The 230,686-nt window shown below is 67.8% G+C and carries 170 protein-coding genes and 1 pseudogene (2 of these 171 running past the window's edge); 90 read left to right on the top strand and 81 right to left on the bottom strand.

Features of this window, described 5'->3' with window-relative positions; translation table 11 throughout:
* The 5 genes from FBX97_RS08835 to FBX97_RS08855 form a co-directional block, all read left to right on the top strand.
* Window positions 1–1,632 carry the 3' portion of a rhamnogalacturonan lyase gene (locus tag FBX97_RS08835; protein ID WP_141830411.1) on the top strand. Its footprint begins 228 nt before the window's first position, so the window shows 1,632 of its 1,860 coding nt (coding positions 229–1,860); its start codon lies off the left edge, out of view; its stop codon occupies window positions 1,630–1,632.
* A 20-nt stretch (window positions 1,633–1,652) separates the two neighbouring features.
* Window positions 1,653–2,885: a DUF4861 family protein gene (locus FBX97_RS08840; RefSeq protein WP_255517360.1), complete on the top strand. Its 1,233-nt coding sequence runs from the start codon at window positions 1,653–1,655 to the stop codon at window positions 2,883–2,885.
* 123 nt (window positions 2,886–3,008) lie between these two features.
* Complete coding sequence (locus FBX97_RS08845) at window positions 3,009–4,322, top strand: right-handed parallel beta-helix repeat-containing protein (protein WP_141830415.1); 1,314 nt, start codon at window positions 3,009–3,011, stop codon at window positions 4,320–4,322.
* Window positions 4,323–4,427: 105 nt separating this feature from the next.
* On the top strand, window positions 4,428–5,732 hold the full coding sequence (locus FBX97_RS08850) for a rhamnogalacturonan acetylesterase (RefSeq protein ID WP_141830417.1): 1,305 nt from the start codon (window positions 4,428–4,430) through the stop codon (window positions 5,730–5,732).
* 35 nt (window positions 5,733–5,767) lie between these two features.
* The gene (locus FBX97_RS08855; RefSeq protein WP_141830419.1) at window positions 5,768–6,709 is read left to right on the top strand and encodes a glycoside hydrolase family 43 protein; all 942 of its coding nucleotides are present in this window, start codon (window positions 5,768–5,770) and stop codon (window positions 6,707–6,709) included.
* A gap of 19 nt (window positions 6,710–6,728) precedes the next feature.
* Here FBX97_RS08855 and FBX97_RS08860 read toward each other — a convergent pair whose 3' ends face one another.
* From FBX97_RS08860 to FBX97_RS08885, 6 genes are read right to left on the bottom strand one after another with little or no spacing between them, the layout of a single operon-like run.
* A complete protein-coding gene (locus tag FBX97_RS08860; RefSeq protein ID WP_141830421.1) occupies window positions 6,729–7,967 on the bottom strand; it encodes an oligogalacturonate lyase family protein in 1,239 nt (412 codons plus the stop codon).
* Window positions 7,968–7,993: 26 nt separating this feature from the next.
* Window positions 7,994–10,453, bottom strand: coding sequence for a glycoside hydrolase N-terminal domain-containing protein (locus FBX97_RS08865; protein ID WP_141830423.1), 2,460 nt, complete (start codon window positions 10,451–10,453; stop codon window positions 7,994–7,996).
* Window positions 10,450–11,862 carry a glycoside hydrolase family 105 protein gene (locus FBX97_RS08870; protein ID WP_141830425.1) on the bottom strand — a complete coding sequence of 471 codons (1,413 nt, stop codon included), beginning with the start codon at window positions 11,860–11,862 and terminating at the stop codon, window positions 10,450–10,452. The genes FBX97_RS08865 and FBX97_RS08870 overlap by 4 nt, the downstream gene beginning before the upstream one ends.
* Window positions 11,863–11,877: 15 nt before the next feature.
* Window positions 11,878–12,573 carry a DUF6250 domain-containing protein gene (locus FBX97_RS08875; protein WP_141830427.1) on the bottom strand — a complete coding sequence of 232 codons (696 nt, stop codon included), beginning with the start codon at window positions 12,571–12,573 and terminating at the stop codon, window positions 11,878–11,880.
* Between the two features lie 10 nt (window positions 12,574–12,583).
* Complete coding sequence (locus FBX97_RS08880; RefSeq protein WP_141830429.1) at window positions 12,584–15,319, bottom strand: Tat pathway signal sequence domain protein; 2,736 nt, start codon at window positions 15,317–15,319, stop codon at window positions 12,584–12,586.
* Window positions 15,316–16,962, bottom strand: coding sequence for a rhamnogalacturonan acetylesterase (locus FBX97_RS08885; RefSeq protein ID WP_141830431.1), 1,647 nt, complete (start codon window positions 16,960–16,962; stop codon window positions 15,316–15,318). The genes FBX97_RS08880 and FBX97_RS08885 overlap by 4 nt, the downstream gene beginning before the upstream one ends.
* 163 nt (window positions 16,963–17,125) lie before the next feature.
* Here FBX97_RS08885 and FBX97_RS08890 point away from each other — a divergent pair, with 163 nt between their 5' ends.
* Window positions 17,126–18,469 (top strand): hypothetical protein, encoded by a 1,344-nt coding sequence (locus tag FBX97_RS08890; RefSeq protein ID WP_141830433.1) that lies wholly within the window; start codon window positions 17,126–17,128, stop codon window positions 18,467–18,469.
* Between the two features lie 117 nt (window positions 18,470–18,586).
* Here the strand turns inward: FBX97_RS08890 and FBX97_RS08895 are convergent, their stop codons facing one another.
* Complete coding sequence (locus tag FBX97_RS08895; protein ID WP_185748515.1) at window positions 18,587–19,240, bottom strand: DUF1080 domain-containing protein; 654 nt, start codon at window positions 19,238–19,240, stop codon at window positions 18,587–18,589.
* A gap of 44 nt (window positions 19,241–19,284) precedes the next feature.
* Between FBX97_RS08895 and FBX97_RS08900 the strand changes: the two genes are divergently transcribed.
* Window positions 19,285–20,196 carry an alpha/beta hydrolase gene (locus FBX97_RS08900; protein WP_141830437.1) on the top strand — a complete coding sequence of 304 codons (912 nt, stop codon included), beginning with the start codon at window positions 19,285–19,287 and terminating at the stop codon, window positions 20,194–20,196.
* An 87-nt stretch (window positions 20,197–20,283) separates the two neighbouring features.
* On the opposite strand, the gene FBX97_RS08905 is transcribed toward FBX97_RS08900, so the two are convergent.
* The 5 genes from FBX97_RS08905 to FBX97_RS08925 all read right to left on the bottom strand — a co-directional run bounded on the left by FBX97_RS08905 (window position 20,284) and on the right by FBX97_RS08925 (window position 28,334).
* Window positions 20,284–20,598, bottom strand: a complete 315-nt coding sequence (locus FBX97_RS08905) for an L-rhamnose mutarotase (RefSeq protein ID WP_141830439.1) — start codon at window positions 20,596–20,598, stop codon at window positions 20,284–20,286.
* Complete coding sequence (locus FBX97_RS08910; RefSeq protein WP_141830441.1) at window positions 20,595–21,821, bottom strand: glycoside hydrolase family 105 protein; 1,227 nt, start codon at window positions 21,819–21,821, stop codon at window positions 20,595–20,597. Before FBX97_RS08910 ends, FBX97_RS08905 begins: the two co-directional genes overlap by 4 nt.
* Window positions 21,822–21,843: 22 nt before the next feature.
* A complete protein-coding gene (locus tag FBX97_RS08915; protein WP_141830443.1) occupies window positions 21,844–24,582 on the bottom strand; it encodes a glycosyl hydrolase in 2,739 nt (912 codons plus the stop codon).
* Window positions 24,583–24,779: 197 nt separating this feature from the next.
* Entirely contained in the window at window positions 24,780–26,078 is a 1,299-nt protein-coding gene (rhaI, locus tag FBX97_RS08920) for an L-rhamnose catabolism isomerase (protein WP_141830445.1), read from the bottom strand.
* Window positions 26,079–26,225: 147 nt separating this feature from the next.
* Window positions 26,226–28,334 carry a bifunctional rhamnulose-1-phosphate aldolase/short-chain dehydrogenase gene (locus FBX97_RS08925; RefSeq protein ID WP_141830447.1) on the bottom strand — a complete coding sequence of 703 codons (2,109 nt, stop codon included), beginning with the start codon at window positions 28,332–28,334 and terminating at the stop codon, window positions 26,226–26,228.
* A 335-nt stretch (window positions 28,335–28,669) separates the two neighbouring features.
* Between FBX97_RS08925 and FBX97_RS08930 the strand changes: the two genes are divergently transcribed.
* The 6 genes from FBX97_RS08930 to FBX97_RS08955 all read left to right on the top strand — a co-directional run bounded on the left by FBX97_RS08930 (window position 28,670) and on the right by FBX97_RS08955 (window position 35,773).
* A complete protein-coding gene (locus FBX97_RS08930) occupies window positions 28,670–29,560 on the top strand; it encodes a DeoR/GlpR family DNA-binding transcription regulator (protein ID WP_141830449.1) in 891 nt (296 codons plus the stop codon).
* A gap of 32 nt (window positions 29,561–29,592) precedes the next feature.
* On the top strand, window positions 29,593–30,588 hold the full coding sequence (gene rhaS / locus FBX97_RS08935; RefSeq protein ID WP_141831060.1) for a rhamnose ABC transporter substrate-binding protein: 996 nt from the start codon (window positions 29,593–29,595) through the stop codon (window positions 30,586–30,588).
* 182 nt (window positions 30,589–30,770) lie between these two features.
* Window positions 30,771–32,342, top strand: coding sequence for a sugar ABC transporter ATP-binding protein (locus FBX97_RS08940; RefSeq protein ID WP_141830451.1), 1,572 nt, complete (start codon window positions 30,771–30,773; stop codon window positions 32,340–32,342).
* Window positions 32,339–33,331, top strand: coding sequence for an ABC transporter permease (locus FBX97_RS08945; protein WP_141830453.1), 993 nt, complete (start codon window positions 32,339–32,341; stop codon window positions 33,329–33,331). Before FBX97_RS08940 ends, FBX97_RS08945 begins: the two co-directional genes overlap by 4 nt.
* Before the next feature lie 22 nt (window positions 33,332–33,353).
* Window positions 33,354–34,379 carry an ABC transporter permease gene (locus FBX97_RS08950; RefSeq protein ID WP_141830455.1) on the top strand — a complete coding sequence of 342 codons (1,026 nt, stop codon included), beginning with the start codon at window positions 33,354–33,356 and terminating at the stop codon, window positions 34,377–34,379.
* Window positions 34,376–35,773 (top strand): FGGY-family carbohydrate kinase, encoded by a 1,398-nt coding sequence (locus FBX97_RS08955; protein WP_255517361.1) that lies wholly within the window; start codon window positions 34,376–34,378, stop codon window positions 35,771–35,773. The genes FBX97_RS08950 and FBX97_RS08955 overlap by 4 nt, the downstream gene beginning before the upstream one ends.
* On the opposite strand, the gene FBX97_RS08960 is transcribed toward FBX97_RS08955, so the two are convergent.
* On the bottom strand, window positions 35,742–36,629 hold the full coding sequence (locus FBX97_RS08960; protein WP_185748516.1) for an alpha/beta hydrolase: 888 nt from the start codon (window positions 36,627–36,629) through the stop codon (window positions 35,742–35,744). The two genes, FBX97_RS08955 and FBX97_RS08960, sit on opposite strands and share 32 nt — an antisense overlap.
* Window positions 36,630–36,660: 31 nt before the next feature.
* A complete protein-coding gene (locus FBX97_RS08965) occupies window positions 36,661–39,336 on the bottom strand; it encodes a glycoside hydrolase family 3 protein (RefSeq protein WP_141830459.1) in 2,676 nt (891 codons plus the stop codon).
* Between the two features lie 226 nt (window positions 39,337–39,562).
* On the opposite strand from FBX97_RS08965, the gene FBX97_RS08970 reads away from it, so the two are divergent.
* Complete coding sequence (locus FBX97_RS08970; protein WP_185748517.1) at window positions 39,563–41,053, top strand: GDSL-type esterase/lipase family protein; 1,491 nt, start codon at window positions 39,563–39,565, stop codon at window positions 41,051–41,053.
* Window positions 41,054–41,103: 50 nt separating this feature from the next.
* Here FBX97_RS08970 and FBX97_RS08975 read toward each other — a convergent pair whose 3' ends face one another.
* Window positions 41,104–44,115 (bottom strand): beta-galactosidase, encoded by a 3,012-nt coding sequence (locus tag FBX97_RS08975; protein ID WP_255517362.1) that lies wholly within the window; start codon window positions 44,113–44,115, stop codon window positions 41,104–41,106.
* Between the two features lie 342 nt (window positions 44,116–44,457).
* On the opposite strand from FBX97_RS08975, the gene FBX97_RS08980 reads away from it, so the two are divergent.
* Window positions 44,458–47,559 (top strand): TonB-dependent receptor, encoded by a 3,102-nt coding sequence (locus tag FBX97_RS08980; protein WP_141830466.1) that lies wholly within the window; start codon window positions 44,458–44,460, stop codon window positions 47,557–47,559.
* Here FBX97_RS08980 and FBX97_RS08985 read toward each other — a convergent pair whose 3' ends face one another.
* The 10 genes from FBX97_RS08985 to FBX97_RS09025 form a co-directional block, all read right to left on the bottom strand.
* Window positions 47,560–50,130 carry an ATP-binding protein gene (locus tag FBX97_RS08985; RefSeq protein WP_141830468.1) on the bottom strand — a complete coding sequence of 857 codons (2,571 nt, stop codon included), beginning with the start codon at window positions 50,128–50,130 and terminating at the stop codon, window positions 47,560–47,562.
* Between the two features lie 65 nt (window positions 50,131–50,195).
* Window positions 50,196–51,143, bottom strand: a complete 948-nt coding sequence (locus tag FBX97_RS08990; RefSeq protein ID WP_141830470.1) for an alpha/beta hydrolase — start codon at window positions 51,141–51,143, stop codon at window positions 50,196–50,198.
* 22 nt (window positions 51,144–51,165) lie between these two features.
* Window positions 51,166–53,793, bottom strand: coding sequence for a glycoside hydrolase family 3 C-terminal domain-containing protein (locus FBX97_RS08995; protein ID WP_141830472.1), 2,628 nt, complete (start codon window positions 53,791–53,793; stop codon window positions 51,166–51,168).
* A gap of 326 nt (window positions 53,794–54,119) precedes the next feature.
* Complete coding sequence (locus FBX97_RS09000) at window positions 54,120–54,599, bottom strand: VOC family protein (RefSeq protein WP_141830474.1); 480 nt, start codon at window positions 54,597–54,599, stop codon at window positions 54,120–54,122.
* Window positions 54,600–54,639: 40 nt separating this feature from the next.
* A complete protein-coding gene (locus FBX97_RS09005) occupies window positions 54,640–55,665 on the bottom strand; it encodes a hypothetical protein (RefSeq protein ID WP_141830475.1) in 1,026 nt (341 codons plus the stop codon).
* Window positions 55,662–56,393, bottom strand: coding sequence for a hypothetical protein (locus tag FBX97_RS09010; RefSeq protein WP_141830477.1), 732 nt, complete (start codon window positions 56,391–56,393; stop codon window positions 55,662–55,664). Before FBX97_RS09010 ends, FBX97_RS09005 begins: the two co-directional genes overlap by 4 nt.
* A 188-nt stretch (window positions 56,394–56,581) precedes the next feature.
* Entirely contained in the window at window positions 56,582–57,583 is a 1,002-nt protein-coding gene (locus tag FBX97_RS09015; RefSeq protein ID WP_141830479.1) for a family 43 glycosylhydrolase, read from the bottom strand.
* Window positions 57,584–57,598: 15 nt separating this feature from the next.
* Window positions 57,599–60,568, bottom strand: a complete 2,970-nt coding sequence (locus tag FBX97_RS09020) for a TonB-dependent receptor (RefSeq protein WP_255517363.1) — start codon at window positions 60,566–60,568, stop codon at window positions 57,599–57,601.
* Between the two features lie 5 nt (window positions 60,569–60,573).
* Entirely contained in the window at window positions 60,574–60,720 is a 147-nt protein-coding gene (locus FBX97_RS30040) for a hypothetical protein (protein ID WP_255517364.1), read from the bottom strand.
* A 257-nt stretch (window positions 60,721–60,977) separates the two neighbouring features.
* A complete protein-coding gene (locus FBX97_RS09025; protein WP_255517365.1) occupies window positions 60,978–64,661 on the bottom strand; it encodes a TonB-dependent receptor in 3,684 nt (1,227 codons plus the stop codon).
* A gap of 489 nt (window positions 64,662–65,150) precedes the next feature.
* Between FBX97_RS09025 and FBX97_RS09030 the strand changes: the two genes are divergently transcribed.
* Complete coding sequence (locus FBX97_RS09030; RefSeq protein ID WP_185748518.1) at window positions 65,151–66,674, top strand: tetratricopeptide repeat protein; 1,524 nt, start codon at window positions 65,151–65,153, stop codon at window positions 66,672–66,674.
* Between the two features lie 49 nt (window positions 66,675–66,723).
* Window positions 66,724–67,707: an aldo/keto reductase gene (locus FBX97_RS09035; protein WP_141830482.1), complete on the top strand. Its 984-nt coding sequence runs from the start codon at window positions 66,724–66,726 to the stop codon at window positions 67,705–67,707.
* Window positions 67,708–67,713: 6 nt separating this feature from the next.
* Here the strand turns inward: FBX97_RS09035 and FBX97_RS09040 are convergent, their stop codons facing one another.
* From FBX97_RS09040 to FBX97_RS09055, 4 genes are all read right to left on the bottom strand, one after another.
* The gene (locus tag FBX97_RS09040) at window positions 67,714–68,868 is read right to left on the bottom strand and encodes an MBL fold metallo-hydrolase (protein ID WP_141830484.1); all 1,155 of its coding nucleotides are present in this window, start codon (window positions 68,866–68,868) and stop codon (window positions 67,714–67,716) included.
* Window positions 68,869–68,992: 124 nt separating this feature from the next.
* A complete protein-coding gene (locus FBX97_RS09045; protein WP_141830486.1) occupies window positions 68,993–70,210 on the bottom strand; it encodes a YeeE/YedE family protein in 1,218 nt (405 codons plus the stop codon).
* A gap of 193 nt (window positions 70,211–70,403) precedes the next feature.
* Window positions 70,404–73,718: a discoidin domain-containing protein gene (locus tag FBX97_RS09050; protein WP_141830487.1), complete on the bottom strand. Its 3,315-nt coding sequence runs from the start codon at window positions 73,716–73,718 to the stop codon at window positions 70,404–70,406.
* Between the two features lie 217 nt (window positions 73,719–73,935).
* Window positions 73,936–76,896, bottom strand: coding sequence for a glycoside hydrolase family 2 protein (locus FBX97_RS09055; protein WP_141830489.1), 2,961 nt, complete (start codon window positions 76,894–76,896; stop codon window positions 73,936–73,938).
* 172 nt (window positions 76,897–77,068) lie between these two features.
* Between FBX97_RS09055 and FBX97_RS09060 the strand changes: the two genes are divergently transcribed.
* Window positions 77,069–78,028, top strand: coding sequence for an HDOD domain-containing protein (locus tag FBX97_RS09060; RefSeq protein WP_141830491.1), 960 nt, complete (start codon window positions 77,069–77,071; stop codon window positions 78,026–78,028).
* A 90-nt stretch (window positions 78,029–78,118) separates the two neighbouring features.
* Entirely contained in the window at window positions 78,119–79,135 is a 1,017-nt protein-coding gene (locus FBX97_RS09065; RefSeq protein ID WP_141830493.1) for a lysozyme inhibitor LprI family protein, read from the top strand.
* A 4-nt stretch (window positions 79,136–79,139) separates the two neighbouring features.
* On the opposite strand, the gene garD is transcribed toward FBX97_RS09065, so the two are convergent.
* Complete coding sequence (gene garD / locus FBX97_RS09070) at window positions 79,140–80,684, bottom strand: galactarate dehydratase (RefSeq protein WP_141830495.1); 1,545 nt, start codon at window positions 80,682–80,684, stop codon at window positions 79,140–79,142.
* Window positions 80,685–80,787: 103 nt separating this feature from the next.
* On the opposite strand from garD, the gene FBX97_RS09075 reads away from it, so the two are divergent.
* The 6 genes from FBX97_RS09075 (at window position 80,788) to FBX97_RS09100 (ending at window position 87,445) form a co-directional block, all read left to right on the top strand.
* Complete coding sequence (locus FBX97_RS09075; protein WP_141830497.1) at window positions 80,788–81,558, top strand: FadR/GntR family transcriptional regulator; 771 nt, start codon at window positions 80,788–80,790, stop codon at window positions 81,556–81,558.
* A gap of 135 nt (window positions 81,559–81,693) precedes the next feature.
* The gene (gene kdgD, locus FBX97_RS09080; RefSeq protein WP_141830499.1) at window positions 81,694–82,605 is read left to right on the top strand and encodes a 5-dehydro-4-deoxyglucarate dehydratase; all 912 of its coding nucleotides are present in this window, start codon (window positions 81,694–81,696) and stop codon (window positions 82,603–82,605) included.
* A 39-nt stretch (window positions 82,606–82,644) separates the two neighbouring features.
* A complete protein-coding gene (locus tag FBX97_RS09085) occupies window positions 82,645–84,237 on the top strand; it encodes an aldehyde dehydrogenase (NADP(+)) (protein ID WP_141830501.1) in 1,593 nt (530 codons plus the stop codon).
* 99 nt (window positions 84,238–84,336) lie between these two features.
* Complete coding sequence (locus FBX97_RS09090) at window positions 84,337–85,737, top strand: MFS transporter (protein ID WP_141830502.1); 1,401 nt, start codon at window positions 84,337–84,339, stop codon at window positions 85,735–85,737.
* Window positions 85,727–86,620: an SMP-30/gluconolactonase/LRE family protein gene (locus FBX97_RS09095; RefSeq protein WP_141830504.1), complete on the top strand. Its 894-nt coding sequence runs from the start codon at window positions 85,727–85,729 to the stop codon at window positions 86,618–86,620. The genes FBX97_RS09090 and FBX97_RS09095 overlap by 11 nt, the downstream gene beginning before the upstream one ends.
* Before the next feature lie 9 nt (window positions 86,621–86,629).
* Window positions 86,630–87,445, top strand: a complete 816-nt coding sequence (locus FBX97_RS09100; protein ID WP_141830506.1) for an NAD(P)-dependent oxidoreductase — start codon at window positions 86,630–86,632, stop codon at window positions 87,443–87,445.
* Between the two features lie 88 nt (window positions 87,446–87,533).
* Here FBX97_RS09100 and gudD read toward each other — a convergent pair whose 3' ends face one another.
* On the bottom strand, window positions 87,534–88,874 hold the full coding sequence (gene gudD, locus FBX97_RS09105) for a glucarate dehydratase (RefSeq protein ID WP_141830507.1): 1,341 nt from the start codon (window positions 88,872–88,874) through the stop codon (window positions 87,534–87,536).
* Window positions 88,875–89,346: 472 nt separating this feature from the next.
* Here gudD and FBX97_RS09110 point away from each other — a divergent pair, with 472 nt between their 5' ends.
* From FBX97_RS09110 to FBX97_RS09150, 9 genes are all read left to right on the top strand, one after another.
* Window positions 89,347–89,973: a response regulator gene (locus FBX97_RS09110; RefSeq protein ID WP_141830509.1), complete on the top strand. Its 627-nt coding sequence runs from the start codon at window positions 89,347–89,349 to the stop codon at window positions 89,971–89,973.
* A gap of 284 nt (window positions 89,974–90,257) precedes the next feature.
* Window positions 90,258–90,770, top strand: coding sequence for a DUF11 domain-containing protein (locus FBX97_RS09115; RefSeq protein ID WP_141830511.1), 513 nt, complete (start codon window positions 90,258–90,260; stop codon window positions 90,768–90,770).
* A gap of 25 nt (window positions 90,771–90,795) precedes the next feature.
* Window positions 90,796–92,133 (top strand): DUF11 domain-containing protein, encoded by a 1,338-nt coding sequence (locus tag FBX97_RS09120; protein ID WP_141830512.1) that lies wholly within the window; start codon window positions 90,796–90,798, stop codon window positions 92,131–92,133.
* 74 nt (window positions 92,134–92,207) lie between these two features.
* Complete coding sequence (locus FBX97_RS09125; RefSeq protein ID WP_141830514.1) at window positions 92,208–97,061, top strand: DUF11 domain-containing protein; 4,854 nt, start codon at window positions 92,208–92,210, stop codon at window positions 97,059–97,061.
* Window positions 97,062–97,087: 26 nt separating this feature from the next.
* On the top strand, window positions 97,088–98,797 hold the full coding sequence (locus FBX97_RS09130) for a DUF11 domain-containing protein (protein ID WP_141830515.1): 1,710 nt from the start codon (window positions 97,088–97,090) through the stop codon (window positions 98,795–98,797).
* A gap of 131 nt (window positions 98,798–98,928) precedes the next feature.
* Window positions 98,929–99,603: a response regulator gene (locus FBX97_RS09135; RefSeq protein ID WP_141830517.1), complete on the top strand. Its 675-nt coding sequence runs from the start codon at window positions 98,929–98,931 to the stop codon at window positions 99,601–99,603.
* A gap of 30 nt (window positions 99,604–99,633) precedes the next feature.
* Complete coding sequence (locus FBX97_RS09140) at window positions 99,634–101,202, top strand: ATP-binding protein (RefSeq protein WP_141830518.1); 1,569 nt, start codon at window positions 99,634–99,636, stop codon at window positions 101,200–101,202.
* Complete coding sequence (locus tag FBX97_RS09145; protein WP_141830520.1) at window positions 101,195–101,566, top strand: response regulator transcription factor; 372 nt, start codon at window positions 101,195–101,197, stop codon at window positions 101,564–101,566. The genes FBX97_RS09140 and FBX97_RS09145 overlap by 8 nt, the downstream gene beginning before the upstream one ends.
* 280 nt (window positions 101,567–101,846) lie before the next feature.
* On the top strand, window positions 101,847–102,119 hold the full coding sequence (locus FBX97_RS09150; protein ID WP_141830522.1) for a hypothetical protein: 273 nt from the start codon (window positions 101,847–101,849) through the stop codon (window positions 102,117–102,119).
* Between the two features lies 1 nt (window position 102,120).
* Here FBX97_RS09150 and FBX97_RS09155 read toward each other — a convergent pair whose 3' ends face one another.
* A complete protein-coding gene (locus tag FBX97_RS09155) occupies window positions 102,121–103,113 on the bottom strand; it encodes an NAD(P)H-binding protein (protein WP_141830523.1) in 993 nt (330 codons plus the stop codon).
* A 106-nt stretch (window positions 103,114–103,219) separates the two neighbouring features.
* Here FBX97_RS09155 and FBX97_RS09160 point away from each other — a divergent pair, with 106 nt between their 5' ends.
* Complete coding sequence (locus FBX97_RS09160) at window positions 103,220–104,110, top strand: LysR family transcriptional regulator (protein ID WP_141830525.1); 891 nt, start codon at window positions 103,220–103,222, stop codon at window positions 104,108–104,110.
* Here FBX97_RS09160 and FBX97_RS09165 read toward each other — a convergent pair.
* The 4 genes from FBX97_RS09165 to FBX97_RS09180 are packed head-to-tail and all read right to left on the bottom strand — an operon-like array spanning window position 104,107 to window position 108,697.
* Window positions 104,107–105,123 carry a spore coat U domain-containing protein gene (locus FBX97_RS09165; RefSeq protein ID WP_141830526.1) on the bottom strand — a complete coding sequence of 339 codons (1,017 nt, stop codon included), beginning with the start codon at window positions 105,121–105,123 and terminating at the stop codon, window positions 104,107–104,109. The genes FBX97_RS09160 and FBX97_RS09165 overlap by 4 nt on opposite strands.
* Before the next feature lie 2 nt (window positions 105,124–105,125).
* Window positions 105,126–107,522 carry a fimbria/pilus outer membrane usher protein gene (locus FBX97_RS09170; RefSeq protein WP_141830528.1) on the bottom strand — a complete coding sequence of 799 codons (2,397 nt, stop codon included), beginning with the start codon at window positions 107,520–107,522 and terminating at the stop codon, window positions 105,126–105,128.
* Window positions 107,523–107,528: 6 nt separating this feature from the next.
* Window positions 107,529–108,260: a molecular chaperone gene (locus FBX97_RS09175; RefSeq protein WP_141830530.1), complete on the bottom strand. Its 732-nt coding sequence runs from the start codon at window positions 108,258–108,260 to the stop codon at window positions 107,529–107,531.
* Window positions 108,261–108,298: 38 nt separating this feature from the next.
* Window positions 108,299–108,697, bottom strand: coding sequence for a spore coat U domain-containing protein (locus tag FBX97_RS09180; protein WP_370457186.1), 399 nt, complete (start codon window positions 108,695–108,697; stop codon window positions 108,299–108,301).
* On the opposite strand from FBX97_RS09180, the gene FBX97_RS30045 reads away from it, so the two are divergent.
* Window positions 108,696–108,911, top strand: coding sequence for a hypothetical protein (locus FBX97_RS30045; RefSeq protein WP_255517404.1), 216 nt, complete (start codon window positions 108,696–108,698; stop codon window positions 108,909–108,911). The genes FBX97_RS09180 and FBX97_RS30045 overlap by 2 nt on opposite strands.
* Before the next feature lie 42 nt (window positions 108,912–108,953).
* Here the strand turns inward: FBX97_RS30045 and FBX97_RS09185 are convergent, their stop codons facing one another.
* Together FBX97_RS09185 and FBX97_RS09190 are read right to left on the bottom strand one after the other, a co-directional pair.
* Entirely contained in the window at window positions 108,954–111,218 is a 2,265-nt protein-coding gene (locus tag FBX97_RS09185) for a sensor histidine kinase (RefSeq protein ID WP_255517366.1), read from the bottom strand.
* 319 nt (window positions 111,219–111,537) lie between these two features.
* The gene (locus FBX97_RS09190) at window positions 111,538–113,136 is read right to left on the bottom strand and encodes a carboxylesterase/lipase family protein (RefSeq protein WP_141830536.1); all 1,599 of its coding nucleotides are present in this window, start codon (window positions 113,134–113,136) and stop codon (window positions 111,538–111,540) included.
* A 361-nt stretch (window positions 113,137–113,497) separates the two neighbouring features.
* Here FBX97_RS09190 and FBX97_RS09195 point away from each other — a divergent pair, with 361 nt between their 5' ends.
* A complete protein-coding gene (locus FBX97_RS09195; protein WP_141830537.1) occupies window positions 113,498–115,168 on the top strand; it encodes a sodium/solute symporter in 1,671 nt (556 codons plus the stop codon).
* A 733-nt stretch (window positions 115,169–115,901) separates the two neighbouring features.
* Here the strand turns inward: FBX97_RS09195 and FBX97_RS09200 are convergent.
* Entirely contained in the window at window positions 115,902–116,216 is a 315-nt protein-coding gene (locus FBX97_RS09200) for a hypothetical protein (RefSeq protein ID WP_141830539.1), read from the bottom strand.
* 324 nt (window positions 116,217–116,540) lie between these two features.
* On the opposite strand from FBX97_RS09200, the gene FBX97_RS09205 reads away from it, so the two are divergent.
* Window positions 116,541–117,803, top strand: coding sequence for a sigma-54 dependent transcriptional regulator (locus FBX97_RS09205; RefSeq protein ID WP_255517368.1), 1,263 nt, complete (start codon window positions 116,541–116,543; stop codon window positions 117,801–117,803).
* Between the two features lie 4 nt (window positions 117,804–117,807).
* Here FBX97_RS09205 and FBX97_RS09210 read toward each other — a convergent pair whose 3' ends face one another.
* Both FBX97_RS09210 and FBX97_RS09215 read right to left on the bottom strand, forming a co-directional pair.
* Window positions 117,808–119,169, bottom strand: coding sequence for a M28 family peptidase (locus FBX97_RS09210; RefSeq protein ID WP_141830543.1), 1,362 nt, complete (start codon window positions 119,167–119,169; stop codon window positions 117,808–117,810).
* Between the two features lie 36 nt (window positions 119,170–119,205).
* A complete protein-coding gene (locus tag FBX97_RS09215) occupies window positions 119,206–122,013 on the bottom strand; it encodes a TonB-dependent receptor (RefSeq protein WP_185748519.1) in 2,808 nt (935 codons plus the stop codon).
* Here FBX97_RS09215 and FBX97_RS29560 point away from each other — a divergent pair.
* From FBX97_RS29560 to FBX97_RS09230, 4 genes are all read left to right on the top strand, one after another.
* Window positions 122,012–122,257 carry a hypothetical protein gene (locus tag FBX97_RS29560; protein ID WP_185748520.1) on the top strand — a complete coding sequence of 82 codons (246 nt, stop codon included), beginning with the start codon at window positions 122,012–122,014 and terminating at the stop codon, window positions 122,255–122,257. The genes FBX97_RS09215 and FBX97_RS29560 overlap by 2 nt on opposite strands.
* Window positions 122,258–122,357: 100 nt before the next feature.
* Complete coding sequence (locus FBX97_RS09220) at window positions 122,358–122,837, top strand: Lrp/AsnC family transcriptional regulator (protein WP_141830547.1); 480 nt, start codon at window positions 122,358–122,360, stop codon at window positions 122,835–122,837.
* A 72-nt stretch (window positions 122,838–122,909) separates the two neighbouring features.
* Window positions 122,910–123,692, top strand: coding sequence for a DJ-1/PfpI family protein (locus tag FBX97_RS09225; protein ID WP_141830549.1), 783 nt, complete (start codon window positions 122,910–122,912; stop codon window positions 123,690–123,692).
* A 68-nt stretch (window positions 123,693–123,760) separates the two neighbouring features.
* Window positions 123,761–124,381, top strand: a complete 621-nt coding sequence (locus FBX97_RS09230) for a flavin reductase family protein (protein WP_141830551.1) — start codon at window positions 123,761–123,763, stop codon at window positions 124,379–124,381.
* Between the two features lie 226 nt (window positions 124,382–124,607).
* Here FBX97_RS09230 and cqsA read toward each other — a convergent pair whose 3' ends face one another.
* On the bottom strand, window positions 124,608–125,849 hold the full coding sequence (cqsA, locus tag FBX97_RS09235; RefSeq protein WP_141830553.1) for an alpha-hydroxyketone-type quorum-sensing autoinducer synthase: 1,242 nt from the start codon (window positions 125,847–125,849) through the stop codon (window positions 124,608–124,610).
* Between the two features lie 281 nt (window positions 125,850–126,130).
* Between cqsA and FBX97_RS09240 the strand changes: the two genes are divergently transcribed.
* The 3 genes from FBX97_RS09240 to FBX97_RS09250 all read left to right on the top strand — a co-directional run bounded on the left by FBX97_RS09240 (window position 126,131) and on the right by FBX97_RS09250 (window position 129,334).
* Window positions 126,131–127,399 (top strand): HAMP domain-containing sensor histidine kinase, encoded by a 1,269-nt coding sequence (locus FBX97_RS09240; RefSeq protein ID WP_255517370.1) that lies wholly within the window; start codon window positions 126,131–126,133, stop codon window positions 127,397–127,399.
* Window positions 127,400–127,447: 48 nt separating this feature from the next.
* Window positions 127,448–128,452, top strand: a complete 1,005-nt coding sequence (locus FBX97_RS09245; protein ID WP_141830556.1) for a response regulator — start codon at window positions 127,448–127,450, stop codon at window positions 128,450–128,452.
* A gap of 93 nt (window positions 128,453–128,545) precedes the next feature.
* Window positions 128,546–129,334, top strand: coding sequence for a response regulator transcription factor (locus FBX97_RS09250; protein WP_141830558.1), 789 nt, complete (start codon window positions 128,546–128,548; stop codon window positions 129,332–129,334).
* 14 nt (window positions 129,335–129,348) lie between these two features.
* On the opposite strand, the gene FBX97_RS29565 is transcribed toward FBX97_RS09250, so the two are convergent.
* Window positions 129,349–129,486 (bottom strand): hypothetical protein, encoded by a 138-nt coding sequence (locus FBX97_RS29565; protein ID WP_185748521.1) that lies wholly within the window; start codon window positions 129,484–129,486, stop codon window positions 129,349–129,351.
* A 190-nt stretch (window positions 129,487–129,676) separates the two neighbouring features.
* Here FBX97_RS29565 and FBX97_RS09255 point away from each other — a divergent pair, with 190 nt between their 5' ends.
* Complete coding sequence (locus FBX97_RS09255; RefSeq protein ID WP_141830560.1) at window positions 129,677–131,566, top strand: DUF885 family protein; 1,890 nt, start codon at window positions 129,677–129,679, stop codon at window positions 131,564–131,566.
* On the opposite strand, the gene FBX97_RS09260 is transcribed toward FBX97_RS09255, so the two are convergent.
* Complete coding sequence (locus FBX97_RS09260; RefSeq protein WP_141830562.1) at window positions 131,563–131,757, bottom strand: hypothetical protein; 195 nt, start codon at window positions 131,755–131,757, stop codon at window positions 131,563–131,565. The two genes, FBX97_RS09255 and FBX97_RS09260, sit on opposite strands and share 4 nt — an antisense overlap.
* A gap of 43 nt (window positions 131,758–131,800) precedes the next feature.
* On the opposite strand from FBX97_RS09260, the gene FBX97_RS09265 reads away from it, so the two are divergent.
* On the top strand, window positions 131,801–132,823 hold the full coding sequence (locus tag FBX97_RS09265) for a DUF4380 domain-containing protein (RefSeq protein WP_255517371.1): 1,023 nt from the start codon (window positions 131,801–131,803) through the stop codon (window positions 132,821–132,823).
* A 111-nt stretch (window positions 132,824–132,934) separates the two neighbouring features.
* A complete protein-coding gene (gene zwf, locus FBX97_RS09270; RefSeq protein WP_141830566.1) occupies window positions 132,935–134,413 on the top strand; it encodes a glucose-6-phosphate dehydrogenase in 1,479 nt (492 codons plus the stop codon).
* Here zwf and FBX97_RS09275 read toward each other — a convergent pair.
* The 5 genes from FBX97_RS09275 to FBX97_RS09295 all read right to left on the bottom strand — a co-directional run bounded on the left by FBX97_RS09275 (window position 134,397) and on the right by FBX97_RS09295 (window position 140,079).
* Window positions 134,397–135,281: a DMT family transporter gene (locus FBX97_RS09275; RefSeq protein WP_141830568.1), complete on the bottom strand. Its 885-nt coding sequence runs from the start codon at window positions 135,279–135,281 to the stop codon at window positions 134,397–134,399. The two genes, zwf and FBX97_RS09275, sit on opposite strands and share 17 nt — an antisense overlap.
* A 91-nt stretch (window positions 135,282–135,372) precedes the next feature.
* On the bottom strand, window positions 135,373–137,043 hold the full coding sequence (locus tag FBX97_RS09280; protein ID WP_141830570.1) for a glycoside hydrolase family 28 protein: 1,671 nt from the start codon (window positions 137,041–137,043) through the stop codon (window positions 135,373–135,375).
* Window positions 137,044–137,113: 70 nt separating this feature from the next.
* On the bottom strand, window positions 137,114–137,752 hold the full coding sequence (locus FBX97_RS09285) for a TonB family protein (protein WP_141830572.1): 639 nt from the start codon (window positions 137,750–137,752) through the stop codon (window positions 137,114–137,116).
* A gap of 14 nt (window positions 137,753–137,766) precedes the next feature.
* A complete protein-coding gene (locus tag FBX97_RS09290; protein ID WP_141830573.1) occupies window positions 137,767–139,137 on the bottom strand; it encodes a serine hydrolase in 1,371 nt (456 codons plus the stop codon).
* Between the two features lie 108 nt (window positions 139,138–139,245).
* On the bottom strand, window positions 139,246–140,079 hold the full coding sequence (locus FBX97_RS09295; RefSeq protein ID WP_141830575.1) for a DUF1080 domain-containing protein: 834 nt from the start codon (window positions 140,077–140,079) through the stop codon (window positions 139,246–139,248).
* Window positions 140,080–140,287: 208 nt separating this feature from the next.
* Here FBX97_RS09295 and FBX97_RS09300 point away from each other — a divergent pair, with 208 nt between their 5' ends.
* From FBX97_RS09300 to FBX97_RS09340, 9 genes are read left to right on the top strand one after another with little or no spacing between them, the layout of a single operon-like run.
* Window positions 140,288–141,169, top strand: coding sequence for an AraC family transcriptional regulator (locus FBX97_RS09300; protein WP_141830576.1), 882 nt, complete (start codon window positions 140,288–140,290; stop codon window positions 141,167–141,169).
* 42 nt (window positions 141,170–141,211) lie between these two features.
* Window positions 141,212–141,826 carry a gluconate 2-dehydrogenase subunit 3 family protein gene (locus FBX97_RS09305; RefSeq protein WP_141830578.1) on the top strand — a complete coding sequence of 205 codons (615 nt, stop codon included), beginning with the start codon at window positions 141,212–141,214 and terminating at the stop codon, window positions 141,824–141,826.
* A 24-nt stretch (window positions 141,827–141,850) separates the two neighbouring features.
* Window positions 141,851–143,590, top strand: a complete 1,740-nt coding sequence (locus tag FBX97_RS09310; RefSeq protein ID WP_141830580.1) for a GMC oxidoreductase — start codon at window positions 141,851–141,853, stop codon at window positions 143,588–143,590.
* 35 nt (window positions 143,591–143,625) lie between these two features.
* On the top strand, window positions 143,626–144,492 hold the full coding sequence (locus FBX97_RS09315; protein WP_141830581.1) for a sugar phosphate isomerase/epimerase: 867 nt from the start codon (window positions 143,626–143,628) through the stop codon (window positions 144,490–144,492).
* Window positions 144,493–144,495: 3 nt separating this feature from the next.
* Complete coding sequence (locus tag FBX97_RS09320; protein WP_141830583.1) at window positions 144,496–145,995, top strand: sugar ABC transporter ATP-binding protein; 1,500 nt, start codon at window positions 144,496–144,498, stop codon at window positions 145,993–145,995.
* On the top strand, window positions 145,964–146,986 hold the full coding sequence (locus FBX97_RS09325; RefSeq protein WP_141830585.1) for an ABC transporter permease: 1,023 nt from the start codon (window positions 145,964–145,966) through the stop codon (window positions 146,984–146,986). Before FBX97_RS09320 ends, FBX97_RS09325 begins: the two co-directional genes overlap by 32 nt.
* Window positions 146,987–147,021: 35 nt before the next feature.
* Complete coding sequence (locus FBX97_RS09330) at window positions 147,022–147,990, top strand: substrate-binding domain-containing protein (protein ID WP_141830586.1); 969 nt, start codon at window positions 147,022–147,024, stop codon at window positions 147,988–147,990.
* A 24-nt stretch (window positions 147,991–148,014) separates the two neighbouring features.
* On the top strand, window positions 148,015–149,070 hold the full coding sequence (locus FBX97_RS09335; RefSeq protein ID WP_141830588.1) for a sugar phosphate isomerase/epimerase: 1,056 nt from the start codon (window positions 148,015–148,017) through the stop codon (window positions 149,068–149,070).
* Window positions 149,067–150,242: a Gfo/Idh/MocA family protein gene (locus tag FBX97_RS09340; protein WP_255517373.1), complete on the top strand. Its 1,176-nt coding sequence runs from the start codon at window positions 149,067–149,069 to the stop codon at window positions 150,240–150,242. Before FBX97_RS09335 ends, FBX97_RS09340 begins: the two co-directional genes overlap by 4 nt.
* Window positions 150,243–150,250: 8 nt before the next feature.
* On the opposite strand, the gene FBX97_RS30370 is transcribed toward FBX97_RS09340, so the two are convergent.
* From FBX97_RS30370 to FBX97_RS09355, 3 genes are all read right to left on the bottom strand, one after another.
* On the bottom strand, window positions 150,251–150,922 hold the full coding sequence (locus FBX97_RS30370) for a TonB family protein (RefSeq protein ID WP_185748522.1): 672 nt from the start codon (window positions 150,920–150,922) through the stop codon (window positions 150,251–150,253).
* Between the two features lie 7 nt (window positions 150,923–150,929).
* Window positions 150,930–151,595 (bottom strand): TonB family protein, encoded by a 666-nt coding sequence (locus FBX97_RS30375; protein ID WP_185748523.1) that lies wholly within the window; start codon window positions 151,593–151,595, stop codon window positions 150,930–150,932.
* 236 nt (window positions 151,596–151,831) lie between these two features.
* The gene (locus FBX97_RS09355) at window positions 151,832–152,989 is read right to left on the bottom strand and encodes an epoxide hydrolase family protein (RefSeq protein WP_141830590.1); all 1,158 of its coding nucleotides are present in this window, start codon (window positions 152,987–152,989) and stop codon (window positions 151,832–151,834) included.
* 122 nt (window positions 152,990–153,111) lie between these two features.
* Between FBX97_RS09355 and FBX97_RS09360 the strand changes: the two genes are divergently transcribed.
* The 4 genes from FBX97_RS09360 (at window position 153,112) to FBX97_RS09375 (ending at window position 157,099) form a co-directional block, all read left to right on the top strand.
* Window positions 153,112–153,780, top strand: coding sequence for a TetR/AcrR family transcriptional regulator (locus tag FBX97_RS09360; protein WP_141830592.1), 669 nt, complete (start codon window positions 153,112–153,114; stop codon window positions 153,778–153,780).
* 103 nt (window positions 153,781–153,883) lie between these two features.
* Window positions 153,884–154,927 (top strand): UDP-glucose--hexose-1-phosphate uridylyltransferase, encoded by a 1,044-nt coding sequence (locus FBX97_RS09365; RefSeq protein WP_141830594.1) that lies wholly within the window; start codon window positions 153,884–153,886, stop codon window positions 154,925–154,927.
* 1 nt (window position 154,928) lies between these two features.
* Window positions 154,929–156,104: a galactokinase gene (gene galK / locus FBX97_RS09370; protein ID WP_141830595.1), complete on the top strand. Its 1,176-nt coding sequence runs from the start codon at window positions 154,929–154,931 to the stop codon at window positions 156,102–156,104.
* On the top strand, window positions 156,101–157,099 hold the full coding sequence (locus tag FBX97_RS09375) for an aldo/keto reductase (RefSeq protein ID WP_141830597.1): 999 nt from the start codon (window positions 156,101–156,103) through the stop codon (window positions 157,097–157,099). Before galK ends, FBX97_RS09375 begins: the two co-directional genes overlap by 4 nt.
* Window positions 157,100–157,112: 13 nt before the next feature.
* On the opposite strand, the gene FBX97_RS09380 is transcribed toward FBX97_RS09375, so the two are convergent.
* The gene (locus FBX97_RS09380) at window positions 157,113–157,640 is read right to left on the bottom strand and encodes a PH domain-containing protein (protein WP_141830598.1); all 528 of its coding nucleotides are present in this window, start codon (window positions 157,638–157,640) and stop codon (window positions 157,113–157,115) included.
* Between FBX97_RS09380 and FBX97_RS09385 the strand changes: the two genes are divergently transcribed.
* Window positions 157,639–158,220 carry a GNAT family N-acetyltransferase gene (locus FBX97_RS09385; RefSeq protein WP_370457189.1) on the top strand — a complete coding sequence of 194 codons (582 nt, stop codon included), beginning with the start codon at window positions 157,639–157,641 and terminating at the stop codon, window positions 158,218–158,220. The two genes, FBX97_RS09380 and FBX97_RS09385, sit on opposite strands and share 2 nt — an antisense overlap.
* Window positions 158,221–158,275: 55 nt before the next feature.
* Window positions 158,276–159,850, top strand: a complete 1,575-nt coding sequence (locus tag FBX97_RS09390) for an MFS transporter (RefSeq protein ID WP_141830600.1) — start codon at window positions 158,276–158,278, stop codon at window positions 159,848–159,850.
* Here FBX97_RS09390 and FBX97_RS09395 read toward each other — a convergent pair whose 3' ends face one another.
* Genes FBX97_RS09395 through araD form a run of 5 tightly spaced genes read right to left on the bottom strand, consistent with a single transcriptional unit; the run spans window position 159,851 to window position 166,435 of the window.
* Entirely contained in the window at window positions 159,851–161,194 is a 1,344-nt protein-coding gene (locus FBX97_RS09395; protein ID WP_255517374.1) for an MFS transporter, read from the bottom strand.
* Window positions 161,195–161,231: 37 nt separating this feature from the next.
* On the bottom strand, window positions 161,232–162,806 hold the full coding sequence (locus FBX97_RS09400; protein ID WP_221631787.1) for an aldehyde dehydrogenase (NADP(+)): 1,575 nt from the start codon (window positions 162,804–162,806) through the stop codon (window positions 161,232–161,234).
* Complete coding sequence (locus tag FBX97_RS09405) at window positions 162,806–163,516, bottom strand: ribonuclease activity regulator RraA (RefSeq protein ID WP_141831074.1); 711 nt, start codon at window positions 163,514–163,516, stop codon at window positions 162,806–162,808. The genes FBX97_RS09400 and FBX97_RS09405 overlap by 1 nt, the downstream gene beginning before the upstream one ends.
* Window positions 163,517–163,551: 35 nt before the next feature.
* Window positions 163,552–164,649, bottom strand: coding sequence for a porin (locus tag FBX97_RS09410; RefSeq protein ID WP_141830604.1), 1,098 nt, complete (start codon window positions 164,647–164,649; stop codon window positions 163,552–163,554).
* Window positions 164,650–164,701: 52 nt separating this feature from the next.
* Window positions 164,702–166,435: an L-arabinonate dehydratase gene (gene araD, locus FBX97_RS09415; protein WP_141830606.1), complete on the bottom strand. Its 1,734-nt coding sequence runs from the start codon at window positions 166,433–166,435 to the stop codon at window positions 164,702–164,704.
* A gap of 130 nt (window positions 166,436–166,565) precedes the next feature.
* On the opposite strand from araD, the gene FBX97_RS09420 reads away from it, so the two are divergent.
* Together FBX97_RS09420 and FBX97_RS09425 are read left to right on the top strand one after the other, a co-directional pair.
* On the top strand, window positions 166,566–167,261 hold the full coding sequence (locus FBX97_RS09420; RefSeq protein ID WP_141830608.1) for a GntR family transcriptional regulator: 696 nt from the start codon (window positions 166,566–166,568) through the stop codon (window positions 167,259–167,261).
* Window positions 167,262–167,395: 134 nt separating this feature from the next.
* Window positions 167,396–168,061, top strand: coding sequence for a FadR/GntR family transcriptional regulator (locus FBX97_RS09425; RefSeq protein WP_255517375.1), 666 nt, complete (start codon window positions 167,396–167,398; stop codon window positions 168,059–168,061).
* A gap of 12 nt (window positions 168,062–168,073) precedes the next feature.
* Here the strand turns inward: FBX97_RS09425 and FBX97_RS30380 are convergent, their stop codons facing one another.
* From FBX97_RS30380 to FBX97_RS09445, 4 genes are all read right to left on the bottom strand, one after another.
* On the bottom strand, window positions 168,074–168,547 hold the full coding sequence (locus FBX97_RS30380) for a type II secretion system protein (protein ID WP_141830611.1): 474 nt from the start codon (window positions 168,545–168,547) through the stop codon (window positions 168,074–168,076).
* A 204-nt stretch (window positions 168,548–168,751) separates the two neighbouring features.
* Entirely contained in the window at window positions 168,752–169,021 is a 270-nt protein-coding gene (locus FBX97_RS09435; protein WP_141830613.1) for a hypothetical protein, read from the bottom strand.
* 88 nt (window positions 169,022–169,109) lie between these two features.
* Complete coding sequence (locus FBX97_RS09440) at window positions 169,110–169,895, bottom strand: hypothetical protein (protein WP_141830615.1); 786 nt, start codon at window positions 169,893–169,895, stop codon at window positions 169,110–169,112.
* Between the two features lie 92 nt (window positions 169,896–169,987).
* Window positions 169,988–170,986: an alpha/beta hydrolase gene (locus tag FBX97_RS09445; protein ID WP_141830617.1), complete on the bottom strand. Its 999-nt coding sequence runs from the start codon at window positions 170,984–170,986 to the stop codon at window positions 169,988–169,990.
* Window positions 170,987–171,181: 195 nt separating this feature from the next.
* On the opposite strand from FBX97_RS09445, the gene FBX97_RS09450 reads away from it, so the two are divergent.
* From FBX97_RS09450 to FBX97_RS09480, 7 genes are all read left to right on the top strand, one after another.
* The gene (locus FBX97_RS09450) at window positions 171,182–172,585 is read left to right on the top strand and encodes a glycoside hydrolase family 105 protein (protein ID WP_255517376.1); all 1,404 of its coding nucleotides are present in this window, start codon (window positions 171,182–171,184) and stop codon (window positions 172,583–172,585) included.
* A 233-nt stretch (window positions 172,586–172,818) separates the two neighbouring features.
* Window positions 172,819–175,530 carry a TonB-dependent receptor gene (locus tag FBX97_RS09455; RefSeq protein WP_141830621.1) on the top strand — a complete coding sequence of 904 codons (2,712 nt, stop codon included), beginning with the start codon at window positions 172,819–172,821 and terminating at the stop codon, window positions 175,528–175,530.
* Between the two features lie 67 nt (window positions 175,531–175,597).
* On the top strand, window positions 175,598–176,389 hold the full coding sequence (locus tag FBX97_RS09460; protein WP_141830623.1) for a rhamnogalacturonan acetylesterase: 792 nt from the start codon (window positions 175,598–175,600) through the stop codon (window positions 176,387–176,389).
* Window positions 176,386–179,040 carry a pectinesterase family protein gene (locus FBX97_RS09465; RefSeq protein WP_255517377.1) on the top strand — a complete coding sequence of 885 codons (2,655 nt, stop codon included), beginning with the start codon at window positions 176,386–176,388 and terminating at the stop codon, window positions 179,038–179,040. Before FBX97_RS09460 ends, FBX97_RS09465 begins: the two co-directional genes overlap by 4 nt.
* A 10-nt stretch (window positions 179,041–179,050) precedes the next feature.
* On the top strand, window positions 179,051–180,934 hold the full coding sequence (locus FBX97_RS09470; RefSeq protein WP_141830624.1) for a glycoside hydrolase family 28 protein: 1,884 nt from the start codon (window positions 179,051–179,053) through the stop codon (window positions 180,932–180,934).
* Window positions 180,935–180,965: 31 nt separating this feature from the next.
* Entirely contained in the window at window positions 180,966–182,426 is a 1,461-nt protein-coding gene (locus tag FBX97_RS09475; protein WP_141830626.1) for a Gfo/Idh/MocA family protein, read from the top strand.
* A 101-nt stretch (window positions 182,427–182,527) separates the two neighbouring features.
* Window positions 182,528–184,318, top strand: coding sequence for a thiamine pyrophosphate-requiring protein (locus FBX97_RS09480; RefSeq protein WP_141830628.1), 1,791 nt, complete (start codon window positions 182,528–182,530; stop codon window positions 184,316–184,318).
* Between the two features lie 112 nt (window positions 184,319–184,430).
* Here the strand turns inward: FBX97_RS09480 and galB are convergent, their stop codons facing one another.
* Together galB and FBX97_RS09490 are read right to left on the bottom strand one after the other, a co-directional pair.
* Entirely contained in the window at window positions 184,431–186,986 is a 2,556-nt protein-coding gene (galB, locus tag FBX97_RS09485) for a beta-galactosidase GalB (protein ID WP_141830630.1), read from the bottom strand.
* Between the two features lie 113 nt (window positions 186,987–187,099).
* Window positions 187,100–188,308, bottom strand: a complete 1,209-nt coding sequence (locus FBX97_RS09490) for a TerD family protein (RefSeq protein ID WP_141830632.1) — start codon at window positions 188,306–188,308, stop codon at window positions 187,100–187,102.
* Between the two features lie 108 nt (window positions 188,309–188,416).
* Between FBX97_RS09490 and FBX97_RS09495 the strand changes: the two genes are divergently transcribed.
* Together FBX97_RS09495 and FBX97_RS09500 are read left to right on the top strand one after the other, a co-directional pair.
* Window positions 188,417–189,433 carry a ferritin-like domain-containing protein gene (locus tag FBX97_RS09495; RefSeq protein ID WP_141830634.1) on the top strand — a complete coding sequence of 339 codons (1,017 nt, stop codon included), beginning with the start codon at window positions 188,417–188,419 and terminating at the stop codon, window positions 189,431–189,433.
* 208 nt (window positions 189,434–189,641) lie between these two features.
* Entirely contained in the window at window positions 189,642–190,745 is a 1,104-nt protein-coding gene (locus FBX97_RS09500; RefSeq protein WP_141830636.1) for a S41 family peptidase, read from the top strand.
* 83 nt (window positions 190,746–190,828) lie between these two features.
* Here FBX97_RS09500 and FBX97_RS09505 read toward each other — a convergent pair whose 3' ends face one another.
* Window positions 190,829–191,605 carry a class I SAM-dependent methyltransferase gene (locus tag FBX97_RS09505; protein WP_141830638.1) on the bottom strand — a complete coding sequence of 259 codons (777 nt, stop codon included), beginning with the start codon at window positions 191,603–191,605 and terminating at the stop codon, window positions 190,829–190,831.
* A gap of 295 nt (window positions 191,606–191,900) precedes the next feature.
* On the opposite strand from FBX97_RS09505, the gene FBX97_RS09510 reads away from it, so the two are divergent.
* Window positions 191,901–192,461, top strand: coding sequence for a septal ring lytic transglycosylase RlpA family protein (locus tag FBX97_RS09510; protein WP_185748524.1), 561 nt, complete (start codon window positions 191,901–191,903; stop codon window positions 192,459–192,461).
* 48 nt (window positions 192,462–192,509) lie between these two features.
* Window positions 192,510–192,719 carry a hypothetical protein gene (locus FBX97_RS09515; RefSeq protein ID WP_141830642.1) on the top strand — a complete coding sequence of 70 codons (210 nt, stop codon included), beginning with the start codon at window positions 192,510–192,512 and terminating at the stop codon, window positions 192,717–192,719.
* A 62-nt stretch (window positions 192,720–192,781) separates the two neighbouring features.
* Here FBX97_RS09515 and FBX97_RS09520 read toward each other — a convergent pair whose 3' ends face one another.
* Window positions 192,782–193,915, bottom strand: a complete 1,134-nt coding sequence (locus FBX97_RS09520; RefSeq protein WP_255517378.1) for an acyl-CoA dehydrogenase family protein — start codon at window positions 193,913–193,915, stop codon at window positions 192,782–192,784.
* Window positions 193,916–193,957: 42 nt separating this feature from the next.
* Window positions 193,958–194,956, bottom strand: a complete 999-nt coding sequence (hpnA, locus tag FBX97_RS09525; protein ID WP_141830644.1) for a hopanoid-associated sugar epimerase — start codon at window positions 194,954–194,956, stop codon at window positions 193,958–193,960.
* 131 nt (window positions 194,957–195,087) lie between these two features.
* On the opposite strand from hpnA, the gene ispH reads away from it, so the two are divergent.
* Genes ispH through FBX97_RS09555 form a run of 6 tightly spaced genes read left to right on the top strand, consistent with a single transcriptional unit; the run spans window position 195,088 to window position 201,713 of the window.
* A complete protein-coding gene (ispH, locus tag FBX97_RS09530) occupies window positions 195,088–196,020 on the top strand; it encodes a 4-hydroxy-3-methylbut-2-enyl diphosphate reductase (RefSeq protein ID WP_141830646.1) in 933 nt (310 codons plus the stop codon).
* 25 nt (window positions 196,021–196,045) lie between these two features.
* On the top strand, window positions 196,046–197,209 hold the full coding sequence (hpnH, locus tag FBX97_RS09535) for an adenosyl-hopene transferase HpnH (RefSeq protein WP_141830648.1): 1,164 nt from the start codon (window positions 196,046–196,048) through the stop codon (window positions 197,207–197,209).
* Window positions 197,210–197,228: 19 nt separating this feature from the next.
* Window positions 197,229–198,377 carry a bacteriohopanetetrol glucosamine biosynthesis glycosyltransferase HpnI gene (gene hpnI / locus FBX97_RS09540; RefSeq protein ID WP_141830650.1) on the top strand — a complete coding sequence of 383 codons (1,149 nt, stop codon included), beginning with the start codon at window positions 197,229–197,231 and terminating at the stop codon, window positions 198,375–198,377.
* Window positions 198,378–198,399: 22 nt separating this feature from the next.
* Window positions 198,400–199,833: a hopanoid biosynthesis associated radical SAM protein HpnJ gene (gene hpnJ / locus FBX97_RS09545; protein ID WP_185748549.1), complete on the top strand. Its 1,434-nt coding sequence runs from the start codon at window positions 198,400–198,402 to the stop codon at window positions 199,831–199,833.
* An 18-nt stretch (window positions 199,834–199,851) separates the two neighbouring features.
* Entirely contained in the window at window positions 199,852–200,739 is an 888-nt protein-coding gene (hpnK, locus tag FBX97_RS09550; protein WP_141830652.1) for a hopanoid biosynthesis-associated protein HpnK, read from the top strand.
* Window positions 200,736–201,713, top strand: coding sequence for a lysylphosphatidylglycerol synthase domain-containing protein (locus FBX97_RS09555; protein ID WP_141830653.1), 978 nt, complete (start codon window positions 200,736–200,738; stop codon window positions 201,711–201,713). The genes hpnK and FBX97_RS09555 overlap by 4 nt, the downstream gene beginning before the upstream one ends.
* Window positions 201,714–202,257: 544 nt before the next feature.
* Here FBX97_RS09555 and FBX97_RS09560 read toward each other — a convergent pair.
* A complete protein-coding gene (locus tag FBX97_RS09560; RefSeq protein WP_141830655.1) occupies window positions 202,258–202,869 on the bottom strand; it encodes a phospholipid-binding protein MlaC in 612 nt (203 codons plus the stop codon).
* A gap of 68 nt (window positions 202,870–202,937) precedes the next feature.
* Here FBX97_RS09560 and FBX97_RS09565 point away from each other — a divergent pair, with 68 nt between their 5' ends.
* Window positions 202,938–205,529 carry an MMPL family transporter gene (locus FBX97_RS09565; protein WP_141830657.1) on the top strand — a complete coding sequence of 864 codons (2,592 nt, stop codon included), beginning with the start codon at window positions 202,938–202,940 and terminating at the stop codon, window positions 205,527–205,529.
* A 37-nt stretch (window positions 205,530–205,566) separates the two neighbouring features.
* Window positions 205,567–206,301 (top strand): VacJ family lipoprotein, encoded by a 735-nt coding sequence (locus FBX97_RS09570; RefSeq protein ID WP_255517379.1) that lies wholly within the window; start codon window positions 205,567–205,569, stop codon window positions 206,299–206,301.
* A 43-nt stretch (window positions 206,302–206,344) separates the two neighbouring features.
* On the opposite strand, the gene FBX97_RS09575 is transcribed toward FBX97_RS09570, so the two are convergent.
* The 4 genes from FBX97_RS09575 to dxs are packed head-to-tail and all read right to left on the bottom strand — an operon-like array spanning window position 206,345 to window position 211,857.
* Window positions 206,345–207,148, bottom strand: coding sequence for a squalene--hopene cyclase (locus FBX97_RS09575; RefSeq protein ID WP_141830661.1), 804 nt, complete (start codon window positions 207,146–207,148; stop codon window positions 206,345–206,347).
* A 2-nt stretch (window positions 207,149–207,150) separates the two neighbouring features.
* A complete protein-coding gene (gene shc, locus FBX97_RS09580) occupies window positions 207,151–209,166 on the bottom strand; it encodes a squalene--hopene cyclase (RefSeq protein ID WP_141830663.1) in 2,016 nt (671 codons plus the stop codon).
* A 5-nt stretch (window positions 209,167–209,171) separates the two neighbouring features.
* Complete coding sequence (hpnD, locus tag FBX97_RS09585; protein WP_141830665.1) at window positions 209,172–210,032, bottom strand: presqualene diphosphate synthase HpnD; 861 nt, start codon at window positions 210,030–210,032, stop codon at window positions 209,172–209,174.
* Window positions 210,033–210,057: 25 nt separating this feature from the next.
* Window positions 210,058–211,857, bottom strand: a complete 1,800-nt coding sequence (gene dxs, locus FBX97_RS09590; protein ID WP_141830667.1) for a 1-deoxy-D-xylulose-5-phosphate synthase — start codon at window positions 211,855–211,857, stop codon at window positions 210,058–210,060.
* Window positions 211,858–212,012: 155 nt separating this feature from the next.
* On the opposite strand from dxs, the gene FBX97_RS09595 reads away from it, so the two are divergent.
* Window positions 212,013–213,401 (top strand): nucleobase:cation symporter-2 family protein, encoded by a 1,389-nt coding sequence (locus FBX97_RS09595; protein WP_141830669.1) that lies wholly within the window; start codon window positions 212,013–212,015, stop codon window positions 213,399–213,401.
* A 106-nt stretch (window positions 213,402–213,507) separates the two neighbouring features.
* Window positions 213,508–214,077, top strand: a complete 570-nt coding sequence (locus tag FBX97_RS09600; RefSeq protein ID WP_141830671.1) for a hypothetical protein — start codon at window positions 213,508–213,510, stop codon at window positions 214,075–214,077.
* 13 nt (window positions 214,078–214,090) lie between these two features.
* On the opposite strand, the pseudogene aqpZ reads toward FBX97_RS09600, so the two are convergent.
* Window positions 214,091–214,833, bottom strand: a pseudogene (gene aqpZ, locus FBX97_RS09605) (aquaporin Z).
* 183 nt (window positions 214,834–215,016) lie between these two features.
* Between aqpZ and FBX97_RS09610 the strand changes: the two are divergent.
* Window positions 215,017–215,727, top strand: a complete 711-nt coding sequence (locus FBX97_RS09610; RefSeq protein WP_141830673.1) for a lipid-binding SYLF domain-containing protein — start codon at window positions 215,017–215,019, stop codon at window positions 215,725–215,727.
* A gap of 20 nt (window positions 215,728–215,747) precedes the next feature.
* On the opposite strand, the gene htpX is transcribed toward FBX97_RS09610, so the two are convergent.
* From htpX to FBX97_RS09650, 8 genes are all read right to left on the bottom strand, one after another.
* Entirely contained in the window at window positions 215,748–216,635 is an 888-nt protein-coding gene (gene htpX, locus FBX97_RS09615) for a protease HtpX (protein WP_141830675.1), read from the bottom strand.
* A gap of 37 nt (window positions 216,636–216,672) precedes the next feature.
* Window positions 216,673–218,259, bottom strand: a complete 1,587-nt coding sequence (locus FBX97_RS09620) for a TerC family protein (RefSeq protein ID WP_141830677.1) — start codon at window positions 218,257–218,259, stop codon at window positions 216,673–216,675.
* A gap of 117 nt (window positions 218,260–218,376) precedes the next feature.
* Entirely contained in the window at window positions 218,377–218,739 is a 363-nt protein-coding gene (locus FBX97_RS09625; RefSeq protein WP_141830678.1) for a hypothetical protein, read from the bottom strand.
* A gap of 32 nt (window positions 218,740–218,771) precedes the next feature.
* A complete protein-coding gene (locus FBX97_RS09630) occupies window positions 218,772–219,425 on the bottom strand; it encodes a TetR/AcrR family transcriptional regulator (protein WP_185748525.1) in 654 nt (217 codons plus the stop codon).
* Between the two features lie 4 nt (window positions 219,426–219,429).
* Complete coding sequence (locus FBX97_RS09635) at window positions 219,430–220,464, bottom strand: HlyD family secretion protein (protein ID WP_141830680.1); 1,035 nt, start codon at window positions 220,462–220,464, stop codon at window positions 219,430–219,432.
* A 31-nt stretch (window positions 220,465–220,495) separates the two neighbouring features.
* Window positions 220,496–222,064 carry an MFS transporter gene (locus FBX97_RS09640; protein ID WP_141830682.1) on the bottom strand — a complete coding sequence of 523 codons (1,569 nt, stop codon included), beginning with the start codon at window positions 222,062–222,064 and terminating at the stop codon, window positions 220,496–220,498.
* Window positions 222,061–222,315 (bottom strand): hypothetical protein, encoded by a 255-nt coding sequence (locus tag FBX97_RS09645; protein ID WP_141830684.1) that lies wholly within the window; start codon window positions 222,313–222,315, stop codon window positions 222,061–222,063. Before FBX97_RS09645 ends, FBX97_RS09640 begins: the two co-directional genes overlap by 4 nt.
* Window positions 222,315–223,820, bottom strand: coding sequence for an efflux transporter outer membrane subunit (locus FBX97_RS09650; protein WP_141830686.1), 1,506 nt, complete (start codon window positions 223,818–223,820; stop codon window positions 222,315–222,317). The genes FBX97_RS09645 and FBX97_RS09650 overlap by 1 nt, the downstream gene beginning before the upstream one ends.
* A 242-nt stretch (window positions 223,821–224,062) precedes the next feature.
* Between FBX97_RS09650 and FBX97_RS09655 the strand changes: the two genes are divergently transcribed.
* The 3 genes from FBX97_RS09655 to FBX97_RS09665 form a co-directional block, all read left to right on the top strand.
* Window positions 224,063–228,622, top strand: coding sequence for an AAA domain-containing protein (locus FBX97_RS09655; protein WP_255517380.1), 4,560 nt, complete (start codon window positions 224,063–224,065; stop codon window positions 228,620–228,622).
* Window positions 228,623–228,716: 94 nt separating this feature from the next.
* Complete coding sequence (locus FBX97_RS09660; protein WP_141830688.1) at window positions 228,717–229,415, top strand: heavy metal response regulator transcription factor; 699 nt, start codon at window positions 228,717–228,719, stop codon at window positions 229,413–229,415.
* Window positions 229,393–230,686, top strand: the 5' portion of a protein-coding gene (locus FBX97_RS09665) for a heavy metal sensor histidine kinase (protein ID WP_141830690.1). The gene runs 200 nt beyond the window's last position; the window shows 1,294 of its 1,494 coding nt (coding positions 1–1,294); it begins with the start codon at window positions 229,393–229,395; its stop codon lies beyond the right edge, outside the window. Before FBX97_RS09660 ends, FBX97_RS09665 begins: the two co-directional genes overlap by 23 nt.

Genomic DNA, 230,686 nt, shown 5'->3' on the forward strand with positions numbered 1-230,686 from the left:
CCGCTGGCGGTGACCAACTTCATGGACGGCGGCGCCAAAGCCACCGCCCGCTACACGGTGCGAACGGCGGGCGCGCCGGACGCCGCCGCCGGCGCCACCTGGGAACAGCCGTACAAGACCATCCCGCTGCAAAAACCGCCAGGCGCCACCACGCCCGACGGCAAGGCCTATACCTACAACGTCAACGACGGCTCGGTGGCCGACCTGGACGGCGACGGCAGCTACGAGCTGCTGGTCAAGTGGCAGCCGACCAACGCCCACGACAACTCGCACCCGGGCTACACCGGCAACACCTACATCGACGCCTACAAGCTCGACGGCACCCGCCTGTGGCGCATCGACCTGGGCCGCAACATCCGCGCCGGCGCCCACTACACGACCTACCTGGCCTACGACTTCGACGGCGACGGCAAGGCCGAGGTGATGATGAAGACGGCCGACGGCAGTGTCGACGGCGAGGGGAAAGCCATCGGCAACGCGCGGGCCGACTACCGCAACGCCAACGGCTACGTGCTCGACGGACCCGAATTCCTCACTGTGTTCGACGGCCGCAGCGGGGCCGCGCTGGCTTCCACGAACTACCTGCCGGCGCGCGGCGACGTCAAGGCCTGGGGCGACGCCTACGGCAACCGCGTCGACCGCTTCCTCGGCACCGTCGCCTACCTCGACGGTGCGCGTCCGAGCGCCGTATTCTCGCGCGGCTACTACACGCGCGCCGTACTGGCGGCCTGGGACTGGCGCGACGGCAAGCTGAGCAGCCGCTGGGTTTTCGACAGCGACGCCGGCGCCCGCGAGGGCAAGCCCGGTCCGGGCGCGGCCGCCAACCACCAGGGCGCGCACTGGATGTCGGTGGCCGACGTCGACGGCGACGGCAAGGACGACCTGGTCTACGGCGCCGCCACCATCCGCAGCGACGGCACCCTCCTCTACAGCACCGGCCTGTGCCACGGCGACACCCTCCACGTCGGCAAGCTCGATCCGGCCCGCGCCGGCCTGCAGGTCTTCATGGTCCACGAGACCCCGTCCTGCTACCAGGGCCGCGGCGTCGAGATGCACGATGCCGCCACCGGCAAGATCCTGTGGAGCCTCGGCGGCGACGGGCACGACGTCGGCCGCGGCACCTGCATGGACATCGACCCGGCCTATCCGGGCGAAGAATGCTGGGCCAGCGCCGGTGGCCTGATGAACGCCTCAGGCAAGCAGGTCGCGGACACGCACCCGCGCAGCATCAACTTCGGCCTGTGGTGGGACGGCGACCTGCTGCGCGAGCCGCTCGACGGCGTCCACATCGACAAGTGGAACCCCGCCACCGGGCGCCTAGAGCGCCTGGTCGACGGCGCCGACTATGGCGCGGCATCCACCAACGGCACCAAGTCGACGCCGGTGCTGTCGGCCGACCTGTTCGGCGACTGGCGCGAAGAAGTCGTCTGGCGCAGCCGCAACGACGACGCGCTGCTGGTATTCAGTACCACCGTGCCGACCCCGTACCGCCTCGTCACGCTGATGCACGACCCGCAATACCGGGCCCAGGTTGCGGGCCAGAACGCGGGCTATAATCAGCCGCCGCATCCGAGCTTCTACCTGGGGGACGGCATGCAGCCGCCCGTACCGCAAGCGATTCACGTACCTTGACCTCACCTATGACTCTTCGCATGAACGTTCGTACAACCGCTGCCTTCGCCCTGTTCGCCGTCACCGCCCTGCCGGCCTGCCTGGCCGGCGCCGCCGAGCGCCTGACAGTGACCGTCACCCACAGCCTCGACATCGCCCGTCCGTCGGAAACCATCGTCATCCCCTGGACCCAGGTCAACGCCGCGCTGCCGCATGCGCTGGTCCAGAAGCTGGTGATCAAGGATGCGAGCGGCCAGATGCTGCCCTACCAGGTGACCAACGTCGCGCCGCAGGCCAAGGACCCGAAGAACGTCGGCGCCGCCTACGGCGAACTGCTGTTCCAGCACGACTTCAAGGCCGGCGAAAAGTCCGCGACCTTCACCGTCGAAAAGAGCGAGACCCTGACCGCCCCCTTTGCACCGAAGGCCTTCGCGCGCTACGTGCCGGAACGCCTCGACGACTTCGCGTGGGAGAACGACAAGCTGGCGCACCGCACCTACGGCCCCGCGCTGCAGGCGCCGGACACCGGCAACACCGGCAAGGAAGTCCTGAAGACCAGCGGCCTGGATATCTGGTTCAAGCGCGTGTCCTACCCGATCGTCGACCGCTGGTACAACAAGGGCCACGACCACTACCACCACGACGAAGGCGAAGGCATCGACATGTACAACGTCGGCGCCTCGCGCGGCGCCGGCGGCACCGGCATCTGGGACGGCAAGACGCTCAGCACCAGCGCCAACTACGCATCGTGGAAGGTGGTCGCCAACGGCCCGGTGCGCGCCGTGTTCGAACTGAGCTACGACGCCTGGGACGCGAACGGCACCAGGGTCACCGAAGTGAAGCGCTTCACCACCGACGCCGGCCGCTACTTCGACCGCATGGACAGCACCTTCACCTTCAGTGGCCCGCAGCAGCTGACGGTCGGCATCGGCCTGAACAAGACCCCGAGCGACAAGGGCGAGGAAGCCAGGATCGCCTATGCGGAAAACCCAGCCGACAAGTCGCTGGTGCAGTGGGTGGTGCAGAAATCCAAGGGCAATTTCGGCGTGGCGCTGATCGTCCCGAGCGCCGGCGCCCAGCCCTTCACGGGCGACGCCCGCAACGCGCTGGTACTGGCGCCCGCCACCTCGGGCCAGCCGCTGACCTACTACATCGGCGCCGCCTGGGACCGCGCCGGCGAGATCAAGGACCAGCAACAGTTCCAGCGCCTGGTCGCCGACGAAGCGGCGCGGGTACGGGCGCCGGTGCAGATCAAGCTGTCGAGCGGCGGCTGACCGCCGGAGCCTGACAAAAGCCTGCGGCTTTCGAACGTCGCCCCCGCGAAGGCGGGGGCCCAAGTTCGTCGCATACCATAAGCATCTGCCGGTGGCCCGCGACGACACCCACCAGGAACGATCGTGAATACTCTATCGAAGCGCACCGTGGTGTTCGCGCTCCCCCTCCTCACGGCCATTGCCACCAGCGCCAGCGCCGCCACCTTCTACATCGCCCCCACCGGCAACGACAGCGCCGCCGGCACCGAGTCAAGCCCCTGGCACTCCCTGGCCCGCGCCCAGCAGGCAGCCAAGCCCGGCGACACCGTCTACCTGCGCGGCGGCACCTACACCTTCACCGCCGCCACCAGCTCCTGCGCCACCCGCCGCGCCAGCGTCAGCGGCGTGGTCCTCGACAAGAGCGGCCAGGCGGGCCAGCCGATCCGCTACTGGGCCTACCCCGGCGAGACCCCGGTCCTCGACTTCGCCGCGATGAAGGACGACTGCCGCGTCAAGGGCATCGAAGTGACCGGCGACTGGCTCCACCTGAAAGGCCTGGAAGTGACCGGCGCCCCGCAGCAGCCCGGCAACCGGCTGAACCACGAATCCTGGGGCATCTGGATCAACGCCAGCCACGGCATCTACGAAGGGCTGAACCTGCACCACAACATGGGACCGGGCCTGTTCATCAAGGACGGCAGCGACAACCTGGTCCTGAACAGCGACTCGCACCACAACTACGACCCCTACACCTCGAACGGCGCCGGCCAGAGCGCCGACGGCTTCGGCGCCCACGTCAGCGCCGGCCATCCAGGCAACGTGTTCCGCGGCTGCCGCGCCTGGGCCAACACCGACGACGGGTTCGACCTGATCAATGCGTATTCGCCGGTGACCATCGAATACTCGTGGGCCTGGGACCACGGCTACCTGCCCGGCACCCGTACCTCACTCCCGGCCGGCAACGGCAACGGCATCAAGGCCGGCGGCTACGGCGGCAAGTATGTACCGAACGGCGTCAGGCACGTGGTGCGCTTCTCGGTCGCCTTCGGCAACAAGGTGTCCGGCTTCTACGCCAACCACCATCCGCTGGCGCTCGACTTTACCAACAACACCGCCTTTGCCAACGGCAGCGACTTCAACATGCTCGGCATTGCGCCGGACGGCAGCCCCGTGTATCTCGGCACCTTGCGCAACAACCTGTCGCCGTCGCCGTCGACGCTGAAAGTGGCCGGCGCCGATTCCGCGCACAACGCGTGGGACCTGGCCGTGCCGGTCAGCGATGCCGAATTCGAGAGCGTCTCGAAGCTGGGCTGGGACGCGCCGCGCAAGCCCGACGGCAGCCTGCCGGACCTGCCCAACTTCCGTCCGCGCGCAGGCAGCGCGCTGGTCGACAAGGGCATCGACGTCGGCCTGCCGTTCAAGGGCAAGGCGCCGGACCTGGGGGCCTTCGAACGCTGAGGGCTGCCTCGCGATCACGCTGCTGATTCTTTCCGGGGCAATCGCCCACGAGGGCACGGGGTGCATAGAATAGGCCCAGCTTCCATCACCGTGTCCACTGCCCCTATGCCACGATTCAAACTGCACGCCCTGATCCTCGCACTGGCCCTCGGCGGCGCCGGCTTCGCCCACGCCGCCGGCACCGACAAGACCTATCGCTTCGCTTTCGGCCCGGGCAAGGCGCCGGCCGGCTACACCGCAGTCGACAGCAGCGCCTACAGCGCCACCCGCGGCTACGGCTTCGAAGCCGGCACCCACGCCGGCAGCACGGCACCCTTCTATTTCAGCGTCGCTCTCCCCGAGGGCAACTACGAGGTGACGGTCACCCTTGGCGACGACAAGGCGCCTGCCACGACCACGGTCAAGGCCGAACTGCGCCGCCTGATGCTCGAGAACGTGCAGACCGCGGCCGGCGAGACCGTCACGCGTACCTTCACCGTCAACGTGCGCACGCCGGCGATCCCGGCCGCCAACGGCGTCGAGGCGGGCCAGGTCAAGCTGAAGGCGCCGCGCGAGACCGTGCAGGAAGCCTGGGCCTGGGATGCGCGCCTGACCCTGGAATTCAATGGTGGACTGCATGGCGCGCATCCGGCCGTGCGCAGCATCGAGATCGCGCCGGCCAACGTGCCGACCCTGTTCCTGCTGGGCGACTCCACCGTCTGCGACCAGCCGAGCGAACCGTACAACAGCTGGGGCCAGATGCTGCCGCGCTTCTTCAAGCCGGGCATCGCGGTCGCCAACCATGGCGAATCGGGCGAGACCTACCGCGATGCGCTCGCGCGCCGCCGCACCGACAAGATCCTCGCCGCCATGAAGCCTGGCGACATGCTGGTCATGCAGTTCGGCCACAACGACCAGAAGCAGATCAAGGACGGCAAGGGCGGCCCCTTCACCACCTACAAGGACGAGATCAAGACCCACGTCGATGCCGTGCGCGCCCGCGGCGGCCTGCCGGTGATCGTCTCGCCGATGGAGCGGCGGCGCTTCGAGGACGGCAAGCTGGTGCCGACGCTCGCCGACTACGCCGAAGCCGCGCGCCAGGCGGCGCAGGAACTGAAGGTGCCCTTCATCGACCTGAACGCCATGAGCAAGACGCTGTACACGGCCCTCGGCCCGGACGGCAGCGTGCCCGCCTTTGCCGAACCGCAGCCGGGCAAGCTCGATAACACCCACCACAGCCCCTACGGCAGCTACGAGCTGGCCAAGCTGGTCGTGCTCGGCCTGCGGCAGGCCGGCCTGCCGGCGGCCCGCTTCATCGTCGACGACTTCCGCTTCGATCCGGCCCACCCGGACCCGGTGGCATCGTTCGCCGTGCCGCCGAGCCCGCAGGTGACGCTCGAGCGTCCGCTCGGCGACGAGGGCAACAAGTGAGGCCGCGTTTAATAGCCGCTCTGGTGCCTGTTCTAATGGCGTCCTGCGCCACGCCGCCGGCGCCGCCCGCTGCGGATGCTTACGTCTTCGCCTACTTCACCAGGAACGGCGAAGACGGCCTGCACCTGGCGGCAAGCAGCGACGGCTACCATTGGGACAAGCTGAACGGCGGCGCCAGCTACCTGAAGCCGAGCGTCGGCATATCGAAACTGATGCGCGACCCCTGCATCGTGCGCGGCCCGGACGGTACATACCACATGGTCTGGACCGCCGGCTGGACCGAGGACGGCATCGGCTATGCGTCGTCGAAGGACCTGGTCCACTGGTCGGCGCAGCGCTACCTGCCGGTGATGGCCGCCGAGCCAGGCTCGCTGAATGCCTGGGCGCCCGAAATCGCCTGGGACGACAGGCGCGGCGAATTCCTGATCTTCTGGTCGTCCACCGTGCCCGGCAAATTCCCTGCCGGCGAAGGCCAGGGCGACGGCAAGTACAACCACCGCATCTACGCGACGACCACCAAGGATTTCTCCACCTTCACCCCCACCCGCCTGTTCTACGACCCCGGCTTCTCGGTGATCGACGCCACCTTCGTGCGGTCGCAGGGGCACGACTGGCTGCTGGTGAAGGACGAAACGCGCAACCCGCCGAAGAAGTACCTGCAGCTGGCCAGCGCCGGCTCGGTGCAGGGTCCGTTCGGCACGCTGTCCGCCCCGATCACCCCGCCCGGCCTGTGGACCGAGGGTCCGACGGCGCTGCAGGTCGGTGCCGACGTCATCCTTTACTATGACGCCTACACCGCCAAGCACTACGGCGCCATGCGCGCGCGCGGCGGTGACCTGACCCGATGGGAAGACGTCACCGCCCGGATGCGCTTCCCGGACGAAAACACGCCGGTGCGCATGCGCCATGGGACGGCGATCCCGGTGCCGGCGGACGTCATCCAGAATCTGCGCGCCATGCCTGTACCGGCGCGCTGATCCGGGAGCGCCCCGGCGCTCAGGACGATCCAGCTGCCGGCTTCCGCACCTGCACCGCATAAGTCTCGTGCCGACCCTCGAAGGTGCCGCCGAACACCACCCACTTGCCGTCCGGCGTGAAGTGCACGTTCGGTTCCAGGTCGCGGTAGCCGTGCGCCTTCATGTTGACCAGCTTCTCGGACCGGAAGCGCTGGCCATCCGGATAGAAGGCGTAGATCCACATGCCGTCCGGCGCGTGCGCAACCTGGGTCGGATCGCCGCCGTCGCCGGCGAACAGTTGTTCGCCCGGCGCCACCGCATAATGGATCGACCATTCGTTGGCGCTCAAGGCGTAGCTCGCCACTTCGCGGCCGCTGGCGACGTCGGCGCCGGCAAGGTAGAAGGTCTGGCCGCGCGGCTTCTGCAGGTCGAACCAGATCGTCCTGCCGTCCGGCGAAAAGCCTTCGTGGCCGGCGATCTCCATCGGCATGGTCCGCTTGTGCATCAGCGTCGTGGTCTTGTCCTTCAGGTTGTAGCGCCAGATGCGGTCGACCTTGTGCCAGGGGCCTTCGTGGCAGAACATCAGGATGTCGGGGTCGGTCGGCGAAAACTGGATGTGGCCGAGCCAGTTGTTTTCGCTGTGGACAGTCTTCATCGCGCCGCTCGCGATGTCGATGGTGAAGATACTGTTCAGCAGATGGGCGTCATAGATGCGGTCGAAGTAGTCGCTTTTCTTCGGATATTTATGGCCGATCTCGATCTGTTCCGGCGCCGCGATGCTCCCTGCCAGCACGGTGCCGTCGGCATTGATGGTGGCGAAGCCGCCGCGCTGGCCTTCCGGAAAGGTGTACAGCTTGCGCGTCTTCCTGGTGTCGATGCCGGTCGCGTACAGCGTGTCGCCGGCCTGGTACAGCACTTCGCGGGTGCGGCGCGCGATCATCGGCAGCACGCGCTTGGGTGCCGGGTCGTTCGTGATCTGCTCGGTTTTCCCGTCCTTCAGGTTCAGCGTGAACGCCTGGGCGACGCCGTCTACCTGGTTGACGAACACCATGCGGTCGCCTTCGCTGCCCTGCTGGGCGATGAAGGGGTTGTTATGAAAATACCAGTTCGCAATCGGGCCGGTGGGGCCGGACAGGCGGCGCACCAGGTGGCCGGTATCCTTGTCGATCCATTCCGCGGGCATCGGCTTTTGCGAGCCGGTCACCAGCACCTGCTGGGCCAGCGCCGCCTGGGACAGCAGCGCTGCCAGCGCCAGCGTGACGATCCTGTTCATCTTCATCCGCGTCTCCGTCTATATATATGTGTTCAGCCGGGCACCACGCGGTAGCGCGCGCCCTTGCGGGTGTCGAAGGTCAGCGTGTAGCCAAGGGCCGACTTCTGGCTGCGCAGCTTGAGCGCCGGGATCGCGATCGGCGTCGCGCTGCGGATGGTGCACTGGCCGCCAAGGCGCGACAGCACCTCGCCCGACGCCAGCCTGCCACCCTGCCATGCGATGTCGACCACGAAGTTGCCGCGCCCGACCAGCCCGCGCACGCTGCCGCTGGCCCACGCCGCCGGCATGGCGGGCAGCAGGTGCAGTTCGCCGTTCTGGCTTTGCAGCAGCATCTCGATCACGCCGGCGGTGCCGGCGAAATTGCCGTCGATCTGGAATGGCGGATGCGCATCGAACAGGTTCGGGTAGGCGCCGCCGTGGCCGCTCCATGCGGGGTCGCTGTCCTTCGTGAGTCGCAGCAGGTTGCGGAACAGCGCGTAGGCGTGATCGCCGTCGAGGAGGCGCGCCCAGAAATTGACCTTCCAGGCCAGCGACCAGCCGGTGCCGTCGTCGCCGCGCAGTTCCAGCGTACGGCGCGCGGCGCGCGCCAGGTCCGGCGTCGCCAGCGGCGAGATCTCGCGCGCCGGGTGCAGCGCGTACAGCTGCGACACGTGGCGGTGGTGCGGCTCGACCTCATCGAAGTCGAGGTTCCATTCCTGCAGCTGGCCGCGCGCGCCGACCTGGAACGGCAGCAGCCTGGCCCGCGCCGCCGCGATGCGCGCGCGGAAGTCCGCGTCCACGCCGAGCGCCGCGCCCGCCGCGGTCACGTTGGTGAACAGGTCGCGCACGATGCCCATGTCCATGGTCGAACCCATGGTGACGCTGTTTTCCTTGCCGTCGCCATAGCGGAACACGTTTTCGGGCGAGGTCGAGGGCATCGTCACCAGACGGCCCTGCGCGTCTTCCTGCAGCCAGCCGAGCATGAATTCGGCGGCGCCCTTCATGACCGGATAGGTACTGCGCAGGTACTCTTTATCGCCGCTGAACTGGTAGTGCTCCCACAGGTGCCGGCTCAGCCAGGCACTGCCCATGTACCAGTTGGCCCATTTGGGGTCACCGTGGCCGAGGTCGCCGACCGGATTGCTGGCGGCCCAGATGTCCGAATTGTGGTGCACCACCCAGCCCGGCAGACGGTAGTAGGATTGCGCGGTCTCGGCGCCGGTGACGGCCAGATGGCGGACCAGACCGTCGAGCGGCGTGAACATCTCGCTCAGGTTGGCCGCCTCGACCGGCCAGTAATTCATCTGCAGGTTGATGTTGGTGGTGTAGTTGCTGCTCCACGGCGGCCGGACATCCTTGTTCCAGATGCCCTGCAGATTGGCCGGCGCATCCTTCGTGCGCGAGGATGCCGTCAAGAGGTAGCGGCCGAACTGGAAGTACAGCGCTTCCAGCTGCGGATCGCGGCCGCCGCGCGCGTAGTCTTCGAGCCGGCGGTCGGTCGGCAGCGCGCTGCGGTCCGCGCCATCTGTGCCGCCCAGGCGCAGGTCGACGCGGTCGAAGTAGCTGCGCACGTCGGCCACGTGCTCGGCGCGCAGGGCGGCGTACGATTTGCCGGCCGCCGTGCGCAGCGGCGCCGTGGCCAGCGCATGCTCGTCGCGGCCGGCGCTGTCGGGACATTTGTCGAAGCCGGCGAAACTGGTGGCGGCCGACACCAGCAAGACCACCTCGCTGGCGCCGCGGATCTGCAGCTTGCCATCGGCTGCTTCCAGCGTGCCGTCCTGGATACGCGGCTGTACCACGGTCTCGAAGCGCATGCCGCGGCAGCCGGCCGGGTCGTCGTACACGACCGGCTCGGACGGCCCCTTGTAGTAATTCGGATCGACGCGGGCCGGCGCCTTGCCGCGCAAAACGATGGCGCCGTCCTGTGCCTGGCCGGCGAACCGCAGCTGGCTGCTGGCGCCAATGTCGAGCGACAGCGCACGCGGCCGGTCGGCGCTGATGCGCACCACGATCACCTGGCCGGGTGCCGAAGCGAAGACCTCGCGCCGGTAATTGACGCCGCCGGCGCTGAAACGGGTGGTGGCGATGCCGTCGCGGATGTCCAGGTCGCGGTAGTAGGACGCTACCTGACCGACGCCTTGCTGGTGGATGCGCAGGTCGGCCAGCGGCAGGTAGCTTTCGCTGTAGCGGCCCTGCATCTTCGTCAGGATGCCGGCGGCGCCCGCATAGTCGCCTGCCTTCAGCGCGGCGCGTGCCGGCGCGAGCTGGGCGTAGGCACCCGGGTTGACGTTCGGGCTGACCGGGCCGCCGCTCCACAGCGTGGCCTCGTTCAGCTGCAGCAGTTCGTCGGCGGTATTCCCGAACACCATCGCCCCGAGGCGGCCGTTGCCGACCGGGAGGGCTTCGGTCCAGGTCGACGCCGGCTTGTCGTAGTGGAGCGTGTATGCTCCCTGCGCCGGCGCCTTCAGCGGCACCAGCGCCGCCGCCAGCAGCGAAACAACGGCGATCTTCATTGGCGCACGCCCTGGTACATCAGGCCGCTGTCGTTCAGGCCGAACCTGAACTTCCTGTTCATCTCGATGATCTCGGCGCCGGCCAGCAGCGCCGGGCCGTAGCCGTGCGCCGCCTTGACGCTGGTCGGGCGGAACGCATAGAAGGCCGGGTCGAAGGCCATGCCGGTACCGACGCAGATGCCCTCGATCTGGCCGGCGTTCGTCACCTTGCTGGCCACCGCGTTCCAGGCCAGGTTGGCCATCGGACCGTACATCTGGGCGTCGACATAGCCGCGGTTGACGGCGCGCGCGATCGCGTAGGTATAGATCGCGGTGGCCGAGGTCTCCTGGTAGGTGTCGTCGCGGTCGATCAGCTGGTGCCAGAAGCCTTCCTTGGTCTGGTACGAAGCGAGGCCCTTGATGTGGGCGCGCAGCTGGTCCAGCACCGGCTTGTAGCCCCTGTGTTCCTTCGGCAGCACTTCCAGCACCTCGACCATGGCCATCACCGCCCAGCCGTTGGCGCGCGCCCAGTGGAATTCGGGGTGGTCGCGCATGCCCTCCACATAGCCGTGCATGTAGATACCGAGCTGCGGGTTGAACATGCGCTTCGAGAACTGCAGCACCTGGTTGACGGCGTCGTCGTAGTGCCTGCGGTCTCCGGTCGTCTTGCCGAGGTAAGCCATGGTCGGCACGCCCATGAACATGTCGTCCAGCCACAGTGTGTCGGGCAGCGGGCGCATCTTGACACCACCCTTGCCGTCCGGCCCGCCGCGCGCCAGGGTGCCATCCTTCAGCCGGTATTCCTGTTTCGTCACGAAGTCGCCGCAGATGCCGATCATCTGCGTGTAGTCGACCTTGATGCCCGCCAGCTGCGCCTTCAGGAAGCTGTGGCACAGCGCGCCGGCGTCGTCGAGCGCGTGCGGGTTCAGGAAGCTCTTGATCGGCGCATGCGCGTTCTGCAGGTCGGCGCGCACGGTGGGCAGGTAGGTGCGCGTGAGCCGGGCCAGCAGCCCGTGACGCCGGCTGACGTAATCGAGGTAGCGCCCGTCGCCGGTGGCGGCGCCGGCGGCCAGCATGCCGGTATAGGTGACGCCCCATTCGTAGCTGGTGAGACGGAAGTCGCCCGGCTTCAGTACCGCGTCCGGATCGGGCTTCGTCAGGTCGGTGATGGCGGCGCCGCTCGTCTTGCCGACGATTTCCGCCGGCGTGGTGCGGTCGAGGTAAGCGAAGACGCGGTCGAGCACCGCCTTGACCTCGGCGGCTTCCATTACCCGGTAAGGGGTCGGGTACTTGACCTCGAGCGCGTGCAGCATGGCGTCGGCGGCGGCCGGGCCCTTTTCCTGCGGTGGCGGCGCTTCCTGGGCCGCGGCGTGCAACGCCAGCGGAATGAGTGCAGCGAGGAGCGTCGTGCGCAGTAGCGGGGCTTTCATCAACGGGTCTCCGTATTATTGTAGTTGGTAGATTGTAAGGTCATCCACGGTCTGGCGCGACCAGGTGGTGCGCAGGCCGAAATAGCCGCCGGTGAGCGGCCGCGGATCGCGGTAATTGAACCATTCCTGGCCGTCGACGCGCATCCGCGTGCAGCCCTTGTAGACGGCAATCTCGATGGCATAGTCGCGGTTGGGCGCGAGCAGGTGGGCCTTGTCCTTGTACTCGGCCAGCAGCACCCGCTCGCCGTTGCCGTAGCGGCGCAGGCGCGTGGTGCTGTTGGTGTTGCCGCCGATGCCGACGTAGTACAGTTCGAGGTCGTCGTAGTCCTCGAACTTGCCCGAGCGGGTGAACAGAGATGCCTGCTGCGGATCGCGCGCCATCCAGAAGTGGTTGAAGTCGGACAGGCGGTCGTTCTTGCCGCCGTCGACCACCACGCGCCGGGTGTAGGTGATCAGGATGTCGCCCGACAGCGGCTTGTCGAGCCAGACGGTAGCGCCGCTGTCGACGTCCATCAGCAGGCGGCCGTCGCGGGTCTCGACCGTGTTGCCCGGTTTCGCGGCGTATTCGGCAACGTAGCCTTTCAACGGGCCGCTGAAATCGTCGTGGTGGATCAGCGCGCCGCGCCGGCCCCAGTCGGTGCAGGCCGGCGCCGCGGCCTGGGTGGCGCCGGCGGCGCATGCAAGGACGGCGGCAAGGAGCTGCGTCTTCATGTCGCGCTCCTCATTTCGCGCCCGGCCGCTCGGGCGGCGGTGATGGCGGCAGCTCGTTCGGCAGCGCGTCGCCCAGCAGCGCCAGCGACTCGATCATGGTCAGGCCGCTCTGCGCAGCATCGTTGGTCGAGACGCCGAGGGCCTCGCCCGTTGGATTCAGCACGTCGGGGCCGGCCAGCGGCCGCGGGCTGGCGCCGCGCCAGCGGCTCATGTTGGCGATGGCGATCCGGGCAAACGCCGGGTTCCTCGTCTGCGCATAGGCATAGGCCGCCAGGCGCGGGCCGCCCTGGGCCTTTTCGACGTACTGCGCATCGGCGCCTTCGGTGCCCGTGGCCTTGTCCTTCAACAGCACCTCGCCCGGCGCCTCGCCCAGCCGCGCATACTGCAGCCAGGCCGCGGCAAAGTCCTTGCGCCCCAGCAGCGGCACCAGCTCGAACATCACCTGGGCACCGCCCTGGATGGTCGACAGGTTGTACAGCACCGGTACCTGGGCATGGGCGACCGGGTCCGGGATCGGGAACAGCTTGCCGCTGGCCGGGTCGTAGCCGACGGTCATGCTGCCGCGTCCCTTCAGCGGGCCGATCTTGCCGCCGCCGATGTCCGGGTTCAAGCCGTTGTTCACCCCCGAGCGCAACCAGTACGGCATCGCCAGGATCGAGTCGACGCCGGCCTCGATGCGCTGGCGCCAGCGGATGTCGCCGGTGCGCTCCCATTCGCTCATCCAGTTGCCGGCCAGGACGTACCAGTCGGGGCCGAGGCGGATGCGGCCCGGGTATTTCGGATCCTGCGGCAGCACCGGCTGGGCCAGGCGCATCGGGTCGTACCTGACCATCGCCTTGTCGGACTGCAGCTGCTCGCGCATGACGTCGCCGATGCGCTCGTCGGTGGTCAGGTAATAAAAGGGGCGCCAGTGCGCGGCCTGGCTGATGCGGCCTTCCTTGGAGCCGTCGCCCCACTTCACCACATTGTGGCGCGAGCCCAGGCCCAGCATCGGGCCGAGGTGGTAGACATTGGTCTCGCTGGTGTTGCGCGCCAGCGCTTCGGCCATGCGGAACAGGTCGGCGCGGCCGCTGCGCAGGTAGGACGTCCAAAGCCACAGCACGGTGCCGAGTTCGGTGTTGTCCCAGGCGTAGCCGCCGTGGTCGTAGTTCCACACGTGGCGCTTGAAGTTGTAGCTGTGGATGAAGTCGCCGTAGGTCCAGAAGCCGTACCAGTTACGATCGTTTTGCTGCTGCTGGTAGAAGGCGAGCGTGGCGTCGAGCTTGTCCTCGACCGCGGCGCGCGCCGGCGTCGCGCGGTCGACGGGTGTCCACACGCCGAACACGCCGGTGGCGTGGATCGCGGCCGGGGATGCCGACAGCAGCGCGCGCGTGCCGCCGGCTGTCGCCAGCGCGGCCAGCCGGCTGCGGGACGGCACCGCGCCGGTCGGGGTCAGCGTGAATTCGCTGGTGCGGGCCACGCCGTAGGCTTGCGACATGCCCGCCTGGACGTCCTCGTAAGTCGCGCGCAGGCCGTGCGCGCGGGTGGCGTAGTGGCGCATGTCCATCGCCGGCGCGTCCGGGGACCATAGCCAGGCGGTCAGTTCTGCTTCTTTGCTGTCCGCCCTGCGGATGTCGAACGCGGTCGGATAGCTCTGCCAGAAATCCTTGACGCTCAGCGCCAGCCCGCCCGACACGTCGCCCACGAATGCCAGGCCAGAAGCGCGCCGGCCGCTGTCCGCGAACACCCAGGTGCTCTGCGCATTCGTGCGCTTGACGATATTGAAACCGTTCGGCGTCGGCTGGGTGAGCTTGTAGTCGCTCCAGATGGCCAGCTGTTCCTTTTCGCCGTCGCGGCGGCCATAGAATGGGCCACCGTCGATCTTCTGGCCGGCGACCTGGCGCGGATCGGCATTCAGGTCGCCCGGTTGCAGCGATTCCATCCACAGTCCGCCATCCTGGCCGCCGAAGGCGACGTGGCGGTTGTAGACGTCTTCGCGCAGCGGCACCGTGAAGCGCAGGCCGAGGCCGCGGATGAAATCCTTCTGCTGGTCGCCGTCGTAAGTAAAGGTGTGGACCACGCGGATCGACGGGTCGCCGGCATAGAAATACAGGCGCAGCGAAAACGGCAGCCAGCTGCGGCCACCCTGCGCGAGTTTGTGCTTGCCTTCGACCTTGATCACCGCGCGCACCGGGCCCGATTGCTCGACCGTGACCTTGTCGATGTTCGACGCGAACGGCGCGCGCGCCGGCATCGCGCCCTGTTCCGGGTCCGGTCCCTGCTGCAGCAGGCCGACCAGGCGACCGTTCTTCGCCACCTCGCGGCCGTCGACCCGGATAGACTGGATCAGGTCGGCGCCGCGGGTCGCCACGCGCACCTGGGCGGCGCCGGTGCCGACGTCGATCCAGCCGCTGCCGTTCTGCACGGTGAGCTTGGCCGTTTCGTTGTCAGGCGCCGCGCCGGCCGTGATCACATACGGCCCGGCCGCCTGTGCCACCGTGGCGAAGCCGGTGAACTTGAGCGAGCCGTCGGGCCAGTAAGCCAGCGGCCAGGCTTGCAGCGGTAGCGCCTTGCCGTCCGCTCCCTTGAGGGCAAAGGACTGGCCCTTCTGCACTGTGCCTTGCGCCCAGGGCACGCCCCAGCTCACGCCGGCGGGCATCCCCGGCGCGTCACCGACCCAGTTCACCGTCATGCTGGCCGGCGCCGCCGCAACGGTTGCGCAACCCAATGCCAGCGCGGCCGCCACCCACATCGATTTGATGATCATTTCGCCGCCACTGCCTTGTCGGTGAAGTAGCCTGCCAGCGGATTGCCGGGCAAGGTCTTGAGGCCGGCCACGACGCGGGCGGCATTGAAATCGGCACCCTGCGCGTTGGTGTGGGTGCGCGCATCCGAAAAGAAGGTATCGACCGTGGCCGCACCGGCCCGGCGGTAGCCGTCGGACACGATCATGGTCAGGTCCATGAACAGGGCGCCGCCGTCCTGCGCGACCTGGCGGTCCCAGTCGGCGAAGGTGGCGAAGTCGCGGCCTTCCTGCCAGCGGTCGCGGTGCGGCACCGGCGAGGCCAGGATCACGGTTGCGCCCCTGGCGCGGGCGTCGGCGACGTACCTGGCCATGTACCAGCCGAAGCTGTGCACCTGTTCCTTGCTGCCATCGGGACGGGTGTCCTCGACCGTCTCGGGGCCGGTGCCGGGCGCCGAGGCGCGGTTCTTCATGGCCGGGTCGCCGATGCGGCCGCCGTCGTTGTGGCCGAACTGGACGATCACGATGTCGCCGCGCTTGAGCTGCGCCAGCACCTTGTCCCAGCGGCCTTCGGTATAGAAGGTACGGCTGCTGCGGCCGCCGATGGCGGCGTTCACGAGGTTGATCTTGCGCGCATCGAAATACGGCGCGATGCGCTCGCCCCAGCCGATGGCGCCGTTGGCGCCGCCGCTCTTGACGGTGGAATCGCCGACCAGGAACAGCGTCGGCAAGGCGGGGTTCAGCGGCGCCTCGTCGCGCACGCTCCTGGCATCGACCACCGGCCGCTCGTCCTCGGCCGGCTTCAGGTAGGCCGCGATGCGCTTGTCGCCGAGTCCCTTCAGGCCGGCCACGACCAGCTGCGCGTTGAGCTGGGCGCCGGCCCAGTTGGTGTGCACGTGTTCGTCCGGCGTCGTCAGCGGGAACAGGTTCATCACCGCGTCATGACCGAGAGCGTCGTAGCGGCTCGCCGCCATCGCGTTCAGGTCGATGAAGCCGGCGTGCTCGCTGCGCGCCACCTCCTCGGCCCAGCCGGCGTAGTCGCCCTTGTTGCGCTTGATTTTGCCCTGCTCGTCCCAGGCTTTACGCGGAATCAGTGACACCACCACCGGCGTCGCTCCTTTGGCGCGCGCGTCCACGATGAACTTGCGCAGGTACCAGCCGTAGCTGTGCACCGTCTCGTGCTTCCCGGTGAGGATGTTGTCGATCTCCTCGGATTCGTTGCCGGTGCCGCGGATGGTGCCGCGGGCGCGTTTGTCGTCGTTCAGCGGTGCGGCGTCGTTGTGCCCGAACTGCATCAGGACGATGTCGCCCGGCTTGACGAAGGCCAGCGTCTTGTCCCAATGGCCGCTGGTCAGATAGGTGCGGCTGGACAGGCCGCCGACCGCGCGATTCACCACGTTCACCTTGGCCGGGTCGAAATACGCCGCGATCGGATTGCCCCAGCCCCACTGGCCGGCGGGTCCCTTGCCCTGGCCGTCGTCGCGGCCGTTGCGCACGGTGGAGTCGCCGATCAGGATGATCGAGGGCAGCGCCGGGTTGGCGGGCGCCGGCAGCGTGACCTGGGCGCGCGCCGGATCGGTGTTGACGGCAGCGGGCAGGGGCTGCTGCGCGCAGGCCGGCAATGCGGCAGCCAGCAGCAGGCCGGCCATGAGTGACAGGAAGCGCATGGGGCGTCTCTCGTTCTTATAGGTGGAGCCCCGATTTTATGCGAGCCCGATGTGCCCGCCATGCCATCGCTTCCAAAGAATCAGCAAGATGAGCGGTTATCGCCATCCTGCCGCGCCCCGCTGCTGGGAGAATGGCGCAGTCCCAACCACCCTGAATGACGCCATGGCTTCCCGTCTCCATGCAAGTGCCCTACTCGCCGCCCTGCTGCTCGCCTCCGTCGATGCGTCCGCCCAGATCGGCAAGCGCTTCCCGTCCGAAAAGAAGATCGTCAAGGACCCGGTAACGGGCACGATGCTCACCTTCCTCACCAGCCAGCCGCATGGCGACTCCAAGATCTACCCGACCCACCCGCAATGGACCGCCGACGGCAAGTGGGTGGTATTCCGCTCCAGCCTCGTGCGCGGGGAGGCCATGGCCGTCAACGAAGCCAGCGGCGACATCGTGCAGGTCAGCGAAGGCGGCTACCAGGGCATGCTGAACCTGGCGCGCAAGTCGATGCAGCTGTACTTCATGCGCAGCGGCGCCAGCGGGCTGCAGGTGGTCGAGGTCGACCTGGCGCGCGTGTTCGCCGACAGCGGCGCCGGTAAAATGAAGACTGCAAGCAGCTACCAGCGCGTGGCCGGCACCGTGCCGGCGGGCCTGGAAGGCGGCGGCGACATGGCGCTCGACGCCGACGAGGAGTGGGTCTATTTCCGCGTCGGGAAGAACGAGGCCGCGCGCCACCTTCCCGCAGGGACGAAGATCGAACCGAACTTCGGGCCGCGCAACATGGGTGCCGGGCCGACCGGCATCGCGCGCATGAACGTGCATAGCGGCGAGATCCGCCACGTGGTGTCGGTACCCTTCCAGATCGGCCACATCCAGGCCAACCTGTACAACCCGGGCGAGATCGTGTTCTGCTGGGAGACCGGCGGCAAGTCGCCGCAGCGCACCTGGACCGTGAAGGCCGACGGCAGCGGCCTGCGCAAGCTGTACCCGGAAGCGTCCTACGAATGGGTGACGCACGAGGCGGTGATCGGCAAGGACGAGGTGGCGATGGCGATCATGGGCCACCGCCAGATCGCCGGCGCAGCGGCCAGCGTCGACGGCCCCGCCACCGACGTCGGTGGCGCCAACCCCGGCCAGGACCAGGCCTGGGGCGACGCCGGCACCCGCGAAAAACCGACCGGCCTGGCCATCGTCAATCTGCGCACGCGCCAGATGCAGATCGTCGGACAGACCCCGTCCGGCAGCGGCCTGTGGCACGTGCACGGCTCGAGCGACGGCCGCTGGGCCGTGGGCGACGACTTTTCGCGCAGCGTGTACCTGATCGACCGCCGCACGCGCGAGATGATGCTGCTGACGACCGGGCACAAGACCACGGCGGCCGATCATACGCACCCGACCTTCAATGCGGACGGGACCAGGATCGAGATCCAGTCGGCGATGCTGTCGGCGGACGGGCGCAGCATGAATATCGTGGTGGTGCCGGTGCCGGAGGATTGGCTGAAACGGCCGAAGCAGTAATTAGAAGCCTGGCGTAGAGCTGGACACGGATGTATAAACGCCGCCCCTGCGGAGGCAGGGGCCCAAGTTCGCGGCAAACCGAAAAACTTGGCCCCCTGCCTTCGCAGGGGCGACGGGTCAAGGCAGCGTGACAATGGTCACATTCCGCAGCTCATACGGCGCGCCCTCCAACTGGAACCCGATCCTGCCGCTGGCCGGATTCGCCCCCGTGACCCGGTTCTGCGCAACGCCATTGATCGACACCTCGATCGTCCCGTCGCGGCACACCACGTCCATGCTGTTCCACGCGCCGGCCGGCCGTTCGCTGTCGGCCGCGCTGTGCGCCTTGATCGGCGTAGCGGCGCCCGGCGCTGTGGTCAAGGGTTCGGCGAAAGACGCGCCGGCCATCGGCAGCAGGTCGCCGGCGGCGCCGAATTTGGTCTGCACCTGCTGGCTGAGCGGCCAGACGCGATCCTTCGGGCCGCCCTGGATGTGCAGCAGCACGCCGCCGTTGCCCGGTTTGCCGGGCCAGCGCCATTCGGCATGCAGGCGGTAGTTGGTGTAGGTGGCGCGGGTGGCGACGTAGCCGGACGGATTGCCGGCCACGGCGATCACGCCGCCGGGACGCGCCGCCAGCACCTGCTCCATCGTGCCGGCCGGCGTGGTGACCAGTTCGAAGGCGCCGAAGCCCTGGGCATCGAACAGGGAGACCGGCGCGGACGGCGGCGCGCTGGCGCAGCCGGTCATGAGGACGCAGGCCAGCGCCACCGAACACATCTTTAGCTTTACCATATTCACTTTCATCGATTACAACGACCCATATCAAGGAGACTCGAATGAAGCAGACCGCCCTCGCCCTGCTCTTTGCCGCCGCCCTGCCGCTCGCCCAGGCCCAGACGCCCTCGGTCATGGCATTGTGGCCCGAAGGCGTCCCCGGCGCAAAGACCGGACTGGGACCGGAGCGCAACGACAAAGGCACGACCACCAACGTCAGCGAACCGACCCTCACTGTGTTCAGGCCCGCGGTCGACCGTCCGAACGGCACCGCCGTCATCATCGCGCCGGGTGGCGGCTACGTGATGCAGGCAACCGCGCGCGAGGGCGAGCAATACGCCAACTGGCTCAGCACCCTCGGCGTCACCAGTTTCGTCCTGAAGTACCGCCTTGCCGAATTCGGCCACCCGGCACCGCTGCAGGATGTGCTGCGGGCGGTGCGCCTGGTGCGCGAGCATGCGGCCGAACTGCACGTGCGTCCCGACCGCATCGGCGTGATGGGCAGCTCGGCCGGCGGCCACCTTGCTGCCAGTGCCGGCACCCTGTTCGACAGCCCGCTGGGCCGCACCGGCGCCGCCATCGACAAGGTCAGCGCCCGGCCGGACTTCCTGATGCTGATGTACCCGGTGATCACGATGGAAGAGCCGGCCGTGCACAAGGGTTCGCGCAAGGCGCTGCTGGGTGCCAACCCGAGCGCCGAAGCCATCCAGCTGATGTCGCTCGAAAAGCAGGTGACTGCGCGCACGCCGCCGACGCTGCTGATCCACACCCAGGAAGACCAGGCGGTGCCGGTCGAGAACAGCATCCTGTTCTACCAGGCGCTCACGCGGGCCAAGGTGCCGGCCGAGATGTACCTGTTCGAGCATGGGTCGCATGGGATGGGGATGCGGGCCGGGTTGGGGACGGCGTCGATGTGGCCGCGCCGGGCGGAGGAGTGGTTGAAGGACCGGGGGTTGCTGGATCCGGTTAAATAAGGCGCGTCACCGCGGTCCCGCTACCTTGCCCCGTCGCCCCTGCCTGCGCAGGGACGACGTGCTCCGGCCGCAGGCCGCAAGCGCGGTTCACGCCATATGGAACATCGGCACCAAGCCCCATTCCTTCGGCCGGTTCCCCGGCTCCACCTCCATCAGCGGCGCCATCGAATCCCACCAGCGCTGCATGACCGGCAGCCCGGGCAGCGCCGCGCTGGTCTCCCCTTCGCGCAGCTTCAGCACCGCGAACAGGTGCAGCGTTTCCTCGTCCAGGAAGATCGCGTAGTCGTAGATGCCGGCGTCGCGCAAGGCCTGCGACAGCTCCGGCCAGATGTCGTCGTGGCGGCGCTTGTACTCCTCGACCTGGCCCGGCTTGAGCTTCATGCGGAAGGCGCGCATGCTCATTGCTTGCCCCCGGCCGCCAGCGTCTTCAGCTCCGACGCCGCCAGCATGAAGGCGCCCACGCCGTAGTTGTAGCTCGACGCCGGCCGGTAGAACGCCGGCTCGGCGCCGGTCTGCTGGATGTTGCCGAGGCGGCCGTCGGCGTACACGTTCTTCAGGATGCCGGCCCAGGCCTTGGCGATCACCGGACGGTATTTGGCGCCGTCGAGGATGCCGCGGTTGACGCCGTAGGCCATCGCATACACGAACAGCGACGAACCCGAGACTTCCGGCAGCGGATAACTCGCCGGATCGAGCAGGCCGGCGTGCCACATGCCGTCCGGACCCTGGATGCTGGCGATCTTGGCGGACATGTCGCGCAGCTGCTGCACGTAGAAGGCACGCTGCGGATCGTCCTGCGGAATGTCGTCGAGGATCAGTGCCAGGCCACCCATCACCCAGCCTTCGCCGCGCGACCAGAAGATCTTCTTGCCGTTCGGCTCGCGCTTGCCAATGTAGCCGGCGTCGCGCGCGTACAGGTGCTCCTCCTTGTCCCACAGGACATCGTAGGTGCGCTTCCAGTTGGTGTGCACGTAGTCCAGGTATTTGCGCTCGCCGGTGATCTTGTACATCTTGACCCACACCGGCGGCGCCATGAACAGCGCGTCGCACCACCACCAGGGAATGCGCGCGTCGCCCGGCTTGAGCGTCGCGAGCGGCAGCAGGTCGTCCATCTCGGCCTTGGTCAGCGCCATCTGCGACGGCCGCTTTTCCTGCTGGTAGAAGTCGAGGTAGACCTGGCCGATCGACAGGTCGTCGGCGTTGGGCAGGCGCGAGCGCAGCTGCCAGTCGAAGTGCTGCGACATCTGGGCCATCGCATTGCGGTACTTCGGGTCGCCGGTGGCACGCGAGGCGGCCAGGAAGCCGACGTACATCACGCTCGAGGTCCAGATGCGGTCCCAGTGCGGCTGCGAGCGCGCCAGCTGCCAGTCGGCGACCTTGCGCAGTGCCTTGTCGATGGCGGCCGGTTCCAGGGCCGGCGACAGGTCGGTGGCCAGCGGGCCGGCGCTTGCCGGGGCGTCGCCGAAGTGGCGGCTGGTGTCCTTGTCGACGATGGCTTGCTGGGCAGGCGTCGGTAATGGATACGATGCGGGGTACGATGCGGGCCCGTTCTGGGCGGCGGCGGTGGCGCCGGCGATGGCCCAGGCTGCGGCGACCGATAACGCGAATTTGATGTTGTTCTTCATGTCTTGTCCTGTTCGATAGGCTTTACTCTGCCATCAGCCTGACCGGCCCCAGCATGCCCGATGGCGCCGGCCTGACCAGTTCCGTGTCCTGCGGCTTGAAGCGTTCGCCATAGCGCACGTTCAGCAGGCGGTAATCGGGCAAGGCCTGGCCGGCACGCACGTTCAGCCCGAGATTGGCCACGCGCACCTCGATGCGGTTGCTGCCGGCAGCCAGCAGCGGCGTGATGTCGACCGTGTACGGCGGACGCCAGACCGCGCCGGCCGGCTTGCCGTTAATGTAGACCTGGGCCGCCTCGCGCACCGGGCTGTCCAGCATGGCGCGCATGCCGGCCGGGACCTTCGGCGTGGTCGACAGCGGCGTGCCCGGGCCGAAATCCAGTACCACGCGCTTGCCCTGCAGCTGGACGGCATCGAGCCTGACGTCCTTGGTGTACACCGCCTCACCCGAGAAATAGCGCGTGGCCTCGTCCTCGGTCCAGGACTGCAGTGTCTTCATCGCCCGGGGTTGCGCACCGGGGAAGGCAACGCGCCAGTCCTGGCTAAGGTCGGCCAGCACGGCCGGCGCATTGCGCCGCGATGCTTCGGCGGCGCCGGCCAGCGGCGCATCGGTGAACACCAGCACGCGCGACTCGTAGGGCGCCAGCTCGAGTTCCGGGGTCGTCGAAGCACGGGTCAGCTTGCCGCTGTCCGGATCCAGCCAGGCCGCGGCCGGGCGCTTGCTGCCGAAACGGGCGCCGGCCTTGACCGGATGGTTGCTGGTGTTCGCCACAAAATAGATATCGGCATCCTTCAGCTTGCGGCGCACGAAGCCGACGTCGGACACGTCGTTCGACAGCAGCAGGTCCGGCGCCAGCACCGCCTTCACGGCCGCGCCGAGCGCCGCGTCGTCTGCGACCAGCTGCACGTTCTTCGATGCGAACAGCGCGCTCGACGCCGCCGCAACCTGGCTTGACACGCGCTGCGCGTCCTGCAGTCCCGGCGCCAGCGACGGCCGCGTGCCGACCGCGACGATCCTGCCGCCGCCGCGCACGTAGTCCTGCAGCCTGGCCAGCACCGCCGGCGACAGCCGCGTCACGTGCGGCAGCACCAGCAGCGGATGGTGCACACCGGCTGCCAGGATCGATTCGGCGTCGACGTAGTCGAGGTTGTGGCCGGCGTCGAGGATTTGCGCAGTCAGCTCGGGCGTCACGTGCTTGTGCATCTCGGCCGACAGCGATACCTTGCCCGGCACCAGGGCGGCATACACGTCGTCGTTCGGCAGCAGCACCGCGACCTGATTGGCCGGCCGGCCCTGGCGCATCAGGTAGCTCATGCGCGCCAGGTAGCCGGTCACCTGCGGCATCACGTTCCACCATGGGTTGTGGTCGTTGAAGACCGCGGCCGCATAGAACGAATAGCCCGGCTGGGCCGTCCCCGGCGGCGTGTACGGCCAGCCGTGGCCGATGAACAGGTTGACGCCTTGCAGCAGCATGCGGTCGGCTTCAGCCTTCATGTCCAGCGGCGTGGCGGCAAAGGCCGGCGAATGCAGCCAGGTCCAGGTCTCGGCCGAGATCACCGGGCGGTTGTACAGATGGCCGGCCGAGGTAGCCAGGCGCGTGAACGAGAATTCGCGGAACTGCGGGCCCTCGCCTTCCGGCAGCGCCACCAGGCGGTTGCTCGACATCGACACGGCCGGCTCGCCGTAGGTCTGCGAGCGGAATTGCGTGCCGTGCGCCCTGGCCCAGTCGTTCACCGGGGTCAGGTAGCGCTCGTTCACCAGGTCGGTCTGGGTCAGCGCCCAGTCGTGGCGGGCGCCGGCAGCATCCGGTCCCTGGCCGCTGAAGATGGCCGGCAGGTAGGGTTTCAGGTCGTAGCCGCGGCGCTTTCTGAATTCGTCGAGGAAGTCGTCGGTCCAGTCGGTATTGTAGACCTCGAGGCTGTCCGAAAACACTGCGTACGGCGGCTGGTCGCCGAAGGCTTTCATCAGCGGCTCGGCCACGACCTTCAAATGGTGGTCGATGGCTTTCCGGCTCAGGTGGTCCAGCACGAAGCCTTCGGCTCCGAGCGCCGGGCGCTTGACCTGCTGGCCGGTGCGCGAGGCCACGTAGAACACGACTGTCCGCGCCTCCTGCGCCGGGGCGATGGCGGCGCGGCCGTTCGCGACCGTCGGTTCGACCAGCTGCAGGCGCGTGGCGTCGATGCCTTTGCCGCTGCCGGCACCGACGAAGGTCGCGACCAGCTTTTCGCCGCTCATCACCGAGGGCAGCGCGACGCTGGCGGCGCCGGCCGGCAGTTCGGCAGTCGCCATGCGCAGGCGCGATGCCGCTTCGTTCACGCCCACGTGCGGGCCGCCGTAGGGCCAGCCGCTGGCCAGCGTCATGTCGACGCGCATGCCATTGGCTCGCCCGGTACGGTTGGCGAAGCCGACGGCGTCGAGGAATTCGGGAGAAAGGTAGGGGACGTTATGGATGCCGCGCGCGGCGTCGTCCAGCTCCATCGGATACACCGGCTGGATTTCGAAGCCGCCGAAGCCGCCGGCCTTCATGGCCTTGATTTCGCGTTCGAGCTCCGGCTGGACGACGGACGGGCCGAACCACCACCAGCGCATCATGGGCCTGGCGTCGTCCGGCGGGGATGCCAGGTGGGTGGCGACCTCGGCAAAGGAATCGGCGATGACGGGTGCGGGGGGCGTGCTGGCTGCGTGCAGGTTCGCGCAGAACAGGGCCGTCGCGTAGGCAACGGCACTGGCGGCGAACGGTGCGCGCGGGTGGCGCTTGCTCATTCGGGGATGGCTCCTGGATACGGGATGATGTGTGGCTGCGTTCGTAGGCACCACTAGCCGCTGCCCGTCGCCCCTGCGAAGGCAGGGGCCCAAGTTATGCGATCTGCCCGCAACTTGGGCCCCTGCCTTCGCAGGGGCGACGGTTTTTAGGCTAATGGCTATCGTTCGCGCAACCTTCAGGCTACGCGACCCAGCAATCAAACAATCCCGCTACTGCTAGCCCCCGCCTTCGCCGGACGCGCGCTTGCCACGCGGTCGCGATAACCGCTGTTGCGATAGCACGCCACCGGATCCGCCGCCCCGCCGGCGCGCAGGCGCGCCATCGCCAGGATCGCGCTGACGTCGGTGCGGAACGCCTGCTTCAGCGTCGCCGCCGCCTGCATCGCGTCGTTGTTCTGCTGGTGCTCGGCCAGCGCGGCGCGGTCGACCAGGGCCGACTGGATGTAGGCGCGCTGCACTTCGACGGCGCTGTTCATCAGGCTTTCGATCGGGTCGGTCACGTTGTGCGACTGGTCCAGCATGTAGGCCGGCTTGAAGGCGCTGCCTTCGCGCTCGGCGGCGTCGGCCAGCTCGTTGAAGACCAGGAACAGCTGGAACGGATTGATCGAACCGGAGTCCAGGTCGTCGTCACCGTACTTGCTGTCGTTGAAATGGAAGCCGCCGAGCTTGCCGAACTGGGCCAGGCGGGCGACGATCATTTCGATGTTGGTGTTCGGCGCATGGTGGCCGAGGTCGACCAGGCACTTGGCCTTCGGTCCCAGGGCGCTGGCGGCGGCGAAGCTGGTGCCCCAGTCGGCGATGGTGGTGGCGTAGAAGGCCGGCTCGAACAGCTTGTGCTCGATGAAGACGTTCCAGTCGTCCGGCAGCGCGTCGTACACTTGGCGCATGCTTTCCAGGTAGCGCTCGAGCGCGCCGCGCAGGTTGTGCTGGCCCGGGAAATTGGCGCCGTCGCCGACCCAGACGGTCAGCGCCTTGGAGCCGATCGCCTGGCCGATCTCGATGCACTCGATGTTGTGGGCCACGGCCTGGGCGCGCACGGCGGCGTTGGTCGCGGTCAGGCTGCCGAACTTGTAGCTGAGTTCCTGGTTCGGCGCATCCGAAAAGGTGTTGGAATTGACGGCGTCGAAGCCCAGGCCGAGTGCGGCGCCTTTTTCGCGCAGCTCGGCGGCGTCCGTGACCTTGTCCCACGGGAAGTGCAGCGACACCGCCGGCGTGGCCCGGGTCAGCTGGTTGATGACGGCGCAGTCTTCCAGCTTCTCGAACACGTTGCGCGGCTCGCCGCGGCCGGCAAAGCGTGCGAAACGGGTGCCGCCGGTGCCCACGCCCCAGCTCGGGACCGCGACCGTGAACGCCTGTGCCAGCGCGGTCAGCTTGTCGATGTCCTGGCCGCGGCGCGCCAGCATGCCGCCCAGCGCCTCGTAGTCGGCCTGCACCTGCGAAGCCAGTTTGTCGTTCTGTTCGGCCACCAGGCCCGCGTCGATCACATTCCCGTTCATTCTCGTCTCCTTCGTGTGCCGGTGTGCCGGCTGCTGCTTATTTATAGGTATCGTTCGTAGGGTGGGCACAGTGAACCCACCCTGCCGGTCTGATATATCAGTTATGGATGACAACTTAACATCAGCCCGGCCTGATTGCAACGTCAATCAGCGGGTGAACGCCGCGGCGTTGCCGGCATCCACGTTCAGCACGTTGCCGGTGCTCTTGCCCGCCTTGTCGCTGGCCAGGAAGTACACGGCTTCGGCGATATCCTCGGGCAGCACGCTGCGCTTCAGCATCGAACGCTTGCGGTAGAACTCCTCGACGTCGTCGGTGCCGATCTTGTTCGAGGCGGCACGCTCTTCCTTCCACTTGCCGTCCCAGATGCGCGACCCGCGGATCACGGCATCCGGATTCACCACGTTGACGCGGATGCCGTGTTCGGCACCTTCCAGCGCCACGCAGCGGGCCAGGTGCAGCTCGGCGGCCTTGGCGGTGCAGTAGGCCGAGGCGCCGGCGGATGCCACCAGGCCGTTCTTCGAGCCGACGAACACCATGCTGCCGCCCAGCCCCTGCTGCTTGAGCATCTGGAAGGCGGCGCGGCTGGCCAGGAAGTAGCCGGTGACCAGGATGTCCTGGTTGCGCTTCCAGATGTCGAGGGTGGTCTCTTCGAGCGGCGCGGCCGAGGCGATGCCGGCGTTCGAGACCAGGATGTCGACGCCGCCGAAGCGCAGCGCGGTGCTGCCGAAGATGGCGGCCACCTGCTCTTCGCTCGTGATGTTCGCCTGCACGACGGCGACGCTGTCCTTCCCGCCCACCTTGACCAGGTCGGCCCTGGCCTGTTCCAGCGCTTCGGCGTCGATATCGGTCAGCATCACGCAAGCGCCTTCCTGCAGCATCTGGCGTGCGACCGCCTGGCCGATGCCGCCGGCGCCGCCGGTGACGAGGGCGATGCGGCCGGCCAGGCTCTTCGGCTTGGGCATGCGCTGCAGCTTGGCTTCTTCGAGCAGCCAGTATTCGATGTCGAAGGCTTCCTGTTCCGGCAGGCCGACGTAAGTGTCGACGCCGTTCGCGCCGCGCATCACGTTGATGGCGTTGACGTAGAACTCGCCGGCGATGCGCGCGGTGGCCTTGTCCTTCGCGAAGGAGAGCATGCCCACGCCCGGGATCAGGTAGATGATCGGGTTGGCGTCGCGGATCTTCGGCGAGTTGTCGCGCTTGCTGCGCTCGTAATAGGCGGTGTAGTCGGCGCGGTAGGCTTCCAGGCCCTCGTCCAGGCCCGAGACCAGTTTGTCGAGGTCGGGTGCGGTCGGATCGAAGTCCAGCACCATCGGGCGGATCTTGGTGCGCAGGAAGTGGTCGGGGCAGGACGTACCCAGCAGCGCCAGCGGGGCCAGGTCGGCGCTGCCGACGAATTCCAGCACGGCGTCGCTGTCGTCGAAGTGGCCCAGCTTGTATTCGGTCTTGCTGATCTTGCCGCGCAGGAGCGGCATCAGGCGGGCGGCGACGGCGGCGCGTTCCTCCGCCGGCAGCGGCTGGTATTTCTGGCCGCCGAACACCGGCTGCTTGATGTTCGCGTTCAGCCAGTCCTCGGCGCGCTTGATCATCTGCAGCGTGGTCTCGTAGCACGACTTGGCGTCGTCGCCCCAGGTGAACAGGCCGTGGCCTTCGAGGATGATGCCCTTCAGGTTCGGCTGTTCCTGCGACAGCTTTTCCAGTTTCAGTCCGAGGTCGTAGCCGGGACGCTGCCATGGCAGCCAGCCCAGTTCTCCTTCGAACACGCGCTGGGTGATGGCTTCGCTGTTCTTGCAGGCAGCGATCGCGATCACCGAATCCGGGTGCATGTGGTCGACGTGCTTGCGCGCGATATAGGCATGCAGCGGGGTGTCGATCGAGGCGGCGCGCGGATTCAGGTTGAAGGTGCAGTGCGGAAGGTAGGCGACCATCTCGTCTTCCAGTTCGAGGCCGCGATAGCGCCCCTTGAGCGCGTTGAGCTTGTCCATGTACAGCGTCGAGAAGCCGTCCAGCTTGATCGAGCCGAGGTCGCCGCCCGAGCCCTTGACCCACAGGACCTCGACCTGCCCGCCGCTGAGCGGATCTTCCATCATGATCTTGGCGGAGGTGTTCCCGCCTCCGAAGTTGGTGATGCGCAGGTCCGAACCGAGCAGGTTCGAACGGTACAGCAGCAGTTCCGGTTCGCTCATCCCGGCCGCAAGTTGATCATTCCAGCGTGAGGCGATCGGTTCCTTCGGCTTGGTGTCGCTTAATGCGCTCATTGACAGTCTCCGTTATTGATTGAGTAAAGCTCGACATCCCTGGCCAGCGCCCTCTGGTGGAAAGCGTCCCTGGCAACCCGGACAAGTAGAAATCAGCGGGGTAATCAGTGTCAACTCAGAAACAGTCAACTTCCTGACCAAGAGCGAATTAATCATTTGCTTGATTGGATTGCGCATTTCGATGCGACGCGTCGTAGAAATAATCAGCGGCTTGAGCAATTGGTGATTGACGCGCCCTTGTAGTCTGATTAATCTTTAACGACGCAAAGCATTCCTTTTCGGCATGACTTTAGCGAGCCGCAATCCAAAAACAGACGGCAACAGGAGGAGACAACATGGTGAATCACAAACGCCGCAAGCGTTTGCTGAAGCTGCTGGCAGAACACCAGACAGCGACGGTGCAACAGCTTGTCGAATGGCTCAACGCGTCCCCGGCAACGGTCCGGCGCGACATCAGCTGGCTTGCAGCCCGCAACCTGCTCACCCGCACCCGCGGCGGCGCAGAAAACCTGCTCCCTAAGAAGCGCCAGTTCGCGCTGTCGAGCGAAACCTTCCAGAACAACATCCAGTGCTACGCGGCGCGCAAGCGTGCCATCGCGCGTCAGGCGGCGTCGATGTGCGTGGACGGCGAGACGATCATCATCAACGGTGGCACCACCACCTTCATGATGGCCGAGTTCCTGGCCGACAAACAGTTGAAGATCCTGACGAACTCGTTCCTGATGGCCGAACGGCTGCTGGTGTCGAGCGAGAACGAGATCATCGTCCCGGGCGGCAAAGTCTATCGCGAGCAGAACGTGATCCTCTCGCCCTTCGACAACGACATCACCCAGCACCACTACGCCAGCAAGATGTTCATGAGCGTGTATGGCCTGTCGCTGCTGGGCCTGATGGAAGCCGACCCGCTGCTGATCCAGGCCGAGAAGCGCCTGATCAGCCAAGCCGAGGAACTCGTGGTGCTGGCCGACAGCTCCAAGTTCGCCAAGAAGGCCGGCCTGATCCTGTGCGGCCTGGACCGCGTGGCCACCGTCATCACCGACACCAACGCCTCCGACAGCGCCGTGCAGCTGCTCGAACAGTACGGCGTCAACGTCGTCACCGTCGCGCCCGATGCGGCCGCCCCGAACCTGTGTGCGCCGCACTTCAATCATGCCTACGACCTGCAGTCGAACCCCGCATACGACCTGCAGACGGCCGCCATCTTCCAGACGGAGACATCGCATTGAGCATCAAGCATAACAAGATCAAGCGTCTCCTGATGGTTGCCGCCGCCGCCGGCCTGGTGGTCGGCGCGGCCGCGACCTTGTCCGGGTGCGACAAGAAGCCCGAGAAAACCCGCATCGCCATGGTCGTGAAAAACCTCGGCAACGGCTTCTTCGACGCCGCCCACGCCGGTGCCGACGAAGCGGCCAAACAGCTCGGCAACGTCGAGGTGATCTACACCGGCCCGACCACGCCCAGCGCCGAAGGCCAGATCGAGATCATCAACTCGCTGATCAGCCAGAAGGTCGATGCGATCGTCATCTCGGCCAACGACCCGAACGCGCTGGTGCCGATCGCGAAGAAGGCGATGCAGCGCGGGATCAAGGTGATCTCCTTCGATTCCGGCCTGGCGCCGGAAGGCCGCCAGATGCAGCTGAACCCGTCCAACGCGGAACTGATCGGCGAGAAGCAGATCCAGATGGCGGCCGGTTCGATGGGCGGCGCCGGCGAAGTCGCGATCCTGTCGGCGTCGGCCCAGGCCACCAACCAGAACATCTGGATCGGCGTGATGAAGCAGGTATTGCAAAAGCCGGAGTACGCCAAGGTCAAGCTGGTGGCCACCGTCTACGGCGACGACCAGTCGGACAAGAGCTACCGCGAAGCGATCGGCCTGCTGCGCAGCCACCCGAACCTGAAGGCGATCATCGCCCCGACCACGGTCGGCATCGTCGCCGCCAGCAAGGCGGTGGTCGACGAGCACCTGGTCGGCAAGGTCTACGTGACCGGTCTCGGGCTGCCGTCCGAGATGGCCGGCCACGTCAAGAGCGGCGCGGTCAAGGAATTCGCGATCTGGAATCCGATCGACCTGGGCTACGCCGCGACCTTTGCGGCCGACCAGTTCGTGACGGGCAAGGCTGCGGCCAAGGCGGGCACGCCGGTGTCGGTCGGCCGCCTGGGCCAGGTGACGCTGGACGACAAGGGCGAGGCGGCGCTGGGGCCGCCGTTCACTTACAACGCAGAGAACGTCGAGAAGTTTGCGAAGATGTTCTGATGGTTTGCCGCGGCGAATATGCCGCGGCGCTGCATCGATAAGTGTTGGCAGTAAGCCGTCGCCCCTGCGCAGGCAGGGGCCCAAGTTCTCGGCGCCGCGTTGACTCGTCCGACTTGGGTCCCTGCCTTCGCAGGGACGACGGTTTCTCTGCTAACGGGAAAATCACTTTGTCTGCTCAAATTATGCCCGTCACCCAAGCCCCAATCACGCCCACGTATGCCGATTCTCCGCCCGGCCCACCCGTCCTCGAACTGACCGGCATCAGCAAACGCTTCAACGGCATCCACGCCCTCAACGACGTCGGCCTCACCATCCGCGCCGGCGAAGTCATGGCCCTGATCGGCGAGAACGGCGCCGGCAAGTCGACCATGGTGAAAACCCTGACCGGCATCTACCAGCCCGACGCCGGCAGCATCCTCCTGGACGGCAAGCCGGTGGTGCTGAAAAGCCCGCAGGAAGCCATGCAGGCCGGGATCACCGCCGTGCACCAGGAAACCGTGATGTTCGACGAACTCTCCGTGGCCGAGAACATCTACGTCGGCCGCCAGCCGACCCGCGCCGGCGGCCGCATCGACTGGCGGCGCATCGAGCAGGAAGCCGAGGCCCTGTTCGCGCGCCTGGAAGTGGCGCTGCCGGTGCGCGCGCGCGTAAAAGACTTGTCGGTGGCGCAGCGCCACTTCGTCGAGATCGCCCGCGCGCTGTCGCAGGAGGCGCGCGTGGTGATCATGGACGAGCCGACCGCCGCGCTGTCGCAGCGCGAGATCCGCGAGCTATACCGCATCATCGCCCAACTCAAGGCTGCCGGCACCGCCGTCATCTTCATCTCGCACAAGTTCGACGAGATCTTCGAGGTGGCCGACCGCTACACCGTGCTGCGCGACGGCAGGTTCGTGGCCGACGGCGCGCTGTCCGCGATCACCGAGGCCGAACTGGTCGCGCTGATGGTCGGCCGCGCCGTCAACGATGCCTATCCGAAGGCGCAGGCCGAGATCGGCGGCCCGCTGCTGGAAGTGGACAAGCTGTGCCACTCGACCGAATTCGACCAGGTAAGTTTCACGCTGCGCCGCGGCGAGATCCTCGGCTTCTACGGCCTGGTCGGCGCCGGCCGCTCTGAAGTGATGCAGGCGATCTTCGGCATGACGCCCGGCGTGACCGGGAATGTGCGCCTCGAGGGCAAGCCCGTCGCCATCTCGACGCCGAGCCAGGCCATCGCCCACGGCATCGCCTACGTGCCGGAAGACCGCCAGCACCACGGCGCCCACCTGACGATGCCGATCCAGCAGAACATCTCGCTGCCGATCCTGTCGAAGATCGGGTTTTTCCTGCGCGGGCACCGTGCCCACGAAACGCAGATCGCGCGCCACTTCGCCGAGCAGCTGGAACTGAAGGCGAGCCACCTGACACAGCATGTGTCCGAGCTATCCGGCGGCAACCAGCAGAAGGTGGTGCTGGGCAAATGGCTGGCGACCGATCCGAAAGTGATCATCCTGGACGAGCCGACCAAGGGCATCGACATCGGCTCCAAGGCCGCGGTGCACCGCTTCATCAGCGAACTGGTGACGCGCGGTCTGTCGGTGATCCTGGTGTCGTCCGAGCTGCCGGAAGTGCTGGGGCTGGCCGACCGCGTGGTCGTGATGCAGCACGGGCACGTGCGGCGGGTGTTCGAACGCGGCGAGGCGACGCCGGAAATCGTGGTGGCCGCGGCGTCGGGCATCGAACTGGAATCGGCACGACAAGAGGAAAACGCAGCATGAAATCCCTGTTCCAACGCGAGCCCCTGCTCGCCCTGATGGTCGTGGCCCTGGTGCTGGCAGTCGGCGTCAAGGCCCCGGTGTTCCTGAGCGCGCCCTCGCTGGCCAACCTGGTCACCGACAGCACCCTGCTGGTGATGCTGGCGCTGGCCCAGATGCTGGTGGTCGTCACGCGCGGGGTCGACCTGTCGGTGGCGGCGAACCTGGCGCTGTCCGGCATGGTTGCGGCGATGCTGGCCTCGCGCCATCCGGAAGCGCCGCTGTTCGCGGTGGTGCTGATGGCGGTCGTCACCGGCCTGGCGCTGGGCCTGGTCAACGGCTGGCTGATCGGCTACCTCGGCCTGCCGCCGATCGTGATCACGCTCGGCACCATGAGCGTGTACCGCGGCCTGGTGTTCGTGCTGTCCGGCGGCACCTGGGTGTCGGCGCACCAGATGCCGGCCGACTTCATCGCGTTTCCGCTCACGCGCCTGTTCGGTCTGCCGCACCTGGTGTGGATCGCCGCCGCCGCGTTCGCGCTGTTCCTGTTCATCGCGCGCTTCACCCGCTTCGGGCGCGACCTGTTCGCGATCGGGAATGCGCCGCAGTGCGCCGGCTACATCGGCATCCCGACCGCGCGGCGCCTGCTGTGGACTTACGGCCTGTCCGGGCTGGTGGCCGGCCTGTGCGGCTACCTGTGGGTGGCGCGCTACGCGGTGGCCTACACCGAAGTGGCCTACGGCTTCGAATTCACCGTGATCGCCGCCTGCGTGATCGGCGGCGTCAGCATCGCCGGCGGCGTCGGCTCCGTGACCGGCGCCCTGCTCGGCGCGCTGTTCCTGACCGTTATCGGGAACGCGCTGCCGGTGCTGCAGGTGTCGCCGTTCTGGCAGAGCGCCCTGACCGGCCTGGTGATCCTGGCGGCGGTGCTGGTGAACGCCCGCGGCGGCCGCAAGGGCAGCCGCCAGATCCTGCCGCTGCACCGGAACCAGCTCGAACCAGCCGCGCACTAATATAAATAGAACAGGAGACCGCGTGAACACCACCGCCGTGCCGACCCCGCAGTCGAACAAACCGACGTCGCGCTACACCATCCTCGACCGCGAAGCCGTCAAGCTCAAGAGCGTCCTGGGACGCTGGGAAACCCTGCTCGCCCTGCTCCTGATCGTGGTCTTCACGGTCAACAGCATCGTGCTGCCGCACTTCCTCGACCTCTACAACCTGCTGGACGGCACCCAGAACTTCAGCGAAAAGGCGCTGATCGCGCTGCCGATGGCGCTCCTGATCATCTGCCGCGAGATCGACATCTCGGTGGCCGGCACGCTGGCGCTGTCCTCGGTGGCCATGGGGCTGGCGATGCAGGCCGGCTTTCCGCCGGCGACCCTGGTGCTGGTGGCGCTGGCGGCGGGCTGCGCCTGCGGCCTGCTCAACGGCGTGCTGGTCACGCGCTTCGGCCTGCCCTCGATCGTGGTCACTATCGGCACCGTGTCGCTGTTCCGCGGCCTGGCCAGCGTAGTCCTGGGCGACAAGGCCTTTACGGGTTACCCGCAGCTGATGGCCGACTGGGGCCAGGGCTACTTCTTCGGCATCGTGCCGCGCGAGTTCGTGGTGCTGCTGGCCTTCGCGGCGCTGTTCGCCTTCGTGCTGCACGCGACGTCCTGGGGCCGCCGCATCTTCGCGATCGGTAACAACCCGGACGCGGCGCGCTTTTCCGGCATCGCGGTCGACCGCTACCGCCTGGCGCTGTTCGTGCTGACCGGCGCCATGGCCGGCCTGGCCGCCTTCTTCCTCACCGGCCGCATCGGCTCCACCCGCCCGAACATCGCCACCGGCTGGGAGCTGGAAGTGATCACGATGGTGATCCTGGGCGGCGTCAGCATCGCCGGCGGCGCCGGCACCATCGGCGGCGTGCTGCTGGCGATCCTGACGCTGGGCGTGGCCACCTACGGCATGTCGCTGGCGAACATCCCCGGCATCTACATGACCATCGTGGTCGGCATCCTGCTGCTGGCGACGATCGCCCTGCCACGCCTGCTGCGTGCGCGCCGGGTGAGCAAATGAGTGACGACATGCAGCCGGACGCCCTGATCGTCCTCGACATCGGCAAGACCAACGCCAAGCTGGCGCTGATCGACGCCGGCGGGCGGGTGCTGGCCGAACAGCGCCGCCCGAACGCCGTCCTGGGCGGCGGCCTTTACCCGCACCACGACACCGAAGGTTTGTGGCAGTGGCTGCTGGCGACCTGCCGCGGCTTCGCCGGCCTGGCCGACGTCTCCGCCATCGTGCCGGTGACGCACGGCGCCACCGCGGCGCTGGTCGACCGCGACGGCCTGGTGCTGCCGGTACTCGACTACGAAGCCCGCTTGCCCGGCGTCGACTACACGGCGCGCCCGCCGTTTGCCGAGACCTGCTCCCCTAGCCTGCCCGCGGGCCTGAACCTGGGCCGCCAGCTGGCCTGGCTGCAGCAGTCCTTCCCGAACGAATTCGCCCGTACCCGCCACATCCTGATGTACCCGCAATACTGGGCCTGGCGCCTGTGCGGCGCCGCCTCCGGCGAAGCGACCTCGCTCGGCTGCCACACCGACCTGTGGAATCCGCGCACCCAGCAGTATTCGTCGCTGGTCGAGCGCATGGGCTGGCGCAAGCTGATGCCGCCGCTGGCGCCGGCCTGGGCGTCGCTCGGCACGCTGCGCGCCGAAGTGGCCGACGCCACCGGCCTGCCGCGCGGCTGCCAGGTACTGTCCGGCATCCACGACAGCAATGCCTCGCTGCTGCGCTACCTGGCGCAGCATGACCGTTCCGCCCCGCGCACGGTGCTCTCCACCGGCACCTGGATGATCGCCGCCGCCTTCGGCGTCGCCCTGGACGGCTTGCGCGAAGACGCCGACATGCTGGCCAACACCAATGCGCTCGGCCAGCCGGTGGCCTGCATGCGCTTCATGGGCGGGCGCGAGTTCGCCGAACTGGCCGGCGCCGTGGTCGAACCCTGCACCATCGACGACATCGAGCGCCTGGTGCGCCAGGGGACGCTGGCCCTGCCCTGCTTTGCCGCCACCGGCGGCCCGTTCGCCGGCCGCAGCGGCTGCATCGAGGGTCCGCCGCCGCGCGATGCACGCGAACGCTACGCGCTGGCGACCCTGTACTGCGTGCTGATGACCGATCATTGCCTCGACGCGCTGTGCGCCACCGGCCCGCTCGCGGTCGAAGGCAGCTTTACCGCCAACCCCTGGTTCGGGCCGCTGCTGGCCAGCCTGCGTCCGCACCAGCCCGTGAGCTACTCGGACGACGCCAGCGGCACCACCTGCGGTGGCTGGATGCTGCGCTACCGCGACGGCGTGCCGCCAGGGTCGAGCAGGGCGATCGGGCCGCGCGCGGTGGCAGGTTTGACGGCGTACCGCCAGCGCTGGCACCAGGCCCTGGACCTCACTGAGCCTGCTGCGTCATTGCCCGCGTAAGCCCGCTCGGCCCCGCAGGCCGGCGCGGCTGCCACACCCAGTCCAGCCCGCGCACGTAGCCGTCGCCCTTCACGCTCGTATGGTCGAGTCCTTCCATGCGGTAGTTCCGCAGCGCCAGGCCGTTGTAGTTACGGGTCGCCAGCTGCCTCTGGAACGTCACGATCGGCTCGCGGAAGCCCGCATACTCGTCGCCACCGTAGGAGATGAACATGCGCGCCGGCAGCGACTTGTGCGTACGCGCGTACTGCTCGTCCAGCTTCGCCAGCGCGCCCTCGTCCCAGCCGGCCGCCGGGCTGATCGCGATGTGCCCGGCAAAGAAGCCGGGCGCCTTGTAGGCCGCCGCGATCGCGAACAACCCGCCCAGCGAACTGCCGCCGATCACGCGCCCGGCCTTGTCGCCGCGGAAGCGCGACTCGACCAGCGGCGCCACTTCCTGCGTGATGAAGCCCAGGAAGGCGTCGGCCTTGCCGGAGTTCGCATCCGTGGCGCTGATCGTGTAGTCCTTGCGCCGCTCGACGTCGTAGTCCGTGCCGGCCGGGTAGGACAAGCCGACCATGATGAACTCGGGCGCCCGGTTATCGTAGATCAGGTTGCCGTAGGTGGACACCAGCAGCGGCGTGTCCCAGTAAGCGTCGAGGTAGTACAGCACCGGATACGTTTTGCCCGGATTGGCCGCGTAGCTCGCCGGCAGGACCACCACCAGCTCGTACTTGCGGCCCGCCTTGGACTGCAGCGGCACGATCCGGGTATTGTTCAACACGAACGGCTTGAATTCCGCCTGCGCGGCCGCCGGGGCGGCGGGCGCCAGCCAGATGCCGGATACCGCCGCCAGCACGACCAATAAACGTTTGCCCATCGAAGTCTCCTTATGATTGTGCATGCCTGGCTCAGCGCGGCAGCTCGGCCGCCGTGCCGGTGACGGTCAAACGCGCCGACACCGTCTTCGCATGGCGCGGCTGGCCGCCGCCGAGGTAGAGGGTGTAGACGCCGGGGACGACGCGGCGCTTGCCGGCGGCATCGACCGAGGACAGCGCGCGCGCATCGAGCGCCAGGCTCACCTTCGTGCTGGCACCCGCGGCCAGGTGCACGCGGCTGAAGCCGGCCAGGGTCGGGTTGGCCGGATCGCCCGGCTTGGCCAGGTACAGCTGCACCACCTCGTCGCCGTCGCGCGCGCCGCTGTTGGCCACCTCCACCGTCACGGTTGCCGGCTGGCCGGCCGCGACCGAGGCCGCCGCCAGCGCCGGCGTGCGGTAGTCGAAGCGGGTGTAGCTCAAGCCGTGGCCGAAGGGGTACAGCGGCTCGCCGCGGAAGTAGCGGTAGGTGCGGCCCTCCATCCGGTAGTCGGGGAAAGGCGGCAGCTGGTCGGCCGATTTGTAAAAGGTCACCGGCAGGCGGCCGGCCGGGCTGTAGTCGCCGGCGATCAGGCCTGCCACCGCGTGGCCGCCCTCGCCGCCCGGATACCAGGCCTGGACGATCGCGGGCACGTGCTTGTCGGCCCAGTTGACCGCCAGCGCGCTGCCGCTCATCAGCACCAGCACCGTGGGCTTGCCGGCCGCGCTGACGCGTTCCAGCAATTGCTGCTGCGGTGCCGGCAGGTCGAGGCTGGTGCGGTCGCCGCCGGCGAAGCCGGGCACCTGCAGCTTCAGTTCCTCGCCTTCCAGGTTGGCATTCAGGCCGCCCACGAACACCACCAGGTCGGCGCGTGCGGCGGCGTCGACCGCTTCGCGGCCGCTGTCGATCGGCGGGCTCCAGACCAGCTTCTGGTTGCCGCGCGCGCCCTTCTGCACCGCCTCGATGCGGATCGGATAGACCTGCCCGGCCTTGAGGTCGACCTTGCCGTAATCGATCGACGGCGAATCGGTGACGTCCCAGGCATCCACAATCTGCTTGCCGTCGAGCCACATGCGATACGCGCCGGTGCTGACGAAGCGCAGCCGGTAGATGCCGCTTGCCGGCGCCTTCAGGTAACCGCTCCAGCGCAGCGCCGTGTTGCGCTTGCCGTCCTGCCATTCGACGCGGGCTGCGGGTTCGAGCCGTTTCAGCGTCGGCGTGCCTTCGAGCGCTGCACCGGTCGACAGCGCCGCGAAATGCTCGGCGTTCAGGCCGGGCGTGCGGCAGGCGGCGTCCGCACAGAAGGCGGTGGCCGGCACCGCCGGTTCGGCCGGGCCGGCCAGGCCGGAGCCCTCGGCGTAGATCACCTTGGCGTCGGGATAGCGGGCGCGGATGCCGGCCAGGACCGTCACCGGGTGCGAGGGCTGGCCGTTGTAGTTGCCGACCAGGGCATCGTCGCTGTCGGCGTTCGGTCCGATCACGGCGATGGTGCGCGGCGCCTGCTTCAGGGGCAGCAGGCCGTCGTTCTTCAGCAGCACCATCGATTCCTGCGCCATCTTCAGGGACACGGCGCGGTGCGCCGGGGTATCGTAGTCGTCTGCGCGGATGCCGGCAAAGGCCGGCTGCGGGTCGAACATGCCGAGCCGGATGCGTCCGGTGAACAGCCGCACCAGCGCGCGGTCGACCACGGCTTGCGGCAGCAGCCCCTGGCGCACGGAACTGACGATGGGTCCGGCCTCGGTCGTCATGCCGTTGCGGTAGTCGCCGCAGATCAGGTCCATGCCGGCCTTGAAGCCGACCGCCACCGCCTCTTCCGGCGTGCGCGTGTAGTGCAGGCTGTCGGGACGGTAGATGTTGGCGGCGCCGCCGCAATCCGAGACCACGAAGCCCTTGAAGCCCCAGGCCCGGCGCAAGGTCTTCTCCATCAGGTCGTCGCTGGCGCAGGCCGGCACGCCGTTCACCGCGTTGTAGGCGCACATGACCGATTGCACTTTGCCCTCGGTAACCGTGGCGCGGAAGGCCGGCAGATACGTGTCTTCGAGATCGTGCGCGGACGGATGCACGTCCTCGCGGTGGCGGTTCGATTCCGGGCCGCTGTGCACGGCGAAGTGCTTGGCGGTGGCGATGGTCTTGAACAAGGCCGGGTCGTCGCCCTGCAGGCCGTCGATGAAGCCGATCGCCATGCGCGACGTCAGGAACGGGTCCTCGCCATACGTTTCCTGGCCGCGGCCCCAGCGCGGGTCGCGAAAGATATTGATGTTGGGCGACCACACGGTGAGGCCGCGGTACCACTCGGCGCCGCCGTCGGGTGCGCGGTTCTGCAGGTACTTGGCGCGGAATTCGGTGGCGATGACGTCGCCCGTTTGCCGCATCAGCGCCGGGTTCCAGGTGGCCGCCATGCCGACCGCCTGCGGGAACACGGTGGCGTAGCCGGCGCGCGCCACGCCGTGCAGGCCCTCGTTCCACCAGTTGTAGGCAGGGACGCCGAGGCGCGCAATCGCAGGTGCGGCGTTGCCGAGCTGGACGGCCTTTTCTTCGAGCGTCATGCGCGCCACCAGCTCGGCGGCGCGCGCTTCGGGGGCACGCTGGGGGTCGAGCCAGCCGCAGGACGCGGCCTGGCAGGCGGCCGGCACCTGCTGCGCCTGGCCGGCGCCGGCCGGCAGCAGCGCCGCGGCCAGCGCCAGCACCAGTGCGCGGCGGGCGCCCAGGGCCGGGGAGTCGGATCTTGTCATCTTGTGTCTCCGTTTTCTCTTGTTATCGCTAACAACCTGAGTTGTGCATTCTATTGATGCGCAGGAATGCTAACACGGAAATGGCCCTATGTTATCGCTAACCGGACGAATGCAGTCTGCATGAGCACCATCAATCGGGCCATGCACGGCGATTGACGCCCACCGTCCGTTTTGTTGAAGTGGTCTTCCAAACCAACGACACGCGCCTGGCGCGATGGAGACGACAATGCGAACGCTGAACTGGATGCGCCGGCTGCTGCCGCGGCTGGCCTTCGTCCGTAAGCAGCAAGCCTGGAACCCGACACGGCGGGCACTGATTCTGGCGGCAGGGCTGGCCAGCCTGCTCGCCGGCGGAACCGCCCAGGCCGACGACCTCACCCGCAGCAATGGCGGCAGCAGCAAGTGGGCCGCGACCTGGGCCACCTCGATCCAGGCCGCCTATGTGGCGCCGACCACGCCGCAAGGTGCCGCGGTACCCGGTTTCGACCCGCAGCCCGACCTCAGTTTCGCGCTGCCCAACGCCACCGTCAACGGCGCGAGTAACCAGACCTTCCGCATGATCGTCAAGCCCGATTTGTGGGGCCATACGATCCGCGTGCGCTTCTCGAACGTGTTCGGCACCCGCCCGGTGACCTTCAGCCACGCCGCGGTGGCGCTGCAAGCCTTCCAGGCCAACATCGCGCGCGGCACCAGCGTGCCGCTGCGCTTCCGCGGCAACACCAGCGTCACGATCCCCGCCGGCCAGCAGGTGTTCAGCGATCCGGTCGCGCTGCCCTTCGTGTCCGACGCCGACGCCGACCGCTTTGCCGGCCGCAACCTGGCGATCAGCTTCGCCGTCGACGGCGCCACCGGCCCGGCCAGCTACCATGGGAGCGCCTTCACCACCTCTTATATCAGTGCGCCGAATTCCGGCGACCAGGTGCTGGCCGAGGACGACATCGCCTTCCCCTACTCGACCACCTCGTGGTTCTTCGTCAGCGAAGTCGACGTGCTGGTACCGCGCGACACCCTGGTGGTGGTGGCCTTCGGCGACTCGATCACGGACGGCACCTTCTCCACCCTGAACGGCAACGACCGCTGGGCCAACGTGATGGCGCGCCAGCTGCACAAGCGCCTGGGCGCCAAGGTCAGCGTGGTCAATGCCGGCATCGGCGGCAACGGCGTGGTGGCGCTGCGCACCGGCCAGCCGGCCACCCAGCGCGTCGCGCGCGACGTGATCGGGCTGTCGGGCGCGAACCTGGTGGTCTGGCTCGAGGGGATCAACGACCTCGGCGGCGGCCAGCTGACGCCGCCGCCGATCATCGCCGGCTACCGCCAGGTCGTCACCAGCCTGCGCAGCGCCGGACTCGGCGTGATCGGCGCGACGATCACGTCCAGCTACGTGCCGAACGGCCAGGTGCCGGCCAACAGTCCGCTGGCGGCGGTGTCGCCGACGCTGGCGGCGCAATACGGCAACGCCCAGACCGACGCCTACCGCAGGACGCTGAACCGCTTCATCCTGAACAGCGGCCTGTTCGACGCCACCGCCGATTTCGACGCCGTCACCACCGACCCGGCCACCGGCACGCTGCTGGCACCCTATGTGCCGAACAGCGAGGGCAGCGCCGGCGATTACCTGCACCCGAACCGGGCCGGCTACCAGGCGATGGGCGTGGCGGCGGCGAATGCGGTGAGTGGCTGGCTGGCGCGCAGCGCCGTGACGGCTGGCGCACGCTGACCTGCATCCCGGGCGCCGACGCATGTACTACGCGGCGGCGCCGTGCCTGTTCAGCGCTGCGGCAAGATCTCGAGCGGCACGCCGCCGCGCGCCGCCCGCAGTGTCACCAGCTTCACCGGCTCCAGCGCATTCTCCGGCTTGCCGTCGGTAGTGACCGCCAGCGCAATCGAGTTGTCGCCGTTCGGATCGATGATACCCGGCGGGATGACGAACACGCGCTGCGGCCCGATGTTGGCGGCGAACTGGCCCATGTTCCAGCCGTTGACGAAGATGACCGCGCGGTTGTCGCGGTCGGAGCGGGGCTTGGCCGTATCGCCGAAGGCGAGGCCGAGCTGGATGTCGTGTCCCTTCGGCAGGTCCAGCTTGACCTGCGTGCGCAGCCAGTAGGTGCCCGCCGCCGGCGGCGCGGCGCCGGGCTTCGCCGCGGTCCAGCCCGCGCCCGGGTTTGCTGGCAGGTGCCAGCCTTCGCGCTCGCCGTACAAACCGCCGTTGTTGAGCGGGCCGCGCAGCTGGTCGCTGCCGTCCTCGCCACCGCGCCTGCCCTGGAGGCGCCACGCGATCGGCACCCCGAAACGCTGGCCGCCACGGACCGACAGCGAGGCCGCGATCAGGCCGCGCGCTTCGCGGTGGGCGTCGTCGGCCATCAGGTCCCAGTTGTGCGAGTTGTTGCGCACCATGACGGCGATCGTATGCGCGCCGGGCGCCAGCGCGCCAAGTTGCAGCTTGACGCTGTCGGTGGTCTCGGGAAAGGCCCGTCCCGTATCGAGTTCGTGCTGGCTGGCGAAGCGGCCGTCGATCCAGACCTGCAGCATGCCGCCGCCACCGCCGCCGTAGAACAGGTCGAGTTCATGCTTGCCGCCGGCCTTGATGTCGGCGCGGCCACGATACCAGACGTCGCCATGGTGGAAACCGTAGTCGCTCATCGCCAGCGTCGGCTGGCCGCGCTCGGGCAGGGTCCAGGTCTGGGCTGCCGAACCGCGGTGGTCCGCTCTGATCCACGCGCTGTCGTCGAAGCCGGGCTGCGCTTCCGGGCTGTCCATGCGGCGGGTCCAGGCCAGCGTCGCCAGGTCGGGCAGCCTGATCGCGTCCGGCCCCTTGACCGTGCCCGTGCGCAGGCTGCCGTCCGGCTGGGCGCTGGTAGCCATTGGCGCGCCGTTGAAGCTGACCGAGGTCACCACGGGCGCCCACAACTCGAGTATGCCGTCCTCGGTGGTGTCGCCGCTCAGCGCCAGGCGCCCGCCTTCGATGCGGGCCGAGCGCAGCAGCGCGCCGCCCAGCTGCAGCATGCGGCCCGCACCTGTGTCGGCGGTCCAGAAACGCGTGCTGGTCTTTTCGTCGGCCAGCAGCAGGAGCAGCGGAGATCGGCCACCGCCCGTGATGCGCACGCGTGCCAGGCCGTCGTGGGTGTAGCCCAGTTTCAGGTCACCCCTGGCGGCGTCGAAGGCCGAGGTCACGCGCCCGGCCAGCACCTCGACCTCCGGCGCGCCTGCATAACGCAGTACGGTTTCCCCGGATTCGCCGTCGCGGCCCTGCAGCAGTACGATGTCGCGCTCGCCGTTCGGCAGATGCGCCTGCAGCTCCGAGGTCGAATAGACCAGATGCTGGCGCTGCAGGTCGACGTCGGCCAGCAGCATCTTGGCATCCTGACCGTTCAGGCGCGACGCGAGCGTGTAGCTGCCGTCGCGCGTCGCCAGGTCGAAGCTGAAACGGTCGTCGCTCAGCAGGTCGGAAGGCTGGTGCACGGCAAACAGCACGTGCCCGCCGAGCGCCGGGTTGACGTTGTGGTACACGCGCACCCTGGGCGACGAGGTCCTGATCTCCGGTCCCTTGTCCATCTGCGCCAGCACCGGCTCGGCCGCCTGCACGAACATGCCCTGCTGCTTGAGCGCCAGCGCCTTGGGCCGCAGGCCGCGGTCTTCCGAGATCGGCGCACCGTAGTCGTAGGAGGTGTACACGATCGGCCCCGGCAGCCAGCCCCAGGAGGTGCCGCCGAAGGCCATGTACAGGTTGTGGATGGTGATGCGGTTGATCAAGTCGGTACCGTAGAACACCCGCTGGTAGCCCTTGCCCTGGCGCTCGGCGGTGCAATTGTAGGTGCCGTTCGAGCCCCAGTAGTCGAACCAGCCGGAGCCCAGTTCGGCGGCGAAGCCGGGCGTGTTCGGCGAGGTCAGCGCACCGGCCTTCGGACCGGGCTTGCCGTAGATACCCCAGTCCGGCGCCCGGTTCGGACCGGACGGGTCGGCGTGCACATTGCAGGTGCCGCCCGGGTAGCCGTCGAAGGCGTACAGCTCGGTGGGACCGGGGTTGGCCCAGGCGGCGCTGGAATCCTTCGGCGCCCAGTCGGGCAGGCGCCCGGCCGCGTTGTGGAACATCGGGACGCTGATGCCGTCCGTGCGCGCCTTGGCTGCCAGGTGTTCCATTGCACGCACGTGCTTGGGTTCGACCTTGCCCAGTTCGTTTTCGAGCTGGTAGGCGATCACGCTGCCGCCGCCGTTGGTGACCTGGTGGCGGGCGATGATGGCGTTGATCCGGCCCAGCCACTCGTCGGCCGCGGCCAGGTAGACCGGGTCGTCGGTGCGCGCCTCGGCCTTGTTGCGGAACATCCAGCCTGGGAAGCCGCCGCCGGACAGTTCGGCGTTCACATACGGGCCGGGCCGCGCGATCACATACATGCCCTCTTCCTCGGCGATGCGCAGCAGGCGGTCCATGTCGCGCACGCCGCTGAAGTCGTAGACGCCGGGTTTGGGCGAATGGTAGGCCCAGTCGAAGTAGAACGAGACGCCGTTGAAGCCGAGCGCCTTCATCTTCTGGATCACGTCGCGCCACAGCGATGGATTGGGCAGGCGGAACGGATGGATCTCGCCCGACCAGACCACGATGCGCTTGCCGTCGACCAGCAGTGAATAGCGATCCCAGGTGACTTTTTTCGGTGTGCCACGCGACGCCGCCGGCACCCCGCCGGCCATCGGCGCTACCGGTGCCGTTGGCGCCGCCTTCACCGCCGCCGTATCGGAAGCCTGCGGAATACCCAGTTCCTGCGCCCGGCCGGCGCCACCTGCCATCGCAATGACAAGGGCAATGACAGGCGCCAGCAAGACGCTACGCGGCAGTGAGCGGGACGGCGAACGGGGCGGCATGGAATGGGTCACCGGGTGGTCTCCTGTTGGTGTTGTGACCGTATTGTCACCGCGATGAGCGATGTGTTGGTGAAATGCCATGCAAGCGCTCAACAACATGATTATTACCGGTGTACAAGGTAGCGTTACCAGTTCGGGCATCGCGATGGCGCTACCATCGACAGCGTCAATACGGACACAGCAGCCGTTTCGACTTTACCCGGCATGAGCGCCCAAGCGGCGCCCCGTTCGTACCGACCCACACTATAAAAACGGAGACATCGAACAATGAAAAACACAGCCCCATCCGCACGCCGGCGCCAGCGGCGCACCCTGGTCAGCCTCGGCGTGCTCGCCATGCTGTCCGGCCTGCAGGCCACTGCCCACGCCCAGCAGAGCGCCGCCCAGGCCGACCAGGCACCCGCGGCCAATGAAACGAGCCAGGCCGAGCAGGCCAGGCAGGTGAACGCCGGGCCGCCGAACGATGGCGCACCACCCCAGGCGCAGCCGCAGCGCCTGGCCCAGGCCGGCGGCCAGCCCGACAACGTGGTCAACGTGACCGGCTTCCGCGCCAGCCTGAACAGCGCACTGAACACCAAGAAGAATTCCGACGGCATCGTCGACGTGATCAAGGCCGAGGACATCGCCAAGTTCCCCGATGCAAACCTGGCCGAGTCGCTGCAGCGCGTGCCGGGCGTGGCACTGGCGCGCGGCGACGGCGGCGAGGGTAAACAGATCACGGTGCGCGGCCTGAACGCCGGTTTCACGCGCGTGCGCATCAACGGCATCGAGGGCGTGGCGGCGACCGGGGCGTCCGACATCAACGGCAGCACCAACCGCGGACGCGGCTTCGACTTTTCGGTATTCGCCTCCGAATTGTTCAACAGCCTCGAAGTGCGCAAGACCTCGGAAGCCGCAATCGAGGAAGGCTCGCTCGGCGCCACGGTCGACCTGCGCACCGCGCGCCCGTTCGACTTCAAGGGCCGTACTTTCAGCGTCGGCGGCCAGGAAATGCACAATTCCCTGACCGGCAAGACCCAGCCGCGTGTCACGGCGCTGTTCTCCGACCGCTGGGACACCGCCTACGGCAAGGTCGGCGTGCTGCTGTCCGGCGCCTACTCGAAACGTCGCGCCACCGAGGAAGGCTATGAAGCGGTCGAGATCCTCAGCGCCAGCAACGACGGCGGCTTCTGCTCGCCGGTAGGCGCGGCGCGCCAGAACCCGGCCAGCGATCCGATCAAGGGCATCACCCCGGCCATGTGCGGCAGCGGCATGCCGCGCGCGCTGGATGCGACAGCCTACAACGCCGTGATGGGCCGCACCGACAACTTCGGCGGCACGGTCGCCAACCCGGCCGCCGGCTCGGGCGCCTTCCACCCCCGCATCCCGCGCTACCGCCGCTCGCAGACCGATTACGAGCGCACTGGCATCACCAACAGCTACCAGTGGCGCAATGCGGACAGCGAACTGAATCTCGACCTCATGTACGGCAAGTTCGCCAACAAGCGCTACGACAACTACATCTCGGCGGTCTCGTTCGGGCGCAACCTGGGTTCCAACGGCAAGCCGCAGACCTCGATCCTGGATGCCCATTTCGACGACAACGGCAGCTGGGACTACGGCCGCTTCAACGGCGTCGACGTGCGTTCGGAAGGCCTGCTCGACGTGTACACGACCAAGTTCCGCCAGCACGTGCTGTCCGGCAGCCACCGCTTCAGCGACCGGGTCAAGCTCGACTTCATGACCGGCACCTCCAAATCTGGCCTGAACGAGCCGATGCGCACCACCGTGCAGTTCGACGCTCCGAACGTGAACGGCTTTTCGTGGGACTTCCGCGACAACCGCAACGTGCCGACGCTGAACTTCGGCATCGACGTCAGCAACCCCAACAACTTCCAGTTCAACAACCAGGACGCCGCCGGCAACGTGCGCGGCATGTTCGTCGGCCGCTACCTGGACACCACCAACAAGCTGCAGACCCACGCCGCCAACCTGCACTGGGAACTGAACGATCACCTGACCACCCACTTCGGCATCTCCAAGCGCAAGAACACCTGGACCAACTACGAGATCGGCAACAGCGCCAACGGCCTGCCGCTGCCGGCCGGCGTGAGCATGGCCGACATCTCGCGCCAGATCAGCGGCTTCGGCGCAGGCCTGGGCGGCTCCGGCGTGCCGTCGTCCTGGGCCGCGGTCGACCTCGACAAGTTCCTCGGCGTCTATAACATCGAATGCCACTGCGCGGCGGTGCCGGGCTCGGAATACAACGTGCTGGCCCAGACCAACCGCGGGGTCGAGGAAAAGATCGACGCGCTGTACGGCATGGTCGACTTCAACTACGACCTGTGGAACATCACCTGGCGCGGCAATGTCGGGGTACGCGGCGCCGAGACCAAGGCGACCTCGATGGCCTTGATCAACGTGCAGGGGCAGCTGCAGCCGAACAGCGGCACCAAGAAATACCGCGACTGGCTGCCGGCGCTGAACCTGACCGCCCAGCTGCCGAAGGACGTGTTCCTGCGCTTCTCGGCCGGCAAGACGCTGTCGCGCCCCGAGTACACCGACCTGGCCCCGAACGCCACGGTGTCGCCGATCGCGCAATCGGTCTCGATCGGCAACCCGAACCTGGACCCGATCCGCGCCAATACCTACGACCTGCAGGCCGAATGGTATTACGCCAAGAACGCGATGGTCTCGCTGGGGCACTTCCGCAAGGACATCAAGAGCTTCATCCAGACCGTCAACGAACGCGTGCCCTACAACACGCTCGGCCTACCGAACGAACTCCTGATCCTGAACGGCTGCTCGCTGACCGGCGCGCCGATCTGCCAGACCCTGCCGACCACCGAGGTCAACGTCAGCCGCAAGGTCAACACGGCAGGCGGCCCGCTCAAGGGCTATGAATTCAACCTGCAGGCCCCGTTCAGCTTCCTGCCCGGCATGTGGAGCAACTTCGGCCTGCTGGCGAATGCGACCCGGGTCAAGTCGAAGATCACCTACATCACCCGCGTCGACAATCCGGCCACGCCGGCCAACGAGCAGCTGACCCAGGTGGCGGACTTCACCGGCCTGTCGCCGCGCACGCACAACCTCACCCTCTATTACGAGGATGCGAAGTTCAGCGCACGGGTGTCGTCGGCACACCGCTCCAAGTACATCCTGGCGGTGCTGGGCGACGTGAGCGGCCACGACTACACGATCGTCGACGGTTCGACCAACATCGACATGAGCCTGTCGTACAACCTGACGCCGGCACTGCGCCTGTCGCTGGAAGGCCAGAACCTGACCGACACGCCGCTGCGCTACGGACGCGACACGCAGCGCAACGACACCCTGCTGTACGTCCATTCGGGGCGTTCGTACGTGGTCGGCCTGAACTACAAGTACTAGTCAGCTGCGTGCCAGGAATGCCGCGATCCGGTCGACGTCGACCGGTTTGACGAAGTACTCGTCGAAGCCGGCCTCCCTGGCGGCGGCGCGGTCCTGTTCCTGGCCATAGCCGGTCACCGCGGCCAGGACTGTGCGCGCCGTTTCGGGCTGGCTGCGCAGCCGCCGCGCCATCTCGTTGCCGTTCATGTCCGGCAAGCCGATGTCGATCAGGCAGACATCGGGCCGCTCGGTCCGTGCCCGTACCAGCGCCCGCGCCGACGAGGCCTCGACGACGACGTCATGGCCGAGGAGCCGGCACAGCGCCGCCAGCACCTCGGCGGCATCGACATTGTCGTCGACCACCATGATTCGCAAGCGCCTGCCGGGAGAACCCAGCGATGACGCCGGCGGCAGCTCGGCCAGCGGGCCGTCCTGGCCGATGGAGCGCGGCAAGGTGAGGACGAAGCGGCTACCCTGCCCCAGCCCGGCACTGTGCAGCGCGATCGTCCCGCCATGCAGCTCGACCAGGCGCTTGACCAGCGCCAGCCCGATGCCCAGGCCACCCTGGGAACGGTCGGATGCACGCTCGGCCTGGACAAACAGCGCGAATGCATGGGCCAGCACGTCCTGGGTCATGCCGATGCCGTTGTCGCTGACCGTGATCACGACGTCGCGCTCGGACGCCTGCAGCTCGACGCCGATCACGCCGCCTTCCGGCGTGTACTTGGCCGCATTGGCCAGGCCGTTGGCGAGGCACTGCACCAGCCGCTTCAGGTCGCCGTTGACAGGCGCCGGCTGCGGCATCACCCCGACCGTAAGACGATGGGCACGCGCCTCGATCAGCGGCTTGACCTGCTCGACAGCGGCGGCGACGACCGTCCTGGCATCGATCTCGTGCAGGTCGAGCGTCACCAGGCCGCGGGTCACGCGCGACACGTCGAGCAGGTCGTCGATCAGGCCCACCATGTGCTTGACCTGGCGCGAGATGATGGCGCTGGTGAGTCCGACCCGTTCCGCGTCCAGGCGGCCCAGGCGCAGCAGCTCCGCCGCCGAGCTGATCGGTGCCAGCGGATTGCGCAATTCGTGCGCCAGCATCGCCAGGAATTCGTCCTTGCGCCTGTCGTTTTCGCGCAGCGCGAACGCCGCCCGCGCCCGCGTCACGGCTTCCCAGGTGCGCGCAGCCGTCTGACGCATCAGCTCGACATCGGCATCGGTCCATGCGCGCGGTTTGTCGTGGTGGGCGAACATGAAGGCGACCGTCTTGCCGCCGACCTGGATCGGCGCCGCGATCGATGCGCGCGCACCGATCTCGGCGTGGGCCTGGGCCGCTTCCCCAGCCGTCCTGGGATCGGTGACGAGGTCGGTGACCCGCATGACCCGTCCCGCGCGCAGATCCGCGGCCAGGTCGAGACCGTAGTCGTCCAGCCGCTCCCGGCGCGCCGGCAGGTCGGGCACGCGGCTGACGTCATTGTAATTGTGGCCGACGACGCCGTATTCGACCGCCTCGTCCATGCTCACGTAGCCGACGCGCGGCACATCGAGGATGCGCGCCAGCTCTTCGGTGGCGACGCGCATCATCGCTGCCGGATCGTCGGCGACGCCCCGCAAGCGGTCGCCGAGCTCGAGCAGCATGGTCTTGTAGGCCTCTGCCTGCTGGGTTGCAAGGATCGTCTCCTTGCGCGCGGTGATGTCGTCGAAGAAGACCGCCAGGCCGTCGTCGAGCGCGGGGTAGACCCGGATCTCTATCCAGGCGGACGCGCCGCCGTCGAGGATCCGATGGAATTCGATGGCTTCCATCCGACCGCCCGCGCGCACGCGGCGGTACAGCGCCTCGACCTCGGTGCCGATCAGGTCCGGAAAGACGTCCCAGAAGCGGCGTCCGCGCAAGTCCGGCAGCGGGGCGCCGGCGATCCGTGCGGCGGCGCCGTTCACATACACCAGCGCCTCGTCGGCGTCGACCAAGACGAAGCCTTCGGTCATGGTGTCGAAAATGTGCTGGCTGCGGTCGCGCTCCTTGCGCAATGCCGCCTGTGCCAGCGCGTTTTCGACGGCCGACCAGGTACGCTCGGCCACGTCGCGCACGACCAGCATGTCGTCTGCGGTCCAGTGGCGCATGGCCGGCGTGGCGACATTCAGGTTGGCGACCCAGCGCCCGTCCTTGAACAGCGGCGCGACCAGGAGGGCGCCGATCCGCAGCAGCGCATAGTCCTGCGCGTAAGCGGCGGTCCTGGGATCGGCCTGGAGATCGTCGACGATGAAATCATGTCCCGCGCGCATGGTCGTGACGAATTCGGGGCCGAAATCGGCGATCCGCCCGGACGCCGGGATCGGCGGCATATCGGGCTGGAACCAGCCGCCACGGGTATGGAAAGTCGCGCCGTCGGCGCCGATCTCCGTGTACCAGCAGTGCGACGCATCCAGGTAAGCGGCCAGCAGCATGGTCGCCGTCCTCACGATGTCCTCGGGCGAGCGCAGCGATTTCAACTCGTCCGACAGCTTCAGCTGGAACGCGCGCCACTGTTCGTTGAGGCTTGCCGTCGCCCCCGGCAGCGCGGCGCCGGGGTTGTCGGGATCGTGGAGTGGCTGATGCATCGGGTATCGTGGCAGTATGACAGATGCCGCTACGATACCATCTTGGCGCCGCCTTTACTCCGCCTTTACTTCTTCTTCATATAGCCATGCATGTCGAGCCAGCGCGCGAAGGCGTCGAACCAGCCGGTACTGGTGGTCGTCTTCGGGTACATGCCGAAGCCGTGGCCGCCCTGCTCGTAGAGGTGGAATTCCACCGGGCGCTTGGCAGTGCGCCAGCTGTCGATCAGGCCGAAGCCGCCGTTGCCGAACAGCGGATCGTCGGCCGCCAGCGCGACGAACAGCGGCGGCGCGCCGGCCGGCACCTGCACCGCCGCCAGCGGACCGTAGACGTTGCCGATGAAGGCCGGCTTGGCATCCTGGCCGTGCAGGGCCGTCGCCATGGTCAGCATCGCGCCTGCCGAGAAGCCGACCATGCCGATGCGGTCGGGATCGACGTGCCACGCCGCCGCGCGCGAGCGCACCAGCGCGAAGGCGGCGCGCGCGTCCGCGATCTGCGGCGCCAGCGCCTTGGCCGGGTCCTGCTGCTGGGCCGCCCTGGCCGCCGCACCGTCGCGGGCGCCTTCGGTGAACATCCGCGCCATCGATTGCGAGAACGCGCCCATGTCGGCCGGGGTCTGGTTCAGGCGGTACTTCAGCACGAAGGCGGCGACGCCGCGGTCGGCCAGCGCGCGCGCCACGTCCCAGCCCTCGTTGTTCATCGACAGCGTGCGGAAGCCGCCGCCGGGGGCGACGATCACCGCCGCCCCGCTGGCCTTGGCCGGATCGGGCAGGAACGGGGTCAGCGTCGCCACCGTCACGTTGCGGGCGAACACGCTGCCGTACTGGCGGTGCCAGCTCTCGGCCACGGTGGCGCCGGGCAGCGCGCCGGTGTTCAGGACGATCGCGTCCGGCTGCGGCGGGATTGCGATCGGGGTCATGGCGTCGTCCTGCGCCAGCGCCGGCATGGCGAAGCTTGCCGCCAGCGTGACGGCGCCGGCGAGGGTCCTGGACAGCATTCGAATCGTGGTGTGCATGGTTGTCTCCTTTTATAAGTGATTATTGCGGCAGGACCGCGCTGCGGCGCAGGGTCAGCGGCGCTTCCCGGCCCGCCACGCCGGCAGCAGGCTGGCCGGAACCGACACTGACCTTGTACTGCCCCGGCGTCAGCTGGCGGATGCCGTCGCGCGTGACGAAGCTCAGGTCGCGCGGCGACAGGCGGAAGCTGATGCGGCGCCGTTCGCCGGGCTCGAGCGACAGGCGCTGGAAGCCGCGCAGCGCCAGCCGCGGCGCCCCCTCCATGGCCGGCGGCGTCAGGTACAGCTGGGCGACCTCGTCGCCGGCGCGTCCACCCGTGTTGGTGACCTCGGTCGTGACCACGATGCCGTTTTCCGGCGCGCCGCCGACGTTCTCGATTTTCAGGGGCGCGTAGCCGAAGGTGGTATAGCTCAGGCCGGCGCCGAACGGGTACACCGGCGTGCCGCCATAGTAGCGGTAGGTGCGGCCCTTCATCGTGTAATCGTCGAACGGCGGCAGGTCGCCCAGGCCGCGGTAGAAGGTCAGCGGCAGGCGGCCGCCGGGGTCGGATGCGCCGGTCAGCACCCTGGCCACCGCCAGGCCGCCCGACTGGCCCGGATACCAGGCTTCGAGGATGGCGGCGGCGTTGTCCTTGGCCCAGGTCAGGTCGAGCGCGCTGCCGTTCATCAGCACCACCACCAGCGGCTTGCCCAGCGCCCGGGCGCGGTCGAGCAGGCGGCGCTGGTCGGCCGGCAGCTCGAGCGTGGTCTTGTCGCCGCCCGAGAAGCCTTCGGCCTTCACCGCCATCTCCTCGCCTTCGAGGTCCGAGGTCAGGCCGACCACGGCCACGACCACGTCGGCGTCGGCGACGCCGGCCCGCAGGTCGGCATCGACGTCGGTCGAGACGCGCTTCCAGAACAGGCCAGGCACGCCGGAACCGCCGGTCTCGGCGTGGAAGCGCAGCGGGTAGCGCTGCCCCTTTTCCAGGCGCACGTCGGCCAGCTGCAGCGGCTCGGCCCACTTCGAATAGGCGCTCGCCTCGACCGCCGGCTTGCCGTCCACCGTCAATGCCCCTTGCACGCCGCTGACGCCGATGCGGTACATGCCGCTTTCCGGCGCCACCAGGAAGCCGGTCCACTCGACCTTGTGGCGTTCGGCGACTTCCTTCAGTTCGAGCGCATGCGATTCCAGGCCCGGCTCGACGCGGGTCGCCGCCGGCTTGCTGTCGTAGGCCTGCGCATTGCGGTTGTAGTAGTCGGCCTGCAGCCCCGGCTTGCCGTCCGGGCTCAGGAGCGCCTCGCGCGGGACCGGGTCGCCGTCGGTGACCGAGGGGCCGGCCGGCACCAGGCGCACGCTGGCCGCCGGCAGCACGCGGCGCAGGCCGTCGACGACCGATACCGGCGGCGCCGACTGCGTCGACGAATAATTCCCGCGCAGGACGCGCGTCGCATCGGCCAGCGGGCCGACCACGGCCAGCTTCAGGCCCGGGCGCAGCGGCAGCACGCCGTCGTTCTTCAGCAGCACCAGGCTCTTGGTCGCCGCCTGCAGCGCCAGCTCCTGGTGGGCGGCGCTGCCGATGGCGCTGACCGGGACCGGCGTCCGGCCGGCGCGCTGCGCCAGGCCGGCAAGGTCGCCGTTGCGGTAGCGCGCCGAGAACAGGCGCACCAGCGCCTGATCGATGTCGGCCGTGCCGATCAGGCCGCGTTGCCAGGCTTCGCGGTAGCGCGCCTCCAGGTTGGGCACGTCGCCCAGGGTCTTGGTATTGCACTCGTTGTCGGTGCCGGCTTTCAGCGCGACCGCCACCGCCGCCGCCGGATCGGGGGCGTACTTGTGCTGCTCCGAGATGTCGGTGACGGCATCGCAATCGGACACCACGTAACCCTTGAAACCCCAGGCCCCGCGCAGGTGCTCCTTCATCAGCAGCTCGCTACCGCAGGCCGGCTGGCCGTTGATGCGGTTGTAGGCGCACATGATCGAACCGGCGCCGGCATCGACGATGGCCGCGCGGAAGGCAGGCAGATAGGTGTCCTCGAGGTCGTGCCGCGAGACGAAGACGTCGGCCACGTGGCGCGTCGATTCCGGTCCGCTGTGCACCGCGAAGTGCTTGGGCGTGGCGACCACGTCCGGCAGGTCCGGGTTCGCGCCCTGCATGCCCCCGATGAAGGCGACGCCGAGCGCCGCCGTCAGGTGCGGATCTTCACCGTAGGTTTCCTGGCCGCGGCCCCAGCGCGGATCGCGGAAGATGTTGATGTTGGGCGACCAGGTATCGAGGCCGGTTCCGATGCGGCCCAGGTGGCCGGTCTGCCGCCCCAGCGTATGCAGCGCGCGCACCTCGACGCTGATCGCGCCGGCCACCTGGCGCAGCAGCGGCGCGTCGAAGCTGGCCGCCAGTCCGATCGGCTCCGGGAAGTTGGTGGTCGGGATCGGTCCCATGGCACCGTGCAGCGATTCGGTCCACCAGTTATAGGCGGGAATGCCGAGCCGCGGCACGGCGGGCGCGACGTTCAGCAACTGGCCGATCTTTTCGTCGAAGTTCATTCGCGCCACCAGCGCGCGGGCGCGCGCCTCGGCGTCAGTGCGCGAGTCGGCCGCGTGCGCGGTACTGCAGGCGGCCAGTGCAACGATCAAGGCAGCGTGCCAGGCCGGGCGGCCGGCTTTGTGTCTCCGCATATGCTCTCCCCTTGTGCGGTTGTTGTTATATGTTAGTCCGATGCTTGCGATAACATTCAGCGGATCGGGGAACCGCCGCGCGCAACATCGTGGACTTGCAAGGGAATGTAGTGGAATGCAGTCGAGCGGACTAATTACTTTTTACTGTTGAGCGATATCGAAATCGGTATCGATGCAGGCAGGGCCGGCAGTAGATCGGGTTACGCCGGAAGCCGCGTAACATCTATGTCAGGCGCAATCATTTTACAGCGAGCGATACCGGCCACCGGCTGAGCGCGCCCCGGCGGCAGCCGGCCACCAGGCGCCAAGCGGTGGCCGCCACCCTGTCAGCCGCGCTTCGCCGCCTCGATCGCTGCGATGTCGATCTTGCGCATCCCCATCATCGCCTGGAACGCGCGCTGCGACACGGCCGGATCCGGATCGGCGATCGCCGCGCTCAGCGCGCGCGGCGTGATCTGCCACGACAGGCCCCACTTGTCCTTGCACCAGCCGCATTCGCTTTCCTGTCCGCCGTTGCCGACGATCGCATTCCACAGGCGGTCGGTCTCGGCCTGGTCCTCGGTGGCTACCTGGAAGGAAAAGGCTTCGCTGTGCCGGAAGGCCGGACCACCGTTCAGGCCGAGGCAGGGAATGCCGATCACAGTGAATTGCACCGTCAGTACGTCGCCCGCCTTCCCGGCGGGATAATCGGTGGGCGCGCGGAACACGGCGCCGACTGCGCTGTCGGGAAAGGTGGCGGCGTAGAATTGCGCCGCGTCCAGTGCAGTGCCATCGAACCACAGGCAAATCGTGTTCTTGCTGACCATGCTGTCCTCCATCGACGCGTGTTTAGCGTCACAAGTGACGTCAGTACGAGCTTCGCATTTCCTTTATTGCACGTTCGAGTTCGGCTTCATCCTTATTGGCAACTGCTTTCACGCCAAGCGTTTTCTTGACGTTTTCGATGCTCTCGTTTAAGTCGGTGGGACTGGGCGATAATTTTACGATAGCGCCGGCAGTGTCGTATCCCACGATATCGGCTGTATGCGCCTTCAGCAGAATACTGCGTGTGCCCACGGCATAGTCGCCGATGTCCGGTCCCAGAGAGAAGGCCTCGCGACCGGCGGGTGGCCCATCGACATGGCCGCTCCCTCTGCTGCCAAAAAGACCGGAACCTGCCACACTCCCGATACCTCCGAGGGCGCTGCCGGCGCTGCGGCCGCTCCAGCTATCGGCGCTCGGTCGCCCGATTCCCATTCGCTGGCCGCCCGTGAGGGCGCCGCCCATTCGTTCCACTGCCAAGCGCTCGCTTGCCAGTCGGCTCAGCTCCCCAAGCTCCTGGATTGCCGCCCGATTCTTGACATGCATTGCGAGCTGTTCCAGCGCGGTCGATGCGACGGAGAATGGCTTGAGCTGCACCGCGCCGTTGACGACCGTCGTTGCGGCCTGGTATACCGCCGGTGAACTGGCTTCGAGTTCCGCCAGCTGTGCTTTCACTGTTTTATACACCACCACGACCGGCTGCGGCGTCGCGATCCTGCAGTCGGCGACTTTCACTTCACGTGCAGCAGGCACCTTCATCCCGGCGACGACGATCGCGATCTCGCGCCTCGGCGGCATCAACAACAAGGTGGCATTCCTGTTGGCCGGCGCACAGGTCAGCATGCAGGTCAGCTCGCCCTTGGCATCCGACGCGTCCGGACAGACCGCGCTGGCGTAGGGCTTATCGTTACGGAAGATCGTGAATCCCGAGACCCGGGCCAATGGTACAGGCGTGCCGAGGTCCAGTTGTTGCACCATCACCCGGATCGGTACCGGGGCTTCTTCCGCCCTTGACATCCCGGCCGCGCACATCACCGCGACCGCAAGCGCACATTTTTCTGCTGTTTTCACGACCCGCTCCCTCCCTGCGTTTTAGCCCAGCGTAGCAACAGACCACCCGCCACGAAGACGAAAATGAACAACGATGCTTTTTTCAGCGGCGTTGCCCATACCCAGAAATTGAACCATCGACGCGGCTCGATGCGGCACACTTGACCCTCGAATCCCTGCTCATACAAAGCATAGACCTTCAGGTTGTAGGGTGTCGGTGTGAAACCGGCCATATGTGCTTGGCCATCCTGCTTCTGCAGGGAAGCCGTCCTGGTGGCCATGGGTCGCGCAGCGAAACTCACCAGAAAACGGTATGTGAATTCCGTACGTACGTCTTTTAAAAGGATCGGCACGTGTCGCCGGGCATCGAATTCCCCCAGTCCCGGGCACAGGGCGCCTGCACAATCCTGGCCCGCCATCGGGTGATAAGTGAGGTCGTCAGGTTCCTTGATCTGGTCGCCGCGGTACGGGCTTTCGAAGCTGATGGTCTCGATCAACGCCTCGCGTCCCTCGAACATCAGCGGAAGCTGGTTGGGCATGGTGCCGGCAATGCGTCCACTGACGAAGACCTTGCCGTCCGGCGCCATCGACTTGTCCAGCACCAGCACACACCCACTGGTGAATTGGTCGAAAATGCCCTTGATTTGCGTGCTTGAAAATGACACGAAGAGCGGAATCACAGCGAGCACGACGAGGCCGGCACTGGCACCGGAAATCGCGATCAGGCGTGGCTGGAATGCATCCAGCATACGGCGCATCCACGAATTGCGGACGTGGCGCGGCGACTCGGGTTGGGCATCCAGACTCTCCATCGCAGTCCTTGGCTTGAGTGAGGAAACACTAGATTACAGCCAAAAGGAAGCGTTATAAATATATTTTTAATAACAATCCACAGATGTTGTTGTCCTGTACAGCCTGGCGGAACGTATTCGGTTGGTCAATCTGCATCCGCCACCGGCACCCCGAACTCCGGCGTCCCATCCGCCCGCCAGTGAATGACCTGCGCCCGCGTATTGCGGTTCGGGTCGCGCAGCGGGTCACCCACGATGTCGCGGTAATTGCGCGCATGGTAGACCAGCACGTCGGTCTTGCCGTCCGGCGTGGTGGTAAAGCTGTTGTGGCCCGGCCCCCACTGGCGGTTGGCGTCGCTGGAGGTGAACACCGGCTGCGGCGACTTGGTCCAGGATGCCGCGTCGAGCAGGTCGGCATCGTCGCGCGCGCTCAGCATCCCCATCGCATAATTGGCGTCGGTGGCGCTGGCCGAATAGGTCAGGAATACGCGCCCGTTCTTCACCAGCACCGCCGGCGCTTCGTTGACGTCGTACTTCACCTTCTCCCAGGCGTATTCCGGGCGCGTCAGCAGCGTGGCCGGCCCCGCGATCGACAAGGGCGTGTCCATCTTCGCGATGTAGATGTTGGTGCCCTTGCTCCCATCCGGCGCACGCTGGGTCCAGACCAGGTAGCGCCGGCCGCGGTGGGCGAAGGTGGTGGCGTCGAGCGAGAACGATTCCCACCCGGTCTTGAGCTGGCCGCGCTCGACCCACTCGCCCTCCAACGGATCGGCCGAGGCGTTTTCCAGCACGTACAGGCGGATCTCCCAAATCTTGTCGGCCGGGGCGGCCGTGAAGTAGATATACCATTTGCCGTCGATGCGGTGCATTTCCGGTGCCCAGATGTGGGCGCCCATCTCGCCGCGCGCGTGCTTGCGCCAGACCACGCTGGCCGCGGCCTTGCCGAGATCGTCGAGCGTGCGGGCGCGGCGGATCTCGATGCGGTCGTACTCCGGCACCGTCGCCGTATAGTAATACCAGCCGTCGGGCTGCAGCGTGACCTGGGGGTCGGCGCGCTGCAGTACCAGCGGGTTGTGGAAGACCGGGTCGGCGGCCAGTGCGGATGCACCGGCCGCCAGCGCTGCGATCAGACAAAATTTACGTAGCATCCGGCTCCCGTCCGCTCAGTTCTTGATCGACAAGCTCAGGAAGTAGCGCCGCCCCGACCATGCCAGCTCGTTCACGCGGAACAGGTCGCCGGCATCGGTGGTCTGGGCCTGGTCGGTCAGGTTCTTCCCTTCCAGCGACAGGGTAACGTGGTCGTTGAAGCGGTACTGGATCTTGGCGTCGAGGAAGCCGGTCTTTTCCTGGAAGTTCGGATTGCCCGACACGTCGTTCCCGCCGGTGAAGAAGCGGTCGCGGAAGTTGTAGGCGACGCGCGCGTTCCACGGACCGCGGTCGTACCACAGCGACACGTTGTAGCTGTTCTTCGACATGCCGGGGTAAGGCAGTACGCTGCCGTCCAGGACGTTCAGGCGCTCCTTGCCGGCCGCATACTTGTAGCTCATGCGGGTGTAGTTGACGTCGCCGCCGAAGCCGCCCAGCCAGCCGGGCAGCCAGGTGAACGCCGTGCGCGCGGCCAGTTCGACGCCGCGGGTAGTGGCGCCCTGGCCGTTGACCGCCGTGGTCACGTCGTACGCGTTGCCGTCACCCAGGATCGCCACGTTCGGGACAACCACCTTTTCCAGCACATAGCTCGAGATGTCCTTTTCGAAGAAGGCCACCGAATACTGGGTGTCCTTGCCCGGATACCATTCCAGGCTCAGGTCAGTATTGGTCGAGCGGTAGGGTTTCAGGTCCGGATTGCCGGCCGTGCAGGTATCGTTGCCGCCCAGGCCTCCGAAGGCCGGGTTGCCGCTGCCCTGGGTGCAAACGATGTTCGGCGCCAGCAGGTCGATGCGCGGCCGCGCCATTGCCTTGGCCCAGCCCAGGCGCGCCACCGTGCGGTCGTTGAACCAGAACGCGCCGTTGAAGCTCGGCAGGATGTCGTTGTAGGTGTTCTCGCGGCTGACGATGCTGTTGCCGGTCACGACATCGTTGTAGGCGGTGCTGGTGCCGGTCGGGACACGCACCTTGCTCTGGCTCAGGCCAGTGGCGCGGGTACGGGTGCGGGTGTAGCGCACGCCGACGTTGCCGTCGATGTCGTAGCCCCACAGCTGGGTGCCGTAGTCGAGGCGCAGGTAGGTGGCGCCGATGCGCTCGTCGGCCTGGAAAGCCGGGATCTGCGGATAGGTGTTGCCGTCGCTGCCGGGCGCCGAGTACAGGTACTGGTGGGTGAACTTCGAGGTGTCGAAGTAAGGCGCGGCGGCGGCGTACACCGGCGACGGCCAGCCCGACGGCATGTTCTGCACGTCGTTGTAACCCTTGAAGAAGGTGCCGGGCGAGCGCCCCATCACCGCACTGACCAGGCTCGCCATCTGGGCCGCATTCACGTAACGCGTCGCATAGCTGTTGTTGATGAAGTTCTGGTTGTCGTTCGGGCGCTGGGCGCTGCCGGTGTACAGCGGATCGTAGATCGCGGTCTGGTTGACGTTCGCGCTCAGGACGTTGATGTCGTCTGCCGTAGAACCTTCATTGGCGCCGCCATTCGCCACGTAGCCGCCGCCGTTGTACTGCTTGGCCGTCGACTTGCGGCCCTGCACGCCGAACCAGACCTTGCTGAAGAACGGCGTGGTCAGCCGGTACTTGAAGTCCAGCTTGGCCTGGTCTTCGGTGTTCTTGGTCTCGGTCGGGCGGTACTGCAGCTGTGCCTGCACGTAGGAACCGGGATTGTCCGGGCTGTAGCCGGCCGGGAAATCGAAGTGCGGCAGGCCCTGCGCATCCAATGTCACCTTCAGGCCGGGCGCGTTCTGGGTCAGCACCACACTGTTGGTGTCGTTGCCGTAGTCCGACTTCGAGGTGTTGATCAGGCCCTCGACTTCGAGGCGGCCGCGCTTGAAATTGAAACCGCTCGACAGGTAGCGCGAATCGACGTCGAGCTGGAAGTCGCGCGCCGAGGTGCTGAAGGCGCCCTGCCCGCCCTGCCCGGCCACGTTCAGGCACTGGCCGACGGTGTAGGAGGTCACGTAATGCTTGTCGACCCCCATGCTGTCCGGGGTGCCGGTCGGCGTGACGCAGGTACCGGCGGTGGCCACCGTGCCGTCGGCCCTGTAGACCGGCGCGTTGCCCGGATTGGCCAGGCGGTTGGCGGCGCCGAAGTCGGTGCCGAAGTTGCGGTCGTTGAGGCGTTCGCGCTGGCGGTTGGCCTGGTAGCTGGCAAAGGCCGTCAACTCCTTGCTGAACTGGTATTGCGCGGTCAATTCGGCCGACGAGCGCTTGTGGTCGCGCGTCCAGATGCCGTAGCGCGCGATGCCGGGCGAGTAGTCGTTCCACTGGTTGGTGCAGGCGGTCTTCTGCGCGGGCGTCAAGGGGCTGGTGGCGCAGGCGGCCTTGTTCGCGACCGCGGCCACCGCCGGGTCGGTGCTGGTGACGGTCTTCTCGGGCGAGTTGTCCCAGTCCTGCAGGAAGCGCCACGAGGTGTTGCGCGCGTAGTCGTTACGGGTCAGGACGTTATCGTAGACGAAGTTCCCCAGCAAACCTAGTTTCCCGTCCATGAACTTGTCGGCCAGGTACAGGTTCGCGCGCGGCTGCACGCCGCCGCGCGACGAGGCCTGGTCGCCCGACAGCGTGCCGCCGATGGTCGGCTTCTTGAAGTCGAGCGGCTTGCGCGTGGTGATGCGCACGGTGCCGCCGACGCCGCCTTCGGTCAGGTCGGCGGTCAAGCCCTTGTACACGTCGATCGAGCCGATCAGTTCCGAAGCCAGCTCGCGCAGCTCGGCGCCGCGCCCGGCGGTGCCGTTGGTGCTCAGCACGGACTGGCCGTTGATCTCGATGCGGTTCAGGTCCGGCTCGACGCCGCGGATCGACACCTGCGAGCCTTCGCCGAAATCGCGCGACAGCTGCACGCCGGTGACGCGCGACAGCGCCTCGCCGACGTTCTTGTCGGGGAACTGGCCGATGTCCTCGGCCACGATCGAATCGACCACGGTGGCGGCGCGCAGCTTGCGGTCGATCGCCGAGGCGACCGACTGGCGCGTACCGGCGATGGTCACCACGCTGGTCACCGGCGGGTCGCGGCCGGGCCGGCGCCGCCGGCCGGCGTGGCGCCATCCTGCGCCAGTGCGCCCTGCGCGATCAGTGCCAGTGCCGCGGCGACGGCGCCGGCACAGCGCTTGGGATGGAAGGTGGGGTCGGGTTGATTCCGCATTGTCGTCTCCATGCTCGGCCTCGAGGGCCTGTTGTCATCACAGCGTTGTCCCGGACCATTCTATGTGAGCGTTTTCGCGTCCTGACCGCTGCGGCGGAAAGAATCAGCGCCATGATCGAAGCGCAAAAAAAAACCGGCCATGGGGTGGCCGGCGCAATGAGACACAAAGTGAGACGCTTCGAAAATCATTCTAGGCGCTTGCGCGGCGTTGCCAAGGCCCGTGGGCCAAACAATCACCGCGCTGAGCGTATTCGCCCTTACCCGCCGAAGCGGAAGTTGGCGCCGGCCATGATGCGGCGGCCGGCATAGCTGTAGTCGAGGATGCTCGGGGCGCCGCTCTCGAAAGGCACGTAGGAGCCCTGGCTGTTGCTGGTCGTCGCGTTGTTCAGGTTGCGGCCTTCGACGAATACCTCGACGTTCGGCGTCACCTTGTACGACACCTTGGCATCGACGTAGCGGGTCGCGTCGCGGAAGTTCGGCGAGCCCGGGTTGTAGGCCGGCGGACGGGCATTGCCGCTGGCGTTCGGGTAGTTGTTCACTGCCGTGCCGGTCGCGCCTGCGAGGTTGTTGAAGAAGCTGTCCACGCCCTGCACCGCGATGCGCGCCTGGAGGCGGCCGTCGTCGTACCAGAGCGCCCAGTTGTACTGGAACTTCGACTCGCGCAGCGGCGGCAGCGGCGTGCCCGACAACAGATCGACGATGTTCTGGGTCGAGCTGACCGAGGCCAGCTTGGTGTAGTTGGCGTCGAGGCCGAAGTAGCGCAGGAAGCCCGGCAGGAAGGTGAACGCCGTCTTGCTGTTGAATTCCCAGCCCTTGCGGGTGGTCGGCACCCCGTTCAGGTAGGTCGCGAATTCGAACGGCAGGTTGCTCAGCGAGACCCCGCTGACCGGATCGACCAGGTTCAGGCCGAGGGTGGCGTTGGTCGAGTTCTGGGCGATCGCCGGCCCGACCTTGCCTTCCTGGTTGAAGTAGGCCAGCGAGAACATCGTGTCCTTGTTCGGGTAGTACTCGGCGCTCCAGTTCTGGTTCAGGTTGCGCTGCGCCTGCAGCGCCGGGTTGCCGATGGTGCTGGTGCAGCGCTGCTCGTCGTCGCCGCCGATGCGCGCGTCGAAGATGCAGGTGCCCTGCGGGATCAGGTAGGCAACCGGCGGGCGCGCCACCGTCTTGGCGCGGTTGTACCGCAGGACCAGCTTGTCCGGCACCACCCACATCGCCAGATTCAGGATCGGCAGGAAGTCGTGCGTGGTGGAGTCGACCGTGGTGTTGGTCGTGACGCTGACGTCGCTGATGCCGGCCGGGGCGTTCGGGTTCGCCGGGTCGAACACGCCCGCGATCGGACGGATCGAGCGGAAGGTCATCGCGCCGATGCCATGGATCTTGGTGCGGATGTAGCGCCAGCCCATGTTGCCTTCGAGTTCCAGTCCGAACGGCAGCGCGCGGCTGGTGAACGGGATGCGGTCGAAGCTGAAGTCGCCCATGAAGTAGGCCGCCTGGGTGCGCTCGGAAATGCGCGACACCGGCTGGTCGTAGGTCTTGCCGTCGCTGCCCTTGCAGGTGACCAGGCAATTCGTGTTGATGTTCGGGATGCCGCTGGCGGCGAACACCTTGTCGACGTCGATGTTTGGCCAGTTGGTGACGGCGCTGCCGAAGCTGCCGTTGGCGCCGTTGAAGAACTTGGTGCCGGTGATGTTGCCGGACAGGCCCTGGGCGATCAGGTCCTGGTAGGCGGCCGGGGTCAGCACGACCTGGCTCGAATTGGCGCTGGCGTAGGTGTTACTCGGCACGATGCCGTACTGGCATTTGTTGCCGCCCCTGCCCAGCGAACCTGGCGTGTCCTGGCAGCCGACGAAACTGCCGCGGATGTACGCTGCCGGCAACACGACTTGCGGATTGTTGCTCACGGTGTAGCCGCCGCCGGTGTAGGCGTTGTAGCGGGTGTCGCGCAGGTTGAAGCCGGCTTTCAGGCGGCTGATGAATGGAATCGTGTCCGGCGTCTGGTAGGTCAGGTCCAGCTTGGCGGTGCGCTCTTCGCTGTCCTGCTTCCTGGGCGTGTAGGTCAGCTGCGGCGCGGTGGTCAGCAGCGGTTGCTGGGCCTGGGTGTAGGCCGGCACGCTGTTGATGCTGTTGCCGCCGCCGGTCACGGCGGCCGCGGCCGCCGGCTGCACCAGCTTGACGTAGTTGGCGGGGTTGGTCAGGTCGAAGTTCGATCCGCTCGGGAAGCTGTAGGCCCACAGGCCGTTCGGCTGGGCGGTCAGCGTTGCGGTGCCGTAGGACGAGGTGAAGCTGGTGCGCTTGTCCTCGCGTTCGAAGTCCGACTTGGCGTCGCCGACGAAGAACTCGGCCAGCAGAGGACCGCGGCGGAAGGTGCCGCCGGTCTGGAAGTACTTGGTGATGGTCTGGGCACGGGTATGCAGCTGGTCGACCGTGGCCGCGCCGTCGCTGATGTCGAACTTGGTCACGTGGTGGTTGGCGTCGACCGTGACCGATTGCGGATTCACGTTGGCGACGGCGCCGGTCACGGCCGGGTTGTTGGCCAGGTAGCTGACGTTGTTCGGATACAGGTAGTAGCCCTGGCCGGCCGGCGTGTTGGCCACTGCGCGGCGGCCGTTGGTGTCGACGAAGGTGGTGGCCGGGTTGACGTTCATGCCGCCCAGGCTGAGGAAGGACGTGTTGTTGTCCAGCTCGTACTTCGAATAGCTGCCCTTGGCGTACAAGGTCAGGTCGTTGTTGACCTTGAAGTCGGCGCGCAGGTCGAGATTCTGGCGGTGGTCGACCTGGCGCTGGATCTTGTTGCGGATCAGCGAAGGCGTGTAGTCGTTCCACTGGTTCAGGCAGGTGCTCAGCTCGTTCGAGCGCGCGTTCACCGCCGTATTCCGGTTGGTGCTGCTCAGGTTCCTGAGCGCCGCATCGCTGGTGGTGATCTGCGGGAAGGCCGCGTAGCAGTCGGCCTTGGTCTGGGCCGCGGCCGACTTGGTCAGGATCTCCAGCGGCGACGCGGTGCGGTAGTTCCCGGTGCCGCTGGTGTACGGCAGGATGCCGCTCGAATTGACGCCCGTGCCGACCGGGTTGCTCGAGGCCGGGTCCGCCATGTTGAGCGTGCTGGGATTGAAGGTGAAGGTCTTTTCCGGCGAATTGTCGAAGTCGAGCAGGCGCGCATAGCCGGTGTTGGCGCTGGTGGCCACCTGCATCTGGTGCTGCTCCTGGGCCAGCGTCGACTTCGAGCCGTTCACGATCACGCCGAGGCGGTCGTTCATGAACTTGCGCGACAGGATGACGTTGGTGTCCGGCTCCCACTTCTTGTTCAGGTTATTGGTGGTGCCTGCCACCCGCACCGATACGAAGGGCTCCTTGAAATCGAGACCGGTGCGGGTCTTGACGATGATGCCGCCGCCGAGCGAGCCTTCGGTCATGTCGGCGGTCGAGCCCTTGACCACGTCCACGCTCTTGATCAGGTCGGCGGACAGCTGGCGGAACTCGGTGCCGCGGCCGCCGTCGCCGTTCATATTGGTGCCGCCGGCCGACTGGACCGCTTGTCCGTCGATCTCGACGCGGGTCAGTTCCGGTCCGTTGCCGCGCACCGCAACGCTGACGCCTTCACCGAAGTCGCCGCGGTCGAGCGCCACGCCGGCCATGCGCGAAATCGCCTCGCCGATGTTCCGGTCGGGCAGCGAGCCGACGTCTTCGGCGACGATCGAATCCATCGCGGTGGCAGCGTTCTTCTTGCGGTCGATGGCCGACTGTTGCGAGCGCCGCGTGCTGACCACGACCTTGGCGACTTCGCTGCCCTGGGATACCGACGAGGCCGGCGCCGGGCTGGGATTCGGATTCGGTTGCGGGGCTTCCTGGGCCATGGCCAGGTTGCCTGCCACGAGCGACGCCAGTGCCAGCGAAACCGCATAGCTCAGGCGTGTGGGACGCATTACGTGTGAGTTGGTGCGCATGTCTGTCTCCGTTATCGGCCGCATGGAGCGGCGCTTGTCTTTATCGGTACTGAGGTTTTTTAGTGTATGGCCTCGTCACATGGTCGAAACATGCAAATGGTAAATACTCAACAACGTGAGCGAAACGCGCAGTGGAACCGGCAAAGCTGACTCGTCCTTGCGCGGATGCACGCGACCGGTGAGCGATAGCGAAATGTTGGAAAAGGGGCGCTTCAGCGAACTAATCATTATCGCAGAAGTGGTTGGACCGCTTTTTATCTCGCATTACGAAAAATCGGGGGCGAAACGCGAGTGAAAGTGATGGCCCGGGGGGCTGAAATGGAAACCAGTCGACGAGTACCGGCTGGACCAGTTCGTTGCTTTTTTGCTGCATCGGCAGGGAAGCCGCTGTGCGAAACAATCAAGGATTTGATCGACGCTGCGCATTTCTGTTCGGCTACACTGTGCCGACGCTTCTCGCCGCCGACAATAACAAACAAGGAGATGCAGATGCGAGTCCTGAACATGCATGCGCGCCGCGCCGCCCTGCTGGCAACCGTGGGAACACTGGCCGCGGCGCTGGCGCCGCCAGCCCTCGCGCAAACCGGGCCGGAGCCAGCGCCTGCGTCTGCGTCCGCGAAGCCGGCCGGCACCGTGGTGGTTACCGGCACCAGGGGCAGCACCGAATCCGACCGCGTGATCGCTGCCAAGAGCAAGGTCCTGTCGCGCAACTACGCGTCTTCGTGCGCGTTCATGGCCAGCCCGAATGCCGCCGAAGACGACGTCGCCCTTGCCTACATGCGCGACTTCGGCATGGATGGCGGCATTTCCGACGACGCCGAGCACTTCTCGGTCCTCGCGCCCGACGGCAACGTCAAGGACATGAGGGATCCGAGTTCGCTCAACGGCTTGAACGATCCTGCAAGCGATTCGTCCAGAAACGGCCTAGCGACGCCGTCGATCAAGTGCGGTTCGGCCGACCGCCGCCTCGCCGCCGGCCGCCAGCAGATCCTGCAGAAGGACAAGTCGCTGGCCGAAGGCTTCGTCGCCCTCGATTCGCGCGACTATCCGCGCGCGCTGCAACTCCTGAGCACCGCCTGGAACAAGATCGGCTACGACGAGGCCGGGCTGGCGCTGGCCAAGATGCACCTGTACGGCATGGGCACGCCGAAGGACACCGGCCAGGCGATCGTCTGGCTGCGCAAAGTGGTGGATGGCCGCTTCGACCCGATGCGCGACCGCATGAAGTTCAATCCGAAAGAGCCGCAGCTGATGAGCGAAAAGGTCGAGGCGGCCTTCATGCTGGCGCGCATCTACGAGCGCGGCATCGGCATTCCGAAGAGCCCGGCGCAGGCGCTCACCTGGTACGGCAAGGCCGCCGAGTTCGGCTTCGTGCCGGCGCAGAACGTGCTCGGCCAGGCTTGCGTGAGCGGCTACGGCAGCGCCCCCGATGGCCGCAAGGCGGTCGGCTACCTGCAGGCGGCGGCCGAGCAAGGCTACGTGCCGGCCCAGTACAACCTGGCCAAGGTGTACTACCATGGCGACGCCGGCGTGGCGCGCGACCTGAAGCAGGCCGGCGCCTGGTTCAATGCCGCCGCCAGGGCCGGCTACCCGGCGGCGCTGTTCGCTGCCGGCCGCATGTATGACATGGGCGAAGGCGTGCCGGCCGACCAGAAGCGCGCCATCGTCTATTACAAGGAAGCCGCCGTGAAGGGCGACCGCGACGCCGAATTCGCACTCGCCACCTTTTTCTACGATGGCGAAGTGGTCGCGAAGAACCGCGCCACGGCGCGCAAGCTGTTCGAGGCCGCGGCAAAACAGGGCCAGGTCGACGCCATGTTCAACCTCGGCGCCATGGAACTCAACGGCGAAGGCGGCCCGGCCGACTTGGCCATGGCCTACGTCTGGCTCAACCTTGCCAAACAGGCCGGCCACCCGCAAGCCGATGCCGCGATCAAGGCGGCGGCGCCGAAGCTCAGCCCCCAGGACCGGACACGGGCCGACCAGATCCTGAAGCCGACGGCGAAGTCCTGAACGGCGGTCTACAATGGCAGCCTCACCATTGAATGAGGCTGTGTTGAAGATGAAGCTGCGACAATTTGGCAAGAGTGGACTGGCCGTTCCTGAAATCGGCCTCGGATGCTGGCAACTGGGCGGTGGCTGGCGCGACGACTGGGACGACGCGGTCGCGCGCCAGACCCTCGAGAACGCCTACGCCGCCGGCGTGCGCTTCATCGACACCGCCGACGTCTACGGCGACGGCGCCAGCGAGCGCTCGATCGGTCAATTCATCCGTGAGCGCCGCCCGCAAGGCCTGGTCGTCGCGACCAAGCTGGGCCGCGCCGGCATCTACCCGGACGGCTATACCAGGGAATCGCTGCGCGAGGCCACCCTGCGCTCGATCGAGCGCCTCGGCATGGAAGCCCTCGACCTCACCCAGCTGCACTGTGTGCCGACCGAGGTGCTGCGCCAGGGCCACGTGTTCGACTGGCTGCGCGAACTGCAGCAGGAAGGCCTGATCAAGCGCTGGGGTGCGAGCGTGGAGTCGGTCGAGGAAGGCATGATCTGCCTAGAACAGGACGATCTGGCCTCGCTGCAGGTCATCTTCAACATCTTCCGCCAGAAACCGGCCGAGGAGCTGCTGCCGAGGGCCGCCGCGCAAGGCGTCGGCATCATCGTGCGCCTGCCGCTGGCCAGCGGTCTGCTGGGCGGGAAGATCACGCGTGCCACCACCTTCCGTGCCGACGACCACCGCAACTTCAACCGCGACGGCGCCCACTTCAATGTCGGCGAGACCTTCGCCGGCCTCGAGCTCGAGCGCGGCATCGCCGCCACCGAACAGGTCGCGGCGCTGGTACCGCCGTCGATGACAATGGCGCAGATGGCGCTGCGCTGGATCCTCGACCATCCGGAAGTCTCGGTCGTGATCCCGGGCGCCAGTTCGCCGGCGCAGGTGCAGGGCAACGTCGAAGCGTCGAACGTCGCCCCGCTGCCGGCCGCGCTGCATGCGGCTCTGGCGCAGGTGTACCGCGACAACGTGCGCGAGTTCATCCGCGGGCCTTACTGACGCCCGCTAGAAGCTGTAGGCCTGCTTCATCTGCGCGTTGTCCACCTGGCGGAAGCCGTCCGCATCCAGCACCCAGGCATCCAGGTACTGGTTGGGCGGCACCAGGGCCACATTGCTCTGCGCCAGGTAGCCCGTCAGCGCCGCATCGTTGAAGGGTGAGGTGTTGCCGAGCTGAAAAGGCACGTAGAAACTGCCGAGGTGGTTCGGTAGATAGGCCTTGGGTTTCAGGATCGGCAGCGCCAGTGCCGCCACCGGCTGGCCGCCGGCGCCGATCCAGACGTCGACCGCGGGCAGGCCGGCATCGGCCATCGCCTTGCGCAGGCTGTCGAGCGGCTTGCCGTAGTTGATGCCGTCGGTGATGCTGTCCGTGTCCAGATCCTGGGGGGCGCCGGAGTTGGTGACGAAGAAGGTCAGCTGGCGCGCGTTCGGCGTCGTGATGGTGAACAGGTAGCCGCGGTTGCCGCCGCCGTTGGGAAAGTCCTCGGCCACGCCGCCGCGCAGGTTGCCGGCAGCATCGGGGGTCGGCACCTTTTGCAGCTCGATCGGATCGTGCTGCTCAGGATTGGTCTCGTGCGAGCCGCTGTGGTTCCAGCGCACCACGCGCATGGTGACGTACTGGTTGAGCACGATCTTTTCGCCGCCGTAGACCGCGATGCATTGCGAGGCGGGCACGGCCAGCGCCCGTGCCTGGTAGCAGGTGGTGCGGGAGCCGACGATCGGTGCCCGGGTGATCTGGGCCCAGTACGGCGTGTCGAAGCTGTGGTCGAAGTGGCTGTGGCCCGTGATCAGGAGGTTGACCGGGCCGCCGGGTCCGCTCTTGAGCACGCCGTAGAGGCGGTCGACCGCCGCCTTGTCGATCGGCCAGGCGGCCTTGGTCGTGGCCAGCCCGCCGCCACCGCCGGAAAAATAATCCTGGGGAATACGCGTGGTATAGCCATCCATCAGGATGTTCAGCTTGCCGATCTTGAAGGTCCAGTTGGAGATGCCGAACCAGGTCATGCGGACTTCGGTCGGTGCCACGCTGCCGGTATCCGGTACCAGCGGCCCGCCGGGTACCGGAGCGCCGTGGTCGTCTTGATCGTCCTTGCCGTGGCACCCTGCCAGCGCAAGGATGGCGCCGAGCGCCGCTGCGGCCAGTAACCGCTTACCCATCCAGGCCATGTCATGTCTCCTCGTGATCTGTCGTCCTTGTTCGACAGTACACGATACGGACATATCCAGCCTCGACTTTGAGCGAAAACAATACGGCTGAGCACGGAATCGCTCAGCCGGGAGGCTCGACCGATCAGCAGCCGCCGAGCTTGACGCGCTCGACCTCGAGACCGAACAGCGGACGCAGCCGGGTACCGAAGACGTTGCCGGCAAAGGCGGCGACCAGCCACAGCCAGCCATGCAGGCTGCCCGACACGATGCCGCTGAAGTAGGCGCCGATGTTGCAGCCGTAGGCCAGGCGCGCGCCGTAGCCCAGCATCAGGCCGCCCACCACGGCGGCGATGAAGGAACGCAGCGGCAGGCGCCACACCGGGGCATAGCGGCCGGCCAGCGCCGCGGCCAGCATCGCGCCGAGCACGATGCCGACGTCCATCACCGATGTGACGTCGTGCGTGACCGGGGCGGCCAGCGCGGCGGCATTCGCCTTGGTGCTCCAGAATGCCCAGCCGGCGGTGTCGATGCCCACCGCGGCGGCGGCCTTGGCGCCCCACAGCGCGAACGCCGAGGTCACGCCCCATGGACGGCCGGCCAGCGCCAGCGTCGCGAAGTTCAGCACCACCAGCGCCAGCGCGCCGGCCACCAGCGGCCACGGACCGTTCAGCCAGCGCGAACCCGCCACCGGGCGCAGTTGCGGCGCCACCAGGCGGCCGTGGCGGCGCTTTTCGACCACGACCGTGACGGCCGCGATCAGCGCGAACACGATCCAGTTCAGGGCCAGTGCCGGCACCAGGCCGAGCGAAGTCACCATCGACACCGGCTTGAGTTGCGGCAGCGAGGTCCAGAACGGCATGTGGGCGGTGCCGATCAGCGAGCCGACGATGAAGGCGGCCAGCGTGACGATCATGCGCGTGCTGCCGCCGCCGACCGTGTACAGGGTGCCGGAGGCGCAGCCGCCGCCGAGCTGCATGCCGATGCCGAAGATGAAGGCGCCGACGATGACGGAGGTGCCGGCCGGCGACACCAGGCCGGTGACCGGGTTGCCGAACAGCGTGCCGTTCGATAACGCCGGGAAGAACAGCGCCACGCCGACGGCCAGCATCAGCATCTGGGCGCGCAGGCCGGCGCCGCGGCCGTCGGCGATGAAGACGCGCCAGGCCGAGGTGAAGCCAAAGGCGGCGTGGTAGAGCGACAGGCCGAGCAGCGCGCCGACCACGTACAGGGCGGCCAGTTTGGCGCCGACGTTCTGGGCCAGGTACCAGGTGCCCAGCAGGATGAGCAGGATGGAAACGCCGAGCGGCGCCGGGTTGATGTCGGCGCGGCGCGGTAGGGGTAAGGATGCAGTATTGGACATTTGAAGCATAACCACGAAAAGACGTAAACCGTTATTTTCGCGCTTTTTACGGTTTCCTGCAGGGGCGGCCATGTTTTGGCCAGCGGCCGGGATGGCGATGCCAGGGGTGCCGGGCAGTTTTCCGCGCTGTTCGAAGGCGTCGTCCCCGCGCAGGCGGGGACGACGGTGCTTGTCCCACAACGGTGTTTGCCCCCTATTGCTTCTTCTTGCGCGCCGGCCGCCTGTCCTCCATCCCCGCCTCATCCACATCGATGGACGCCGACTTCGAGCGCTTGTACTCGACCTCCCCCGCCTCTTCCGGCAGCGCCGGCCCGGTGTACATCACCGCCACGTCGGCGAGCGCACTGGCGCGGTCCTGGCCGAAGCCGGACAGCGACGTCAGTTTCAGGTAGCGCGCGGTGACGCCGGTATCGAAGGCCACCGTCTGCGGATCGAAGGTCGAGCCGAGCACCGCGCGCTTGACCTCGCGCCAGCCCTGGCCGTCGTCGCTGACCTGGACCAGCCACTCGCGCACGTCGCCTTCGTGCTCGCGGTGGTTCTGGCGCGGCATCAGCACCAGGCCCTTGAACGGCACCGGCTGGGCAAAAGCGACCGTCAGCTCGGGCTGTGGACGAGTCGTCTCGCCTTTGGCAACGCTGACCAGAGAATAGGTATTCGGATCGCCGTCGATGGCGTTGGCCGCATCCGGCCAGCCGCTGGCCTGGGCGCCCAGCTTCTTCATCACGCGGGTATCGAACAGCACCGCGCGGAAGGCCGCCGGATCGATCGCGGTACGCGGCCGGAAGGCGCCGCCGGCCATGTAGGCCAGCACCGACTGGCGCAGCTGGCGCGCCACCGGGCGCTGTTCCAGGCGGTTCTCGAGGTCGAGCGTCGACACCATCAGCCGCCCCTGGCCGACGCGGGCTTCGAAAAGCGTGCCCAGCTTGTAGTTGCGGTTCCAGTCGTCGATCGGCTGCACGATCGGCTGCAGGCCGCGCGGCAGGCGGTCCAGGTTCATGGCGCGGGCGCCGCTCACCAGCTCGGTCCACTGCCAGTCGAAGTGTTCCGCGGTCGGGAAGGCGGCCAGCGCCGGGTGTTTGTTGTCGATCGACAGGCCCAGCATGCGGCCCCATCCCGGGTTCATCAGGCGGTTCCAGAACACCGGCACGTCGGCCAGCGGCGGCGACGTCCAGTCGAGGTCGGCCTTGCGCGGCATGTACAGCACGTCGCCGCCGGCGTTCAGGCGCACCTCGGCTTCCGGCCACGAGTGCGTGACCAGCACCGAGGACGGCGCCGGCGCCGGCGCCGCCTCCGGATACAGCCAGAAGGTCCAGTCGTTGGCGATCTTGCCGCCGTCCAGTCCCACCACCAGCCGGTAGCGGCCCGGTGCCGGCAGGCCGGCCAGCGAGGCCTGGATGCGGCCCAGCGCCGTGTTGTGGCCGACCGGGATGTCGCGCGTGTCGAAGCTGCCGCTGCGCACCGCCTTGCCGGCCGCATCCTCGACGCGCCAGTACGACGCCGCGTGGGCCAGCGGCGCGGCGCCGTAGTGGGCGATTTCCACCGGCACGTCGAGGCTGTCGCGGGTGGTCATCACGTTGCGCGTCAGGCGCGCCAGCGGCACCGTCTCGCCGTTGAAGCGGCGGAACGCTTCCGGCGTGGCGTAGCCCTTCGATTCCCAGAAGGTGTCGAGGATGCCGACCAGCGCCGTGCCCTGCCCCAGGTAATCGTGCAGGTCGAGCAGCTGGTAGCCGGACAGGCCGCGCGTGCGCAGCGCCGCCTCGATTTCTTCCTTGTAGCAGATCAGCTGGTAGTGGCCCGAGGCCAGCGCGAAGGCGCGGTTCCGGTCCAGCACGCCGTGCTTCTCGGCCGAATCGCGGAAGATCTCGTAGTTCCCCGGCTGCAGGTAACCGGTGAATTTCCTGATGATGCCGAAGTCCGGATACGCGACCCACTGGCCGGTCTCGTGCGACAGCACCGGCACCGAAATCCCTTCCAGCGAGGCGGCGTAATCGCGCCCGAACCAGCCGGTCTTGTTGCGCAGCGGCTTGGGACCGATGCGCTGGATGGCGAGGTAGTCGGTACCCTGGTCGACGGCCGGCACGCTCGGCTCGGTGTGGCCGGTGCCGTTGGTGTACAGGCGGCGCGGATCCACGCTGCGGTAGTGGGCGATCCACTTGTCGAAGGATTCCTTCCAGCGTCCCGACGGTTCGTTGCTCGGGCTGAGCATCAAAAAGGAGGGGTGGTTGCCGTAGGCGCGGATCATGCGCTCGGTTTCCTCGTACAGCATCGCTTCCAGCGGCGAGCCGGGCGAGATGTTGTTCCACATGCCCGGTTCCGGCTGCAGGTAGACCCCGACCTCGTCGGCCGCCTGGAAGGCCGCTTCCGGCGGCGTGAAGGAGTGGAAGCGCATGTGGTTGATGCCCCAGGCCTTGTTGATCGTGAAGATCTTCTTCCAGTACGCCACGTCGGTCGGCGGGTAACCGGTCAGCGGGAAATCGCCGCCGTGGTGGGTGCCGCGCATGAAGGTCGGGCGGCCGTTGACCAGCAGTGCCGTGCCCTGCGCCGCGATCTGGACGAAGCCGAACGACAGCGCGCGCGCATCGTCGGCACCGGCGCCGCGCAGGGCCAGCGTCATCTTTTGCAGCACCGGGTGGAATTCGTCCCAGGTCTGGGCGTTCTTCGGATACTGGACACGGAATTCGGCGCTGCCGCCCGCCTCGGTCCAGCTGACCGGGACGCGTTTGCCGTTGGCGACGACCACCCCGCTGCCGGCCTTGCCGCCGCTGTTCCCGATGCGCAGCTTCACCAGGGCGCTGCGCCCGGCCACGTCGGGATAGACCTGGGCATCGTCGATGTACACCGGCGTGGTGGCGCGCAATGACATGTCGCCGACGATGCCGTTCCAGCTCATGCCGAGCGAATCGGAGACGGCATGCGAATCCGGCCGGTACGGCAGCAGCAGGCGGCTGTCGACGCGCACCGCGATATGGTGCTTGCCCGGGGCGAGCGTGCCCAGTTCGTAATCGTGTTCGGCGACCAGGCTGCGCACGCTGCCGGCTTCGCGCCCGTCGATCCAGACCGTCGAGCCCCAGCGCGGCCGCTCCAGCCGCAGCTGCACGCGCTTGCCCTGCCAGCCGCGCGGCACCTCGACCTCGCGTGCATACCAGGCGGCGCCGAGATAGTGGCGCGGCGGCTGGCTCAGGAACGGCACCTTGACCTTGCCCGGTGCCGTGTAGGCCTTGTAGTCCTCGCGCAGGTCCCAGCTGCGGTCGTACAGCGACAGCACCCACGGGGTACGCGCACTGATCTCGTCGCCGTAGCCCTGGGCGTTGAGGATGCCCGGCAGGCGGATGCGGTCGGGCAGCGCGCCTGCCGCCCAGCCCTGGGCGACGCCCCGATCGTCGCGGTCCAGCGCAAACTGCCAGTCGCCGGCCAGGTCGATCACGGTGGCCGTCGGCGCGGCCTGCACGGCGGTGGATACCAGCGCGAACGCCAGCGCAAAAGTGAGCAGTCGGGGTGTCTCGATCATTGTTATCGTTCCTGCGTGTCGTGGACGGCAGCACAGGGTGGCGGCGCCGCAGCCGCGTCAATATAAAGGAAATGCCGGGCAAACAGGCCCCGTCGAGGCCCATCTGCCCGGCTGCGCTCGAAATACTCAAGCCGGTGAGCGGTATGGGCCGGCCCTGGACAGGCATGCGAGGCGCAGGCGGCGCCCTGCTCCGGGGGCGGCATCCGGGCCGCCGTTGTCATGGACGCGCGTAGAATTCCGCCTCGACGATCGACAGCGCGCCCTTCGGCGTGGCCTTGCTGCCGGTATCGACGTTGGCCTGGTTGGCCACCTCGGTCAGCCTGATCGCCCCGCTCTGGTCGATGGCGCCGTCCAGCACGATGCGTACCTGGCTGCCCTTGCGCGCCTTCAGCGGCAGCGTCACGTAGCCGAGGCTCTTCGGCGTGCTGCCCTGCCAGACCTGCTCGCCGTCGACGAACACGCGCAGCGGGTAGCTGTTCTCGCGCCAGCCGGCCAGCTTGAGATCGATCTCGTACAGCTCGGCCGGGCGCGCCAATGTGTAGGTGATGGCGGCGCCGGCGCCGCCGGTGCTGGTCCACCTGGTGGTTTCGTCGTCGTCGATGCTGTTGTTCGCATCGGCGCCGTTGCTGGCCGCCTCGATCGACGCCACCGGCAGCGCGACGCGCTGCACGCGATACGACGCGGTGGCCGGCGTCGGCCCGCGCTCCAGATTGAGCGGCAGCGACGGCGGCGGCGGCGCCAGGCCGTCGGCGACTTGCACGGCAGCCGAATCGATGCTCAGCTCCGCCGGCGCCAGGCCGTCGGCACGGGCTCGCACCGTGATCCTGCCGGGCTGGGTGGTGCTGCGCACCAGCACCCGGTTGACGCCGCCCTCGACCGGCAGGTCGCGCGCCAGGATATGGTTGTCCGGCCCCTGGGCGATGCCGCCGCGCCATTCGGCCGGACCCTGCAGGTCGAAGTGGACCGTGTCCAGTGCGACCGGATTGCGCTGCCCTTTGGCATCGACCACCTCGACCTGCAGCAGCGCCAGGTCGGCGCCGTCGGCGTACAGCGGGTGCGGCGCCGCCACGCGGGTCAGGCGCAGTGCCGCCGGCTTGCCGGCGGTGGCCAGCACGGCTTCGCATACCGGCTGGCCGGCGGGGTCGTAGCCGACCGCCTTCAGCTCGCCGGGCTGCCACGCGACCGCATCGAAGGTGAACACGAAACCGTCGCGCTTGCGCGCGGCACCGACATCCTTGCGGTTCAGGGTCAGCCGCACCGAGTGGGCGCTCGACACCACGTGGACCGGCTTGAGGGTGCCGGGTACGTAGTTCCAGTGCCCGACGATGTGGGCGCGCGGGCGCTCGACGTCGACCCAGCCGTCCCACATCACCTGGTGCGCATACCAGGCGTCCTTGGGGATGCGCATCGCGTCGACCTCGCCGCTGCGGCGGTAGTTCTCGGCGCCACGGTGGTGGGTGTTACTGTCCGAGAACACGATATTCACGCCGCCGCTGGAGACACGGGTACCGGTGCCCGGCCGGGCGCGGTAGTAGTCGTTCCAGCGCGCCACGTCCTCCAGCGTGAAGCTGTCCTGGTTGCGGTTATAGGCGGCCGCGCTCTGGCCCTTGTGCAGCGGGCCGTCGCCTTCCTTGTGCCCGGGCGGCGTGAGCTCGTCCCAGAACTTGCGCGCCGCCTCGTCCCGTGCATATTCCATCGCCCACACCGGCATGCGTGCGCTCTTGTTAATATAGAGCATCTCGCCGCCGTATTCGGACACCGCCTGCAGCGCGCTGCTCAGCATTTCGCGGCTGCCCGATGCGCGTCCGCCGAAGGGGTCGAACTGGTCGCGCAGCGCCTTCATCTCGCGCATGTGCTCCAGGCTCACCCCCTTGTTGCCGCTTTCGTAGAACACGATGCTGGGACTGTTGCGGTTGTAGACGATGGCGTCGCGCATGGCGACGATGCGCTGCTCCCAGCGTTTGCCGCTGACGTCGGCTTCGGAATCGCCGGCCGGCATCGCCTGCATCAGGCCGATGCGGTCGAGCGACTCGACGTCCTGCTTCCAGGGCGTGATGTGCATCCAGCGGATCAGGTTGGCATTGCTGGCCAGCGCCATGCCGTTGCCGTAGTCGCTGAGCCAGGCCGGCACCGACATGCCGATCGCCGGCCATTCGTTCGAGGTGCGCTGGGCATAGCCGTGGATCTGGATCGCGCGGTCGTTGAGCTTGACCAGCCCCGCGCCGAACCCGGTCTTGCGAAAGCCCGTGCGCGTGGTGACGCTGTCGACCGGCCTGCCGTCGACGTTCAGCGTGGTGACGACGTCGTACAGGTAGCCGTAGCCCCAGCTCCAGAAATGCAGGCCGTTCACCCTGGCGCTCGCCTTGACGGTGGCGGTGGCGCCGGCGGCCACCGTCTGCGCCGGGGCCGAGAAGCGCGCGACGCGCTTGCCGTCCTTGTCGCGCAGCTCGACCTCATAGGTGAAGGACCGAGGCTGCGCGCCGTCGTTGCGCACCTGCGATTCGGCCCACACGGTGGCGCTGCGGCCAGGGATGTCGAAGTCGCGCGCGTAGACGTAGACGCCGGTGGTGCCGAGGCTCGCATACAGCGGCAGGGTCTGGTACAGCGCTTCGGTGACGTGCAGGCGCACGTTCTTCGGCAAGCCGCCGTAATTGGCATTGAAGTTCCTGTCCGACCACTGGTACTTCTGGTTGCTGGCCTGTTCGCGATACTCCCAGCTGTTGTCGGTACGGACCGCGATGACGTTGTCGCCTTCTTGCAGGGCGCCGGCAATCTCGAAGCCGAAGGCATTGATACCGTTCTCGTGCAGGCCGATGCGCCTGCCGTTGACCCAGACCTCGGCCGCCTGGCGCGCGCCTTCGAACTCGACGAACACCTTCTGGCCCGGCTTCAGGCCCGGCAGCCTGAAATGCTTCCGGTACCAGGCGATCCCGGTCGCGTGCTCGGTGATGTCCTTGGCAAAGGCGTCGTCCTCGTTCCAGGCGCGCGGCAGCGTCACCGCTTGCCAGGCGCTGTCGTCGAAGCCCGGCCTGGCGGCGCCGGCGGGGTCGCCGACCAGCAGCTTCCAGCCCGGATTGAAATCGTAGAGCGCTCTTTCGGCCCGGGCTGGCAGCGCGGCGGCGGCCAGCAGGCCGGCGAACGAGAGCGACAGGCAGAACGGGGCGAGGCGTGGCTTCATGGGCATCCTGGTAGGGTTCGACTGGTCCACTAAAATATTAGCAGTCCAGGTCGACACCGGAACATGTCCTGCGATCAACATCGTGACCGTTCGCTTTCCCGCTGCCGGCACCCGGGTTTGGCCCTGGCGCGCTACAATGCGGCCTGACCCTGTCGCAAGAATGCACGCGCCCATGAAAAACTGGCTGAACCGATTGAAACCCCGCCCGGACGCTCCCGATGCCCCGGCTCAGCCGGCGGCGCCGGCCCCATCCCTCGACCCGGCCGGCGCCGGCATCGACGCCGCCTGGTACCAGTGGCTGACCGCTTCCGCGGCCACCGAGGTGCCGGACGACCTGATGCAGCGCATCCTCGACCAGGTGCGCACGCTCGCGCGCGACCCGGCCGCATCCGCACAGCTGGTGCCGCGCGTGCCCGAGGTGGTGCCCCAGCTGCTGCGCAGCCTGGGCGACGAGGATGCCTCCAGCAGCGAACTGGCGCGCCAGGTGGCCCAGGACGTTGTGCTGGTGGCCGAGGTGATCCGCGAAGCCAACAGCGCCTATTACCGCCCGATCACGCCGGTCAAGAATGCCGAAGCCGCGATCGTCATGCTCGGCCAGAACGGCCTGCGCATGCTGCTGGCGCGCATCGCCTTCCGCCCGATCGTCAACATGCAGGCCGAAGGCTTCGCCAAACGGGCCGCGCCGCGCATCTGGGACCAGTCGGTCAAGTGCGCGCTGGCCGCCAGCCTGATGGCGCCGGGCCTCACCGCCGGCGTGTTCGAGTCCTACCTCGCCGGCCTGATGCAGAACGTGGGCCTGATGGTCGCGCTGCGCCTGGCCGACCGCACCCACCCCGGCAGCGTCCCGGCCGACACGGGATTCGGCGCCGCCCTGCTGGCAGCGTCGCGCGAGATCTCGGCCGGCATCGCCACGCACTGGGATTTCCCGCCCGACGTGGCAGCCGCCATCGCCCGTGCCGGGGATCCGGGCGACGCCGTGCTGGCCCAGGCGCTGGCGCAGGGCGACCGCATCGCCAAGCTGCGCATGCTGGTGGATGCCCACGTCCTCGGCGAGGACGATCCGATGGTTGCCGACGGGCTGACCAGCTTCCAGCGCCGCTGCCTGGGCAAGCTGGAGAACGTGGAAACCTGAGGCAGGTGCCGCACCCCCGTGAAAAAGTGCGTACATTTGTGGCGCCCGCCTGGGCTAGGATATAAAGCCTCTCCACCTTCCGGACACCCCATGTACCGCTATCGGCAATCTTTCCTGGCCATCGTGGCCGCCTGCATCATGCTGCCGGCGGCCGCCGCTCCCTACCCGAACAGCGGCAGCTTCGGCGTGCCGTTCTCGAAGGACGAAGCCTGGTACCGCCAGTGCATGCGCGTCGAAAAACAGTCGCCGCCGAAGCCGGCCGCCAGCGCCCCGGCGGGCTGCGACGCGAGCGACCTGTATTACCGCAAGCGCAGCCAGGCCCTCACCTCGCAGGCGGAATGGGACCAGGTGCGCGCCTGCGCCGTGGCGCACGACGACCATGCCGTACTGATGATGCTGTACGCGAACGGTTTCGGCGTGCCGCGCAATACCGACAGCGCCATCCACCAGGCCTGCCAGGTCGACGCCGCCAAGGCCGAGATGGCAGGCCGCATCGAGCACCTGGCCAATTTGCCCGCCAACGCCGTGTTCGACCAGTGCGACGACATCACCAGTGGCCGCATGGGCACCGTCTGCGCGGCGATCCACGAGGACCAGAACGGGCGGGTGCGCAACGCCCGCCTCGAACGCATGGCTGCGGCTTTGCCGCCCCCGGCACGCGTGGCCTTCCAGCGGCTACAGGCGGCGGCTGGACGCTACGCCCTTGCCGCCGGCGCCGAGACCGACATGCAGGGCACGGCGGCGCCCTCGCTCGTGATCCAGCGCGAGGAAAAGATGCGCGAGCAGTTCATGCAGGCGGTGCTGGACGCCGCCAGCGGCAAGCTGCCCCCGGCGTCGCCCCAGGACGCGGCGGCGCGCGACCGTGAATTGAACGAGCTGTACCGCAAACTGATGGCGGCGCCCTCGCCGCAGGAAGGCTGGCCGGACCGCCTCGGCGATACCACGATCGAGCGCAAGGACGTGCGCACCGCCGAACGCGCCTGGATCGCCTACCGCGATGCCTTCACCGCCTTTGCGGGGCAACTGAAAGCCGATGCCAACGCCGTGAACACACTGCTGACCGGCCAGCGCATCGCCGCCCTGCGGTACACTGCACGCGGCCTTTAAAGCCTCAGGTGACCGGCGCCGGATTGAACAGCACCAGCGCATTGTGCAGCTTCCACTGCTCGGCCCAGGTCTTGCGGCCGCTGGCGACGTCCAGCATCAGGCGGAACAGTTCCCAGCCGGTCTCCTCGATCGTCGCTTCGCCGGTGGCGATGCGGCCGGCGTCCACGTCCATCAGGTCGTGCCAGCGCGCCGCCAGTTCGCTGCGGGTGGCCACCTTGATCACCGGGACCGCCGCCAGGCCGTAGGGCGTGCCGCGCCCGGTGGTGAATACGTGCAGGTTCATGCCGGCCGCCATCTGCAGCGTGCCGCAGATGAAATCGCTGGCCGGCGTGGCAGCGTAGATCAGGCCCTTCTGCCGCAGCTTCTCGCCCGGCGCCAGCACCCCGGCGATCGGAGACGAGCCGGATTTCACGATCGACCCCATCGCCTTCTCGACGATGTTCGACAGGCCGCCCTTCTTGTTGCCGGGCGTGGTGTTGGCACTGCGGTCGACGCCGCCGCGCTGCAGGTAATCGTCGTACCACGCCATCTCGCGGATCATCGCCGCGGCCACGGCCGGCGTTGCGGCGCGTGCCGTCAGCTGGGCGATGCCGTCGCGCACCTCGGTCGTTTCCGAGAACATCACGGCGGCGCCGGCCCGCACCAACAAGTCGGTGGCGAAGCCGACCGCCGGGTTGGCGGTGACGCCGGAAAAGGCATCGCTGCCGCCGCACTGCACGCCGACGACCAGCTCGGAAGCCGGACAGGTCTCGCGGCGGCGCGCGTTCAGCACTTTCAGTTTGTCGGCGGCGGTGCCCATGATCGCATCGATCATCGACTGGAAGCCGGCGTGGCCGGCATCCTGCAGGCACACGTGCGCCGGCCCGGCATCGCCGAGGATCGGGATCGAACCCTTGGGAAACAGGCGCGCCGGCTGCAGCTTTTCGCAACCGAGGCTGACCACCATCGGCTGGCCGCCGAAGTTCGGGTTCAGCGCCAGGTTGCGCACGGTGCGGATCGGGATCTCGGCGCCGGGCGCGTCGATCGCGACGCCGCAGCCGTAGCTGTGTTCGAGCGCGACCACGTCGTCGACGTTGGGGTACTTCGGCAGCAGCTCGGCCTTGATGCGCCTGACCGCGTGCTCGACCACGCCGGCCACGCATTGCACGGTGGTGGTGATCGCCAGGATGTTGCGGGTGCCGACGCTGCCGTCCGGATTGCGGTAGCCTTCGAAGGTAAAGCCTTCCAGTGGCGCCGGTGCTGCGCCGACGCGCGTGGACACCGGCAGCGCGTCCAGTCCGCGCGCCGCCGGCATTGCCAGCAGCGTCTCGGCGACCCAGCTGCCGGCCGGTATCGGCGCCAGTGCGTAACCGATGGCGACGTCGTAGCGCACCACCGCGTCGCCCTCGGGCAGGTCGGCGAGTGCCACCTTGTGCCCCTGCGGCACGTGCTCGCGCAGTACCAGCCCGTCCGCCAGGCGTGCGCCGGCGGCCAGTCCGCCGTCGTTGACGACGATGGCGACGTTATCGTTCGGATGCATGCGGATGGTGCGCGGGGCGTCGGGTCGCATCAGGGTCTCGCTACAATAGTCGTCAGACATCATATCACGAGGTCCATGGTGGGGATCGTGGGTATAATAAGACTCGTCAACCTGTCTTTCATCCAACCGACCCATGAGCTCGACCGCCGCCCCTGCCGCCGCCGGCCCCAACACCGCGCCTGCCGGCCGCAAGAAACACCGCAACCTCGCGCAGGGCGTGGTCGAGGACATCAACGACCGTATCCGCCAGTCGCTGCTGAAGCCCGGCGACAAGCTGCCGACCGAGTCGGCGATCATGGAACAATACGGCGTCAGCCGCACCGTGGTGCGCGAGGCGATCTCGCACCTGCAGGCCTCGGGCGCAGTGCAGACCCGGCACGGCATCGGCACCTTCGTGCTGGAACGGCCGGCGGGCGCGCTCGGCATCGACACCGACAGCATCGTCACCGTGCGCGACGTGCTGGCGATCCTGGAACTGCGCATCAGCATGGAAACCGAGGCCGCCTGGCTGGCGGCGTCGCGCCGCAGCGACGAACAGGCGGCCGAACTGGGCGAAGCGCTGGCCGACATGGGGCGCGCGCTGGCGTCCGGCACCACCTCGGTGGAAGCCGACGTCCGTTTCCACCGCCTGGTCGCCGAAGCCACCGGCAACCGCTATTTCGTCGAGATGCTGGGCCAGCTCGGCAACACCCTGATCCCGCGCGCGCGCCTGAACACGCCCGGCCTGGAGCCGGAGCGGCCGGGCGACTACCTCGAGCGCGTCAACCGCGAACACGAGGATATCTACAACGCCATCCTGCGCAAGGACCCGGAAGCGGCGCGCGCCGCCATGCGCACCCACCTCTCCAACAGCCGCGAACGCCTGCGCCAGACCCAGCAGCGCCTGGAAGCGTCGCTCGGCTGAGCCTGCCTGCCGCCGGTCCGGCAACGGGCCAGGCAAAGTATTTGGTTGCGGAGTTCGATTTTCAGTTGTACGATGACATACAACTTAGCTTCGACATCACCCACTGCCGTTCACGACCATCTGGAGACGCACGCAATGAATCCGCAAGAGCTGAAACAAGTATTGTCCTCGGGCCTGTTGTCCTTCCCGATCACCGACTTCGACGCCGAGGGCAACTTCCGTCCCGGCACCTATGCGGAGCGCCTCGAATGGCTGGCGCCCTACGGTGCGACCGCCCTGTTCGCGGCCGGCGGCACCGGTGAATTCTTCTCGCTGACCCACGAGGAATACTCGAGCGTGATCAAGACCGCGGTCGATACCTGCGCCGGCAAGGTGCCGATCCTGGCCGGCGCCGGCGGTCCGACCCGCGCCGCGATCAAGTTTGCCCAGGAAGCCGAGCGTCTCGGCGCCAAGGGCATCCTGCTGCTGCCGCACTACCTGACAGAAGCCAGCCAGGATGGCCTGATCGCGCACGTGGAAGCCGTCTGCAACGCGACCAGTATCGGCGTCGTGGTCTACAACCGCGCCCAGTGCCGCTTGAGCCCGCAGTCGCTGGAAAAGCTGGCCGACCGCTGCCCGAACCTGATCGGCTTCAAGGACGGCCTGGGCGACATCGAACTGATGATGCAGATCTGGCGCCGCATGGGCGACCGTTTCAGCTACCTGGGCGGCCTGCCGACCGCCGAGGTGTATGCCGCCGCCTATAAAGCACTGGGCGTGCCGGTGTATTCGTCGGCGGTCTTCAACTTCATGCCGAAGCTGGCCATGGACTTCTACCACGCGATCGCCAGCGACGACCACGCCGCCCAGAACCGCATGCTGGACCAGTTCTTCCTGCCTTACCTCGAAATCCGCAACCGCAAGCCTGGCTACGCGGTCAGCATCGTCAAGGCCGGCGCCCGCCTGGCCGGCCACGACGGCGGCCCGGTGCGCGCACCGCTGACCGACCTGACCCCGGAAGAATGCGACATGCTGCACAAGCTGATGGTCGCCCAGGGCGCGCAGTAAGCGGCAGCCGGCAACCATATAACCGATAAAGGAGACACCATGTCCATCCAGGGTGAAATGATCATCGGCCAGCGCATCGTGCGCGGCAGCGCCGGCGCCGTGCGCGCCTTCAACCCCGCCACCCGCCAGCAGCTCGACCCCGAGTTCGGCCTGGCGAACGGCGACGACGTCGAGGCGGCGTGCGCGCTGGCCGAAGACGCCTTCGACGCCTACCGCGACATCGAGCCCGAGCAGCGCGCGCGCTTCCTGGAAGCGATCGCCGACGAGATCGTGGCCATCGGCGGACTGCTCATCGAGCGCGCCTCGCAGGAATCCGGCCTGCCGGCCGCGCGCCTGGAAGGCGAGCGCGGACGCACCGTCAACCAGCTGCGCCTGTTCGCCAAGGTGGTACGCGACGGCTACTGGCAGGAAGCGACCCTGGATTCGGCCCTGCCCCAGCGCACCCCGCCGCGTGCCGACCTGCGCATGCGCAAGGTGCCGCTCGGTCCGGTCGTGGTGTTCGGCGCCTCGAACTTCCCGCTGGCGTTCTCGGTGGCCGGTGGCGACACCGCGTCGGCGCTGGCCGCCGGTTGCCCGGTGATCGTCAAGGCGCACAGCGCCCACCTGGGCACCTCGGAACTGGTCGGCAAGGCGGTGCAGCGCGCAGCGGCCGCGACCGGCATGCCCGAGGGCGTGTTCTCGATGCTGATCGGCGAGGGCCGACAGGTCGGCCAGAAGCTGGCAGCCCACCCGACCATCAAGGCGATCGGCTTCACCGGCTCGCGCGCCGGCGGCCTGGCCCTGGTGCAGACCGCGGCCGGCCGCAAGGAACCGATCCCGGTATATGCCGAGATGAGCAGCATCAACCCGATGTTCATGCTGCCAGGCGCGCTCGCCGCGGGCGGAGCAAAACTGGCGTCCGGCTTCGTCGATTCGCTGACGCTGGGCGTGGGCCAGTTCTGTACCAACCCGGGCCTGGTGATCGGCCTGGCCGGCGCACAGTTCGATGCCTTTGCGGCGTCCGCCGCCGAAGCGCTGGCCGCCAAGGGCGCCGGCACCATGCTCACCGCCGGCATCCACAAAGCCTACACGGATGCGATCGAGAAGCGCACCGGTATCAACGGCTTGACCCTGGTCGGCCAGGGCAGCGCCGAAGGCAGCGGCTGCGCCGCCCAGGCTGCGCTGTACCGCTGCGACGCCGCCACCTACCTGGCCACGCCGGCGCTGGAAGAGGAGATCTTCGGCCCGGCCTCGATCCTGATCGCCTGCCGCGACGAGGCCGAGCTGCTGGCCGTGGCCCGCCACCTCGAGGGCCAGCTGACCGCCACCGTGCACGCCACCGCGGATGACCGTCCGCTGGCCGCCAGCCTGCTGCCGACGCTGGAGCGCAAGGCCGGCCGCATCCTGTTCAACGGCTTCCCGACCGGCGTCGAAGTGTCGCATGCGATGGTCCACGGCGGCCCGTTCCCGGCCACCTCGGACAGCCGCTCGACCTCGGTCGGCGCTACCGCCATCGAGCGCTTCCTGCGCCCGGTGTGCTACCAGGACGTCCCGAGCGAACTGCTGCCGCCGGCGCTGCGCGACGACAATCCGCTGAAGCTGGCGCGCATCGTCGACGGTACGCTGCAGACGGCGCCGCAGTCCGCTCAGTAAGCAGCAAACGGGCCGCCGCGGCGGCCCCGGCCCCGGCTGGCGTGAGACACCAGCCACCGAGTGAAGCATGTCAGTACCAACATCCACATACATCTGACCATGACCCGGACCAACGCTATCGGCAAATACAGGTGGACCATCTGCGGCCTGCTGTTCTTCGCCACCACCATCAACTACCTCGACCGGCAAGTCCTGAGCTTGCTGGCGCCGGCCCTGTCGAAGGAATTCGGCTGGTCCAACTCCGACTACGCCGACATCGCGGCGGCCTTCCAGTTCATCTACGCGATCGCACTGCTGTTCGTCGGCCGCGTGGTCGACCGCCTCGGCACCAAGCTGTCCTATCACCTGGCGATCGCGGTATGGTCGCTGGGAGCGATCGCCCACGCTTACTCGATCTGGGTCGGCGAAGCCGTCAACACCGTGTTCGCGGCGCTCGGCCTGGCGGCGGTGCCGGTGTCGGTGGCCGGCTTCATCGTCGCGCGTGCCATCCTCGCCATCGGCGAAGCCGGCAACTTCCCGGCCGCGATCAAGGCGACTGCCGAGTACTTCCCGCGCGCCGAGCGTTCGTTCGCGACCGGCATCTTCAATTCCGGCGCCAACATCGGCGCGATCCTGGCACCGCTGACGGTGCCGATCATCGCCGCAGTCTGGGGCTGGCAGACGGCCTTCATCTGGATTGGCGCGATCGGCTTCCTGTGGATGATCTTCTGGGCCGTCTTCTTCGACGAGCCGGCCAGGCAGCGGCGCCTCGGCAAGGCAGAACTGGCCTACATCCAGGCCGACGTCGAAGCGCCGCGCAGCCACGTCCCGGCCGAGGCCGAAGCGCCGCTGCGCAAGGCCGGCTGGATGGAACTGCTGTCGATGCGCCAGACCTGGGCCTTCGCACTGGGTAAATTCCTGACCGACGGCGTGTGGTGGTTCTTCCTGTTCTGGCTGCCGAAATACCTGTCCGCGACCTACGACATCGCACCGACCGCGATGGCGCTGCCGCTGACGGTCCTGTACAGCATGACGATGGTCGGTTCGATCGCCGGCGGCTGGCTGCCCACGATGTTCATCCGGCGCGGCGACAGCGTGTTCGAGGCGCGCATGAAAGCCATGCTGCGCATCGCCTTCTTCCCGCTGGTGGTGCTGCTGGCCCAGCCGCTGGGCGGCATCAGCTACTGGATCCCGGTGATCCTGATCGGCATCGGCGCCTCGGCCCATCAGGCCTGGTCGGCCAACCTGCTGACCACCGCGTCCGACCTGTTCCCCAAGCATAACGTGGGCTCGGTGGTCGGCATCGGCGGCCTGCTGGGCGGTATCGGCGGCGTGCTGGTGACCAAGGCCGGCGGCCGCCTGTTCGACTACTACGGTGCGCTCGGCCAGATCCAGACCGGCTACATGATCATGTTCAGCTTCTGCGCGCTGGCCTACCTGGTCGCATGGGGCATCATGAAGCTCCTGATCCCGGCGGCCAAGGTGCCGCCGCTGCCCGCGGAGCTGGCGAATGCAACCTGACGTCCGGCGTGTCGATGCGCCGGCCTGCCAGGTCGGCGAGAGTCCGGTCTGGCATGCCGGCGAAGGGGCCTGGTACTGGACCGACATCCCGGCGCGCACCGTGTGGCGCCTGGATGCCGCCAGCGGCCGCGTCGCCAGCTGGGCCATGCCGGAAATGGTGGCCTGCATGGCGCCGCGCGCGGCCGGCGGCCTGGTGGCCGGCATGGAGAGCGGCATCTTCCGGCTCGTGCTGCAGGCTGGCGGCGAGGTCGTCGCCGAACGCCTGGCCGCACCACCGGCGGCCGAGCTCACGGCCGGCATGCGCTTCAATGACGGCCGCTGCGACCGCCAGGGCCGCTTCTGGAGCGGCACCATGTTCATGGACATGGCGGCCGCCCGCGCCGACGGCCGCCTGTACCGCTACGATGAGCAGGGCCTGTCGCAGCCGCTGGTGGACGGGCTATTGACCCAGAACGGCCTGGCCTGGTCGCCGGACGGGCGCACCATGTACCTGTCCGACTCGCACCCGCAGCGCCAGCTGGTCTGGGCCTTCGACTACGACATCGACGACGGCGTGCCCTCGAACCGGCGCCTGTTCGTCGACATGAACCATTATCCCGGCCGGCCGGACGGCGCCACGGTCGACGCCGACGGCTGCTACTGGCTGGCCGCCAACGACGCCGGCCTGCTGCTGCGCTTCACGCCCGACGGCCGGCTCGAGCGCCGCATCGCGCTGCCGATGGCCAAGCCCTCGATGCCCTGCTTCGGCGGCGCCGGGCTCGATACGCTGCTGGTGACCTCGATCAACCCGGCGCATCCGGACCAGCCGGATGCCGCGGCCGGGGCCACGGTAATCCTGCTGGCGGGCGTACAGGGCCTGCCCGAAACTCCCTTTGCTTTTTAATTCGTGATCATGACCAAACCATTCAAACGCATCCTGTTCACCGGCGCGGCGGGCGGCCTCGGGCGCCGCCTGCGCCCGCACCTGGGGCAATTCGCCGATGTCGTGCGCCTGGCCGACCTGGTCCCGATCGCCGACGCGCAGCCGCACGAGGAAATCGTCCAGTGCGACCTGGCCGACCGCGATGCCGTGATGGCGATGTGCGAGGGCGTCGACGCCATCCTGCACTTCGGCGGCGTGTCCACCGAGGTCGAGTTCGCGCCGATCATGCAGGCCAACATCCTCGGCATGGCCAACCTGTACGAAGCGGTGCACAAGCGCGGCATCCGGCGCGTGATCTTCGCCAGCTCGAACCACACGATGGGCATGTACAAGACCACCGACGTGGTCGACGCCGCCATGCCGCCGCGCGCCGACGGCTACTATGGCCTGTCGAAGGTGTTCGGGGAATCGCTGTCGCGCTATTACTGGGACCGTTTCGGCATCGAAACCGTGTGCATCCGCATCGGTTACTGCTTCCCGGAGGCGAGCAACCACCGCCAGCTGGCGACCTGGCTCAGCCTGGACGACATGGTCGAGCTGCTGCGGCGCTCGCTGCTGACGCCGCGGGTCGGGCATACGATCACGTTCGGGATTTCCGATAACGACGGCAAATGGTGGGACGACCGGCACGCGCGCTTCCTGGCGTACCGGCCGAAGGACAGTTCGCGCCAGTTCACGGACGCGGTGCTGGCCTCCGGCGTGGACAAGTCGGACGACATGAACGACATCACGCTGAAGTTCCAGGGCGGGGTGTTCCTGACGCATGGGCCGAAGTACAAGCCCTGAGCGCATTCACGAGGCGATCAACGTCGCCCCTGCGCAGGCAGGGGCGACGTGCGTGGGAAGCGGGTCGCCCTCACCCGCATGCAATAGATCAACGCACCAGGCAAGGCCGCTTGTTATCGAAGGTCCATCCCGGAATCAGGTACTGCATCGCGACCGCATCGTCGCGCGCGCCCAGCCCCATGTTCTTGTAGGCCTGGTGCGCCTTCTCCAGCTCCGCCTCGTCCAGTTCGATCCCCAGCCCCGGCTTCGCCGGCACGTGTACCATCCCGCCCTCGATGCGCAAGGGTTCCCTGGTCAGGCGCTGGCCGTCCTGCCAGATCCAGTGGGTATCGATCGCCGTCACCTTGCCCGGCGCGGCGGCGCCGACGTGGGTGAACATCGCGAGCGAGATGTCGAAGTGGTTGTTCGAGTGCGAGCCCCAGGTCAGGCCGAACATCTGGCACAGCTGGGCGACGCGCACCGAACCCTGCATGGTCCAGAAGTGCGGATCGGCCAGCGGGATGTCGACCGACTGCAGCTGGATCGAATGGGCCATCTGGCGCCAGTCGGTGGCGATCATGTTGGTGGCGGTCGGCAGGCCGGTGGCGCGGCGGAACTCGGCCATCACTTCGCGGCCGGAGAAGCCGTTCTCGGCGCCGCACGGGTCTTCGGCATAGGCGATGACGCCGTGCTTGTCGCGGCACAGGCGGATCGCCTCCGCCAGCGACCAGCCGCCGTTGGGGTCGAGCGTGACGCGGGCCTCCGGAAAGCGTTCGTGCAGGGCGACGATGGCTTCCATTTCCTCGTCGCCGCGCAGCACACCGCCCTTCAGCTTGAAGTCGTTGAAGCCGTAGCGCTCGCGCGCGGCCTCGGCCAGGCGCACCACCGATGCCGGCGTCATGGCCGCCTCGTTGCGCAGGCGGAACCAGGCGTCGCCGGCATCCGGATCAAAGCGGTAAGCGAGGTCGGTGCGGGTGCGGTCGCCGATGAAGAACAGGTAGCCCAGCATCTCGACGGCATCGCGCTGCTGGCCTTCGCCGAGCAGGGCCGCCACCGGCACATTCATGAATTGGCCCAGCAGGTCGAGCAGCGCCGACTCGACCGCGGTCACGGCATGGATCGTGGTGCGCAGGTCGAAGGTCTGCAGGCCGCGCCCGCCGGCGTCGCGGTCGGCGAAAGCGGCGCGCATGGCATTCAGCACGGCGTTGTAGTCGCCCAGCGATTTGCCGAGCACCAGCGCCCTGGCATCCTCGAGCGTCCGGCGGATGTTTTCGCCACCCGGCACCTCGCCCAGGCCGGTATTGCCCGCACTGTCCTTCAGGATAACGATATTGCGGGTAAACCAGGGGCCGTGCGCACCGCTCAGGTTCAGCAGCATACTGTCCTGGCCGGCTACGGGAACGACGCGCATCTCAGTTACGACAGGGGCGCGGGAAACGGTGGTGGGCATGCATGCTCCGGAAACGGTCGAGGAAGGACGGAATGTAGCTCGCTTTGTCATCAGACATCATACAACAATGCCCCAGTATAGCGATGTGCTGCTGGCATGGCAATGATGCCCCCGGCGCCCGGCGAACACATGCCCGGCGAAGTGCTTGCGCTAGCGCAAGACGGCAAATCTGAAACGCAGCATTGCCTAACATCATCCTTTACAACCGGCAATAACCCCGTAAAATCAGTAAGTGTTGCAGTAAATGAACAAACGTTATTGTTGTAGACAAAAGTTACACAATTCCCAAACGAAACTTGGTAAAAACCGTTATAGTTTCAGTAAATAATCACACATTCTCACCGGGTCAAATGTAATTTCCGCTAGGAAAATATGGTCTAACCTGTCCCATTGCCCACGCAAAGCCGTGATCGATGCTTGTGTCTTGTTCCATCCCCCACGAGAGTGACCGACTTTGTTGCAAACCTTGACTATGACGAATCTGAATACCGGCGACGCGGTTGACGCCAAGGAGTTCTACTCTACCGCGGAAGCCGCGAAAATCCTGGGTGTGTCGCATCGCACGATCCAGCTCTGGGTCGAGAGCGGTACGCTCCAGGCCTGGAAGACCGCCGGCGGGCACCGGCGCATCACCTCGATCTCGGTCGACAGGGTGATGGAAACACGCCGCCAGGCACTGGCCTCCGATCGGCACGACCCGAAATCCGCGGCGCCGGTCCAGGCGCGCCAGTACAAGGTCGTGATCGCCGACGACGACGCCACCCTGCTACGCTTGTACGAACTCGAGATCAGTGGCTGGGGCCTGCCCTTACAGCTGATCAAGGCCAGCGACGGTTTCGACGCCCTGCTCAAGATCGGCGAGCACCATCCCGACCTGCTGATCAGCGACCTCAGCATGCCGGGCATGGACGGTTTCCGCATGGTCAACAGCCTGCGCAACAATCCCAAGCAGCGCGACCTGAACATCATCATCGTCAGCGGACTCGACCGCGCCACCATCAGCTCGCTCGGTCTGCCGGCAGAGATCCCGGTCTACGCCAAGCCGGTGCCCTTCTCCCAGCTGCGCGCCGCTGTCGAAAAAACCCTCGCCCTCGCCTGACCCGCCACACCCGCAGTGCCCACTGCCTGCACCCTGCAGGCAGCGTTTTCCTAGCTTCCTTCCTCGCTTGACCTAGAACCGGTCTGGTGCGCCCCTGCGCGTGCTTTTTCTCCTCCCCTGCGTCCTCGACCTGCCGCCGGCACGACTACTGCTGCGTGTTTGGTTTCCACAACACAACATTACGAACTAGAAATTTTCCTTGGCGCAATACGGCAAATCCAGTAATCTTTGCAAATCGAAACATTCGATACAAACAGTAAAATCACTAACGAAGCGAAGATACTATGATCCCCTCGACTCTTGTACCAACCTTCAAGCGCATGCTTGTCATCCTGACCGCCTGCGTACTCCAGCTGAGCTGCGCACTCGTGTTCGCAGCCGACAACGGCGTGACTGCCGAACTGCACGCTTTCAAGGTCGTGTCCGGCGCCAACGGCCCGCAACTGGTCGCCACCACCGAAGCCCTGCCGGGCGACACCATCGAATACCAGGTCACCTACCGCAACGGTGGTACCACCCCGGCCCGCGACGTGCTGGCCACGCTGCCGGTGCCCAAAGGCGGCATGGCTTACGTGGCCGGCAGCGCGGCACCGGCCAAGGTCATGGCCAGCCTCGACGGCAAGCAGTATGCGCCGGTGCCGCTGACCCGCACCGTCGAGCGCGACGGCAAGCAAGTCACCGAGACCGTGCCGGCCGCCGAATACCGTTTCCTGCGCTGGCAGCTGGGCGAACTCGCCCCCGGCCGCAGCGCCACCGTTTCCTCCCGCATGCGCCTCGATGGCGCTTCCAAGCAGTAATCCACGTCCTGAAAGGTAAGCTCCCATGAAACCGAATCCTGTTCCGCACGCCCTGCTCCTCGCCCTCGGACTGGTCGCCATCGGCGTCGACGCGCACGCCGCCACCCCTGCCGGCACCTCGATCGTCAACACGGCGACCGCAACGTACATCGATTCGACCCTGGCCGCCCGCAGCGCCACCTCGAACACCGTGACCACCGTCGTGCAGCAAGTCGCCAGCGTGAGCGTGTCCGCCGGCACCGCCAAGAACGGCAGCGCCAACGGCCAGGTGACCTACGCGCACACCATCACCAACAACGGCAACGGCGCCGACAGCTTCACCCTGAGCGCGACCAACACCGGTGCATTCACGATGGCCAGCGTGGCCTTCTACGCCGACGTCAACGGCGACGGCATCGCCGACAACGCGACCCCGATCACCACCACCGCGACCCTGCAGCCGGGCCAGTCGGTGCAGGTCGTCGCCATCGCGACCCTGCCGGCCGGCGCCGCCAACGGCGCGACCAACAACCTGGTGGTGAGCGCCACCAGCGTGTTCAATGCCGCATCCACCGCCAACGCCACCGACGTCACCACCGTCGCCCCGGCCTCGGTGATGGACATCACGGTCGGCTCGGCCGGCAGCGGCGCCCCGGGCGCCGGCGCCGGCGCCGAAACCACGGCGGTGCAGACCAAGACCACCACCCCGGGCACGGCGACCCGCTTCACCCTGTACCTGAACAATGCCGGTACCAGCGCCGACACCTTCAACCTGTCGTCCAGCACCGACCCCAACTTCGCCAATATGAACCTGCCTGAAGGCTGGACCGTGGTCTTCAAGGACGCCAGCGGCGCCACCATCACCAGCGCCACCGTCGCTGGCGGCGCCAACACCGTGGTCTATGCGGACGTCACGCCGCCGGCCGGCTCCACCCCGGGCACGACCGACTTCTACTTCCGCGCCCAGTCGCCGACCACCAACGTGGTCGACCGCGTGCACACCGCCGTCACCGTCACCGCACCGGTGGGCGCCGAGCTCAAGCTCAGCAAGACCCAGGCCCTGGACGCCAACTGCGACGGCGTCGCCGACACCGCCTTCAGCGCCGCCAACATCACCAGCGGCGCGGTGCCGGGCGCCTGCATCCGCTACGAGATCACGGCCACCAACCAGGGCGCCAACGGCATCGCCGGCGTGGTCATCAACGACGTGATCCCGACCAACACGACCTACCACCAGTACTCGCTGGCTACCGGCGCCCAGACCACCCAGGGCCTGATCACCTCGCCGCTGCCGGGCCTCACCGGTGCGGTGCAGGCCACGGTCGGCAACCTGGCGCCGAACGGCTCCGCCAAGATGTCCTTCGGCGTGCGCATCAACCCGTAATCCAGCGCAACCCCGTGCGCGGCCGCCGAGGCCGCCGCGCACGGATTCCCTTCATCCAGCTATCCGTCGCCGCCATGAAGCGTACTCTCCGTCAAATCGCCCTCTACTGCCTGCTGATCGCGCTGTCCTGCGCCTACGGCATCGCCAGCGCCGCCGTCACCAACCGCGCCAGCGTCACCTTCGATGACCCGGTGCGCGGCAACGTGACCCAGCAGTCGAACAAGGTACGCGCGATCCAGCCGCAGACGATCAGCTACTTCACCGGCAGCGACTACGGCACCTCCGCCAAGATCGGCGTGCCGGGCCAGCGCCTGTACGTGCAGGCCGAAGCCAGTGCCTGCAACGCCGATCCGGAGATTGCCGAAACGGTCGACATCACGATCGCCTCGCAGAAAACCGGCGACGACGAAACCTTCGTGGCGACCGAAACCGGCCCCGACACCGGCATCTTCCGCGTCAACACGCCGCTGGTGACCGCACCGGTGGACAACGAGGGTGCCCAGGACGGCGACACCACCGTCCACACCACCAAGAACGACTCCCTGGTTGCCACCGTCAAGGACTGCGGCACCGGCCCGGCCACGACCGCGATCCTGATCGACCCGGCCGGCGTCGTGTTCGACAGCAGCACCGGCCTGCCAATCGCCGGCGCGCGCGTGACCCTGATCGACGTGACCGGCGCCGGCAACGGCGGCGCGCCGGGTGCGGCGGCAATCGTCATCGCGCTGGACGGCGTCAGCCCGGCCCCGAGCAGCGTCGTCACCGACGCCGACGGCATGTTCCAGTTCCCGCTGGTCGGCGCCAGCCTGTACCGCCTGCAGGTGGTCCCACCCAAGAACTACACCTTCCCGTCCAAGGTCGAGGCCGGCAAACTGGCCGGCAACCGCACTATCCAGCTGTACGGCTCGTATGGCGCCAATTTCACCGTCAGCGCCGCTACCGGCGCCGTGACGCTGGACGTGCCGCTGGACCCGATCCCGGGCACCATGTACTTGGAAAAGACCGCGTCGCGCGCCGACGCCGAAGTCGGCGACTTCGTCGACTACACCATCCGCATCCACAATACCGCCGAGATTGACCTGAGCGGCGTCAAGGTGATCGACGAGCTGCCGGCCGGCTTCAGCCTGGTCCCGGGCACCGTGCGCCTGGACGGCGTCGCCGTGGCCGACCCGGACGGCCTGCGCGGCCCCTCGCTGACCTTTGCCGCCGGCACCATCGGCACCAAGGGCGAATCGGTCCTGCGCTATCGCGTGCGCATCGGCGCCGGCGCCCTGCAGGGCGACGGCATCAACCGCGCCCACGCCACCAGCGAAGCCCCGGCCGCCTTCACCAGCACCGTGGCCGCCGCCAAGGTCAAGGTGAGCGCCGGCGTGTTCAGCGAAAAAGCGTATATCGTCGGCAGCATCTTCGCCGACTGCGACGGCGACAAGCTGAAGGGCGCGCTCGAGCCGGGCGTGCCGGGCGTGCGCGTCTACCTGGAAGACGGCAGCTATGCCGTCACCGATGCCAGCGGCCGCTACAGCTTCGCCGACCTGCGTCCGCGCACCCACGTCGCCAAGGTCGACCCGTCCACCCTGCCGCAGGGCGCCGCACTGGCGATCCTGGGCAACCGCAACGCCGGCGACGCCGGCAGCCGCTTCGTCGACCTGCACGACGGCGAACTGGGCAAGGCCGACTTCGCCATCGCCGCCTGCACGCCGGCCCTGCGTGAAGCGATCGCCGCCCGCCGCAATGCCGCCCAGGCCCAGGAACGCGCCGAGACCGCGAAAGCCGCCGTGCCGGCAGCACCGAAAGCCGCCCAGGCTGCCCAGGCAATCGACCTGAACACCCTCGACAACAGCCTCGGCTTCGTCGGCATCGACAACGGTGCGGTACTGCCGCGCGCCCTGGCCAACGTCCGCATCAAGGGCACTGCCGGCTCGACCTTTACCCTGAGCGCCAGCGGCAAGGCCGTCGACGACAAGCAGGTCGGCAAGCGCTCGACCGTCGCGTCGCGCCAGCTGGAGAGCTGGGAATTCGTCGGCGTCGCCCTGCAGCCGGGCAAGAACGTGCTGGAAGTCAGCCAGCGCGACCAGTTCGGCAATGCGCGCGGCAGCCAGCGCATCGAAGTCATCGCCCCGGGCAAGCTGGCGCGCCTGCGCCTCGACCTGGACAAGGCCAGCATCGCCGCCGACGGCCGCAGCCTGGCCGCAGTGCGCCTGCGCCTGGAAGACGAGAACGGCGTGCCGGTGGCCGAGCGCACCGCCGTCACCATCGACGCCACCCGCGGCAGCTGGGAACAGGCCGACCTCGATCCGCGCGAGCCGGGCCTGCAGCTGTTCGTCGAAGGCGGCAAGACCGAACTCGCGCTGCGCGCCCCGAAGGAGGCCGGCGAAGCCGGCATCAAGGCCACCAGCGGTACCCTGGAAGCCGCGACCCGCGTCGACTTCGTGCCGGACCTGCGTCCGCTGGTCGCCGCCGGCCTGGTCGACGGCGCGCTCAGCCTGAAGAGCATCAAGGGCAACGTCGGCAAGCCGGCGCGCGAGTTCAACGGCTTCGAAGACGCCCTGCGCAGCCTGTCGGAAACCAAGAACGGTGCCACCCTCGACGCCGGTGCCCGCGCCGCCGTGTTCGCCAAGGGCCAGGTGGCCAAGGACACTCTGCTGACCCTGTCCTACGATTCCGACAAGGTCAACGACCAGCCGCTGTTCCGCGACCTCGACCCGACCCTGAACTACCCGGCCTATGGCGATAACGCCCAGCGCGGCTTCGACGCCCAATCCACCGGCCGTCTCTACCTGCGCGCCGACCGCAACAAGTCCTACCTGCTGTACGGCGACTTCACGCCGCCGGGCGCAACCCCGGCACGCAACCTGGGCGCCTACAACCGCAGCCTGAATGGCCTGCGCAACCATTACGAAGCGAACGGCCTGAGCGTGGATGCCTTCGTCAGCCGCGCCAGCACGCGCCAGCTGGTCGAGGAAATCGCCGCCAACGGCACCTCGGGTCCGTACCACACCGCCAGCGGCAGCATGGTGCTCAACAGCGAACGCATCGAGATCATCGTGCGCGACCGCAACCAGGCTGGCCTGCTGGTGTCGCGCCGCCAGCTGAGCCGCTACGCCGACTACGACATCGAGCCGCTGACCGGCCGCATCCTGTTCCGCGCTCCGATCGCCAGCCTGGACGCCGACCTCAACCCGGTGACCATCCGCATCAGCTATGAAGTCGACCAGGGCAACCCGAACTTCTGGATCGCCGGCGCCGCCGCCCAATACCAGATCAACAAGGCGGTCGAGATCGGCGCCAGCTACGTCACCGACAAGAACCCGTCGGCCGCAACCCAGCTGGCCAGCGTCAACGCCACCCTGCGCCCGGACGACAAGACCGTGGTCAACCTGGAAGGCGCCCGCATGGACAAGTCGGACGTGGCCGGCCGCGCTGCCCGCATCGACGCCACCCGCAAGGATGGCAAGCTGGAAAGCCGCGTCTACTTCGGCCGCGCCGACGGCAACTTCGACAACCCGGCCGCCAGCCTGCCCAAGGGCCGCGCCGAAGGCGGCGCCCGGGTCACCTGGCGTGCCGACGAGCGCACCAGCTTCGGCGGCGAAGTCATCCACACCGCCGACCTGACCACCGGCGCCTCGCGCGACGGCGCCGAGCTGCAGGCCGGTCATGCCTTCGGCAACGGCATCCGCGTCGAGGGTGGCGTCCGTCGTGCCCACGAAAATGCAGCCGGCGGCACCGTGCTGGCCCAGCCCGACCTGACCAGCCTGCGCGCCAAGGTCGCGGCCCAGGTGCCGGGCCTGCCGCAGGCCGGCGTGTTCGTCGAAGCCGAGCAGGACGTGCGCGACAGCACCCGCCGCATGGTGGCCCTGGGCGGCGATTACCGCCTGGCCGGCGGCAGCCGCCTCTACGGCCGTCACGAGCTGATCAGCAGCCTGGGTTCGAACTACGACCTGAACGCCGGCCAGCAGCGCAACGCCACCGTGTTCGGTATCGATTCCGACTACATGAAGGACGGCCGCGTGTTCACCGAATACCGTGCCCGCGGCGCCAACAGCGGTGTCGCCAGCCTCGACGGCCGCCAGGCGGAGGCCGCCCTCGGCCTGCGCAACCTGTGGACCGTGGCCGACGGCGTGCGCATGAACACCAGCCTGGAACGCGTTAAAGTTTTGGCCGGCAACGCCGCAAACGAGTCGGTGGCCGCTGCCGTCGCCGTCGACTACAGCCGCGACCCTGCGTTCCGCGCCAACAGCCGCCTGGAAGTGCGCCATGCCGAAGACAGCAACAGCGTACTAAGCACGATCGGCGTCGCCTACAAACTGAGCGAGACCTGGGCCCTGCTGGGCAAGAACACCCTGGCCGCCACCCACAGCAAGGGCGGCAGCCTGAACGACGGCAGCAGCAAGGTCACCGACCTGTTCCAGGCCGGCGTCGCCTACCGTGCCCTGGCAACCCTGGGCTGGAACGGCCTGGCCAAGTACGAGTACAAGCTGGCCCGCGATACCGGCCTGGCCGACCTCGAGCGCGCAGTGCACGCGATCGGCATCACCGCCAACTGGCAGCCGCGCGCCGCGACCCTGTTCAGCGCCCGCTACGCCGCCAAGGTGGCCCAGGACCGCTCGGGCGGCCTCGACACCCGCTCGGTGGCCCAGCTGTTCGCCGCCCGCGTGACCCAGGAACTGAAGCGCGACTGGGACCTCGGCGCCAGCCTGCAGATGCTGGTCGACGGCGGCACCCGCGGCCGCCAGTTCGCCGCCGGCCTGGAAGCCGGCTACCAGCTGCGCAAGAACATGTGGGTCTCGGCCGGCTACAACCTGCTCGGCTTCCGCGAGCCGGACCTGGCCAGCGCCGATGCCACCGCGCGCGGCGTGTACCTGCGCCTGCGCATGAAGTTCGACGAACGCACGCTGGAAGGCCTGCTGTCGCCGCAAGCATCCCACTAATATATAGACAGATAGAGAACGCAACCATGAACCCGATCGGCATCCGCTCCGCTCTTCCGCGCCTGCTCATGGCCTTCGTGCTGCTTGCCGCGACCCTGGTGGCGGCCCTCGCCGGCGCGCCGGCGCGCGCCGCCTGCAGCATCGGCGCCTGCGTCACGGCCGGCCCGCGCCTGGCCAGCGTCGACACCCAGCAGGCCGCCCTGCTGAACCCCTTGCTGGGCGGCCTGCTGGGTTCCAGCCTGAACCTGGGGGTAGCCGACTGGAACACGCTGGCCCAGGGCGACGTCAAGGTACTCGGCTTCCTGAACGCGCTGCAGGCCACCACCAACACATCGACCCCGGCGCAAGCGCTGAATGCCAACGTCGGCATCGGCCAGGTCGCCGCGGCGCTGGGCGCGGCCGCCAATGCGGAAGCCAACACCAGCCTGGCCGGGGTGCTGAACGCCCTGTCCTCGCGCCTGGCCGGCAGCGGCGCCACCGTGCGCGTCGGCGACCTGTTCAAGCTGAATGCCGACACCGGTGCGCTGGCCGGCTCGACCCTGAACGCGCTCGACATGCTGACCGGCCTGATCCAGCTCTACAATTACAAGAACGTGCTGACCACCCCGCAGCCGGTCGGCATTTCCGGCGGTGCGCTGGGCCAGGCCGGGCTGGTCAACAACCTGCAGCTGTACGCCCAGGTAATCGAGCCGCCTGTGTACACCTGCGGCCCGGCCGGCACCCAGTTCCACTCCGCCGCGATCCGCCTCAAGCTCAAGCTCGACCTGGTGACGCTGACGCCGGTCACCAACACGCTGAACGCCGTGCCGGGCGTGACCAGCGCCTCGGTCGCGATCAGCCGCCTCGACGTCTACCTCGAAACCGCCCGCGGCGAAGGCAGCCTGGCCGCCATCGATGCCGCCGCCAAGGCCGTGACCCTGCAGGTGGCGCCGGGCGTGGCCGACGCCTACGTCGGCAGCATCGCCGACAGCGTGTTCTTCAACCGCACGCGCACCTTGTCGGCGGCCGACGTCGACTATGGCCAGATCGGCACCCTGGTGCTGAACGGCGTCAACGTCGCGCTCGAAGTCAAGAGCACGGCGCGCGGCCAGGCACCCTTCGCCACCAGCGTGACGCTGTCCGGCACCTTCCCGCAGAGCCGCACCGTCAGCACCAGCACCGCCTTCGTCACCGGCCTGACCAACAGCCTGGTGAACAACCTGGCGCTGCGCACCACCATCCTGAGCACCGGTTTGTCCAGCCTGATACTGGCCCCGGTCGCCAACCTGCTCAGCGGCGCGCTGCAGCCGGTGCTGACGACCCTGATCGTCAATACGCTGTCGCCGGTCCTGACGCAGGTGCTGACGGGCATCGCCGACCCGCTCCTGAAACTGCTGGGCATCGGCCTGGGCCAGATGACGGTGAGCGTCACAGGCATCTGCCAGGCCTGCGACGATTTCAAGCTGACCAAGGCGGTCGACAAGACGGACGCGCTGCCCGGCAGCCTCATCACGTACACCATCACTTACCAGAACGTCGGCCAGACCACACTGAGCGGCCTGAAGGTGCAGGACGCCACGCCCGCCTTCACGATCTACAACGCCGGCGGCTGCGGTACGCTGGGCGCCGGCCTCGCCACCTGCAGCCTGGGCACCCAGCCGGCTGCGGGCGCCACCGGCCCGCTGGTCTGGACCTTCAACGGCAGCTTGGCGCCGGGCGCCAGCGGCAGCGTCAGTTTTACGGTGACCGTGCAATGATGTCAGGCTTGTTCGACGCCCGGTAGCGATGTGTGGGGGAAAGGAGACTTCCCCTGTTTTGCGGTGTCGCCGGTGTCGAAGAATGTGTCAAAAACTTGACGTTCGACACCAAAACGTTAAAATCGATAAATATGAAAATTGCCGCACATAACTATTCCAACGAGACCGACACCGGCGCCACCCTCCCGGGGGCAGACGACTTCTGTTCGACCAAGCAGGCCGCCAGCATCATCGGCGTATCGCACCGCACGATCCAACTGTGGGTCGAGAGCGGCATCCTGCAAGCCTGGAAGACCGCCGGCGGGCATCGCCGCATCACCATGCAGTCGGTGAGCAGGCTGGTCGACCAACGCCGCGAAGCGCTGGCGCCCTCCGCCGCCGTGCCCGTGGCACAACAGTCGACGCCCAGCACGCGCAAGAAAGTGCTGGTGGTCGACGACGACACCACGCTGCTGCGCCTGTACGAGCTGGAGATGATGGGGTGGGACGTGCCGATCGACATCATCAAGGCCCAGAACGGCTTTGAAGCGCTGATCAGGATCGGCGCCGACAAGCCCGACCTGCTGATCAGCGACCTCAGCATGCCCGGCATGGACGGCTTCCGCATGATCCGCACCCTGCGCCTGGACCCGGCGCACGCCGCCATGGCGATCGTCGTCGTGAGCGGCCTGGACAAAGCCACGGTAGGCTCGATGGGCTTGCCGGCCGATATACCCTTCTTCTCGAAACCGGTCCCCTTCCGGGACCTGCGTGAAGCCGTCGTACGTGTGCTGCTGCCTGTCCAGGCTGGCGCAGTGGAGCACTGACACAACCGCAACATTATCGAATGTTTTCATATGCTGGCATCGCCCGTGCCCCAAGAGGAAGCGCATCGGCTGCAGGTCCTGCTTGACCTGAACATCCTCGACACCGCCCCCGACGAACGTTTCGACCGGATCACCCGCATGGCTGCGCGCCTGTTCGCGGTGCCGGTCGCGATGGTCACGCTGATCGACGCCAAGCGCCAATGGTTCAAGTCGCGCGTCGGCCTGCCGTTCGCAGAGACCGAACGCAGCATCTCGTTCTGCGCCCATACCATCCTGCAGGACGGCGCCATGGTGGTGGAGGATGCGGCCTGCGACGAGCGCTTCGCCGCCAATCCCTTCGTGACCGAACACGGCGCGCGCTTCTACGCCGGTTATCCGCTGGCGGCACCGGACGGCAGCCGCATCGGCACCGTCTGCATCCTGGACACCTCACCGCGCGGCCTCGACGACGAGCAGCGCGCGCTGCTGCGCGACCTGGCCGGCATGGTCTCCAACGAAATCGCCGCGGCCGAACTGCGCCGCGCCCATGATCGGCGCAGCGACAGCGATGCCTGGATGCGCGGACTGCTCGAACACATCCCCGACGGCGTACTGATGCTCGACCGCGCCGGCAGCGTCATCTGCGGCAATCCAGCGGCGGAGCACATGTTCGGCTCGGACACCGGAGGACTGGCCGGCCGCCGCGCCGCCGCACTGCTGGGCGAGGATGCTTCGGTGCTGCTCGACCCGGAACACAGCCCGGACGCGCCGCCGCAGGAGGGCGGCGGCCACCGCCTGGACGGCTCGACCTTCCCGATCGAAGTCAAGGTGGCGCCGATGTGCCTGGTCGGCCAGCAGCGCTACGCCGTGATCGTGCGCGACGTCACCCGCCAGCACGAACTGGCGCAGCGCAATCGCGCCACCGAGGAGCGCCGGCGCAAGCATTTCACCACCGCCACCCACGAACTGCGCACGCCGATGGCGAGCATCCTCGGTTTTTCCGAACTGCTGCTCAAGCGCGACTTCGACGCCGACACCAGCCGCGAGCTGCTCGACATCATCCACCGCCAGGCCGCCCGCCTGGTCGACCTGATCAACCAGATGCTCGACCTGGCACGTATCGAGGCCGGCGGCACCGCAGGCCTGAGCATCGGCCGCGTCAACGTGGCCGAACTGGTGGAATCGACGCTGTCCGCGTTGGACGGGCTGGGCCAGAACCACCGCATCCGTACCGAGCTCGAAGACGGCTTGCCGGCGATCGCGGCCGACCCGGCCAAGATGCAGCAGGCGCTGACGAATATCGTCAGCAACGCCATCAAGTACTCGAGCGAGGGCAGCCCGATCGACATCAGCACGGCGGCCCTGCGCCACAATGCTAAACTCATGGTGGCGATCCGGGTCGCGGACCGCGGGATCGGCATGACCCCGGAACAACAGGCGCACATCTTCGACGCGTTCTACCGCGCCGGCGACGCCCAGAACGTACAAGGCAGTGGACTCGGCATGACCATCTTCAAGGAAATCATCGAACTGCACGGCGGCCACGCCGACATCGAATCGCGTCCCGGTGCCGGTACCGCGGTGACCGTCTGGCTCCCGGCGTTGCCCGATCATGGATAAAACCATCCTCGTCGTCGAGGACCAGGACGATCTGCGCCTGCTGGTCCGCCTCAGCCTGAAATCGCTGGGCCGCGTGGTGCTCGCCTCGAGCGCCGTCCAGGGCCTCGAGCTGGTCCGCGCCGAAAAGCCCGACCTGGTCACCCTCGACGTCTGGCTGGGCAAGGGCGACAGCGGCCTCGACGTCTGCCGCGCCATCAAGTCCGATCCGGAAACGCGCCACGTCAAGGTGCTGCTGCTGTCGGCCTGCGGCCAGCAGAGCGACGTCGAGGCCGGCCTGGCTGCCGGCGCCGACCATTACATCGTCAAGCCCTTCAGCCCGCAAAGCCTGGCCGAAGCCGCTGCCGCACTGCTGGCTGCGGCGTAGCAGGCGCCGGCCGTGCGATTAGAGGAAAAACTCTAGATCACGGCCTTTCCCTTCCAAGCCGATAAAACTGAAACCGAAACGACGCACTTCGGTCTGTTCAAAATCGTCTTTTTCCCTTCTCTGCACGTATTTACACAAGAATCCGGTTAAACCCGTAAGGCATGGTATCGTGCACCCTTCCTGTGCATAATCCGCCTTAAAATTCCACAGAGCAACTATCGAGTATCATTAGACATCGATCATTTGATCCCATTCAACGGAACAGAAAGGAGACGTCGCAATGAAAAAAATCGCTCTGGGCGCCCTGCTGCTCTCCGTCTTCGGCTTCGCCAACCCGGCCATCGCCGCCGGCAACGCTGTCGCCACCACCATGCAGGTCAGCTTCGTGATCCAGGAGGCGTGCACCGTGCGCGTCGCCGACGGCTCGCATGCCGCGCCGGCCGTCAGCTGCGTGCACCAGGCGCCGGTGCAGGTGTCGGCCGCCGCCGGTGCGGCCCAGGCCGAACCGTCGCAGACGGTCGCCAGCGCTGACAGCTGGCAGATCTACTTCTGAATCAGGCCAGGCCGGCCCGAAGCGCCGTCGCCGCCGGCAGGCATCCCAATCCCCGCAGCGTGCGTTCCACCGCCACCTCCAGCGGCGTATGCGGCTCGCTGCCGAGCAGCGCCAGCAGCCCGCTGTTGTCCATCCTGAGCGGCTGCTGCCACAAGTAACGCATCTCCTTCATCTCGCGCAGCGTTTCATTGAACGGCGCCGCCAGCGGCAGCAGCCACCACGGAAAGCCGCCGATCCGGGCGTGCACGCCGTGGCGCGCCATCGTGCGCCGGATCGCCTCGGCCATGCCGGTGCCATCGGCATCCCAGTGGCCGCTCATGTTGAAACGCGCAAACGGCGGCAGTTCGGCGCGGCGCTCGACCAGGGCCACCATGGTGGCGGCGACGTCGGGCAGATACGCCCATTGGTGGCCGACGCCGGCGCGGCCGGGATTGGCGATGCGGGTGACCGGCTTGCCGGGCTTGACCAGGCCTTGCCCGAACCAGGTATTGCCGGCGCGCGGACCGAAGAAATCGCCGGCGCGCACGACCAGGGCGCGGCCGCCGCGCCGGCCGAACCCTTCCAGGGCCGCTTCCATCTGCACCCGCAAGGCCCCTTTCCTGGTAAGCGGGCGCTGCGGCGCCTCGTCGCCGGCGCAGGGAAACACGTCGGGTCCATAGTTGTAGACCGTGCCGGGCAGCACCACCAGCGCCCCGACCGTTGCGGCGGCCGCGATGGTGTTCTCCAGCATCGGCAGCACCTGGCCGGCCCAGTTGCGATAGCCCGGCGGATTGACCGCGTGCACGATGACGGCGCAGCCCTGGGCCGCAGCCAGTACGTCGCCGGCCGCCATGGCATCACCATGCATCCACGCGATGCCATCGCTTGCCTCCCTTTGTGCCGGCCGGCGGGTCAGCGCCCTCACCCGCCAGCCCTTGCCGACCAGTTGCCGCGCCACCTCGCCGCCGATGCCGCCGGTTGCGCCGAGTACCAATGCCGTATTCCGCTTTTCCATGTCTGCCTCCGTGATTGACGATGGAGTCATCCTGAGGCATGCTGGGACTAAATGGAATTGCATGGAACGAGAGAGCTGCTATGCAAAAATGTATAGGCCAGCCGGCATGAACGGCGCCATCGAATGGGAGCTGTACCGCTCGCTGCTCGGCGTGCTGCGCGAAGGCTCGCTGTCGGGTGCCGCGCGCGCCCTCGGCATCGCCCAGCCGACGGTCGGACGCCATGTCGCCGCGCTGGAGGCGGCGCTCGGCCTGGCGCTGTTCACGCGTTCGCAGAGCGGCCTGATCCCGACCGAAGCCGCACTGGCGCTGCGCGGCCATGCGCAGGCAATGGAAAGCACGGCCGCGGCGCTGGAGCGGGTCGCGGCCAGCTACGGCGACGGCGTGCGCGGCGTGGTGCGGGTGACGGCGAGCGAGGTGATCGGCATCGAAGTCCTGCCGCCGGTGGTGGCGTCGCTGCGCGCGCGCCACCCGGACCTGAAGGTCGAGCTGGTGCTGTCGAACAGCGTGCAGGACCTGCTCCAGCGCGAAGCCGACGTCGCCGTGCGCATGACGGCGCCGCGCCAGGACCAGCTGGTGGCACGCCGCGTCGGCGCCATCGAACTCGGCCTGCATGCCGGCGCCGCCTACCTGCAGCGCCACGGCACGCCGGCCTCGCTCGAAGAACTGGGCGGCCACGTCCTGATCGGCTACGACCGCCCGCCGCCGTTCGTGCGCGCTGCGCTGCGCCAGTGGCCGTGGTTCGGGCGCGAACACATCGCGCTGCGCACCGACAGCGACGTCGCCCAGCTGGCGCTGATCCGGGCCGGCGCCGGGATCGGCATCTGCCAGTCCGCGCTGGCGCGGCGCACGCCGGGACTGGTCCGGCTCCTGCCGGAGGCGTTCGCGCTGCCGCTCGACACCTGGGTCACCATGCACGAGGATCTGCGCGACAGTCCGCGCTGCCGGGTCACCTTCGATGCGCTGGTGGAGGCGCTGGGCGCCCACGCCGGCGCCTAAAAGGTGAGCGTTGCCGTCACCGTATCCTTGTAGTCGCCCGGCGCCGGCGTGCGCTGCGCCGGCACCCGCCCATACAGGCTCAGCGTCTGCTGGGCGCCGCTGCCGGTGCCGCTGACGATCCGGGTGCCGTTGCTGCCGTCGCCCCACAGCGGGCCGTCGAGCGTATTCGAGATCTCGTAGCCGATCGTGCCGGTGGTCGCGGCGCTGGCCATCCGGCGTGCACCGGGGTTGTTGGCCACGCTGCCGCCGTTGAGCGAGACCTGATAGGCGCTGCCGGCGGTGCAGCGCACGCCCAGCGAACCACTGGTGCGCACGGCCGCCGCCAGCACACGGTTGTCGCCGGCGAATACCAGCGGGCTGGTGCTGATGAAGCAGTTGTTGGTCAGTGTCGCCGTGGCCTTGAAGCTGAACGGCACCGTGGTGCCGCTCCTGCAGCCGGTCGCCGGCGCCAGCAGGCCGTAGAACGCGTACTGCAGGGTGCCGGCCCCGGTAAAGTCCGCCGTGAAGGGCGTGTCGGTGCTGTTCTGCAGGCGCGCCCCGGCCAGCGACGCCGCCGGGATCTTGCCGTAGATGGTGAACGTCTGGGTCGCGGTGCCCAGGCCGAGTAGGCCCGTCATCGAGCTGGTGACCGGCTGCGCGGTGCCGCCCGAGGTGCTGCCCCAGACCGAGGCAGCGGCATAGGTGTTGTCGCGGTACAGGTTGAAGGGCAGCGTCGAACCGCCGTTCAGCATGTTGCGCGCGGCGATGGTGCCGCCGCTGCCGCCTTCAAGATTGAGGCAGATGGCGACGGAAGGTACGACCGCCGTGCCGAGGCTGCCGAGCAGGACCGTGCAGGTCACGCTCAGTGTGCCGTTGGCATAGTAATCGGTGCCGGCGGTCGAATCGACGGGTCCGAAGCTGACGGCGGTCATGCTGGCCGTGCAATTGTCGGCACGCGCCTGGCCCAGGCAGCCCAACAGGAACAAGCCGAGCAGCAACGCGCACCATGACGGTCGTTTCAACAGGTCTAACATGCTCACTCCTTCAAAGGCGCACAGTGCAGGGGGCCGATCTCGGGCAACTGGCCCGCGGTCCCCGGTTGATAATCGACATGCAGGGTGCAGGCCGCGGCGCCCTCGCCCACCAGGACCTCGTTGCTGTCCTTCAGGTTGTCGAGGAAGACCACGCCGTCGTAGCCGACCACCGAGTCCGCAGCGGCCGCAGCCGGCGCGCCGTGGGCCAGCCGCACCGGGGTGCCGGCCGCGACCGGCTTGCCGTCCGGCCCGTGCACGATCAGGGTGGCGGCGCGGTAGCGTTCGATGCGGAAGCCGGCCAGCACGCCGGCGCCGGCCATCGGCACCACCGCCAGCGCGGTGCGCTCGACGCGCATGTCGGCCGGCAGGTTGGCGGCGTCGATGGCGATCCGGTTGCTCGTGTAGGGCATCAGGTCGGGCACCAGCAGGCGCCCGTCGCGGCCGGTGCGGCCGAGCAGGCGGTTTTCGTGGGTCACCGGCAGATCGGCCACGCCGGTCGAGACCAGCGCGAAGCCGCGGCCGACGTGGCGCGCCGCCAGCACGGTGCCGTCCATCGCCACCAGGCTGCCGCTCAGGCCGAGCGAGGTGGTGCTGGTATTCCCCGCATGCAGGGTAGTGGCCGAGAACTGGCCGCCGCTGCCGAGGTACTGGACCTGGGCCTGGGCCACGTCGAAGCCCTGGCTGGTCGACTTCTGCGCGCCCCAGCCCCAACCGCCGCCAAAGTCGGGCGCGCGCGAGGCGGCCAGGCTGTTCTGGCCCAGGCCGCCCTGGCGGCCGCCGGTGGCGTTGACCGAGGTGCGTTCGCCCAGCGACATGCTGAGCGTGGCGCTGAACCCCCGATTCTCGCGTTGCGCCAGGTCCTGGAAGCCGCTGACGCCGAGGAAGGCGCCGCCGCCGAGGCTGCGCGACCAGGCCAGCGCCGCCAGCCGCGTCGCGCTGCGGCTGCCCGGGGTGCGGTAATGCACGAAGCTGAGACTGGCGCTGCCGGCCCGGGACAGGTTGAGGTTGATGCTGGCGCGGTCGTTGACGCCCACCACCGGCGCGCCTTCGGCCGTGCCGAGGTCGGCGTAGCCGGCGCCGGCACGGGTGCTCTGCAGGTCGAGCGCAAAGCGCGGCGCGATGTACTGGTAGCCGAGGCTGGCCTGCCAGCCCCGGGTGGCGCCACCGCTGCCGGCCAGGGCGCCGGACAGCACGCCGCCGGCCTCGCCCAGGCGCACCAGCGCGCCGGCGCCGCCATTGACCACACCTGCTCCCGCTTCGGCATGGGCTTCCAGCGTCACCGCGTCGCTCAGGCCATGGCGCAGCGACCCGGTGACGGCCGGGGACCCGGCGTAGCGGAAAGAGCGTATGCCATAGTCGCGCCGCAGCATGCCGGCCGATAGCGCGAAATCGCTGAGCCCCTTGGCCAGCAGGCGCGTGTCGACATACAGCGGCAGCGAGGTCGCAACCTGGCGCCCGAGGGCGTCGCGGGTGACGACGGTGGCCTGGCCGGCGCCGTTCAGGCCGGCCACCTGGTCGATCACGAAGGGGCCGCCGGGCACCTCGGCGCGGTACTGTTCCATGCCGTTCACGTACAGGCTGACACTGCTGGGCACCACGGCCGAGCCGCCCATGCTGGCCAGTGGATAGGTCAGCAGGTCGGGACGCAGGTCGAAATTGCGGCGCCACTGCAGGCCGCCCATGCGCAGCGACCGGGTCCAGTTGAGCGAGGGCGACACGACATCGCCGACCTCCATGCTCTGCAGCGTGGCCGGGTCCGACCACGACCAGCTGGTGTCGTAGCGGATGTAGCGCTGGCCCCTGCCCTTGAGCACGGCATTGCCGGTGCTGGCCAGCACGCCCAGCGGACCGAAGACGCGCACTTCGTTGAGCGCGGCGACGCGCGCATTGGCGCCCAGCTGGCCGACCAGGTCGTAATTCAGCAAGAGGCCGGGATCGGCGCTGCCGCTGCCGCTCGGACGCACGGTACGCGCGTTCAACTGCACCGGTTTGCGCAGGGCGTCGGCCAGCACCAGGGCGATGGTCTGGGCGGCGGGGTCGAATTTCCAGGTCAGGCCGGGGACGGCGTCGAGCGCGAATTCGTCCATGCCGGCGACGCCCAACGCCTGCGGGTCGAGTCCGAGGTCGCGCAGGTTCTGCACGCTGCTGGATAAACCCTTGGCGGTCTGCCGGAACGGCGCGACCAGGCCGGTCTTGTCGCCGTTGAGGCTGACTTCGAGGTAGAGCTCGGTGACAGCGGCGGCTGGCGGGATGGTGGACAGGTCGCTCAACTGGTCGCTCGTGTGGCCGTTTGCAGGTGCCGCGCCCGCTGCCGGCACGGCGGCAACACCACAGGCAAACAGCAAGGCTGCGCCCAGGCGGTGCAGTTGCGTCTCCGCTGCATCGGCACGTCCGGCCACCGCTCGTTACTCGCGCGCGACGGTCGCGCTGGCGTCCAGCGGCTGGGCGTTGATGTTCGCGCGGATCGGCAGCGCCGCGCCGGGCGCGCCCAGGTCGACGCCGGCGTCGACGGCCACGCGCCATTCGCGCACCTTGCCCGGCAGGACGTAGCCGAGCAGGCCCTTGCTGAGCTCGCGCTCCTTGCCGTCCGCGCCCTTCAGCGTGGTGGCGCCGATCTGGGCGTGCAATTGGCCGTCGTTGCGCACGCGCAGCAGCCAGGCGCCGTTCTTGCGCAGCAGGGTCCAGTCGAGCCGGGGGGCCGCCTTGTCGTCGGCCGGCAGGGCGAACACCGGCACCGAGTATTGCAGGCGGATCGCCACGCCGGTGCTGGCGCCGGCGGCGTCGTTGCGCGGGATTTCGTCGATCAGGATGCGGTAGGTCTGCTCGAGGGCGGCCGGGGCGCCGTTGCGGCGTACCAGGCGGATGGTCTGGGTGCTGCGGGCGGCGATTTCCATCACCGGCGGGCTGGCGACCACGTCGCCAGCAGGGGTCAGCACATCCTCGCCGTTGCGCTGGTCCCAGGCGTACACGCGCACCTGGCCATACAGCGGGGTGTCGCCGTAGTTCTGGAGGTTGATGCCGGCCGCGCCCTGCCCGGCGCGGAACTGGATCGAGACCGGGGAGATCTGGAGGTTGGCCGCGGTTGCCGGCGCCAGGGCCGGCAGCAGGGCCAGAAACAGGAAGACGGGGCGCAACATCGGGCGAATCCCAGAAGCAGGTGGATGGACGAATCAGCTCAGAAATACACCGTCGCGGTGATCGTCGACTTGTAGCTGTCCGGGGTCGAGGTCGCCTGGACCGGGATTTCGCCGTAGACGGTCAGGGTCTGGACCACGCCCGTGCCGGTGCCGCCCAGGGTGTCGGTACCCTGGGTGTTACCCCACGGGGTCGCGCCCTGCTGCTGGTACAGGTTGAATTTCACGGTGTTGGTGTTGCTGCCGGTACCGTTCATGTAACGGGTGGTACCGCTGGAGCCGGTGCCGGTGCCGGCATTCAGGCCGACGCTGTACGGGGTGGTGTTGGTGCAGGCGACGCTGATCGCCGAGCTGCCGCTCACCGCCGAGGTCAGTACGCCCTGGGTCTGGCCGAAATCGATACCGGTGGCCGAGATGGTGCAGTCGGCGACAATCTTCATGGACACATCGAAACTCGCGGTCTGGGTCTTGGCGACCGCCGTGCCGGTGGTACCGGCGGCGATGGCGATGATGGCTGCGCTCAGAACGATTTTGCGAAATGCCGATGCGAACATGTTTGAACTCCTGATCCGATATGTGGTTAATTGCCGTACGACAACTATGCCACAACTCAATCAAATCGGCAAATATGAAATCGAAAATTTCAGCAAATAAGCAAAATGTGATGCAGTAAGGCAACAACGATAAGCAAATACATCATTTTGCGCTTTCCAAGGCCGCGCGAGCCGCATCGTCGGCGTGCACAGGCAAGTCGACGTAGAACACGGTACCGCCGCCGGGGCGGTCTTCGAAACCGATACGGCCGCCATGCTCTTCGACGATCCGCTTGCTGATCGACAGGCCCAGGCCGGAACCCTGGCGTCGCCTGGCCTCGTCCTCGGCCTGGGCAAAGCGCTCGAAGATGCGGGCGCGGAAGTCGAGCGGGATGCCGGGGCCGCGGTCGAGCACCGCGATGCGGACGCCGTCGCCGTGCCAGCCGAGCGCCGCCTCGACCGCACTGCCGGCCGGGGCGAACTTGATCGCGTTCGACAGCAGGTTGGTGATGACCTGGGTCAGCCGGTCGCCGTCGACCTCGGCGCAGACGCCCGGCAGCGTGCCGGCACAGTCGAGCCGCACGCCGGCCTGCCGGGCATGGCCCTGCATGGCGGCGACGGCATCGCGCAGGATCGGCGCCAGCTCCTGCTCGGCCCGCACCAGGTGGACGTGGCCGGATTCGACCTTTTCCACGTCCAGCATCTCGTTCACCATGCGCACCAGGCGTTCGCAATGGCGGTGCGCGATCTCGATCAGTTCCATGGCATCGTCCGGGACGCCTTCGACAGCGCCCGAGTCGAGCAGCGAGAGCGAGGCCCGCATCGAAGTGAGCGGCGTACGCAGTTCGTGCGATACGGTCGCCACCAGCTCGTTCTTCATCTGTTCCACCTTCTTGCGCAGCGAAATGTCGCGCAGGAAGATACTGAAGAAGTCGGTGCCCGGCCCCACCACCAGCTTGGCCGTCACCTCGACCGGCAGCTCGGCGCCGCCGCGGGTCTGCACGATGCGCTCGGCGCGGCGCTCGAACATTTCCAGGTGGCCGGTCTCGTTGGCCATCCGGATCGCCCTCTCAAAATGGGCCAGGAAGCGTTCCGGCACGATCAGGGCGCCGAGCGAGCGCCCGATGACCTCGTCGCGCGACCAGCCGAACATGGCCTCGGCCTGCGAATTCCAGTCCATGATGCGGCCGCGCAGGTCGATCCCGATAAAGGCATCCTGGGCGCTTTCGACGATCGCGTTGATGCGCTGCCCGCTCTGGCGCACCACGCTCAGCGCTTCGGCCAGCGCCTGGGTGCGCTCCTGCACGCGCTGCTCCAGCGTGGCGTTGAGTTCTTCGAGCTGGGCCTGGCGCCGCCGCTGGTCGCTGACCAGGGCGTTCAGGGTGCCGGCCAGTGCCTGCACCTCGTCGTAGGCACGGTTCTGCGGCGCGATGGCCGCGCCCCCACCCTGGCTGATCCTGGCCGCCTCGGCGCCCAGCTGCATCAGCGGGCGCGTGATCCAGCGCGCCACGAACACGCCGGCGATCGAGAACAGCAGGGCCAGCCCGATGCCGCTCCACAGGCCGTAGCGGCGCAGGCGCTTGACCGGCACCAGCGCGTTGTCGATGTCCTGGCGCACCAGCACGGTCCAGCCCAGGCCCGGATAGTCGGCATAGCCCTTCGAGCGGCTGTAGCCGGTCATGTAGGTCTTGCCGTCGATGCCTTTTTCGACGACATAGCCGGGGCGGTTGTCGCCCCGTGCTTCCTGCAGGCTGGTGAAATCGACGGTGCGCCCCTGCAGGTTCGGCGGCCCCAGCAGCACCACGCCGTTCGCGCCGACGATCAGGGCCTGCACCTGGCGCTCGGCTTCCAGCGGCTCGATGATCGAGCGCTCGACGTCGCGCGCCCACTGCCACGACAGGTGGGCACCGAGCACGCCGCGCTCCTTGCCGTCGCGGTCGCGGAAGGGAAAGGCGATGTCGACGAAGCGCAGCGGCTCGCCACCCGACTGCGGAAGCAGGCGCGACAGCAGCAAGGCTTCGTGCACGTCGCCGACGTGGCCGTCGCCCTTGCGCGCCTCCTGGAACCAGGGCCGGGCCGAGACGTCGGCGCCTTCCAGCAGGCCGCCGGCCGAAACCATCACCTTGCCTTGCAGGTCGGCCAGACCGATCCAGCTGTAGTAATTGTAGGTCTGGCGCACGTCGTCGAGCATCCGGCGCCAGTCGTCGTGGCCGAGGCCGGCGTCGGCGAGGGCAAAACGCTTGGCGATCAGGCCGACCTCGCGATAGCGCTCGAACATGCCGCGGTCGAGCTTGTCGGATGCCTGCAGCGCCAGCTCGCCGAGACCGTGGCCGATGCTGCGCTCGACGTGGCGGGTGGCCTCGCGCTCGACCACTTCGACCACGACAACCGTCAGGGCGATCGACAAGGTGGAAAAAGCCAGTCCCATGTAACCCGCGAGACCGCGGGGACGGAATCTGGTCAGACGCTGGGACATCTTGGGCATAGTTCACCACACCGAGCATGATGGCCACCCGGCGTGCGGCGCGCCTTGTGGGCACGTCGACACCGGGGTCGGGCGGCTGGCGTGTGACGGTGTTTGACTACTGGCGCATGCCGGTCGCGTTATCGGCCGGGGTTAGTTTTGGACAAATCCAAAGTCCATACTAGCATTGCTCTACGGCCAGATTGTGTCGCGATTTTATCGACTTGACCGGACCGGCGGCGCACGCTCCGTGCATGGCGCGCCGCCTCGACAGCACGTCGTGTTACGGCAGCGCCACGGCCTGGTGGAAGGCATGGTGCCCGCCATCCTCGGCCGCCACCGCCTTCGACTCGGCGCCCAGCACCATCAACGGCGTGCCGCTGCCCGCGCCCTGCGCGCCCAGCGCCGGCCATTGCGGCAGTCCGGTCCCGTTCGGGTTGCCGGTCTTGATGAAGTTGGCGAAATAGGCTTGCGCCTGGCGCGACACGGCGCGGTCGGCCTCGGTCCAGGCGTACACCGGGTTGCCGTCGAGGTTGCCCAGCACGTATTCGATCTCCGCCGAATGGCTGGCACCGCTCGCTGCCGGGTCGCCGCTGCGCGTGGCCGGGCGCGGCTGGGTGTAGTAGTAGCGGTACACCGGCTGGCCGCTGCTGCGGGCATGGGCGTCGATCCAGCGCCAGGTGCCGAAGCCGATGAAGCGGTCGCTGGCCAGCTCGCGTGCGGCGCGCGCGACGTCGCCGCCGTAGGCCTGGCGTGCAGCCCCGGCTTTATCGCCGTACAGGCGCTGCAGGCCGGCCTGGAAGGCTTGCTCGGTCGGCGCGCTGCCCTGGCCGAGGATCGCCTCGGCGCCGCCTTCGGCCGAATTCCAGCCGGCCAGCAGCGGCACCCGGGCCTGCTGGCCGGCGGCGTAGATTTCGGCCGGGTTACGCGGCAGCACATGGCCGTCGACGATAGCGCCGAAGCGCCAGGTGTTCGGACCCGCCGTCCCGCGCAGCACCACGTCGGCTGGCAGCGCGCGCAGCTGGGCCAGCGTCGGCGCATTCAGCATGGCGCCGAACTGCTTGCCGGCGGCTTCGCTGTCGCGCAGGCCGGGCAGCGGGTTGAGGCCGAGCAGCGCACCGCTTTCGCCGATCGCGCCGGCGATCAGGTCCTTCGCCAGCGGCGAGGCCATCTGGGCGCTGACCGAGAACGAGCCGGCCGATTCGCCGGCGATGGTCACCCGGCGCGGGTCGCCGCCGAAGGCCGCGATGTTGGCGCGCACCCAGCGCAGCGCCGCCGCCTGGTCCATGAAGCCATAGTTGCCGGATGCCTTGTGCGGCGATTCCGCGCTCAGTTCCGGGTGCGCCATGAAGCCGAAGGCGCCCAGGCGGTAATTGACGGTGACGGCGACGATGCCCTGGCGCGCCATGGCGGCGCCGTCGTAGCGCGGTTCGGACGCGTCGCCGCCCTGCAGGCCGCCGCCATAGAAGTACACCAGCACCGGCAGGCCGTCATTGGCGCGCGCGGCCGGGGTCCAGACGTTCAGGTACAGGCAATCCTCGCTCATGCCGTTCGAGCGGAACACCATGTCCGAGAACAGCGGCAGCTGCATGCAGCGCGGCCCGAAGGCGGCGGCCTGGCGCACGCCGCTCCAGGCCGGGGCCGGCTGCGGCGCCTGCCAGCGCAGGGCGCCGACCGGGGCCTGGGCGTAGGGAATGCCCTTGAACGCCTTCACCCCGGCTTCCTGGATGCCCTGCAAGGTACCGGCGGCGGTGCCGGCGCTCGGGTTGGCGGCGCCGAGGCCGTCCGGCGCAGCGCCCGGTCCAGAACCGGTGGCGGCGCAGCCGGCCAGGGCCAGCGGCAGCAAGGTGGCGAGGAGCGTGGGGGTGAATGCTTGTCTCATGGGCTTCCTTATCGTTTGTTATGTGGTCCGGGTCAGCGAACCGGGCGGTGCCACATGATGTCGCACGCGCTGTCCCGAATCAAGCGTGTGATTGTTTCAGCAAGGGTGATTTTGCGGAGTGCACGCTCGCCTACAATGATTCTCACGGTTCAGCAAGCCCGGCGGTGGAGTCTGCTTGCAAAAAAGATACAACTCGACCAGAACGCTTATAGCATATTCACAATATTTCCGATAAGCTCGATGAAATCGATACCATGCCGGCGGGCAGCAACAGTCCTGCATGTCTTGAGCACAGATTCAACATCGACATAACAAGCAAAGGGGCAAGCCCGCACCCTGGCGCACAGAGACAACCAGCCCCATGACTTCATTCTCCACCCTCGATACCTTCGTTTTCCTGGTCTACTTCGTGGTCGTCGCCGGCTACGGCCTGTGGGTCTACCGCCGCAAGAAATCCACCTCCGGCCGCGAATCGCACGATTACTTCCTGGCCGAAGGCTCGCTCACCTGGTGGGCCATCGGCGCCTCCCTGATCGCTTCCAACATCTCGGCCGAGCAGTTCATCGGCATGAGCGGCTCCGGCTACCGCATCGGCATGGCGATCGCCGTGTACGAGCTGATGGCGGCCGCCACCCTGGTCATCGTCGCCGTGTTCTTCATGCCGGTGTACCTGAAGAACCACATCTACACGATGCCGCAGTTCCTCGAGCAGCGCTATGGCAAGGCGGTGGCCACCACCATGGCCCTGTTCTGGCTCGGCCTGTACGTGGTGGTCAACCTGACCTCGATCCTGTACCTGGGCGCGATCGCGATCGCCTCCATCGCCGGCCTCAACCTGTTCGCCTGCATGATCTTCCTGGCCGCGTTCGCGGTGGTGATCACGCTCGGCGGCATGAAGGTGATCGGCTACACCGACGTGATCCAGGTGTTCTGCCTGATCGTCGGCGGCCTGGTGACCACCGTACTGGCGCTGGAACTGGTCGCCACCATCAGCGGCGGCAAGGGCGTGCTGCACGGCGCCACCAGCCTGTTCCACAGCGCCCGCGACCACTTCGACATGGTCCTGGCACGCGGCAATCCGAACTACATGGACCTGCCCGGCCTGTCGACCCTGATCGGCGGCATGTGGATCGTCAACCTGAACTACTGGGGCTGCAACCAGTACATCACCCAGCGCGCCCTCGGCGCCAGCCTGCCGACCGCCCGCAAGGGTCTGCTGTTCGCGGCCTTCCTGAAGCTGCTGATGCCGGTCATCATCGTCCTGCCGGGCATTGCCGCCTTTGCGCTGGACAAGTCCGGCGCCCTGGGCGACGCCATGCGCGTCGGCGGCGAGCTGAATCCCGACCGCGCCTACCCTACCCTGCTGGCGCTGCTGCCGGCCGGCCTGAAAGGCGTCGCCTTCGCCGCCCTCACCGCCGCCGTGGTCGCCTCGCTGGCCGGCAAGGCCAACTCGATCGCCACCATCTTCACGCTCGACATCTACAAGAAGCGCTTCCACCCGGAGGCCAGCGAAAAGAAAATGGTGTGGATCGGCCGCGTCACGGTGGTCGTCGCCATGGCCCTGGCCGTGATCATCGCGCCGATGATGGGCATCGACAAGAAAGGCGGCTTCCAGTACATCCAGGAATACACCGGTTTCGTCTCGCCCGGCATCCTGGCCATGTTCCTGCTCGGCTTCTTCTGGAAGCGCACGACCGCCGCCGCGGCGATGTTCGCGACCATCGGCGGCCTGGTGTTCTCGATCTTCCTGAAGTTCCTGCCTGAAATGATGGACCTGCGCTTCCTGGCGCCGATCGGCTTTGCGGTCGACAACGGCAGCGGCGTCTACGAGATCCCGTTCCTGGACCGCATGCTGATCGTGTTCGCCATCGTGGTGGCCGGCATGGCCCTGATCAGCACCATGGGCCGCAAGGACGGCAGCGCCAAGCGCATGATCGTCGACCGCTCGCTGTTCCGCGTCGACGGCGGCTTTGCGCTGGGCTCGGCCGTGATCTGCGTGATGCTGGCGGCGATCTACGGGGCTTGGTGGTAACTGTTTCGGCAGTGTATGGAAAGCAGCCTGCGGGCTGCTTTTTTCGTTCACGGGGTGAATATGGTGCCATCGGTCAGCACCACTACCGCCAGATGCCAATCCAATTTGAATCCTAACCTATAGGTACGATGCCAATGTCCGCGCTTTCAATGTCTACTTAGCGCCGTTTTCGGCCGGTCGTTAACGTTCGTGACTTTTCCAGCACTGCAACCTGCTATGGTGTCCCGATCGTCTTCTTGCAGCCAGGAGCGGATTTACCGTACTCGGAGAAACCCGTGAAGTCACTAATTACTGCTATTACACTGCTTGCATGCCTCACCGCTTGCGTGAGTACTACGCATTTCTCGAAAGAATACAGCACCGCGTATGTATTGCGAAATGACACTCCGATTGGAAATTGCAGCATTTTTACTGGCGCATACTCTGTGTACTTCGGGCCGGAAAACGTTCTTTGTCTGGGAGAGCGATCTGGCGACAAAGTGATCAGTTCGGGGTCAAGTGTCAAGGTAAATCGGCTCTTCAAAATCGGTGCTGTCGATGCATTTTACGACAGAGCAGAGTTGTCAATTTCAGACAAAAAGACCGGAAATGTGACTACGGTATATCTGGAAAGCTGGCCAGATAAGGATAAATTTTTAAAGGTTCTTTAGGCTGGCTTCAAAGACTGAGTATGTCTGTTTCGGGTCGGTTGCGGAAATCTGGTTGCGTCCCCTAACCACCCAAAGCGGACCCGTTACCTCGGCATTGATGCGTCGATTTCACCATGTAAATCGGACACCGTGCCTCTACCAAACTCCTCTTCGAGTTTCCGCCGCGCGTCATCAAGGCTCAGATCGTCGGGCTTGAGAACGCCCCGGCAGTCGCCATCGAAGAACACGATAGAGTCGTTTAGCGTCATTTCGCCAGGTAGTGTCCATACCAGGTACGGGCCTACTTCAGTAATGAGATGGCCCTCGTAGCCTTGCGGTGCACATAGGCGCGCAAGAAATTCTTTGAGAGCCGGGTCAAGCGGATGCTCGAGGGGATGGTCGTTGAAGAAGTCATCCATGGCCGACGGCTTTTGTTGAAGTAAACACCATGATACGACTGAATCGTGTAACCGCAGCAGATTACGTCGGTTACGCCTCCGGTTGCGCCGAATTTGTTAGGCGCTTCAAGCGGTAGCCTAGTCGCTGAATGGCGCAGCTTCAGGCGCGTGCTGTTCAACATACTATATCGAACCATCCAAACCGAATCCAAAACGCGACGCCGCACGTATAAGAAAGACCCGGGCCCCGTTCCGGTCTTTCTTGTGCCTGCGGAGAAGTAGATGAAGCAAGTGTTGTGCATTGATGTCGGCAGGTCGCGTGCCGCGGATTTTCATTCAGAAACGTTGCACGATTGGAATATCCACTTCGTGGACAGCCTGGCCGATGCCCGGCGCCTGCTGCGGACCCGGGTCTACGGGGTCGGGCTGGTGCTGCACGACGGCCTTGCCGACGCCCGCGAACTCGCCGGCTTCCTGCGCCAGCACGGCCATCTGCAGTGGGTCGGCATCTTCGCGCCGCACGCTCTCGACAGCCCGGGCTGCCATGACCTGATCCTCGAGCACCTCTGCGATTACCACACCCTGCCGGTCGATCCGGTACGGCTCGGCTATACGCTGGGCCATGCCCATGGCTGGGCCATGCTGCGGCGGCACCCGCGGGTCCACGTCGAGGACACCGGGCTTGACGCCACGGCGCTGGTCGGCGATGGCGCTGCCATGCTGCGCTTGCGCAACCAGATCGACCGCGTCGCCAAGGTCGCGGCGCCGGTCCTGATCTGGGGCGAGAGCGGCAGCGGCAAGGAGCTGGCGGCGCAGGCGATCCACGCGCAGTCTGAGCGCGCCGGCGGGCCGTTCGTGCCGATCAACTGCGGCGCCATCGCGCCCAGCCTGATCCACTCGGAATTGTTCGGCTACGAGCGCGGCGCTTTCAGCGGCGCCACCCGCGCCAAGGCCGGGCTGATCGAATCGGCCCATGGCGGCACCCTGTTCCTGGACGAGATCGGCGACCTGCCGCAGGAATTGCAGGTGAACCTGCTGCGTTTCCTGCAGGAGAAGACGATTTCCCGGCTGGGGAGTACCCGTGCGATCGCGGTGGATGTGCGCATCGTGGCAGCCTCGCACGTGCAGTTGCAGGACGCCGTCGATGCGGGTGTGTTTCGCGAAGACCTGTATTACCGGCTGGCCGTGTTGCCGCTCGCGATCCCGGCGCTGCGCGAACGCCGGGACGACTTGCCGCTGCTGGCCGAACATTTCTTCCGGCGCTATGCGAGCGAGAAATCGCCCCGCCTGCGCGGTTTTTCGCACCGCGCGCTGGAAGCCATGCTCGACCATGCGTGGCCGGGCAACGTCCGCGAACTGATCAACCGGGTGCGGCGCGCGCTGGTGATGGCCGACGGCCGCCTGATCACGCCCGACGACCTCGGCCTCGCTGCCGGCGCCGTGGCGGGCACGGCGCCGCTGGACGATGCCCGCGGACGCAGCGAGCGCGGGGCGCTGCTCGAATCGCTCGAGCGCAGCGGCCGCAACGTCAGCCTCGCCGCGCGCGAGCTGGGCGTCTCGCGCACGACGATGTACAGGCTGATGGACAAGCACAGCCTGCGCGAGTGAAACCTCAGCGTGCCGGCAGCGGGTAGGTCGCCGGGCTGATGTTGCCGCTCTTGTCGATCGCCTGCACGCCGAAGAACACATTGTCCTTCGACAGATCGCTGGTGTAGCTGGTCACGTTGCCGACGAACTTCGAGCCGGTCCAGTCCGCCGCGGTGGTGTCGCGCCACACCACGCGGTAGCCGGCGACGTCCGGCTCGGCGTTCGCGCTCCAGGCCAGTTCGGTCTTGTTGGTCAGGTTCTTGGTGATGACGCGCACATCCTTCGGCGCCGCCGGTGCCATGGCCAGCGAGGCCAGCGCCGCCGCGTTGACGCGCGTCACCTTGGCGGCGTAGTCGAAGTCCATGTACTCGATCGTGTCGCCGTACTTCTTGCCGCCCTCGGTGCGCAGGTCCTGGTGCTGGTGGCTGAAGTCTTCCGCATACTCCGTGAAGCGCACCGCCGGGAAGCCGCGCTCGAGGAAGGGAATGTGGTCGCCGCCGCGCAGGTAGCGGTCGCGGCGGTTGACGATCGTGACCTTGAAGTTCGGGACGTAGCGCTCGCCGGCGAACTTGACGTAGCGGGCCAGCTGGCGCGTCGGCGTGTCGTTCTCGCCGCCGGTCGCGACCAGCGCGCGCAGCGCTTCCGGAACTTCCTTACCCGGAGGCACGCCCTCGGCAAACAGGCGCACCTGGCTGGCGTCCTTCTTGCCTTCGTCGTTGTGCGAGTTGCCGATGATGTCGTTGTCGAACATGCCGGCCACGTTCCAGTTCTTTTCCTTGGCCAGCTTGGCCCAGTTCTCGGCGCCCAGCAGGCCCTGCTCTTCGGCAGCCACCGCCATGAACACCAGGGTGGCGTCGAACTTGTGCTTGGCCATCACGCAGGCCATTTCCATCACCGCCGCGGTGCCCGAAGCATCGTCGTTGGCGCCCGGCGCGTCGTCGGTGGCGTTCATGACGTCGGTGACGCGGCTGTCGTAGTGGCCGCTGACCACGTACATGCGGTCTTTCGATTCCGCCTGGGTGCCCGGCAGCGTGGCGACCACGTTGACGATCTCGGTCGGGACCGACAGGCGCGCCATCACCGGGTGCACGTGGCTGTCGAAGGCGACTTCTAGGCGCCCGGCGCCGCAACGCTCGAGTTCGCTCTTGATCCAGCGGCGCGCGGCGCCGATGCCGCGCGTGTCCGACTTGGTGTCGGACATCGTGTGGCGGGTGCCGAAGCTGACCAGTTTTTCGACGTAGTCGTGCATGCGCTTGGGCGAGATCTCGCGCACGATGGCGTCGATGTCGGCCTGGCGCTTGTTGATATCGGGATCGGCGGCCTGGGCGGCGCAGGTCGCCGCCAGCAGCATGGCGGCAACGGCACTGTGTTTCAAAGTCGGATGCATCGGTGTTTCCTTTACTGTGGTACTGGATTGCGCGAATTACTTGAAGGTGTAGCTGGCGTTGACGTAGATGAAACGTCCGCGCGGATCGGCGTAGCTGACATCGTAACCGCCGAGGAAGTTCGAGGTCAGGTTGGTGTACGGCGGATCGCGGTCGAACAGGTTCTTCACGCCCAGCGCCAGCTTGGTGCTCCTGATGCCGGCGTAGGTCAGCTGCAGGTCGAAGGTCTGGTAGGCATCGACCTTGCGCGGGGTCGAGGTACGTGCCACCTGGCTGGCCAGCGCGTCGGTATAGCCCTTCTGGTAGTTCTGCAGCAGGCTCACGCCGTACGGACCGTTTTCCCAGGTCACGCTGGCATTGTGCTTCCAGCGCACCACCACGCCGCCGGAGGCGTTCAGCGCCTGGTCGAGCGAGCTGGTGTAGCTGCCGTCCGGGCCCTGCACGTCGAACTTGCTCATGTAGGTGCCGGCCAGGCGGAAGTTGACGCGGTTGCCGTTGCCGAAGCGCGCGCGGTACATGGCGTCGAGGTCGACGCCCGCGACCTGGGTCTTGAACAGGTTGGCGTTGGTCTGCACGATCGATTCGATCGGGCCGACGCCGGACGCGTTGCCGTCGGGAGCGCCGCGGTTGATGAACTGCGCATACTGCAGCGTGCGGTCGGCGTTGGCCAGGAAGTAGGTCGAGCTGAGGCCGCCGACCACGATCGCATCCTTCAGGTTGATGCGGAAGGCATCCAGGCTGATCGATGCGTTCTTGACCGGCTCCCACAGCACGCCGGCCGTCATCGAGATCGATTTTTCCGGGCTCAGGTTCGGATTGCCGCCAGTGATGGTAGTGAACTGGAAGTTGCAGTCGCGCGGCGCGCCGGTCTGCAGGTTCGGGCAGCGCACGAAGTCACGCGAGCCGTTGCCGGTGATGCTGGTCGCCTGCGGGGTGTTGAGGTCGGTCAGCGACGGTGCGCGGAAGCCCTTGCCCACTGCCGAGCGCAGCATCAGGCTCTGGGTCGGCTGCCAGCGCAGCGAGGCTTTCGGATTGACGGTGTGGCCGACGCCCTGGTAGTTGTCGTAACGCACGGCGACGTCGGCATCCAGCTTCTTGATGATCGGGATGCTGAACTCGGCGTACATCGAACCGACGTTGCGGGCGCCGAGGACCGGGAAGGCATTGCCGCCGAGGCCGGCGATATCGCCGGTCTGGATCGCGACCGACGGGTCGTACTGGAACTTTTCGCGGCGCAGCTCGGCGCCGAGCGCCATGCCGACGGCGCCGGCCGGCAGCGTCCAGATCTCGCGCGAACCCTTGATGTCGACCGAGGTCGTCGAGGTCTTGGAGCTGTAGCTGGTGCCGCGGAACTCGGCGGCGCGCACGGCGTCGAGCGCGGCCTGGTCGGTGGTTTCGCCGAACGGATTGATCACGCCGCTGTTAAAGATCGGCAGGACGCGCGAGTACTGGGCATAGCCCGACAGCAGGTTCTGGTGCACCTTGCTCTGGGTGTACAGGAAAGCGCTGTCCATGTCCCAGCCGGCCAGGGTGCCGCGTACGCCGGCCACGAAGCGTCCGTTTTCCGAGATGTCGCGGGTGTTGCGCTGGCCGTTGGCGACGTCGCGGTAGTTCAGCAGCAGCGGCACGCCGGCCAGGTTGTTGGCGGCGGCGAAGGCGGTCGGGTAGTACCGGCTGGACGGGATCAGGATGAAGCCGCCGCGGCCGATGTTGCTGTACTTCGTCTGCATCAGCGGGTATTGCGCGATCAGCTTCTGGAATTCCGGCACATACGGGTTGGTCGCCGTGGTGATGGCGTTGTAGGCCAGCGGCACCTGCTGGGTGGTCGAGGTGATCTTGTTCCTGGTGTAGCCGGATTCGAAGTAGGCTTCGGCATCGTCGTTCAGGCGCAGGCGGCCGTTGGCGATGAAGCTGGCTTTTTCGAAATCGGGCTGCAGCGACACGTAAGGGCTGTTGTCGTAGGTGCAGCGGTTGCTCGAGTACGGCGACACCAGCGAATACGGGCCGCAGTTCGGCAGCGCCGGATTGCCGAGCACGCCATTGCGGTTCAGCACCACGTTGGCCGGGAAGGCGATCGACGAGGTGTAGTCGTTCTGCTCGGCGACGTTGAGGCGGCGCGCGAAGGCGCGGTCGGTACCCTGGATCGGGTCGGTATGCTGGACGGTGATGCCGCCGGTCAAATTCCAGCCTTCCGTGTCCATGCGGCCGATGCCACCGAACAGCGTCGCCTTGCGGTCGCGGCCGAGGCGGTCACTCGTCTGGCCGTAGTTGCCGCTGATCTCGAGACCGGTGAAATCCTTGCGCAGGATAAAGTTCACCACGCCGGCGATCGCATCCGAACCGTAGATGGCCGACGCGCCGTCCTTCAGCACCTCCACCCGCTCGATGGCCGACAGCGGGATGCTGTTCACGTCCACCGACGAACCGGCGGCGCCGGCCGAGCCGCCGCCGTACACCGACACCCGGCGGCCGTTGACCAGCACCAGGGTACGCGCCGAACCCAGGCCGCGCAGCGACACGGTGGCGATGCTGCCGCCGCCGTAGCCCGAGGCGTTGGCGACCGTGGTCGAGCTGCCGGCGCTGGAGAGCGAGCTCAGCTGCTTGACGAGTTCCTCGGTCGAGGTGGCGCCGACGCGCTCGATATCCTCGCGCTTCAGGATCTGCACCGGCAAGGCGGTCTCGCCGTCGATACGGGCGATGGACGAACCGGTCACCACGACGCGTTGCAGGTTCGTACTCGCGCCATCGGCGTTTTGCGCCAGCGCAGTCGCCGGCAGCACGGCAGCGCCGAATAAGGCAGCCAGCAGGGCAGCGAAAGGTTTGAGGGGGGTAGATGGTGCGGACATGCGGGACAACTCCTTAGGTGACATCAAATACTTGAAATACGGTCGGTCATGCGTGATGCGTGATACGGGCGTGGTACAAGCAGCTGACGCCGTGTCGGCGTTGTTTTTTCTGTCTCCGGAGGGTGCTGCCGCCAGGACACGTGATGACGCGCCCGACGTAGACCGGCGTTTGACCGGCGTGGATGTTTCCCTCGATGCGGCGAACCGCTATTGTTGTTTTTTTGCATTCTTTCAAAAATTATAGGCTTTCTCTATCGCAAAGATTTACCATATTCACAGCGCTGTCATGATCCGTTTTGGAATGGTTGTTGCGCGGAATACTGATTCTTGGAAAAACTGAAGCAATGGGCAAGTCGCACATCAAACTCGACCGTATTGACCGTCGAATCCTCGAGGAACTGCAGGCGGACGCCCGCCTGTCCAGCGCCGACCTGGCAGAGCGGGTGTCGCTGACCACCTCGCCCTGCTGGCGCCGGGTCAAGCGGCTGGAAGAGGAAGGCTTGATCGGCGGCTACCACGCGCGCCTGAATCCGCGCCGCCTGGGCTACCAGGTCATGGCCATGGTCCAGATCTCGCTCGACAAGAAGGATGCGGCCACCGTGCAGGCGTTCGAAGACGCGGTGCAAGGGATCCCGCAGGTGCTGGCGTGCTTTCGCATCTCCGGCCGTTACGACCACCAGTTGATGGTGGTCGCCGAAGACCTCGAAGCCTACGGTGTGTTTGCCGGCAACGAGATCAACGGCCTGCCGAGCGTGAAGGAGGTGTACACCGCCTTCGTGCTGAAGGAAGTCAAGTCGGCCACCAATCCGCCGTTGCCGGGCTGAACGACGAAGTCCCACGGAACTAAAGACCTGTCGGCAGACTCTGTCAGACATGGTGTTCGACCCGAGGACGACATGGACAGCCCGCAAGTACTTACCGGCAAGCGCGTCGCCGTGCTGGTCGCCGATGGCGTCGAGCAGGCGGAACTGGTCACGCCGGTGGCGGCGCTGAAGGCTGCCGGCGCCGAGGTCGCCGTGATCGCCCTGCGGCCCGGCCGCATCCGTGCCATGCACGTGCACCAGTCGGCCGACCTGTTGCGCGTCGACAGGACCATCGGCGATGCCGTCGCGGCCGACTTCGACGCCCTGCTGGTCCCCGGCGGCTACATCAGTCCGGACCTGCTGCGCCAATCCGGCCCGGCACGCGACTTCCTGCGCCAGATCCATGCGCTCGGCCAGCCGATCGCGCTGATGTCGCAGGCGGTGCTGCTGCTGGTGTCCTGCGGGCTGGCCGGTGGCCGTACCCTGACGGCGTGGCCGGGGGTGCGCGACGACGTGGTGAATGCCGGCGCCACCTGGCGCAACCAGGACGTGGTGTGCGACGGCAAGCTGCTGACCAGCCGCGGGCCGCAGGACACGGCGGCGCTGGTGCAGGCGCTGATCCCCTTCTTTGCCGGCGCGCCGCCCCTCGATACGCACGCCGCCACGCAGGCGCCACCACAGTCCGATCCGCCGCAGGAAGAACCGTCTGAAACGCCGGGCCAGCCGCTGCGCTGGCTGTCGGCGCCGTCGGTCGGTGCGATGCTGAGCCTGGCCCTGCTGGGCGTGGGCGTGGTCGCGGCCAACCGCGGCATGCGCAAGAAACGCGCCGACGACAGCGGGGCCGAAGCGGCACCGGCGGCGGACACGACCCACTGAAAATCGCAGCCGCGCTCACGCGGCCGTCGTGGATGATGTATGGTTCGGTCTGGCATCAAGGAGACAGAATGACCAGCAACGTCCATTTCTACGAACCGCGCAACGGCCACGGCCTGCCGCACGATCCGTTCAACGCCATCGTCGGCCCGCGTCCGATCGGCTGGATCTCGTCGCGCAGTGCCGACGGCATCCTGAATCTTGCACCCTACAGTTTCTTCAACGCCTTCAACTACACCCCGCCGATCATCGGCTTTGCCAGCATCGGCGCCAAGGATTCGCTGCGTAACATCCAGCAGACCGGCGAGTTCGTGTGGAATCTCGCCACCCGCGCGCTGGCCGAACAGATGAATGCCAGCTGCGCCGCGGTGCCGCCCGAGGTCGACGAATTCGCGCTGGCCGGCTTGACGCCGGTCGCGTCGCGCCTGGTCGGCGTACCGCGGGTCGGCGAAACCCCGGTGGCCTTCGAGTGCCGCTGCACCCAGATCGTCCAGCTGCAGACAGCCGCCGGCGAGACCGTGCCGACCTGGCTGGTGCTGGGCGAAGTGGTCGGGATCCATATCGACCGGTCGCTGCTGAAGGACGGCATCTACGATACCGGCGCGGCCGGGCATATCCTGCGTGGCGGCGGACCGGCGGATTATTTCGAAATTGGTGCGGAACAGCTGTTCAAGATGTATCGCCCGAAGTGAGCGGCGGGCGCCGCGGCGGACGCCTGGCCGGCGCTTTCCTGGGCTGAATCCGGTCTCTGCCAGCGCTTGCCAATCGGCGCACGCCGGCGTGCCAACGTTCCTGGTCGCGGTTTTTTTGCGCGCGATACCAGTCGGTTAGTTGCAATAATTCGAAAGCCGTACGGGGAAAAACAGGCACCGGAGTGCACTGTTCCGCCCTCCCCCGTGCCGCCTTCCCGCCGGACGCCTAGTGCATGCGCTTGCGACGGCTCGACGACGACCAGTTATCCAGGTCGACCTCGCTGCGCATGTCGGCGCAGGCCGCCACCAGCTTCTCGATCTCTTCCCGGGTCATACCGGAGTTCAGGGTCAGACGCACCAGCGAGCGGTTCTTCGCCGTCGCCGGTGCGCAAAACACGGCGCCATAGATGCCGCGCGCTTCCAGCGCCTTGCGCAGCACCAGGGTCTTCGGCTCCGGCCCGGCTTCCAGCGCGATGATCTGCTCGGTGCCGTCGTCGATGCAATAGCCGAGTTCACTCAAGCGCGCCCTCACCTCCTGGGTGTTCCGGTGCAATGCCGCGCGGCGGTCTTCGGCCCCGCTGATGAAGTCGACCGCGGCATCGAACCAGGCCAGTTCGTGGTTCAGCAGGCAGGAACTGAAGATGGCCGGCCGCGATGCGGACAGGAAGTAGCCTTTGAAGTGGCTCGAACAGGTGATGAAACCGGCGCGGCCGGCGAACGCCTTGGCCAGCGACGCGGTCCTGAAATGCACGCGTTCGGTCAGCCCTTCCTGGACCACCAGGCCGGCGCCGCCCGGGCCATGGGTGCCGAGCGAATGCGATTCGTCGACGATCAGGATGCTGCCGCTGCGCTCGGCCAGTTCGACGAACTCGAGCAGCGGCGCGACGCTGCCGTTGGTGCTGTACAGCGCGTCGATCACGATCACGCCACCGCCATGTTTTTCGATCTGGCGCTCCAGATGGGCCGGACTGTTGTGCAGGAAGGGCACCGGCAGGGCCTGCGCCGATTGCACGCCCTCCCACAGCGATGCGTGGGCCAGCATGTCCAGGTAGACTGGAATGCCGGGTTCTGCGATGCTCTGCAGCAGGCCGACGTTTGCCGCCCAGCCGGACTGGGCCAGCACGCCGTCTTCGGCTTGCATGAAGGCGGCCAGCTTGGCTTCCAGGCGATGCTGGAAACTGCCCTCCTGCAAGAACACGGACGACATCAGCATCTGGCCCTGGGTACCTTGCAGGGTGCGCACCTGGGCGTCGATCAGCGCCGGTTCATTGGCGATGCACAGGTAATCGTTGCCGGCCAACATGACCGCGCCGGCTTGCGGCGGCGCCCAGACGTGCATGTGTTCGCCGCCAAGCAGCTTTTGCACGCGGGTCACATAGTGCTCATCCATGCGCCGGGTCACGAACTCCGGCATGCGGCGGGCAGCCGGTTGGGTGGCGAAACGTTCGATATTGAGTGCTGGGGTCATGCTTCCTCCGGTTGGCGGTGAAATAAAGGTTGATGGGTGGTTACGCAGATTCCAATAATGCCGTGTTAGCGCTACATTTGACTGAAATCAATGTATTTCAACGATTCTTAGTTAATACCACGAGAAATTGCGTAAAATCAATTTTGACAGTACAACGATGACCCAGGCATGACGCGTTTTGCGGCCTGCCGCTCCGATCTCCGACCACAGCCGTGAAAAAAGTCTTGTCCGATAGCACCTCCATGATCGATGCCCGCCTGCGTGGGCTGAGGGCTTCTGTCATGCAGTGGCTGCTCAGCAATGGGCGGGAAAGCGATCGCCTCGCTTTACGCCTGCAATGCCTGGCCTGGATCGGCTGCCTGGGCATGCCGCTTTACTACCTGGTATGGACTGTGTTTTTTCCGCAACAGTACGAGAGCCTGGCGCTGCGTCTGTTCGGGGTCGCCTTGTGCGTACCGGCACTCTTCCTGAAGCGCTTGCGCTGGCTGGCCCGGCCGCGCACGATGCAGGTCTACGAATTCATCGGCGTCACCTACGTGCTGCCGTTTTTTTTCAGCTACATGTTCTTGATGAACCACGGCTCGGCCGTGTGGGGCGAATCGCTGCTGGTGGCCTTGATCGTGCTGTTCCAGTTCGACGGCTGGTGGGCGCTGGCGAGCTGGCTGTGCGGCACGCTGCTGGCCGCCGCCGCCTTTGCCCTGCACGGCGAAGCCGCCTTCCTGGCCAGCCCGGTGGTGCTGGAACAGGCGCCGATCTACCTGTTCACGGTCGCGATCGTGTCGGTGACCCGGGTAGGACGGCGCGTGCTGGCGGGCGAAAAACTGGCCGGCATGGCGCAGGCGCTGGCGATGGTGTCGCACGAGCTGCGCACGCCGCTGATCAGCGTGGCGGCCAATGTGCGCGGCATCGAACGCTCGCTCAAGGCGCGCGGGCAGCCTGCTGCTCCTGCCGTGCAACCGGATCCTGCGGATGTGGCGGTGGCCGGCGCCATGGAGCGCATCGGCTTCGAGGTGCGCCACATGAACCAGATGATCGACCTGTTCCTGCAATCGGCGGCGGCGCTGAACCAGCAGCTGACGGCCACCGAGTACGTGTCGATGGCCGACGTGGTCACGCATGTGATCGAACGCTATCCGTTCACCGGCCAGGAGCAGCGCGATGGCGTCAGCGTGGTAATACGTGGCAATTTCTGGTTTGCCGGCAAGCACGAGCTGTGTGTCGTCGTGCTGCTGAACCTGCTGCGCAATGCGCTCAAGGCGCTGCAGCGTGCCGGCCACGGCAAGGTCCGCATCGTGATCGACGGCACCCGTGCAAGGCCGCGCCTGCTGGTCATGGATTCCGGCTGCGGAATTTCCGCGCGCCAGTTGCCCCACATTTTTGAACGATTTTACTCCTGGCCGCCGAGTTCCGGCGCCGGCATCGGCCTGGCCCTGTGCCGGGACATCGTCCATGCCTGGCAGGGCCGGATCCGCTGCCGCTCGCGCGAATCGGCCTGGACCGTGTTCGCACTGGAATTTCCCCCAACGATCTCCGCCGACCGATCGCATTGATCGATCGGCCCCGAGAATCACCGCCCAAGCATTTCTACCGACTCCTTCATGTCTTTGCCAATTTACCAGCACCCGACCATGACCGTCCTGGTCGACGACAGCGTCAGTTTCCTGCACAGCCTGCGCTTTCAGCTCGGCAACGCGCTGCCCAGCATCACCTTCAGCGATGCCAGCGCCGCCCTCACCTGGCTGCGCGAGCAAAGCCGCGACGGCTCCGACCTCGAAAGCTTCCTGTCGCCCTGCGTCGATACCTACACCCACGAGCCGCAACCGTTCAGCGTGGCGCTGCACGTCGGCCAGCTGTGCCAGATCGCGCGCCGGGCACGCCGCTTCATGACGCCATCGACGCTGGTGATCGATTATTCGATGCCGCAGATGAACGGCATCGAATTCTGCGAGGCGGTCAGGGATTTGCCGTGTAAAAAAATCCTGCTGACCGGCGTGGCCGACGAGAAGGTGGCGATTGCCGCCTTCAACCGCGGCCTGATCGACCGCTACATCCGCAAAAGCGACCCGGATGCGCTCGACCGCCTGGAAGCCGACCTGATCGCCCTGCAGCGCGACTATTTCGTGGCGCAATCGCGCGTGGTGCAGGGCCTGCTCGCGCTGCACGAATACCGCTTCGTCGGTGATCCGGCGATCGCGGCGCTGGTCGACCAGGTCGGACGCTCGTACCAGATCGTCGAACACTATTTATACAAGAGCCCGTCCGGCTTCCTGATGTTCGACGCCGAGGGGCGGCCGCACCTGCTGGTGATCGAGACCGAACAGGGCATGCGCGCGCATTACGAAATGGCGCACGACAGCGGCGCCCCGCCGGCGCTGCTGGAAGCACTGCGGGAACGGCGCGTGATCCCGAATTTCAGCGGCGGCGACGGCGATGGCATGTATTCGAATGCCTTCGACGACGGCTGGTACAACTACACGGCGCCGGCCCAGGAATGCCGCGGCCGCGAGCGCTATTACTGGGCGATGTTCGACCTGAATCCGGCCCTGCTCGACGGTCCGGTGGCGCCGCTGTCGGCCTTCCTGCGCCGCCACCAGGCCAGCTGAAAAGCGGGCTCGGCCATCTTTACTGCATGCTGGCCTGCAACAATGGTGCATAAGGTGGCATAATGCCAATTATTACAGGCAAAAGCGTGCCCCATGGAACAGGCTGGATTAGTCAAAGTCGTGCTCGCGGACCCGCGCCAACTGATGTGCGAGGGGCTGCAACGCGCGCTCGACGAGCGGGCCAATCTCAAGGTCGTGGCGGTGGCGCGCTCGCGGGCCGAGTTGATGGCAGCGCTCGACAGCGTGGCGCCGGACGTCCTGGTGCTCAACCCGCGCCTCGAACTGCAGGGCGGCACCGCGCTGATCCGCGACCTGCGCAAGCTGCTGCCCTACCTGCCGCTGCTGACCCTGGCATCGGATGCCAGCAGCGATGACCCGGTGGCCCTGCTGCGCGCAGGGGCCAAGGGTTACCTGTCGAAGAATAACGATACTGCCGACCTGATCCGCGCGATCCAGAAGGTGGCCGAGGGCGGCCTCTACGTCAGCAACGAACTCAGCGAGAGCCTGGCCGAAGAACTGTGCGCCGGCCTGCGTACCAACAGCTTTGCGCGCCTGTCGCCGCGCGAAGCCGAGGTGTTCGGCTTCCTGGCGCACGGCCACACGGTGTCGCACATCGCCCAGGTGCTGCAGCTGAGCGTGAAGACGGTCTCGACCCACAAGAGCCGGATGATGGAGCGCCTCGGCCTCGCCTCGCTCAGCGAACTGATCCAGTACGCGATCACCAACGACCTGATCGACCTCAGCGAGGCGCCGCCGGTACGCGCGCCGGACGATGGCCCCACGCCGCGCAGCCTGGAAGCGCGCCGTTCCGACCAGGACCGCACCGCGCTCGCGTCCGAGGACTGGCTGGCCAGCCTGCTGCCGGGCGGCCGCCGCTCGTGAGCTGCCGCTGAAATTTATTCGCTGCGCTCGCGGCCCAGCCGTTCGCCCACCCACTCGTGCCAGCCGCAGTCCGGACACTGGCTACAGAAGATGATGCCGAAAAAGGTCGCGCAGCCGAGCGCGAGAAGACTGGCGTGCAACATGAAGTCCATGTGTCGTCCTCCTTGCTTTTTAGAAAGCCTTGGCGCGGGTGCCGGTGCATGGCCGGGTCCGTCGAGATCACTGTAATCCAAGCCACGCTCGAAATCCAGCGTCGCACACCCGCGTGGCATATTGACAGTTCTCAAGCGTAGCGGCTATGGTGTTTCTTGTTAGACAAACATTCCAATCGCCAAGGACCACATGCCCGCCAGCACCCCGACCCGCCGTGACCTCCTGAAATTCGCCGTGACCGGCGCCGCCGCAGCCGCACTGCCCGCGGCCTTACCGAGCGCGGCGCTGGCCGCCCGTCCGGCGCCACGCAAGCCGGCAACCGACGCCGCCGCCGACCCGCGCTTCAAGGCGCTGCTCGATGCGTTCGCCGACGAGATCCTGATGCTGGCGCCGACCACGGCATCCAGCCTCGGCCTCGACAGCGGCAAGCACGCCGCGCTGAAGTCGCAGCTGGAACAGGTCTCGGCCGAGGAAGACGCGCGCTGGACGGCGCAGGTGAAATCGATGGCGGCGCGCCTGGACGGCATCGACCGCGCCCGGCTGGCGCCGCCGGACCAGATCCGCTACGACACGGTGCGCTACGCGGTCGGCGCCGGCCTCGAAGGCACCGCCTTCTCCTTCGGCGGCGCGGCCGCCGGCCTGCAGGGCGGCACCGCGCCCTTCCCCGTGACCCAGCAGGACGGCGCCGTCACCCGCATCCCGGAATTCCTGAACTCGCAGCACGCCATCGCCAGACGCGCCGACGCCGACGCCTACCTGGCGCGGGTCCAGGCAATGGGGTGCCTGCTCGACCAGGAGACCCGGCGCATCGCCGAGCAGGATGCGATGAACGTGCGCCCGCCGGCCTTCATCATCCGCACGGCGCTGGACCAGCTCAAGGCCTATCGCGCGCTGCCGGCGCAGGAACAGACGCTGGTGACCTCGCTCGCCACGCGCACGCGCGCGCTCGGCCTGGCCGGCGACTGGGGCGGCCGCGCGCAAGCGCTGGTCACCGACACGGTCTACCCGGCGCTGGAGCGCCAGATCGCCGCGTTGGAACAAGCTGGCCGCAAAGCCGACGATGTGGCCGGCGTGCACCGCCTGCCGGATGGCGAAGCCTATTACCGCTGGGCGCTGAAGCTGGGCACCAGCACGGACTACACGCCGCAGCAGGTGCACGACATCGGCCAGGAACAGAACCGCGAGCTGGAAGCACGCATGGACGCCATCCTGCGCAGCCAGGGCCTGACCCAGGGTTCGGTGGGCGCGCGCATGGGGGCGCTGTCGAAGGACCCGCAGCGCCTGTTCGCCGACGACGAGCGCGGCCGCAGCCGGCTGATCGCCTACTGCAACGAGCGCGTGGCGGCGATCCGCAAGCTGCTGCCGCGCGTGTCGCACCTCGGCCTGAAGGCGCCGCTGGCGATCAAGCGGGTGCCGGCCGACATCCAGGACGGCGCCCCGCTCGGCTACATGAATTTCGCTTCGCTCGACGGCAAGCGTCCGGCCATCTATTACATCAACCTGAAGTCGACCGCGATGTGGCCGCGGCACGAACTGACCTCGCTCACCGCGCACGAGGGCGTGCCCGGCCACGCGCTGCAGGGCGCCTACCTGGCCGAGCACCATGCCGAGACGCCGCTGATCGCCTCGCTGATCGGCTTCAATGCCTTCGTCGAAGGCTGGGCGCTGTATGCCGAACAGCTGGTCGAGGAATTCGGCCTGTACGCGGACGACCCGTTCAGCCGCCTCGGCTACCTGCAGGCCCAGAAGTTCCGTGCCTGCCGCCTGGTGGTCGATACCGGCATGCATGCGCTGAAGTGGGAGCGGCGCCAGGCGATCGAGTTCCTGTCGGCCCACACCGGCCGCGCGCTGGCCTCGGTCACCAGCGAGATCGACCGTTATTCGGTATCGCCGGGCCAGGCCTGCGGCTACAAGATGGGGCACAACGAAATCCTGCGCAACCGCGAGCGGGCCAGGACGGCGCTGGGCGCGAAGTTCGACCTGGCGGCCTTCGACGATGCGCTGCTGGCCTGCGGCGGCGTGCCGATGGCGGTGCTGCCGACGGTGGTCGACCAGTACATCGGGCGGTCGAAAGCCTAGCCCGTCTGCCCGAGGGGCACCGCCGGGTTGTAGCGCCGCTCTTCGGGCCGCGTCAGCACCCGCAGTGCCACTTCGACCGGCACGCCGAGGGCCGCCAGTTCGCGTGCCCGGGCGCCGAAACCCTGCGCCGGCTCGCCATGAATCACCGCGTCGATCAATAGCGCGGTCTTGTAATCGCTTCGTCTGTCCATCGGGCGATGCTAACACGCGCCGCTGCGGCGCCCTGGAGAGATGATGCCGACACCCGACCGTGCCACGCTGATGCTGGCCATGCTGCTGTCCACGCCGGCCATGGCCGGCCTGCCCGTCCACACCCTCGACAACGGCAGCGTGCGCGCCGCCGTCACCGAGGCCATCGGCGGACGGCTGCTGTCGTTCGCGCTGGCCGGCCGGCCGAATTTCCTGCGCGTCGACGAAGCGGCCGGCGATCCCGCCGCGCCGGTCGATGCGCGCACCGGCAACGTCGCCTACTATGGCCACGAAGTCTGGGCCGGTCCGCAACAGCAGTGGTGGGTACACCAGGACGTCAACCCGGCACGCAAGGCGGACAAGGCGGTCTGGCCGCCCGATCCGTACCTGAGCCTGGCGCGCTACACGCTCGACCAGGCCGGCCGCGACGCCGTCGCCGTCACCAGCCCGGCCAGCCCGGTAAGCGGCCTGCAGCTGGTCAAGCGCTACGCGCTGGTGCCGGGCAAGCCGCATAGCCTGCGCCTGGATGCCGGCGCCATCAACCGGCGCGCCAGCGAGGTGGCGTGGGATCTCTGGTTCAACACGCGGGTGCCGGGCGACACCCAGGTGTATGTGCCGGTCGCCGGCGCTGCCGAGGTCCGCACCGAAGCCGCGGACGACCTGGCGCCGCCGCACCCGCTGGTGGCGGACGGCGTGCTCGCGCTCGAGATCCCGGCGGCAGGCCAGGCCGCGCGCCGCGGCAAGCTGTTCGCCCAGCCCGCGGCCGGCTGGATGGCGGCTTTCCGGGGCGGCCAGGCCTTCATCGTCCAGTTTGCGCTGCAGCCGCGCGCCGCCATCCACCCCGACCAGGGCCAGGTCGAGCTGTACCAGGACGTCGACCCGGCGCATCCGGCCACTGGACTGCTCGAGATGGAAGTGCACGCACCGTGGCGCCGCCTGGCGCCGGGCCAGCGCATGGACGCGCATGAAACCTGGACCCTGCTGCCCTACGCCGGGCCGGCCACGCGCGCTGCCCACCTGGCCTTCCTGCGCGCGCAGGCGCGGACGCTGGGCCTGGAGGCCTTGTAAGCCACCCCAAATGAGGTATGGAAATTCTCCCTTCGCCAGCAAAAGCTGGCGCGAGGCAGTATCCTTCTGCTACCGTAGCACATTGACCCTTAACTTTTCGGCCAAACAGAAATGACCTCTTCCACCGAGCAATCGAAAGAACAAGACAGCAGCCTGCCCCTCGACATGATCATCTTCGGTGGCATGGGCGACCTGGCAATGCGCAAGCTGCTGCCCGCGCTCTACATGGCTTACCTGCACGGCAACCTGCCGAACGACACCCGCATCCTGTCCACCGGCCGCCAGGACATCGACCGCGGCGCCTACCTGAAGCACATCCAGGACCATTCGCGTTCCTTCATCGCCCAGGAAAACTTCAACGACAAGACCTGGGACGGCTTCCTGCAGCTGCTCGAGTACGTCAAGCTGGACGTGCAGGCGGCGGAGCGCTTCGACACGCTCGAGCAGGCCTCGCGCAAGGGCGCCCAGCGCGTGTTCTACCTGTCGACCGCGCCGTCGCTGTTCACCACCATCTGCGACAAGCTGGCGGCCAGCGGCCTGGTCGACGCCAACGCGCGCGTGGTGCTGGAAAAGCCGCTCGGCACCGACCTGGCCTCGGCGATCGCGATCAACGAAGACGTGGGCCGCTACTTCAGCGAGTCGCAGATCTACCGCATCGACCACTACCTCGGCAAGGAGACCGTACAGAACCTGATGGTGCTGCGCTTCGGGAATTCGATCCTGGAACCGCTGTGGCGCGCGCCGAACATCGCCAGCGTGCAGATCACGGTGGCCGAGGAAGTCGGCGTCGGCAGCCGCGCCGGCTTCTATGACGGCGCCGGCGCCATGCGCGACATGGTGCAGAACCACCTGCTGCAGCTGCTGTGCATCGTCGCCATGGAGCCGCCGACTTCGCTCAACGCGGACGCGGTGCGCGACGAAAAGCTGAAGGTGCTGCGTTCGCTGCGCCGCTTCAAGCTGGCCGACATCGCGCGCGACACCGTGCGCGGCCAGTACATCCACGGCGTCAGCGGCAACCAGGAAGTGGCCGGCTACCTCGAAGAGAAGAACGTGCCGGCCGACAGCGGCACCGAGACCTTCGTCGCCCTGCGCGCCTTTGTCGATACCTGGCGCTGGTCGAAGGTGCCGTTCTACCTGCGCACCGGCAAGCGCATGGCGCGCCGCTCGTCCAAGATCGTGATCGAGTTCGCCAATCCGCCGTTCCCGCTGTTCCACCAGAACGCCGGCGCGGTCGCGAACCGCCTGGTCATCGAGTTGCAGCCGGAAGAAGCGATCAAGCTGCAGCTGATGGCCAAGCAGCCGGGCAGCGGCATGGAGACCCAGCAGGTGTCGCTGAACCTCGACCTGCAATCGGCCATGCCGCAGCGCCGCGCCGAAGCCTACGAGCGCCTGCTGATCGACGTGGTGCGCGGCCGCCTGACCCACTTCATGCGCCGCGACGAACTCGAAGCAGCGTGGCAGTGGGCCGACCCGATCATCGAGGGCTGGCAGACGCTGGGCGAGAAGCCGCATGCGTACGCGGCCGGCTCCTGGGGTCCGGCCGAGTCGTTCGCGCTGCTCGCGCGCGACGGCTTCAGCTGGGTCGAGTAAGCCGTCCGCCACCCAGCACCAGCGCGATCCCGCTCAGGATCGCCAGCGCGGCCAGCGCCAGCCTGGCCGTGAATGCCTCGTCCAGCAGCAGCACTCCGCCGAGCGCCGCGATCAGCGGCACCGACAGCTGGACCGAGGCGGCCTGCAGCGCCTTCAGGCGCGGCAGCGCCGCATACCACACCACGTAACCGAGTCCCGACGTGAGCGCGCCCGAGGCCAGCGCCAGCACCACCCCGCGCGCGTCCGCGTGCCCGCGCCCGGCCCAGGCCAGCCACAGCATAATGCCGAGCGGCGTCGCGCGCACGAAGTTGCCGGCGGTCGCCGCCAGCGGATCCTTCACGCCGCGCCCGCGCAGCGAATACACGCCCCAGGCGACGCCCGCCACCGCCATCAGCGCCGCCCCCGCCAGCGAGGGCGCAGCCACGCCCGGCAGCAGCAACAGCACCAGCCCGCCGGCGGCCAGCGCCAGCCCGAGCCAGCCGCGCGCCGTGAAGCGTTCGCCGGCCGCCAGCCCGGCCGCGAACATGGTCAGCTGGACCATCCCGAACAGGATCAGCGCGCCGCTGCCGGCCGCCAGCCGCAGGTAGGCAAACGAGAAGCAGGCCACGTACAGGAACAGCATCACGGCCGCCGGCCAGTCGCCCGCCTTTCCGGTGCGTGGCGGCGACTGCAGGCGCATCACCAGCAGCAGCGCCGCGGCGCCGGCGGCCAGGCGGATGGCGCCGAAGCTGGCCGGATCGATGCTGCCATGGCGCAGCGCGATGCGGCACAGCAGCGAGTTGGCGGCAAAGGCCAGCATCGCCAGCGCGGTCAGTAACAGGGTGGCCAGCGCCGGATGGCGCGCCAGAGTCGGGCTGCGGCTCAGCATGGTGGGTCTCCTCCGTTTTTTTGTTATCGCTACTGTAAGGCGATATGGCGGAGGTGCCCAGCGCCGCACGATCATTCCGGACGCGCGGGGTTCAGAAAGCTGCCTGCAAATGATCCGAACGCGCCAGGTCGGCCACCCCTTGCGCATCCCGGATGGCGATGCCACGCACGCCGCGCAGCACGAAGGTCGAGGCCGCCGTCCCGCGCGCGAAGCGCACGTGATCGAAACCGGCGCCATCGACGTCGTCCAGCAGCACCGGCGGCCGGCCTTCCGGCCCGGCGCTGCGCAGATCGGCGTGGTGCACCTCGAGGTTGCGCGCATGGCGCACGTACAGGCCGTAGGCCGGGGTGACGCCGAACATGCTCGGCTCCGGATAATGGTCGGCTTCCTCTGGCACCTGGCGCACGGCATCCGCCGCAGTGCCGCCGCCGCCATGCACCACGGTCAGATTGCTGATGCGGACGTCCTCGACCGGCGCTTCCCACAGCCCGGCCACGATCGAGGCAAACGGCGCATTCGCCTGCGACACCACCACGTTGCTGATATTGATGCGGCGGATCGCGCCGACTTTCGTGCCCGCCGGCGCGCGCATGCGGCGGCCCAGGCGGATGAACAGCGGCGCCGTGGTGAGGTCGCGCATCGCCAGGTTGTCGACGGTGACGTCTTCGATCACGGCGCCGTCCACGCTTTCGATGGCCAGGCCGCGGCAATGCTCGAACACGCAGTTGGCGATGGCGATGTTGCGGAAACCGCCGTTCGATTCGGTGCCGAGCTTGATGCGCCCGCACACGCCTTCCTTGTCCGGCGCTTCCAGCTGGGTCTTGCCGAAGGTCCCGTCGAGCAGCGTGCCGAGGTCGAAGCCGGACACCTGGCAGCCGGTGATCGTCACGTGTTCGGTGAAGCGCGGCTTGCCCAGCGCGTACGAGCTTTTCAGGCAGATCGCATCGTCGTTCGGGGTGTTCACCGCGCAGTTCGCGATGCGCACGTTGCGGCAGCAATCGATATCGAAGCCGTCGCGGTCGGTGTCGACCATCAGGCTGTCGATGACCAGGTTGTCGACACCGGTCGCCAGCACCGCGAAATGGCCGCATTTCAGCATCGAGAAATCGCGCAGCTGCACGTTGCGGCAATTCTTGAGCGCGATCGCCTTGTTGCCCTTGCCGGCCATCTCGGCGCCGAACGTCATCCCCTTTCTTGCCCGCTCGCCCATCGGATCGGCGCCTTTCAGGGACGATGGCATGTCGCCCGCCTTCAGTGGCCGGTTGGCGCCGGGACCGGAGCGCGTCAGGCCGCGCCCCCAGATGCGGCCCGGTCCCAGGATCGCCACGTTTTCCAGGCCCTCGCCCCAGAGCAGGCTGTTGTGCCAGTGGCTGTGGCCGAAGTCCTGGTAGGCGTCCCACGGATTCGGCTCGGCCTCGTCGTAGCGGCCCTTGTCGACCGCCGGGTCGGCGGCGACGATGACGCTGCCGGCATCCAGGTAGAGCGCGACGTTGCTGCGCAGGCGGATCGAGAAGCTGAGGTAGCGCCCGGCCGGAAACCATACCGTGCCGCCGCCTGCCGCGCTGGCTGCGGCGATGGCGGCGTTGATGGCATCGGTGTCGAGGGTAGTGCCGTCGCCGCGGGCGCCGTGGGCACGGACGTCGAAGCCCGCTTGCAGCGGGACGGCGCCGGATGGCAGGGACAGGGCGCCGGCGGCAGTCGCGCCGAGGGCGGTGAAGATACGCTGGAGCGCGCGGCGGCGCACGGGTTGGAATCGGATCATGCGCGCTACATTAGCATCCGTGCGGTGCCCTGCGTGCGCAACTTGTTGAGCGATGCGTGCGCCCTGTCGCTCAGTGAGCCCGCGCGCTGTTCTTCAGGTGCTGGATCGCCAGCACGTCGCCCTTGTCGGCAGACTGCCGGTACCAGCGCAGCGCTTCGCCGGCATCGGGCGGCATCCCCTCGCCCTTTTCGTAACGCCTGGCCAGCTCGAACATCGCGTGCGCCTGCCCCTGCTCCGCGGCGCTGCGCAGCCCGGCCAGCGCGGCCTCGCGGTCGGCGTCGGTCTGCGCCGTGGCCGCATACAGCAGGCTCAGATGGTAGAGCGCGCCGGCGTCGCCCGCTTCGGCCAGTGTCAACGCGTCGCGCTTGGCGCGGTTCATACCCTGATCGCCGTCGATCCACCATTTATAAGCGACCGGCACCCACTGCTCGACCGGCTCGCCGTTCCTGCGCGCGGGTTTGAACACGCACTTCGACAAGGCATCCCTTGCTGCCGTGTCGAGCGCGGGGTGGCCGCTGGCGTTCAGGACCACCGTATCGCCCACGCTGCCGTCGGTACGGATCAGGAAGCCGAGCAGGGTGATGCCCTCCTCCGCATTGCGCAGCGACTCGCGCGGGTATGCCGGCTTGGCGCAGCCGGCGGCACCGGCGTGGAATGGAGCGCATGCCAGCACGGCAGCAAGCAGCAGCGAACGGATAGGGTAAGTCATGGCGGCTCCAGAAGTTACTCAGGCCGGAATGACAGCTTGTCGATTTTGCCGGCCTGGTCGAACGTGACCCCGATCAGCAGCCGCTCGTCGGGATAGATGAAACGGTAGAGATAGACCCGCTGGTCGCCATCGGCTTTGCGCTCGAGCAGCTCGACCGACCGCAAGGTGCCCAGGTCGGCCATACGCTCGCTCAGGGACAGCACCCGTTGCGGCGAAAAGACCGCCGCCGCCTTGTCGCTGAGCACGCCGGAGGGCACGCTGCCTTTCGCCATCTGGCCGACGGCTGCACGCAGCGTTGCGGCAACGTCGGGCTCGCCGTCGGGAATCGCTTTTGCAAGGGGAATCTCGAGGGCAGGCACGTAATGCCTGGCCACCAGGTTGGCCAGCTTGGCGGGGCGCGCCGCGGCGCTGTTTGCCAGCACGATGACGGTCAGTCTATCGTCGACATAGCGCTCGATCGCCGTCCTGAACCCCTGCCAGGCGCCGCCATGCGAAATGGTGCGGTGACCGTTGACCGGCTTCAGCTCCCAGCCGTAGCCGTAAGGGGCAGTGCTGCCGTCGTTGAGCGTGACCGGGGTCCAGCTGGCGGTGCGGATTTTTTCGGTAAGGATCGTTTTGCGGTCCAGGGCCATGTCCCACAGCGCCAGGTCATGCGCTGTCAGATACAGGCTGCCGTCGGCCGTGGTATTGAGCTTGGGCGAGACCCACGACTGGTTTTTCAGCTGCCCTTTCACCCATTCATAGCCTGCGGCACGGTGCGGCACGATGTCGCTTTCGCTGATGATGCGGGTGCCCATGCCGAGCGGCTTGAAGATGCGCTCGTGCAGCTGGTCGCCGTAGAAAGCACCGCCTGCCTTGTTGCAGATGAAGCCCAGCAAGTGATAGCCCATATTGCTGTAGGCCCAGCGCTCGCCCGGCGCGAACAGCACCGGTATGCCGGCCTCCAGCGCGACCAGTTCTTCGTCCGAGTAATCCTTGCGGAAGTCCAGCACTTCATAAGGATCGCCCAGGCCGGAGGTGTGGGTCAGCAAGTGGCGGATCGTGATCCCTTCCCAGGCCTTGGGCGTATTGGCCAGGTGCCGCGAGATGGGATCGTCGAGCTTGAGCTTGCCATCCTCGACCAGCAGCATGACCAGCGCCGCCGTGAACATCTTCCCGATCGAGCCGGATTGAAATGTCGTCTCGGGCGTGACCGGCACACTGAGTTCGACGTTGGCCAGGCCATAGCCTTTTTCCTTGACGATCCTGCCGTTCTGCACGACGACGACACTCACGCCGGGAATATGCTCGCGCTTCATTTCCTGCAGCACGGCATTGTCAAGCGGATCGGCGAAGGCGCCGGTGCAGATGATCGCGGCGAGGAGAACGAGAGTGCGAGGCGGCATGCGGGTGCTTGAGTGATGGCGATGACCGCTTATTATAGAAGCCATCGCCAGCCGAAAATGCTCGGATTGTCACGCTGCCGCGGCAAGCCATCGGCCCCCCGTGGATGCTCAAAACTTCTCGGCAGCCGCCGGCCCGCTCAGCGGCCTGACCTGAATGTTCCGGTAATAGGCTTCCGCACCCTCGGACTGGATCGAGAACTTGCCGCGCGCAAGCGGCACCACCTTGCCGTCCACGCGCTGGCGCGAGTTCTCGACCCGCAGCACTTCATGGCCGTTGACGATGTGGATCAGGGTCTTGCCGTCGGCAATGACTTCCATGGTGTTCCACTCGCCCGACGGTTTTTCGTAATTGCCGCGCTTGAGGATGCGCGCGGCGAGACCGGTGCGCAGCGGCAGCGCCGGGTCGTAGCGGTAGAACTTCCAGTCGCCCTGGTTGGCGTCGCCGACGTGGGCATCGACCGTCACCCCGTCCAGGCTGTGATAGTCGGCGCAATCGCCTTCCTGCAGCTGGAATTCGTGGCTGCGCATCCAGTGGCCGCTCTGGGCGCCCTCGGGACCCACCGCGTAGTACAGCAGGCCGCTGTCGCGCGGCGCCTCCAGGCGCGGGAACCATTTTTTGGTGCCCCACTTGAACTCGAACTTGAGGTGGAAGTTCTCGTACTCACCCAGCGTCGACACCGCGCCCCACTCTTCGCCCGACACACGCAGCATGCCGTCGACCACCGAGAACACCTTCTTGGGGTCCTGGTCGAGGCCACGCACCGAGGTCGGCGCCTTCATGTTGTCCGACGTCGGCTGCATGCTGATCCAGGTGCGCCAGCCGCTCAGGTCCTTGCCGTTGAAGAGCTGGGTCCAGCCCGGCTCGGCAGCTTGCAGGGGCAGGTGCAGGGCCAGGACGGCGCCCAGCAGGGTGGCGTGGCAACGGCGGCGGAAGCGGTTCATGGGGTGTCTCCTTGTCGGGGGTGAATGGTCGGCTGGCCCATCTGCGTGAGCGCATGCAATCTAGCATGCAGGATTTGTGAGCGCTACCATCCAGCCCCAGCTTGCCGATTTCGTTATAAATTTTTCCGAATTTTTAACACTTAGGATGTTTTCCTGGTGCTAATATCGCCACATAAATAGTTGTACTTATAAAGCAGGAGACCGCAGCATGAGCACAATCGTGATCGGCAGGGGCATGGTCGTCGCCCATGGTCCGGACAACGAACGCCGCAGCGACCAGCAGCGTCCGCGGCCGCCGCGCCCGGTCCGGCCGCCGCGGGCAGATGCGCCGCTGCGCGCCACGCCGGCGCCGGCGCACCAGGCCTGCGCCGATTTCTACACCGAGCACGGCATCTCGACCCCGAGCGCCCTGTTCGACACCTTGTCCGACACCTATTATTTCGCCAAGAACCGCGACGGCCAGTTCGTCTGGGGCAACCGCCTGCTGCAGGAACAGCACGCGCTGGCCGACGTCAAGGACATCATCGGCCGCACCGACCACGATTTCTTCCGGCGCGACATCGCCGACCGCATCCGCGCCGACGACCTGGCGGTGATCGAGACCGGCGTCACGGTCCACAACAAGCTGGAAGTGATCGACGGCGGCAACGGCGTCCTGACCTGGCTGTTCACGACCAAGGCGCCGCTGCGCAATTGCCAGGGCGAGATCGTCGGCATCGAGGGCTTTTCGCGCGATGCGCGGCGCTCGCAGGACACCATCGCGCCCTTCCACGAATTCAAGGCCTGCATCGAGTACCTGCAGGCGCACCTGACCGAGAACATCGCGATCGAGCACCTGGCGCGGCTGTCGTGCATGTCGCTGTCGACCTTCGAACGCCGCTTCAAGCAACATTTTTCGCTGACGCCCAAGCAGTACATCCTGCACCTGAAGGTGCACGAAGCCTGCCGCCTGCTGCCGACCGCCGGCAGCATCGCGCGGGTGGCGCTGGATACCGGCTTCGGCGGCCAGAGTTATTTCACCAAGCAGTTCCGCAGCGTGGTGGGAATCACGCCCAAACAGTACCTGATGTCGCTGGCACGTGCGCGCTAGACGTCGCGGCCGGCTCCCGTTGTCTTCTTTGGAGAGAGAAGCATGCAACAGAATCGAGATCGCGCCGGCCATGGTCCGGCGCAGCCCGACCATGCACGCCGCACCGCCCTGATGCGCATCGGCGCGCTGTGCGGCCTGGCCGGCCTGGGCGACCTGGGCCTGCTGGCCGATGCGCTGGCGGCCGCCCCCGCTGCCGGCAAACCCGCCGCCCCCGAGTTCCTGAGCCCGGCCGAGCTGCAGCTCACCGGCGTGCTTGCCGACCTGGTGATCCCGCGTACCGACACCCCCGGTGCGCTCGACGTCGGCGCCCACCGCACGGTCGACCACCTGCTGGCGGTGTGTGCCGAAGCACCGGCGCAAGCGGCCTGCAAGGCCGGGCTGGCGCGCATTGACGCCGCGGCCCGCGCGAGCGGCGGCAAGCCCTTCATCGCGCTGCCGCCGGCACGCCAGGTCGCGCTGCTGCAGGCGCTGGACGCCGGCAGCGCGCCGTTCGGGCCGGCGGACCAGGGCTTTTTCCGCCAGCTGAAAGGCTATGTCGCCTTTGCCTACTACACCTCGGAAGCCGGCGCCTCGCAGGAACTGGCCTACCTGCCCGTCCCGGGCGGCTTCAAGGGCGACGTCAAGGTCAGCCCCTCGACCCACGCATGGGCCATCTAGCCTTGGCCACCTGAAGGAACGCACATGAATGCCCCCGCATCGTTCTACATCAAAAGCACCCCGGAGCGCTTCGACGCCATCGTCGTCGGCTCCGGCATCACCGGCGGCTGGGCCGCCAAGGAACTCACCGAGCGCGGCCTCAAGACCCTGATGGTCGAGCGCGGCCGCCCGGTCGAACACGGCGTCGACTACATCGGCGAGAACCGCGACCCCTGGACCATGCCGAACCGCGGCAAGGTCGACGCCAAGGTCGCCGAGGAACAGTTCTCGATCCAGCGCCAGTGCTACGCCTTCGACGAGCACACCAAGCAGTTCTTCAACAACGACCGCGACATGTCCTACTCCACCCCGGACGGCCGCCCTTTCAGCTGGATCCGCGGCAACCAGCTGGGCGGCAAGTCGCTGATGTGGGCGCGCCAGTCCTACCGCTGGAGCGACCTCGATTTCGAGGCCAACCTGAAGGACGGCCACGGCGTCGACTGGCCGATCCGCTACGCCGACCTGGCGCCCTGGTACAGCCACGTCGAACGCCACGTCGGCATCAGCGGCAACCGCGACGGCCTGGCGGTGCTGCCGGATGGCGAATTCCTGAAGCCCTTCGAATTCAACGCGGTGGAAGCGGCGCTGAAGCAGAAATTCGACGCCAAGTATGCGCCGGCGCGCATGATCATCGGCCGTACCGCCAACCTGAACACCGCCGGCGAACAGCATCTGGCCCAGGGCCGGGCGCCGTGCCAGGCGCGCAGCCAGTGCCATCGCGGCTGCTCGTTCGGCGCCTATTTCTCGACCCAGAGCTCGACGCTGCCGGCGGCGCTGAAGACCGGGCGCCTGCGTATCGCCACCGACAGCATCGTGCACAGCGTGCTGTACGACCCGAAGACCAACCGCGCCACCGGCGTGCGCGTGATCGACGCCGAAACGATGGAGACGCGCGAGTACCATGCGCGCGTGGTGATCCTGTGCGCCTCGACGCTGGGGTCCACCGCGGTGCTGCTGAACTCGACGTCCGAAGCATTCCCCAACGGCCTGGCCAATTCCTCGGGCGCGCTCGGGCACTACCTGACCGACCACCTGTGGTCGGCCGGCGCCGACGGCCGCGTCGAGGGCTTCGACGACCATTACTACCAGGGCCGCAGGCCGACCGGGACCTACATCCCGCGCTTCCGCAACGTGGTCGACAAGCACCCGGACTTCGTGCGCGGCTATGCGCTGGCCGGGGGCGCGGCACGCGAGGGCTGGCAATCGGCGGCCTGGAAACCCGGCTTCGGCAAGGACTACAAGGCGATGATCCGCAAGCCCGGCCCATGGCGCTTCAGCCTCGGCGGCCAGGGCGAAATGCTGCCGCGCTACGAGAACAGCATCAGCCTGCATCCGACCAGGAAGGACAAATGGGGCATGCCGCTGCTGCACGTCGACGTCACCCACGGCGACAACGACCGCAAGATGCGCAAGGACATGGCGGACAGCGCCGGCAACATCCTCGAATACCTGGGCCTGAAGGACGTCAAGACCAGGATGGCGACCGAGACCGAGTATCCGCCGGGGCTGGCGATCCACGAGATGGGCACCGCACGCATGGGCCGCGACCCGAAAACGTCGGTGCTGAACGGCTGGAACCAGGCCCACGACGTGCCCAACCTGTTCGTCACCGACGGCGCCTCGATGGCGTCCGGCGCCTGGCAAAACCCGTCGCTGACCTTCATGGCCCTGACCGCGCGCGCCTGCGCCTATGCGGTCGACCAGATGAAGGCCGGGACGATCTGATACGCCGATCAGCCACATTCATATACCGAGACGACATGAAACCATTTACCAAGACCTTGCTGGCGATCCTGATCGGCGCCGGCGCGGCCACGCTGTCCGCGCATGCCGCGGCGGCCCAGCCGACCCAACGCATCGGCGTGCAACTGTGGTCGGTGAAGGACGAGATCAAGCAGGATTTCGAGGGCACCCTCACCAAGATCGCCCAGCTCGGCTTCCAGGGCGTGGAGTTCGCCGGCGAGTTCGGTCCCTACAAGGACAACCCGGCCGGCCTGAAAGCCTTCATGGACAGGAACCGCCTGCAGTGCGCCGGCGCCCACATGCATTTCGACGCCCTCGTGCCCGAACGCTTCGAGGCCACCACCGCCTTTTACCGTACCCTCGGCTGCACCAACCTGGTGATCTCGATGGACCAGCGTGGCGCCAGCACCGAACAGAGCGCCCAGATGAGCCAGGAACTGACCGCGCTGTCGGGCAAGCTGGCCGCCAAGGGCATGCGCATCGGCTACCACAACCACGCCCAGGAAATGGCCGGCACGGTCGGCAGCACGCCTTGGGACGTGATCGCCAAGAACACGCCGCAAGCATCGATCATGCAGCAGGACGTGGGCTGGACCACTTTTGCCGGCAAGGACCCGGTGGCCTACGTCAAGCGCTACCCGGGCCGCACCATCACCACCCACTACAAGGCCAAGTTCGTGGAGGGCGCGACCGGCGGCACGCCGGTCATCGGCCAGGACAAGACCGATTGGGCCGGGCTGACCCGGGCCGTGCGCGCGGTCGGCGGGACCGAGTGGATCATCATCGAGCAGGAGGAGTATCCGAACGGGATGGGGCAGCTGGAGACGGTGGCGGCGTCGATGAAGGGGCTGCAGGGAGTGTTGGCGAAGTTGCCGAAGCAATAAAGCATGAGCCTATCCATCCGCTTCCAGCACATCGTCAAGGACTTCGGCCCGGTCCGCGTCCTGCACGGCGTCGATTTCGCGCTCGAGCCGGGCCGCGTGGTCGGCCTGCTCGGCGAGAACGGCGCCGGCAAGTCGACCCTGATGAAGATTCTGGCCGGCTACGAGCGCCCCAGCGGCGGCCAGCTTGTCGTCGACGGCGTCGAGCGTCGCTTCGCCAATGCGCGCGAGGCCGAGCAGCTCGGCATCGCCCTGATCCACCAGGAATTCAACCTGGCCGAGCACCTGACCATCGCCCAGAACATCTTCCTCGGCCATGAGAAAACCCGCGGGGGGCTGCTCGACCGGCGCGCCATGGCGCGCGAGGCGGCGAACTGTCTGCAACAGGTCGGACTCGAGCGCGACCCGGACACCCGCGTGTCCGAGCTGATCGTCGCCGAGAAGCAGCTGGTCGAAATCGCCAAGGCGCTGTCGCGCCAGGCCAGGGTCCTGATCATGGACGAGCCGACCGCCAGCCTGTCGCCCGGCGAAACCCGCAAGCTGTTCGAACTGATGGCGCGCCTGAAGGGCCAGGGCGTCACCATCGTCTACATCTCCCACAAGCTCGACGAGATGGAAGCGCACACCGACGAGGTGGTGGTGATGCGCGACGGGAAGTTCGTGGCGCGTGCCGCCACCGCCGACGTCGACCGCCACCAGATGGCCAACCTGATGGTCGGGCGCGAGCTGTCCAGCATGTTCCAGCCGAAGACGCCGGTCGCGCCCGACGCGCCGGTGCGGCTGCGCGTCGAGGGCTTGCAGGTACCGGGCTGGATCGGGGACCTCGGCTTCGAAGTGCGCGCCGGCGAAGTGCTCGGCTTTGCCGGCCTGGTCGGCGCCGGCCGCACCGAAGCCTTCGAAGCCATCCTCGGCCTGCGCCCGCGCAGCCGCGGCCGCATCGAGATCGACGGCCGGCCGGCCGAGATCCGCAGCCCGCGCGACGCCATGCGCCACGGTTTGACGTACTTGAGCGAAGACCGCAAGGGCAAGGGCCTGCACCTGGACCTCGGCCTGCGCGACAACCTGACCATGATGACGCTCGAGCGCGATGCGCGGCCATGGCTGGATCTGAAAGCCGGCGAGCGCGCGCTGCGCCAGGCGATCGACGATTTCGGCATCCGCCTGCGCGACCCCAACTGCGCAGCGCGCTCGCTGTCCGGCGGCAACCAGCAGAAGCTGGCGCTGGCCAAGTACCTGCGTCCGGACCCGGGCGTGATCGTGCTGGACGAGCCGACCCGCGGCGTCGACGTCGGCGCCAAGCGCGACATTTACGCATTGATCCACCGCCTGGCGGCCGAGGGACGCGCCGTCGTCGTCATCTCGTCCGAACTCATCGAACTGATCGGCCTGTCCCACCGCGTGGCCGTGCTGCACGGCGGCCGCCTGCAGGCCGTGCTCGAAGCCGGCCAACTCACCGAAGAAAACCTGATCGCCCATGCAACCGACACCCAATACACGAAGCACTGAGCCATCCACCAAGCCCGCAGCCGCGCTGCCGGGCCTGTCCCACCTGAAAGCGGCCGGACCGCTGATCGCGCTGGTCCTGCTGTGCATCGCCGGCGCCTTTCTGAACCCGGACTTCGCCACGGTCGACAACCTGATGAACGTGCTGACCCGCACCGCCTTCATCGGCATCATCGCGGTCGGCATGACCTTCGTGATCGTCTCCGGCGGCATCGACCTGTCGGTCGGCTCGATGGCGGCACTGATCGCCGGCGCCATGATCGTGGCGATGAACGCCCTGGTGGCTGGCGCCGGCGCACCCGGTGCGGCGACCGTCATCTGCGCAGGCATTGCGCTGGCACTCGCCTGCGGGGCCGTGTTCGGCATCGCCCACGGCCTCCTGATCACGCGCGGGCGCATCGAAGCCTTCATCGTCACCCTCGGCTCGCTCGGCATCTTCCGCGCGGTGCTGACCTGGCTGTCCGACGGCGGCGCCCTCACCCTCGACTTCAACCTGGCCGAAGCCTACAGCCCGGTGTACTACCAGAGCGTGCTCGGGGTGCCGATCCCGGTGTGGGTATTCGCGCTGGTGGCGGTCGGCGGCACCGTGATCCTGAACCGCACCGCCTACGGCCAGCACGTGCAGGCGATCGGCTCGAACGAACAGGTGGCGCGCTACGCCGCGATCCGGGTCGACCGCGCCAAGGTGCTGACTTACCTGCTGCTGGGCGTGTGCGTGGCGATCGCCACCATCCTCTACGTGCCGCGCCTGGGCTCGGCCACGCCGACCACCGGCATCCTGTGGGAACTCGAAGCCATCGCCGCCGTCGTGGTCGGCGGGACCTCGCTGCGCGGCGGTTCCGGCCGCGTCATGGGCACCGTGGTCGGCGCGATCCTGCTGTCCGTGATCGGCAACATCCTCAACCTCACCAGCATCATCAGCGTGCACCTGAATCCCGCGGTGCAGGGCGTGGTGATCATTGCCGTGGCTTACCTCCAGCGCGGCCGCCGCTAACGCATCACCGCTCGATTATTGAACAAGGAAACCGTATGCGCTTCTCTAACACCCCACTCACCCGGATCGCCCTCGCCTGCGCGCTGGCGGCCGGCCTGACCACCAGCCACGCCGCGGCGCCCGCCAACGTCACCCTCGGCGTCGCCATCCCCACCGCCACCCACGGCTTCACCGGCGGCATCGTCTGGTGGGCCAACCAGGCCAAGAAGGAACTGGAAGCCGCCAATCCCGGCCTCAAGGTGATCGTCAAGACGGCGGCCAGCACGCCCGAACAGGCCAACCAGGTGCAGGACCTGCTGGTGGTGAACAAGATGAATGCGCTGGTGATCCTGCCGCTGGAATCGAGCTCGCTCACCCAGCCGGTGTCGCAGGTGAAGAACAAGGGCGTGTACGTGACCGTGGTCGACCGCGGGCTGACCAACGCCGCCGCGCAGAATGCCTACGTGGCCGGCGACAACGCCGCCTTCGGCCGCCTGCCGGCCGAGTACCTGGCCAAGCGCCTGAACGGCAAGGGCAACATCGTGGTCCTGCGCGGCATGCCGAGCACCATCGACAACGAGCGCGTCAATGCCTTCAATGCCGAGATCAAGAAGTACCCGGGCATCAAGGTGCTCGACGCCAAGTATGGCAACTGGAACCGCGACGATGCCTTCAAGGTCACCCAGGATTACCTGACCCGCTTCAAGGCCATCGACGCGGTGTGGGCCGCCGACGACGACATGGCGATCGGCGTGCTGAAGGCGATCGAGCAGGCCAAGCGCACCGACGTCAAGGAAGTGTTCGGCGGCGCCGGCGCCAAGTTCGCAGTGAAAAAGGTGATGGACGGCGACAAGCTGGTGCAGGCCGACGTGTCTTACTCGCCCAAGTTCATCTACGACGCCATCAAGATGACCGCCAACGCCCGCCTCAAGGGCGAGGCGCTGCCTGCGCGCACCATCATTCCGTCGGTACTGATCACGCGCGACAACGCCCGCCAGTTCTACTTCCCGGAATCGCCGTACTGATATAAAAACGATAAAAGGATCCGCATGAAGACCATCAAGGGGCCGGCGATCTTCCTGGCCCAGTTCATGGGCGCGGAAGCGCCCTTCGATACCCTCGACAACCTGGCCGGCTGGGCCGCCGGCCTCGGCTACGAGGGCATCCAGCTGCCGACCGACAAGCGCCTGTTCGACCTTGAACTGGCGGCCGACAGCCAGACCTACTGCGACGACATCACAGGCATGCTGGCCAGCCACGGCATCGCCCTCACCGAACTGTCGACCCACCTGCAGGGCCAGCTGGTGGCGGTGCACCCGGCCTACGACGCGCTGTTCGACGGCTTCGCGCCGGCGCAGGTACGCGCCAATCCGCAGGCGCGCCAGGCCTGGGCCACGAGCCAGCTGAAGCTGGCGGCGCGCGCCTCGCGCCGCCTGGGGTTGAACGCCCACGCCAGCTTTTCCGGCGCCCTGGCCTGGCCCTACCTGTACCCGTGGCCGCAGCGCCCGGCCGGCCTGGTCGAGGAAGCCTTCGGCGAACTGGCACGGCGCTGGCGGCCGATCCTGGACGCGTTTGAAGATGCCGGCGTCGACCTGTGCTACGAACTGCATCCGGGCGAAGACCTGCACGACGGCGTCACCTTCGAGCGCTTCCTGGAGGCGGTCGGCAACCACCCGCGCGCCAGCATCCTGTACGACCCGAGCCACTTCGTGCTGCAGCAGCTGGATTACCTCGCCTTCATCGACATCTACCACACGCGCATCAAGGCTTTCCATGTGAAGGATGCTGAATTCCGCCCGGATGGCCGCCAGGGCGTGTACGGCGGCTACGGCAACTGGGTCGACCGCGCCGGGCGTTTCCGTTCGCTGGGCGACGGCCAGATCGACTTCAAGGCGATCTTCTCCAAAATGGCCCAGTACGACTATGCCGGCTGGGCGGTGCTCGAATGGGAGTGCTGTCTCAAGCACCCGGAAGACGGCGCGCGCGAAGGCGCCGATTTCATCCGCCGCCACATCATCCGCGTGGCCGAACGCGCCTTCGACGACTTCGCCGGCAGCGGCGCCGACCGCGCCCAGCTGCGCACCTTGATGGGGATTGCGCCATGAGCGACACGATTCCACGCAGGCTGCGCCTGGGCATGGTCGGCGGCGGCCAGGGCGCCTTCATCGGCGCCGTGCACCGCATCGCGGCGCGCCTGGACGATTGCTACGAAGTAGTGGCCGGCGCCCTGTCCGGCGATGCCGAGCGTTCGCGCCAGTCCGGCGCCGCGATCCGGCTCGACCCGGCGCGCTGCTATGCCGACTACCGCGAGATGGCGCAAGCGGAAGCGGCGCGCGAGGACGGCATCGACGCTGTCGCCATCGTCACCCCGAACCACTTGCACGCGCCGGTGGCCACGGCCTTCCTCGAGGCCGGCATCCACGTCATTTGCGACAAGCCGCTGGGTGTGTCGCTCGAAGAAGGCCTGGCGCTGGCCGCGCTGGCGCACGCACGCAAGCGGGTGTTCGCCCTCACCCACACCTACACCGGCTACCCGATGGTGCGCCATGCGCGCGAGCTGGTGGCATCCGGCGCCATCGGCGAGGTGCGCATGGTGCACGTCGAGTATGCGCAGGACTGGATGGCAGAATCTGACAAGCAGGACCCCGCCTTCCAGGCCGCCAACTGGCACAACGACCCGCGCCGCGCCGGGCCGACCGGCTGTACCGGCGACATCGGCACCCACGCCTGGCACATCGCCGGCTTCGTCAGCGGCCTGCAGCCGAGCGCGCTGCTGGCCGAGCTGCATGCCTTTACGCCGAACCGCACGCTGGACGACCACCTGCAGGTGATGCTGCGCTACCCGAACGGCGCGCGCGGCACGCTGTGGGCGAGCCAGATGGCGACCGGCTGCGAGAATGCGCTGAAGTTGCGCGTGTTCGGCACGGAGGCCAGCCTGGCCTTCGACCAGGAGCATCCGAACGAACTGTGGCTGACACCGCAGGGCGGCTGCGCGCAGCGCCTCACGCGCGGGCGCGTGAGCGGGGCGGCGGCGGAAGCGGCGACGCGTATCCCGAACGGACACCCGGAGGGTTACCTGGAAGCCTTCGCCCAGCTCTACCGCGACGCGGCAGCGCAGATCCACGCGCTCGACGCCGGGCTGCCGGTGCCGGCCTCGAGCGCCTGGCTGCCGACGGTGGAGGACGGGGTGGGCGGGATGCGGTTCATCGATGCGGTGCTGGCCAGCCACCGGGACGGGTCGCGCTGGGTAACGCTCGACATGCCGGATTCGGCCTGAAGACAGGCTCACTCCGGCAGGAAGCCTTTCTCCAGGCGCTGGATGGCGAACACGTCGCCCTGGTCGGCAGCCTTGCGGTACCAGCGCAGGGCTGCCTCGATGTCCGCCGCCATGCCATCGCCCCGCTCGTAATGCAGACCGAGGCCGTACTGTGCCGGCGCATAGCCGAGCTCCGCGGCGCTGCGCAGCATGGTCACGCTGTTGCGCCGGTCCCGTTCGTCCTTCGGCACCGCTTCGAGCAGGCGGCTGAGGCGGTAGCGCGCGGCGACGTCGCCCTTGCTGGCGGCAATCGCCGCCGTCTTCTTCGCGCCGAGCAGTTCATTGTCGCCGTCGATGCGCCAGATAAACATGTAGCGCCACCACCGTTCCCCGGTCCCGTCGCCGCCGGCCAGCGCTGTCCATCTGCACTTCATCACCATCTCCAGGACCGCCCGGTCCAGCGGCTCGAAACCGCTGGAGTCGGCCACGACCGAGCGCAGCGGCGTGCCATCGGCCCGCACCAGAACGGCGACGACGCTGATGCCGGCTTCCCAGCGCTGCATGGCCTCCTCCGGGTAGCGTGGCTTGCGGCAACCGGTCGCCTGCTGGATGTCGGCGGCAGCGGCCGCAGTGGAAAGCAGCGCCGCAGCCGCGAGGACGGCGGCGCACAGCGAACGCAGGGAGAAAGAATGGATGGTCATGGCGCTTTCAGTCTTCGAGACGGCCTGTCTCCAGGCGCTGGATGGCGAACACGTCGCCCTGGTCGGCAGCCTTGCGGTACCAGCGCAGGGCTGCCTCGATATCCGAGGTCACGCCGTCGCCCTTCTCGTAACGGCGGCCCAGCGCGAACTGTGCCGGCGCGGAGCCGAGTTCCGCCGCGCTGCCCAGCAGGGTCAGGCTGTCGCGCCGATCCTGGTCGTTCTTCGGCTCTGCCTCGAGCAGGCGGCTGATGCGGTAGCGCGCAGCGATGTCGCCCTTCCTGGCTGCCACCGCGGCCTGGTTCTTGGCAAAGGCGAAGTTCGGCGTCCCTTCGACGACCCACCAATACGCAATCATCACCCATCGTTCGGCCGGCCCGTCGCTGCCGGCCCGCGGCTTCCACCGGCATTTCATCAGCGCGTCCGCCGTCGCCTCGTCCAGCGCCTCGAAACCGCTGGAATCGACCACGATGGAACGTACCGGCGTGCCGTCCGCACGCACCAGGAAGCCAAGCAGGCTGATGCCGTCCTCCCCGCGCTTCAGTGCCAGGCGCGGGTATGCCGGCTTGCTGCAACCGGTCAGTTCCCCGAGATCGGCGGCAGCCGTGCCGGGCCAGGCGAGCGCCCAGCACAAGAGGGCCAGTGCGGACAGGGAATGCCGGGAACGCAGCGCCATGATTGACCTTGTATAAATAATACTGAACTGTAGGCAATTCCGCGCCGGTTGTAAAGCCAGCCGTTTTCCGCTTTCCGCACACTGCTCAGCGAGTTGAAAACGGCATCATCTCCCGTGCGGGTAAGTCGAGCGCCTGGCTGCCCAGCGTGGAGAACAGAGTCGGCGGAATGCGTTTCATCGATGCGGTGCCGGCCAGCCACCGCGACGGATCGCGCCGGGTGGCAATCGGGAACTGATCAGCCTCGCGCAAAGCGGAAGGCGGCGCGCACCTCGTCGGTAAACACGGCCGGCTGCTCCAGGGCCGCGAAGTGGCCACCCTTGTCCAGTTCATTGAAATGGACAAGGTGCCCGAAACGGCGCTCGGCCCAGCGCTTCGACAGCCTGAGCTGCTCGCCCGGGAACATGCTGATCGAGGCCGGCGTCTGCATCGGCGCGGTCGGCGTGCCGCCCTGGCGCATCGACTGCATGGCTTCCCAGTACAGCCGCGCCGAACTGGCCCCGCTGTTGGTCAGCCAGTACAGCATGATGTCGTCGATCAGGTCGTCCAGCTCGAAGACGCGCTCGGGGTCGGCGCCGCTGTCGGACACGTCCTGGAACAAGGCGTAGATCCAGGCCGCCAGGCCGACCGGGGAATCGGCCAGCGCGAAGCCGACCGATTGCGGGCGCGTGGCCTGCACCTTGAAGTAGCCTGAAAATTCCTCGTCGTAGCGCCGGGCCGCATCCAGCATGGTTTTCTCCTCCGGGGTGGCGGCCGCGCACTCCTCCTCGGTCGGATGGAACATCACCATGTTCAGGTGGATGCCGACGAGCGACGGCGGCGCCATGTAGCCGAGGGTGGTGGTCACGGCAGCGCCCCAGTCGCCGCCTTGCGCGGCCCAGCGCGTGTAGCCGAGGCGCGCCATCAGTGTCGTCCAGGCCCCGGCGATACGGCCCACGTTCCAGCCGGTGGCGGTCGGCTTGCCGGAAAAGCCGAAGCCCGGCATCGACGGGATCACGAGGTGGAAGGCATCGCGCGCGTCGCCGCCATGCGCAACAGGATCCGTGAGAGGACCGATGACCTTGCGGAATTCCAGTACCGAGCCAGGCCAGCCATGGGTCAGCAGCAAGGGCATCGCATCCGGTTCGGGCGAGCGCACATGAAGGAAATGGATATCGAGACCATCGATCTCCGTGCGGTACTGTCCCAGGTCGTTCAGCAGGCGTTCGCAGCGGCGCCAGTCGTAGCCGTCCTGCCAGCGCGCCGCCAGCGCGCGCAGTTTCGCCAATTGCGGCCCCTGGCTGGTATCGCGCACGGTTTCCGCATCCGGCCAGCGGGTGCGCGCCAGGCGCGTATGCAGGTCGTCGAGGTCGGACTGGGGAACGGACAGGTGAAACTGGTGCACTGCGTCGGACATTGTATTTCCTTTCCAGAGGGTGGGCCGCGTAAAATTGATGCCGTGAATGATCAAATAACTGAACTGAACGGTTCAGTCTAGCATGTTTGATAATTCTTCCACATGATTTCGTTAGGAGATGTATGAACGCAGCAGAGCCGATCCGGCGTGGCGCCGGCGGGCGGCCACCCCTGGCGCGCAAGGGCGACATCGAAGAGCGCCTGCTCGACGCCGCGACGCGCTTGTTCCTGGAACTGGGATTCGAAGGAACCAGCTGCGACCAGGTGGCGCAAGAAGCGCGCGCCGGCAAGGCCAGCATCTATGCGCGTTACGCCAACAAGACGGCGCTGCTGACGGCGGTGATCGAGTACAAGCTCGGGCGCCTGCTGAAGGACGCGGCACCTGCCACCGCCGATGCGCCGCTGCGTGAACGCCTGCTGGGCGCCGCGGACGCGGTGGTCGGGCAGTTGCTGCAGCCGGATGCGGTGGCCCTGCTGCGCCTGATCGTGGCGGAAGCCCCGCGCCTGCAGTCCGGCGCCACGGGCGCCGCCCGGATCCTGGACCGGATCGGCGAGCGTCACATCGCCATGGCAATCGCCGCCCGGCCAGCTGGGACGAATGCGCAAGCCGCAGGCGATGTCGCCGGCGCGGCTGCACCGGCGGCGGCGCTGGTCGACCGAGTCCTGGCGCCGGCGCTGCTGCGCGCCCTGCTCGGCGCCGAGCCGGCTACGCTGCGGCAGGCGGCCCACGCCGCCCTCCCTACCGCGGTCGACACGCTGATCGGGTCAGGCCTGCTGGATGGCTGGGAATAAAGGCATTTTTCCGCAACCCGCGCACTGCTCACGGACTTGAAAACAACATAATTCCTTGTACGGGTAAGATACGGTTTTTTGAACGGCATCTGCAAGGAAACCCATGTTCAATCCAACCGACCATCCGCACCGCCGCTACAACCCGCTCTCCGGCGACTGGGTGCTGGTGTCGCCGCACCGCGCCAAGCGCCCCTGGCAGGGCCAGCAGGAAGCGGTCGACCGCGCACCGCGGCCCGCGCATGACCCGAGCTGCTACCTGTGCGCCGGCAATACCCGCGTCAACGGCGTCAAGAACCCGGACTACAGCGGCACCTACGTCTTCGAAAACGACTTCGCCGCGCTGACGCCGGACACGCCGGACGCCCCCGGCGGCGCCGATCCGCTGTTCCAGAGCATGAGCGCGCGCGGCACCAGCCGCGTGATCTGCTTCTCACCCGACCACAGCAAGTCGCTGCCGCTGCTCGAGCTGCCCGCCATCGAAGGCGTGATCGACACCTGGTGCGAGCAGAGCGCGGAACTCGGCAAGACCTATCCCTGGGTGCAGGTCTTCGAGAACAAGGGCGCGGTGATGGGCTGCTCCAACCCGCACCCGCACGGCCAGATCTGGGCCACCAGCTTCCTGCCCGAACTGCCGGCCGCCGAAGACGAGCGCCAGCGCGCGTACTTCGCCGACCAGGGTCGCCCGATGCTGCTCGACGTGGTTGAGCGCGAGCTTGATAGCGAGCGCGTGGTGGTCAAGACCGCGCACTGGCTGGCCATCGTGCCCTACTGGGCGGCCTGGCCCTTCGAAATCCTGCTGCTGCCACGCTTTTCCGTGCGGCGCCTGGAAGACCTGGGCCAGGAACAGCGCGCCGACCTGGCGCTGGCGCTGAAACAGCTCACCACGCGCTACGACAACCTGTTCCAGACCTCGTTCCCGTACTCGATGGGCTGGCACGGCGCGCCCTACAATGACGAAGACGGCGCCCCATGGCAGCTGCACGCGCATTTCTATCCGCCGCTGCTGCGCTCGGCCTCGGTGCGCAAGTTCATGGTCGGCTTCGAGATGCTGGCCGAAGCCCAGCGCGACCTGACACCGGAACAGGCGGCCGCCCAGCTGCGCGCCCAGTCCGACGTGCATTACCTGAACAATCCACAACCTGAATAATATGAGCACAACCCTGACGGCCCGCGTGGCCAGCGTTTTCGAGAGCACCTTCGGCGAACCGGCACCGCTGCTGGTACAGGCACCGGGACGCGTCAACCTGATCGGCGAGCACACCGACTACAACGACGGCCTGGTGCTGCCCTGCGCCATCGACTACCGCACCGTGATCGCCGCGCGCCTGCGCGACGATACCGTAGTCCACGTGGTGGCCGCCGATTACGACAATGCGGGCGACGAGTTCCGCATGGACGCCCCGATCGAACGCCTGGACCAGCCGATGTGGGCCAACTACGTGCGCGGCATGGTGCAGGACCTGCTCGCTTTCGGCGAAAAGCAGGGCTTGCCGGTGCAGGGCATGGACCTGGTGATCGCGGGCGACGTGCCGCAGGGCGCCGGCCTGTCGTCGTCGGCCTCGCTGATGGTGGCGATCGGCACCCTGTTCGCCGCCCTGCCCGGCTACGACCAGCTCACGCCGATCGACATCGCCCTGGCCGCCCAGCGTGCCGAAAACGAATTCGTCGGCACCAAGTGCGGCAACATGGACCAGATCAGCTCCGCCTGCGGCAAGGAAGGCCACGCGCTGATGATCGACTGCCGTTCGCTCGACGTGAAGCCGGTGCCGATCCCCGAGGGCGCGGCCATCATGATCTTCCACTCGCACGTGGAACGCGGCCTGGTGGACAGCGAATACAACACCCGGCGCGAACAGTGCGAAGCCGCCGCCCGCCACTTCGGCGTGCCGGCCCTGCGCGACGTCGACATGGCCATGCTGGAGCAGCGCGGCGCCGAACTCGATCCGATGACGCTGCGCCGCGCGCGCCACGTGGTCACCGAGAACGAGCGCGTGCTGGCCGCATCCGAAGCGCTGGCGGCCGGCGACCTGGCGCGCATGGGCCAGCTGATGGCGGCCTCGCACGCGTCGATGCGCGACGACTTCGAGATCACCGTGCCGCTGATCGACCAGCTGGTCGAGATCGTCAAGGCTACGATCGGCGACCGCGGCGGCGTGCGCATGACCGGCGGCGGCTTCGGCGGCTGCGTGGTGGCGCTGGTGCCGCAGGACCTGGTCGAGGCCACCGAAACGGCGGTCGAGCGCGACTACCGCGGGCCGAAGGGGCAGCTGTCGACCATCTACGTGTGCCGCGCGGCAGCGGGTGCCGGGACCATCGCCGAATGAGCTGGACGCCGCCTGCCGGGCGTTATGCGGCCATGCCCTACCCGCATTGCGGGCGCAGCGGCCTGCGCCTGCCGGCGGTGTCGCTCGGCCTGTGGCACAACTTCGGCGCCGGGGCCGACCTCGAGCGCCAGCGCGCCATCGTGCGCACGGCGTTCGACCAGGGCATCACCTGCTTCGACCTGGCCAACAACTACGGCCCGCCGCCGGGGTCCGCCGAAAGCAATTTCGGACGCCTGCTCGAAGCCGACCTGCGGCCCTACCGCGACGAGATCGTGGTCTGCACCAAGGCCGGCTACACGATGTGGCCGGGTCCCTACGGCGACTGGGGCAGCCGCAAATACCTGGTCGCGAGCCTGGACCAGAGCCTGAAACGCATGGGACTGGACTACGTCGACGTCTTCTATCACCACCGCCCGGACCCCGACACGCCGCTCGAGGAAACGATGGCGGCGCTCGACTGGATCGTGCGCAGCGGCCGCGCGCTGTACGCCGGCATCTCGAACTACAACGGCGAACAGACCCGGCGCGCAGCCGCCGAGTTGCGCCGCCTGGGCACGCCCTGCATCGTCAACCAGTCGAAGTACAGCATGCTGGTGCGCGCGGCCGAGGCCGACCTGCTGCCGGTGCTGGAACAGGAAGGTATCGGCGGCGTGGCGTTTTCGCCGCTGGCCCAGGGCCTGCTGAGCGACCGCTACCTGGGCGGCGCCCTGCCCGGCGATTCGCGCGCGGCCGGCGGCGCTGGCTTCCTGAAGCCGGAACACGTGAACGACGGGCGCCTGCGCATTGCGCGTGCCCTCGATGCCGTCGCGCGCGAGGGCGGCGGGTCGCTGGCCCAGCTGGCGCTGCGCTGGGTCAAGCGCCAGCCGGCGATCACCTCGGTGCTGATCGGCGCCAGCAAGCCGGAACAGGTGCTGGAAGCGGTGCGCGCCATGCAGATGCCGGCGTTGACAGCCGACGAAATTGCCGCGGTGGAGACGATTCTCGCCGGCGTCTGAGACTGCAGGGGGCCTACTGCTTTGCGCGCAGCAGCGCCGCGATCTCGTCCAGCTTCGATTCGATCGAGCGCAGCACCGCCAGTTGCGGATCGTCGTGCGCATGCGGCGCCGGATGGCGCAGGGCCTCGCGCGCCTCGATGATCCTGCTGCGGAAGGCCTGGGCGTCGACGATGCCGGTCAGGCGCATGTCCGAGGCCTGGCCCACGCTGTGGCCGGCAGTTTCGAACTTCAGCGTGCTGAGGTTGAAATACTTCAGGATCGGCCCCTCGATGAAGGTGACGTCCTGGATATTCTCCAGCGGGATCGTCTTTTCGGTCGTGACCAGGATGCCTTTGCGAAAGCGCAGGCTGCGCTCGCCGAGCTGGCATTCGAGCCGGTCGAAATAATGCTGGGCCCACCAGCGGCCGACGCCCAGGAACCAGATCACGGCCAGTGGAATGCCGACCACGGTGAATATCATCGTCACGCCGATTTGCATGACCAGGAATGGCTTGATCAGCGGATTGAAGCGGGCGCGCAGGGTAATCGGGTCGGATGACATGGTGTCGAAGCAAATGCGGGTGCCTCAGTTTATTCCAGGTGGAATGGACCGGGCGGATTATTTCGGTATGAATAACGATATACTCCCCTTTCTCACCGCTCATGAAAAAACCATGCAGGTCATATTCGAATCCCCGGACCAGCCCGGCGTGCGTGCGCTGATTGCCGAACTAGACGCCTATCTATATTCGATTTATCCGGCCGAAAGCGTGTATGCGCTGGATATCGCGTCGCTGTGCGAACCGAACGTATTCTTCGCCGTGCTGCGCGATGCCGCCGGTGCGCCGGTCGGCTGCGGCGCGATGGTCATGCAACCGGGCTACGGCGAAATCAAGCGGGTGTATGTGCGGCCACAGGCGCGCGGCCAGGGTCTGGCGCGCAGGCTGATGACGGCACTGGAAGCGAAAGCCATCGCGCATGGCGCCCGAACGTTCCTGCTCGAGACCGGACCCGCGCAGGCGGAAGCGCTGGTGGTGTATGAACGCCTGGGTTATCGCTGCCGTGGCCCGTTCGGCGATTATCCGGCGGATCCGCATTCGGTGTTCATGGAAAAGAACGTAACCGAAGACGCCGCGGCCTGACGCGGGTCAAACCCCGCCGGCGGACCTGCGCATGCCAGGCGGTTAGAGTGGTGCCATGCATCCCATCCCACACCAGCCCGATACCGCGCCCACCCGCGGCCAAGATGCCGCCGCGCTGTGCACGCCGCAAGCCCGTCCCTGGGTGCTGGCCAACAGCATCCTGGCTTCCAGCATGGTCTTCATCGACGGCACCGTCGTCAACGTCGCCCTGCCGGCGCTGCAGCAAGCCTTCGACAGCGGCGTCGCCGGGGCACAATGGGTGGTCGAAGCGTATGCCCTGCTGCTGACCGCCCTGCTGCTGCTCGGCGGCGCCATGGGCGACCGCTACGGCCGGCGCCGCGTGTTTGCCGGCGGCGTGCTGGTGTTCGGCGCCGCCTCGACCTGCTGCGGGCTGGCCCGGACCATCGACGGGCTGATCTGGGCACGCGCCCTGCAGGGTGTCGGCGGTGCGCTGCTGGTGCCGGGCAGCCTGGCGCTGATCAGCGCCTCGTTCCCGGAGCAGCTGCGCGGCAAGGCGATCGGCACCTGGTCGGGCTGGACCGCGATCACGGCCGCGGTCGGTCCGGTGCTGGGCGGCTTCCTGATCGAGCACCTGTCGTGGCGCTATGCCTTCCTGGTAAACATTCCCTTCGTGCTGGCGGTGCTGGTGCTGACCTTCCGCCACGTGCCGGAAAGCCGCAGCGGCGGCCGCGCCCGGCTGGACTGGACCGGGGCGCTGCTGGCCAGCCTGGCGCTCGGCGGCCTCGTCTACGGCTTGATCGAGGCGCCGGCGCGCGGCTGGCGCGACGCCGGCGTCGTCGCCAGCCTGGCGCTGGCAGCGCTGGCCCTGGCCGCCTTCGTGATCGCGGAACGCCGCCACCCCGCGCCGCTGCTGCCGCTGGCGCTGTTCCGGGTACGCGACTTCAGCGCCGCCAACCTGCTGACCCTGCTGCTGTACGCGGCGCTGGGCGCGCTGATGTTCTTCCTGCCGCTCGACCTGATCTGGGTGCAGGGCTACACCGCGACGCAGGCCGGCGCCGCGCTGGTGCCCTTCATCCTGATCATGTTCGCGCTGTCGGGCTGGGCCGGCGGCCTGGTCGACCGCCACGGGGCGCGCCTGCCGCTGGTGCTCGGGCCGGCGATCGCCGCGGCCGGCTTCGCCGCCTTCATGCTGCCCGGCGCCGGCGGCGGCTACTGGACCACCTTCTTTCCGGCGATCCTAGTGCTGGGCTTGGGCATGGCGGTGACCGTGGCGCCGCTGACCACCACCGTCATGAATGCGCTCGATGCTGCCCACGCCGGACTGGCCTCAGGGGTCAACAATGCCGTCTCGCGCGCGGCCGGCCTGCTGGCGATCGCCCTGCTGGGGATCGTGATGCAGCGCGTCTACGACGCGGAACTCGAGCGGCGCATCGCGGCCGCGCCATTGCCGGCAGCGGTCCGCTTGCAGCTGGAAACGCAGCGCGGCAAGCTGGCCGCACCGGCGCTGCCGCCGTCGACGGCGCCAACAGACCGCGCGCGCGTACAGGAAGCGGTTGCTGGCGCCTTCGTGCACGGTTTCCGCTGGGTAATGGGGATCTCGGCGCTGCTGGCGCTGGGCGGCGCGGTGAGCGCGTGGACCATGCTCGGCCGCACACGCACACGGGGCTGATCAGCCGGCGACGGTCGCCGGCGTGCCGGGCGCCCCCTTTTTCGGCCGGTTGCGCGCAAAGAATACCACCACCGCGCCCAGCAGCGAGGCGATCGCCAGGCCGTACAGGCCGCCCTGGATCGAGCCGGTGCGCTGCTCCAGCATGCCGAAGGCCGCCGGCGCCACGAAGCCGCCCAGGTTGCCGAGCGAATTGATCAGCGCGATCACCGCTGCCGCGATACGGACGTCGAGGTAGGACTGCGGAATTGGCCAGAACAGCGACGATGCCGCCTTGAAGCCGATCGCGGCGAAGCAGATGGCGACGAAGCCGTACACCGGATTCGCGGTCGAGGCCGAGGCGAACATACCGACGCCGGCCACCGCGAACGCGGCCGCGGCCCAGCCCTGCTGGAACTTGAAGCGCTGCGCCAGCGCAGCGAACACGTACATCGCCACGATCGAGATGATCCACGGGATCGAGTTGAACAGGCCGACCTGGAACTCGGTGTAGTGGCCCATCTTCTTGATGATGGTCGGCAGCCAGAAGGTGGTGCCGTAGATCGTCAGCGAGATCAGGAAGTAGATCAGGCAGAACAGCGCGATCTGGGAGTCGCGCAGCAGCGTCCAGGCGCTGGCGTGGGACAGCTGCTGCGATTCGCGTTCCTTCTGCTCGGACGCGATCTCGCCGACCAGGGCGTTGCGCTCGACGTCGCTGAGCCACTTGGCGTCCTTCGGGTCGGAATCGAGGATGAACCACACCGCGCCGCACAGCAGCACCGAAAACAGGCCTTCGATGATGAACATCCACTGCCAGCCGTGCAGCCCCATGCCTTCGACCTGCAGCAGGCCGCCGGAGACCGGGCCGGACAGGATCGAGGCCGCCGCCGAGCCGCTGAGGAACACCGCCATCGCCTTGCCGCGCTCGGCGCGCGGCAGCCAGCGCGTGAAGTAATACACCACGCCCGGGAAGAAGCCGGCTTCGGCCACACCGAGCAGGAAGCGCAGCGCATAGAAGGACATCTCGCCCTGGACGAAGGCCATGGCGGTGGCGGCGATGCCCCAGGTGGCCATGATGCGGGTCAGCCAGGCCTTGGCGCCGAAGCGCTGCAGCATCATGTTCGACGGCACCTCGAACAGCGCGTAGCCGACGAAGAACAGGCCGGCGCCGAAGCCGAAGGCGGCCGCGCCGATGCCGAGATCGGCGCTCAGGTGCGGCCGGACGAAGCCGATGTTGACCCGGTCGATGTAGTTGGCGATGAACATGATGACGAACAGCGGCAGCACCCGCCATTTCACCTTGCCGATGGCGCGCGCCAGCTCGGGGCTGTAGATTTTTGCGCTTGCTTCGCTTGCGGTTTGATTCACGATTGTCTCCTGATATTGTTTGCTGCGCCTCAGCCGGTCATGCCCCGAGCAGCGGGCTGCCGTTCACGCGGCGCGGATACGCCTCGGGCGCGGCCAGCGGCGCCGGCAGCAGCGCCGCCGGGAAGTCCTGGTAGCACACCGGACGCAGGAAGCGCCGGATCGCCAGCGTGCCGACCGAGGTCGCGCGCGCATCGGACGTCGCCGGGAACGGGCCGCCGTGCACCATCGCGTCGCTGACTTCGACACCGGTCGGATAGCCGTTGACCAGGATGCGGCCGGCGCGGCGCTCCAGCGCCGGCAGCAGCATGCGGGCGTGGCCGATGTCGTCGTCGTCCATCTGCAGTGTCGCGGTCAGCTGCCCTTCCAGGGCTTCGAGCACGCGGCGCATCTCTTCCATATCCGTGCAGAGTACCACCAGCGAACTGGCGCCGAAGATCTCGTCCTGCAGCGCCGGGTCCGACAGGAAGGCGGCGGCACCGGTGGTGAACAGCGCAGCCTGGCCGGCGTGCGGACCGTTGCCGGCCAGGCCGCGTGCGACCGTCGTCACGCCCGGCACGCCACCCAGGCGCTCGACGCCGGCGCAGTAGGCGCCGTGGATACCGGGGGTGAGCATGGTGGTGCCGATCTGTCCACCCAGCGCGTCGGCCGCAGCGGCGAGGAAGACGTCGGCATCCGGGCCAGCCAGCGCCAGCACCAGGCCCGGGTTGGTGCAGAACTGGCCCGACCCCAGCGTCAGCGATGCGATGAAACCCTGGCCGATGCCAGCCGCACGCCTGCCCAGTGCGGCCGGCAGCAGGCATACCGGATTGATGCTGCTCATCTCGGCGTACACCGGGATCGGTTCCGGGCGCGCGTTGGCCGCCGCCACCAGGGCCAGGCCGCCGCGGCGCGAGCCGGTGAAGCCGACCGCCTTGATGCGGGCGTCGGTGACCAGCCGGATCGCCACCTCGTTCGACGCGAACAGCATCGAGAACACGCCTTCGGGCAAGCCGCACTCGCGCACCGCGCCCTGCACGGCACGTCCGACCAGCGCCGAGGTGCCGGGATGGGCGCCGTGCGCCTTGACCACGACCGGGCAGCCGGCCGCCAGGCTTGACGCGGTATCGCCGCCGGCCACCGAGAACGCCAGCGGGAAATTCGACGCGCCGAACACCGCGACCGGGCCCAGGCCGATGTGGCGCTGGCGCAGGTCGGCGCGTGGCAGCGGCTGGCGCGCCGGCATGGCTTCGTCGATGTGCAAGTCCATCCAGCCGCCTTCGCGCACGGTGGCGGCGAACAGGCGCAGCTGGCCGACGGTACGCGCGCGCTCGCCTTCGAGGCGGGCCCGCGGCAGCCCGGATTCCTGGATCGCGCGCACGATCAGGTCGTCGCCGATGTCGAGGATGTTGCGGGCGATGCATTCGAGGAAGCCGGCGCGGACATCCGGCGTGGTGGCACGGTAGGCGTCGAAGGCGTCCCAGGCCAGCGTGCAGGCCCGTTCCACGTCGGCGCTGCCGGCCAGGCCGAACGCGGGTTCGATCTCGGCGCCGCTGGACGGGTCGACGGCGCGGAACTCGCCCTCGGCACCGCGCACGGAAGCAGCACCGATGATGGCATCTCCATTCATCATGATCAGCGGCCCTTCGCCTGGCGCCAGGTCGCGAACAGGTCCTTCACGTCCGGGTCGGTCGGCGGGTACAGGCCCAGGATCGAACGGCCGCCCAGCACCTGTTCGGTGACGAAATCCTCGAAGGCGGTCATCTCGACCGCCTCGTCGGCGATCTCGTCGGCGATGTTCGCCGGGATCACGATCACGCCTTCGGCATCGCCCACGATCACGTCGCCCGGGAACACGGCGGCGTCGCCGCAGCCGATCGGCACGTTGATGTCGAGCGCCTGGTGCAGGGTCAGGTTGGTCGGCGAGGACGGGCGCGCGTGATAGCTCGGGATCGCCAGCGCCGCGATCTCCGGCGAATCGCGGAAGCCGCCGTCGGTGACGACGCCGGCCACGCCGCGCACCATCAGGCGCGACACCAGGATCGAGCCGGCCGACGCGGCGCGCGCGTCCTTGCGGCTGTCGATGACCAGCACGGCGCCCGGCGGGCACTCTTCCACCGCCTTGCGCTGCGGGTGGGCGCGGTCCTGGAACACGGCGATCGGATTCAGGTCTTCGCGCGCCGGGATGTAGCGCAGCGTGTAGGCTTCGCCGACCATGGTGCCCTTGTCGGCGCTGAGCGGACGCACGTCCTGGATGTACTGGTTGCGCAGGCCGCGCTTGAACAGCGCCGTGCACAGGGTGGCCACGCTGACGCCTTTCAGCTTCTGGCGGGTGGCTTCGTTCATTTTTTGCATGGTGTTCTCCTTGGGATGGTTGTTATTCAGAAGCGGTGGCGGATGCCGAGGTTGATGGCGCGGTCGCCGCTGCCGCCGTCGGCCGCGTTGCCCAGCGTGTAGCTGGCGCCATGCTTGTTCAGCATGCGCGCATAGATGGTGTAGAGGTCGGTGCGGCGCGACAGGTTGTAGCGGTAGCCGAGGCCGACCTGGTCGGCATCCTGGTGGCGCGCTTCCCGCGTTTTATCTTTATCGTCTTTGTGGATCCACGACGCCAACAGCGTATGGGCGCCGAGCGGCACGCTCAGGCCGACCAGGGCGTCGGTGCTGTCGCGCGTGATGCTGGCCGAGGTCGGCGTTACGGCGTAGCCGTACGGGTTGTTGGCGTTGCGCAGGGTCGAGCTGAGCGGCCCCTTGTTGACGCCGTAGGCCAGGTACACCTTGGCCACCTTGAAGTCGTAGGTCGCCGCCAGCAGCGTATTGCGCGCACTGGCCAGGCGCACCGTCGCGGTGTCGTTGCTGTGGTCGTGCCAGGCCAGGCGCACGGCCAGCGGACCGCGGTCGTAACCCAGCGAGAAGCCGAGCGAGCGGTTGGCCGCCTGGTCGCCCGCGATTTCGCCGGCGGCATAGGCCAGCTCGCCGCTGAAGCCGTTCCATACCGGGCTGGCATACTTGACGCTGTTGTCCATGCGGCCGCCGTTCGAGACGGCATTGATCAGGTTCTTTTCGTCGGCCGCGGTGCCGGAGACGAAGGGATCGACGAACACCGCAACCAGGTAGTGCGGCGCGTACTGGCGGCCGAAGGTGACGCTACCCAGGTTCTTGTTGCCGATGCCGACGAAGGCCTGGCGTCCGAACAGCACGCCCCCCTGCCCGGAGACGCCGGTGTCGGCCTGGATGCCGCTCTCGAGCAGGAACATGGCGGTGTTGCCGCCGCCCAGGTCTTCGGTGCCGCGGAAGCCGAGGCGCGAGCCGGAAGCGGCGCCACCGGTGACCTTGGTGATCGAACCGTCCTTGTTGCCGGCTTCGAACGAGAGGCCGGCGTCGACGACACCGTAGATCGCTACATTACTCTGCGCCCAGGCCGGATGGCCCGGGTTGGCGAACACTGCCAGCGCGACGGCTGCCGCGAGGGTTTTCTTCATGCTGTGTCTCCATTGCTTCTATTTATAGTGCCGGTACGGCTTGCCGCGGGTCTCAGAAGATGTCCGGCTCCTTCACCGGCGCGCCGAAATCGGTCTGCAGGAAATCGAAGTCGCAGCCTTCGTTCGCCTGGCGGATGTGTTGCGAGAACATCCAGCCGTAGCCGCGTTCGAAGCGCGGCGGCGGCGCCTGCCACTCGGCCTGGCGGCGCGCCAGTTCCTCGTCGCTCACGTTGAGGTGGATCGAGCGCTCGGCGATGTCGACCGAGATCATGTCGCCGGTCTTCACCAGCGCGAACGGACCGCCCAGGTAGGCTTCCGGCGCCACGTGCAGGATGCAGGCGCCGTAGCTGGTGCCGCTCATGCGCGCATCGGACATCCGCAGCATGTCGCGCACGCCCTGCTTGACCAGCTTTTTCGGGATCGGCAGCATGCCCCACTCCGGCATGCCCGGACCGCCGCGCGGACCGGCGTTACGCAAGATCATGACGGTGTCGGCGGTGACGTCGAGGTCGTCGCGTTCGACCGCTTCCTTCATGCTCGGGTAATCGTCGAACACCAGCGCCGGGCCGGTATGCTTGTAGAAGCGCTTTTCGCAGGCGCTCGGCTTCATCACGCAGCCGCCCGGGGCGATATTCCCCTTCAGGACCGCCAGTGCGCCTTCCTGGTACAGCGCGTTGTCCGGGGTGCGGATCACGTCGTCGTTGTAGACCTCGGCGCCCTCGATATTCTGGCCGATGGTCTGGCCGTTGACGGTCATGCAGTCCAGGTGCAGCTTGTCGCGGATGCGGTTCATCAGCGCCGGCAGGCCGCCGGCATAGAAAAAGTCTTCCATCAGGTACTTCTCGCCGCTCGGACGGATGTTGGCGATTACCGGCACGATGCGGCTGATGCGGTCGAAGTCCTCCAGTCCGATCTGCTGGCCCGCCCGGCGCGCCATCGCGATCAGGTGGATCACGGCATTCGTCGAGCAGCCCATCGCCATCGCCACCGCGATCGCGTTTTCGAAGGCGTCGCGGGTCTGGATTTTATCCGGGGTCAGGTCGTCCCACACCATGTCGACGATGCGGCGCCCGGCGTTTGCGCACATGCGGATGTGGTTGGCGTCGGCGGCCGGGATCGAGGAGGCGCCCGGCAGCGTCATGCCGATCGATTCGGCGATCGCCATCATGGTGCTGGCCGTGCCCATGGTCATGCAGGTGCCGTGGCTGCGCGCGATGCCGAATTCGATGCCGGTCCACTGCTCGTCGGTGATGTTGCCGGCGCGCCGTTCGTCCCAGTACTTCCAGGCATCCGAGCCGGAGCCCAGCACCTGTCCCTTGTAGTTACCGCGCAGCATGGGGCCGGCCGGGATGAAGATGCAGGGCACGGCCGCGCTGGTAGCGCCCAGCAGCAGGCCCGGGGTGGTCTTGTCGCAGCCGCCCATCAGCACGGCGCCGTCGATCGGATGCATGCGGATCAGCTCTTCCGCCTCGATCGCCAGCAGGTTGCGGTACATCATGGTGGTCGGCTTGACCGCACTTTCCGACAACGAGATGGCCGGCAATTCGATCGGGAAGCCGCCGGCCTGCAGGATGCCGCGCTTGACGTCGTCGACGCGCTGCTTGAAGTGGGCGTGGCAGGGATTGATGTCGGACCAGGTATTGATGATGCCGATCACCGGCTTGCCCATGAATTCTTCGGGCGAATAGCCCATTTGCATGATGCGTGAACGGTGGCCGGAAGAGCGCAGATCGTCGGGAGCGAACCAGCGGGCGCTGCGGAGTGTCTCAGGTGTTTTCTTTGTCATGATGATCTCGAGGACAATGGCTTTGCGTTGAAGCATTAAAGCACTAATGTATTAGTGTGTCAAAGTGTTTGCGCTGATCGAAATCGCTTATCATGTCGGTATCTCATTTCGCCGAAGACCGACCACCGCCATGCATGCCGCCCTCGAACTGCCGGAGTTCACGCTCGACCGCTCGCGCCACGCTGCGCCCCAGGTGTTCGAACGCTTGCGCGACATGATCATCGACATGACGCTGACGCCGGGCACCGTGCTGTCGCGCACCGAACTGGCGGCGCGCTTCGGCCTGTCGCAGACGCCGATCCGCGACGCCCTGCAGCGCCTCGGGGAAGAAGGACTGGTCGACATCTTCCCGCAGCATGCGACCGTGGTACGGCCGATCGAAGTCGCGCTGGCACGCGAAGCCCACTTCCTGCGCAATGCGATCGAACTCGAAGTCGTGAATACCCTGGCCTCGCGTCCGGACCCCGCGCTCATCGCGAAGCTGCGGTCGAACCTGGCCCGCCAGCGCCTGGTCGCGGCGGAAGACGACCTGCACGAATTCAGCATGGCCGACCAGGCCATGCACCAGATGATGTACGTCGCTGCCAACGTGCCCAATCTATGGCAGATGGTGCGCAGCCAGAGTGGCCACATCGACCGCCTGCGCCGCCTCGACCTGCCGTCGCCGGGCAAGCTGGCGCGCGTGCTGGGCGACCATACCGAACTGGTGGATGCGATCGAACGCGGCGATGCCCCGGGGGCGCAAGAGGTGCTGCGGCGCCACTTGTCCGGCACCTTGCAGAACATCGACGACATTCGCAAGCGCCATCCGAGCTACGTCCGCTGAGGCCCCGCTTGTCATGCCGCTGATCGCTTGGGTTACTGCACTTGCAACATTTCAGCGCCCAAACTAAGATTCGCCATTGCGATCTTTCCGGACACTGAATAATGAAGAGAAACACTGTGTTGCACGAAGCGATTGTGGCTGAACCGCGCCTGTATCGGGTTGTGTCCGGCAAGATCGAGCAGCTGATCAAGGAAGAAAACATCCAGCCGGGAGAGCGCCTGCCGTCCGAGCGCGACCTCGCCATCAAGCTGGGCGTCAGCCGCACCTCGCTGCGCGAAGCGCTGATCGCGCTCGAGCTGGGCGGCATCATCGAAGTGCGCGGCGGCTCCGGTGTCTACGTCAGCGAACAGGCCCCGCCCCAGCCCGAAGTGCGCCCGGCAGGCCCCGGCCCGTTCGAGGTGCTGGCGGCGCGCCGCATGATCGAAGTCGAAGTCGCCGCGATGGCCGCCAAGAACGCCACCGATGCCGCGATCGACGCCATCCTGGTCGCGGTCGAGCAGATGGAACAGCATCACGAAGACCTCGGCAACAACGAATCGGCCGACCGCAATTTCCACCTGGCGATCGCACGGGCTTCGGGCAACAGCGCGATGGTCGGTGTAATCGATTACTTGTGGAACCAGCGCGGCACCCTGTGGCACAAGCTGACCGAACACTTCCAGACCGAGGAATTGCGCCAGCAGACCCTGATCGACCACCGGAACATCCTGGCGGCGATTGCTGCGCACGATGTGCCGGGGGCCAGGCTGGCGATGCGCGCGCACCTGGACCGGGTGACGCGGACGTTCTCGCGCGGTTGAGCTACGGCTGTCTCAGCAGCCGCTATCGACGATCGCGACCCGCGCCGGCGTGACCACGCCACCGACCGACGTTGCCTCGGAATAGATCGCATTGCAGGTTTCGGCATCGGCGGCGCTCTTCGGCGACACGATCAGGTCACGGCCGTTGACCTTGAGCTTCCAGTCGTCATCGGTCAAGCCGGCGGCAGCGGCGGTTGTCGTGGCAGAGGACGGGTAACCGATGACCATCGCCACGGCGACGCCTTCCATGTCGACGGGCGCGGTACGGGAACCGGTCACCAGGGACTTACCATGCGTCATGGCACTGACGGAAGCAAGGGCGCCGCCGGCCGCGCGGACGGTGGCCTTGCGTGCATCGCTGCTCAGGTCAGCATACTTCGGCAGCGCGGTGGCCGCCAGGATGCCCAGGACCACGATGACGACGATCAGCTCGATCAGCGTAAAACCGCCTTGTGCCTGGCCGGCCCGAATTTCCCTTACATTCACCCTCTATCTCCAAACAAGTTAAGTTGCGCAGCCGTCCACAGGTGGTCAACCGGGTGCGGCGCTTGTTGATTTGATGCAACTTAAATATTTTACAGATAAAGCGTTTAAGAAAATATGCGGACGTAAATAATTTTCCCTTTCTGCAACACCAAGCGGCGAGCAGCTTTCATTGCCCCCCCCTGCTCACGTGCATAACAGTCCTGGTTATGTAGCACGCCAGAGCAGTTCAAATTCTGCCTGGGAGATGATGAGGTAAGCCGTTTCCGCCAGATCGAGTGGCGTCTCGGCGAGTGCGCCGAATTGATCGTCGCTGCGCATGGTGCTATAGCAAAGCCGTACGCCACCATCGTATTGTTCGATTTGCCGCGTCACCCAGCCATCAGGGTCGACTTCGAAATACCACCACGACGTCCCCCAGGCGTCGTATTCGTCACCGCGCGTCTGGTTCCAATGTCGCTTTACGTATGTTGGCATGGCTTGATAAGCATGACGATTTCCCCCGGGCGCACCAGGGCGATTGCATCCCCCGGCGATTTGAAAAACGTGTACTTGTTGTCGGCGGCTACTGCGGATGCCCGGTCGTGGACGTCCTGTATTTCGCGTCGATGCGGGCATCGATCTCGTTCGACAGCCGCTCCAGGTAACCCCGCCCCCGCTCGGTGTCGATGGCAGCGGACATCGTCTTGTTGAACGCGTCACGGAAGGTCTCGAAATCCGCTTCGTACACATCGCCGGTCACGACCCAATCGATGCCATGCCGCTTGTACCGGTCGATGCGGTCCAGCATCTGCCGGTCCGGCGGCAGGCCGGGTACCAGGATCGCAGGCGTCCCATTTGCCAGACAGAGCCGAGCCATCGCGTTGCCGCTGTCGCGGGTGGCGCTCGACCTCGTGACCGCGAGGTCCATGCACGGAACGCGCGCCCGCGGGTCGCGGAATCCGGTCAGTCTGACACACGCCAGCCGCTGCTCGAAACCGGCAGGGACAGATGACCAGCAGCGGGCCGCGGCGGGCAGCTTCCCGAGGCCAAAGGCGCCTTTGCCCAGCGCATCCGCCAAATGCCGCATCGCTGCGGGCCGACCAGCGACGGCGGCCCGAAACAGGAATCGAACGCCTTCATGGCGCGGCGCGCCCACTTCGCGACCATGCGGACCGAGGAGCAAGCCGGCAAGACGCTCCTGCTTTTCCGCATCGCCAAACTGGGCGTCGAACCACAAGGATCGATGCAAAGCCTTGTAGTCGCCTGTACGCACGCGCCGATGCTCATGAGCTGGATCGTCGCCGGCAACCGCAGCGCACGACAGCAGACCGGCTAACAAGCCCAGCATCCATTTCGATCGCAGCGACATGGTCTCTCCCACCCACCACCTGGTACAGCCACTCCACCCTGAGAGGCCCGAGCCGCTATCTTATATTAGCAGCTCGACAGGACCTGAAACCGCTACGGCCGCCCGCTGCCCGCCATCTGCGTGCGCAGGAAGGCCACCGTCGCCTCCACCGTCGGCGCCAGCCACGGGTCGAACAACCAGAAACTGTGCGGCGTGTCCGGCAGAAGCACCGTCTGCGCCGCCACGCCCTGCGCCTTCATTTTTTCGATCATCGCTTCGCGCCCGACGGCAAAGCGCGCCTGGGCGCTGCCGATGAACAGGATCGGCGGCGTCTTCGCGCTCACATGGAACGTCGGCGAAGCGTCGTGCCAGGTGTCCGCCGCTTCGGCATAGCTGCCACCCAGCCAGGACCCGGCTGCGGTCGGCCGCTTGGCCGGATTGTCCTCGTTCTCGCGCGCGGCCGGCGAGGTGAAGTCGGACAGGCCGTCGATGTTGACGATGGCCTGGGCCGCACTCGACACCGCCCCCGGCCCGCCGTCCGGATCGAAGCGCGCGATCCCATTGGTCACGCCCACCAGGCTGGCGATCTGCCCGCCGGCCGACCCGCCCGCGACTGCGATCCGCGCAGGATCGATCCCGTACTCGCCCGCATGCGCGCGCACCCAGCGCAGCGCCGACTTGAGGTCGTGGATGGCGGCCGGATAGCGCGCTTCCGGCGACAAGCGATAGCTGACGGTTGCGGTGGCGAAGCCGCGTTCGGCCATGCGGATTGCCATCGGTACGAACTCCGCCCGGTTGCCGGTCTGCCAGCCACCGCCGTGCACGAAGACCACGGCCGGCAAGGGCGCCGCTGGCTTCTGCGCGGGCAGGTACAGGTCCAGCTGCAGCGCATGGTCGCCGCGGCGTATATAAGTGATGTCCCGGACCGCACGCACCGACGCCGGCAGTTCGCTGCCGGCGATGCGGATGAACGGGTACTTTCCGATCAGCTTCGCGTAGGTGGTCTCCGCGGTGTACGGCGCCGGCACGGGCGTGGCCGCGGCGGACTGCGCCGCCGCCAGCACGGGCAGGCACAGGCTGCACACCAGTATCGCGTTGCGGACCAGCTTCATGGCGTCTCCTTGTTGTCGGTGCAGCCTTCGTGGGCCACGTGGTTTGTCCAGTATGCCACGCTGTCACCACGTCCGGCTAGTCCACCTTGCCAATGTGGCCAGACCAACTTAGAATGGTCCGACCATAAAACGGATGAGCACGGTCGATCAGAGATCCGGCCTGCCGACCACAACGATATGCAACCGGAGACAACGGTGAATCTGAACGCCAAGCTGCTCGCCAGCCTGATCGCCCTCGCCTTGAGTACCTCGGCCCACGCCGACGGCCCCTTCCGCAATACCGACAACAAGAATCTCAAGGATCCCGCCGAGGGCAGCTATCCGGTCCCCTACAAAAAGCCGACCGCGGCCGAGATCACCGATGCGCTGCAGCTCGTGCGCGGCTACATGGAGTCGCATACGCCGACGCGCGTGGTGCACAGGAAGGACGGCGCAGAAATCACCGACTTCACCACCCCGGTGGCGGATGCGGTGATGGACACCACCGACGCCGATTTCGGCTTGCAGGCCTACGAGATGGGGGTGGTCCACGCCGGCATGCTGCGGGCCGCAGAAGTCACCGGCGACAGGCGCTTCTCCGACCTCACCGCGCGCCACCTGCAGTTCTTCGCCGACCGGCTGCCCTACTTCCGCGCCCAGGAACAGCGCTTCCACCTCGAGCGCAACAACAGCTTCGCGCGCTTCCTCGACCCGCGCTCGCTCGACGACGCCGGTTCGATGTGCGCCGCCATGATGCGCGCGCGTGCGGCGAAGGTCGGTCCCGACATGGCAAGCCAGATCAAGGTCTGCGGCGACTGGGTCGCCAAGGGCCAGTTCCGCCTGAAGGACGGCACCCTGGCGCGCGAGCGTCCGCAGGCAGTGTCGCTGTGGGCCGACGACATGTACATGGGCGTGCCGGCGCTGGCCGAACTGGGACGCATGAGCGGCAAGCGCGCCTACTTCGACGACGCCGTCAGGAACGTGCTGCAGTTCTCCGGCTACCTGTTCGACGAGAAGGACGGCCTGTACACCCACGGCTGGAACGCCAACAACCCGGACGCGCCGCACTTCTACTGGGGCCGCGCCAACGGCTGGGCGGTGCTGAGCATGTCCGACCTGCTCGACGTGCTGCCGAAGGACCATCCGGGCTATCCGCAGGTGCTGGCGCAGCTGCGCAAGGCGCTGCGCGGCATCGGCCAGCTGCAGTCGGGCAGCGGCCTGTGGCACCAGATGCTGGACCGGAACGACTCCTACCTCGAGACCTCGGCCACCGCGATCTTCGTGTACACCTACGCGCACGCGATCAACCAGGGCTGGATCAGCCCGACGACCTACGGCGACATCGCGCTTGCCGGCTGGGCCGGCCTGTCGACGCGCATCGGCAAGGACGGCGCGGTCGACGGTACCTGCGTCGGCACCACCTTCGCCGGCGACCAGGTCTATTACTACAACCGCCCGGCCAGCAAGGACGCGCTGCACGGCTACGGCCCGACCCTGCTGGCCGGCGCCGAGATGATCAGGCTGATGGCCAACCCGGCCTTCGAGATCCAGTACAAGGTGCGTACTTACCACTTCGTGCCCAGGGACGGCGGCCGGACCAGCTACCGCGAACATCCCTGAACTGTCTGTTCCCAACCACAACACGCAGGAAGCATTCAAATAGTGGCTGGACCAGTTGTTAAACTGGCCAAACCAATTTAGACTGGACAGACCAGTAATTCAAGCGGAGCACCTACCAAAGACCAGCCACACGCTACCAGTTTCAAGAAGCCCGGAACGACACCAAAGGCGCCGCGGACACCGACGGCGCCACGTCATCGAGTCGCATCGAATCAAAACCAGGAGACAGCTTCATGAAGTACCCAACCAAGCGTACCAAGCATTCCATCGCCCTTTCCGCCATTTCCCTCGCCGTGTTCGCGCTGGCGCAGCAGGCGGCCGCGCAGCAGGCCGACGCCACCATGCAGCGCGTCGAAGTCACCGGTTCCAGCATCAAGCGCCTGGCCGCCGAAGAAGCGCTGCCGGTCACCACCATCAAGGCCGAAGAACTCGTCAAGCAGGGCATGACCACCCTGGCCGACGTGATGATGGCGCTGCCGCAATCGGCGTCGCTGGCGCCGTCGCAGGCCGGTTCCGGCACCAACATCAACCTGCGCGGCCTGGGCGTGAACCGCACACTGGTGCTGCTGAACGGCCGCCGCCTGGCCAACGAAGCGATCGCCGACGGCTATGCCAACCTCGACACCATCCCGATCAGCGCCCTGGCGCGCGTCGAAGTGCTGCGCGACGGCGCGTCCTCGATCTACGGTTCGGACGCGATCGGCGGCGTGGTCAACTTCATCACCAAGCGCGAAGTCCAGGGCGTCTCGGCCACCCTCCAGGCCGTGCAGCCGGAGCGCCACGGCGGCGGCGACGAGCAGCGCGTCACCCTGACCTTCGGCAAGGGCAGCCTGCAGAACGACGGCTGGAACCTGTACGGCACCGTCGACTTCCACCAGCGCAGCCGTCTCCTGATGTCGGACCGCGCCGGCTTCGTGCCGGATGCGGCCACCCTGACCTCGATCGGCCTGGCGCCGAGCGCCGCCAGCGGCGGCTACGCCACCCCAGCCAACTTCACCACGGCGACCAACAAGAACGCCGCCAATCCGTACTACGCGGCCGGCTGCCTGGCGCCCTACTCGATCCAGGGCGCCAAGAACACCTGCGTGCTGGACAACGATACCTACGGCACCGCGCTGTACCCGAACAAGCAGCTGACGATGTACGGCAAGGCGACCAAGCGCTTCGGCGAACACACGGTCAGCCTGGAATACACGCGCGGCGACGAATCGATCTACAGCTACAAGAACCCGACCCAGGTGCTTGCCGTGGGTTCGCGCCAGGCGATCCTGCCGGCATCCAGCCGCTGGTACCCGGGCGCCAGCGGCGGCGTGCCGGCGATGGCCGGCGTTACCGGCCAGCCGCTGACGGTGAGCTGGGCGGTCGCCGACGACGGCGCAGCCGTCACCCGCGACAACCAGGTCAACCAGCGCCTGCTGCTGTCGGGCGAAGGCAATGTCGGCGGCTGGGACTACCGGACCGGCGCCAGCTACGGCCTGTCGCAGCGCAAGGTGTACTTCGCGTCCGGCTACTACTCGGGCATTGGCCTGATCAACGGCCTGGCCAGCGGCGCCCTCAACCCGTTCGGCCTGCAGGACCAGGCCGGCCGCGACTACCTGAACTCGATCGCCGCCGACGGCATGCTGAACCGCAGCGCCAAGACCGCCTACTACGGCATCGACGGCACCATCAGCCGCTCGCTGATGGCCCTCGGCGGCGGCGACCTGGCGCTGGCGCTGGGCGCCGACCTGCACCGCGACACCAACGAAGACACCAAGCTGGCCCAGGCCACCGACATCACCTACGCCAAGTCGGTGGCGGGCCATGGCGACAGCGCCCGCAACATCGCCGGCGTGTTCGCCGAGCTGGATGCACCGGTCACCAGGACCCTCACCCTGAACGGCGCGGTCCGCGTCGACAGGTACAGCGACGTCGGCAGCACCGTGACGCCGAAGATCAGCTTCCGCTGGCAGCCGACGAAAACCGTGATGTTCCGCGGTTCCGCCAATACCGGCTTCCGCGCCCCGACCCTGTTCGACCTGAACGGCTACCGCACCACGGTCGCCAACACCACGACTGCGGCGCGCTGGGACGACCCGGTGCTGTGCCCGAGCCCGACCCCGACCATCCCGGGCACCGGCACCGCCGTCGCCGGCGCCAATGCGGCCGACGTCTGCAACGCCAAGCTGAACAAGCTGACCGGTTCCAACCCGAACCTGGAGCCGGAAAAATCGAAGGGCGGCACGCTGGGCGTGGTGTTCGAACCGAGCCGCGCGGTCACGCTGTCGTTCGACTACTGGCAGGTCAACATGAAGAAGATGCTGGCCAACCTGCCGGAATCGGTCTACTTCACCAACTACGCCCAGTACCAGAACCTGTTCGTGCGCAATGCCGACGGCAGCCTCGCCTACATCAACAACACGACGATGAACCTGGGCGGCCAGATCGCCGGCGGCGTCGACGTATCCGGCAACTGGGACCTGCCGCGCACCGGCTTCGGTACCTTCCGCGTGGGCCTGGACGGCACCTGGCTGACCCGCTTCGACAACCAGCTGGAAGAGAACGGCGCCTGGATGTCGAACGTCGGCCGCTTCGGCTGGGCCAGCAACGGCACCACCTCCAGCTACCCGATCATCACCTACCGCTGGAAGCACAGCCTGCGCCTGTCGTGGGAAAACGGCGACTTCGGCGCCCAGCTGACCAACAACTTCAACAGCAAGTACCGCGACGCCAACGTGGCGGTGGCGCCGCAGTACTACCGCGACATCCCGTCGTATTCGGTGTGGAACCTGACCGGCACCTGGCGTGCGCAGAAGCAGGTCACGGTCACCGCCGGCGTCACCAACCTGTTCGACAAGGCGCCGCCGATCACCAACAACACGGTGTACAGCTACGCTTACCTGAGCAGCGCGGCGAATCCGACCGGACGCGCGTATAACCTGCGCGTGACCTACGACTTCCAGTAAGCGCCGGGACGTAGAGCTGAGCGATGCAAGCCGACCCCGTGTCGGCTTGCCTTCATCGAGGAGCACAATGAAATTACGTACCATCGCGCCTGCCGCAGTGGCGGCGCTCGCACTGGCGGGGCCGGCCGCCGCGGCACCGGCCGCCGCGGCGCCGGTGCGCGTCATTCTGGTGGGCGACTCCACCATGGCCAGCAACAGCGGCTACGGCGACGCCCTGTGCGCCCGCTTCACGCCGCAGGCCGAGTGCATCAACCTGGCACGCGGCGGCCGCAGTTCCAGGAGCTTCCGCGCCGAGGGGCGCTGGGACGAAGTCCGGCGCCTGCTGCAGGACGGCAGCGCCACCACCACCTATGTGCTGGTCCAGTTCGGCCACAACGACCAGCCGGGCAAGCCGCCGCGCTCGACCGACCTGGTCACCGAATTCCCGGCCAACATGGCCCGTTATGCGCAGGAGACCAAAGCCCTTGGCGGCGTGCCGGTGCTGGTGACGCCGCTCACGCGCCGCAGCTTCAAGGGTCAATGGCTGCGCGACGACCTGGCACCCTGGGCCGCCGCCATCCGCAAGGTGGCGCAGCAGGAGCATGCGGTGCTGCTCGACCTGAACGCCGACAGCGCGGCGGCCGTGCAGGCGATGGGCCAGCGGGAAGCCGATACGCTGGCGATGGCACCGCCGCCGCCGGCAGTCGCGGCGCCTGCCGATCCGAACAAGGTGGAAGTCGCCGGCGCCGCCAAGAGCGCCTTCGACCGCACCCACCTGGGCAAGAAAGGCGCCGACCTGTTCGCGCGCATGGTCGAGCGCGCGCTGGTGCAGGCGCTTCCCGAAACCCGCGCCTACTTCATCGACGGGGGCAAGCCTTGACGCGCCCTTCCCTTGCAGCCATCGCCGCCGCGCTGGGCAGCCTGTCCTGCGCCGCCCATGCGCAGGACAGCCGCGCCGTCCAGGAACCGAAGCTGCCGGCCCCCTGCGCGGTGCTGTTTGGCGAAGCCGCCGGCAGCGGCCGCGACGACGCCGCACGCATCCAGGCCGCGATCGACAAATGCGCCCCGGGCCATGCGGTGGTGCTCTCGGCCAGCAACGAAAAGCGCAGCTTCGTGTCCGGGCCACTGCAGCTGAAAAGCGGCGTGACGCTGGTGGTGGATGCCGGCGCCACGCTGTATGCCAGTACCGATCCAAGGTTGTTCGACAGGGGTGCCGGCACCTGCGGCAGCAACGACGCCTCGGGCAAGGGCTGCCGCCCGCTGATCAGCGCCGAGAACACGCGCGGCAGCGGCATCATGGGCCGCGGCACCATCGACGGCCAGGGCGGCCAGAAGATCGCCGGCAAGGAGGAAAGCTGGTGGCAGATCGCCCGCCGCGCGCAAAAGGAAAAGACGCGCCAGAACGTGCCGCGCCTGATCCAGGTGGACCAGTCGCAGGAGTTCACGATGTACGGAATCCTGCTGAAGAATTCGCCGAACTTCCACGTGACCCTGAACAAGGTCGACGGCTTCACCGCCTGGGCCGTCAAGATCGACACCCCGCACGATGCCCGCAATACCGACGGCATCGATCCGATTTCCTCACACAACGTCACCATTGCCCACAGCTGGATCCGCACCGGCGACGACAACGTCGCCATCAAGGCCGGCAATGGCGGCCCGACCGAGAACGTCTCGATCCTGCACAACCATTTCTACAGCGGCCACGGCATGTCGATCGGCAGCGAGACCAATGGCGGCGTACGCAAGGTGCTGGTCGACGACCTGGCGATGGACGGCACCACGTCCGGCCTGCGCATCAAGAGCAACGATACGCGCGGCGGCACCGTGTCCGGCATTCTCTACCATGACGTCTGCATGCGCGGCATCAAGACCCCGATCGACATCAGCACCCATTACGAAGACGCGGGGCAGCCGGGCAAGCTGCTGCCTTCCTACGGCGACATCCGGATGGAGCGCGTGCGCAGCATCGGCCCGGGGCCGGCGCGCGTGCGCCTGCAGGGCTATGACGATGCCCACCCGCTGAACCTGGCGCTGAGCGACGTGACGGTGCAGGACGAGCCGCAGGTGATGATGGGCCACACCCGCCTGTCGGGTACGCCGCTGAATGCGCCGCACGCGGCCAACATCGAGTGCAGCGAAAAATTCCTGCCCTTCCCGGCCGAGCCGGCACGCAATCCGCGGCCGCAGCTCAGCGCCGAACAGGCCCGCGCCTACGACGTCCGCGAAGTGCTGAAGTACGTCGGGGCGGTCGGCAACGAGCGTGTCGAGCCCTGGGATCCGCTGGCCGACCCGCTGGTCACGCAGGCGCGCCTGAGCCCCGACTACGTGGTGGATGCGGGTGCGCCGGCCGACGGCGTGACCCGCTTCGCGACCGTGCAGGCTGCCGTCAGCCGCGCCCTCCTCGACACCGGCCGCAAGAAGCGTATCTACATCCGCCTGGCGCCCGGCACCTACGACGAGCTGGTGTACGTACCGGCCGGCGGCGCACCGATCACCCTGTACGGCGACGGCCCCGATCCGCGCGCCACGCGCATCCGCGCCGGCCTGGATGCATCCACCACCGGTGCCGCCTACCGCCAGCGCTACGCCGCCCAGTTCGCGCAGGCTGCACCTGGCGTGCGTGCGCTCTACGACGGCCTGAAGGACCTGCCGGCGCTGGGCACCTACGGCTCCAGCACCGTGTGGGTGCAGGCGGACGGCTTCCAGGCGCGCAATCTCACCATAGAGAACGTTTACAACCGCGACGGCGGCGTCAAGCACAACGAGTGCACGGGCGACAACTGCCCCGACACCACCGGCGGCAGCCGCGTGCACCACCAGGCGGTGGCCCTGCGCGTGGACGGCGCCGACCGCGCCCAGTTCGAGGGGGTTGCCCTGCTCGGCCTGCAGGACACACTGTTCCTCAGCTCCAGGGATTACGTGAATACGACGCGCAGCTTCTTCCACAAGACCTGGATCGAAGGCGACGTCGACTTCATCTTCGGCGACACCATCGCCTACTTCCAGGATTGCGAGGTGCGCCAGATCGGCGGCCGCCCGGCCTCGTACGCACTGGCGCCGGACACCAGCCGCCGCGCGAAGTACGGCATGGTGTTCAACGGCTGCCGCTTCAGCGGCGAACCCTCGGCCAAGGCGAAAGACACCGCCTTCTATTTCGCCCGCCAGTGGTTCCACAACCAGCGCTGCACGCCTTACGGCCGGGTGCCGGTCGAGGGCTATACCTGCAGCCTGGGCGAGGTCGACGTTTACAAGGCGCCGCACGGCACCATCCGCAAGCGCACGCTGGAAGCGGTCGGCAAGGCGGTGATCCTGAATTCGCGCATCGGTGCCCACATCGTCAGCAACAACCCCTGGTCCGAATGGAACCGCAACGGCACGCTGGCGCACCGCCCGGCCCAGTTCAGTTCCGACGACTGGTGGAGCAACCTGCAGCAGACCGGCTTCGATCCGGTCACCAGGTTGGGCGAGACCGTGCGCCCGGCACCCGCCGACATCTACCTCGGCGAATACAACAACACCAATGAATGATGGAGACCGCATGAGCACCCGTTTCAACCACCGCCGCACTTTCCTGCGCGGCGCCTCCGCCGGCAGCCTGGCGCTGCTGGGCGCTGCGCTGCCGCTGGCTGCGGTCCGTGCCGCAGCCGCGCAGGCCGCAGCCGCGCCGGCCGGCGACCCCTGGCAGCAGGCACGCGCCATCGCCGACCGCCTGCAGATGCCGGTCAAGTTCCGCAAGGTCGACTACAGCATCACCGACTTCGGCGCCGCCCCGTGCCGCCTGGTGCCGGTCAAGGCCTGGATCTCGTTCGAAGAGCAAGAAACGGTCAAGACCCCGGCGCCGGACAGCCAGGATTGCTACGCGCCGATCCGGGACGCCATCGCGCGCTGCCACGCCGAGGGCGGCGGCCGCGTCGTGATCCCGAAGGGCGACTGGTTTTGCGCCGGTCCGATCGTCCTGCTGTCGAACGTGAACGTGCACCTGCAGGCCGGCGCCCACGTCTACTTCAGCAACGACCCGCGCGACTACGCCAAGTACGGCGACGTCGACTGCGGCGCCAACGGCAAGCTGGTGGTGTCGCGCTGGCAAAGCAACGACTGCCTGAACTTCTCGTCGATGATCTACGCCCACAACCAGAACAACATCGCCCTCACCGGCGACGACTGGACCGCCATCCTCGACGGCCAGGGCGGCGTGCCGTTCGCAGGCTCCAGCGACTGCTGGTGGACCTGGAAGGGCAAGAACATGACCATCAACTCGGTGGCGCAGGACAAGTCGCCGAACTACGTGCCTGGCAAGCTGGCCCAGAACCAGCCGAACCCGAACAACCCGGCGTCGCTTGCGGACATCGCACCCGGACTGTCCGACGACAAGCGCCGCCTGATCCAGGGTAGCGGCGACAAATGGCGCGCCGACGATGCCTTCTTGCCGGCCCTGTCCGAAGCCGGCGTGCCGGTCGAGAAGCGCGTGTTCGGCCTCGGCCACTACCTGCGCCCGCCGATGATCCACCTGGTCGGCTGCACCGGCGTGCTGCTGCAGGGCTACCAGGTCACGCACACGCCATTCTGGCAGCACCACCCGGTAGCCTGCCGCGACCTCACGATACGCAAGGTGTACGCCAACAGCCTGGGCCCGAACAGCGACGGCTTCGATCCGGAATCCTGCGACGGCGTGCTGGTGGACGGCTGCCAGTTCGATACCGGCGACGACTGCATCGCGATCAAGGCCGGCAAGAACCTGGACACCCAATTCGGGCCGTCGCAGAACATCGTGATCCAGAACTGCATCATGCACAGCGGCCACGGCGCGGTGACCCTCGGCAGCGAGATGTCGGCCGGGATCCAGAACGTGTATGCGCAAGACCTGGTGTTCCAGAACAAGAACTGGGCCACCAATCCGCTCAACATCGCGATCCGGCTGAAGACCAACATGAACCGCGGCGGCTTCCTGCGCCACTTCTACGTGCGCAACGTCAGCATCCCGAACGGCGTGCAGACCACGCCCTCGTTCTATGCGACCCTGCCCGGCTCGCCGATCCCGGACCGCTCGGTGGCCGCGGCGGCCGGCGGCGTGATCACCTTCGACTGCGACTACACGCCGCGCGCCGACAACGTGCGCATCCGCCCACCGGAAGTCAGCGACGTCCACATTTCCAACGTCAAGGTCGGCAACGTCACGACCAAGGACGGCAAACGGTTCTCGAGCTACCAGGCGGTCGTGATCCTGGGGCCGGTCGCCTTCGACTACAACGGCCCGGACCCGCGTCCCGATGTGCTGCCGGTGCGCGACGTCACCATCACCGACTGCGATTTCGGCACACCGTCGAACGCCGGCAAACCCTGGTTCCTGTACAACGTGCGCAACCTGAAGATGAGCAACGTGACGATCGCGGGCAAGAAGGTGAATACCACGCTGTCCGCCTGATTACGGGCACACCAAAAGAGAGGAGACAGAGATGAACGAGATCGGCAACAAGAACCGCCGCGGCATCCTGAAAGCGGCGGGCGCCGCTGGCCTGATGCTGGCAAGCGGTGTCCATGCGCACGCCGCCGCTGCCAGCGCAACGGCGCGCAAACGTTACGCAGTAGTTGGCGTGGGCTCGCGCTCGCGCATGTACACCGACGCCGCCACCGGCAAGTTCCGCGACACGTCCGAGATCGTCGCCGTCTGCGACGCCAACGCCGGCCGCGTCGAACGCGCGGTCAAGGCGATTTCGAAGACCGGCGCCAGCCAGCCGCGCCCCTACCTGGCGGCCGACTTCGACAGGATGCTGCGCGAGACCAAGCCGGCATTCGTGATCGTCACCACCAAGGACGCGACCCACGACGACTACATCGTGCGCGCGCTGGATGCCGGCTGTGACGTCATTACCGAAAAGCCGATGACGACCACGTCCGAGAAGGCGCAGCGCATCCTGGACGCCGTCAAGCGCAGCGGGCGCCACATCCGCGTCACCTTCAACTACCGCTATTCGCCGCCGCGCACCCAGGTCAAGGACCTGCTCATGAAAGGCGAGATCGGCGACGTGCTGTCGGTCGACTTCACCTGGCTGCTGAACACCGTGCACGGCGCCGACTATTTCCGCCGCTGGCACAGCAACAAGGCCAATTCCGGCGGCCTGATGGTGCATAAAGCCACCCATCACTTCGACCTGGTCAACTGGTGGCTCGGCGCCCAGCCCGAGCGCGTGGCCGCCTTCGGCTCGCGCCAGTTCTACACGCCGGAAACCGCGAAGCGCATGGGCCTGCAGGGCGCCCACGAGCGCTGCCTGACCTGCCCGGAAAAGCAGAAGTGCAGCTTCTACTTCGACCTGGCCGCCGACCCCGGCCTGAAGGCGCTCTACCTCGACAACGAGAAGTACGACGGCTACTTCCGCGACCAGTGCGTGTGGCGCCCCGAGATCAACATCGAAGACACCATGAACGTGATGGTCAGGTACGACAACGGCGTGCAGCTGAAGTACGCGCTGTCGGCCTATGATGCCTGGGAGGGCTACCACATTGCCTTCAACGGCACCAAGGGCCGCCTCGAGCACCGCATCGTGGAGTCGGCCGGCGCCGCCGGGGCAGCCAAGGTGCAGAGCGGCAGCGAAGGCGTCAGCACCCGCATCATCCCGCTGCGGGGCGCGCCGCGCGAGATCGAACCCTGGACCGGCAAGGGCAGCCACGGCGGCGGCGACGAGGTCATGCTGGCCGAGATCTTCGGCAGCGCGCCGGCCGACCCGTACAAGCGGGCGTCGGACGAGCGCGCCGGCGCCTGGTCGGCCCTGGTCGGCATCGCCGCCAACCGCTGCTTCGAGACCGGGCAGACGGTGAAGATCGCCGACCTGGTCACGGGCCTGGACCTGCCCGAGCGGGCGCCGATGCCGGACCATGGCATGCCGCTGCCGATGCCGCTGCGGGTCAGGATTCCCTGAAGCAGAGGCATACATACAGGCCGGCAAGATAGCGTGCGCTGCCTGCCCGTCCCAAGTGCTAGGGTTGACCTCATCAACCTTACACGGCAAATGGAGCGGATATGAGCAAGACAGTAGGCGATTTCGTGGTGGAACGGCTGGCCGAATGGGGCGTCAAGCGCATCTTCGGCTATCCGGGCGACGGCATCAACGGCGTGATCGGTGCCCTGGCGCGCGCCAAGGGCAAGATCGAGTTCATCCAGGTGCGGCACGAAGAGATGGCGGCCTTCATGGCGGCCGCCTATGCCAAGTTCACCGGCGAGCTGGGCGTGTGCCTGTCGACCGGCGGCCCGGGCGCGTCGCACCTGATCACCGGCCTGTACGACGCCAAGCTGGACCACCAGCCGGTGCTGGCCATCGCCGGCCAGGCCGCGCGCACCATCCGCGGTGCCCACTACCAGCAGGAAGTGAACCTGGACCGCATGTTTTCCGACGTCGCCGAGTTCGTGCAGGAAGCCTCGGTGCCGACCCAGGTGCGGCACCTGCTGGACCGCACCATCCGCATCGCCACCGCCAACCGCGGCGTCGGCGTGCTGGTGCTGCCCAACGACCTGCAGGAAATGAAGTACGAGGACCCGCCGCGCAAGCACGCCAACGTGTATTCCAGCAGCGGCTACACGCGCCCGCGCGTGATCCCCTACGATGCCGACCTGCTGCGCGCGGCCGAGGTGCTGAACAGCGGTAAAAAGGTGGCGATGCTGGTCGGCGCCGGTGCCCTCGGCGCCACCGACGAAGTCATCGCGGTGGCCGACCGGCTCGGCGCCGGCTGCGCCAAGGCGCTGCTGGGCAAGGCGGTGCTGCCGGACGACCTGCCCTGGGTGACGGGTTCGATCGGCATCCTGGGCACCAAGGCCAGCTGGGACCTGATGAACGACTGCGACACCCTGCTGATGGTCGGCACCGCCTTCCCGTATGCCGAATTCCTGCCCAAGGAAGGCCAGGCCCGCGCAGTCCACATCGACATCAACCCGGGCATGCTGGGCATGCGCTACGCCAGCGAGGTCAACCTGCACGGCGACAGCGCCGAGACCCTGCGCGCGCTGCTGCCGCTGCTGAACCACAGCCAGGACGGCACGTGGCGCCAGAAGATCTCGTCCAGCATCGCCGATTCGCGCAAGCAGCTGGAAGAGCGCGCGCTGGCCCCGGCCAAGCCGATCAATCCGCAGCGCGTGGTCTACGAGATGTCGCCGCGCGTCCCGGACGACGTCATCGTCACCAGCGATTCCGGCTCCTGCGCCAACTGGTACGCGCGCGACCTGCAGGTCCGGCGCGGCATGATGTGCTCGCTGTCCGGCGGCCTGGCCTCGATGGGCGCAGCGGTGCCGTATGCGATTGCCGCCAAGTTCGCACATCCGACCCGCCCGGTGGTGGCGCTGGTCGGCGACGGCGCCATGCAGATGAGTAACATGGCGGAGCTGATCACGGTGTCGAAGTACTGGCGCCAGTGGGCCGATCCGCGCTGGATCGTCTGCGTCTTCAACAACGAGGACCTGAACCAGGTGACCTGGGAGCAGCGCGTGATGGAGGGCGACCCGAAGTTCGAGGCCAGCCAGAACCTGCCGGACGTGCCCTACCACCGCTTTGCGGAACTGATCGGCCTGAAGGGCATCTTCTGCGACGACCCGCAACAGGTCGGCGCGGCGTGGGTGGAAGCGCTGGCCTCGGACCGCCCGGTGGTCCTCGAGTTCAAGACCGATCCGGAAGTGCCGCCGCTGCCGTCGCACATCACTTTTGAACAGGCCAAGCAGTTCATGAGCACGATCGTGCACGGCGATCCGAGCGAGGGCTCGATGCTGGCGGGCGTGGCGCGCCAGGTGCTGAGCGCGATCCTGCCGGGGGATAAACAGAAGTAAGGTCGCTCGCTTGACCAACGTCGTTCCCGCGCAGGCGGGAACCCAAGTTCGACGCGTTTCGGTAATGCAGGCAGTACTTGGGTCCCCGCCTTCGCGGGGACGACCTTACCGCTCAGAGCTTGCTGTCCAGCGTCACCTGCGCCCCGCCCAGCCCCTCGGCCGTGGCGCTCAGCACCACCTTCCCACCCTCGCCGGCCCGCGTGCGCACGATCGCCAGCGCCAGCCCGTTGAAAGCATTGCGCTCGCGCGACTGGAAGGATTCGAAGCTGGTCGGATCGCCATTGTCGGTGGCGACGATCTCGCCCGGCCCGCTCAGGCTGAAGCGGATGCGGTCGTGCGTGCGCGGCACCGTCCTGCCGTCCTTGTCGAGGATGCGCACGGTGACGAAGGCAAGGTCGCTGCCGTCCGCGCGCAGCGTGCTGCGGTCGGCTTCCAGCGCCAGGCGCGCCGCCGGACCGCTGGTGGCGACCTTGTCTTCGGCCCAGCGCCTGCCATTCTTATAGACGACTGCGCGCAATTCGCCCGGCTGGTACACGACATCGTCCCAGCGCAGCCGGTACTCGCGCGGACCGCGCCGCTTGCGGCCCAGCGATTTCCCGTTCAGGAACAGCTCGGCCTCGTCGCCCGATGTGTACAGGTGCACCGGCGTGACCTGACCGACGCGCTCCGGCCAGTTCCAGTGCGGCAGCAGGTGCGCCATCGGCAGGTCCGGGCGCCAGCGCGCCTGGTACAGGTAGAAGCGGTCCTTCTTGAAACCGGCCAGGTCGACGATGCCGAAGTAGGAACTGCGCGAAGGCACCGCAATCTTTTTCATGGCTTCCAGCTGCTGCGCCATGCGCTGCTGCTGCGCCGGATCGGTGAAGTTCAGCAGGTTGGTGGCGTCGTTGCCGTAGGGCGTGGGTTCGCCGAGGTAATCGAAGCCGGTCCACACGAATTCGCCGGCCACGAAGGGATTCTCGTCCTGGCCCTTGAACTCGGCGTCGGGCGTGGTCGCCCACGGCGGCGCCGTCAGGTCGTAGCTGCTGACCTGGAAGTTGGCCAGTCCCTTCGACTTGTCGTCGCTCACCGGAAAGAAATACTCGCCGCGCGAACTCACGGTCGATGCGGTCTCGCTGCCGAGCAGCGGCAGGTGCGGCGCATGGGCGTGCAGCTTGCCGTATTCGTTCGGCTTGTAGTTATAGCCGAAGACGTCGACCGTGTCCTGGAAACCGTTGTAGCCCGAGGCCACGTGGTTGAAGGCGGAGGTGACGGGACGCGTGCGGTCTTCGCCGCGCGCGATCTCGGCCAGGCGCGCGGACAGCTTCCAGCCCTCGGGGCGGCCCTGTTCGGGGATCTCGTTGCCGATGCTCCAGGCGATCACGCTCGGGTGGTTGCGGTCGCGCCGGATCATGGCGCGCAAGTCCTTCTCGTGCCAGGCATCGAACAGGGTGTTGTAGTCGTTCGGCGTTTTCTTCTCGCGCCAGGCGTCGAAGGCTTCGTCCATCACCAGGAAACCCATGCGGTCGGCCAGGTCGAGCAGTTCGGGCGCCGGCGGATTGTGGCTGGTGCGGATGGCGTTGACGCCCATCTCGCGCAGGATCTCGAGCTGGCGCTCGAGCGCACGCGTATTGATCGCGGTGCCGAGCGCACCGAGGTCGTGGTGGTCGCACACGCCCTGGATCGGCAGCCGCTGGCCGTTCAGCAGGAAGCCTTTCTGCGCGTCGAAAGCAATGGTGCGGATGCCGAACGGCGTCTCGACCACGTCGACCGTGCGCCCCTTGTCGAGGACCGTGCTGACCGCGACGTAGCGCTGCGGGCTGGCCGGGCTCCACAGGCGCGGATTCGGCACCTGCAAGGCTTGGCTCAGCTGCACCTGGCGTCCGTTGGCGACCTTGGCGGCGCCTGAAGCCTCCCTGCGCGCGACCGGCGCGGCGCTGCGGCGGCCGTTCGCGTCGAGCGCGTAGATCTCGGTCGCGACCTGGACTTCGGTATCGGCGCCGTGGTTATCCAGCGTCACCTGGACGTCGACCGTGGCCGCGGCGGCGCTCACCTGGGGCGTGGTCACGAAGGTGCCGTACTGCGCCACCGCGACCGGCGCGGTCTTGACCAGCCACACGTTGCGGTAGATGCCGCCGCCCGGATACCAGCGCGACGACGCGGGCGGGTTGTCGAGGCGGACCGCCACCACGTTGTCGCCGCCCGGCTTCAGGTGCGGCGTCAGGTCGACGCGCCAGGAGGCATAGCCATACGGCCAGCCGCCGATGTAGCGGCCGTTGATCCACACCGCGGCATGCGACATGGCGCCGTCGACGTCGAGGTAGACACGGCGCCCGGCGTCGCCGGCCGGCAGCGTGAAATGCTTGCGGTACCAGCCGACGCCCCACCAGGCCAGCTTGCCGGTATCGCCCGGGTACTCCTGCCTGAACGGCCCTTCGATGCCCCAGTCGTGCGGCAGGTTCAGCTTGCGCCAGCCGGCGTCGTCGAAACCGGCCTCGGCGGCCGGCAAACCGTTCCTGAGGTCGGCCTCGGCCGGCTGCTGCGGGCTGCCGGCGGGGTCGCCCTTGCTGAAACGCCAGTCGGCGTTGAAGGCGATGCGTTCGCGAAGTATCGTGTCCGCGGCGTGCGCCGCACCGCCGCTCAGCGCGGCACTCAGGACGAGGAAGGAGAACAGGCGCTGGGGTGTCGGCATCGGCTGGGCAATCGAATGACAGATCAGCCAAGTATGGCGCAAATAGCAGCGCTTGGGACCAAACATGCAGGACAAACGAAGCCGCCCGCCGAAATACTCAGGCGGCTGAGCGATCACTCCTTCGATCCGGCCTTCCAGCGCAAGCCGAAGCCGTATTTCTGGTCGAGCGCACGATGCTCGGCCACGTACTCGGCCAGCTTGGTCACCTGCAGTCCGCCGGCGGTGTTCTCGATCATGGCGATCGCGCACATGCGCTGCGACGTGCCATTATCCAGCCGGACCTCGATCACCGGCTGGTCCGGCAGCGTGATCGTGACCACGCCATCGGTCTGGTTCCAGTTGGCGACGCCCTGGTAGATGAAGGCGAACACCAGCACGCGCCGGATCTGGTCGAAATGGTCGCCGTTCACGTGCAGGTTCTCGCCGCCGCTCACCGCGCCGGTGCGGTCGTCGCCATCGAGGCTGATCCAGGGGCGCTGCTCGAAACTGCCGAAACGCTCCCCCAGGGCCTGGACCACGCCGGCGCTGCCGTCGGCCAGTTCGTACAGGCAGCCGAGGTCGAGGTCGGTACCGCCTGCCCCTCCCGCGGCGCCGCGCAGTCTGGCGAGGAATCCGCGCGGCGCGCCGGGCGCCTGCTGGTTCCAGTTCAGGTTGACGTGGATGCGTCCGAACCCGGCGCCGCGGCGCTTCTCGAGCGACACCTTGTCGCCGCGCTTTTCCAGCGTGATCTTCGACAGCGAGACCGGCCTGTTCTGCGCCGGTGCGGATGTGGGCGCGGACGTCGGCGTGGGCGTGGGCCGGGCCGCTGCAGCCGGCGCTTCCTCGCCGCCGAAGTGCTTCAGCAGCGCCGCCATGCCGCCATCGAAGCCCTGGCCGACCGCGCCGAAGCGCCAGGCGCCATCGCGCCGATACAATTCGCCCAGGATCACGGCCTTCTCGGACGCGAAGTCGGCGCCGCCCAGCGCGAACTGCGCGCCGTCGCCGAGGCGCAGCACCGCCTGGCCGACGTCGCGCATCGTGCCCGGCCCGTCGAGTGCGGCCGTGAACACCAGCTTCGCGATCGATGGCGGCAGTGCAGCGAGGTCGACCTGGAACGATGCCCGCCCCTGCTGCAGGCGCAGTGCGATCGCCCCGCCGGGACTCGACAATTGGTTGTAGAACACCATGTAGCGGTCGTCGGACAGGCGGCCGTCCGCGTCCAGGCCGAAGCACGAGATATCGGCGCTGCCGCTTGTCGTCTGTACCTCGATGGCGATCTCGAAGCGATTGCCGAGGCCAAGGTCAGCGAGTCCGGCTTTCTGGCCGCGTGTCAATGCATGCATAGTCATTACCGTGTCAAAAATCGTGCTGAACATGATATACGGTGTGCCGCGCGGACGGGTACCGGCTTATGATCGCGGCATGCAGATCGCATAGCCGGCGGAGGACGCATGGAACGCCAGACCCTGGACACATTCGACGTGGAGCGGCTGGTTCCCGGCTTCCGGCCACCGCCGCGCCCGGCCGCGGCACATGGCGGGGCGGCCGCCGATCCGGCAGCCGTCGCCGCTGCGGACGCCGCCATGCGGCGCTGGCGCAGCCCTATCCCTGGCCCGCTCGTGCCCGGCTCCGACGCCCACCGTGAAGCCAGCTGCCGGATGTTCCGCGACACCTTCAACCCCTACCGCCCGGCCGTCCTCGACTGGCCGGTGCTGGCGCCGGACGCGCGCGAGCGCATCGTGTCGCTGCCGATCTGGGACATCGCCGTCCAGACCGAAGGCAAGGCGCGCCTGCGCATGGCGGCCTACGCCGCGACCCTGCCGGACCCCGACATGCGCGACGCGCTGGCCCTGAACGCCTGGGAAGAGCACCGCCACAAGGAAGTGCTGGCGCGCATGGTGGCCGCCTACGGCATCGCACTGGCGCCCGAGCCGCCGCCCGCCATGCCGGCCGATCCGGAATGGGCTTACCTGGTCACCGGCTACAGCGAATGCATCGACAGCTTCTTCGCCTTCGGCCTGTTCGAGCTGGCGCGCCGCTCGGGCCTGTTTCCCCAGGCGCTGGTCGACACCTTCGAACCGGTGATGCAGGAAGAGTGCCGGCACATCCTGCTGTTTGCCAACTGGGCCGGCTGGCACCGGGCGCGGCTGTCACCCTGGCGGCGCCTGCGCTTCGAGTGCAAGGTGGCGCGGGTGTGGGCCTTCCTCGCGTGGGAGCGCATCGGGCTGGCGCGGGCGGTCGATGCCGGGCCGGCGTCGACCGCGCAGGACAATAATTTCGCCTTGAACGGCGCGCAGTCGGTGTCCGGCGATGGGATCGACCTGCGGGCACTGCTGGCCTTGTGCCTGGCCGAGAACGAGCGGCGCTTTGCCGGCTACGACGAGCGCTTGTTGCGGCCGCAGACGATGCCGCGGCTGGTGCGTTGCGCATTGCGCCTGATGCGGCTTGCGGGATTCAGGGCAGCTTGATGCGGTACGGGTGTCATGCACATCGCCGAGCCGAGGCCCGGCGGCTTCCTCGTGGAAGCGATGATCGACCGAGCAGTGCAGATCGACGCCCAGCCGCGCTCCTGCCCCGTGCCGCCTGTATTGAAAACGAGCAATCCATCTCCACCTTGAAAGAATGACAGGATTTCCGGTCAAACATTTATAAACTGTTGGGGATTCAGGAAAAGAAATGAACATTTTGCGAGTTCCAGGTATCGCCGCTATCGTCTCAGTCCTCGCTTGTTCACCGGCTTTTGCCCAATCAGCCAGCTTTCCGGAGCAAAGTGGCATGCAAATGACGGCCGCGAGCCGCCAGCAGTTGATCGACCAGCTGATCAAGGAAGTCAACAGCAGCTACGCCTTTCCCGACATGGCTAAGAAGGTCGAAACGTCGTTGCGTCAGCAGCAAAAGCGCGGCGCTTACGACACCATGTCAAGTCCACAGCGACTGTCCGAAGTCCTGACCGATGAACTGCAAGCTGTCACCAGGGACCGGCACCTGCGGGTGACCTACAGCAAGGAAATGATCGAGGACAGGAAGTCCCATGACGAGCGATCGCCGGAGGAAGTGGCGGGCTACCTCGCTACGATGAAGTCGAACAATTTTGGTGTGGAGCGGGTCGAACGCCTGCCGTTCAACATTGGGTACCTGGAACTTCGTGGTTTTGCGCGCGCCACCGACGCAGCCGACACCCTGGCCGCTGCCATGACGCTAGTCGCCCATACCAACGCGCTCATCATTGACCTGCGCAATAACGGTGGAGGCGACGCTGCCGCCGTGATTCTGCTGGCCAGCTATCTGTTCGACAAGCGCACCCAGTTGAACGACTTCTATTTCCGCGAGGGCAACCGCACCGAACAGCGGTGGACTGCAGACGTCGTCCCTGGCTTGCGCTATGGCGGTACAAAGCCGCTCTATATCCTGACAAGCAAGGATACGTTTTCGGCAGCCGAAGATTTCACCTACGCGCTCAAGAACCTCAAACGTGCGACAGTCGTGGGCGAAACCACTGGAGGCGGCGCCAACCAGGGCGACGACAAGCGGCTATCACCAAACTTTTCCCTCTTCTTGCCCCTGGGCCGCACGATCAGCCCGGTGACCGGAACAAATTGGGAAGGCGTTGGCGTGATGCCCGATGTCAGCGTCTGTGCCCGTGATGCTTCGAAAACCGCACAGGTGGCCATTTTGACGAGGATGGCAGCATCAGAGAACGATCCGGACGAGCGACGCCGCCTGCATGAGCGCATTGCACAGCTTGGCGCTGGCGCTACCAGCAGCATCTCGTGCAGTTGATTCGATGGCACACGCCGTCGTCACCTGCCGCGTGTCTCGAGCGTCCGCATCGTCAGCAACGCCCAAAGCAAGAGAACCGGCGCTCAGGGTTTGCGAAACACGATCGCATGCTGGATCGGCAGCGATTCGATGCTGCGTTCCCATTGCAGGCCATGCGCCGTGGCTTCACGGCGCACCTGCGTCTCGCTCATCTTGTGCAGCGGCTTGATCGCGACGGCCGGATCCTCGGCCCGATATTCGACGAAGACGACGCGCCCGCCCGGCTTCAGGGCGCGGACGATGCTGTCGAGGACCTCTGCTGGATACGCGAGCTCGTGATAGACATCGACCATGATTGCCAAGTCGACACTGGCCACCGGCAGTTTGACGCTGGTTTCGCTGCCCAGCACCGAGACCACGTTGCGCACGCCGCGCTTTGCCATCTGGCTGTCGAGCATGCTGATCATTTCCGGCTGCACGTCAACTGCATACACACGTCCGCCGGGTCCGACCTGTTTCGCCAGCTGCCAGGCGTAGTAGCCGGTGCCGGCACCGATGTCGGCCACCGTCATGCCGGGCGCCAGCGCCAGTGCCCGCAGAAGCAGTTCCGGCCGCTCTTCGCGTGCGCGGCTGTCGCGCTCGAGCCATTGCGCGCCCTCCCATCCCATCACGCCGGCGATCTCGCGGCCCATGTAGCGCTTGCCGATGCCGTCCCGGCTGGGTACGACGCGTTCATAGCGCGTATCGGCAGCCGCTGCCTGCGCCGCGACACCGGTATCAGCGGATGACGGCAATGCCAGTGCCGACAGGCAGGCCAGCAGGATGGCTAGCGTGCGGTGAGTGCGGGAGGTGCGGCAGTTGCGCGAGCGGGTGCGGTGCATGATCGGTTTCCGTAAGAAGTCGTTGCCTGCAATGACGCCGGCAGGCTTGCCGTGAATTGGAGTGATTTTACTTTAACAACATATGCCGAACCGACGGTCTGCAGCGTGTCGATCCGCCGCTCTGCTGGTGCAAGACCGTGCCCGAACGATTTTCCTGTTCTGCCGTTCCACATGTATGATCCTCAAACTCGGCCTTGAGTCTTGCAGAGCTTGCCAATGAATGTGTAGGCAAGTCACCCGTAACCGTGACAAGTCTGCAAAGCGCCGGGCGCGATGAAACATGTGGAAAGCAACGATGAAAAGCATTTTACCTATCTGTTCAAGATCATGGCTGGTGGCTGCGCTGGCGCTGTCTCTTGCAGCCTGCTCGACAACAAAAGTTCAGCCAACCAAAGGCGGCGGGCGCTATTACCGCAACGATGGTCCGCCAAAAGGTATCACGCAGGCGCAGATCGATGCGGTCAAGGAGCCGGTACCCAGGACAGAGCGGTTTGTCTCCGGTACGCTCAAGCCTTATGTTGCCATGGGTAATAGCTACCGGCCGATGAACAAGTTGGCGCCCTACCATGCGCGTGGCGTGGCAAGCTGGTACGGCACCCGTTACCAGGGATTGCCGACCTCGAGTGGTGAGCTCTACGACGTGATGAAGCTCACGGCCGCGCATCCGATCCTGCCCATCCCCTCGTATGTCAGGGTGACCAACGTCGAGAACGGCCGGACGATCGTCGTTCGCGTGAACGACCGCGGTCCGTTCCTCTCTGACAGGATCATCGATCTATCGTACGTGGCTGCAGCCAAGCTCGGCTATGCGGCGAAAGGCAGCGCGCTGGTCGAGATCGACGTCATCCTGCCCTGAACGAGCCCTGAGTCCCTTAGGGTAAAACTGAATTTTTCTGGAATCGGCATGTCTTCATCGGAATGGACTCGACGGGGTAAAACCGTCAGGCAGCTCATCGAAGAGCTTCAAGCCTTTGAAAATCAGGACCTTGAAGTTCGCATCTCGATCGATAGCGGCGACACCTCTGTTCCAATTTCATTGATTGGGAAAATCGAAGGCAAGTATGCAATGCTGATGCATTGCGACGATCTACCGGCGCCGCTTCGGCATCCGTAGCTCGCTGTTGCTCCAACAGCGAGCGATGAGCGTCAACTTCGAGGCGCGACACCAACGGCCGGTCAGCCCACCGTGCCGGTTACCTGTGCGCGCGCGAATTCCGCCTTCAACTGCGCCAGCGTCGGCGTCACGACCGGAAGAAACGCGGCCTCGCACCAGCGGCGGGCAAAGCCGCCATTCTCGCCGCGCAGGTAGGCCCGTCCGCCAAGCGCCTGCAGCTCGAGCTGGACGGCATCGGTCGCGATCTCTACCATGCGCATGCGCAGGCCGAGCAGTTCGGGCGGCCGTTCACGCAACCGTCCGCTGTCGACCCCGGTCGACAATGCTTCCCACAAGTCCCGGACCTGCGCCTCGAGTGCCTCGAGTTCGCCAAGGAGCACCGAGCGGCCATCGTCGAGCGCCGCGCGGGCCGCGCGCAAACTCGCGCGCGCCAGCCCGAGGCCCAGTCCGCACTGCATCCCCACGAACATCGGCCGGATGCCCGGCAGGAATGCCTTTGCCTGAGGATGAAGCTGCCAGTCCTCACCGAGCCGGACGCCGGCCAGGCGCAGCACCGCGGTGCTGGTGCCGCGCAATCCGGTCAGGTCGAGGTCGGGTTCGCGCGTCAGTCCGTCCGCATCGGACGGCACCGCGAACACGGACGTGTCGGTGCCTTCCTGGTTGCCGGCGGCCAGCGCAAGGACGAAACCCTGCCGCTGCAGGTTGGTGGCCCAGGACACCCTGCCATCCAAGGTAAAGCCATGGGCGTCAGACGTAAAACGGGTCTGCAGCTGGCCGAGGCCACCCAGGAATTTCATGGCATTCGAGAGTCCGGGCGCGCCGGCCAGCTCACCGGCCAGCAAAGATGGCAACAGCCGCTGCACCAGTGCGCGGTTCGGGCTGGCGAGCACGCATTCGATGAGCGCGCGCTGCGCCCAGAACACGAAGGCCGCGCTCATCGAGTAGCGGGCCAGGTCGGCGACGACGCCGATCGCGGCGCTCGGCTTGTCGCCGCTGCCGCCTGCGCTCGCCGGAACGCCGGTCTTGAAGATCTGGGCCAGGGCAAGGCGCGGTACCAGTGCGCCAGCCAGCGCGGCATCGGCGTCAAGGGCTTCGGCGCGCTCCTCCAGCCACAAGGTGAGTATGTCGTCCAACATCGTCATCGCTTCCATCGTCATGCGGCCTGGGCCGGAAGCGCTCATCCTAATCGAAAGCAAGTTCCATACATCGAGGAATCCGGTCTGCAAACGCCGGGCGCCTTAGTTCAGGTAACCCTCGCGTCCGAACCAGTCCAGGGCGGACGCCACCCCTGCCCTGTATGGTCCCGGCCGGTACCCCAGTTCCCGCCGCGCCTTGTCCGAGGAAAAGAACATCCGGTTGCGCGACATCGCCAGCCCATCCACGGTGAGGAAAGGCTCCTTGCCGCGCAGCCTGGCCAGCGCCTCGGCCGCGTGCGCCAGCGGCACCAGGGGCGTTACCGGGAGCCGCACCCGCGGCCCGCGGCGCCCGCTGAGTTCGGCGATCTCGCCCAGCAGCTCGCGCAGCATCAGGTTCTCACCGCCCAGGATGTAGCGTTCGCCGACCTGCCCGCGCTCCAGCGCCAGCAGGTGCCCCTGCGCCACGTCTTCGACGTCGACCAGGTTCAGCCCGGTCTCGACATAGGCCGGCATCCGCCCGCGCGCCGCCTCGACGATGATGCGTCCGGTCGGGGTCGGCCTGACGTCGCGCGCCCCGACCGGCGTCGACGGGTTGACGATCACTGCCGGCAGCCCCTGGAACGCGACCATGCGCTCGACCAGGCGTTCGGCCTCGACCTTGCTGCGCTTGTAGACGCCGATCGCCTCGTGCACGGCCAGCGGCGCCTCTTCGTCCGATGATGCGGTCGCCGGGTCGACGCGCAGGGTCGCCACGCTGCTGGTATACACCACGCGCTCGACCCCGGCCGCCAGCGCTGCCCCCATCACCGTCTCCGTACCTTCGATGTTGTTGCGGGCGATCTGGTCGGGGTCGCGCGCCCACAGCCGGTAGTCGGCGGCCACGTGCAGCAGCCAGCGCACGCCGGCCAGGGCGCGGCCGACGGCGGCGCGGTCGCGCATGTCGCCCTCGGCAATCTCGGCATCGAGTCCGGCCAAATTGCGGCGCGGACTGGTCGCGCGCACCAGCAAGCGTACCGGATAGCCGGCATGCAGCGCCGCCCGCGCCACCGCGGAACCGATGAAACCGGCCGCCCCCGTGATCAGCATCAGGTCCTCCCTCATGGCGCGCCTCCGGCCCGCGTGGGCAACGTTGTCACTTGCGCGCATTCTAGACGCGCGGCCGGATACGTGCACTGCGGCGAACCTCTGCGCGTGTGCGTAATCAAACAGGTTTCGTCAACCCGAAGGCCGCCATGCACGTCATCCTCGCCCAGCCGCGCGGCTTTTGCGCCGGCGTCGTCCGTGCCATCGAGATCGTCGACCGCGCGCTCGAGCGCTACGGTGCGCCGGTCTATGTACGACACGAAATTGTCCATAACAAGGCCGTGGTCGGCGGCCTGCGCGCCAGGGGCGCCGTGTTCGTCGAGGCGCTCGCCGAAGTGCCGCCGCAGGCGGTCACGATCTTCAGTGCGCACGGTGTGGCGCGCGCGGTCGAGGCCGATGCGCGGGCGCGCGACCTGCGCGTGCTGAACGCGACCTGCCCGCTGGTGGCCAAGGTGCACATCCAGGGGCGCCAGTACGCTGCCGCCGGCCGCGTCGTGATCCTGATCGGCCATGCCGGCCATCCCGAAGTCGAAGGCACGATGGGCCAGATCGACGGCCGCGTGCTGCTGGTGCAGGACGAGGCCGACGTCGACGCGCTCGACCTGCCGGCCACGACCCCGGTGGCCTATATTACCCAGACCACGCTCAGCGTCGACGATACCCGGGCGGTCATCGCCGCGCTGCAGCGGCGCTTCCCGGACCTGGTCGGCCCCGACGTGCGCGACATCTGCTACGCCACCCAGAACCGCCAGCGCGCGGTGCGCGAGCTGTGCCGCCAGGTGGACGTGCTGCTGGTCGTCGGCGCCGCCAACAGCTCGAACTCGAACCGGTTGCGCGAGATCGGCAGCGAGAGCGGCATTCCCAGCCACCTGCTGGCCGACGGCAGCGAACTCGATCCGGCCTGGGTCGCCGGCGCGGCCACGGTCGGGATCACGGCCGGCGCGTCGGCGCCCGAGGCGATGGTCGAGCATGTGATCGCTGCGCTGCGTGCGCTGGGCCCGGTCGAGGTGTCGGCCATGGACGGGCTCGAGGAACACGTCGACTTCAAGCTGCCGCCCGAACTGGCCGGGCGCGCCGCCTGAGGGTGACACATACGGGAGAACTGCCATGGCGATCCCTTTCCTGCAGAAAGCGATGGTCGGCGCCTACGTGCTGCGCAAGCATCTCGCCGGCGAAAAACGCTATCCGCTGGCACTGATGCTGGAGCCGCTGTTCCGCTGCAACCTGGCCTGCGCCGGCTGCGGCAAGATCGATTATCCCGACGAGATCCTCGACCAGCGCCTGTCCCTCGACGATTGCCTGGGCGCGGTCGACGAGTGCGGCGCGCCGGTGGTGTCGATCGCCGGCGGCGAGCCGCTGCTGCACCGGGACATGCCGGCCATCGTCGCGGGCATCGTCGCGCGCCGCAAGTTCGTCTACCTGTGCACCAACGCGCTGTTGATGGAGAAGAAGCTCGACCAGTACCGCCCCAGCCGCTTCTTCGTGTGGTCGGTGCACCTGGACGGCGACGAAACCATGCACGACCGCTCGGTATGCCAGCCGGGCGTGTACCGGCGCGCGGCCGCGGCGATCCGGCGCGCCAAGGATGCCGGATTCAGGGTCAATATCAATTGCACGCTGTTCAACGATGCGGTACCGGAGCGGGTGGCCGCCTTCTTCGACACGCTGCGCGCCATGGGCGTGGACGGCATCACCGTCTCGCCCGGCTACGCCTACGAGCGCGCCCCCGAGCAACAGCACTTCCTGGCGCGCGAGGCCACCCGCAAGCTGTTCCGCGACATCTTCGCGCGCGGCGAAGGCGGCCGGCGCTGGGCCTTCAGCCAGTCCAGCCTGTTCCTCGACTTCTTGGCCGGCAACCAGACCTACCGCTGCACGCCCTGGGGCAACCCGGCGCGCACCGTGTTCGGCTGGCAGCGCCCCTGCTACTTGCTGGGCGAAGGCTATGCCGCCACCTTCCGCGAACTGATGGAGGACACCGACTGGGATGCCTACGGCACCGGACGCTACGAAAAGTGCGCCAACTGCATGGTTCACAGCGGCTACGAAGCCAGCGCCGTGCTCGACACCATGGCCCGGCCCTTGGCGGCGGCGCGGGTCGCGCTGCAAGGCGTGCGCACGCAGGGGCCGATGGCGCCGGATATCCCGCTGGCCGGCCAGCGTCCGGCCGAATACGTACATGCGCGCCATGTCGCGATCAAGCTGGACGAGATCCGCGGGCGCAACGCAGCCGGCGGCGCGGGCGGCGGATCGCGGCGCGCGCCGCAGCGCTGACCGCCAGCGGAGTGCACCGATGCCTGCCATCTTCCCGAACGCCCTCGCCATCGCCGGCACGCTGTTGACGCTGCTGGCCACGCTGTACGCGTTCGCCGCCCTGCTGTGCCGCGGACGCACCTTCACGCCGCCACGCCACGGCCGCCAGCCGGCGCCGGTCGCGGTGACCGTGCTCAAGCCGCTGTGCGGCCCGGAGCCGCGCCTCGAACACAATCTCGCCACGCTTTGTTTCCAGACCCACCCGCAGTACCAGCTGGTGTTCGGCGTGCACGACCCTGGCGACCCGGCCATCGCCACCGTCCACCGCCTGATGCGGCGCTTTCCGTGGATCGACATGCAGCTGGTGATCGGGCCGGGCGACGCGGCGCGCCCGCGCGGCTGCAACCGCAAGGTCGGCAACCTGGCCAACATGATGGGCGTGGCGCGGCACCCGTGGCTGGTGCTGGCCGACAGCGACATCGAAGTCGGCCCCGATTACCTGGAGCGGGTGACGGCGCCGCTGCACGATGCCGGCGTCGGCATCGTCACCTGCCTCTACCACGGGCGCGCGCAAGGCAGCTTCTGGACGCGCATCGGCGCCCTCTTCATCGACGCCTGGTTCGCGCCCTCGGTGCGGGTCGCCAGCAGCGGCGGCGGCAGCGCCTTCGGCTTCGGCGCCACCATTGCCCTGCGTGCCGACACCCTGCACGCGATCGGCGGCTTTGCGGCGCTGCAGGACCGCCTGGCCGACGATTACTGGCTGGGCGCGCTGAGCCGGCGCCTGGGCTTGCGCACGGTGCTGTCCGACGTCTGGGTCTGCACCGACGTGACCGAAGACACGCTGCCGGCCCTGTGGGCGCGCGAGCGGCGCTGGATGCAGACGATCCGTTCGCTGCACCCGGTCGGCTACACCTTTTCCTTCATCACCTTTACCCTGCCCGTGCTCGCGCTCGGCCTGTGGCTGGCGCCGAGCGCCTGGAACTGGACGCTGGCGCTGGCCGGCAGCGCGGCACGCCTGGCGCTGTACTGGCGGCGGCCGGCGCCGGGCATTCCCGCGCCCGGACATGCCGTCCATGCACCGCTGCGTGACTGCCTGCTCCTGCTGGAGTGGCTGAGCGCCTTTGCCGGCCGCACCACCCGCTGGCGCCGCCACGTGCTGCCGCTGCACGCGCCGGGCAAGCCATCATGAGGCCCACACCATGACAAGCAAGATGCTGAAGACCCTGTTCCTGCAAGCGCCTTCCTTCGACGGCTTCGACGGCGGCGCCGGCGCACGCTACCAGGCCAAGCGCGAGATCCGCTCGTTCTGGTATCCGACCTGGCTGGCCCAGCCGGCGGCGCTGGTCCCCGGCAGCCGCCTGCTCGACGCCTCCGCCGAAGGCATGACGGTCGAACAGGCACTCGACATCGCCGCCTCTTACGACCTGGTCATCATCCACACCAGCACGCCCTCGTTTCCCGGCGACGTGCGCTTCGTGGAATTGCTCAAGCAGCGCGACCCGGCTGCGCTGGCCGGGATGGTCGGCGCCCGGGTTGCAGTCGATCCCGACAGTGCGCTGCAGGCCAGCCGCGCCATCGATTTCGTCGCGCGCGAGGAATTCGATTACACCTGCCTCGACGTCGCCCAGGGCCTGGCGCTGGCGGACATCGCCGGCATCAGCTTCCGCGACCGCGGTGGCCACATTCGGCACAACCCGCCGCGCCCCATTATCGAAGACATGGATGCGCTGCCCTTCGTGGCCCCGGTCTACAAGCGCGACCTGAACATCCGCAATTACTTCATCGGCTACCTGAATTATCCGTACGTCTCGCTGTACACCGGCCGCGGCTGCCGCTCGCGCTGCACCTTCTGCCTGTGGCCGCAGACGGTGGGCGGACACCGCTACCGCACGCGCTCGGCCGCCAACGTGCTGGCCGAAGTGCGCTGGATCAAGGAGAACATGCCCGAAGTGAAGGAAATCATGTTCGACGACGACACGTTTACCGACTTGCGCCCGCGCGCCGAAGAAATCGCGCGCGGTCTCGGCGCACTCGGCATGACCTGGTCGTGCAACGCCAAGGCCAACGTGCCCTACGCCACATTGAAAATCATGAAGGAAAACGGCCTGCGCCTGCTGCTGGTCGGCTACGAGTCCGGCGACGACCAGATCCTGCTGAACATCAAGAAGGGCCTGCGCACCGACATCGCGCGCCGCTTCGCCGACGATTGCCATGCGCTCGGCATCACGGTGCACGGCACCTTCATCCTCGGCCTGCCCGGCGAGACCCATGAGACCATCGCCAAATCGATCGAATTCGCAAAGGAAATCAATCCGCACACGATCCAGGTGTCGCTGGCCGCCCCCTACCCAGGCACCCACTTGCATGCGCAGGCCGTGGAAAACGGCTGGATCCCGGACGGCAAGACCATCCACCTGGTCAACGACAGCGGCGTGCAGCTGGCGGCGCTCAGCTATCCGCACCTGTCGCGCGAGGAAATCTACCATGGCGTGGAAGCCTTCTACCGCAGCTTCTACTTCCGCCCCAGTAAAATCTGGGAAATCGTCAGCGAGATGCTGCACAGCTGGGACATGACGCGGCGGCGCCTGCGCGAAGGCGTCGAGTTCTTCCGCTTCCTGCGCGCCCACGGCGCCTCGCACTCCTGACGCGGCGGAGGCGCCCCCATGCGCGGACCGGGCCTGATCATCACCGCCGACGATTTCGGCCTGCACCGGAGCGTCAACCGCGCGGTCGAACTGGCGCACCGCGACGGCGTGCTGGCGGCGGCCAGCCTGATGGTCGGCGCCCCCGCCGCAGCCGATGCGGTCGCGCGGGCGCGCGCCTGCCCGCGCCTGCGCGTGGGCCTGCACCTGGTGCTGGCCGACGGGCGGCCAGTGCTGCCGCCCGCTGCGATCCCGGACCTGGTGGATGGCGATGGACGCTTCGGCGCCCAGACCGGGGCGGCCATGGCGCGCGAGGGCACGCGCTTTTTCTGCCTGCCGCGGGTGCGGCGCCAGCTGGCCGACGAAATCCGCGCCCAGTTCGAGGCCTTTGCCGCCACCGGCCTCGTGCTCGACCACGTCAACGCCCACAAGCACTTTCACCTGCACCCGACGGTGCTGGGGCTGATCGTCGACATCGGGCGCAGCTTCGGCCTGCGCGCGGTACGGCTGCCGCGCGAGGCCGGCTTGCCGCTCTGGCTGCGCCCATGGCTGGCCCTGCAGCGAGCCCGGTTGGCGGCCGCCGGCATCGCCCACAACGACTACCTGGTCGGCATGCGCCGGTCGGGCCGCTTCGACACCGCCGCCCTGCTGCAGGCGCTGCACGGCCTGCCGCGCAGCGGCATCGGCGAGCTGTACGTCCACCCGGCGCTGGAATCCGGCGCCGCCATCGCACCGTCGATGCGCGGCTACCGCCATGCCGACGAATTCGCGGCGCTGGTGTCGCCGCGGGTGGCATGGGCCTGCGACTGCCTGCGCGCGCAGGGCTTCCGCTTCGGCGGCTTCGGCGACCTGGCAGCGCCGAAGCCGCCGACGGCGCCAGCCACATCATTAGCGCCAAGCAGCCGATGAAGCGCCTGGCCTGGCTGGGCTTGATCGGCGGCCTGGCGCTGCTGACGGCGCTGATCGTGGCCCAGGGCTGGCCGGCGATCCTGGCCGCCTTCTTTCACGCCGGCTGGCCGCTGCTGCTGGTGCTGCCGGCGCGCCTGCTGACGCTGTCGCTCGACACGCGCGCCTGGCGCCTGCTGCTCGATCCCTTCGATCCGCGGCGCGCCGCCAGTCCCCTGTTCCTGTTGTGGGTCGGCACCGTGCGCGAAGCGGTCAACCGCCTGCTGCCGGTAGCCGGGGTCGGCGGCGAGGTGGTCGGGGTGCGCCTGGCGCGCCTGCGCATCCCGGACACGACCGCGCTCGCGGCCAGCGTCATCGTCGAAGTGCTGCTAACGATCGTCGTGATCTACCTGTTCTGCGGCCTGGGCGTGGTGATGATGGCGCACCTGGCCGCCGGCCTGGGCCAGGTCTGGATCGTCGGCGCCGCCCTGCTGCTGTCGCTGCCGCTGCCGCTGCTGGCCTGGTGGCTGCTGCACCACGGCGCGCCGTTCGCGCGCCTGGAGCACTGGGCGCTGCGCCTGCTCGGACCGCAGAACCGGCTGGCCCTGCACCTGGACGGCGTCCGGCTGGATGCCTGCATGGAGCAGCTGTTCGGGGAACACAGCCGGCTGGCGCGCGCGGGCGGCCTGATGCTGCTGTCCTACCTGCTCGGCACCTTCGAGACCTGGTACGCGCTGGCGCTGCTCGGGCATCCGGTCAGCGTGCCGGCGGCGCTCGCAATCGAAGCGCTGACCCAGGCCACGCGCCACGCCAGCTTCCTGGTGCCGGCCGGCCTCGGCGTACAGGAAGCCGCGGTGCTGCTGTTCGGCCGCCTGGCCGGGGTCGGCGGCGAGGTCGCGCTGTCGCTGGCGCTGGTCAAGCGCATGCGCGAGCTGGCGCTGGGGGTGCCGGCGCTGCTGTCGTGGCAGTGGGTCGAGGCGCGCCGCCATCGTAGCTAGCGTTGCTGAGCGGCTGACAAAACCTGTTCTTGCCATTAACGCAACAAGGACATACACTGAGCCGTTGCAAACGTCCACAACCGGCGGACGCGGACACTGCAGATCGGCTGGGTACCAATGCTATGAAGACAAGTAAAGTCGTGACAATCACGGCAGCGGCAACTGCCCTGATCGCATTAGCGGTCGGTGTCTATTGGCATGTCATGGTTGGCCCTACCGAGTTCGACCGGTCCGTGTGGCTCCGAATGGACACCAAATCCGACAACCCGCCACGTCTTCGTATGGCAGATGGCTTGCTCGAATCGGGGGTCCTACTGGGCAAGTCACGGCCCGAAGTCGAGACGATGCTTGGCCCACCGGCATCCACCGACTATTTTCGGGATGCGGGCATGGTTTACTGGCTTGGCCCGGAGCGCGGGTACATCAGTATCGATAGTGAGTGGCTGAGGCTGGACTTCGATCCGGCGGGCAGAGTCCGTGACGCCCGTATCGTCAGAGACTAGGGTCTTGTCATTCCCGGCCCACTGCCGATTGCATGCGCCCGTCACGGCTGCGCATTATGCGCCGCCAGGTACCTGATCAGCCCATCGACCCCGCCCTTGGCCAGCTGCGCCGCAAACTGCTGGCGGTACACCTGGATCATCCAGGCCCCCATCATGTTGATATCGTAGATCTTCCAGCCGGCGCCGGTGCGGCGCAGGCGGTAGTCGATCGCCATCGTGTCGCCGCCGGTGCGCACCGTGGTCTTGACGACGGCGTCGCTGGCGCCGGCGGCCAGGCGCGGCGGCGGGCCATAGGTAAAACGAGTGTCCTGGCCCTGGATCTGGGTCAGCTGCAGCGCATAGGTGCGTGCCAGCAGGGTCTGGAATTCCTTGAACAGGGCCTCGCGCTGGGCCGGCGTGGCCTGGGCCCAGGCCGGTCCGGCCGCGTACTGGGTAGTCAGCATGAAGTCGGTCGCCGGCAGGAAGCGCTGGCGGACGATCTCGTAGGTGCGGTCCGGGTCGCCGGCCGCGGCGGCCGGCTCGGCATGGACGGCGTCCATCACCCCGTCGATGGTCGTCTTGATCACCTGGGCGGGTGCGGCCGCCTGCTGGGCGTGGGCACACGGCGCTGCCAGCAGCGTCAATGTCAGGGGCAGCAGGATCGTCGGCTTCATGCGGATTCTCCGATATGCATCATGAGACCGCGTGCAGTCGCAGGCGTTCCGCGCCTGTCTAACATCGCATGCTGACTGCCCTGATCGCCAGGATCATCCATGCCTCCTCCCGCCACGCGTGGGCGGTGACCGGCGTATTCGCGCTGCTGGTCGTGCTGTCTGTTTATTATGTGGTGCGCCATTTCGCCATCACCACCGACGTCACGCAATTGATGGATGCGAATGCGGCCTGGGCGCAGCGCGATGCAGCCGTCACGGCGGCGTTTCCGAACCGCAGCGACACCACGCTGGCCGTGGTAAGCGCGCCGGCGCAGGAACTGGCGGCCGAAGCCGCGCGCGTGCTGGCGGCGCGGCTGAGGCAGCAGCCACGCCTGTTCCGTGCGGTCAGCCTCGGCAGCGGCGACGATTTCTTCCGCCGCCATGGCTTGCTCTACCTGTCCTCGGCGGAAGTGCGCGACCTGACCGGCCGCCTGCAGGATGCGCGCCCCCTGCTGAATGCACTGGCGCGCGATCCGTCACTACGCGGCCTGGCCAACCTGCTGTCGGTGACCCTGCTGACGCCGCTCCAGACCGGCCAGATCACACTGGCCGGCATGACGCCGCTGCTCGATAAGAGCGCCGGCACCGTCGAAGCGGTGCTGGCCGGGCGCCCGGCCGCGCTGTCGTGGCAGGCGGTTGCCGATCCGGACTTGCCGGCGGCACCGGCACTGGTCGAGGTGCGTCCGGTGCTCGACTTCAGCGAATTGCTGCCGGGCGCGCCGTCGAGCGACGCGATCCGCGCTGCCGCCGCCGAGCTGCGGCTGCGCGAGCGCTACGGCGCGACCGTCGCCCTGACCGGTCCGATTCCGCTGTCGGACGACGAATTCGCTTCGCTGCAGGAAGGCTCGCCGCTCACCGGCGCGATTCCGGTGGCCGTGGTGCTGGTGCTGCTGTGGCGCGCGCTGCGCTCGGGCGCGCTGGTGCTGGCGGTATGCATCACCATGCTCGGCGGGCTGGCGCTGACGGCCGCGCTCGGGCTGATGATGGTGGGCGCGCTCAACCTGATCTCGGTGGCGTTCGCGATCCTGTTCGTCGGCCTCGGCGTCTACTTCGGCATCCAGTTCGGCATGCGCTTCCGCGAATACCGGCGCCATCGCGCCAGCGCGCGCCAGGCGCTGCTGGCGGCCGGCCGCTCGATCGCGCTGCCCTTGAGCCTGGCCGCCACCGCCACTGCCTTCGGCTTCCTCGCCTTTCTGCCCACTGCCTACCGCGGCGTGGCCGAACTGGGGCAGATTGCCGGGGTCGGCATCCTGTTCGTGGCGCTGCCGGCCTGCCTGACCGTGCTGCCCGCACTCATCCGCGTGCTGGACCCGGCACGCAGCCGCGGCGCGCCCGGCTATCCGCGCCTGGCGCCGCTCGACCGCGCGCTGCAGGCGCACCGCACGCCGGTACTGGTAGCCACGCTGGGCATCGTGGCGGCTGGCCTGCCGCTGCTGTGGCACCTCGAGTTCGACTTCGATCCGCTGCACCTGAAGAATCCGGAAAGCGAATCGATGGCGACGCTGGCCGCGCTCGCGCGCAGCACCGATATCGGCCTCGACAACGTGCAGGTGCTGGCCCCGTCGCTGGCCCAGGCGCAGGCGGTGGCGGCGCGCCTGGAACGCCTGCCCGAGGTGGCGCACGCGCTCACCGCGACCAGCCTGGTGCCCGACGACCAGCCGGCCAAGCTGGCGGCGATCGGCGCGGCGGCGCGCAGCCTGCTGCCGGTGCTGGAGCAGGCCCCGCTGGCACCGGCGACCGACCTCCAGCGCGTGGCGGCGCTGCGGGCGGCGGCGCAGGCGCTGCGCAATGCCGTGCTCGATCACCCCGGCGCAGGGGCCGCCTCGGCCCGGCGCCTGGGCCAGGACCTGGCCGCGCTGGCGCGTGCGGATGCGGCCACCCGCACGCGCGCCGAACAGGCGCTGGCGGCGCCGCTGCGGCTGGCGCTGGCGGCGCTGGTGCTGGCGCTGCAGGCGCAGCCGGTGACGGTGGACACCCTGCCAGCCGATCTGCGCCGCAACTGGATTGCGCCCGACGGCCGCGCCCTGGTCGACGTCAGCCCGAAGCGCGGGCCCGGCGGCCAAGCGCCGCTGGGGGCGTTTGCGCGCGCGGTGCAGGCAGCCGCGCCGGACGCGGGCGGCGGCCCGATCTCGGTACGCCACGCCGCCGACCTGGTCATCGACGCCTTCGTGAAAGCGGCGCTGCTGGCCGTGGCGACGATCGCGCTGCTGCTGTGGATCGCCTTCCGCCGCGTCGGCGACGTGCTGCTGACCATGGTGCCGCTGCTGGTGTCCAGCCTGGCCACGCTGGAAGCCTGCGTCCTGCTCGGCATCCGCCTGAACTTCGCCAACATCATCGCGCTGCCGCTGCTGCTCGGGGTCGGCGTCGCCTTCAAGATCTATTACATCATGGCCTGGCGCAGCGGCCGCCAGGCGCAGCTGGCGCATCCGCTGACCCAGGCGATCGTCCTCAGCGCGGCCACCACCGGCACCGCCTTCGGCAGCCTGTGGCTGTCCAACCACCCGGGAACCGCCAGCATGGGCAAGCTGCTTGTACTGTCGCTGGTCTGCACGCTGATCGGCGCCGTGTTCTTCCAGCCGGTCCTGCTGGGCAGGCCGCGCTCGACCCCTTCCTCCTCCTGAATCGGGAACCGCCATGCGAATGCTACCAAGAAGCACCGTGCGAACCACCGTGTCCGCCATCCTGCTGGCGCAGCTGTGCGGCTGCGCCAGCGGACCGCAGCGCAATCCGGCCGATCCGCTCGAGCCGCTCAACCGCGCCACCTTCCGCTTCAACGACGTCCTCGACCGCAACATCGCGCAGCCGGTCGCACGCGGCTACATCCGCGTGGTGCCGCGCCCTGTGCGCATCGGCGTCGAGAACGTCTTCTCGAACCTGGGCGACGTGGTCGTGATGGCCAACGACTTCCTGCAGCTGCGCTTCCGCGACGGCATGAACGACATGATGCGCATCGCCGTCAACACCAGCTTCGGCCTGCTCGGGGTGCTGGACGTCGCCACCCCGGCCGGCCTGGTCAAGCGCGACCAGGACTTCGGCCTGACGCTCGGCCACTACGGCGTGCCCAGCGGCCCCTACCTGGTGCTGCCGCTGTTCGGACCGAGCAGCTTCCGCGACGGCGTCGGCTTCGGTGTCGACCAGTACGCCGCCCCGGTCACCTACATGGACCCTGCCTGGCGCAATACGATGTGGGGCGCCAACTTCGTCAGTACGCGGGCGCGCTACCTGAACGCGACCAACCTGCTGGAGCAGGCGGCGCTGGACCGCTACCTGTTCGTGCGCGACGGTTACCTGGGGCGGCGCCAGGCGCAGGTCGACGAGGGCAAGGAGCAAGCACTGCCGGATTACGAGAGCGAAAGCAAGGCTGGCAACCAGCCGCCGGCGCAGAACAAGTAACTACCTGCGGGACGGGCGCTGCCTGGCGGACACTGCGGCCTACTCAGGGTGCCGCAAGCCGCGCGCCAAGCCGCGCGCGCACCTGGCCCAGCGCCCGCCGCGCACGCAAGGCGTCCCAGGCAAGCAAGCACAGCGGCCCCAGCTCGCCCGGCGCCGCGGCCAGCGCGCGCAGCAGCGGCGCGGGCCTGGTGCCACCGTCTGCCGCCATCCCGGCCAGCGCACTCGGCGGCACACCGCGCCAGGCCGGGTCGAGCACCACCCGGCAGGCGGCAAACGGCAAGCCGTGGCGCCGGGCGATGCGGGCAGCGGCGTGCGATTCCATGTCGACGGCGCAGGCGCCGCTGGCGCGCCACAGGACCGCCTTGTCGCGCGCGCTCGTCAAGGGCGCGTCGAGCCCGGCCAGTTCGCCGTGGACGGCTCGTGGCAGGCAGCGTGCCAGGCTGCGCAGCCAGGCGGCGTCGGCGCACAGGAAACCGCCTGCCGTCTGTATGCCGGTAGCCAGTATGCAGGTGCCGGGTGCGAGCTCGGGGTCGAGGGCCCCGGCGCAGCCGAAGCTGAGGATGCCGGCCCAGGCGGGTTCGGCGCGCGTCGGCCTGTGTTCGGTCGCGCCACCCACGTGAGCAACCACCTCGGCCGCAGATGGAACCGCCACGCGCGCATGCAAGCCTTCGTTCATCCTCTCGGCATGCAGTGGATCGGGCCGCGCATCGAGCAGCGCATCGAGCCGCGCCGTCAGCCGCCCCGGCCCCGGCCCGCACACGGCCACCACGCCGGGACCGGCGGCCAGCGCCGCCTCGAACGCCAGTCCGCAGGCCGCCAGCACCGGCAAGGGTTCGCGCGCGGCCATCGTCACATCCCGACGCCGGCCCCGGCGCCCGGACGGGCGGCGCCGCCGCGGCCGCGCAGCGTGCGGTAGCGCGCCAGTGCCCACAGCGGAAAATAGCGCGCGTAGCCGTGGTAGCGCAGGTAGAACACGCGCTCGAAGCCGGTCGCCGTATGGTGCTGTTCGCGCCACAGGCCATCGCGCCCCTGCTGCGCCAGCAGCCAGCCGATGCCGCGCCGGACGGCCGGCGTGTCGGCGGCGCCGGCCGCCATCAGGCCGAGCAGCGCCCAGGCGGTCTGCGACGGCGTCGACGGCGCCGGTTCGTAGCCGCGGTAGTCGAGCTTGTAGCTACTGCCGTCCTCGCCCCAGCCGCCATCCAGGTTCTGGATCGCGCCGAGCCAGCCGGCGGCGCGCGTCACCGGGGCGGCATCCGTGCCCAGCCCGGCGGCACCGAGTGCGCACAGGGCGCTCCAGGTGCCGTATATATAGTTGACGCCCCAGCGGCCGTACCAGCTGCCGTCCTTTTCCTGCTGGCGCAGCAGCCAGGCCAGCGCACGCGCCGCCGGCGTGCGCGGCCGGGCGCAGGCGCCGGGCTGCAGCTGGGCCAGCATCGACAGGCAGCGCGCCGAGACGTCGGCGGTGGGCGGGTCGAGCAGCGCACCATGGTCGGCGAACGGGATGTTGTTCAGGTAGCGCTGGGTGTTGTCGGCCTCGAAGGCGCCCCAGCCGCCGCCCCGGCACTGCATGCCGAGCACCCATTCGCCGGCACGCTCGACCAGCGGCCGGTAGCGCTGCTCGCCGCGCAGGCGGTCGGCGCGGTGCATCGCCATCGCCACCACGGCGGTGTCGTCGACGTCCGGATAATGCGCGTTCTCGTATTGGAAGGCCCAGCCGCCGGGGCGCAGGCCGGGCCGGCGCAGGCCCCAGTCGCCGCGCGTGTCGAGGATCTGCAGCGGGCGCAGCCAGTCGAGCGCGCGGCCGGCGGCGTCGATGGCGGCCGGGGTGCCCGCTTCCAGCAGCGCGTGGCTCATCAGCGCGGTGTCCCAGACCGGCGACAGGCAGGGCTGGCAATAGGCTTCGTCGCCGCGGTCGACCAGCAGCCGGTCGATGGCGCGGCGGGCGGCGGCGCTTTCGGGCTGGTCGGGCCGCACGCCGAGGGCGTCCAGCATCTGCACCGCGTTGACCATCGCCGGGAAGATCGCGCCCAGCCCATGTTCGCCGTTCAGGCGCGCACGCACGAAGGCGGCGGCCTGTTCGATCGCGCGCCGCCGCAGGCGCGCCGGGACGCGCGTTTCGAGGGTGCGCACGTGGGCCTCGACCGCACGGAAAAAGGCGAACCACAGGCGCGACTGGTGCGGCGCGCGCGGCGCCTGGCCGAGCGCCGCCGGGTCCGCGGCGAACAGCTCGGCGATGCGCACCGTGCGCGGGTTGCGCGCCTGCGGCCTGAGTGCGCCCAGCACCAGCAGCGGCGCCACCACCGTGCGGGTCCAGTACGACACCTTCGACAGGTGAAACGGGAACCAGCCCGGCAGCAGCGCGATCTCGACCGGCATTGCCGGCACCGCGTCCCAGCCGATCTCGCCGTACAGCGCCAGCAGCAGGCGCGTAAAGACGTTGCTGCGTTCGGCGCCGCCGTGGGCCAGGATCGCGGCGCGCGCCCGCGCCATGTGCGGCGCATCGGGCGCGTCGCCGATCATCTTCAAGGCAAAGTATGCCTTGACGCTGGCGCTGGGGTCGTAGGCGCCGCCATGGAACAGCGGCCAGCCGCCGTGGCTGCCCTGCAGGCGCCGCAGGTAGCGCCCGATCTTGGCTTCGAGACCGGCGTCGGCAGTCTCGCCGAGGTAGTGCACCAGCAGCACGTATTCGGCCGGGATGGTGGCATCGGCCTCGAGTTCGTACACCCAGTGGCCGTCCGGGCGCTGCTCGGACAGCACCGCGTCCAGCGCGCGGGCAAGTGCGGCGTCGAGCGCCCCGCCGTGGGGGCGCGCCAGTGCATGGGCAAGCCCGCTGGTCCGTCTGGCGGCGTGCAGGGTATCGCGCATGGCCGCTACCCCATCCCGTGGCGCAGCAGGATGCCGATGCGTTCCAGCGTGCCGAGCCGCACCGCCGCGCGCGGACTGTGCCAGCCGCGCCGCTCGAGCCGTCCCAGCAGCCTGCGGTAGGTCGCCCCCATCAAACGCGGGGCGCGGGTGGCGGCGCCGCGGTGGCGGCCCAGGACCGTTTGCGCGGCGTCGTAGTGGTCGAGCGCCTGCGCGGCGACCCCGGCGCAGGCCGCAGGCAGCGCCGGATGGGCGGCAATCGCAGCGGCGCCGGCAGCGCAGGCAACGGCGTCGACCCCGGCCTGCAGCAGCAGCTCGCGCGGCAGGTAGCCGCGGCCGATGGCGGCATCTTCGTCGATGTCGCGCAGGATGTTGGTGAGCTGCAGCGCGCGCCCGAGGTGGTGCGCCAGCCGCTCGCCGTCCGGGTCGGGCAGGCCGAACACCCGTACCGACAGGCGGCCGACCGCGCTGGCGACGCGGTCGCAATACAGGTCGAGCGTGCTTGCGGCCGGCGCGCACAGCGGGCTGTCCTGGGCATCCATCAGCATGCCGTCGATCAGCGCATGGAAGTCGGCGCGCGCCAGGCCGAAGCCGGCGATGTGGTGCGCCATGTTCTGCATTGCCGGCGGCGGCATCCCCGCGTAGCAGGCGTCGACGCCGTCGCGCCAGCGCTCCAGGCCGGCCCGCTTGTCGCGCGGCGGCGCGTCGCCGTCGGCGATATCGTCCACCGCGCGGCAAAAGGCGTAGATGTCGAACATGGCGGCGCGCTGGCTGGCCGGCAGCAGGCGCAGCGCAGTGCGGAAGGAGCTGCGGCTGGGCTGCGCCGGCAACGGCAGCGCCGCCTGGGCAGACTGGAATGAGGAAAACATCGCTGCACCTCGTGCTGTAGGGATGTCAGGCACCGCCTGCCGCCAGCAGCGGCGTGTCGAGCCCGAAGCGGCGCCGGATCGCGGCGGCGATGCCCGGCGCGTCGAGACCGGCTGCGGCCAGCAGTGCCGCCGTGTCGCCGTGCTCGATGAAGCGGTCGGGCAGGCCCAGCGTCAAGAGCGGCCGCGCGATGCCGGCGGCGGCCAGCGCCTCGGCCACGGCGGCGCCGGCGCCGCCCATCACGGCGCCCTCTTCCACCGTCACCAGCAGCGCGTGGGTGCGCGCCAGGTGCACGACCAGGTCGACGTCGAGCGGCTTGATGAAGCGCATGTTGGCTACCGTCGCGCCGAGTTCGGCGCCGGCTTCGAGGCTGGCCGCGAGCGGCGTGCCGAAGGCCAGGATCGCGGTGTCCGCTCCCTGTAGCTGCAGTTCGCCGCGGCCGATCGGGAGCGTGTCGAGGTCGGGGGCGACGGCCACACCGGGACCGCTGCCGCGCGGATAGCGCACCGCGGCCGGCCCACAGTAACGGTAGGCGGTACTGAGCATGCGCCGGCATTCGGCTTCGTTCGAGGCCGCCATCAGCACCATGTTCGGGACACAGCGCAGGAAGGCGATGTCGAAGCTGCCGGCGTGGGTGGCGCCGTCCGGCCCCACCAGCCCGGCGCGGTCGATGGCGAAGGTGACGTCCAGGTTTTGCAGCGCCACGTCGTGGATCAGCTGGTCGTAGGCGCGCTGCAGGAAAGTGGAATAGATCGCCACCACCGGCTTCAGGCCTTCGGCGGCCAGGCCGGCGGCAAAGGTCACCGCGTGCTGCTCGGCGATGCCGGCGTCGACATACCGCGCCGGGAACATCTGCTGGAAGCGGACCATGCCGGAACCTTCGCGCATCGCCGGCGTGATGCCGACCAGGCGCGCGTCGCAGGCACCCATGTCGCACAGCCAGTCGCCGAACACCTCGGTATAGGTGGGCCGGCTGCGCGCCAAGGTCAAAGGCGATGCCGCCGGCGCCGGCAGGCCGTGGGCCGGGTCGAAGCGGCCGACGCCGTGGTACAGCGTCGGCGCGGCCTCGGCCGGCGCATAGCCGCGGCCCTTGCGGGTGAGCACATGCAGCAGCTGCGGACCGCGCCGGCCGCGCAGGTCCTGGAGCGCCGCCACCAGCGCGTCGAGGTCGTGGCCGTCGACCGGCCCGCTGTAGCGCAGGCCGAGCTGTTCGAACACGGACGCGGACGACGACGGCGCCGGGCCGCGCCGCCGCGCGCACCAGCGCTCGAGGGCACCGACCGACGGCGAGATCGACATGCCGTTGTCGTTCAGGACCACCAGCAGGCGCAGGTCATGGCGGTGGCCGGCATTGTTCAGGGCTTCGAAAGCGAGGCCGGCGCTCATCGCGCCATCGCCGCAGACCGCCACCGCATGGCGGTCTGCACCACGCAGGCGGGCCGCTTCGGCCATCCCGAGCGCCGCCGAGATCGAGGTCGACGAGTGCGCGGTGCCGAAACAGTCGTAGGCGCTCTCGGCGCGGCGCGGAAAGCCGGACAGGCCGTCCAGCTGGCGCAGCGTGTGCATGCGGCCGCGCCTTCCTGTCAGTACCTTATGGCCGTAACATTGATGGCCCACATCCCACACGATACGGTCGCGTGGCGTATCGAACACATAGTGCAGCGCGATCGTGAGTTCCACGCTGCCCAGGTTGGACGACAGGTGGCCGCCGGTACGCGCCACGCTATCGAGCAGGAAGCCGCGCAGCTCGCGCGCCAGCGGCGCCAGTCGGGCGCGCGGCAGGCGCCGCAGGTCGGCCGGTGAATCGAGTGTCTCGAGCAGGTTCATGCGCCGTCTCCATGACGATGGCACTGGCTGCGAATCATTCTAGAACATCCAGATCATCCGGTCAGATTCGCGGCGCAACCGTGCGCCACACCATCATGGGCAATGGCGCAAGCTACATGGCGCATGTAAAATCCGCGCTTTGCCCCCTGCCCGCCATGACCACACTCGTCCCGCCGCCCGCCACCGCCAGCCCGGTCCCGGAACTCGTCCTCGGCCTCGAAGACCGCCCGCCGGCGCTGGTCGGCATGCTCGCCGCCCTGCAGCACCTGCTGGCGATCATCGTACCGATCGTCACGCCCGGCCTGCTGATCTGCCAGGCGCTCGGCGTGCCGGCGCGCGACACCAACCTGGTGGTCTCGATGTCGCTCGTGATCTCGGGGATCGCCACCTTCGTCCAGTGCCGCCGCTTCGGCCCCTTCGGCGCCGGCCTGCTGATCGTGCAGGGCACCAGCTTCAACTTCGTCGGCCCGCTGATCGCCGGCGGCACCCTGATGATCAAGGAAGGCACGCCGGTCGCGGGCGTGATGGCCGCCATCTTCGGCGTGGTGGTGGCCGGCTCCTTCATCGAGATGGGCGTGTCGCGCATCCTGCCCTTCGTCAAGCGCATGATCACGCCGCTGGTCACCGGCATCGTGGTGCTGATGATCGGCCTCACCCTGATCAAGGTCGGCCTGATCAGCATGGGCGGCGGCTACGCGGCGATGGCCAATGGCAGCTTCGCCAACGGCCAGAACCTGATGCTGTCCGGCGTGGTGCTGGCGATCATCGTGGTGCTGAATCGCGTGCGGGTGGTGTGGCTGCGCAGCGCCGCCATCGTCATCGCGCTGGCGGTCGGCTACGCGCTGGCCGGGTCGATGGGGCGCCTGGATTTCACCGGCATGCACGGGGCCGCGTGGTTCCAGATGCCGGTGCCGCTGCACTTCGGCCTCGGCTTCTCGTGGTCGCTGTTCATTCCGATGATCGTGATCTACCTGGTGACCTCGCTCGAAGCGATCGGCGACGTGACCGCCACCAGCAAGGTCTCGCGCGAGCCGGTCGAGGGCCCGGTCTGGATGCGCCGCATCAAGGGCGGCGTGCTGGTGAACGGCGCCAACTCGCTGCTGGCCGGTCTCTTCAACACCTTTCCCAGCTCGATCTTCGCCCAGAACAATGGCGTGATCCAGCTGACCGGCATCGCCAGCCGCCACGTCGGCATGTGGATCGCGCTGTTCCTGGTGCTGCTCGGCCTGTTCCCGGCCGTGGCCGGCGCGATCCAGGCGGTGCCGGAACCGGTGCTGGGCGGCGCCGCGATGGTGATGTTCGGCGCGGTGGCCGCGGCCGGGATCAATATCCTGGCCAGCGTGACGCTGGACCGGCGTGCGCTCCTGATCATCGCGGTGTCGCTGGCGCTGGGGCTGGGGATTTCGCAGGTGCCGGAATTCCTGGCGCACCTGCCGCAAGCGCTGCGCCACGTGCTGGAGTCGGGGGTGGCGACCGGCGGCATCTGCGCAGTGCTGCTGAACTGGTTCCTGCCGGCGGCCACGGAGGACGGCGCGCAGGCGTAAACCCTCACCGGCAGCGCGGCAGGAACCGCGCCGGCGGGCGGCGGTCCAACTCAGCGTCAGGCATGCCGTGCACGTCCGGCTGCCTCGCGTTCCGAAGGAGACCGCCGTGCCCGCACCATGCCTGCCACGCATCCTGGCAAGCCTGCTGCTGCCGCTGCCGGCAGCGGCGCTGGCCCAGGCCATCAACCCGCCCGCCCGGTTCACTCTCACCGGGCACCTCACCCGCTACGCCCTGCTGACCCTGACGGAGCCGTCGCGTCCGGACTGGACCTGGGGCCCCGGCCGCCACGAGCGCCATGCGGCCGGCCCGGCGACGCTGGTCGTGCGCCAGCCCGGCGACTGGACCTACGGCGCGCAGGTGACGGCATCGTGGTCGTTCGGCGGTGCCGACGACCGTCCGAGCACGCGCGGCTTCCAGCTGCAGCCGATCGCCAGCTACCGCCTGTCGCCACGCCACACGATCGGCTACGGCGGCACCATCTCGGCGGACTGGGATCGCCACGGCGGCCGCCGCTGGACCGTGCCGCTCGGGCTGGCGTGGTCGACGCTGAGCCGGCCACGCGACAGCATGCCGCTCAACGCGATGGTCGGCGCCGGCTACAACCTGGTGCGGCCCGAGCGCACCGGCACCTGGTTCCTGCGCTTCCAGCTGAACCTGATCCTGCCCGGACACTGAGCGCGGCGTCCGCTCACGCATGCACCCCGACGTCCGGACCGGGCTGGCCGCTGACCACCGGTTCGCTCAGGTCGCGCTGCAGCACCGTGCGGTACAGCACCCCGGCCAGCGCACCGCCGAGCAGCGGCGCGAGCCAGAACATCCACAACTGCAGCACCGCCCAGCCGCCGACGAACAGGGCCGGCCCGGTGCTGCGCGCCGGATTGACAGAGGTGTTCGTCACCGGGATGCTGATCAGGTGCACCAGCGCCAGCGCCAGCCCGATCGCGATGCCGGCGAAGCCGACCGGTGCCCGCGCATGGGTGGCGCCGAGCACGACCAGCACGAACATGAAGCTCATCACCAGTTCGCACACCAGCGCCGCTTCCATCGTGTAGCCGCCCGGCGAATGCGCGCCGTAGCCGTTGGCCGCAAACCCGGCCTGCACGTCGAAGCCGGCCTTGCCGCTGGCGATCAGCCAGATCACGCCGGCGCCCACGATCGCCCCAATTACCTGGCTGACGATGTAGGGGGCCAGGTAGCGCCCGGGGAAGCGGCCGCCGGCCACAGGCCGACCGACACGGCCGGATTGAAATGGCCGCCCGAGACCGGGCCGAGCGCGTAGGCGGCCGTCAGCACGGTCAGGCCGAAGGCCAGCGAGACGCCGGTGAGGCCGATCCCGACCTCGGGAAACCTGGCGGCCAGGACGGCGCTGCCGCAGCCGCCCAGCACCAGCCAGAAGGTGCCGATGCATTCGGCCACTAGCTTGTTGAACATGATGTCCTCCGATAGCGCAGTAGGAGGATTGTAGGAAGGGGTAAGCAAACCTACCAGCTCACCCGGAGAGACTTTGATGAATCACAAACAACCGCATTGTCTAGCCGGGCTCCTGCGAAACCATCCGTTCCCCACGAGGTCTTTCATAGCGCGCCCGCGCGACAAGCTTCCTGCGAGGTCATCATGTTCAAGCGGATTGCAAGCAACACGGCAAGGACGGCACTCACGCCCGTCCTTGCGTTCACCATATTCGGTCTGGCGGCCTGCTCCTCCACTCCGCCGACGAAGGACGACACCCAGGCCCGCGTCGACGCGGCCCAGGCCACCCTGGCGAATTTCAGGCGCGACCCCGACATGACCTGGTTCCGCGACCACGTCGGCAGCGCCAAGGCCCTCTTGATCAGCCCGCAGATCGTGCAGGCCGGCTTCATCGTCGGCGGTTCCGGCGGCTCGGCGGTGGTGATCGCACGCAACCGCAGCGGCACCGGCTGGAACGGTCCGGCGTTCTACCGCCTGGCGCAGGGCAGCATCGGGTTGCAGGCCGGCGCCCAGGCCTCGGAAATGGTGGCGCTGGTAATGACGGACAAGGCGCTCAACTCGCTGCTCGCGACCACCTTCAAGCTGGGCGGCGACGTCAGCGTGGCGGCCGGCCCGGTCGGCGCCGGCACCGGCGCACCGGTCACGGCCGACATGATCGTCTACACGCGCTCGAAGGGCCTGTACGGCGGCGTCAACGTGGACGGCACCGTAATCGACGTCGACGAAGGCCGCAACCGCGCCTACTACGGCCAGCCGGCGACGCCGGTCGACATCCTGGTCACGCGCAGCGTGAGCAATCCGGCCGGCGCGCGGCTGGCACAGGCGGCCAGCGGCGCGGTGGCCAGCGGCCGCTGAAGGAGCAACCAAGGAGCAACTTAGCGCGCCTGCAGCGCGGCGATGCGCTCCTCGATCGGCGGGTGGCTCGAGAACAGCGCCATCATCGCGCTCATGCCCGAGGCGCCGCCCGAGATGCCGAACGCCGACATGTTCTTCGGCAGCTCGCCCTCGGCCAGCCCGCCCAGGCGGCGCAGCGCCGCAACCATCGGCTGCGCACGCCCCATGATGCGGGCGGCGCCGCTGTCGGCGCGGAATTCGCGCCGGCGCGAGAACCGGGCCACGATGATGCTGGCCAGGATGCCGAACGCGATCTCGCACACGACCACGGTCACCATGTAGCCGATGCCGGGGCCGGCATGCTCCTCGTCGTTCTTGCGCAGCATGCCGTCCACGAAATAGCCGACCACGCGCGCCAGGAACACGACGAAGGTGTTCACCACGCCCTGCACCAGGGTCAGCGTGACCATGTCGCCGTTGGCGATGTGCGCCACTTCATGCGCCAGTACGGCTTCGACTTCTTCCTGGGTCATCGATTGCAGCAGGCCGCTCGACACCGCCACCAGCGCGCTGTTTTTCGTGGCCCCGGTCGCGAACGCGTTCGGCGCGCCCGGGTACACCGCCACTTCCGGCATCCCGATGCCGGCCGCCTGTGCCTGGCGCGCGACGGTATTCAGCAGCCACGCTTCGGTGGCGTTGCCCGGCTGCGCGATGACCTGGGCGCCGGTCGACCACTTGGCGATCGGCTTCGACATCCACAGCGAGATGAAGGCGCCGCCGAAGCCCATCAGGGCGGCAAAGGCGAGCAGCATGCCGAGGTTCAGGCCGTTCGCGGTGAGGAAGCGATTGACGCCGAGCAGGCTGGCGCTGACGCCCAGCACCAGCATCACGGCCAGGTTGGTGACGATGAACAGGAATACGCGTTTCATGATGTGCTTTCTAAAATGGGTTCAATAGCGAACGGGCTCATTCGGGCTGCGGCTGCGATGCCGGCCGCTGGGTCGCCAGCCGCCCGATCGCCACCCGCGCGATGCGCCGGTTCGCGACTTCCAGGATGGTGTAGCGCAAGCCGTCGACCTCGACGCTCTGGCCGGCCTCCGGCAGCGTCTCGAAGCGCGCCAGCAGGAAGCCCGCCAGCGAGCTGTAGTCGGCTTCCTCGCTGACCAGGGCGTCGCTTTCCAGCGTCTGCTGGAGCAGGTGCAGGTCGGCCGTGCCGTCCGCCTCCCATACACCAGGCGCCTGCTGGCGGATCGCCGGCTGCTCGTCCTCGTCCGGGAATTCGCCGGCGATCGCTTCCAGGATGTCGATCGGCGTCAGCAGGCCCTGCACCACGCCGTACTCGTCGGCCACCAGCACCAGTTGGCCGTGGGCGCGCTTCAGGGTTTCCATGGCGCGCAGCACGCCGGCGGTTTCCGGCAGCACGATCGGCGCGCGCAGCGGGCCGGCGCTCGACAGGTCGATGCAGCCGTGCTGCAGCAGGCCGGCCACCAGGTCCTTGGTACGCGCCACGCCGACCAGCTGGTCGACCTCGCCGCGGCATACCGGCAACTGGCTGTGCGGCGTCGCCCCCAACTGGCGCAGCAGGGTCGCCGCGTCCTGGCCGAGGTCGATCCACGACATCTCCGAGCGCGGCGTCATGATCGAGCGGATCGAGCGGTCGGCCAGCGCCAGCACGCCGCTGACCATGTTGCGTTCTTCGGTGGCGAACACGTCTTCGGCGGCCGGCTGGGTGCCCTCTTCCTGTGCCGCGGCTTCCGCTTCGGCTTCGGCGCGGCGGCGCTTGCCGAGCAGGCGCAGCACGGATTCGGCGGTGCGCTCGCGCAAGGGCAGGCGCGCCTCGTTGCGCAGGAAATTCCGGCGCGCGAACTGGTTCAGGGTCTCGATCACGATCGAGAAGCCGATCGCCGCATACAGGTAACCCTTCGGGATGTGGAAGCCCAGGCCCTCGGCCACCAGGCTCAAGCCGATCATCAGCAGGAAGCTCAGGCACAGCACGACCACGGTCGGATGCGCGTTCACGAAGCGCGTCAGCGGCTTCGAGGCCAGGATCATGATGCCGATCGAGATCACGACCGCGGCCATCATGACGCCCAGTTCGTCGACCATGCCGACGGCGGTGATCACCGCGTCCAGCGAGAACACGGCGTCCAGCACCACGATCTGGGCGACCACGGCGGCAAAGCCGGCGTAGGCCTTCGATTCGGACTGGGCATGCGCCACGCCTTCGAGGCGTTCATGCAGCTCGACGGTGGCCTTGAACAGCAGGAACAGGCCGCCGGCCAGCAGGATCAGGTCGCGCCCCGAAAAGGCGAAGGCGCCGAGCGAAAACAGCGGCGTGGTCAGCGTGACCAGCCAGGAGACGATGGTCAGGAGGCCGAGACGCATCAGCATCGCCAGCGACAGGCCGATCAGGCGCGCCTTGTCGCGCTGCTGCGGCGGCAGCTTGTCGGCCAGGATGGCGATGAAAATCAGGTTGTCGATGCCCAGGACGATTTCCAGGACGACGAGCGTGAGCAAACCGGCCCAGATGGTCGGGTCGAAGAGCCATTCCATATATATGTGTACCTTGTCGGTGAGTGGACGTGCGCAGGCGGCATGCGTGCCGGCGGCACGTCCGGGAGAAACCGGATCGAACGCGGGGGCAAACGCCCCGGTCGGACTGAGGGAGGCTCAGGCCGCGCGCGGCGGCTTCACGGGAGGCGGAACGGAATGGCAGCGGGGCGCGGCGTCGTGCAGCGCGGGTGATGCGCTGGACAAGCCGGCGATGTGCAGGCAGCCGGCATGGCCGACGATATAGTGGATGTCGGCGCCGGCGGGCGGCTCGTCGGGATCGATGTCGCCGGGGTCGCCGGAGCCGGCATCGTCATCGGCCACGTCGCCGGCGTCGGCCAGCGCTGCCGCCACGTGCACGCGGTCCTTCGCACCGGCAGCCTGCGCGAGGGCGGCGGCCGGCATGGTGGCGACGGACAGGGAAAGTGCGAACACGTTCAGCGGGAACAGCAGGACCAGGAAGATGACGAGAACGCGTCTCATACAGGCGAAGGGGGACATGACGCCTCAGTATATCACCTCCGCGGCGCATGGGCGTCGCGCAGCCCGCGCAGGGCCACCCCGATCAGGTCGCCGGCCGTGAGTTCGGCATGGAAATGCATCGCATTGCCGTAGGTGAGCTCCATCACCAGCGCCCCCAATACCAGCGGGCGCACCGGCGAGAGGCCGTCCGGGAAGATGCGCGCCAGGCGGCTGCCGACGGCTTCCCACTGTTCGTCGAACAGGCGCGAGTGGCTGGCCGCCAGCTGCGGGTCGCCGCGCACGCGGCGCGCCAGGTCCAGCACCAGCATGCGCAGGTCGGGTTCGTGCTGCAGGCCGGTGGCCCAGCTGCACACGGCCTCGATGACGGCGTCGGCGCCCTCCACCGCATCCAGGCGCCGGCACAGTTCCTCGGCCTGGCCACCGGCGTAATGGTCGACCAGCTCCAGGAAAAGCTGGTCCTTGGACGCGAAATTCGAATACAGCGCGCCCTTGGAATAGCCCGCTTCCTCGGCGATGCGGTCGACCGAGGCGCCGCCGTAGCCTTCGCGGGTGAACACGACGGCGGCCGAGGCCAGCAGGCGCTCGCGCGTCTGCGCCCGGCTCTGTTCGCGCGTCAGCCGCTGCGGGCGGCCGCTAGGGGGGTCCTGGGATTGGAGCGAAGGCGCGGGCGGCCTGGTAGCGGTCATGCGGTCACGATCCTGACATCACGGTGGGCGTCACCGACATCCCCACCCTCAACAAACGTGCGGCGTCCTGGCCCGGATCGATCACGATCTTCACCGGCAGGCGCTGCACGACCTTGGTAAAGTTACCGGTCGCATTGTCGGGTGCGATCGGCGAGAACGACACGCTGCTGGCCGGGGCCAGGCTGTCCACGTGGCCCTTCAGGGTGGTCCCGGGCAGCATGTCGACCGTGATTGTAACCGGCTGGCCGACCCGCACCCGCGCCAGCTGGGTTTCGCGGAAGTTCGCTTCGACGTAGGCATGCTGCAGCGGCACCACCGCCAGCAGCGGCGCGCCGACCCGGGCATAGGCGCCGACGCGCACGCTGCGCTGGCCGACCACGCCGTCGATCGGCGCCACGATCCTGGTGTACGACAGGTTCAGCTGGGCCGCGCCGAGGGCCGCCTTGCTGCGCGCAACCTGGGCTTCGGCCTGGGCCACCTGGGCCTGCAGGATGCCGACTTCCTGCCTGGCGCCGGCCAGCGCGGCGACGTCGGCCACGTGGTGGGCGCTGGCGGCGTCGGCCTGCGATTCGGCCTGCTGGCGGTCCTGCAGGGTGGCCGAGCCGTCCGAAGCCAGGTCGCGGTAGCGCGCCGCATTGGCCTTGGCGAACTTCAGCGTGGCGTTGCCGGCGTCGATCGTGGCCGCGGCGCGCTGGATGGCGCTGCCCTGCTGGGCGATGGCGGCGCGCAGGCGCACCAGGTCGGCCTCGGCGCGCGCCTGGTCGGCCTTGGCCATGTCGACCGCCACCGCGAAGTCGCGGTCGTCGATGACGGCCAGCAGCTGGCCGGCCTTGACCGCCTGGTTGTCGTCGACCAGCACCTGCACGACGTTGCCGGCCACCTTGGGCGCGACAGCGGTGAAGTCGGCGGTCACGTAGGCGTCGTCGGTGCTCTGGTGGCCGGACTGGCCGTCTTCGTGCTTGTAAGCATAGGCGCCGCCGGCGGCGACGGCCGCCAGCAGTACGGCGATGGTGATTTTTGCGGTGTTCGGGAGAGACATCGTATTCCTTGGATCTATCTAGACTGAGTTGTTATTGTTTGGGCGGCAGTGCCGGCGGCGCGATGTACTGCAGCGACAGCACCAGCGGCACCAGCGCCAGCGCCAGCGCGCCCAGCACCAGGTAGCCGTCGGCGATGGCCAGCACGAAGGCCTGGTGCGACACGCGGTGCGCCACCTCTGGCAGCGCCGCAAGCTCGCCCAGCCGGCGTGCATTCGCGGCCTGGTCCAGCAGGACGTTGGCGTGGCCGGCCGAACGCACCTCGAGCAGGCGGCCCATCACGGCGCTGCCCAGCATGGTGCCGAAGGCGCGCAGCGCATTCACGATGCCGGACACCTGCGGTCCTTCCATCGGCTGCACCACGCTGGTGGCCAGGAACAGCAGCGAAATCACCGCCATCGGCTGGCCGAAGGCCTGCAGCGCCTGCGGGAACAGGAACTCGGCCGCCATCCAGTCCGGCGTGACCTGGGACCCGGCCAGGCAGGATCCGGCGATCAGGATCAGGCCGGTGGCGAACACGTAGCGCGCATCGACCCACTTCTTGTACAGCAGCCACGACACCATCGGCCCGATGATGAATTGCGGCAGGCCGACCTCGAGGCCGAGCATGGCCAGGTGCGGCGTGCGGAAGTGCCAGGCGTGGCCGAGATAATCGGCCGGCAGCAGCGAGCCGGACAGCAGCACCACCAGCAGGCCGACGAAGACGGTGAAGCCCAGGCCCAGGTTGCGCCGTCCCAGCAGCTGCAGCTTGACGAAGGGCAGCGGATGGAACCACTCGCACACCAGGAACACGGCCAGCAGGCCGATGCCGCCGCCCAGCAGCCAGCAGATCAGGGTGTCGTTGAACCAGTCCAGGCGCTCGCCCTGCGACAGCGCCACGCCGATCATCACCAGGCCGGCCAGGCCGGTGACCAGGCCGAGCCAGTCGATCTGCCTGAAGCGCTCCAGGCGCACCGGGTCCTGCGGGATGCCCCAGGCCACCGCCCACAGCGAAAACAGCGCCATCGGCAGGGTCTGCCAGAACAATAATTGCCAATGACCGAGGCTGTCGGTCCAGGTGGCCGACAGCCAGGTGGCGACGTTGGGCGCGAAGGTGGCGGTCATCGCGTACAGGGCCAGGCCGTACAGGCGGATCGGCAGCGGGAAGAAGCGCAGCGCGGCCGCCATCAGCACCGGGATCAGGAGGCCGCCGGAGAAGCCCTGCACGCAGCGCATCACCAGCAGCACGCCCACGGAGGGTGCGAACGGCGTCAGGAGGCTCATCAGCGCGAACACGGCGACCACGCCCAGGTGGTAGCGGCGGAACGAAAAGGTCACCGCGAACCAGGCGGAGAACGGCATCGCCGCCAGCTCGAAGGCGCCGTACAGGCTGGTGATCCAGCTGCCGTCGTCGACGCCCAGGCCGAACGCCGTGCGCACGTCGGTCAGCGCCAGGCCGCCGATGCGGCTGTTCAGGCCCGACATCATGGCGGCCACGAACACGCCCAGCACCCCGGTGAACAGGCGCAGGCCGAACGGGTGCGCGGCCGGCGCCGCGACAGGGGATGCCGGGGATGCCGGGGCCGCCGCTGCCGCGACGCCCAGGGTCGCTTGCGGCGTCATGCCGGACCTCCCGGGCGGGCGTGCATGCGGGCGGCGATTTCGGCCGCCGTCATCGCTTCCTCGCGCGAGGCCGCGGTGCCGCGCGCCGCGGCGCCGATGTCGCGGTACATCTGGATCTCCCACTGCCAGCTCGCGTCGAACTCGTCCTGCCACACGCACAGGCGGCGGTGATCGACGCTGTAGCCGGCGTCGTCCAGGTCGAGCACCCACAGGGCGATGTCGGATTCCAGGGAACAGGTCCAGTCGCGCATCAGCTTTCCTTCTGCCAGCCGCCGCCCAGCGCCTTGTACAGCGACACCATGGCCACGGCCATGTCGGTGCGGCTGCGCGAGGCGGCGTTTTCGCTGTCGAGCAGGCGCTGCTGGGTCACCAGCACGCTCAGGTAGTCGGCCGCGCCCTGGGTGTAGCGGCGCTCGGCGTTGGCCAGCGCCTGGCGGTTTTCGACCACCGCCACGTCCAGCTTCTCGGCGCGGCGCTGCACGCTGCGGTAGGCGCTCAGGGCATCGTCGACTTCGTGCCAGGCTTTCAATACGGTTTGCTGGTAGCCGATCGCCGCTTCCTGCTGGCGCGCCTCGGTCAGGGCCAGGTTGCCCTTCAGGCGGCCGCCTTCGAAGATCGGCAGGTGCAGCACCGGCCCGACGGCGAACTGGCGCGCCGCCCAGTCGCCGGCCTCGGAAAACTTCAGCGCCTGCATGCCGACGCTGCCGGTCAGGCTGATGCTCGGATAGAACTCGGCCTTCGCCACGCCGATGGCGGCGGTGGCCGCGTGCAGCCGGGCTTCGGCGCGCAGGATGTCCGGACGGCGGTGCGCCAGCTGCGACGGCAGGCCGACCGGCACCCGGGCCGGCAGCGCCGGCACCCCGGTGTCGCCGGCCAGTTGGGCGTCGAGCGCGTGCGGCGGCTTGGCCAGCAGCAGCGCCAGCGCGTTTTTCAGGGCGTCCTCGCGGCGTTCCAGTTCGGGCACGGCGGCTTCGAAGGTGGCCAGCTGCGCCTGCGACACCGAGGTGTCGAACCGGGTCGCCACGCCCTGCTCGCGGCGGCGCTCGGCCACGTGCAGGCTCTTTTCGGCGATGCCGATGTTGCCGCGCGCGATGCGCAGGTCGCTCTGGACGCCGCGCAGTTCCAGATAAGTGCGCGCGACTTCGGCCGTGATCGCGACGCGCACGGCGGCGGCATCGAAGCCGGCCGCTTCCATTTGCGCGGCGCTGGCCTCACGGGCGCGCCGCGCCTTGCCCCACAGGTCGAGTTCCCAGCTGGCGTCGAAGCCGTACTGCCACAGGCTGTAGGGCTTGGACCCGGATTCGCCCGGCATGGTAGCGGTGCCGAAGGGGTCGGCGCCGTTGGCGGCGGTGGGACTGATCGGCGCCGCGGTGCCCATCAGCGACATGATGCCGCGGTCGCTGGCGCGCTCGCGCAGGTTGGAGGCGTTGGCGCCGACGGTCGGCAGCAAGGCGGCGCCGCTGACCTGCAGGGCGGCGCGGCTCTGGCCCACACGCGCGGCCGCGGCCTGCAGGTCGAGGTTGGCGGCCAGCGCGTCGCGTTCGAGCGCGACCAGGGTGGCGTCGTTGAACAGCGTCCACCAGGACGGATCGACGTCCTGCTCGACGGCCTGGCTCGGCGTCGATGCGCCCGGCGCGGCGAAGGATGCGACCGGCACGTCGCTCCTGGGTGCCTTGAAATCGGGCCCGGTGGCGCAGGCACTCAAGGCCAGCATGCAGGCGGCAGCGCCGGCCCGCAAGCGGAAGGAATACAGCATGGGAATCCAGATAATTATTGAAATTGAGCAAATTATACCAATCGGTATCTGAATTCGCATTGGTCTTCGGATTGTGGATATTACCTAGGCTGCGACAGGCAGCACACGTTTGGTCTTGAAGCAAGGCAATAAATAGGTGATGAGCACGCTTGCGCCCCTTGGGAAAGCCGCAAACTGGTTATACTGTGCGGAAATACAGTACTGCCCAGTATCACGCCATCGAATCGCCCACCGGCACGCACATGCAAACCCCAGCCCAGCTCATGAGCGGCCTGCTCGACTACCTCGTCGAACAGGCCCGAGACATCGACCCCGCCGCTTTCAACCTATCGAAGCTGGCCGACTTCCGCAAAACCTTCGCCGACCTGGGTACCCTGCCCTGGGTCGACTTCAACGTGCGCGGCGACGACGACGCGGAGGGCGACGGCTGGTGGCTGCGCGTGCAGCGCCTGGAAGCGACGCGCGCCCCGCAGCTGCCCGAGCCCGAGTTCGCGCCCTTCCTGGTGGTCGGCGACGATCCGGCAGGCGCACCGCCGGCAATCAAGGAAGCGGCGCTGGCCAGCATCCGCAACCACGAGGCCGGCGGCATCGACGGCGAGGAACGCGCCGCCCGCCGCGACGAGCAGCGCCGTGCGCGCCTCGGGCGGCTGCTGGAAATCTACCTGCCGCGCTGGACCGAGTGGGCCGCGCGCGAAAAGCCGCGGCGCCAGGTGATCGCCCTGTACGCCGACCTGTTCGCGCTGAAGACCCGCCTGGAATCCGAGGAAGCCGTGCGCCCGCTGGAACTGGTGTGGGGCATCGGCGTGTCGTCCTGGCGCATCGGCAAGGTCGATTACCACTATCCCCTGATCACGCAGGCGATGGAGGTCGACATCGACGGCGCTACCCACGCGATCGGACTGCGCCCGCGCCAGCTCGAACCGCGCCTGGAACTGGATGCCTTTTCCGCCTGCGACGTGCCCGGCACCGGCGACGTCGAGCGCGCCGCGCGCGGCCTGCTGCGCGATCGTGAAGACGGCGTCATTTCGCCGTTCGACCCGGCCGGCGTCGAACCGATCCTCAAGCTGGTGGCCGGCAACATCGCCGCCAACGCGCGCTACGACGCCCAGCTCGATGCCGCGCCGGCGCCCGGTCCGGAACTGGTGGTGACCGACGAGTGGGTGATCTTCGCGCGCCCGCGCGCCAGCCACTTCCTGGTCGAGGACATCGCACGCCTGAAGCAGCGCGTCGGCGACGTCGACGCGCTGCCGGAGGGCCCGCTCAGCATCGTCAGCGCGCCCGGCGCAGACGTGATCGAGCATGCGCCGATCGCCTTCCGCGGACTGTCGGGCCGCGCATCAAGCCGCGGCGAGCCGCGCGAACTGTATTTCCCGCTCCCCTACAACCGCGAGCAGGAAACCATCATCCAGCAGCTGGAACGCTCGCCCGGCGTGGCCGTGCAGGGCCCGCCGGGCACCGGCAAGACCCACACCATCGCCAACATCATCAGCCACTACCTTGCCTCGGGCAAGCGTATCCTGGTTACGTCCAAGGGCGAGCCGGCGCTGAAGGTGCTGCAGCAAAAAATCCCGGAAGCGATCCGGCCGCTGACCGTCGCCCTGCTCTCGGGCGACAAGGAAGGCATGCGCCAGTTCCAGGCGGCGATCGAGGCCATCATCCACACCCTGACCCACCTGAACCCGGCGGTGGAGCAGGAGCGCATCGCCACCTGTCGAACCGCACTGGATCGGGCGCATGAGGAAATGGCGCGCATCGACACGCGTATCGACGAGATCGCGCATGCGCAGCTGGCCGACATCGAAGTCGACGGCATTGCCATGCGCGCGCAGAAGATGGCCGAACTGGTCGTGCACGGGCGCGAACAGTTCGGCTGGTTCGACGACGAACTGTCGCTGGCGCCCGAACACGCGCCACCCTTCCCGGACGAACAGGGCATGCGCCTGCGCGAGATCCGGCGCCGGCTCGGCGCCGACCTGGTCTATTGCCAGGCACGGATTCCCGCATCGAACGCGTTGCCTCCCGCGGCCGAGATCGGGCAGCTGCACGGCACCCTGCAGGCGATGCGCGAGATCGAGCGCGACGAGGCCAGCGGCACCCTGTTGCCGCTGCGCGCCACCACGCCGGAGGTGCTGGGGGCGGCGCGCGCACTGCTGGCGGCGCTGGATGCGGCGATCGCCCAGCAGGCCGTGCTGGAAGAATCGGGCCACGACTGGGTATTCATATTGCGCGACCGGCTGCGCCGGCCGCAGTTCGCCACCGAACGCGGCTCGCTGGAAGCCCTGTTCACCGAAATGGACGTGCTGCTGCAGGCACGCGCCGAATTCATGCAAAAGCCGGTGACGGCCCCGCGCGAAGCGCTGGAACTGCCGAAGGCGCTGGAAGCGATCGCGCGCGGCGCCGATGGCGGCAAGCCCTTCGGCCTGTTCAGCTTCGGCGCCGGCGATGTCAAACCGCATATCGCCGCGATCCGCGTGGCCGGCCTGCCGCCGGCCTCGCGCGAGGACTGGGCGCACGTGCAGCGTTTCGCCGGGCTGCATGCGCGCGTGCTCTCCTTCGTGGTGCGCTGGAATGCGTTTGCCGAGCTGCTGGCGCTGCCGCTGCTGCAGCCCGACGTCGGCCAGCTGCGCACGATCGAACTGATCACGGTGGCCGCGCGCGGCGCGCACACGCTGGCGATGCGCCACGATGCCGGCCTGCCGTCCCTGGCCGAACAGGTGTTCGAGCAGGTGCCGGCGCAGGACCTGCTGGGCCGCCGGCCGGCCCTGGAAGGCGTGCGCGGCCAGCTGCGCCGCCACCTGCTGCGCAGCGGCCTGGCCGAGGCCAACGCCCGCCTGGCAGCGCTGCAGTCGGCGCTGGCCGGCTGCAGCGGACCGGTTTCCCAGCGCCTGCACGCACTGGTCGAGGACGCACTGGGCGCACCTGAGCTGGATGCCGGCGAGCTGATACACGAATACGCCGCCGAGGTCGCCGAACTGCGCCGCATCGAGGCGCTGGCCCCGGCGTTTGCCGCGCTGCGCGAGCTGGCCGCCAAGATCGAAGCGCACGGCGCGGCCTGGCTGGCGGCGCGCGTGCTGTCGCTGCCGGTGGACGCCAGCGGCGACGACGACGTGTTCCCGGTGCGCTGGCGCGACGCCTGGAACTGGGCGCGCCTGAAGACCCACCTCGAGGACATCGACGCCAGAGACGAGATGCGCACGCTGGCGGCGCGCCGGCGCGAGCTCGAAGCCGGCCTGGCGCGCCTGTACGAAGACCTGGTCTCGACCTCGAGCTGGCTGGCCACGCGCCGCCTCGCCGGCCAGAACGTCCTCAGTGCGCTGGAAACCTACCGCACCGCGATGCGCAAGTTCGGCAAGGGCACCGGCGTCAACGCCGGCCGCTACCGCCGCGACGCCCAAAAGGCCATGGTCGACGCCCAGGCCGCGGTGCCGTGCTGGATCATGAGCCATGCGCGCGTGTCGGAATCGCTGCCGGCCCAGCTGGGCGCCTTCGATCTGGTCATCGTCGACGAGGCCAGCCAGTCGGACCTGTGGGCACTGCCGGCGGTCCTGCGCGGCAAGCAGATCCTGGTGGTCGGCGACGACAAGCAGGTGTCGCCGGAAGCCGGCTTCGTGGCCGCCGCCAAGATCGCCGACCTGCGCCGCCGCTTCCTGGCCGGCCAGCCGTTCGAGCCGGTGCTGAGCGCCGACATGTCGCTGTACGACATTGCCTCGACCGTGTTCGCCGCCTCCAAGGTGATGCTGCGCGAGCACTTCCGCTGCGTGCCGCCGATCATCGCCTACAGCAACCGCGTCTTCTATAAAGGCTTCATCCAGCCGCTGCGCATCCCGACCGCGTCCGAGCGGCTCGATCCGCCGCTGGTCGACATCTTCGTCGCCAACGGCTACCGCGGCGCCAAGGGCCAGAACGCGCCCGAGGCCGAGTGCATCGCGGCCGAGATCGACGCCCTCCTGCGCGACCCGAAGATGGCCGGGCGCAGCATCGGCGTGGTCTCGCTGCTCGGCCCCGAGCAGGCGCTCCTGATCGACAAGCTGGTGCGCGCCCGCTGCGACGCCGCCGAACTGGCACGGCGCCAGTTCTCCTGCGGCGACGCCCGCATCTTCCAGGGCAGCGAACGCGACATCATCTTCCTGAGCATGGTCGCCGACAGCAAGAACCACCACGCGCTGTCGGGCACGATGTACGACCAGCGCTTCAACGTCGCCGCCTCGCGCGCGCGCGACCGCATGGTGCTGGTACGCTCGGTGCGGCTGGAAGAACTGTCGACGCTGGACCTGCGGCGCACGCTGGTCGAGCACTTCGCCAAGCCGCTGGCGGCGTCCGACGAGGCGACGTCGCTGATCGACCTGTGCGAATCCGGTTTCGAGCGCGACGTCTACACCGAACTGTTCGAGCGCGGCTACCGCGTCATCCCGCAGGTACCGGCGGCCGGCTACCGCATCGACATGGTGGTCGAAGGCGCCGACGACCGCCGCCTGGCGATCGAGCTCGATGGCGACGAATTCCACGGCCCCGACAAGTGGGCCGCCGACATGGGACGCCAGCGCGTGCTGGAGCGCGCCGGCTGGACCTTCTGGCGCTGCTTCGCCTCGACCTGGCAGCTAGCGCGCGAGACGGTGCTGGCCGAGCTGCTGGCGCAGCTGGACGGCATGGGGATCGAGCCGCTGGGAGCCCTGGCGCGGATTCCGTCGCTGGTCGAATACCGCGAATGGGGGCGCGAACAGGTGGCCGCCGCCGGCGATGCGGCGGGAAAGATGGTCGAAGAGGCAATCGAGGCCGCGTCGGCAGACGGCAAGACGGCCTAGCCCCCGTCCGCCGGGCCGGCCCCGGCCGACCAGCTTACGGAAATGTAATCTTCCCGCCGGGCTTTCGTCAGGCGATTTCGGGCACAATGCGCCCATGACCAAGTTACTGCTCGTCGAAGACCAGGCCACCGCGGCCGCCTACCTGTCCCAGGGCCTCAAGGAAGAAGGCATGGTGGTCGACGTCGCCCATACCGGTCCGGACGGGCTGCACCTGCTGCTCACGGCCGAGTACGACCTCGCGATCCTCGACGTGATGCTGCCCGGCCTGGACGGCTGGGCGATCCTTGAAACCGCGCGCCGCGCCCAGCGCCGCACGCCGGTGCTGTTCCTGACCGCGCGCGATGCCGTCGACGACCGCGTGCGCGGCCTCGAGCTGGGCGCCGAGGATTACCTGGTCAAGCCGTTTGCCTTTGCCGAGCTGCTGGCGCGCGTGCGCGTGATCCTGCGCCGCAACGCCAGCGCGGCGCAGGGCCAGGGGCAGGCCGAACCGACCATCTACGAGCTGGCCGACCTGCGCCTCGACCTGCTCAAGCACCGCGCCACCCGCGCCGGCGAGCGGCTCGACCTGACGCCCAAGGAATTCGCCCTGCTGTCGCTGCTGATCCGGCGCGCCGGCGAGGTGCAGTCGCGTACCGTGATCGCCGACCAGGTGTGGGAAATGAATTTCGACTCGGAGACGAACGTGGTCGAAGTGGCGGTGCGGCGCCTGCGCACCAAGCTCGACGACCCGTACCCGGTCAAACTGTTGCACACCGTGCGTGGAGTCGGCTATGTCCTCGAAATCCGCGCCTAAAAAGAGCGGAGGCAGCTGGTCGCTGACGCTGCGCATGAGCGTGTTCGTCAGCGTGGCGATCACCGCGATCGTGCTCGGCGTGTCGGCGATGATGTATTCGGAACTGGTCGACCAGCTGCGCGAAAAGGACGAGGCGGCGCTCAGGAACGACCTGCAGATCCAGCGCGACGTGCTGGAAATCCTGGCGGTGCGCAGCCATCCGCTCAACCAGTGGCAGGTCGAGTGGCGCGAATACCAGGAAGCCTACCGCCGCTTCGGCTGGCAGCTGCTGGCGCCCGACCGGTCGGTGCGCGACGCCTCGGCGAATGCCGCCATCTTCTCGAGTGCGCTGGCGTCGCTGCGTACCGGGACCGGCAACGCCGCATTCCGCCACATCGACGACAGCCAGGCCGGCCGCCCGCGCGCGCTGCTGGTGTACGACCTGGCGGTCGATACGCCCGGCGCCGAGGCCATCGAAGTACACGGGCCGGCCCTCGGTCCGCAAGGCACCGTGCTGCGCGGGGTGCTGGACATCAGCGACAGCCGCCGCCTGCTGGAAGCCTACCGCACCAAGCTGGCCGGCGTGATCGGCCTGGCGATCCTGCTGTCGGCCGGCGTCGGCTTCATGCTGACGCGGCGCGGCCTGGCGCCGGTGCGCGCGATCGCTGCCGAGATCGGCCGCATCAACGCCGAAAAGCTGCACCAGCGGATCGCCGACGATGCCTGGCCGGCCGAGCTGCGCGTGCTGGCCGAGAATTTCGACACCATGCTGGCCCGCCTGGAACAGTCGTTCGAGCAGCTGACCCGCTTTTCGTCGGACATCGCCCACGAGTTCCGCTCGCCGGTGAACAACCTGGTGGCCGCCGCCAGCGTGACCCTGGCGCGTGCCCGTACCCCGCTCGAGTACCAGCAGACGCTGGAAGTGGTGGTCGAGGAAGGCAGCCGGCTGTCGCGCATGGTGGCCAGCATGCTGTTCCTGGCGCGCGCCGACAACGCCGAGCAGCACGTGCACCTGGAACAGGTGGCGCTGGCCGGCGAATTCCAGAAGCTGATCGAATTCTACGAGATCGCCGCCGACGAACAGGGCGTGACGCTGGAAGCGCGCGCCGAGGGGCAGATCATGGCCGATCCGCTGCTGCTGCGGCGCGCCCTGTCCAACCTGCTGACCAATGCGCTGCGCTACACCCCGCGCGGCGGCACCATCCGTCTGCGCGGCACGGCGACGGCGGACGCCGTCATCATCGCGGTCAGCGACACCGGGGCCGGCATCGACGCGCGCCACCTGCCGCACC

It is taken from the genome of Herbaspirillum sp. SJZ107 (assembly GCF_006715485.1).
In the GTDB taxonomy this organism is placed as follows: domain Bacteria; phylum Pseudomonadota; class Gammaproteobacteria; order Burkholderiales; family Burkholderiaceae_D; genus Telluria.

Bases quoted from the DNA above. Each gene is read 5' to 3' on its own strand.
- FBX97_RS09160 (WP_141830525.1), top strand. From the start codon at position 103,220: ATGAACGGCGCCATCGAATGGGAGCTGTACCGCTCGCTGCTCGGCGTG.
- FBX97_RS09405 (WP_141831074.1), bottom strand. From the start codon at position 163,516: ATGAACGAAGCCACCCGCCAGAAGCTGAAAGGCGTCAGCGTGGCCACC.
- FBX97_RS09260 (WP_141830562.1), bottom strand. From the start codon at position 131,757: ATGGACAGACGAAGCGATTACAAGACCGCGCTATTGATCGACGCGGTG.
- FBX97_RS29560 (WP_185748520.1), top strand. From the start codon at position 122,012: ATGCGGGACAACTCCTTAGGTGACATCAAATACTTGAAATACGGTCGG.
- FBX97_RS09375 (WP_141830597.1), top strand. From the start codon at position 156,101: ATGAGCTGGACGCCGCCTGCCGGGCGTTATGCGGCCATGCCCTACCCG.
- FBX97_RS09475 (WP_141830626.1), top strand. From the start codon at position 180,966: ATGAACGAGATCGGCAACAAGAACCGCCGCGGCATCCTGAAAGCGGCG.
- FBX97_RS09190 (WP_141830536.1), bottom strand. From the start codon at position 113,136: ATGAGACAAGCATTCACCCCCACGCTCCTCGCCACCTTGCTGCCGCTG.
- rhaI (WP_141830445.1), bottom strand. From the start codon at position 26,078: ATGAACGGGAATGTGATCGACGCGGGCCTGGTGGCCGAACAGAACGAC.
- FBX97_RS08910 (WP_141830441.1), bottom strand. From the start codon at position 21,821: ATGAAGAACAACATCAAATTCGCGTTATCGGTCGCCGCAGCCTGGGCC.
- FBX97_RS09625 (WP_141830678.1), bottom strand. From the start codon at position 218,739: ATGAGACGCGTTCTCGTCATCTTCCTGGTCCTGCTGTTCCCGCTGAAC.
- FBX97_RS09210 (WP_141830543.1), bottom strand. From the start codon at position 119,169: ATGCATCCGACTTTGAAACACAGTGCCGTTGCCGCCATGCTGCTGGCG.
- FBX97_RS09100 (WP_141830506.1), top strand. From the start codon at position 86,630: ATGACCAAACCATTCAAACGCATCCTGTTCACCGGCGCGGCGGGCGGC.
- FBX97_RS09145 (WP_141830520.1), top strand. From the start codon at position 101,195: ATGGATAAAACCATCCTCGTCGTCGAGGACCAGGACGATCTGCGCCTG.
- FBX97_RS09420 (WP_141830608.1), top strand. From the start codon at position 166,566: ATGCATGCCGCCCTCGAACTGCCGGAGTTCACGCTCGACCGCTCGCGC.
- FBX97_RS08985 (WP_141830468.1), bottom strand. From the start codon at position 50,130: ATGCATCAGCCACTCCACGATCCCGACAACCCCGGCGCCGCGCTGCCG.
- FBX97_RS09225 (WP_141830549.1), top strand. From the start codon at position 122,910: ATGGACAGCCCGCAAGTACTTACCGGCAAGCGCGTCGCCGTGCTGGTC.
- FBX97_RS09025 (WP_255517365.1), bottom strand. From the start codon at position 64,661: ATGCGCACCAACTCACACGTAATGCGTCCCACACGCCTGAGCTATGCG.
- FBX97_RS09505 (WP_141830638.1), bottom strand. From the start codon at position 191,605: ATGCACCGCACCCGCTCGCGCAACTGCCGCACCTCCCGCACTCACCGC.
- hpnA (WP_141830644.1), bottom strand. From the start codon at position 194,956: ATGAGGGAGGACCTGATGCTGATCACGGGGGCGGCCGGTTTCATCGGT.
- FBX97_RS09185 (WP_255517366.1), bottom strand. From the start codon at position 111,218: ATGGGACTGGCTTTTTCCACCTTGTCGATCGCCCTGACGGTTGTCGTG.
- FBX97_RS09200 (WP_141830539.1), bottom strand. From the start codon at position 116,216: ATGGATGACTTCTTCAACGACCATCCCCTCGAGCATCCGCTTGACCCG.
- FBX97_RS09085 (WP_141830501.1), top strand. From the start codon at position 82,645: ATGTCCATCCAGGGTGAAATGATCATCGGCCAGCGCATCGTGCGCGGC.
- FBX97_RS09280 (WP_141830570.1), bottom strand. From the start codon at position 137,043: ATGATCCGATTCCAACCCGTGCGCCGCCGCGCGCTCCAGCGTATCTTC.
- FBX97_RS09645 (WP_141830684.1), bottom strand. From the start codon at position 222,315: ATGCGCGACTGGACCTGTTCCCTGGAATCCGACATCGCCCTGTGGGTG.
- FBX97_RS09480 (WP_141830628.1), top strand. From the start codon at position 182,528: ATGAGCAAGACAGTAGGCGATTTCGTGGTGGAACGGCTGGCCGAATGG.
- FBX97_RS09155 (WP_141830523.1), bottom strand. From the start codon at position 103,113: ATGGAAAAGCGGAATACGGCATTGGTACTCGGCGCAACCGGCGGCATC.
- FBX97_RS09110 (WP_141830509.1), top strand. From the start codon at position 89,347: ATGACGAATCTGAATACCGGCGACGCGGTTGACGCCAAGGAGTTCTAC.
- FBX97_RS09240 (WP_255517370.1), top strand. From the start codon at position 126,131: ATGCAGTGGCTGCTCAGCAATGGGCGGGAAAGCGATCGCCTCGCTTTA.
- FBX97_RS09150 (WP_141830522.1), top strand. From the start codon at position 101,847: ATGAAAAAAATCGCTCTGGGCGCCCTGCTGCTCTCCGTCTTCGGCTTC.
- zwf (WP_141830566.1), top strand. From the start codon at position 132,935: ATGACCTCTTCCACCGAGCAATCGAAAGAACAAGACAGCAGCCTGCCC.
- FBX97_RS09285 (WP_141830572.1), bottom strand. From the start codon at position 137,752: ATGACTTACCCTATCCGTTCGCTGCTGCTTGCTGCCGTGCTGGCATGC.
- FBX97_RS09575 (WP_141830661.1), bottom strand. From the start codon at position 207,148: ATGGCCGCGCGCGAACCCTTGCCGGTGCTGGCGGCCTGCGGACTGGCG.
- FBX97_RS09445 (WP_141830617.1), bottom strand. From the start codon at position 170,986: ATGAAGCTGGTCCGCAACGCGATACTGGTGTGCAGCCTGTGCCTGCCC.
- FBX97_RS09360 (WP_141830592.1), top strand. From the start codon at position 153,112: ATGAACGCAGCAGAGCCGATCCGGCGTGGCGCCGGCGGGCGGCCACCC.
- FBX97_RS09030 (WP_185748518.1), top strand. From the start codon at position 65,151: ATGCGAGTCCTGAACATGCATGCGCGCCGCGCCGCCCTGCTGGCAACC.
- FBX97_RS09410 (WP_141830604.1), bottom strand. From the start codon at position 164,649: ATGAAGAAAACCCTCGCGGCAGCCGTCGCGCTGGCAGTGTTCGCCAAC.
- FBX97_RS08870 (WP_141830425.1), bottom strand. From the start codon at position 11,862: ATGAAAGCCCCGCTACTGCGCACGACGCTCCTCGCTGCACTCATTCCG.
- FBX97_RS09000 (WP_141830474.1), bottom strand. From the start codon at position 54,599: ATGGTCAGCAAGAACACGATTTGCCTGTGGTTCGATGGCACTGCACTG.
- FBX97_RS08840 (WP_255517360.1), top strand. From the start codon at position 1,653: ATGAACGTTCGTACAACCGCTGCCTTCGCCCTGTTCGCCGTCACCGCC.
- FBX97_RS09385 (WP_370457189.1), top strand. From the start codon at position 157,639: ATGGTGTCGAAGCAAATGCGGGTGCCTCAGTTTATTCCAGGTGGAATG.
- FBX97_RS09050 (WP_141830487.1), bottom strand. From the start codon at position 73,718: ATGATCGAGACACCCCGACTGCTCACTTTTGCGCTGGCGTTCGCGCTG.
- FBX97_RS08855 (WP_141830419.1), top strand. From the start codon at position 5,768: ATGGCGTCCTGCGCCACGCCGCCGGCGCCGCCCGCTGCGGATGCTTAC.
- FBX97_RS09390 (WP_141830600.1), top strand. From the start codon at position 158,276: ATGCATCCCATCCCACACCAGCCCGATACCGCGCCCACCCGCGGCCAA.
- FBX97_RS09135 (WP_141830517.1), top strand. From the start codon at position 98,929: ATGAAAATTGCCGCACATAACTATTCCAACGAGACCGACACCGGCGCC.
- FBX97_RS09365 (WP_141830594.1), top strand. From the start codon at position 153,884: ATGTTCAATCCAACCGACCATCCGCACCGCCGCTACAACCCGCTCTCC.
- FBX97_RS09455 (WP_141830621.1), top strand. From the start codon at position 172,819: ATGAAGTACCCAACCAAGCGTACCAAGCATTCCATCGCCCTTTCCGCC.
- FBX97_RS09095 (WP_141830504.1), top strand. From the start codon at position 85,727: ATGCAACCTGACGTCCGGCGTGTCGATGCGCCGGCCTGCCAGGTCGGC.
- FBX97_RS08930 (WP_141830449.1), top strand. From the start codon at position 28,670: ATGGTGAATCACAAACGCCGCAAGCGTTTGCTGAAGCTGCTGGCAGAA.
- FBX97_RS09075 (WP_141830497.1), top strand. From the start codon at position 80,788: ATGAGCTCGACCGCCGCCCCTGCCGCCGCCGGCCCCAACACCGCGCCT.
- ispH (WP_141830646.1), top strand. From the start codon at position 195,088: ATGCACGTCATCCTCGCCCAGCCGCGCGGCTTTTGCGCCGGCGTCGTC.
- galK (WP_141830595.1), top strand. From the start codon at position 154,929: ATGAGCACAACCCTGACGGCCCGCGTGGCCAGCGTTTTCGAGAGCACC.
- FBX97_RS09175 (WP_141830530.1), bottom strand. From the start codon at position 108,260: ATGTTGCGCCCCGTCTTCCTGTTTCTGGCCCTGCTGCCGGCCCTGGCG.
- FBX97_RS09435 (WP_141830613.1), bottom strand. From the start codon at position 169,021: ATGCCAACATACGTAAAGCGACATTGGAACCAGACGCGCGGTGACGAA.
- FBX97_RS09090 (WP_141830502.1), top strand. From the start codon at position 84,337: ATGACCCGGACCAACGCTATCGGCAAATACAGGTGGACCATCTGCGGC.
- FBX97_RS09230 (WP_141830551.1), top strand. From the start codon at position 123,761: ATGACCAGCAACGTCCATTTCTACGAACCGCGCAACGGCCACGGCCTG.
- hpnD (WP_141830665.1), bottom strand. From the start codon at position 210,032: ATGTTTTCCTCATTCCAGTCTGCCCAGGCGGCGCTGCCGTTGCCGGCG.
- FBX97_RS09215 (WP_185748519.1), bottom strand. From the start codon at position 122,013: ATGTCCGCACCATCTACCCCCCTCAAACCTTTCGCTGCCCTGCTGGCT.
- FBX97_RS09290 (WP_141830573.1), bottom strand. From the start codon at position 139,137: ATGCCGCCTCGCACTCTCGTTCTCCTCGCCGCGATCATCTGCACCGGC.
- FBX97_RS29565 (WP_185748521.1), bottom strand. From the start codon at position 129,486: ATGGACTTCATGTTGCACGCCAGTCTTCTCGCGCTCGGCTGCGCGACC.
- FBX97_RS09495 (WP_141830634.1), top strand. From the start codon at position 188,417: ATGGAACGCCAGACCCTGGACACATTCGACGTGGAGCGGCTGGTTCCC.
- htpX (WP_141830675.1), bottom strand. From the start codon at position 216,635: ATGAAACGCGTATTCCTGTTCATCGTCACCAACCTGGCCGTGATGCTG.
- FBX97_RS09275 (WP_141830568.1), bottom strand. From the start codon at position 135,281: ATGCTGAGCCGCAGCCCGACTCTGGCGCGCCATCCGGCGCTGGCCACC.
- dxs (WP_141830667.1), bottom strand. From the start codon at position 211,857: ATGAACCTGCTCGAGACACTCGATTCACCGGCCGACCTGCGGCGCCTG.
- FBX97_RS09470 (WP_141830624.1), top strand. From the start codon at position 179,051: ATGAGCACCCGTTTCAACCACCGCCGCACTTTCCTGCGCGGCGCCTCC.
- FBX97_RS09250 (WP_141830558.1), top strand. From the start codon at position 128,546: ATGGAACAGGCTGGATTAGTCAAAGTCGTGCTCGCGGACCCGCGCCAA.
- FBX97_RS09460 (WP_141830623.1), top strand. From the start codon at position 175,598: ATGAAATTACGTACCATCGCGCCTGCCGCAGTGGCGGCGCTCGCACTG.
- FBX97_RS09125 (WP_141830514.1), top strand. From the start codon at position 92,208: ATGAAGCGTACTCTCCGTCAAATCGCCCTCTACTGCCTGCTGATCGCG.
- FBX97_RS09335 (WP_141830588.1), top strand. From the start codon at position 148,015: ATGAAGACCATCAAGGGGCCGGCGATCTTCCTGGCCCAGTTCATGGGC.
- kdgD (WP_141830499.1), top strand. From the start codon at position 81,694: ATGAATCCGCAAGAGCTGAAACAAGTATTGTCCTCGGGCCTGTTGTCC.
- FBX97_RS09330 (WP_141830586.1), top strand. From the start codon at position 147,022: ATGCGCTTCTCTAACACCCCACTCACCCGGATCGCCCTCGCCTGCGCG.
- FBX97_RS09295 (WP_141830575.1), bottom strand. From the start codon at position 140,079: ATGAACCGCTTCCGCCGCCGTTGCCACGCCACCCTGCTGGGCGCCGTC.
- araD (WP_141830606.1), bottom strand. From the start codon at position 166,435: ATGACAAAGAAAACACCTGAGACACTCCGCAGCGCCCGCTGGTTCGCT.
- FBX97_RS09650 (WP_141830686.1), bottom strand. From the start codon at position 223,820: ATGCTGTATTCCTTCCGCTTGCGGGCCGGCGCTGCCGCCTGCATGCTG.
- FBX97_RS09620 (WP_141830677.1), bottom strand. From the start codon at position 218,259: ATGGAATGGCTCTTCGACCCGACCATCTGGGCCGGTTTGCTCACGCTC.
- FBX97_RS09165 (WP_141830526.1), bottom strand. From the start codon at position 105,123: ATGTTAGACCTGTTGAAACGACCGTCATGGTGCGCGTTGCTGCTCGGC.
- FBX97_RS08850 (WP_141830417.1), top strand. From the start codon at position 4,428: ATGCCACGATTCAAACTGCACGCCCTGATCCTCGCACTGGCCCTCGGC.
- FBX97_RS09245 (WP_141830556.1), top strand. From the start codon at position 127,448: ATGTCTTTGCCAATTTACCAGCACCCGACCATGACCGTCCTGGTCGAC.
- FBX97_RS09220 (WP_141830547.1), top strand. From the start codon at position 122,358: ATGGGCAAGTCGCACATCAAACTCGACCGTATTGACCGTCGAATCCTC.
- FBX97_RS08915 (WP_141830443.1), bottom strand. From the start codon at position 24,582: ATGAGCAAGCGCCACCCGCGCGCACCGTTCGCCGCCAGTGCCGTTGCC.
- FBX97_RS08975 (WP_255517362.1), bottom strand. From the start codon at position 44,115: ATGGCAGGTGGCGCCGGCCGGGCGCAGGAACTGGGTATTCCGCAGGCT.
- FBX97_RS09010 (WP_141830477.1), bottom strand. From the start codon at position 56,393: ATGCTGGATGCATTCCAGCCACGCCTGATCGCGATTTCCGGTGCCAGT.
- gudD (WP_141830507.1), bottom strand. From the start codon at position 88,874: ATGCCCACCACCGTTTCCCGCGCCCCTGTCGTAACTGAGATGCGCGTC.
- FBX97_RS09130 (WP_141830515.1), top strand. From the start codon at position 97,088: ATGAACCCGATCGGCATCCGCTCCGCTCTTCCGCGCCTGCTCATGGCC.
- FBX97_RS09340 (WP_255517373.1), top strand. From the start codon at position 149,067: ATGAGCGACACGATTCCACGCAGGCTGCGCCTGGGCATGGTCGGCGGC.
- FBX97_RS30045 (WP_255517404.1), top strand. From the start codon at position 108,696: ATGGACACATCGAAACTCGCGGTCTGGGTCTTGGCGACCGCCGTGCCG.
- FBX97_RS08890 (WP_141830433.1), top strand. From the start codon at position 17,126: ATGGCTTCCCGTCTCCATGCAAGTGCCCTACTCGCCGCCCTGCTGCTC.
- FBX97_RS09015 (WP_141830479.1), bottom strand. From the start codon at position 57,583: ATGCTACGTAAATTTTGTCTGATCGCAGCGCTGGCGGCCGGTGCATCC.
- FBX97_RS30370 (WP_185748522.1), bottom strand. From the start codon at position 150,922: ATGACCATCCATTCTTTCTCCCTGCGTTCGCTGTGCGCCGCCGTCCTC.
- FBX97_RS30040 (WP_255517364.1), bottom strand. From the start codon at position 60,720: ATGCGGAATCAACCCGACCCCACCTTCCATCCCAAGCGCTGTGCCGGC.
- FBX97_RS08905 (WP_141830439.1), bottom strand. From the start codon at position 20,598: ATGAGCATGCGCGCCTTCCGCATGAAGCTCAAGCCGGGCCAGGTCGAG.
- FBX97_RS09595 (WP_141830669.1), top strand. From the start codon at position 212,013: ATGACCACACTCGTCCCGCCGCCCGCCACCGCCAGCCCGGTCCCGGAA.
- FBX97_RS08875 (WP_141830427.1), bottom strand. From the start codon at position 12,573: ATGAAGACGCAGCTCCTTGCCGCCGTCCTTGCATGCGCCGCCGGCGCC.
- FBX97_RS08960 (WP_185748516.1), bottom strand. From the start codon at position 36,629: ATGGGCAAACGTTTATTGGTCGTGCTGGCGGCGGTATCCGGCATCTGG.
- FBX97_RS09555 (WP_141830653.1), top strand. From the start codon at position 200,736: ATGAAGCGCCTGGCCTGGCTGGGCTTGATCGGCGGCCTGGCGCTGCTG.
- FBX97_RS09315 (WP_141830581.1), top strand. From the start codon at position 143,626: ATGAAACCATTTACCAAGACCTTGCTGGCGATCCTGATCGGCGCCGGC.
- galB (WP_141830630.1), bottom strand. From the start codon at position 186,986: ATGCCGACACCCCAGCGCCTGTTCTCCTTCCTCGTCCTGAGTGCCGCG.
- FBX97_RS09040 (WP_141830484.1), bottom strand. From the start codon at position 68,868: ATGGCCTGGATGGGTAAGCGGTTACTGGCCGCAGCGGCGCTCGGCGCC.
- FBX97_RS09115 (WP_141830511.1), top strand. From the start codon at position 90,258: ATGATCCCCTCGACTCTTGTACCAACCTTCAAGCGCATGCTTGTCATC.
- FBX97_RS09265 (WP_255517371.1), top strand. From the start codon at position 131,801: ATGCCGACACCCGACCGTGCCACGCTGATGCTGGCCATGCTGCTGTCC.
- FBX97_RS09180 (WP_370457186.1), bottom strand. From the start codon at position 108,697: ATGAAGATTGTCGCCGACTGCACCATCTCGGCCACCGGTATCGATTTC.
- FBX97_RS08980 (WP_141830466.1), top strand. From the start codon at position 44,458: ATGAAAAACACAGCCCCATCCGCACGCCGGCGCCAGCGGCGCACCCTG.
- cqsA (WP_141830553.1), bottom strand. From the start codon at position 125,849: ATGACCCCAGCACTCAATATCGAACGTTTCGCCACCCAACCGGCTGCC.
- FBX97_RS09635 (WP_141830680.1), bottom strand. From the start codon at position 220,464: ATGTCTCTCCCGAACACCGCAAAAATCACCATCGCCGTACTGCTGGCG.
- FBX97_RS09310 (WP_141830580.1), top strand. From the start codon at position 141,851: ATGAATGCCCCCGCATCGTTCTACATCAAAAGCACCCCGGAGCGCTTC.
- FBX97_RS09380 (WP_141830598.1), bottom strand. From the start codon at position 157,640: ATGTCATCCGACCCGATTACCCTGCGCGCCCGCTTCAATCCGCTGATC.
- hpnI (WP_141830650.1), top strand. From the start codon at position 197,229: ATGCCTGCCATCTTCCCGAACGCCCTCGCCATCGCCGGCACGCTGTTG.
- FBX97_RS08880 (WP_141830429.1), bottom strand. From the start codon at position 15,319: ATGATCATCAAATCGATGTGGGTGGCGGCCGCGCTGGCATTGGGTTGC.
- FBX97_RS09510 (WP_185748524.1), top strand. From the start codon at position 191,901: ATGAAAAGCATTTTACCTATCTGTTCAAGATCATGGCTGGTGGCTGCG.
- FBX97_RS09195 (WP_141830537.1), top strand. From the start codon at position 113,498: ATGACTTCATTCTCCACCCTCGATACCTTCGTTTTCCTGGTCTACTTC.
- FBX97_RS09660 (WP_141830688.1), top strand. From the start codon at position 228,717: ATGACCAAGTTACTGCTCGTCGAAGACCAGGCCACCGCGGCCGCCTAC.
- FBX97_RS08895 (WP_185748515.1), bottom strand. From the start codon at position 19,240: ATGGTAAAGCTAAAGATGTGTTCGGTGGCGCTGGCCTGCGTCCTCATG.
- shc (WP_141830663.1), bottom strand. From the start codon at position 209,166: ATGCGCGATACCCTGCACGCCGCCAGACGGACCAGCGGGCTTGCCCAT.
- FBX97_RS08940 (WP_141830451.1), top strand. From the start codon at position 30,771: ATGCCCGTCACCCAAGCCCCAATCACGCCCACGTATGCCGATTCTCCG.
- FBX97_RS09255 (WP_141830560.1), top strand. From the start codon at position 129,677: ATGCCCGCCAGCACCCCGACCCGCCGTGACCTCCTGAAATTCGCCGTG.
- FBX97_RS09640 (WP_141830682.1), bottom strand. From the start codon at position 222,064: ATGACGCCGCAAGCGACCCTGGGCGTCGCGGCAGCGGCGGCCCCGGCA.
- FBX97_RS09060 (WP_141830491.1), top strand. From the start codon at position 77,069: ATGAAAAACTGGCTGAACCGATTGAAACCCCGCCCGGACGCTCCCGAT.
- FBX97_RS08885 (WP_141830431.1), bottom strand. From the start codon at position 16,962: ATGCGCTTCCTGTCACTCATGGCCGGCCTGCTGCTGGCTGCCGCATTG.
- FBX97_RS08995 (WP_141830472.1), bottom strand. From the start codon at position 53,793: ATGCGGAGACACAAAGCCGGCCGCCCGGCCTGGCACGCTGCCTTGATC.
- FBX97_RS08860 (WP_141830421.1), bottom strand. From the start codon at position 7,967: ATGAAGATGAACAGGATCGTCACGCTGGCGCTGGCAGCGCTGCTGTCC.
- FBX97_RS09560 (WP_141830655.1), bottom strand. From the start codon at position 202,869: ATGAAGCCGACGATCCTGCTGCCCCTGACATTGACGCTGCTGGCAGCG.
- hpnH (WP_141830648.1), top strand. From the start codon at position 196,046: ATGGCGATCCCTTTCCTGCAGAAAGCGATGGTCGGCGCCTACGTGCTG.
- FBX97_RS09120 (WP_141830512.1), top strand. From the start codon at position 90,796: ATGAAACCGAATCCTGTTCCGCACGCCCTGCTCCTCGCCCTCGGACTG.
- garD (WP_141830495.1), bottom strand. From the start codon at position 80,684: ATGCGACCCGACGCCCCGCGCACCATCCGCATGCATCCGAACGATAAC.
- FBX97_RS08900 (WP_141830437.1), top strand. From the start codon at position 19,285: ATGAAGCAGACCGCCCTCGCCCTGCTCTTTGCCGCCGCCCTGCCGCTC.
- FBX97_RS08865 (WP_141830423.1), bottom strand. From the start codon at position 10,453: ATGAAGATCGCCGTTGTTTCGCTGCTGGCGGCGGCGCTGGTGCCGCTG.
- FBX97_RS09515 (WP_141830642.1), top strand. From the start codon at position 192,510: ATGTCTTCATCGGAATGGACTCGACGGGGTAAAACCGTCAGGCAGCTC.
- FBX97_RS09320 (WP_141830583.1), top strand. From the start codon at position 144,496: ATGAGCCTATCCATCCGCTTCCAGCACATCGTCAAGGACTTCGGCCCG.
- FBX97_RS09565 (WP_141830657.1), top strand. From the start codon at position 202,938: ATGCTGACTGCCCTGATCGCCAGGATCATCCATGCCTCCTCCCGCCAC.
- FBX97_RS09655 (WP_255517380.1), top strand. From the start codon at position 224,063: ATGCAAACCCCAGCCCAGCTCATGAGCGGCCTGCTCGACTACCTCGTC.
- FBX97_RS09610 (WP_141830673.1), top strand. From the start codon at position 215,017: ATGTTCAAGCGGATTGCAAGCAACACGGCAAGGACGGCACTCACGCCC.
- FBX97_RS08990 (WP_141830470.1), bottom strand. From the start codon at position 51,143: ATGCACACCACGATTCGAATGCTGTCCAGGACCCTCGCCGGCGCCGTC.
- FBX97_RS08925 (WP_141830447.1), bottom strand. From the start codon at position 28,334: ATGAGCGCATTAAGCGACACCAAGCCGAAGGAACCGATCGCCTCACGC.
- FBX97_RS08955 (WP_255517361.1), top strand. From the start codon at position 34,376: ATGAGTGACGACATGCAGCCGGACGCCCTGATCGTCCTCGACATCGGC.
- FBX97_RS08945 (WP_141830453.1), top strand. From the start codon at position 32,339: ATGAAATCCCTGTTCCAACGCGAGCCCCTGCTCGCCCTGATGGTCGTG.
- FBX97_RS09440 (WP_141830615.1), bottom strand. From the start codon at position 169,895: ATGTCGCTGCGATCGAAATGGATGCTGGGCTTGTTAGCCGGTCTGCTG.
- FBX97_RS09140 (WP_141830518.1), top strand. From the start codon at position 99,634: ATGCTGGCATCGCCCGTGCCCCAAGAGGAAGCGCATCGGCTGCAGGTC.
- FBX97_RS09630 (WP_185748525.1), bottom strand. From the start codon at position 219,425: ATGACCGCTACCAGGCCGCCCGCGCCTTCGCTCCAATCCCAGGACCCC.
- FBX97_RS09355 (WP_141830590.1), bottom strand. From the start codon at position 152,989: ATGTCCGACGCAGTGCACCAGTTTCACCTGTCCGTTCCCCAGTCCGAC.
- FBX97_RS08970 (WP_185748517.1), top strand. From the start codon at position 39,563: ATGCGAACGCTGAACTGGATGCGCCGGCTGCTGCCGCGGCTGGCCTTC.
- FBX97_RS08965 (WP_141830459.1), bottom strand. From the start codon at position 39,336: ATGACAAGATCCGACTCCCCGGCCCTGGGCGCCCGCCGCGCACTGGTG.
- FBX97_RS09490 (WP_141830632.1), bottom strand. From the start codon at position 188,308: ATGCATGCATTGACACGCGGCCAGAAAGCCGGACTCGCTGACCTTGGC.
- rhaS (WP_141831060.1), top strand. From the start codon at position 29,593: ATGGTTGCCGCCGCCGCCGGCCTGGTGGTCGGCGCGGCCGCGACCTTG.
- FBX97_RS09055 (WP_141830489.1), bottom strand. From the start codon at position 76,896: ATGAAGCCACGCCTCGCCCCGTTCTGCCTGTCGCTCTCGTTCGCCGGC.
- FBX97_RS09065 (WP_141830493.1), top strand. From the start codon at position 78,119: ATGTACCGCTATCGGCAATCTTTCCTGGCCATCGTGGCCGCCTGCATC.
- FBX97_RS09500 (WP_141830636.1), top strand. From the start codon at position 189,642: ATGAACATTTTGCGAGTTCCAGGTATCGCCGCTATCGTCTCAGTCCTC.
- FBX97_RS09325 (WP_141830585.1), top strand. From the start codon at position 145,964: ATGCAACCGACACCCAATACACGAAGCACTGAGCCATCCACCAAGCCC.
- FBX97_RS09305 (WP_141830578.1), top strand. From the start codon at position 141,212: ATGCAACAGAATCGAGATCGCGCCGGCCATGGTCCGGCGCAGCCCGAC.
- hpnK (WP_141830652.1), top strand. From the start codon at position 199,852: ATGCGCGGACCGGGCCTGATCATCACCGCCGACGATTTCGGCCTGCAC.
- hpnJ (WP_185748549.1), top strand. From the start codon at position 198,400: ATGCTGAAGACCCTGTTCCTGCAAGCGCCTTCCTTCGACGGCTTCGAC.
- FBX97_RS30375 (WP_185748523.1), bottom strand. From the start codon at position 151,595: ATGGCGCTGCGTTCCCGGCATTCCCTGTCCGCACTGGCCCTCTTGTGC.
- FBX97_RS09300 (WP_141830576.1), top strand. From the start codon at position 140,288: ATGAGCACAATCGTGATCGGCAGGGGCATGGTCGTCGCCCATGGTCCG.
- FBX97_RS09035 (WP_141830482.1), top strand. From the start codon at position 66,724: ATGAAGCTGCGACAATTTGGCAAGAGTGGACTGGCCGTTCCTGAAATC.
- FBX97_RS09045 (WP_141830486.1), bottom strand. From the start codon at position 70,210: ATGTCCAATACTGCATCCTTACCCCTACCGCGCCGCGCCGACATCAAC.